Here is a 230,686-nt window from a genome sequence, read left to right as displayed (position 1 = left end):
CGGCAAAGACTGCGCCTTCGCCGGCCTGAACGAAGAAAGAACAGGCCATTGCCGCAGCAACAGCAACAACAATAGGCCAGCTGCTATCGATCATCGACATCACGGCATAACCTACCGACAGTCCAGCAGTCAGTATGAGCAAGGTCTTCTTGCGCCCGAAACGGTCGCTGATCCAGCCGCCGCCAGGACGTGACATCAGGTTCATAAACGCATAGGCCGAGGCTAGCAGGCCAGCAACCACCATATCCAGTTCAAACACATCGGCGAAGAACAATGGCAGCATGGAAACCACCGCCAGTTCAGAGCCGAAGGTGGCAAAGTAGAGGATATTCAGCACAGCTACCTGCTTAAATTTATACTGCTCAATTTCAGGTACCGGGGTAATGAATATTTCACGGTTAACGTTATAGGCGCTGTAACAGTCATAAACAAAAATCACTGCCAGTGCGACATAGATAGCCAACGCAGCGACATCGCTGAGAATGTTGACTCCGGCTGGAGATAGCTTCCAGGTCAGCAGGGCGAGGGCGGCATACATCGGAATCTTCATTATAAGAAGGAAGTAGAAGTCGCCTTTGCTGGTCACTTCAAGGCCGCCAATCTTTTTCGGCTTAAAGTAAGTTGAGCCTTTTGGCGTATCGGTTACATTTTTGTACCAGATAAAGCTGAATACCAGGCTGATCAGGCCGGTCAGGCCGACAGCATAACGCCAGCCGTCTTCACCGCCGAACAGTAGGGCTAGCGTAGGCAGGCTCATCGCCGCCGCCGCAGAGCCAAAGTTGCCCCAGCCACCGTAGATACCTTCAGCGGTACCCAGCTCATTGGCGGGAAACCATTCACTTACCATGCGGATGCCGACCACAAAACCGGCACCGACAAAACCCAGTAGGAAGCGTGAAATTGCCGCTTCGGCAAAGTTATCGGCCAGAGCAAACATAAAGCAGGGGATGCTGGCCAGAAAAAGCAGGGTGGCATAAGTAATACGCGGACCATACTTGTCGGTCAGCATACCGACTATTATCCGCGCTGGAATAGTCAGCGCGACGTTAAGAATAAGCAGGGTTTTGATCTCTGACGTGGTTAGCCCCAGCGATTCAGCAATAGCGCCCAGTAGCGGGGCATGGTTGAACCAGACGAAGAAAGTGATGAAGAAAGCGATCCAGCTGAAATGCAGGATCTTCATCTTTCCGGTAAAGGAAAAGATATTAAGTTTGGAGGTATCACTCATATTGGTTGCCTCTTAGTAAAAGTGAAAATTTTTAAAGCAAAAAAAAAGCGCCCGGAGCTGTCGCTTTAATCGGAAGCTTCGGACGCTGTTGTCCTGTTTCGGGCAGTTTACAGAGCGGGTAGTGGAGCTGTTCTGAAATAGGGCCCGTTAAATTGTGTGTCTTTGATATAGGTAGAGCACAGCTTGTGCCATGTTTTATAACTTGTTGATATTTAATAATAAAATTATTTGTTAAGATGGTTGGTTGATGTTTTTGTGCACGGGGGTAACGCAGGATTCAGGGGCATTGCACCAAATTACAACCAAAACTCATGGGCTGTTTTTTTGTTGATACGAGGTTGATGGGCTATTTAAAAGAAGTAAAAAAGACCGCCATGAAGGCGGTCAAGGATCTTACTGATGGAAAATTGTCTGTTTTTGTAATGTTCTGTTGGTTGGGTTGGCTGACAAGTATTTGATACAAGCGTTAATCCAGCATCTTTAGTACGGAGATAATATTTTTAGCCACAGATGTCATCGCTTGGCCATTATCCATCGCCATTTTGCGCATCGCGCTGTAAGCCTGTTCTTCGTTGCAGTTCTGATGCTTCATTATCAGCCGTTTGGCCTGATCAAGCTGCTTGCGATCCTGCAGTTCGCCCTTCACATCGTCTAGTTCAATTCGTAACGCCTGTAGCTCATGGAAACGGGCTGCTGCAGCGCTCATGATGGGTTGAATGCGGTCAGCGCTCATGCCATCTACCACGTAAGCGCTAACGCCTGCTTTAATCGCCTGCCCGATGGTTTCGCTATCGCCTTCTTCAGCAAACATAACCACTGGCCGTGGGATATGGCTGTGCAGGGATGCCATATGCTCAAGTACAAACTGATCGGGGGAGTTTAGTTCAATAATGATAATGTCGGGTGCCAACTGCTCAACCCGATTGATCAGACCTTCAGTACTCTGCAGGCGGCAGACAACCTCGTAACCCTGGCTACTCAGAGTCTGCTCCAGAATGCTGGAGCGGTCAGAATTCTGATCAATGATTAAAACCCGTTCGGTATTTCTCTCAGCGGTAGTCATATAACACTTCTACTTTACTCAATGATGCGGATCCGTTGTTTGTTCTGACCCGTTATATCTACTTTATAGGCAGGTTCTTGTTCTTGCTTTTATTCCTGCGCTTATTCTTATGAGTGCAGTAATTGTGCCAGTCAAAATAGCCATGTTTTGGGCTATATTGCGCTCTAATGGTGCGTTTATGGGGGAATAGGAGATGTTTGCCTTGAGCTGGTGCTCGACAAAGCTGATTCAAATATAGGCGGCCGGGAGTCAAGCAGGTATAATGCGCAGCAATTTCTTTTAATCATTCTGGATGCATATTTTCTGATGACTGTACGTACTCGTATCGCACCGTCTCCAACCGGTGATCCGCATGTAGGCACCGCCTATATTGCACTGTTCAATATGGCTTTTGCGCGTCAACATGGCGGTGAATTCATTCTGCGTATTGAAGATACCGATCAGACTCGTAGCACCGCGGAATCAGAACAGATGATTCTGGATTCTTTACGTTGGCTGGGACTGGAGTGGGCGGAAGGACCGGATAAGCCGGGGCCGCATGGCCCATATCGTCAGAGTGAACGGGGTGACATTTACCAGAAGTACACTCAGCAACTGCTGGACGAAGGTAAAGCGTTCAAGTGTTACCGTACAGCTGAAGAGTTAGATCAGTTGCGAAATCAGCGTCGTGAAGCAGGTCTTCAGGGGGCTATGAAAGAGAGCGATCTAGCTCTCTCGACAGAAGAAGTAGCTAAGCGTGAAGCGGCTAACGAGCCTTACGTTGTGCGGATGAAGGTGCCTGAAGAGGGTGTCTGCGTATTTGATGATATGTTGCGCGGTGCTATTGAAGTTGAATGGTCTCAGGTAGATTGTCAGATTCTGATGAAATCAGACGGCATGCCAACTTACCACCTGGCTAACGTAGTGGATGATCACCTGATGGAGATCACCCATGTATTACGAGGTGAAGAGTGGATCAGCTCCGCACCTAAGCATCAGTTGCTGTACAAATACTTTAATTGGGAAATGCCCCAGTTGTGCCATATGCCATTGCTGCGTAACCCTGATAAGTCGAAGCTGTCTAAGCGTAAAAACCCGACCAGTATCATCTATTACAAGCGTATGGGCTACATGGCTGAAGCGCTACTGAACTATCTGGCACGTATGGGCTGGTCTATGCCGGATGAGCGTGAAAAGTTCAGCCTGGATGAGATGATTGAAAACTTCGACGTAAACCGTGTGTCTCTGGGTGGTCCGATCTTTGATCAGGAGAAACTGAGCTGGTTAAACGGTATGTGGATTCGCGAAGAGCTGAGCGATGAGCAGTTTGCCGTTGAGTTCCAGAAGTGGGCGCTGAACCCGGAATACCTGATGCAGATTATCCCACTGATCAAACAGCGGGTTGAAAAGTTTACCGATGTTGCACCGGTTTCCTCCTTCCTGTTGTCGGGCATGCTGCCAATTACTGCAGAGAGTTTTGAGCATAAGAAACTACTACTGGAAGATACTCGTCGTATTCTGCAGTTCGCTTCCTGGATGTTGGATGCTGAGCAGAACTGGAATAAAGATCATCTGTTTAGCCAGTTTAAAGCATTAGGCGAAGCAATGGACTTTAAGATCCGTGACGTACTGTTCCCTATCTTTGTCGCTATTGCTGGTACCAGCCAGAGCGTTTCTGTGGTGGATTCTATGCAGATTCTCGGCCCGGACATGAGTCGTGCTCGCGTACGTCATGCTCTTAACACAGTGGGTGGACCTTCGAAGAAGGAAGCTAAGCGTTGGGAAAAAGAGTACCGCGAAGTCGCCAAGGTGTTAGCTGAAGCCTGAAGTTAAAACCGCTTAGAACCTCATTTAAAGCCCTGCTTAAAGTTCTTCTTATGGTAGAACCTGGCAGGGCTTTTTTGTGCCTGATATAAACAGTTGAAAAGGCAGAAAGTTTTGGTGCTTATTTAGCGCTAACTTAGCTTGACAGTATTGGGACTGAACATTAATATAGCCTCCGTCTTGTGTTGGGGCCTTAGCTCAGCTGGGAGAGCGGTTCGCTGGCAGCGAACAGGTCAGCGGTTCGATCCCGCTAGGCTCCACCAATTTCAAGTCCAAATTGATACAAGATCGTCTTTGAAGCCCGCTATTAGCGGGCTTTTTCGTTTATACTGTGTCCAACGTAGTCCAATAAGATGCCCCCTCATCCGGGCACATTAGGGGGCATATACGGGGGCATAAATTCAAAAAGCACATCGCCCTCTAATTTATGCCCCCAGTATAAATGATGGAGATCGTATGGCTCTTACCGATACAAAGATTAAGCAGTCTCAGCCTAAAGAAAAGCCCTATCGGATAAGCGATGCTAAGGGGCTGTATATCGAGATACATCCAAACGGTTCGAAGTATTGGCGTCTGAAGTATCGCTTTGCGGGTAAAGAGAAAAGGTTAGCTTTGGGGGTGTACCCTAGGGTAACGCTTAAAGATGCCCGCAAAGCCTGCAATTTGGCAAAGGAGCAGTTAGAACAGGGTATTGATCCGTCACAGGCTAAAAAAGCTAAAAAAGTAGAGCAGGCACAGGCTCAGGAAAATAACCTTGAGGCGATTGCCCGTGAATGGCAGAAGCAGCAGACCGTAAAGTGGAGCGAAAGCTATGCTGCTAAGGTGCTTCGGTCCCTGGAAAGTAACTTATTTCCATATGTGGGTACTCTGCCAATCGATCAGATTACACCACCGCATCTTTTATCAGTGCTAAGGCGAGTTGAGAATCGTGGGGCAGTCGAGAGTGCTCATCGTCTTAAGCAGATTGTTGGGCAGGTATTACGTTACGCAGTTGCAACTGGCAGAGCAGAGCGGGATATTTCTGCTGATTTGAAAGGGGCATTAAGGCCTCATCAGAAAAAGCACTTTCCGGCAATTACAGAACCTACTGAAGTAGGCCGCTTGCTGAATATGATCGATGCATACGAAGGCACTGTAACGGTAAGAGCCGCCTTAAAACTCGCACCGTTAGTATTTGTTCGTCCAAAAGAGCTGCGATATGCTGAATGGTCTGAAATTGATTTTGAGAAAGCAGAGTGGCGTATCCCAGCTGAAAAAATGAAAATGGGGGTTGATCATATCGTGCCTTTAAGCCGCCAGGCGTTGGCAATTCTATCTGAGCAGAAATTGCTAACAGGTAACTGGCAATATGTATTTCCATCAGCCAGAAGTCCCCGTCGTCCGATGAGTGATAATGCTGTTTTATCTGCTTTCCGTAATATGGGGATAAGTAAAGAGCAGATGACGGGCCACGGCTTCAGGGCAATGGCTCGTACTATTTTGGATGAGGTGCTGGGGGAGCGAGTTGAGTTGATAGAACATCAGCTAGCCCATGCTGTAAAAGATACCTTGGGACGAGCGTATAACCGTACTACGCACCTACCTCAACGTCATAAGATGATGCAGCGCTGGGCAGACTATCTGGATCAGCTAAAGCTGGAGGCTTCCAGTAGCAATGTTGTACTGCATCCAACCGCTATGCGGGGCTGAAGCCGGTAGCGCCTAATGGTTAGTTTTTAATCGTTGGGTGCCTTCTAAGCGCAAAATGAGTATTCAACCTACAGTAATGACCCGCCCCTTATAGATCTCCTGTGTTACAGCTGATAGATTGCTCTGATCGACCAACTGCGCAACAAGGAGAGCTGCGTGTCTATCCCCGACTTTCAATCCTGTATGCGACCTCTGCTGGTGGCTGTTCAGGATGGCCAGACCCACCGCTTTAACGATGTTATCGAATCAGTCTGTAACTACTTTCAGTTAACCGAAGAGGAGATGCGTGAGCGTCTGCCATCGGGTAAACAGACCTATATTAAAAACCGCTTGGCCTGGGCTCGCACTTATATGAATAAGGCGGGACTGACTGCTGCTCCAGGTCGAGGGCAGATTCAGATAACCGATCGAGGTTTACAAGCAATACAGGACTGCCCTGATCGGGTTGATGTTCGTTATCTGCGGCAATACCCAGAGTTTGTTGAATTCCATAAGGTGAAGTCGAAACCCAATACAGCAATAGCTGAAGATAGAACATCAGAGGTGGCTGAAACAGCCGATGATACCGATCCGCAAGAGCGTCTTGAACGAGCACATACAGAGATTCAGCAGGCACTTGCCAGTGACATTCTGGAAAGCATCCAGGAACAAACACCACAGTTCTTTGAAAAACTGGTTGTCGATCTGATGCAATCGATGGGGTATGGCGGTTGGAGTGAGCAATCAGGTAGCGCAACACAATACTCAAATGATGGTGGTATTGATGGCGTCATCAACGAAGACCCGTTAGGATTGGACACCATTTATCTGCAGGCTAAACGCTACAGTAATACGAATATTATTCACCGTCCCGAGATTGATACCTTTATCGGTGCGCTTACCCGTCAGGGCGCGCGCAAAGGGGTATTTATTACGACATCCCGTTTTTCCAAAGGCGCAGTAGAGGCGGCAAAAGGACTTAATATGTCGATCGTACTGATCGATGGTGAGCAACTGGCGCAGTTAATGATCAAACATAATCTCGGTGTTTCAGTAAAGCAGACCTACCAACTGCAAACACTAGATACCGATTACTTCAACGAAGGTTAAGCAATACTTCATGGCAAAAGCAGCAAAGAAAGCGACCAACAACAAAACTCAGAAAGGTTTCGAAGAAACCTTATGGGATTCCGCTAATAAGCTTCGTGGCAGCGTTGAGTCCTCAGAATACAAACACATTGTACTGAGCCTGATCTTCCTGAAGTTTATCAGCGATAAGTTTGAAACCCGCCGCAAGGCCATCATTGATGAAGGGCAGGGGGATTACGTGGACATGGTGGAGTTTTACACCATGAAAAACGTCTTCTATCTGCCGGAAACCTCCCGCTGGAGCTATATACTCAAGCACGCCAAACAGGATGATATCGCCGTTAAGATCGATACCGCCCTGCATTCGGTAGAGAAAAGTAACCCAGCTCTGCGGGGTGCATTGCCGGATAACTACTTTTCCCGTCTGGGGCTGGATGGTGCCAAGCTGGCGGCACTGATCGACACCATCAACAATATCCAGACCCTGGCAAACGAATGCCATATGACCGAAGAGGACCTGGTAGGCCGGGTCTACGAATACTTCCTGGGTAAGTTTGCGGCAAGCGAGGGTAAAGGCGGCGGAGAGTTCTATACCCCGAAGTCGGTGGTTACTCTAATTGCTGAGATGATCGAACCCTATAAAGGCAAGATCTACGACCCATGCTGCGGTTCCGGCGGTATGTTTGTACAGTCAATCAAGTTTATCAACAGCCATAACGGCAATCAGAAAGATATCTCTATCTATGGTCAGGAGTACACCAGTACCACCTATAAATTGGCCAAAATGAACCTGGCGGTACGGGGGATTGCCGGGAACTTGGGGGATGTGGCCGGTGATACTTTCTTTAAAGATCAACACCCGGATTTGAAGGCCGATTACATTATGGCCAATCCACCGTTTAACCAGAAACAATGGCGTGCTGATAAGGAGCTGACGGATGATCCCCGCTGGGCTGGGTATCCAGTACCGCCAACCGGCAATGCAAACTACGCCTGGATCATGCATATGATCGCCAAACTGAGCGAGAATGGCACCGCAGGTTTTGTGCTAGCCAATGGCTCGATGTCATCCAATACCAGCGGTGAAGGGGATATCCGCAAACAGATTATCGAAAACGATCTGGTGGATTGCATGATCGCGCTGCCGGGGCAGCTGTTCTACACCACCCAGATCCCGGTCTGCCTCTGGTTCCTAACCAAAAACAAACAGACGGACACTGAACGTGGTTACCGTAGCCGTATCAACCAGACCCTGTTTATCGATGCCCGTAATATGGGCACCATGATCAGCCGTACCCATAAAGAGCTGACCACTGAAGACCTGGCAGAGATCACCCGTACCTATCATGCCTGGCGGGGCGAAGCCGGTAACGGTGAATATGAAGACAGAGCCGGTTTCTGCAGATCAGCCACCTTCGATGAGATTGAAGCCAATGACTTTGTGTTAACACCAGGCCGTTATGTGGGGGCTGCTGCGATTGAAGATGATGGTATTCCGTTTGAAACCAAGATGGCTGAGTTAAGCCAGTCTCTGTATCAGCAGATAGATAAAGCTGAAAAGCTGGATGCTGTGATTCGGAAGAATCTGGAGGTGCTGGGTTATGGAAAGTAGCTGGGAATCCTACAGATTAGGGGATATCACCGAATGGTCGTCAGGAGGAACACCATCAAAGTCAAAGGAACAATTCTGGGGTGGATCAATACCATGGATTAGCGCATCTTCCATGGATGGCAATAGGTATTCAAACTCCAAGCTTAAAATTACAGATGAAGGGTTAGGTGCGGGCTCTAGGCTAGCTAAAGAAAATAGTATCTTGCTATTGGTTAGAGGAAGCATTTTACATCAGAAAATACAGGTTGGAATTGCTGAAAGGGATGTGGCATTCAATCAGGATGTGAAGGCCTTATCAGTTAACGTTGATTATGTAGAGCCTTGGTATCTTCTGTTTTGGTTTATTGCTAATGAGCAGAAGCTGTTAGCAATGGTTGAGAATACTGGTATTGGAGCAGGAAAGCTCGATACAAAACTACTGCAAAATCTAGAAATTAATGTACCTCCATATAATGAGCGTCTACGAATCTTGGAGTTCGCCAAGGCCGTTGATGATAAAATCGAACTCAACCGCCAGATAAACCAAACTCTGGAACAGATGGCGCAATCGCTGTTTAAAAGCTGGTTTGTGGATTTTGATCCGGTCATTGATAACGCATTGGACGCGGGTAATCCGATCCCTGAAACGATGGAAACTAAAGCCGAGCAACGCAGGCAGCTGCGTGATGCAGTAGCTAAGGGTGAAGCAGAAGCACCTGAACTGCCTGATAATATCCGTTCACTCTTTCCAAGCGAGTTTGAGTTTACTGAAGAGATGGGGTGGATTCCGAAGGGCTGGCAGCTTGAGAGACTAGATAATGTATTAGAGCTTCGATACGGTAAGGCACTTAAGAAAAGTGATCGTATCGAAGGAGAGTTTCCTGTGTATGGGTCGGGCGGTCTAAATGGCAGTCATAATGAATCTTTAGTGATGGGGCCCGGGGTGATAGTTGGACGAAAGGGGACGGTAGGTTCCTTGTATTGGGAAGATAAATCCTTTTATCCGATAGACACCGTTTTTTATGTACAACCAAAGTCTGGGTATTCGCTCGAATACTGTTATTACCTGCTACAAACGCTTGGTTTACAGGATATGAATACAGACGCGGCAGTTCCTGGCTTAAATCGAAATAATGCTTACAGGTTGTTAAGTTGCAGTCCATCAAAAGAAGTGATGAATACTTTTACACAACATATTCAGGCGATTTCGCAAAAACGAGACTCCAATGTAAGAAATGTCGATTCCCTGACAACTGTGAGGGGTACCTTACTCCCCAAACTAATCTCCGGCGAACTCCAAATTCCAGAAGCCGAACAGCAGGTTGCAGAAGCACTGAATTAATAAGGATATCAGGATGAAATTCACCGAAGCCAAACTGGAACAGGCGATTATTCAACTGCTGGGGGAGAAGGGCTATCCCCATAATGTTGGTGGTGAGCTGGAACGCACTCTGAATGAGGTGCTATTAAAGGATGATCTGCGCAGCTTTCTTGCTGAACGGTATCAAGGGGACGGGATTACCCCTGGTGAGATTGAATCCGTTATTCGCATGCTTGAGGTGCTGCCCGCCAGTGACCTCTACGAGAGCAATAAGCAGTTTATAAAGTGGTTAGCCGATGGAATGCTACTGAAACGGGAAGACCGTAGCCAGAAAGACCTATATATCCAGCTATTGGATTATCGCAGTGTAGAGCAGGCGACCGCAGTAAATAGCGAAGCAATGCCGCCGTTGCCAATGGCGGCGGAGAGGTCTGCGAACTATAAAATAGATCAGAATATCTACCGCTTGGTTAACCAGCTAGAAATTGAGGGGCCAGCCGGTGAGAAGCGAATTCCTGATGGTATTCTCTATATCAATGGTATGCCGCTGGTGGTCTTTGAGTTTAAGAGTGCGATCCGTGAAGAGGCAACGATTCATGATGCCTATACCCAGTTAGCCACCCGCTACCGTCGGGATATTCCACAGCTGTTTGTCTTTAACGCGCTCTGTGTGATTAGCGATGGTGTGAACAGTAAGATGGGCTCGCTTTTTGCCCCCTATGAGTTCTTCTATGCCTGGCGCAAAGTCACAGGGGATGAATCAGTGGAGCGAGAGGGGATCGATTCACTGCATACCCTGATAGAAGGTCTGTTTGACCGCGATCGACTGCGGGATGTGATACGGCATTTTATCTACTTTCCTGATAGCTCAAAACATGAGATTAAGATCGTCTGCCGTTACCCCCAGTACTACGCGGCAAAAAAGCTCTATCAGAATATTCTGAGCCATAGAAAGCCGGAGGGTGACGGTAAGGGTGGCACTTACTTTGGCGCCACTGGTTGCGGTAAGAGCTTTATTATGCAGTTCTTGACCCGCTTGCTGATGAAAAGCGTGGACTTTGAGAGCCCCACCATTGTGCTGATTACCGACCGAACTGATCTGGATGACCAGCTCTCGGTGCAGTTTACCAATGCCAAAGAGTATATCGGTGATCAGAACGTTATCAGCGTTGAGAGTAGGGAGCATCTTCGTGGGTTGCTAAAAGGGCGTAATAGCGGCGGAGTATTTCTGACCACCATCCATAAATTCACTGAAGATACTGAGCTGTTGACAGAGCGGGATAATGTGATCTGTATCTCCGATGAGGCGCATCGTAGCCAGGTAAACCTGGATCAGAAAATCCGGGTAACTGAGAAAGGGGTACAGCGCAGCTACGGTTTCGCTAAGTACCTACACGACTCCCTGCCTAATGCCACCTTTGTAGGTTTTACCGGTACACCTATCGATGCGACCCTGGATGTGTTCGGGCCGGTGGTAGACGCCTATACCATGACCGAATCGGTACATGATGAGATTACGGTACGTATCGTGTATGAGGGGCGTGCCGCTAAGGTAACCCTGGATAACAGTAAGCTGGCTGAGATAGAGGAATATTACAAACAGTGCGCCGATGATGGCTCCAATGACTATCAAATTGATGAGAGTAAAAAGGCGATGCTGAATATGAACTCGATTCTGGGAGACCATGATCGAATTTGTGCTTTGGCAACTGATTTTGTTGAGCACTATGAACAGCGGGTATCAGAAGGCTCAACGGTTAAGGGTAAGGCTATGTTTGTTAGCAGTGCCCGCCCCATTGCTTATGATTTATACAAAGAGTTAAAACGACTCCGGCCCGAATGGTTTGAGCTGAAAGCCTGCGATGATGGGGCTTCGTTAACTGAAAAAGAGCGGCAAGAGATCAAACCTTCTGAGAAGGTGAAAATGGTGATGAGCCGGGGTAAGGATGATGAAAAACCTCTCTGGGAGCTGCTGGGTAGTAAGGAATATCGTAAAGAGCTGGACCGTCAGTTTAAGAACCCTAAGTCTAACTTTAAGATCGCCATTGTTGTGGATATGTGGTTGACCGGCTTTGATGTGCCGTTCCTGGATACGATGTATATCGATAAACCCATACAGCGCCATAACCTGATTCAAACCATCTCCCGGGTAAATCGTAAGTTTGAGAATAAAGAGAAAGGGCTGGTGGTGGACTATATCGGTATTAAATCCCAGATGAATAAAGCGCTGGCCCAATATTCTAAATCGGAAGAGACCAACTTTGAGGATATTCAGGCCTCAGTCACTGCGGTTAAAGATCATCTTGATCTACTGAACCGTATGTTCCACCGCTTTGATATGCAGCCCTACCTTTCAGGAGAGCCCATAGCCCAGTTGAACTGCCTGAATATGGCGGCTGAGTTTGCCATGTTGACCGATAAGCAAGAGAAGCGCTTTATGGCGCTGGTGAAACGGTTAAAAGCGGCATATGACATCTGTTGTGGTAGCGATCGTCTTAACCAACAAGAACGGGATCGGGTGCATTTCTATATGGCGGTGCGCTCTATTGTATTTAAGCTGACCAAAGGTGATGCCCCGGATACCGCACAGATGAATGCCAAAGTGCGGCAGATGATCGAAGATGCCCTTAAGAGCGATGGGGTGGAGGAGATCTTTAAGATCGGTAGCGACGATGAATCAGAGATTGATCTGTTCGATGATGACTACCTGGCCAAGATCGAGAAGATCAAACTGCCCAATACCAAGATTAAGCTATTGCAGCAGCTACTGGCCAAAGCGATAGGGCAGTTTAAGCAGACCAACCGCGCCCAGGGGATCGAGTTCAGCAAACGCTTTCAGGCGCTGGTGGAAAAGTACAACGAGCGTAAAGAGGACGATGTGCTGGTCAGCGAGGTGCTGGAGGACTTCTCAGAAGAGATTATCAACCTCTATGACGAGCTGAGAAACGAGATCAGCTCCTTTGAAGGGATGGGTATCGATTTCGAAGAGAAAGCGTTCTACGACATCCTGAAATCACTGGCGGCCAAGTACGATTTCACCTACCCGGAAGAGAAACTGATTGAGCTGGCAAAAGATGTAAAAGGGGTAGTGGATGATATCGCCAAGTATACCGATTGGGATAAAAAGGAAGATATCAAAGCTACGTTAAAAGTTGATCTGATAATACTACTGGGTAAGCACGGATACCCACCTGTGGATAAGGATGAAGTATATAAGGAGATATTTGAACAGGCTGAGAGTTTTAAAAAGAATCGTAGATTTTAGTTTTATTTATTTGGTTAGTTTTATCGTTGGTGGATGTTTTGAAGAAATTCTTTAATGTTGAATATAATGGTCGGGTACACTCAGTTTCAGTAGAAGAAAATTTAGAGGAATGTATAAAGGAGCAAAGGGACCAGCTAAAGTCTATTGCAAAGTTCTTTTATGAAAAGCCTGCTTTTCTGATAACTATTCTTGCTGGATATATTTACTATTGTGGTATGGCTAATCTGATAGTGGTCTTTTCTTCGGAAAAAATTAATCTATTTGATTATGTCAATGTATCGGATTTAATGATTGGTGTTTTTGCTGTTGAAGGAATTTCCTTCATAATTTTGTCCGCTATTTTGATATCTGCTTTATTGTTATGGTCATATACAAGAACTAAGTGGACTAGTTTGTATGTTTTATTCGGCCTGATTGGAGCGTATCTTTTAATTGCTCCATGGATATCTTTTATTGTATATAAAGGCGTTGTCTATTCTAAAAGTGTAGGTGCGTACTCGATTACTTATAACGTGCCTGGTTTGGATTTTGAAAATAAATTAACATTAGTTGCAAGCTTGAGTGGGTATAAAGTATTTAAAAAATATGATGAAAGTTGTGATTACTCTAGAGAGGGTGACGAAAATGGAGAAGAAGGAAAAGGGAAAAAAGAGCAAGAGGAGAGGGAGTTTATAGAAGCTAAAGAAGCTAAAGAAGCTAAAGAAGCTAAAGAAGGAAAGACTGTTTTAGAGAAAGATAAAACAGAAGGCTGTGTTTTTGTTGTTCGAGAAGGGGCTATAGCAGATATAAGAATAAATACAGCCTTAAGAGAAAAGTCAGATGATGATTGATTATTAAACTAAGTTATAGCCGTTATAGATTTTAAGAGTTCCTGTTAGCTAGCACTTTCTATAATAAAGTTGGATAACGCAAAAAGATAAGCAGCTTTGTTGTTAGGACTTGGACGAATATATTGGCTATTGCACCATAATGGATTTTATGTCAGATTTGGAATCCTACCGATGAGGGTAAGAACCCGATAAGTGCAGGACCGCCGCTTCGGTAGTTATTTCCATAACTACTAATGGGGGTCCTATGTCCACTGGCACATGCCTGAACACTTGGCAATCTGCACACCGCTTTTATGATTTCAATCTTAAGGCAAATCCAGCTTTAGTTGATGACCTGGAGAAAGCCTGGGTCGCGGCAATGGCTACTAACACTCTTTCAGAGCTCTATGACCTTAGTGCCATCGAACGTGATTTTCTTACCCCCCTTGATGCTTATGACGGACTGCTGGATATTGGCCTGTATCCACCACCAATCGTAACTTTGCTCTATCGTGAAATCCGCAGAACTTATGTCATGGGTGCTGGTCGGTTTGATTACGATATGCTGATTAACGGCGAGCAGGAACCAGGGAGCGGCAATGTCGCTGCCCGGAAAATGCGCGAATTGGCCTATGAACTCTTCGATGATTACAGTTATTTTCATACCAGAGCGCAAGAGATGATGGGGTTAAAGGTCCTACAGAAATCGCTGATTCTTAGCTTTCTTGAGGAGCATCAGCTGCCTATTAGTCCTGATACTTTCCGTAAAGGCTTCAGCAACTGGAAGAAGCAACAGAAACAGGCGGATTTATAACCCGGTTTATTTCCGCAGCCTGTTGTGGAGTGGGATGGATTGATCCGGATAATCAGGTATCAACATTAACTATATGGTGTTGATACTATGCAAGACAGTAATAATTATCCGCAACCTCTGCTAAAAGGAGCGTATCATGCTCCTCCAATTACATTGCCTGAAGTCGGTTTTGTACGTCTGCCACAAATCTTACAGGTATTTCCTGTTTGTAAGAGCACCTGGTGGGATGGTGTAAAGAAGGGGGTCTTTCCTCAACCGGTTAAGCTTAGCGCTGGCGTAACTGCATGGCGAGTGGAGGAAATTCGACAGCTCATTACAGATCTTTCAGAAGGGGCTTAGATATGCCTTGTTCTCTGAAATTATCCCAATTTATAAATATCAATTGTATCCATGCAGCCCTGATGGTGTATGGATCTTTGCCCTATATCTGTCCGATAAATAACTGGGTCCTTAATAATATTACAGAGATCCTGATCACAGGATCTCTGTTTAATATAGCTACCGACAGTTCAGCCTATACATGGAAGTATGCTGAGTTTGTTGGAGGCGAGTGAAGGGAGTCCTTTACGGAGGGGAGTTAATCGTAATGGGTGAAGTTGTTACATTATGCGGTGATAAGGACGGACAGGGACATTATGTCGAAATCTTGGACTGTATTGCGGGGCAACTGAATGCGATGCTTTCTTACCATTCGAAATTGTTGGTTACTCAGACCTGTTTGAGGCTGACAGCTGATGGCTATACGGGAGACAACAAGCCAATCTCACGATTTATGGCTGTGCTGAACAAGAAGCTTAAGTCGAAGAAGCTTGGTTTTAAGCGGGTGGGTTATATCTGGTGTCGTGAGTTAGTCAGTAGTGCCGTTCAACATTATCACCTGACATTGATGTTGGATGGTCATAAGTGTCAGATGCCTCATTATATCAATAAGCTGATTGAGCAGATATGGCTTAAGCAAGGGCACACTAAGCCTTGGGTACCTAAAAATCCATTTGTGCGGGTTTTGCGTGGAGATAAGGTTTCGTTTCTTGAAGCTTATCGCCGTACAACCTATTTGGCGAAGGTGTTTAGCAAAGGGTATCGGGATAAGGCTGCGAATGACTATTCAGCAAGCCGCTATAAACTGAAGTCAGCTTAGGTAGGTTTGCTTAATGATTTCGGAGGAAAAATAGTTATGGGTGGTGTAGGTAGTGGGTATTGGTATCGTGTACCAAGGCGCATTTATATTGAAGATACATTACAGCTTGATATCCGGGACCTGAAACGGCAGGGCGTGTTGAATGGTAATGGTTCAGGGATGTTGAGCTGGCCTGTAAAACAGTTATCTGCAGAGTACAGTATTGGCTCAGCTGAGGTTGTACTGAAAGCTCCTTGGCTGGTCGGTAAGCAAGGGCAGCATATCTTCTTAAGTCCCAGTGATTGTAATTTTGGTGGTCAACGTCAGTGGTTTGAGTGTGGGGCTTGTTTTCGACGTGTAGCGAGCTTGTGTTGTTTGAATGGATTGTTTCGCTGTCGCCACTGTTATTGTCTGCCATATCGTACGCAGGGTATGACTAAAGAGGCACGGCAATTTGTAAAGCTAAATAAGTTAGAACAGTTGATCTTTGATAGATATGACAACGGATTTCGCTGTAAAAAATATGGAATGCATTGGAAGACTTATATGAAATTGATGACACAGTACGTAAATATGGGAGGGGCGCAATGATTGCTCCAGAAAATGATATGTTACAGCTCTCTGGAAATGTACTGGTTCCATTCGACACAATGCCTGTGATTCCGAAAGAGTTGGTTGAAGAGTTTAAGGGTGATTTTGATGTGTATGAGTTTTATATATCGGAAATTGTGGCATCTTCTCGAGGTTATCAGGCAACCTGGGCATTTGTAGGAAATCAGCTTTGGCTGTCTAGCATTGAAGGGGTTAAACAGTTGTCAGAGGATGTGTGTCTATTCGCTAACTGGTTTACTGGTACCTTAGCTGTACACATGCCGTATAGTCCTGGTGAGCTGATGGTGATTCAGTTTGAGGAGGGGGTAGCAATCAATTCTCAGTATGAATTTAGTACAAAGGCCGCAGAGTTTTGTTTTGCGGCCTATAAGGAGAAATGCCTCCGGGCAGCGCAGTAAAGCTGAGATTGCTCGATTCGTCATATTCACAGAGTATTATCGAGTTGGCGAATCATGTCCTCTATTACACCGTAGCGTATTTTGCGTAGTAGCTGGATCTCGCCCTGTCGGCCAGGGCCACTATTATTCTGCTGTGACAGTTCTTCAATAAGCGAATCGGCATGCTTTGTAATGTTATCTGTCATAGCTTTGATAGTACGTTCTACGTAGCGCTGCGAGAGTTTAAGTGATGCTCCAACTGCTTGAATATCTGCCAGACTGATTTGATTGAGCTGTCGGGCTTCACCTATTGGCCAGACCAGGTTTTCTTCACCCCACTTATTGTTATTGGCATAGACCGCAGTGCTAATAAGATCGTAATGGGGTGTCATATTAAAGTCTTGATTTGCGGCATAGAACGATAGGTTCTTGAGATGGTCATCTGTATTGCCTACGAGCAGATTAAAGAGTAACCATTGGAGTAACCGCTGACGTGTAACCGCTTTTGAACGACTAAATTCAATTAGTCGATCAAGGGAGGCTGAGTTGCACTGGCTGTATTTATAAGTGTTGGCCAGTGTTAATAGTTGGCAGCCATCTAGGATGTGTTGCCGCAGCAGTTGGTTCTCAATCTTTTCCCGGTCAAAGCGTGCGACTAAGTAGACAGGTTCAGGTACATAAATTAGGAAGGTGTCAGGTACTGTTAGACCAATTCGCTCGGCTAGCTGCATGATAAACCATTCATTCACGGCACTATGTGGGTATTGCTCAGGATCACTATGGTCTGGTTTTAGAATATGAGTTGATGGTGTTGCACCAATTGGTTCAAACAGTTTTCCGTCACGGTAAATAATTGGGAGCTTGTGTTGTGCTCCAGCCAGGGACATTCGTTTACTTGAGCCTGTTGATAACGGAATATGAGGCAGTTGTTTTATTCGCTCAGAAAGGGTTTGCTGAGGTAGAGGTTGTTCTTCAGCAGGAATAGATATTTCATCTTCTTGTAAGAGTGTTAGTGCACCAGCGGATTCTGCACCGAAATGAGCAAGTAAGCTAAAAGCGTCGGCCTGGTTTATGTTTGCATCATCAGCCATCAGGCTTCGTGCACCTTCCTCTGGAAGTAGATTGTCAAAAAACCACTGCACGGGACGAATTGTTCCGCCATCAGCAATAGTTCCTGCTTCTATTGTTAGATCGGGGGAAAGATTAAAGTCATGCCAGTTAGCTGAATATTCAAATTGCCAGAGATTGTTAGCTTCTGTGAGCTTGCCAACAAGTTCCTGATTACACCATACATTTAATGTGCGGGGATCTGGCATTTTGGAGTCCTGTTTGTAATGTGTTTTTAAAGTGAAAGCTCATCGGCAATATCATCAGGGAGATCAAGGTGAACTTTTATACCTAGTTCATTCAATAGCCGGAGAACCCTGCCGCATTCAACGCTAGCTTTACCTTTTTCAACATCACCGATGAACTTATGACTGCAATCGATCATACTGCCGAGATCATCTTGCCGGATATGTTGGTTCTTTCTGGCTGCTTTGGCTATACGCCCAATAGTTGCTACGTCATCTACTTGTATTTTCATACCAAATCCAAAATATAACCGTTCGGTTAAATAATAGGCGTTTGATTAGTAAATGCAATAAAATATAACCGAACGTTTATATTATTAGTTTATTGAGGTGTTTTGGAGTATGTTATAACCGAACGGTTATATTTTTCATGCTTGGCCAAGCGCTGTTAATAATTTGTGGCCTGCCAATGTAAGTGATTAGTTCTGAAATTGTTGAGTTAAGACTGTGGGGACATAATAATATTTGGGGGCATAAATGGGGGCATCTTCGTTGTTTTCTGGGTATAGGTTTGTTTACTATCAAGTAGTTAGGGCTTGTAGTTGATAGAGCTAGGCCCGCCAATTTCAAGTCCAAATTGATACAAGATCGTCTTTGAAGCCCGCTATTAGCGGGCTTTTTCGTTTATGTAATATTCCATGCTGTTCTATAAAAGCTTCATCATCCTGATAGGATGAAGTCATAGATGGGGCGTGATTTTGAAAATCTAATAGCCCTGTTGTGGATACCCTTATCTGAGACGGTTGCTTAGGAGTCTGCGAACAAGTTCCGTGAATTCAACGCCTGAATTCTACAGACTTCAGGCGTAGTCTGCTATTAGCATGGCCCTCAATAAAAGCCTCAATGATGTAGGTATGGCCTTCAGGGCTTGTGTGAAAGCCTATACTGTCGGTGACAGAACTAATTATGAGTTCCAGACTTATTGTAAAGCTCTTCATTGATTGTGAGCTTTCCCGAAAGTCAGCCCCCAAAGGGGATGATAAGCATAGTCAGGACTTATTAGTATGTTACTTAGGTCTTTGATTCATATTTGGATTAGGTGAGTTTCGCCAGCTAGATAAGCCTAAGGAACCTGTGAATAAGTCCCAAGCATTCTCAGTGGATAATAAATCGAATTAGTACGTGAAAGGCTGCGCAGCGGAATGGCTAGCCCTTTCCTAGCTAACTGACAAAGCAGGAAGTCTAATCAATAAGTATTCAGGTCTTTTGTAATATACAATCTGAAGGGGATCTCTGGTCTAATAGCTTGCCTGTAGGCTAACAGTTGAAGTAAATATATGGAAAAGAAAGAGATTATGGCGATTCGGGATGCTGCGGTTTCCATCATGGAGCAATACCCGGAACATAGTTATCTTCTATTGAAGATTGCACTAAAGTACAAGCCGGACGGGCAGCGTATTCAAAGAAAATTAATAGCTTCAGAACGAAGGCTAATAGAGAGAATGCCTTATAAAGGTCAGGTTATTTCGGCAAGAACGGATGGCTTGCTTGCACGAATTAATAGTATTTTTAATGGCGTTATACTGGCGAAATATTACAAAGTTCCTTTTTCATTTACCTGGGTTAATGATGCCAGAGTAACCAGGATTGCTCATGGCAGTGTAGATGGTGAAATTCCAAGCTTTATTTCCAGGGCTTTTATGTCTGGATATTATGCTGATGAGTCAGATATGAAGCGTTGCTCGTTGCCATTTGTGTCTAATGAAAATACAAATGGTGTTGCTGGTAAAACAATAAAGTCTATCGTATCAAGAGATCTTTTTAGTCATTATTTGAATGAATACATGAATGTCGTTCCTACTGAACGGCTTGATTTATCAGATAATTCTGAGGCGCTTGTATCTTATTCAGGTGTGTTTAATCAATTCTTCAGTCGGAGTATTAAGAAACGGTTCAAAAAGATAAAAAAGAGTTGTAGCTGGAGTGAGTCTATTGCTATCCACTATCGGGGGGGGGATGTAATATATGGGCTTAACAGGTTCGGACGTTTTATTCGTAAACGAACGCTTTCTCTTCCTGTTGTAGAAAATATTATCAATGATAATAAAGAAAAGTCTATCATTGTATTTGGTACTCCTGTAGGTGAGACGCTAAAGGAGCTTTATTATCTAAAGAATAAATACTCAAATGTTAAGTTATCAGTCGATATAATAGGTAATGAATCTACACATAGTCCAGAGGCAACGTTGTATGATGCTTACATGATGTCCATCTGTAAAAGAGTTTACTGTGCGGGTGATTCTAACATGACAATCTTTGCTGAAAATGTCGGTGATGTTGAGATAATTATACCTTCTAAAGATTATGAGATTTCTGTTTTTAAAGCAGTATTGAGTACTGATGAATTTGCTTCCTATTCAGCTTTACAAAAGTCTTTTATTTATTCAAACATGTTAGTGCTGCTTATTGAAACGGGTGAAGCGTTGTTTGAAGAAATCGATCCCTTTCTAGTCAGGATTTATGATTTGGATCCTATTCATAAACATGTATTACAGTTTCGTTATCTCTATGCAATAAAGCATAGTAAAGCTGAACTGGCTAAAGAGATGAAGGAGGCTTTGGGTAGGGCAGATGAAGATTTTAATTCATTGAAAGAGCGTCTTCCTCCGCAGCTTGTTTCGCTGCTGAGTTTCTAGTGTTTTTTTTTCTATATAAGAGAAAGGCGTTTAAAATATTATTAACGTCACCGTTCTTTTATTGAGATAGCGATGTGGGCAAAGGCTGTGTTTATATTTATTGTTTTTGCAATCGAAATGTTTTGATTTTCTTTTCTTATATGGTGTTTTGTGCATGTCGTTATTGAAGCGGAAATGGCTGGGTGGATGGGTGAATTGATCTTGGTTTCAATGATTAATATCAAGGTCTGGGGGGGGGCTGTTATTAATTAAGTACGTTTTTTAGAAATAGCAGGAAGTTCGGTAGGAAGAGACCCTGTTTTAGATACATAGAACATACCGGGAAAATAGGCGGGGATACTGAAGCCACACAATCTGCTGTGATTGTGTGAAAAATGTTCAGTTCTCAACTGTAATGGTGTATTAAGCTTGCATGTTTGCTGATTTAAAGTGTGCTTTTTAAGCCTTATGATATATCCTTGGGTCTTCTTTCGAATAGCAAATAGTGTCTTTTGGTTGAAATGAAAATCAGTAAATATCTAATTATATTTCCCCTGACCATTGTCGCTCTGATGAGTGGTTGTTCTTCAGCGTCTAAAGCGGTTATGGCTCCAGTAAACGTGAATTCATTAGTTGGCCTTACCTATCTGATTGAGGGAGAAGAGGGGAGTATGTTGAGTCAGGTGGCCGGTGATTTGTCCTTGTCGTTAAAATCAAATGGGATGAATAGTATGACGCTGGTAGCTGCTCCTGAGTATTATGCTGCAAGTGGGCGTACGTGCAGAAAAGTGGTTGTAGAAGGTGGGAATGCCAATCAGTCATATATTGCATGTCAGCTAGTGCCTGGTAAATGGCAACTTTTCGCTCCGGTTCATTGATTTCGAATATGCTTTAAATCCTGTGTCATAGTCAGATTCAAAATGGATTTTTTAATGAAAATGTTACCCAGACAGTTCTCTTTTTTATATGCGCTTTGTTTTGTTTATGTTGGCTTTGCCGCTCATATTTCAGCGGCAGTTGAGACCGCAGGGGATATCAGCTCTGTAGCTTCGCTCGACAGTAATTCTGTTAATGAGTCGATTGATACCCAGACAAATTGGCGTACAGGTACTTATGCAACCCTCCCTGCATCTGATCAGCTGATAAGTGGAGACATTAAGCCTTTTGGTAGCCAGCTATTCGATGGTGGTTTTCGTGGGTTACGTGCAGATGGTCTGAACGCTGAATATCTGATAACACCAGGGGACCTGGTAGTACTGCGAATATGGGGTGCCGTTGAGCTGGAACAGGTTATTCCTGTTGATGCCCGTGGAAATGTTTTTATCCCTTCTATCGGTCCTGTTAAGGTTCAGGGGCTGAGTCATAAAGCTTTTGATTCCAGTATCAGAGCTGCAGTTAGATCAGTGTATCCCGAGAATGTCCATGTATACACTCAAGTGCAGGGAGTGCAGCCTGTAGCTGTTTTTGTCACAGGGTATGTAGCCAAACCTGGTCAGTATGCAGGAACGCCAAATGATTCATTAGTCTACTTCCTTGATCAGGCTGGTGGCGTTGACGATAGCTTGGGTTCTTATCGCAGTATCGATGTGATGCGTGGGGGTGACGTTATCTATAGTATTGATCTGTATGATTTTTTATTGAAAGGTATTTTGCCACGACCTCAGTTCAGGGATGGCGATACGCTGGTTGTAAAAGAACGGAAAGCTACTGTTTTGGTGTCGGGAGATGTTGAACGTTCTTATCGCTACGAATTGAAAAAGAATGAGATGTCAGGGCGGGCTTTACTAGAGTTAGCGCGTATTAAACCGAGAGTCTCGCATGTACTTATTCAGTCTGAAAAAGACAGTCAACCCTATTCAGATTATCTGACTTTATCAGAGTTTCAGACACAGTTGTTGTCAGATGGTGATGAGGTGCAGTTAAGTATTGATAAGCGTTCTGAAATAATCGTGGTTGAAATAGAGGGGAGTTACTATGGACCTTCCCGTCACTCAATGCCACGGGATGTAATGCTGCATGATTTTCTGAATACTATCGCCGTTCCGGAGGGTATCACCGATGTTTCAAGTATTTCTATAAAGAGAAAGAGTGTAGCGCTACGTCAGAAGGCGTCTTTAGAGGAGAGTCTGAAAAGACTAGAAACTACTTATCTTGGGGCTTCTTCATCAACACCGCAAGAAGCTGCTATCAGAGTTCAGGAAGCAGAGCTGATTAGTCGTTTTATCACCAGGGCTTCCAAAGCAGAGCCTAATGGACGACTGGTTGTCGCTAGTAATGATCATATCGCGAATATCAGATTGCAAGACGGTGATGTAATCAGTATTCCAGAGATAGAAGATTCTTTACTGATCAGTGGTGAAGTGTTGGTTCCACAATCGGTAGTATTTGTCGCTGGCCGAGACGTTAATGAATACATCGAGGGTGCGGGTGGCTTTAGTCAGCATGCTGATGATGATCATATCTTAATTATTCGTCAAAATGGCGAAGTACGCGCGGCTATGGATGTTGACTTGAAGGCTGGTGATGAAATTCTGGTTTTGCCTAAGGCGCCCACAAAAAACCTTCAACTGGCAACCAGTATTACTCAAATCCTTTATCAGTTAGCCGTGTCGGCTAAAGTTATTAATGATATCTAGTTCAAAATGATTTATCTCATTAGGATAAAAAAATTGGTGGGATTTTGATTCGAACTCCCTGGCAAGTCACACGTAGTGCATGGTATGCCATGTTTATGCGAGAGGCGGTTGCCAGAACCATGGCCGATCGAATGGCATGGTTCTGGATGCTGGCTGAGCCAATTGCTATGGTTTTAATTATGATCGCGGTGAGAACAATTGCGATGGGAAAGGGAAAGATTGTCCCTGGTGCTGAATTTGTTCCATGGTTGGTTGTGGGTTTATTTGGTTTTACGTTATTTCGTGAAAATATGATGCGGGCCCTGGGGGCGGTGTCAGCAAATAACAGTCTGTTTGCCTATCGTCAGATTAAACCTGTTGATACCGTTCTTGTTCGCTGCTATCTGGAAGGCATGTTAAAGAGCTTCATCTTTTTAGTCTTTATATTTGGTGGAATTTTATTAGAAATTGATATGCTTCCGGCTGATCCCTTGATGGCTCTTTTTGCCTGGTTTTCGCTCTGGATGTTAGGAGCGGGGCTAGGACTGACTTTTTCAGTGCTTAGTAGTTTGATAGCTGAAGTTGAAAGGGTTGTGAAAATAACTACCACACCTTTGTTGCTGATTTCCGGTGTGATATTTCCACTAAATTTCATCCCGCAAAATCTACTGCCTTACGTATTAGTAAATCCGATAGTACATGGAATTGAAGTACTACGGTCTGCTTTTTTTCCTGCTTATCGATTGTTGCCCGGTGTAGATTTGTTATATCTCTGGTTCTGGGCGCTGGCGTTTATCACAACCGGATTACTGCTGCATATTCGCTTTGAAGCTCGGGTGAAAGTGAAATGATCAGTATTCAAAATTTGTATAAACGTTACCATAATCATCATGGTAGTGACTGGGTGTTGAAAGATATCAATATTGATATTCCTTCAAATGTAAGTGTGGGACTGGTCGGCCCGAATGGTGCGGGTAAATCAACACTTCTGAAACTGATTGCGGGTATGGATGAGCCTGACAAGGGCAAAATTATCAGAGATTGCCGGGTTTCCTGGCCAATTGGTCTGAGAGGAGGCCTCAAAGGCTCAATGACTGGCCGTCAGAATGTTAAGTTTGTTGCTCGTCTGCATTTTGGTCAGGCTGATGAAACGATGGATGAAATTATCAGGAGCGTTGAAGAGTTTGCTGAGATCGGCTCTGCTTTTGATGAACCAGTAAGAACTTATTCATCGGGTATGCGTTCAAGGTTGGGATTCGGCCTGTCACTGGCATTTAACTTCGATGTGTACCTTTCTGATGAGGCAACATCTGTGGGTGATCGTAGGTTCAAACGTAAAGCTCAGCAAGTTTTCAAGGAACGGGTCGGTCAGTCCAGTTTGATTATTGTGTCCCACTCTGAGGGTATACTAAAGGACCTTTGTCAAGCGGGTATCTGGCTTGATAATGGCAAGGCACATTGGTTTGATGATATCGAAGACGCAATTAGTGCATACCATGCAAGTAGTAACTTTGCTCCTAAGTAAAAGGAAAGAGAATGGCTCAGTTTAAGATCAGTTGTTTATCAAGTGCGGGGCTCGTATAAGCAAATGAAAGCATTGTTTAATAAGCATCCAGGTTGGTTTATATGTGTTATTAGTATAGCGCTCGTGAGTTTTTACTGGACAGTAATAGCCAGTGACCGGTATGTATCTCAGAGTAATGTGGTACTCGAAAGCCCTCAGTTGGCAGCCCCAACACTAAATTTTCAGTCCTTTCTCTCTGGAGGAGGAGCTGGAAGCAGTGATATGTTGTTACTACGTGACTACCTGTTATCCGTTGACATGATGAATAAACTCGAAGAAGAGTTGGATTTCAGAGCTCACTACTCTAAAGATTCGATTGATCTGGTCAGTCGATTAAGTTCAGCGGACGTTAGTCTTGAAGAATTACATGAGTATTATCTTAAGCGTATTCAGGTTGAGCTGGATGAGTATGCCCAGGTACTTCGTATAAAGGTTGAGGCATTTTCACCTGAAATGGCTTATTCCATATCCAATTTTTTGTTAAGCCAGGGGGAGGCGCATATGAACAGTATGGGGCAGCGTCTGGCTCAAGAGCAGGTTAGTTTTTTACAACTGCAGGTTTCAGAGTTGAGTTCAGAGTTTGATATAGCACAGCAAGCCCTGATCAACTACCAGAATGAACAGGGCCTGGTTTCTCCAACGGGAACTGTCGAAAGTCTGAGTGGGGTTGTAGCAAATCTCGAAGGAGAGCTGTCTGGCCTTAAAATTAAAAAAGCGTCATTGTTAAGTTTTCAGAGTAAGACATCCCCTGAAATGGTTAGGGTGCAGAGTCAGATAGATGCTCTTAGTGATCAGATAGCTGCTGAACAGCAACGAATGGCAAAACAATCAGGCAATGCTTTAAACGTTTTATCGATTCAGTATCAGGTATTAGAGCTCAAAGCACGTTTTGCACAAGAAAGTTATTCGGCAGCTTTAGTTGCTCTTGAAGGAACCCGTATTGAGGCGGCCAGAAAACTGAAGCAGGTATCAGTTTTACAGCAACCGACCTATCCAGAGTACGCTATAGAGCCTCGAAGACTCTATAACACAACGGTTTTCGCAATTATTATGATTTTTCTCAGTTTGATAATGCAAATGCTGATACTGATAATTAAAGATCATCGGGATTGATCGATCTTATAAGGTGGTGAAGTGGAAGTTCTATATAGTGTTCCAGTGAATGTGGATGGTGACTTTGAAACACTGTCCTATTCCTTTAACAAAAAAAAATTTGGACCCTCTCCCTATTACAATGGCTCAAAACTAATCGTTTCAAAAGGAACGTTAGTTAAATTTGATAGCCTCTTTGCTTCATTTTTTGAATCTGTATGGTTGAAGCATACAAGCGTTAAAAATATATCCATTAGGGTAAAAGTAAAGGGTGAATGTGAAGTATCTATCTTTAGAAAGAGAGCCTCTTCAGCAAGGGAGCTAATTAATAAGTGTTCCTCTGATGATAATGAACTTATTGATTTTAAATATTGCTTAGATCAATGTGAATCGACGTTTGATTCCCGCCTATGGGTTGAAATTAAGGCTATTGATGATATTGAAATAGAGTCGTTAGAATGGTGTTGTCTTGATGGGGTTGAAAATAAAAACGTTTCAATTGGGGTATGCTTTGCTACGTACAACAGAGTTGAGTATTTAGATAAAGTAGTTCGTTCTATTATTGAAAATGATATTTCAAAATCTGCTGTAGAAAAAATAATAATTGTTAATCAGGGGGACGACTTTAAGGGCGAAGAGTCTTTTTATTCTTTTCTTGATAATAATAATGGATTAATAAATGTCGTTAATCAGGAAAACTTAGGCGGCTGTGGTGGTTTTACAAGAGGTATTCATGAACTTTTAAGTATTAAGAAAATATCTCATGTTCTCTTATGTGATGACGATATAATGTTTGAGCCCTATAGCCTTGAGCGTCTGTTTGGTTTTTTGAAATATTCAACTGAAGATATTGCCGTTGGCGGGCAGATGCTTGATATTTTAAAGCCTTCAGTTTTATATGAAAATGGGGCTGTATTAAAGGAAAAGACATTAACCCCGAAACCGATTGATCATAATATTAGTATGTCAGAGGTTGATTCCTTGGACATACTGAATGTGCAGAAAAAGCTTGATTATAATGGGTGGTGGTATTTTTGTGTTTCAAGAAAATCGGTAGAAAAAGTAAAATACCCTATGCCATGTTTTATTCGTGGTGATGATATTGAGTACGGGGTTAGATTAAATAGAGCGGGGATTGAAACGGTTGTTATACCGGGGCTAGTTGTCTGGCATGAACCGTTTTATTTAAAGCTTGATGGTTGGCAGTATTATTATGAAGTAAAGAATCGCTTGGTTTTGAGATCAATTCATTATGCTGAAAGAAACATAAAAGATGAACTGTCAAGTTTGACTGCGATCTTCTTAAGGGACTTATTAACTTGTAGATACCATTCAGCTCAGTTATGCATAAAAGCGATAGAAGATTATTTGGCTGGGTCGGAGGAAACGCTGACTTGTGACCCAGGAAAATTGGCTGATATTCGAAATATTGTAAGGGATTTTGGCCCCAAGTCTATTGATAATAATACGTCGCCTTTACAGAAAGAAACACATTTTAATTCTTTGATTGGGAACTGTCCTACTATTCTTGTATGGGTCTTAGCATTTGTTAGGAATATGTTTTCATTTAAAACTAAAAATAGTAAATACGTTGATGCTCGTGATGTAACAATTGGAAAAGTTATGTTTATGGATGAGTTTGTTGTAAAGCAGAGAGACGGTCTTACTTTTGTTAAGTTTTCAAGGTCAAGAAAACAGTTTTTTTCCATGTTGTTCAGATTCATTAAAGCTTATATCTCTTTAAAGAATAATTACCCTTCTCTTAAGAGCAAGTATCAGTCGGACTATAAGGATTTGATTAAGCCCGAATATTGGATAAGTAGGTATTTTTAATGTTTATGATTAAGAGATTTTTTCTTGTTCCTGCGTTGATGAAATTTGGAGTTATATAAAGAAATGAACAAAAATATCGCCATGGCTGGAGCGGGTCTTTCGTGTGCTGTTATCGCAAGAGGGCTGGCCGAAAAAGGACATAAGGTTACTATATATGAGAAACGAGATCATATAGCAGGAAACTGTCATACTGAGCGGGATAAAAATACGGATGTAATGGTTCATGTATATGGGCCCCATATATTTCATACGGATGATTCTGAAGTTTGGGACTATGTTAATCGCTTCATGGATTTCAAGCCTTATGTGAACCGTGTAAAAGCGACGACAGGGGGGAGGGTCTTTTCATTACCAATTAATTTACACACAATTAATCAGTTTTTTAATAAGACGCTCTCACCATCTGAAGCTGAGGAGTTTATTGCACAGCAGGCTGATACTAGTATCGTTGATCCAAAGAGTTTTGAAGAGCAGGGCATGCGTCTGTTAGGTACTGAGTTGTACAAAGCTTTTTTTCATGGATATACACTAAAGCAGTGGGGTGTAAATCCTAAAGAACTTCCGGCAAGTATCCTGAAACGTTTGCCTGTTCGTTTCAATTACAACGATAATTATTTCTTTCATCAATACCAGGGAATGCCTTCAGAGGGTTATACAGAAATGGTGGAGAATATTCTCTCCCATCCTGATATACAGGTTAAACTAAATAGTGAATTTTCATCTTCTATGGTGGAACGCTTTGATCATGTTTTTTATTCAGGGCCTGTTGATGGGTACTATGATTATGATCTTGGTCATTTACCGTATCGGACATTAGATTTTGAAAAGTCTGAAGAGAGTGGTGACTTTCAGGGTTGTGCGGTTATGAATTATTGTGATGAGTCTGTACCTTTTACCAGGATTACAGAACATAAGCATTTCTCTCCTTGGGAAACACACAGTAAGTCAATTTGTTATAAAGAATACAGTAGAAACTGTGAGCCTGGAGATATTCCTTATTACCCGATAACAGTCGTAGGTGGAAATGATCTGCTGGAGCAGTACTTGGCGAGAACCAGAAATGAAAAAAACATTACATTCGTAGGACGCCTGGGGACATATAAATATATGGATATGGATGTAACAATACGATCAGCATTAGATGTGCTTGAAAAATGGAATTAATTATTTAATTTTCTGCATAGATATTAGGTAACAATTTGGAAAAGAAAGGATTAGTGCTAGTTCGTACAGGGTGTGATCATCATATTCAAAATTGGTTGACTCATCCAAGGAATCTTAGGTCTTGGGATTTAGCTATAAGCCGCTATCAGGATATAGCTTTTCCAGATAAACACCATATTGATTATCTTCATTATTTTAAAGGTGGAAAGTGGGATGGTATATTTAATTTCTTTTCAGATAATCCTACTTTAATTGAAAAGTATGAATATTTCTGGCTTGTCGATGATGATATAGAATGTGATGTTTTGCATATTGATAAACTATTTAGCTATGTAGCAAAAAATAAGTTTGAGCTATCTCAGCCGGCTTTAACGCTAGATAGTTACTATTCTCATAAACTAACACTACAATGTCCCGGATTCAGGCACCGTCATGTAAGCATGGTTGAGATCATGGCGCCTATTTTATCTAAGGAGCAGCTGAAAAAATCATTGCCATATTTCGAAAACACTAAAAGTGGTTGTGGTATTGACTGGTTGTGGCATAAGTTTGTTACAGAGAAGTATAAAAAGATATCGATAATCGACGAGTTAGCAGTCTGTCATAGCCGTCCTCTTGGGCAGCATCTTAAGAAGGAAATGAAAAAGGTAGGCAAAAGTTCAGTTCGAGAGCGTGAACAGCTGATGTCTGAATGTTCCTTTGGTAGGCATCATATGATTGTCTATTCGGGCGTACTGTCTTCAGGTAAAAAAATTAGAAATAGGTTTTCTGCTTCATTTTATGTATTGTTTTTTTATTTAAAAAACAGGAAGTTGTTTTTGAATGGTGAGTTCTCTTTTTATGATTATATGAAGATTATATATAATCAGTTCTTTTGTAAGATTTATTGGTAAGAGATGGTTGTTAGGTTGGCGGTTTATTCTTAATTCTATTTTGGTTGAGGTTTGTTTTGAGAAAAGTAAAGGTTTATGTTCACTTAGGTATGCCAAAAACTGGTACTAGTGCTTTGCAAAGTTTACTTTATCATAATAGAAATAAGCTTAAGAAATGTGGGTTTTATTATCCAGATTTTGGACAAAAACAGCATTATCCTTTTGTTAGAGCACTTTCTGAGGAGGCTGGATCTCCGTCTGTTTTTCCAGGTGGTGGGGACCAATTATCTGTATCTGGTTTCGTTAAAAAAATCAAAAGGGATATAAAAAAGTTCAAAATCCATACAGTTATTTTAAGTTCTGAGTTTTTCTTTGATTATGCAGGATTGACACCCGATAGAGATGATCGTGCGATAGGTCAGGCTTTACCTTTTTTTAAGAACGTTGCTCAGATCATTAATAATAATTTTCATGATTTTGATGTTCAAATTGTTACTTGGTTAAGGCGTCAGGATGACTGGTTAATGTCAATGTATAATAATGTAGTTAAAGCGCATAACTTTAGAAATACATTCGATCACTTTGAGCGAAAGCAAGTTGCCCCATTTTATGGTTCAATTCTCTCTCAGTGGGGTGATGTTTTTGGTGATGATAATATAAATGTGTTTGTTTATCAGAAAGGAAAGCCAGAGTTTAATGTTATTTCTACCTTTTTGAATTTTATTGATGGCCCTATTGTCGATGACCTTGAACAACCAGAAAAGAATGTTCGTGAAGGTAATATAGGGTTGCCACGAGACCTAATGATTATAAAGAGAGAGTTTAATCGTGGTTTAAGCTTACCTGCCCCGAAAGTTCGCGCTCAGCTTGAAGATCATTTCTTTACACTAGCAGACCAACCTCGCTTTAAAAATTTTGATCAACCTTTATTATCTCCACAAAAGAGATTGTCTATTATTGAGTTTTTTAATGAAGAAAATCAGATCGTAGTTGATAGGTTTATGAAAGATCGTTCAGGTCGTGATTTGTTTGAGTACTCTTCGGAAGAGTTTAATGACTGGAAAGGACTTAATGGAATAGATCCTGTGGCAATGAACTCTGTCTATGCAGGCATAATTACTATGCTAATGAAGAAAATAAATTATCTTGAAGGTGAGATTTTAGATATTAAGTCTAAAAGATTTTGATTGTTGTTTTATGTTTAACTTAAGTTTCCCTGCATTTTTTATTCTTTGTAATTAGGTTGGTATATATGGGTAAGTTATATTTGCATATAGGTTGTCATAAAACGGGAACCACATCAATTCAACGTGCTTTGTTTACTCACAAGGAGCTGCTATCTTCACATGGCTATAGTTATTTTACTATCAGTCCGGAAGGGACAAGTGTAAGAAACTGCTCTAGCTGGATTAAATTTTCTAAAAAAAACTTTGAGAATTTTGGAACCGGGAAGATAAAGCAGTTATCCCAATTAGTGAATCAGCTCACTAAGCTTTCCGGGGATGTTATCATGTCTGGTGAGGCTTTCTCCTGGCTAATGGATCCACAGGATATTATGGATCTTGCAGAGGCTTGTAAACCTCATTTTTCCCAGGTTGTCATTATTATATATATCAGGCGGCAAGATAAATTAGTAATTTCTCATTATCAACAGGGTTCTAAGAAAAAGAATTACCCAGCCAGTTTTTATTATTCCTCGAGCTATAAGGCTTTACCATCTGATTGGGATCAGTATGACGATTATCTCAATTATAATCAGAAGATTTCTTATTGGGAGAATGCTTTTGGTAAGGATAACATTGCTATCCGTTTGTTTGACAAGGGTGAATTAGTAGGTGGGGACGCGGTTATAGATTTCTTTTCTTTTTTAGGTATAAACGAAGATGTTGATACTTCACAGGTTAATACTTCTCATGGTTTTGAAAAAACTAAAGTTGGTCACCTTATTAATCACAGTTTACCTAAAGGAGATCTTGAAAAGTTACTTAGACGGAATTCTAATAACGACGGAAAATTACTACCTTCTTCTAGCGATGCACAAAACTTTTATTCCCGCTTTAAAGAGTCCAATAAATTATTAAATTTACGTTACAACCTTTCGTCAGACAGTGAGCATATTTTTGGTGATGATTTTTCCTCTTATCCCGATGAACCTGGAGATGTATGGGATGAGGTAAGTGCGAATAGAGCGATTACAAATATATTTAAAGCGATTGAACCACTCTCTAATCTTAAATGTGATGACCTGCTGGATGCTGCAACGTATTTCGAAAAAACTGACCCTGAAAAAGCACATCGATTACAACAAGCAGGTAATGCACTAAAGTCGTCAAATAAGAAGCATAGCCCTCTATATAATAAACTGTTCACAGGGGTTAGAAAGATTAAACGACTCATTTGAGATAAAAATTAAATAAAATTTATATATTCAAGAGATTCTAAAGTTTTTAGGTTTATGATGTGATTTTTGTGTGTGTGAATAAAGATTTAGCTTTTTAGAATCACTCTTTTGTATTGCCTGATCTGACTATTTTACGGCTTAAGAATTTTAAAGCTAAATAAAAGTGTTAGATTGTAAGCAGAGGAGAGCCGAAATGAGATCGTCGGCTAATATGGCTTAATACGTTTTTGTTGAATATAAGTGTTTATAGTGCTTTGGAGTGAAATCAAATGTATAACAGGGCAGGCCTGTGACAAAAATATTGATTACCGGTGCTACTGGGGCAATCGGAAGTGCACTAGCCCTTAGCTATGCCTGTGACGGTGTTGTATTGCATCTACATGGCCGCCGTAAGGAAGCCTTAGATGCTTTGGCGCAAAGGTGCAAGGATCTGGGAGCTTCTGTGTTTTGTCATAGCTGTGATCTACTTGATACTGATGCTATGTCTCTTTGGTTAGCCGAGCTTGATTCGTTATATCCGATAGATCTTTTCTTTGCCAATGCCGGTATCAATATTAATACGGGTGCTAAATCAGAAGGTGAAAACCCCAAAGAGATAGAGCAGTTATTAGGCCTTAATGTCAAAAGCACATTGTTAATGTCAGATCAGTTGGCGAAGGCTATGCGTAAGCGTAAGCGAGGACAGATTGTATTAGTAAGTTCTTTAGCGGCTTATTTCGGTTTGCCTGTTACTCCTAGTTATAGTGCCAGTAAAGCAGCTATTAAGGCTTATGGTGAAGGGTTGAGAGGCTGGTTGGCAGATACTGGTGTGGGGGTTACAGTAGTGATGCCGGGTTATGTGAAATCTGATATGTGTGACGCAATGCCGGGTCCTAAACCTTTTCTTCTGTCTGCGGATAAGGCTGCTACTCTTATCAAACAAGGTGTTAAGAAAAACAGGGCAAAGGTCAGTTTTCCTTTTCCCTTAAATCTGGGGACATGGTTTTTGATGGTTTTACCTTCAACAATTTCGCATAGAATTTTAAAATTACTTAACTACACCGGGAAATGAGAATGAGCCATAGAGAGGATTATTCTGAATGCGGTAATACCCCGGTTAAAGCAATTGAAGTACATGGAAGGGCATATCACTTTTCTCTTTTTAATTCTGATTATAAGCCTGTTCCCGATGAAATTGAGCAAGTTTCTGTTGGCAAAGCAACGTTGCGTTTTTTTATGGGGAGTGATGAGATCCAAAAAAAATTTTTTGCAAAAGTAATCAGGTGGGATCGCTTTGTCGGAGTTCGGTGTGCCGATAAGCTGGTTGGCTATGCAGCAATTTATAGGGATGGCGTTGGCCCCTATGATGCGGGATTAAAAGATTTTATTGCTGAATTTGGTATGCTCTCTGGTAGTTTTAAGTTTGGTTTATATCGTTTGTTTGAGATGCGATACAGTCGTTCTGAGTGTTATCTTTTTAAATTATATGTGTCTGAAGAATATCGAGGAAAAGGGTTAGGTGAAAGCTTGATCGACTTTTTATTTGGTGAGCTAAAACTTCGAGGTCTGGGCAGTTTAGATCTTGAAGTTTATCAAAAAAATGAAAAAGCGATCAGGTTCTATGAGCGGCTGGGTTTTGTCACGTATAAAATATTTAGTATCCCCCTGGTCGGCAGGTTTTTCCCAGACTCTGTGGTCTTTAAAATGCGAAAGGATATTAAGTAAAGATTTTAAATTCTCACTATTCAATTTTTCCAGTCTGCTTTCTTTAATCTGGGTGCATGATCCAGATAGGCTCCGGGTTGACTGACTCTGTTTTCAACAATGCGCAGACAAATATTCCTGCTTCCATGTTCAATCGCGCTATCACCATACAGAGCACCTTTTACCTGGGTCGCATTTAGCAGAAGTTTAATCAGCGCATCTACATAGCGATGCTGAGGCTGTTCTGGGGAGTGCCAGAATGAACTCAGGTCTCCCTGGTGTGTTAGTTTTGGCATGCTGTATAGTGCGGGTGCCAGAGTTTTAACCGGGATATAATGCTGCAGGGCTTCGATTCCGGCGGTGCTATTGACGGTTACCATACCCTGAGAGGCCGCTGTTGCTAGATCCAGACTGCCACCGTCAATGTATATTATCCGGTCATAAATACCCAGCTTGCTGGCCTTTGCCAAGGTATGTTGCTTAAGCTTGTCTAACCCATTATCAGAAGGATGTTGCTTAATTAGTAGCTTCATACCTTCGGGTGCAGACTTGGCAAAGTTGTTCAATACCAGTTCAATTGCTTCCCGCATAGAGGGGAAGGGCGAATGAGCCCTGATTTGAAAGTCACCGCTTAGTTGTAATGGAAAGACAACGAAGCGCTCATTGTTATTGATCAGCTCGTTAATACAGCTAGTTGCATATTTGTTTCGTTTTTTTTCATTAAGCAGTCTGGGTATCCATCGAGGGTACTCAAGTAATGGGAAATGTGGTGTATGGCGGATAAAGTGAGGATAGGTAAACCAAAAAATGCAGTTTATAAGGTTATAGGAGGCATCAAAGAGTGCTTTGATCCAGAATGGATGTCTGAATGGTTCCGGGTTTTCTATTTCAGGTAACTGACTGGCTGTTTTCAAAATTTGTTCGGGGTCATCAGGAAAATGAGAATTCAGTCCTAGTCCATCTTTTTCCAAACTCAGCCAACCCGGCCTGATCAGGCCAAGTTCAGTGACGATTACCTGAATATTAAGTTGCCGGGCTTCAGTAATAGCATGTTTGTGATACCAGCGTGAGTCGCCATGTAACACTAGATCTGTAATGTCGTGTTGTTTCATATAGTCAGCGATAAAGCCCGGCCATTCTTCTCGTGAGCGACGATAGCTGATAGATTCAGGGCCATGCCAATGGAGCCAGTCTCCCAGGGAGAGATTGATCCGATGGACTCTGACACCCTCACTCTTTAGCTGATTTCCAATATGCTTGTAGAGCATTGATAGGGGGCCCTGAAGAAACAGAACTGCACGGTTTTTCGTCTTGCTCATAGACTATTTATGCTCCATGCGCGGGGGCGTTGTGACGAACGCATTTGGTTGATTAACCTGACTGTTAATAAGCTTGTCACAAATCAGTTTAATGGCTAGTGTTCTTCCTCTTTTAGAATAAAAGCTTCCCTGAACTTGTATGCTTACAGCGGCAAGGCGGACAAAGCTATCGATCAGTTCTGGGTCAGGCTTTTCCGGATTAATGAAAAAATCATTAAGGTTTTGTTGACTGGTAAGCCCTGGAATATCATACATGGCATACCCCAGATTAATGACGGGGATCTCTTTTAGTACACCGTGTACACCGACTGTACTGTTTATTGTAATAATTCCGTTACAGCGCTTAATTATCTTATTCAGATTGCCGCCATCAATAAACAGGACTTTGTCCTCAATTCCTGATTGCTGTGCCAGGGTTGATATAATTTTACTCCACTCTTCTATACCGTTGTCGAGAGGGTGGATCTTGAATAATAACTTGTGGCCGGTTGGTGCACTGATACTAAATGCTTTGATCGCCATAGCGATAGCTTCAGACTGATGATCAAAAGGAGAGTTTTCTCTGAGCTGATAATCATTTTGCATCTGCAATGGAAAGATAAAAAAGCCACTATTCTCTTTATATAACTGCTCGGTAATTTGTTCTGCTATAAGGTTGTTCTTGGATTCCCTGAACAAGCGGGGAATGTAATGGAGGTACTCAAATAAAGGGTTGTACACTTTATCGGACTGATATTTACGAAAAAACAGCAGATCAAAAAAGTTTGTCAGATTAAAGAAAACCTCATGAAATGCTTCTTTCCAGAAAGGGTGCCCCAGATTTTTTTCGGCGACAGGCATTGGGTATTTTTTTCCTTCAGAGAGGATATATTCCGGGTCTGATGGAAAATGTGACAGCCTAGACATTCCATTATGTTCAAGAGTGATCCAGTGCGGGCGCAGATAACCATTTTCATAGGTTATCGCATTGATGTTGTTATCACCTGCGACTTTAATAGCTTCCCGGTGGTAGGGAAATCTGTCAGCGTAATACAGAATATCTGTAACCTGATGCTGCTTAATGAATTGATTAAGAAAAGAAGGCCAGTCAGCCAGACTACCCATATAATTGGTAGTGTCTTTGCCATTCCAGTAGAACCAGTCACCCAGGCAGAGATTAATCCTGTAGCACTTTGCGCCACGTTTTTTTAGTTCTTGTCCCAGTAACTTACTGAAGCTTGAAGGTGGACCTTGTAATAATAAAAATACTTTATTAATGCTAGCTGACAATTTAGTCTTCCTGACTGATGCTGTTATATTAACTTACTTAATAGCTCAAGTGTCTGATCGACTTGTTGTTCTGTATGGTCACAACACAGGAAAAATCGAAGTCGGGCGCTCTTTTCTGGCACTGCTGGGTATAGTATTGGCTGTACGTTGATGCCTTGTTTAAATAGTTCTGAAGATATGGATGCGGCTTTTAGTGAGCTACCGAGAATAACTGGAATAATGGCGGTTCCTTGCGATTTTCCGATATCTAATCCCAGTTGTTGTGCGCTGGTGATGAAGTATTCAGATATCTGGTGTAATTTTTGTATACGCTCAGGCTCTGCCTTAATTATCTCTAATGATGCGGTTGCCGCGGCAGCAACCGGTGCAGGGATGCCAACGCTGTAGAGAAAGCCGGGGGCGAGGTGCCTGAGGTTCTCTACCAGTGCAGACTCGCCAGCAATGTATCCGCCACAACCGGAAAGGGTTTTACTCAGGGTACCCATCCAGATATCTACATCGGTACTGGCGACATTAAATTCTTCTCGCAAGCCTTTACCTGTATCACCAAGTACACCAAATGAATGAGCTTCATCGACCATCAGAAAAGTTTTGTAGCGCTTCTTTAATTCAACAAGCTTAATGAGGTCAGGAAAATCCCCGTCCATACTGTAAAGGCCTTCAACAATAATCAGCACCCGTTCGAACTGTTGTCGATTGTCTTTCAGCAGTTGTTCCAGAGAGGCCATATCGTTATGGGAAAAACTCAGCCGCTTTGCCCCCGATAACTGGGAACCTACGATAGAGCTGTTATGGATGAATTCATCATGAATGATCAGGTCTTTAGGGCCAAACAGGTAGCCTATGGTTGATACATTGGTGGCATGACCACTGACAAATACAACGGCATCGTCAACATCGTAAAAATCGGCCAGGGCTTGTTCAAGCTGCTGATGAACCGGGCGTTCACCAGAAACGATTCGACTTGCTGATACTGAAGTACCGTATTGATCAACTGCCTTCTTGGCCGCCTTATTAACTTTCGGATGGCCCGTTAAGCCCAGATAGTTATAACTGGCAAAGTTAATTATTTCGTTACCATCAATAACAGATAGTGCGCCAGCTACCCCTTCATGGACCCGGAAAAAGGGGCTTTCAACACCAAGCTGTTCCGCACCTTTGTTCATTATGTTCATCTGAATGCAGCCAGGGTGCTGGTCGAAACGATAAAACTTTTCAGGTATTTCTGCCTGACCCAGCGAGCGAATTGGTTTCTTGGTGTCAGCATCGACTTTTTTCATCTGCCGCTGCAGAGACTGCTGAATCAGTTTCTTTTTCAGGTCAGAGGTAAGCTTATTTACAGCCATTATGTGTTTTCCTGATTTTTATTATCAGAAGAAACTGACTGTGTAATCAGATCAGTTATTTCTGCGTCGCTTGATTCCCCGTGCTGCGCCGCAAGTCGTTCAACCTCTTTAGATGGGTCAGGCTCTGCAGAGCTGCTCTGATCCCCCTCAGCCAGAGCGATTATTTTACCAGTTAACTGAGATAGTTTAGGCGTTTCTGTAAGCGCCATAACCGGGATTTGTATGCCAATTCTGGCTTCAAGGGCGGCCATTAACTCTACGCCCATTAAAGAGTCCATACCCATGTCATAGATCGACTTGTCCGGATCTATTTTAGTAGCAGAAATCATCAGGATTTCACTCAGTTCATGGGTCAGTATTTCAAGTATTGCATCATGAAATTCAGCTTCGGACATGCTCTGCATCATGGCTGTGAGATCGAGTTTGTCCTCATCGCTCTGTTCAGCATCGTTAGAAAGCAGTGAGATTTCCCGGAACTTGTTCTGTGTTGCGCTGGGCAGGAAGCGGCTGAGAGAACCCCAGTCGAGCTCCATTACACCGAGGTTTTGACTATTATTTATCAGCATTTGCTCAAGTACGGCAAGGCCATCTTCAGACGTAAGGGCATTGCCGCCCAGGCGATTTTGAAGTGCGTCCTTGATCTCTTCGTTACGGGCCAGGAAGCCGACATCATCAATTGCCCCCCAGCGAACGCAAGTTGCAGCCAGACCATTGTTACGACGGGTTGCCGTTAGCGCTTCTAACCAATGGTTTGCCGCGACATAGGCGGCCTGACCCGGATTGCCCAACAGGGTGGTGGCTGAAGAGTAGAGCACAAACATGTCAAGAGACAGGTCACGGGTCAGCTGATTCAGGTTGTCAGCGCCAACCATTTTGGCAGCCAGACTGGTTTCAATCTGCTGTTGATCAAGGTTGCGAATCAGGTTGTCATTAATAACAGTTGCAGCATGCACAATGCCTTTAAGAGGAGGTAGTTCATTGCTGCACAGATTAAGAACTGCTTTTAATGCAGTTTTATCTGTGACATCACAGGCTTCTGCTCTGGCATTAACTCCCTGGGCCTTGCATTGCTGCAGGAATTCGGCAGCTTCATCTGAGGCCTTACCCCTGCGGCTAAGAAGTAGTAAGTGTTTCGCACCTTTATCGACCAGCCATTGGGCTGTACGAAGGCCAAAACCACCCAGTCCGCCAGTAACCATATAGGTTGCGGTCGGGTTTAATTGCAAATGCTCTGCAGGCTTTGACTCTACTTCACTTGTATCCGCTTTCAGGCCCTGTTCGTACGTCACGATGATCTTACCTATCTGTTTCGCCTGTTGCATATAGCGAAAAGCATCGACAATCTGATGAGCGTTAAACTTGGTATAGGGTAGTGGGAACAGTGTGCCTTCATTAAATAGCTGCATCAGTTCGCCAAACAGCTTAGCTGTCAGGTCGGGTAATTCTTGCTGTAACTGGTCAGCATCGATACCGAAGTAACTGATATTGTTGCGGAATGGGCGCAGGCCAATATGAGTATTTTCATAAAAATCCCGTTTACCCAGCTCCAGGAAACGACCGAAAGGCTTAAGTACCCGGAAATTCTGATTGATTGCTTCTCCGGCTAGCGAATTGAGAACAATATCGACACCTTTGCTGGCACCTTGATTGCTATCATTAAAGTCAGTGGTATCGTTAAGAATCTCTTCAGCGTAGGTCAGCTCTCTGGAGTTATAGATTCTATTCGCAGGCACACCCATCAATTCAAGAAATTCGCGCTTTTCCCCGGAGCCGACAGTGGCAAATATTTCAGCGCCCATCCATTGAGCAATCTGAACAGCTGCGATACCTACTCCGCCCGCTGCGCCATGGATCAGAACTTTTTCGCCGGGCTGTAGGCGAGCCAGATGATGCAGGGCGTAGTACACCGTTAAGAATGTGGTCGGGATCGTTGCGGCACCCTCGAAGCTAATGCCCTCAGGCATTGGCGCAATCGAGTATGAAGTAGCAATCAAGCGGTTACTAAAGCAGGCTGATCCAAAACCTACAACTTGGTCGCCGATCTGATAGTTAGTAACCCCTGAGCCGACACTTATGACCCTGCCGGAGAATTCCAGTCCCATTGTTGCTCCGGCAAAGCCGTTTTCAATGGCCTCATCGGAAAGCAGGCCCAGGGCATACATGATATCCCTGAAGTTAAGTCCGGTTGCGGCAACTTCTATTTCAACTTCGTCAGGTCCGGGCTTAGGTGCTGTTCTTGCCTGCCATTGTAAGCTACGTAGCTGGCCCGGCAATTCAAAGCCAAGGGAGATATAAGGTTCAGCCTGATTGACTGTGTTCTTGCCTGCGCCGGGTGATTGTTCCAGACGTAGGCGGGGCGCAAAACGTTGTCCTGCTGCCGAAATTATTAATTCTGCTTCAGCTGAAGGTCGCATGAGCTCAGTAGCCAGAGCGTTTAGCGATGCTTCGGTCAGGTTGTCTGGCAGGTCGACCAGATGAACCTGGTTGTTCAGGCACTCATTCATGAGGGTACGGGTAAAACCCCAGATAGCGGCATCTGAAGGTGTGTTTTCTGTTGTTTCAGCAAATGGCTGATCCGAAGGAATAGTATTGCCTACCCCCTGAGTTAATAGCCAGATGTCAGCGCTCGAGCCTGCTGTTTCTAGTGCTCGGGATGTAATGGTTGCCAGGTACGCGCGATTCGCCTGACTGAGTAACAGGTTATCTTTATTGCCAATATCACTCAGTAACAAAAGCTGAGTGAAAGCGGGTGATTGTTGAGCTGCAATCAGCTTAGTCAGTTCGCTCTCTGTGTTTGTATCTGTGAGAGTAACTGCAATACCTTTCTGATCAAGAGAGCTGATGATCTGCTGCTCGGTTTCTGTTCCTTTACTGATAACCAGCCAGTGGGGCTCTGCAGTTGCAGAATCATTAACCGTAACTGAGCCGGATGTTTTACCTGGCCATTGGCATGTAATAAGGAAGAATCCCTGGTCCGAGTCTTTATCACCGATTTGACGGGGTTCTATAAAACCATGTTCAGCCAGCGTACTGATCCACTGATCAGCGGATACCTGACAGCTTTGTTCCTGATGCCACCAATCAGTTGCTTCACCGAATACCGTATCCAGCCAGCCAATTGGTTTCATACCACTAAGATAGACAGTAGCACCGGGGGTAAGCATAAGCTTTAGTTGCTCAAGCTGAGCCAGGTTGCCCTGAATGTCATAGTTATCCAGCGTTAGTATCGCCATCGGGAACCGCTCGGGGCCCTGATAATCAGCTTCAGGACTGAGGTCAATAACATTTGTCAGCGGATAACGTTCTTGCTGATGAGAAAAATGTTCAAGTGCTTCTGGGCTGTTACTGGCAAAAGTAAAATCTGAAAGATTAAAATCAAGCTCGGCACAAAGACTTTGAGCGTAGTGAGGCTGTATGCTTGCAACTTCAAGAAGCTGCAATCTCTGGCCTGGCTTCAGGTTTTGTTGTTCAGACCGGATACACTGTTGTAGCACCGATGAGAGTATCGGGTACTCGGTTTGTGTCAGCAGATCTCTGAACAGTCGTTGGAAACTTTCTGTTACCTGCAGAGGTTCTGTCTGGCCCATGAAGCGTTGCGCCAGATTAAGTGATGTGCTGCCTGCCAGATGAATTGCGGTAAAGTAATCCGGATAATCCCGAACTAATGTATTCCAGATTAAAGTGCTGGTGATTTCGTTATCCCTGAACTGATCACTGACCTGAAACTGATCTTCATTACCAGTCAATATACCCGCGTCTACTGCGGTGTGGATGATATGCTGGCGCAGAGACTGACGATCCGGATCATTGAGATCAAGCGTGGCAAAGGCATCATTTGATAACTCTGTGTCAGCTTCAACAGCAACGAACATCTCTGCAAGTGCGTGCAATATCAGGTTATCCAGAAGCGGTGCTACTTCATTCTTATAGCGCTCGATCTGGTCAGAGCTATCCTTTTGAACCTGTGCATAGGCCTGATCTATAGGTTTTTGCGTAACGCCATGCTCTGGTGCAGCTGTCAGGTGGTAGTCCAGGTAGGCTATTTCATGAGAACCTGCCTTGTAAAGACGAACAGCTCTGAAACGAACACCTTCCATAACGGCTATGGCATCGCCCTTGCTGTCAAAAAGCTCAAACCGGGTCAGCAGTGAGTGCGGTGCCCTTTTTAGCAACGATAGTTTAATTCGGCTTGGTTGTTCTGATGCGTTACGGTTTATCACCAGTCGCTCTACACGGGTAGGTATAAAAGCGGTGCCGCGGCTGGAATCCAGCTCGTTGATCAGAAAATGTATGACCAACTGAATAGCGCTATCAAGAATACCTGGATGTAACAGGTAATCGGAAACAGAGTCCGTAATAGTGTCTGGTAGATTTAGTTCAGCCAATACTTCATTTTTGTTTATCCAACCATGGGTAACAGCGCTGAATGCCGGTCCATATTGCAGGCCGGCAGCAAGTGTCCGCTGTAGATGGAGTTGGGTGTCGAAATCAGGCTCGCGATCAGGGAGTTCTTTTAACTCAGTCGAGAGAGCTGTGCCAAGTGTTTGATGTGCTGCCCGGGCTTTACAGTTCAGTGTCCATTGGTCTGATATTGAATAAGTGCGACTGACAATTCTGATATCACCCGAATCAGCATCAGAACGGGTTTGAACCACCTTACTACTGCCATCTTCCAGAATCAGAGGTGAGAGAATTTCGAGGCCTTCTATCTCGATCTGCTCGTCATCTCTGAAGTGACCTGCTGCTTTAAGCGCTAGTTCAATAAATCCGGCACCAGGGTATACGACACTTTCACCTACCTGGTGATCTGCCAGCCAGGGCAGTCTTACCGTATCCAGCTGATTTTCCCAATGCAGAGGTTGACGAGGTAGTGGAGCACCCAATAACGGATGCTCAGAATATCGGCGAATCAGATTGTGTGATTCCAATGATACCGGATGCCAGTGTTGTTCTTTTTGCCAAACGTATACAGGTAACTCAAGGCGCTGCGCAGCAACCGGAAAATACTTATCGAGACTTGCAACGCCTGCCAATATGGCTGCCGCAGTACATTGCTCTAATTCGCGAAGCTCGCCTGTTTTCTTGTTCAGAGTTGGAATTATCGCCGCTTCAGCACTGTTTTCCCGTACCTGGTCCTGCACGTAGCTACGTAGAATCGGGTGGGCACCGATCTCGATAAAGCAGTTATTTTGTTGATCTAATAATAGATCCAGTGCCTGTTTGAACAGAACCGGCTGGCGAATATTGTTCCACCAGTAGCTCGCATCTAACTCTTCACCGCTTAGTTCAGTACCTGTTACTGTAGAGATAAATGGGACGTTAGTTGGTTGTGGTGCGAGGCCATCAAGGTGTTTAAGAAGCTCAGTATGAATAGAATCCATCACCGGGCTATGAAATGCATAATCCAACGGCAATCGTATATTGAATGTTTTCTGGCTTTCCAGCAGAGCTTCGAGGTTTGCTAATTGATTCGGGCAGCCTGCCAGAGTAATGCCCCGGTGACTGTTAATTCCTGCAAGATAGACCCGGTTAAATTCAGGTCGTTGCAGTAGCTCTTCTGCTTCTGTTGAGCTGACTCCTGCAGCGCTCATTGCACCCATGCCTTTGGTCTTTCCCTGGCAATAACTGCGTAAATAAATAACTTTAACCGCACTCTCCAAGGACAGGGCTCCACTGGCCCAGGCCGCAGCCACTTCACCAACACTATGGCCAGTTACTGCAGTAGGAGTAACACCCTGTTGTTTCAGGTATTCAGTGATAGCTACTTGCAGGGCAAAGAGTGCTGGTTGAGCTATCTCGGTGTATTCAAAACGGTTGTCGCCATTCAGTCCTTTAATTTCATCAATCAGAGAAAAGTCGGCGTATTGAGAAAACAGTTCGTTAACTTTTACAATCGATTGATAAAAAACGTCTGACGTATCCAGCAGCTTTTTGCCCATGGTTTCCCATTGACAGCCATTGCCGGTGTAAACAAATACAGGTCCTACTGCATTAGTAAGTCCCTGAGCAGTGAAATAATCACCTGAAGGGTTCTCGCTGTTATACTCTGACAAAGAACCTAGCTTCGCAATCAGTTCTTGCTTAGTTTCGGCAAACAGCAATGCAGCATCGGAATGTCGTTCTTTGTTTTTATTATAGTTCCAGGCAATATCGTACAGTGAAGCATCTTCATGCTTGCTCAGGAAATTACTCAGCGCAGCGGCATTTGCCTTTATTGCACTGGTGTTCTTACCACTGATGATGATTGGCAGGGGTTGTGGCTGGTCAGGTTCAGTATAAGGTTCAGGTGAACGCTGTTCATCACTTTGTAAAATTACATGGGCGTTGGCGCCACCAAAGCCGAAAGAGTTAATACCGACGGTTAACCGACCTTCTGCCTTGAGGGGTTCCAACTTGTCGACTACCCGTATATTCCACTCATCAAATTTGATGTCGGGATTTGGGTTTTTCATGCTGATAGTGGCTGGGATTGCCCGGTGTTTTAAAACAAGCAGCGATTTAACCAAGCCGGCAACACCAGAGGCTGGTTCAAGGTGACCTAAATTACTTTTGACCGAGCCAATTGGCAGAGGGGTGGCTCTTTTTTTGCCTAGAGCATTACCGATAGAACGGGTTTCAATCGGATCACCCACCGGAGTACCAGTGCCGTGGGCTTCCATATAATCTAACTGATCAGCACTGATGCCGGCTTTTTGATAGGCTTTTTCCATCAGTTCAGTTTGCGACTGACATGAAGGAATTGTCATGCCTGACTTGTGGCCGTCGGTATTCACTTCTGTTGCGGCCACAATCGCGTGAATGATATCGCCATCGGCAACCGCCTGATCGTAATCTTTTAATAAAAAGATACCGCCGCCTTCTGAGCGTACATAGCCATTAGCCGATTCATCGAACACTTTACAGCGTCCGTCAGGGGACAGCATGGTGGCTTTAGCGAAGATAATAAAACCGAAAGGGTGCATATGCAGGCTGATACCGCCGGTAATTGCCTTACTGACTTCACCATTCAGGATCGACTGGCAGGCCTGATGAAAGGCAACCATTGATGATGAACAGGCAGTATCAATGGACATACTCGGACCACGCAGGTCAAAGTTATAGGATATGCGGTTGGATGCAATGCTGGATGTATTACCGGTTGCCGTATTTGAATTTACAACACCCAAATCGTCCCCTATACGGTTGCCATACTCAACACTTGAGATACCAATATAAACACCGCTGTCACTTTTACGTAGTTCGGAGGGCTTTATGCCAGCGTGTTCGACAGCTTCCCAGGTCAACTCAAGTAAGTAGCGTTGCTGAGGGTCCAGTACGGCAGCCTCGCGGGGGGATATGCCAAAAAACTCTGCATCAAAACCACTGATATCACCCAGAGTTCCGGCCTTAAAGGTGTATGAGGTACCGGGATTTTTTTGGTCAGGGTGAAGATGGTTGTCAAATGACCACCTGGATGGGGCTACTTCTGTAATCAGGTCTTTTTCATTAACCAGATCTTGCCAAAAGATGTTTTGTCCGGTCTGTGGAAGGCGGTATGAGTATCCAATAATAGCAACACGTCTTTCCATAGTGTCTTTTTATATCCGTCGTCAATTGCAGCAGTTGTAAGTGCTTATTCTAAAGGAAATCGATAGAAGGGATAAGAGGCTGAGGAGGCCAAATAGTATTCTAATGTAACCATTTTGGCTAAGAAACCCATTTATTTACCTAATATTATTGCGGTGTCTATTGAGTAGATGCATCAATAAAGTTATTTCGATTATTTCTTAGTGTAGGTACGGGTGGGTTATGGCCTGTCTCTATAGGTCAGTATTGGCTCCAATTAAATTATTGGAGCCCTTCTAAATACGCGAAAGCAGTTAAAAACGCCGCTTCCTGAAATTGTTTCAGACCCGTGTCTTTAAAATTCATCTTAACTTTGCTGTCTTTCAGTGATTCTTTAATGGTGGTTGGTGACAGTAGTGTGACATCCAGGTCAGATAGCTGAATTGCTGCCTCTAGTTTAAAGCCTACTGCGCCGCCGGCGAACTTACCTTTTGTCATACGTTCTCGAATGACAACCTGATCAACCTGATAGTCAGCCATTAGTTTAGAGAAGTCGAACTGAAATTTTTTCAGTTGTTCCCGGTCCATCGCATCACGGATTTCGAGCTTTTTTACACGACATTCATGCAGATTGTACAGGCCATCAGCCAGTGAGATTAAACAGATGACTGCATCATTACCTTTAAGCTCAACACCACATACTTTCATTATACGAATCCAGACCAGTTAAAGACGGCTATAGTACCTGTTTATCGGTCTGAGTTGGAGTCGGTCTGATCAACTTTATCGCTGTTTTAAGGTATAAGCCCGGCTTTGTGCTCTTGGGTTTCAGGTGTTTATCTCAGACTTCAAAGTACTCGCCTTCATGTTTTAGCTGCAGGACTTCGGTATCACAGCGTTTTTCTGTGATCGAAGAATGTGTGCTGGCTTGTTTATGTTTCTGGCCAAAGCTGCGGACGACCAGTTGTCGGGCGGCCATTCTTTCGTAGCAGTCGATTAAGTCCTGCACTGAAATATCTGCAACGGCATTAGCCAGCGCCTGATGGCTATCGAACTCCAGAGCTTCATCATCAATATCTTTCCAAAAGCGGTTCGAACGTGCGCCGAGGTTTTTATCCTGCTTCATGACTTTGGCGATCAGGTTTTTCTTTATCTGTTCCAGTTTGCTTTGGTTGATTGAATCCAGTGTGCCGCCTAGGTTACTGACAAAGGTTTTGATATGGCGTTCAAGTGCCTGAGGTTCGGCTACCGGGCTTTGCACTACAAAGGCCAGTCCCGGCGCATTGCCCAGTGTCAGTGGCGTGCCAAAAACGATATAGCCCAGCTGCTTCTCTGTGCGCAGTTGATGGTAAAAAGAGGAAGAGGCGATCTCATTTAATAGCCGGAATTCAGCATGGGTCTGTACCGAAGTATTCTGGCCTTGAAAATATACACTGATTGCTGAATCACTGTGATCAATTTCCAGTGTTTGTATCAAAGGCTGGTTTTCTTGCAACCTGACGACCTGAGCATGTGCAACCGGCGTTTTCTGTTGGTCGGGTATAAAGTTATCTTCAACTGTTTTTGCCAGTGCCATGGAGTCCTCAATAGTCAGGTTGCCATGGGTCATCATCCGAATGCTATTTTCGGTAAATAGTTTGGCAACAAAGGCTTCCAGATCAAGCAGTTGTATTGTATCCAGTGCTGCTATTTTATCTTCAGTGCTCCATTCGGGTAGCAGGAGCCGGAATATCTCCCGGGTGGTCTGATTGTAGGGTTTATCTTTCGTATTGTTACTCAGGCTATCTTTGAATCGGGCTTTAATAAGATCAAACCTCTGACGATCAAAGTCCGCTGACTTTAGTGCTGAAGTTATTTCTTTAAGCAGCAGTGGCTGTTTATCGCTATAACCTGAAATACGCACACTGAAGCCGCGCATATGGTTGTAGATGCGGGTATTTATACCGGCAAGTTGGGCATCATATAGTCGTTCATTGAGCTGATCTTTGATCAGCTGTGTGTAGAGTGCTGTCATAATGGCACTTTCAGCGCAGTCATTTGCCAGTGGGCTTGAAACAGAGAAAAAGGTATCAGCCTTGGGAGTGCTGAATTCGCTATCCTGAAGATGCCAGAGCCGTAAGCCATCCCGCTGGAATATAAGCTCCGGTGAACTACCGGTTTCAGCTTCGTTATGCGGCTTAATATCAAAGTTTTGCGCGATATAGGCGTTGTTACTACGAACGTTCAAGCCCGCAATTGTTTTTGGGTTCTTCCATGGCTTTAGTTCGGCCCGGGTTAGTTTTTCAATGCGATAGCCGGTTTTATACCAGGGATCGGTCTGATCGGTTTCTACATCCGCAGATTGTTCGGTAACCAGCATATTATCGGGGGATAGCTGGCCCAGGTAGTCAGAAATCTGCTGTGGTTTGAATGAGTCCATCACATAAGGCGCATCGAATACATGATCTGTCGGATAACGTTGCATTAAAGCCGCTAACCGGCTTACCTCTTTCATCGGTGTCAGCTTCTGAGCAAAGCGGAATTCAGCACTCCGTAACTTGCTCTGCTCCTGATACAGGGCTTGTTGAACGCCCTGTTGTTTAATCAGATCGATATAGGTAAAGAAGCTTTCGATAATATGGTTCTGCTGCTCTTTTCCCCTGTCAGTCAGATCTATTTTAACTTTGAAAATCGCCTGTTCTTTCAAATCAAGGGTGGTGGCAGAGTAAAGAGCATCCGCCAGACCTTGCTGTTTAAGGTATGCCAGCAAACTGCCATGGCCCTCGTAGCCAACTAAGTCAGCTATATACTGCAGGGGCTTCTCATGCCAGTGATCGCGAATGCTGGTAACAGGGAAGGTGAGTGTCAGGCTATTATCATCTTTCAGTGTTTTAATGCTGAGGCGGGCAGGCAGGGTCTCTTTATCAAACAATGGAGCCTCTGTAGCAATCGGCTGGGTGTGCCTGTTGGGTACCTGGCTGAACAGCTTTTCGGCCATCGCTTTCAGTTCGGGCAGGGATTCGCGGCCCTCGATCACCAAAGTCATCATATTTGATGAGTAGTACTGGTTATAAAAGTCGAGCAGATCATTTCGCACATTCCCCTTCAGGGTTTGTAGCGAGCCGACGCTAAAGTGACTGTAACTGTGGGAGGGGTTCATGATCTGTTTAACGACCGAAGATGAACGTCGCTGATCGTCACGAATCTTCGCCTGATATTCAGAATGCACCGCATGCCGTTCCCGCTCTACATATTTTTTGTTTAGCAGTGGGGCAATAAAAAGTTGAGCGAACCTGTCCAGGGCAGGTTCCAGGCTGTCTGAGGATACATCGAAGTAATAGTTTGTATTTTCGTAGGCGGTATAGGCATTCATCTGTCCACCGTGGGACTGAATAAATGATTTATAGGCACCGGCTTCGGGGTATTTGTTGGTACCCAGAAATATCATATGTTCGAGAAAGTGGGCTAAGCCCGGCCGGGTCTCAGGGTCTGCATTAGAGCCCACCGCTATATTCATCGCAGCGGCGGCTTTGTCTGTATTCGGATCAGAGATAATCAAAACAGATAGATCATTACTGAGTTTAAATGAGAGCTGTTCGCGGTGATCATTCGGGCTTTTATGGATACCGGCAACTGCGCTTTTGCCCATGATAATAAAAGCCGTCAGGCTCAGGGCCTTGAGCGCGTACTGAGGTAGTTTTTTAAGATGAGGAGGGAGCGTAAATTGAGGTTTCATGATGCTGTCCTCATTGGTTGGGGTCAGGGTTAGCTAACCGGACAGCAAAACGCTACTCCTGAATATTGAGTCTGTCAGGGGAAGGGGGATAGTCCGGTCGAAATTGATACCTCCGTTAAGCTTATGAAAGCTTCAAACAACTGTCTATTTTATGACCTTGTTCAACATGCGGATGCTGCATACTGAATTCGGATAAAAATCCCAGTGTATTGGAGTACCGGTTGAGAGGCGCTGCTTTAGATAGATGACTGATGAATTTATTTAACGATTAAGCTGAGAACACTTCGTTTGTTTGTACGTTTATTGAACACTAAAATGGACGCATAAATAAGGTTCTAGACCCCGTCCACTATTGCTCGGGAATGAATCTGGCAATTTTCGGAGAGTGACAATGATCAGCATGACAAACTATATGAAAACTAATGAGCCTGCCTTCGGTGAAACTGAGATGCAGTATTTTGAACGCATGGGCCAGGAATACTCCAAACTGCATAAAGCAGAACTGCGTAAGCAGCGTTATCAAAATTTTATGAACCGTCTGGAATCTGCAGGAAAAGCGCTGCGTTACAATCCGAATCCTTTCTATAAGTAAGCGCCTTTAAATTTATCCTCATAGCTACATTCTTTCTGAATGTAGCTGATATCTTTTCGTAGCAGTAATTAAAAGGCATCAGGTTTTCTTCGCTATATCTACAGGCTATCAGTGCCTGATGACAGCCTTGATATAGATATTTATTACCCCAGCTTGATATTGATTACACAGCTTTTTTACGTCGTCGTTTCACAATGGTCAGACTCAGAACCATACCTGCCAAAATAAGGGTGACGGTATTGGCCAGAATCATGGGCAGATCATTGAGTATCAAACCGTAGGTGAGCCAGCAGGCAACGCCTAGTGTAAAGACCGCATACATTAGTAGAGAGATACCATCGACATTACCGGTCTTAAGAATATGTATGACCTGTGGAACAAATGCCACTGTGGTGCAGGTTGCAGCCATCAGGCCGATAACAGTGACGGGTTCCATAAATTCTAATCCTTAAAAAACTGAAGAGTGTATTACTCTTTTATGTATGACTTCAATGAAGACCTCATCAACTCCCTATAACTAAACCTCTTAGCTGGTTCAGTGATGAAGCTGCAAGCGCCTTCTAAATCGAATATTTCTACGATTGTCAGTACTTTGTCTGGGCTGTAATTATACGGTGAATGATTCGGGTACTGTTGGATGAAAGGTGTTTCTGTTTAAGCTTTGTTAAAAAGTGCTAAATAATACTTGACTGCTTTTGTCGGATTTATATAATAACCTACTAATTGACTCAAGTATGTTTTTGTTGCTCAGCTCTCCCCTTTGCTGATTATTCACATATAGCAATGATTCATAGTTAATGGCTCTCGTTGTTTTTCAACTGCTGTGGTCAGTCAGATATAAATTGGCTTATATCGAAAGCTCTGACCCTTTCCTGCCGCTGTAATACAGCGGCATTTTTTTGCCTGAAATTTGTCATCTAAGCTGTGGCTTACTTTGGTAGCCATGATGATATTAACGATGGTCGTTGCGATGGTCGTTATTATGAGAGTTACGATTAAGTAGCGCTCATAAATAACGCAAGAAATTAGTACCAACGGTGGTGTAAAAAGTAGTACTAACTAAGGGGGTGGGTCGGTGCCAAAGTATCATACTGGATCGGTCTGTTGCTGCCTAAGCTGAAAAGGCTCCCCAGGGAATGGATAGTTTTTTAATCTTACTCCGCATGACGGCGGAACCGGAGATCGGAGACCAGCCATGTATCAACAGCAGCAGAATAACTTACCCTCCAGCTTAGATCTGGAATCAGAGAACAGGCAGTTTTCCGGTACCGGAGGTATCAGTCAGGAAAACACAGGTCTGAACTTTGTGCCTGCTTTTCTTGATCATGAGAGCGGTGAGGTTGAGATTTCTAAGTTCCGTAACGGTATGCCAGCTCCCTTCCATTCCCTTGAGGGCCTGCCCGAAAGCTGGATAACAGAAAAAGATGCCAGCGGCAGGGTAGTAAAAGTCAGAGACAGTGTTATCTCAGGGTTTGTACGATTAGGCCGTTTCTTCACACGTGAGCAAGCGGTAGATTTTGTCACTGAATGTGCATAAAAAATGGAGGCTTAGCCTCCATTTTTTTAGTTACTCGCAGCGTTAGCTTGCTAGGCAGCATGCCGCGCTGCGACGTCAGACAAGGGTCTGAGCGTAGATAAAAAGCCCCGTTTTAGCTGCTAGTTGTCGCTCCCGCCTGAATCGCTGTCAGGGCGATAGTAAACACGATATCGTCTACTAAAGCCCCGCGGGACAGGTCATTAACCGGTTTACGCATGCCTTGTAACATCGGCCCAATACTGATTACATCGGCGCTTCGCTGTACCGCTTTGTAGGTGGTGTTACCGGTGTTCAGGTCCGGGAAGACAAATACAGTGGCCTGGCCTGCAACCGAGCTGCCCGGTGCTTTAGACAGAGCAACGCTCTCCATTACAGCGGCATCGTATTGCAAAGGTCCGTCAATCAACAGATCAGGACGTTTCTCTTTTGCTATACGGGTGGCTTCTCTTACCTTATCGACATCGGCTCCCTGACCGGAACCACCGGTGGAATAACTGATCATCGCGACCCGTGGCGGGATACCAAAAGCGGAGGCAGAATCAGCCGACTGAATAGCGATATCGGCCAGTTGTTCAGCGTTTGGATCAGGGTTAATAGCACAGTCGCCATACACCAGTACCTGATCAGGCAGACACATAAAGAACACTGAAGAGACAAGATTGCTGCCAGGCGCTGTTTTAATGAGCTGCAGCGGCGGACGAATGGTATTAGCGGTAGTGTGTACAGCGCCACTAACCAGACCATCGACATGATCCATTTCCAGCATCAGAGTCGCCAGTACGACATTATCCTGAAGCTGTTCTTCTGCAATAATGTCGGTCATACCTTTATGTTGACGTAACTCCACCATGCGAGGAATGTAGTCGGCGCGAACCAGTTCTGGGTCCCTGATAATGACATTATCGTTAAGCAATACGCCCTGGTTTTTAGCGATCTGGATAATCTCTTTGGTGTTGCCCAAGAGTACGCAGCGGGCAATCCCCCGTTCGGCACAGATAGCTGCGGCTTTAACGGTACGGGGCTCATTTCCTTCCGGCAGGACGATTAGTTTGTCAGCCTGACGGGCGCGCTTAATTAACTGATAGCGGAACGCTGGCGGTGACAGACGGCGTTGGTAGTTGTTATCCACCAGAGTCGATAGCCAGTCACGGTCGATATGTGCCGCGGTGGCTTCTTTGATATCCCGAATCCGTGGCAGGTCATCGGCACGGGTTTCCTGGCTTAGTTGCGACATGGCGATCGCGGTCTGCCAGCTATCCTGGTGCACACTGAGAATCGGCAGTCCGGCTTTACAGGCGCCGGCACAGAGCTTGAGTACGGCAGCAGAAGGCATAAATCCACCGGTTAGCACCAGTGCGGCCAGTTCAACGCCGTTGACGGCAGCCATGCAAGCGGCAACGATCATGTCGTCCCGGTCACCGGGGGTGAACACCAACGTACCGGGGCGAAACTCATTTACCGCATTGGCAACAGTACGGGCACACATGGTGATACGGGTGACCCGACGATTATCCATATCACCGGTATTAATAACCGATGCGCTCAGGTAATCGGCAATATCCTTAACCCGGGGGATAATCAGATCCCGGTTCCAGGGGATACAACCTAACAGGCGGAAGTTGTTATTAAAAATGGTGGCATGTTCGCGAATAACTTCAGCCGTCAGGCTGTGGGTTACCGCATTGCCGGCGCCCAAAAATGGTTGCATATGACCATCGCGATCCACCGGTGCACCTAGTTTGCTGATGATACAGCCGAGAAGCTTTTTGCTGCGCACGCCACCGTAGGCACGGGCAGTAATATCAATATGATCCTGTAGTGCCTGAATACTGTCATTACCGGGAGAGGCGACCAGTACAACCTGAGCATCCAGCGCTTTGGCGATCTCTTTATTAATACGGGTAGCGTAAGGCTGGCTTTCGGTATGCACCATGCCCTCGATAATAACCACCTCAATATCGTCAGGCAGGCTTTGTTCATAGCGGGCAACGATCTGCTCCAGCAATTCATCACCTTTACCCTGGCTGACCAGGTGTTCGGCATCCCTGATAGGGAGAGGCTCTGCAACGGGCGTGGCGCAGTCATTTTGCAACATGGCGACTGAGCTATCGCTGGATCCATTCTTACCCTGATCGATAGGTTTAAAAAAGTGGACTTTGATCCCTTTGCGGTTCATCGCCTGAAACAGGCCCAGTACGGCAGTGGTAAGGCCGGCGCCAACGCCGGTAGGGGCTAAAAGTAATGCTTGTGACATCTTAGTTCCTGTATCTGTTCATTCCGTTATCGGCCGCGAACAGAAGCTATAGAGAAAAATTACGGAACCAGGGTTTACTGTTTTTATATGACTGGTATATGGCGAAGGATTGTAAGAACTTTAACGTTACATTTATAGCAGTGCTTGGTTGTTTATTGATATCTGACAAGATTATTTTATGCTGGCATCCCCCAAAGGGGGCAGAATTGCCATAACCCACCATATCGGGGCATGGGTTCCCCCTGAACTCTCTTGAATACTGACAGCATTGGTAACTATAACAAGAGAGCAGAGGATGAGCCGAGATCTAATATTCACCGTTAACCCAGGGGCGACCTCAACTAAGTGTGCCCTGTTTCAGATAACCGATAGTGGCGTAAAACCCAGTCAGGATCTGACCATCGAACACCCGGATTCAGAACTGGCTAACTTTACCGGTATTCCTGATCAACTGGAGTATCGCTATCAATTGGTTGAGCGGTTTCTCAGTGATGGCTTGCTGGATGATGACCGTATTGTGGGTTGTGCCGGGCGGGGCGGTATGTTGACGCCAGTGCCCAGTGGCGCTATCAAAGTAAACGCTGAGTTGGTTGAGTTTTCGCTGATGACACCGGTTTACCAGCACGCCAGCAATCTGGGTGCACCTCTGGCTTATAAAGTAGGGCAACAATACGGCGTTGATGCCTACATCGTTGATCCGGTGTGTGTTGATGAGTTTACGGCGGTGGCCCGGATGTCTGGTAGCCCGGACTTTAACCGTTTTAGTTTTGTTCATGCTCTGAATACCCGTGCTACTGCCCGTAAGCTGGCGCAGCAGCAGGGCCGTAAGTTTGAAGATATGAGCTTTGTGGTTGCCCATCTGGGCGGCGGGTTCTCCATCTCCTGTATCAAACAGGGCCGTATTGTCGATAACGATAACCGTATGGAAGGGGGCGCTTTTACCCCTGAACGTGCTGGTGGTGTACCGCCTATCCCTCTGATCGATGCCTGTTTCTCCGGCGAATTTAGTCAGCAGGAACTGAAAAAGAAGCTCTACGGTGAAGGTGGTCTCTACGCCTACCTTGGAACCCGTGATCTGCGAGATGTGGAGCAGATGATTGAAACCGGTGATGCCCGCGCTCAGCTGGTGTATGACGCACTGGTTTATCAGATTCTGAAGTCGATGGCGGCGATGGCATCGGTGGCTCATTTTGATGTTGATGCCTTTATTCTGACCGGTGGGCTGGCTTTCAGTAAGCGGCTTACAAATGACCTGACGGCAGCGCTGGAAAAGATAGGGCCGGTATCGCTGTTCCCGGGAAGTAATGAGAATGAGTCGCTGGCTGAAACAACCGTTGATGTATTGCAAAACCGGATGCAGGCGATGAGCTGGCCGGTTAAAGCGGTAGATAACGGTATGGAGGGCTGGTAATGATTCGCACCTTTCAAGAATTGAAGCAGGCGGCACTGTCTACCGCACCGGCATCAGTGGCGGTGGCCTCTGCGGAAAAGAAAGAGGTCTTGCAAAGTATTGATCTGGCCCGTAAAGAAGGCCTGATCGATCGGGCAATACTGACCGGAGATGCGGATAAAATAGCACAGCTGGCGGACCAGCTGCAGATCGATTGTAGTGGATTCGAGATACAGAACGCTACCGATTACAGTGAGGCAGCAGAGCTGGCGGTCCGGGCCGTGAGTAGCGGTGATGCCGATATTCTTATCAAAGGAGGCCTGGATTCGTCCTTCTATTTTAAGGCGATACTGAATCGAGACTGGGGTTTGCGTCAGTCAAAAGTGCTGTCGAATATTACAGTATTCGAGCAACCTTCCTACCATAAGCTGTTGACGATTACTGATAACGCCATCCTGCTGAATCCTGATCTGGAACAGAAACGCTCAATTATTGAAAACACCCGTCCACTGTTCCGGGCGCTGGGTCTTACGCCGGCGAAGGTTGGTGTGGTCTGTGCTATCGAGAAAGAGAATCCCGCCATGCCGGCTACTGTTGATGCGGCGGCGCTGCAAGCTGAAAATCAAAGCGGAGCATTTCCGGACTTTGTGATTGAGGGGCCCTTTGGCTATGACGCTTGTATCAGTGCCGAGTCAGCTAATAAGAAAGGTATTACTGATTCAGTTGTCAGTGGCGATGCTGATCTGCTGCTGATGCCTAATATGGAGGCTGCCAATATTCTGGGTAAGGCCTATAAATTTCATGGTGGGGCCGATTCCGGCGGTTTAGTGCTGGGTGCTGCTGCGCCGGTGGTGCTGAATTCCCGTTCGGATTCCGCCATTCGGCGATTAAATTCGATGATGCTGGCAAAACTGATAGCGGCAGAAAAATAGGTCGTTACAGAAAGTACTGTATTGAGTGGTGGGTAATGAATGCCGAAAACCCGGTTTTTGGTGGGTTTTTGGCGAATTTTTGAGCGGTTATCAGGGCCAATCCCCTTATCGGGGTATACCTGCAAAGGGGTAGTCCATCAATAATAGCCTGATAACCGAGTAATTAGCTTGGGATCGTTTTGTAACTTGTATAAACGGTTCTGGTAAAGGAGTTGATATGAAAGTACTGGTCGCTGTAAAGCGCGTAATTGACTACAACGTCAAAGTCCGGGTTAAGTCTGATTGCTCTGATGTGGATCTGGCAAACACTAAAATGGCTCTGAACCCATTCTGTGAGATCGCGGTAGAAGAAGCGATCCGCCTTAAAGAGAAAGGCGTGGCCACTGAAGTTGTGGTTGTCTCCATCGGTGATAAAGCCTGTCAGGAACAGATCCGTACTGCGCTGGCGCTGGGTGCTGATCGTGGTATTCAGGTTGAAACTGACCAGGCGGTTGATTCCCTGTCCGTTGCCAAGTTGCTCAAGGCAGTCGTTGCAGAAGAGCAACCTCAGCTGGTTATCCTGGGTAAACAGTCAATCGATTCTGATAACAATCAAACCGGCCAGATGCTGGCAGCACTGACGGCGATGCCACAGGCAACGTTTGCCTCTGAGCTGACCGTTGCAGATGGCAAAGCCACCGTTACCCGTGAAGTGGATGGCGGCTTGCAAACACTTGAGCTGACGCTGCCTGCGGTAGTGACTACCGATCTGCGCCTGAATGAGCCGCGTTACGCTTCGCTGCCAAATATTATGAAAGCCAAGCGCAAACCTCTGGATGTTAAGACGCCGGATGCTCTGGGTGTTGCACTGAAAAACAATGTTAAAACCCTGAAAGTTGAGCCACCTGCTGAACGTCAGGGCGGTATCGTAGTGGCCTCTGTAGACGAGTTGGTCGAGAAACTGAAAAACGAAGCAAAAGTAATTGGGTAAGGGGAATATCGATGACAATTCTGGTTATTGCTGAGCACGATAATGCCGAACTTAAGCCGGTTACTCTGAACGTTATTCAGGCGGCGACAGATATCGTAAAGTCGGCTGGTGGTGAGATTGAAGTATTGGTCGCCGGCGCTGGGTGCCAGGCCGTTGCCGATGCCGCAGCCAAAGCGGCTGGTGTTAGTAAAGTACTGCTGGCCGATAGCGCTATCTACAGCCATCAACTGGCTGAAAACATGAGCCTGCTGGTAACAGAACTGGCAGCAAACTATAGCCATATCCTGGCACCAGCAACCACTACCGGTAAGAACTTTATGCCCCGTGTAGCAGCTGTGCTGGATGTGGCCCAAATTTCCGACATTATCGCGGTAGAGAGTGCAGATACTTTTAAGCGTCCTATCTATGCGGGTAATGCAATCGCAACCGTTCAGAGCAGCGAAGCGAAGCAGGTCATCACCGTGCGTGGTACTGGTTTTGATGCTGTTGCTGCCGAAGGTGGTGCTGCCGCCGTTGAAGCGATCAGTTTTGCAGAAGATGCAGGTATCTCCCGTCACGTAGCTGATGAACTGGCGGTATCTGATCGTCCTGATCTGACCGCTGCCAGCGTTATTATTTCCGGTGGCCGCGGTATGGGTAACGGCGATAACTTCAAATTGCTGGATGGCGTTGCAGATAAGCTGGGTGCGGCGGTAGGTGCTTCCCGTGCAGCGGTTGACGCAGGCTTTGTACCTAACGATATGCAGGTCGGTCAGACCGGTAAGATCGTTGCGCCAGAACTTTATATTGCGGTGGGTATCTCCGGTGCGATTCAGCATCTGGCAGGTATGAAAGACTCTAAGGTGATCGTTGCGATCAACAAAGACGAAGAATCGCCAATCTTCTCCGTTGCTGATTACGGTCTGGTAGCAGATCTGTTTGAGGTTATGCCGGAGTTTGAAAGCAAGATTTAATCATGGCAGCCGTTCAGAGCGCTTCTGGACGGCGTTAAAAGACGCCTCAATATGCTCACTTACAACTGTAAGCTGCGCTATTTCGTTGTCTTTTGCCTTGCCAGAAGCATTCTGCTTCGACTGCAGAATATTAGAAAAGGTGTGAGGGTTGTATGACGATTGAACGTGAGTCTATGGAATTCGATGTTGTTATTGTTGGAGCAGGGCCCGCGGGTCTCTCCACTGCCTGTCGGCTAGCGCAGCTGGCCCAGGAAAATGACACCGAGCTGATGATTTGCGTGGTCGAAAAGGGCTCTGAAGTAGGGGCCCATATCCTCTCTGGCGCGGTGATGGAACCGCGCGCCATGAATGAACTGTTCCCGAACTGGAAAGAGCTGGGTGCACCGCTGAATACTCCGGTCACTGAAGATCAGATCTTCCTGTTGAAGGACGAACACAAAGGCCGACAGATTCCGAACGCCTTAGTGCCGAAAACGATGCACAACGAGGGTAACTATATCGTCAGCCTGGGTAATGTTTGTCGCTGGCTGGCGGAACAGGCTGAGCAGCTGGGGGTTGAGATTTTCCCGGGCTTCGCCGCCTCTGAAGTGCTGTATCACGAAGATGGCAGTGTTAAAGGCATCGCGACCGGTGATATGGGTATCTCTGAAGCCGGTGAGCAGAAAGACAGCTATATGCCGGGCATGGAATTACACGCTAAGTACACTATCTTCTCAGAAGGCTGTCGCGGTCATCTGGGTAAAGAGCTGATGCAGCGTTTCGATCTGCAGTCCGATGCCGATGCACAGCATTACGGTATCGGTATTAAAGAGCTTTGGGATATCCCGGCAGAAAAGTCTGAACCCGGCCTGGTATTACACGGTGCTGGCTGGCCGATGAGCAACGATACCACTGGTGGCTTTTTCCTTTATCACACCGAGAATAACCAGGCGGTAGTGGGTTTGATTATCGACCTGAATTACTCGAACCCGCATCTGAGCCCGTTCGATGAATTCCAGCGCCTGAAGCATCATCCGGTGCTGAAACAGCATCTGGAAGGTGGTAAACGCGTTTCCTACGGTGCACGGGCGATTACCAAAGGTGGTTTCAACGCGCTGCCTAAAATGACCTTCCCAGGCGGACTGGTGCTCGGTTGCAACGCCGGTACCCTGAACTTCGCTAAGATCAAAGGCACTCATACGGCGATGAAGTCCGGTATGGTTGCTGCTGAATCTATTTTCCAGGCGTTAAGCTCGGCTGAACAGCAAAGTGGTAATCAGGAACTGACCACTTTTGCAGATAACTTCAAAAATAGCTGGCTTTACGATGAGCTGTACCGCAGTCGTAATTTTGGTCCGGCGATGCATAAATTTGGCGCCATCATGGGTGGCGCCTTTAACTTTGTCGATCAGAACATCTTTAACGGCAAGCTACCGCTGACCCTTCGGGATAACAGCGAGGACCATGCGCAGCTGAAACTGGCCTCTGAAGCCCCGGTTATTGATTATCCAAAGCCAGATGGAGTTCTCAGCTTCGATAAGTTGTCGTCGGTATTTCTATCTAATACTAACCATGAAGAAGATCAGCTCTGCCACCTGAAGCTAACCGATGCACAGATACCTCTGGGTCAGAATCTGACCCGGTTTGCTGAGCCGGCACAACGCTATTGTCCTGCCGGTGTATATGAAGTGGTAGAAGACGAAGAGGGCGCTCAGCGCTTTCAGATCAACAGTCAGAACTGTTTGCACTGTAAGACCTGCGATATTAAAGATCCTGCTCAGAATATTACCTGGGTAGTGCCGGAAGGTGCCGGTGGTCCGAATTATCCGAACATGTGATTTTTAATACAGTAATTCAGGTCGGGTTGCTTTGTATTAAACCCAGGCATTGAAACTTGATTTAGATTAACGTTCAGAATATTGAACGCTGGTCATCCCCTGAAAGGGGTAGGGCCTCCTAAGGGGGGCAATAAGCTTAGCAGGGTGGAGAACGTCAGGTTTTTCATCTAGAAAAGATTCATCATAAAAAACAATAGCATAGGGTAATATTCAAGGCGTGTGACCGGGTCATTTAGGTTGATTTTGAACGCTGAATAGCTATTGTAATTACAAGGTTGGCTGGTGGTTTTTTGCACAGTGCTTGCTTTCTATTTGTAATAAATGATGTTAAAAATAACGAACATCTACTCCCTGAGGGGTAGAGGCGTTATCAGGATACTGACTGATGTTATTCACGAGTGAATAGCTTGGTGAGATTCCGACAACCCTAGCCATCAGAGCATATAAAAAAAGGAAGAAGATAGTGAAAAGAAGAGATTTGCTGAAAGCAGCTGCAACCGGTATGGCTGCAGCACCACTGGCCCTTTCCTCTACTACTGCAAATGCAGGTGATAAAGTACGTCTGCGTATGCAAACGCTGTACGGTACAGAGACCGATGATCTGTACAAGACCTTTGCTGACGACGTTAAGACTGTTTCTAACAAGACTGTTCGAATCCAGCGCTTCCGTGGTTCTGAACTAGTGCCTAACGACCAGATGCTGGACGCTGTATCTAAGGGTACGCTGGACATGTGTCAGGGTTACGCGGGTTACTGGGCGGGTCAGCTGGACATCGCTAAGATCGAATCTGGTGTTCCAGGTGCGTGGACTAGCTACGATGAGGCTATGTACCTGCACCAGAATAAGGGTCTGACCGCCCTGCTGGAAGAAGCTTATGCTGAGAAAGGCGTAAAGTACCTGGGTGCTATCTTCGGTGGTCCTTACGATCTGCTGACGACTAAGCCGGTTAAGAGCCTGGAAGATCTGAAAAACATGAAGATCCGTGCTACTGCAACTGTAGCTGGTATTCTTGAAAAGTTCGGTATCCCAACGGTATACCTGCCAAGCCAGGAGCTGTATGTAGCTCTGTCTACCGGTGCAATCGACGGTGTTATCTACGGCGGTTCTCTGGAATATAAAGCGCTGAAACTGCACGAATCTGCTAAGTACTACACACACCTGAACATGATTAACCCAGGTTACGCAGATGGCATGCTGATCAACATGAAGAAATGGAATTCCATGTCTGAAGATCAGCAGAAAGCGATCGAGCTGGCGACTGCTAAGCACGCAACTAACATGCACGCCTGGAACGTAAACGGCTGTCTGGATGTGAACGGCGAAGGTATCTTTGAGTTTGCTTCTCTGCCTGCTGCTGATTCCAATGCACTGACTGCAGCTGCAATGGATGTGTGGAAAGAAGAAGGCGCTAAGTCTGCCCGTAACGCTAAAGCTGTTGAAGCAATCGTTGCGACTGCTAAGGCTACCGGGAGAGCTTAATGTCAAAACTTTCTCAATATCTTGCTTTTCAAGACAGGGTATCTGAGTGGGTAGGCCGGACCTTCTCCTGGTTGTGTCTGGCCATGATAGCAGGACTTTGCTACGAGGTAGGGGCGAGATATCTTTTTCTCAGCCCTACTTCGTGGGCACACGAATCAACCACGATGCTGTATGGAACCTTCTGTATCCTAGCCGGTGTTTATACCCATAAACATCACGGTCATGTACGTAGTGAAGTGATCTATAACCTGTTCCCTGAACGGGGTCGTGCTGTACTAGACGTGATCACAGGTGTGATCGGTCTGGTGGTGTTCTCAATATTCTTTTACATCGCTTTTAATTTCGCTGCAGATTCCTGGGCGATTAAAGAAGTGTCGTCTAAGAGTACCTGGGCACCGATAGTGTATCCATTTAAGTCCGTGCTTCCTCTGGCCATCGGCCTGATGATTTTACAGAGTATAGTGAATGTTATTCGTAGCACTATGATCGCTCTGGGTGTGCAGCCGGAACCGCAAGTTTAATCCGGCTGCTACTCAACCTCTCTCTGTAAATCCCCCAAGTCTGTCTCGATAGCAGTTTCTTTCTCGATCAGGCTTCTCAGATTTTAAGCAGGTGTATTTGTGTTAGATCTAGATCCCTTAGTGGTTACTTTAGGCATGTTCTTTTCCATGCTGATCCTGCTGGCAATGGGGGCGCCCCTGACCTGGGCGTTGCTGACTGTCGGTGTGGGCTCAGCATATTTCCTGTGGGGCCCAGCCGGCCTTGAGTTGCTGGCAACCAGTGCTTTCTCGGCAATGGATAACTTCCTGCTGGTAGCCTTGCCAATGTTCATCTTTATGGGCCTGATGCTTCAGCGCTCCGGCATTACCGACGATCTGTTTGAAATGATAAACAAACTGATGGGCGGGATTCCTGGTGGTCTGGGAATGGGTACTGTGATTATCTGTGCCATCATTGCGGCAATGGCCGGTGTATCTGGCGCGGCAACGGTGAGTCTGGGTATTATCGCGCTGCCATCGATGCTCAAACGTGGTTACGATAAAAAGCTGGTGACCGGTACCATTATGGCCGGTGGAGCACTGGGCTTCCTGATACCGCCAAGCGTATTGATGATCGTGTATGCCTTCCTGGCCCGTGAGTCGGTAGGTAAGCTGTTTGCTGCTGGCCTGATGCCAGGCCTGATGCTGGCCGGTATATACATGGTGTATATCTATCTGTTTGCAGTGAAAAACCCCGAAAAAGCGCCACCGCTTTCTATGGCTGAACGCGTAGACGGCATTGGTAAGATCAAAGCGCTAAAAGCATTGATTCTACCGGGTGCGTTAATCGGTACCGTACTGGGCTTTATCATCGGTGGTGTTACTTCTCCTTCCGAAGCTTCGGCTATCGGTGCAGCAGGTTCGCTTATCTGTGCGGCAATCTATCGCACACTTAATGTGAAGATGCTGAAAGAAGTATTGATGAGTACCACGCAGCTGATGGGTATGCTGCTGTGGATTACTATCGCCGCGGTGTTCTTCAGTAAGGTCTATATCGGTTTGGGTGCCGGTATGCTGATTACTGAGCTGGTTGAAGATTCCAATCTTTCGCCATACCTGGTTATTGTAGCGATGCTGGCAACGTACTTTATTCTGGGCATGTTCCTGGATGACTTTGCCATTGTATTCATTACAGTGCCGCTGTTTGTACCTATCGTACAAGAGTTGGGCTTCGATACGGTCTGGTTCGCCGTGCTGTTTATTATCAGCATGCAAACCGCCTATCTCACACCCCCCTTTGGCTATAATCTCTTTTATATGCGATCGGTGGCGCCGCCATCAATTACAATTTATGACCTGTATAAAGCGGTGATCCCGTTTATCATTCTGCAGGTTATTGGACTGGCGCTGGTAGTTATCTACCCTCAAATCGCACTTTGGTTGCCTGGGTTGATATTTGGCTCATAAACCCTGAGTTTCTAAACAGTGTCGATATGACAGAACTTAAAAAGCCGCTCGATGAGCGGCTTTTTTGTTTTTAAACTTTAGCGTTGCTGATAAATAGTTCAGTGCAGCGAAGTCGAGTGCATCGCTTTTAGCCAGCTACTGGCCGATTCTTCACTCAAAAAAGTCCTGAAGTTAATGCCATGTATCATGGCTGACTGTTCGGCCATGGTATTTTCTTCACGGTTTTCCGGATCCATATCGACATAGGCAATCGCCAGTTCTGGCCAGAGCATATCCTGAACGCCTTCGACGATATTGAAGGTATCCATGAGTGATCGCATACCAGACAGATAGAAGACAGCGAGTATCAGATTATGCTGCTGTTTTTGACAAGTGTCCGCGACCTCTTTCCACATAGTCAGCGATTCTCTGGCAACATCAACACCCTTACGAGAGCCGTGTACTTCTAATCGTAAATACTCACCACAATCCGTAATGGTGTATTGGTATGCCATAAATAATTCCCCCAGTCGGACTTATTGAAGCACATAATTGCAGATTTAACAGTAATTGCATGCATCTTAACCCTCAGGTGCCACCGTTACGCCAGTAGTCTGTCTGGTTTGATACTGGTTGGTTGCATGAAATAGTAGCGTAAAATTAAATCAGGTGAGTGGTTTAAAAAGGGAGCGGGTAAAGTTTCATCAAACTGTCATACTTCAGGCTCATAGAAAAAAACCGGCTCAGGGCCGGTTTCTTAACTATTGAATTGTTATTTCCTGATTAATCTTGCTGCGAAGGTGGCTTCAGATAATTAGTCAGCGGGTCAGGTGGTGAGTCAGGTGTGACCATACGCAATGAGTCGATAAACAGATGGAACATCTCTGCCTGGGAGTTGATATCCAGTTTGGAATAGATGTTCTTACGGTGATGCTTAATGGTTTCCGGACTGATCTCAAGCTTCTGGGCGATATACTTAACCGCATAGCCTCGCAACACTAGTTGTAGGATCTGGGTTTCCCGTTGTGTCAGCACTGAGCTGCCGAAATTACTCAACGCGCACTCAAGATGTGAGTCGAGGAAGTTCTCTTTATTATCGGCCTTAGACGAGGTCCACCATTTCAACAAAATGGCGCGTACTGTCGAGTAGATCCGCGCGATCAGTTCTTGCTGAGCAATGGTAAACTTAGGCTTGTCTTTTTGACGGCTCACCGAGATCTGAATACTGGCATTTTCCGCAGGAATAATCAGACAAACTTCATCACCAAAGTTTACCAGGCGATAATAAACCCGGTAGAACTCGCTTTGTTTAAAGGCATCTGGCGCCACATCGGACAGGCAGTAAACCCCTTCAGCCGGGCCGTCGACCGCCAAACGGTAGAACGGGTCCAGCAGATAAGCACGTTCAAGGTACTGATCAATATGGATGCGGGGATCTTCACCTTTACGGCGTTTACGGAATGGGCAGAAAGGCTGAGACCCTTCCGGATAGACAATCAGACTACAGCCATCGGCGTCGACGATACGGCGCAGGGTATCCATCAGATTATCGACTGCGTCGTCATTGACGCCATCGGTAATAATTCCGGCAATAGCATCATGCCATTGCAGCAGGGGTTGTTTAGCAACTCGATGGAATTTGGACACTATAGTCAGAACCTTCTCTTATACCCAACTCAGGAAAGGCTAATTAAAGCCTGCTTTTGTGTTTCAGACAACCGAAAATTTAAATCAGGAAAAACTCTGTGTTTTTAACAGGATATAAATCAAAAGAAGGGTAACAATCTGACTGTTATGAGCGACTTAGCGCAGCTGTTTTACAGAGCGATCAGTGCGGCAATCCGTGGCGGGTTTCATAAGCCGGTCGTTACTGCTCGGATTTGAGTAATAAAACAACCCCGACCAACCCGACAGGCCCCAGCAGAAAGACTGAAAAGTTCGCTTCAGATATACCCTGAGAGTGGTCATCATAAAACTGGTCACCCTGATGATGGTAGTAATCATTAAGCCGTTTTGCAGCGTTGATACCGCAGACAATCCAGGTCGTTATAAAAATCACAAAGAGCGTTACCGGATCCATTGCTACACCTCCGCTGCGCAGAATTCAGAAAGTCTCACTTCAGTATAGTTGGCATTTACTACAACTCAGTATCGGGTTCAGCAAAAAGTCTGCCGCGTTGTTGTAGCTGTCGTTATAACTGTAGTTGTCACTGTTGTTTCTTTGTCCGGATGTGCGCTGTGGTACAAAAACTAAGTCCCGGCCTATCAATAAATTCACTGTCCCGCTTCGTAGACTGTTTGTTAACCCGTTTGACCCTGGCCTGCACAAGGTGCACCGGGCAGGGCGAACCCAATTAAGACAAAAACAATAAGGGGTGCAAATATGTCTACCAGTGTCGATCCAATCACACTTGCGGTTGTCCGCGGTGCGCTTGAAACAGCGCAGCGTGAGATGACGCTGACATTAGAAAAAACCGGTCGTTCCAGTGTCTTTAACCTGGCCCATGATTACAGTAATGCGTTATTTGATCATTTTCCCGAGATGATTTTGCAAGGGCAGGACATCCCGATCCATCTGGGCTCGCTTATTCCTGCGATGAAAGAAATTGCTGATTTTTTTGGCGATGATATTCACGAAGGCGATGTTATCTACCATAACGATCCAGCCTATAAAGGCAGTCATATTCTTGATTGCTGTATGTATAAACCGGTGTTTTATAAAGGCGAACTGGTGTTCTGGGCGGTCTGTAAAGGCCATCTGACCGACATCGGCGGCCCGGTTCCGGCCGGCTACAATCCGGATGCCACCGAGATCTATGCCGAAGGCCTGCGTATTCCACCGGTTAAGCTCTGGGATAAGGGTGAGCGTCGCGAGGATGTTATCAACCTGCTGCTGACCAATATGCGTGCCCGCCGAGATCAGGAAGGTGATCTTAATGCTCAGTTCGGTGCTTGTCGTGTCGGTGAGCGAAACCTGATTGCACTGTTAGATAAATATGGCGTAGCGCAGGTTCAGGCCTGTATCGCCGAGCTGAAAAATATGGCCGATCGTCAGATGCGTTCTCTGATTGATGCGGTACCCGATGGTGAATATTTCGGCTCTGCAGTACTTGAAGATTCAGGTCACGGTTTTGGCGATATGGAGATCACATCTAAAGTCACAATCAAAGGTGACCGGGTACATATTGAAGTCCAGAGCCCTCCGCAGATCCCTTATTTTATTAACTCCTATGAAGGCAACTCGATGTCAGGGGTCTATCTGGGCCTGATGATGTTTGCCCAGTTACCGCCTCCTTACAACGAAGGCTTGTATCGCTGTGTGACGGTCGACCTGGGTCAACCGGGCACCCTCTGTAATGCGCAGGAACCGGCGCCGCATGTGAACTGTACAACGACGCCGATGGAGACCCTTACCGATGCGGTACGTAAAGCGCTGGAAGATGCCGCACCCGAGCGGGTCACCGCATCCTGGGGTCATGCTAGTGGTGTCAATATCGCGGGTATCGATCCCCGTACCGGCGAGCAGTACGTGACGATGGTACTGGCCTCTATTATCTCAGGCGCCGGTGCGACTCAGGTGATGGATGGCTGGCATGCCTGTGGTCCACTGTGCTGTTTCGGTGCTTTGAGTTCCGGTGATACCGAGCTGTTGGAGTATTCCTACCCGATCATCATCCGACGTTATGGCCTGATTCAGGATAGCGGCGGCGCCGGGATGTACCGGGGTGGTTCTGGTACCGAATGGGAAGTAGAGCCGATCGATCATGAGATGACCGTCGTAGCCTTTGGTGAAGGGCGGAAGATACCAACCATGGGCGCTGCCGGCGCAGAAAACAAACTGCTGGAACCGAAGCTGGGCAAGCTGGTAGTGAAAGGCGAACAGGAACAGGTTCATAAGGCCAATACCATTCTCAGTATTAAACCGGGTGAACGGGTCGCGAACTTTAATCCAGGTGGCGGCGGCTATGGTGATCCGATGCAGCGTTCACCGGAAGCGGTGCTTAATGATTACCGCAATGGCCTGGTGTCTCTCGATGCAGCGGCACAGGAATACGGTGTCGTGATCAACTCTCAGTCGATCTCTGTTGATCAGGCTGCCACCTCAGCGCTGCGCCAGCAGTGAGCGAATAACAATAAGAACATGAACAGGAAATATTGAGATGCGTAATAAATATCGTCTGGGTATCGATGCCGGTGGTACTTTCACAGATTTTGTACTGGCAGAAAATAATGGTGAGCTGCGGGTTTTTAAAAGCCCCTCAACACCCCACGATGGCACTATCGCAATTAAAGCCGGACTGGCTCAAATGTCTGAAGCGGTAGGCCGTTCTATTGAGGAGATAGTGCAGGACTGTGATCTCTGTATTAACGGCACCACTGTCGCCCTGAATGCATTGATCGAAAAGAAGGGCGTAAAAGTTGGCCTGCTCTGTACCGCAGGCCACGAGGATAGCCTTGAGATTCGTTTGGGACATAAAGAGGAAGGTTACCGCTATGAAGCTGATTTTCCACCGGCCCATATGATCGTACCGCGCCATCTGCGCCGGGCGATTAACGAAAGGGTGATCGGCACCGGTGAGGTCGATATGCCACTGGATGAGCAGGAGATCCGCGATGCGGTTGCCTACTTTAAAGAGCAGCAAGTCGAAAGTGTAGCGATCTCATTCGTCTGGGCGGTACGTAATTCAGATCATGAAAAACGCGCCAAAGAGATCGTGCAGGAGATGATGCCGGGTGTATTTGTCTGCACCGGCAGCGAAGTCTACCCACAAGTACGTGAGTACACCCGTACTTCAACTACGGTGGTAAACGCGTACCTGAGTCCGGTAATGCGTCGTTATGTACAGAAGATCGATGACTACTTCAAATCACTGGGGGCGAAATACCCGGTACGTTACTTCCAGTCCAACGGTGGTCTGGCGGTCGGTGAAGCGATGCAGGGGCGGGCGGTTAACGCGATCAACTCCGGGCCGGCTTCCGCACCTCAGGCGGGTCTGTTTGTAGGTAAACCATTCGATATCGATAACGTGATCACGGTTGATATGGGTGGTACTTCATTTGATATTACCCTGACCAAAGATGGTCAGACCAACCTCAACAAGAATATCGATTTCCTGCGCTATCGTATCGGCGTACCGATGATTCAGGTAGAAACCCTGGGCGCCGGTGGTGGTTCTCTCTGTCAGGTAGACCAGTACGGCATGCTACAGGTCGGGCCGGAAAGTGCGGGCGCCACGCCGGGACCTGTCTGTTACGGCAAGGGCGGTACTGTGCCGGCGGTAACCGATGCCAATCTGGTACTGGGTTATCTGAATCCCGATGCGGTACTGGGTGGCACAATTAACCTGGACCGCGAAGCGGCGATTAAAGCGGTTAAAGAGCATGTGGCCGATCCTCTGGGTATCAGTGTTGAAAAAGCCGCTTACGGTATCAGTACCATTGTTAACCTGAACATGGTGAATGGTATCCGCCGGGTATCGATCGAACGGGGCTATGATCCACGGGATTTTGCTCTCCTGTGCGCCGGTGGTGCAGCGGGTATGCATATCACCGCACTCGCGGAGGAGATAGGCAGTACCACTGTACTGGTGCCTAAAGTGTCTTCAGTGTTCTGTGCCTTTGGTCAGATCATCTCTGATGTACGTTATAACTATCTGGCATCCGAACCGATGCGGTTGGATGGAGAAGCTAATCTGGATGTACTTAACGCTAAGTTTGAAGGGCTTGAATCCCAGGGGCGTGATCACCTGATCTCTGATGGTTTTAATCGAGATGAGATCAGCTACACCCGCAGTGTAGAGATGCGCTATGTGGGCCAGATCCACGAATGTAATGTGGAGATCCATCCGGGTAAGATCTGTCGGGAGAAGATGGCGACGATTCTGGATGATTTTCATAAGCGTCATGAAGAGCTCTATACCTACTCAGAACCACATAACCCGGTGGAACTGGTCAATATCGAATCGACAATGGTAGGTAACGTCGCTAAGCCAGAATTCCAGACACTAGAGTCAAAAGGAGGGACTGCTGAGGATGCACTGATCGGTTATCGTCCGGCGCTGTTTGATGCCGAAGGTCACTGGACGGATACCGCGGTTTACTCCGGTCCTAAGCTGGATGTCGGTATTCAGATCGAGGGGCCTGCGGTGGTAGAAGAACCGACCACCAACATTGTGGTGCGGCCGGGCTGGCAGTTGGTGTTAGAACCGAACCAGTGCTACAGGTTGACTAGATCTGAATAGCCGTCTGATCGTTCCAGAGCCGCGTTATAAATCAGCTCAAGATGCTCAGCGGCAGTTAGACTGCCACAACGTTCAAAGAACGGCCCGTAAGGGTGAGCAAAGCGAATATTTACAATAGTAAACTCCGCTCTTTTGCTGATTTAGGCCTTGCTCTGAAACGCTAATCCTAGCTATTCAAACCTAGTTATTGTTAGAAAATGGTTTAAATATCCTGATGGCAGGATCTTCAGTCAGGTCTGTGAGGGCCTGGCTGCTTTTTGGTAATAGGATCTAAACTGAATGATATTTGCCCAATAGCCTGATGTCGGTACAATCAGGTAACTGTATGAACTCGATAAAAATAAAGAGAGGCGTTCATATATGCATAACCGATACAGCACCCACCTGTTGCCACAGCGAGAGCGGCAGGATTATTGGAAAGGGGTGATCGATAACGCGTATTTTCCATTGGAACTGGATTTTCATAATCCGGATCAGTTCAATGGTCAGCTTAGCCAGTGGCAGATGGGGCAGTTAGACATTTCCCGGCTGGAAACTTCGGCTACCTGCTATAAGCGGGTTGCCCGTCAAATAGACGAATCAGAACCTTATTTCCTGATCAGCATTCCGGCGCAGGAACAAGTGCGCTTCTCCCAGGCTGATCGAACCGTGGTCTGTAATCCCGGCGCCTTTATTCTTGAACGCAGCGATCTGCCCTACGAATTCAGCTACAACAAAGATAATGCCCTGTGGGTGATCAGAGTACCGGTATCGCAACTGCGCTCACGTATTCGTGAACCCGAGCGATTCCTTTATATGGAGTTCGATAAACGCCGCGGTATGGGGAATGTGTTTTTTAGCTTTATGCGTAACATCGTACAGCAGTCCTCCTATACCGATGATGCTGCGCACGATGTACTTAGTAATCAGCTGATCGACCTGTTAGCCCATAGTATGGAAAACGACGACCGGGTGCTGATGAGCAATGAGGCCAATCTGCGTAGCGTCCACCTGCGTAATATCGAAACCTTTGTGCGTGAGAATATTCAGCGCTCCGAACTGTCACCCGACATGATCGCCTGCGCCTGCCAGATCTCTACCCGCTACCTGCATAAACTGTTCAAAGACTCCGATCAAACCGTCAGCCAGTGGATTAAAGAGCTGCGCCTGCAATCCGCCCTTAATGATATTCGCGCCGATACCGGACACACCACCTTAGCTGAAATAGCCTACCGCTGGGGCTTCAACGATCAGGCTCATTTTTGTCGCCTGTTTAAGGCCCGGTTTGGCTGCACACCAAAAGAGATGCGGGAAGCCTGAGAAGGGCGGGCCGCCCCGGTAGTACCTGTTACTCCGGTCATTACGCGCACAGGGTTCTGCTATCGACGGGAAAGGCCCCCCGATAGCATTAACGTCGCCACATCACGGCACTGAATGACGCTTGTAAAAATCTCCAGTTACGAACGCATATTGAGTTTGTGGACTTTCAGGCGCCAGCCTGCAGGGGTTTTAACTAAGGTTTCATCATAGCGACCAATCACAAAATGTTTGATCTCACCTTCGAAGTCCTGGATGGCCTGGCTGATGCAACTCAATTTCGCCTCGGTCCCATCGCCATCGATAACAAAATTACTTTGGACGTGAGTGAGGTTAGGCGGGAAGCTGTCTGAATTGTCCTTAATCCAGTTGATGATATTGTCCAGGCCTTTCACATCAACCTGAAATGATTCGATAACAAATCGTGCGTCGTCGACAAATAGTTCACGCATTGCGTCCGGCCCTTGAACATCAACAGCAAGGGCGAAACGGCCCATAAGGTCTTGTATTTCCAGTTTATCTTCAGTTGTTAGTGGCATGATTTTATACTCTGTTTAAGTGAGATTATTAAAAGGTGAATAGTTAATTGTGATGGTTAGCGGCCTTTCTCGGTGCTCACATCTATTGCGCATCGCAGTGCAAAGGACATTTCATTATGTGCCGCTTTTTAAGCTGTTTTGCTCGTCTGTAACGCTAGAGTGCTACAGGCAATTCTGGGGTGGTTACATGCGAAATCACTGATGTGATGCTGTCTTCAATCAGTGCTTGGTCGCTTCCCATTGCGCTATGCAGTACAAATGGAGACAGATATGTCATACCGACCATGTTTGCTGTTTGCTGAAAGGGTGCCAGAAATTCGGACATGGAAAAGCTGTTGTAGGAATCGGCAGCATAGCTTTCGGCCGGGCCTCCGGTAGAGATGGCAAGCATAAGCTCCTTTCCTCGCAGCTTATTGCCTCCAGGGCCATAGGCAAACCCTGGCAGTAATACCTGATCGAGCCAGGCCTTGAGAACAGGCGGTGATGAGTACCAGTAGAATGGGAACTGCAGCACCACACGGTCAGCTTTTTGAAGAAGTGCTTGCTCGATTGTCGGGTCAAACTGCATAGCAGGCCCACCAATGGCGGTCAGGTCTCTGGTGGTAATGCCGGTTACATTCGACAATGCCTTAAACCATCTTTGATTGATTGATGAGGAAGAAAGATCAGGATGAGCTGTCAAAACAAGGGTGTTCATTGGTTGCCTCTGTAGCTGTACTCCAGTGGTGCTGATAGCTTCTCTGCCGCGGGCTGGAGTGTTGTGTTTACAAGTTGCCCTAATATAGCTACCCTCCACTTATGCAACAATTCCCTCTTTATCTAACTCAATGGTGCAGGAGATTCACCAATGCGATTGCCTCTTTCGACCCTTGAAGTGTTTGATGCGATTGTTCGGGAGGGGAGTATGCGTGCTGCTGCACAAGCGCTCGGGATCAAACGGTCGACGGTGAGCCATCAACTGAAAAGCCTTGAGGATCAATTGGGAGCAGTATTGTTTGTTCGAACCACCCGCTCGATCAGTCTGACTGAAGCTGGGCGTGTATTAGCGCGCGCTTCAGGACCAGCATTTGAGCAACTGGCTGACGGTTTGGAAAGCACACGTACCGAGGGGCATGCGGCACGGGGTACGCTGAAACTCGCTATTCCTGAGCTTGCATATCACTTGTTGCTCAGCAAGCATCTGGTAGCATTTCAAAAGCTATATCCCGAGATAGAGATTGAGCTTTTTCTCACCGATGCCTTGTCGGATATCCTTAAAGAGGGCTTGCATGCCGGGTTTCGACTTGGCGGGCTGATTGCACAGGACATGGTTGCTATTAATCTGACCGATCCCATGACATCCGCTGTGGTAGCGAGTCCGGACTACCTGGAAAAGCATGGTATCCCAGAGCATCCAATGGAACTGTTGACGCATAATTGTCTGCGTTATCGCTTCCAAAGCTCCGGCCAGTTAGCGCCATGGACATTTTCCAGTGCAGAAGGTGACTATCCGGTTGTAGCGAACGGTAGTCTGATCTCAAACTCCATGCCGGTAACACTTGAAATGGCAACGCAAGGGTTGGGAATTACTTACACTTTCCGTGATTATTGCGCCGATCATTTAGACTCTGGACAGCTCAAAGAGATATTGACTGAGCATCGGGTAACTATGCCCGGCGTTAACATCTATTTCCCCCAGGAATACCGCTCAATGGCACCCCTGCGTCTTTTTATACAACACCTGAAAGGTAGCGTCATTGTCCCGGAAGATGGGCATGACCGGTGAGCACGCTCACCTGGCTAGAACGCTGAGCAAGCTCAGCTGCCAGACACTGCTGCGTCGATTGCTAGAAAAGGCGTATAAGCAAATAGTGCCAATGTAGGCATATTTCTTATTCTTTTTTCCTACTCTGAATGCTCTTCCATCCAGCTTAAGGCTGCCATCACTGCAGGCAGGCCAATGGTGCTGGTCAGCAGAATAATTGCATGCTGCAACTCTTCCATAGATGCCCCGGCTTGTCGGGCACGTCTCATGTGACTATGTACCGCCCCTTCAGAACGGATACCGGCTGCCGCAGCCAGTTGAATCAATTGCGCGGTTTTATCATCTAATGGCCCGGCATCACTGACGGTGATACCTAACTGCTCGACCGCTGCAGCAAAGTCGGGATGACTGGTCATAATGCGGTTAAAGGTTCGGGGTAACTGAGCTTCGGGTGGGACTAACAAGGCTTCTCTGGACATCAGAATGCCCTCCTGAAATGTTAAGGGTTAACTTCAGGTTAGCAGGAATCGGCTTTACGGCCAGATCGGTGAGTCAGCTCACCTGGCTAGAAGAAGCTTTAAAACCGACCGTCGCTTCGCGGCTTGTCCGAACATCACTGCGTGATTTGTCCGTTGCCCGACATGACTTCGTCATTTGTCCGAAACAGCTTTTAGGGCAGACCGCAAAGCTTCGCTTTGCTTGCTAGAACGTCACTACGTGACTCGCTAGTGGTTAGACGCGACTGTGTTGCTTGCTAGAAAAAGAAAAGTGCTTTGACTCGATGGGATTATCTATCATTTCTAATTTTGAAATAAATCGGAGGGTTCAATATATCAATAAGTTAGGGGGTGTGTTTACAAATTTATAAAACCGCTATTTCTAAGTTCTTCGTAAATTGTCATGGATTTCTAAGCTTGACTTAAATTATCTTAAAATCAATGAGTTAAAGGCTGTAATTTAATAGTAAACAATATAATTAAGTTATGTTGAAAACCATAAGCTCTGTCAACAACATGCTTTTCTTTGAATCACTACTTTCACTTTCCACTACACTTCTTCGGTGTTGAGGCAACAAGTAAGGTATAGATCATGGACCTTCGTGAGCAATTGGTTTGCATCGCTCTGGATTGGCAAAAAAAGTTTGGTGTTTCCCCAGCTATAACATCAACAATATCTGAATATGATGCCGCTTTGATAGTAGGAATGTCAGAACAAGAGTATTCCGAATACATGCAAGAGAGGACAGCAGTCTCAAGAGGACATGATTTCGAATTTAACGGTGTTCGTTATCAAATAAAGGCTCACCGACCTAGCGGGAAACCGGGGAGTAAGATTACTAACGCAGGAAAAGCGAATAATTATGATTGGGATATTTTAATTTGGTTTCGTTACGATCAATTTTATGTTCCAGAAGAAGCATGGCTTTGGCAGCGAGAGGAGTACATCGACATGTTTGGTCAAAAGCCTAGGATTTCACCAGCTGATATGCGACTAGGCAAACAGCTTATTTAGCTTACTAGGTGCTGGAAAGACAAGAATAGCTCTACTAGAATTTTCTTATTACTTGGCACAAGGTGGCAGCATGACGGAGGGTGAGGAGTGGGCTTATTTGATCCTTAAGTTAAGCCTTCGCTTAGTAATTATTGTAACTGCCTTTGCATTAACCGTTGGGGCGCTTCCGTACATTATTTTTGCCGTTGTTATGTGGGACCTCGTGAAATCAAATAAGTAAGAGGATTTACTTATGTCTATTGAGAGCTTATTAGCTAATGCTATTCCACCTGATAAAACCCCACCAATGGCTCCATCCTCCACATATTACACATCGCCTAAAACATACGGCGTATATGAAATAAGCTCCAATTCATCAAGCAAACGGTATCGATATGGCAATCATCCCGTCCGACTGAACGAGTTGATTAAAGAATTTGGGAAGGCATCGTGCATCGCATTGTTCTATGAGCGAGAGCAGGCTGAACAATTGGCTCGACACTATAATGCCAAGTAGTTGAGAGAATAACCACCAAAGTCAATCCACCTGAATTAGGAAGATGAGGTTATGGTTAACAATCAATTTTCGACACCATTCATTGTTGATCCTGAGGGTAGAACAAAAGCTCTAAAAAGAGTCTCGTTTGCGAATGAGGAAGGAACCTTTAACTACAATGAGGAATGGTTACAGAATCTTCTATTTAACAATCCTTCTAGCCTGCCAATCCAAGAGATCGATACGGGCTATCAAGATTTAATTCCAATCTGCACAGAGCTTAATACACCTGCTGGACCAATCGACATCCTCTATGTAACGCCCCAAGGAAAGCTAGTGTTGTTAGAAGCAAAATTGTGGCGTAACCCAGAAGCCCGCAGAAAAGTGATTGGTCAAATCTTAGATTACGCCAAGGAACTGAATAGATGGGATTATGAGGAGCTACAAAAGCAGGTCTCAAGGCGTATTTTCAAATCGGGAAATGCTTTATATGAAAGCGTCAAAAATAGATTCCCCGACATTGATGAAGCGGATTTTGTTGATGAAGTCTCTCGTAGCCTAAGAACAGGCAGGTTTATGCTTCTTATCGTAGGCGATGGTATAAGAGAAGGTGCAGGGGCCATCGCTGAGTTTTTAGATAATGTGGGGTACCTTCAATTCAGTTTAGGACTCGTTGAAGTCGGTATATATGAAACTCCTCAGAAAAACATTCTTGTTCAGCCAAGAGTTTTAGCAAAAACCATCATCATCAACCGTACCGTTGTCGAACTTGCTAGCCCCGCTATTAAAATTCAACAGAATAAAAGTTTTGATAATGGTGATGGTGCTACTGATTCCTTCTACAAAGACTTCTGGACTGAATTTGTGAGCAATCTTGAGCTGGATGATACTGCTCAAAGGATCCCCCCTCCACCGAGAGGAAAAGGTCTATGGTTCCAGCTGCCTCCTCGGGGTACTGACAACGCATGGATCAATGTTTACTTCGCAGAAAAAAACAATCGTGTAGGCCTTTATTTCCGACTAGCTAATAACGAGATTGGTGAGCTTGCCTACCAGTACTTAGAGAAGGAAAAAGAGACGATTCTTGATGAACTCCCAAAGGGAGCTGAGTGGGGGGAAGTCCGAGGGTATCATACTGTAGGGGTATTTCTTCACGTAGGAGATGTTCGAAGTGATGAAAACCGAGAAGTGATTAAGGGCTTCTTTAAAATGAATTTAAACGCTTTTGTGAATACCTTTAGAGCACGAATGGAAACCATTGTGAATGAGCTAAGTGAATAAACCTTATTAAAGAATAGAGCTTGTATTAATGGATGATAATCAGCTAATACGTACACTAAATAGCGTAGGAAAAAGCTCCTTTGTGCGTTATTTAAAATTATGTGAAGACGAATCGCTAAGCAATACTGAAATTGCAGATCAAATAGAAGAAGAGAGTGGCTACACTCGTAACTCTTGTCTATCTCGTACATCTCATCTGCGCTCAATTCTAAGGGCTGGTCTTAGAAATAAAGCGCTAGAAATCATCATAGAGTCCAGTGTTCGTGAGCGAATTAAGCGCCTTGCTAAAGCACTGCTGAACGAATCAGAAAATGATGAAGTTTTTTTTCTGCCTCATGAGCAGTTCGAGATGAGCGCCTCTGAAAAGGATAAGTACCTAGCAGCATTTCAAATGCCTACAGTCATAAACATCACTACCCGTACATCGAGTATTACTAACGCCTTTATAAACTCGATAATACCTGTCATCACACCATCTATAAATGATATTCGTGAAGCACTAGCTATATTGGCCCTTGAGCCGGAATCGCTTCTCTGTGCATATTGTGGAGACCCATCAACAGAGTGGGATCACTTGCGCGCCATAGTGAAAGATAAGCGACCTACAGGCTATATTTCTGAGATTCGTAATCTTGTCCCAGCTTGTGGCAAGTGTAATCAATCCAAAGGGAATAAAGAATGGTCAATATGGATTGTGGGTGATGCTCCACAAGCGCCTAAACAACGTGGAATTCAAGACCTTGAAGCGCGGATGCAAAGGTTACATAAATACGAAGAGTGGGGTGATGTAAAGCCACTAAACCTTGAAGAGTTGATAGGAGAGGATCTATGGGAGCAGCATTGGAAACATTGGGATACTATCCTGAGGCACATGAATGAAGCACAGTCTACAGCGGTAGAAGTACGTCAACGTGTATTAGATCGCTTATCTTCCAAAAGCACTGATGATTAGTTTTTTATTTGAACTTAATTTGATGAATATAACGGCCTGTTCTGTGATTATTGGTTGAAAGGCTAATATGTATTTTGTTATAACATAACATTTACAGCCTGATTGGAGTTTAGGGTGACACAGAACGTTATAAGAATCGCAGCCGCAACCGCTATATCGTTGGGAGTGTCTTCATCGGTAATGGCATTTGAACGTCAGCATGACAGCCATGAACATGGTGCTGCGACTTTATTGTTAGCGGTTGAAGGTAATGAACTACAACTGCGTATTGAGAGCCCGGCGGCTAATTTTCTGGGTTTTGAACATGCCCCTGAAACCGCTGAACAGCATCAGCAGCTGGAGCAGACAGTCGCTTTGTTACGCGACAGTAAATCAGTCATCAGTTTGCCTGAAGCTGCAGATTGTCGTACAGAGATGACCGGGGTGCGTCATTCGCTGGAAGATGAAGAGCATGAAGATGATCACTCCCATGATGATGAGCACCAGCATGACGAACACAGCGATCATGATGAGAAAGGCCATGACGATCATGATACAGAGCATGCTGAAAAGGGCGGTCACAGTGATTTTACGATGGAATACCACTTTGAGTGTGCAAGCATTGAATCTTTGAGCAGTATCAGAGTCGAACTGTTCCGCCAGTTTCCACTGTTGAAAGATCTCGATGTGCAGTACATTACGCCAGCGGGGCAGGGAGCGGTGCAACTGACACCTGACAATGCTCAGCTAAGCTTCTAAATACTGGTTTAAGCCATGGTTTAAGCATTGGTTTAACGTAAAGGAAATCAGAGTGCAGAATATGAGAGCAGGTACGCGATGAGTCATCCGGTAATTGAGCTGGAACAGCTGTGTTTTGGCTGGAAGCCAAACCAGAACCTGCTACATATTGAAGCGTTTTCTGTCGCCGCAGGTGAGCGGGTCTTCCTGCGGGGTCCTTCCGGTAGCGGTAAGACCACACTACTGAACCTGATTACCGGTATCCATACCCCTGTTTCCGGTAAAGTGACCCTGACCGGCACCGATATAACCGGACGCAGTGGCGCCTGGCGTGATCGTTTTCGGGCTGACCATATCGGGCTGATCTTTCAGCAGTTCAATCTGCTGCCGTATCTTTCAGTGCTGGATAATGTGTTGTTACCTTGCCGCTTCTCAGGGGTGCGTCGGCAAAAAGCCTGCGAACGCTACGGCTCACCTGAAGCCGCAGCGCTGGCGCTGCTGTCTGAACTGGGAATCGATGGTTTGTTGCAACAACCGGTTACCGACCTGAGTATCGGTCAGCAACAGCGGGTGGCAGCTGCCCGGGCGTTGATCGGCAGTCCCGAAATCCTGATCGCCGATGAACCAACCTCTTCGCTGGACAGCGACACCCGCAGCGCCTTTATCGAATTGCTGATCAGTGAGTGCGATCAGAACAATACCGCGTTGCTGTTTGTCAGCCATGATAATCAGCTGGCATCGCATTTCTGTCGCATCGTTGCCCTGGACGAAATAAACAGTGCAGGGCAGGCAGTTGGGGAGAGCCAAGCATGAAACTTATTTTCTCCCTGGCACTGCACAGCCTGTTTAACCGTCGGGTCACAGCCCTGATGATCGTATTTTCCATTGCGGTCAGTGTGGCGTTATTGGTTGGCGTTGAGAAAGTCCGCACCGGGGCCAAGCACAGTTTCAGCAGTACCATTGCCGGTACTGATCTGATCGTAGGGGCGCGTTCCGGCTCGGTGCAACTACTGCTTTATTCAGTGTTCAGGATAGGTAGCGCCACCAACAATATCAGTTGGCAGAGCTACCAGGAGATTGCGTCACACCCTAAAGTAGCCTGGTCGATACCGATCTCACTGGGAGACTCACATCGGGGTTATCGGGTGCTAGGTACAACCACCGATTACTTCAAACATTACCGCTATGGCCGTAAACGTCCCTTGACCTTTGCACAAGGGCAGCAGTTTAACCGGCTACACGATGTTGTATTAGGTGCCGAAGTGGCCCGCACGCTGGGTTATAAAACCGGTGATAAGATTGTCATCGCCCATGGTATGGGCAGCACCAGCTTTACTAAACATGAGGATCAGCCGTTTACCGTCACCGGTGTTCTGGCCGCAACGGGCACCCCGGTAGATCGTAGCCTGCATGTTAGCCTGCAGGCGATCGAAGCGATCCATATTGACTGGAAGGCCGGTGCCTATATTCCCGGTTCAGGCGGTAAAACGCCATTGGATGAAAGGGAACTGCAGCCGCATCAGATTACCGCGTTTTTGTTAGGCCTGAAGTCTAAACTCTCTACATTCCAGTTACAGCGTTCGATCAGTAACTACCGCGGTGAGCCTTTGCAGGCAGTACTGCCCGGGGTGGCATTGCAGGAACTGTGGGGAATGTTGGGTATCGCAGAAAAGGCGTTGCTGATTATTTCCGGCTTTGTGGTGGTCTCAGGTCTGTTCGGTATGCTCACTGTACTGCTGACAGGCCTTAACGAACGCCGTCGGGAGCTGGCGATCCTGCGGTCGGTGGGCGCACGTCCGGCACAGATTTTATCGCTGCTGGTGTTGGAAACCTCGCTATTGACGTTATGCGGTATCTTGCTGGGTATGCTGCTGTTGTATGCCGGGCTGGGCGCGACTCTGCCGTTGTTAGAAGAGCAATATGGTCTGCAGCTGGCGCTCTCTTTTCCGACTACCGCTGAACTAAAACTGTTGGGTATAGTCTTTATTGCAGGTACCCTTGCCGGATTAATTCCCGGTTACCGGGCGTATCGCTACTCCCTTGCTGATGGTATGACTGTACGGATCTGATGTTATGAAATTTATGCGACAACTTTTTTTAAGCTTAGTTACCCGCTTCGCTGCTCCTGTAATGGCCGGCTTAATTCTGAGTTTTTCTCTGTTGTTACCGGTGCAGGCTGCCACTATTAATGGTCAGACGATTGATGAGAGTATCGACTGGGATAGTCTGATGCCGGCTAACTTCTCACCGGATACGCTGTTCGATAGCAGCCAGTTCGGTGAGCTGGACGACTACGATCCCATGGCAGAGATAAAGCTCAAGGTGATGATGGAAGCCCTGAGTTCAGCACCGGTGGTTGAGGAGATGGATGGCAAGATGGTCCGCATCCCCGGTTTTGTCGTGCCATTGGTAGAAGAGGGGATGAAAGTCACCGAATTCTTCCTGGTGCCGTATTTTGGTGCCTGTATCCATGTACCGCCACCACCGTCCAACCAGATGATCCACGTGACCTACGAACCGGGTACCAACGTGGAAAACCTCTACGACGCGATCTGGATCAGCGGTGAGCTGAAAATAGAAACCGTCGCCCATGAACTGGGCACCTCAGGCTATAAGCTGGAAGCCTATCAGATCGAGCCCTATACGGAAGAGTAGACTGATAAAATCGATCGCTGCTTTGATTGCCGCTTTGCGGCTTGTCCGATCATCACTGCGTGATTTGTCCGTTGTCCGACATAACTGCGTGATTTGTCCGTTGTCCGACATGACTTCGTCATTTGTCCGAAAGAGCTTGTTAAGAGCAAACCGCATCACTTTGCAGCTTGCTAGAAAAAGCGCATTTGAATCAGCCCGATGGGTATACTGTTAGGCATTCCGAATCTAAAAGACGCTACCTATGTTTGAACTTAAAACACTCGGCCTGTTTTTGATCACGGCGGTCGCCGAAATTGTGGGTTGTTACCTGCCTTATCTCTGGCTCAAGCAAGACAAAAGCATCTGGCTGCTTATTCCGGCAGCCATGAGCCTGGCACTGTTCGCATGGCTACTATCCCTGCACCCAACCGCGGCAGGGCGGGTGTATGCCGCCTATGGTGGTGTTTATATCTTTGTCGCAGTGTTGTGGCTCTGGGCGGTCGATGGTATCAGGCCGACTACATGGGATCTTGTCGGATCTTCGGTAGCGCTACTAGGTATGGCAATTATTATGTTTGCGCCGAGAGGTTCTTAGGAGCGAGCAGACCGCATCGCTTTGCGACTTGCTAGAAAAATCGTTCTTATACCGTGCCACAAAATGGGTATTCGGTTGATCTAAGTACTGGATACTAAACGCTTTCTATTGCACTATCGGTAACTTAACTGGGCAGGATGTCTCAGGCCGTGATGGTAAGGAAAGGGAATTTTATCTCTCCTGTTGTAACTTCACACTTTGTTTGTAGATATACGTTAATTTGACGCGTTATAACACGTCAATCTGACATGTATTTAGCTGTAATATGCAGTTCAATCATCAAAAGTTTAATTATATTTTCTATCTTCAAGGATAAAAAAGTATGCAGAGCAAAGGCTCAGAATGGAGACAATGGGATCTACATTTTCATACGCAGTCTTCATATGACTACGGAGATAAATCTGTAACGAATCAAGATATTATCGACGAATTGAAAAAGAATGATATCTCTGCTTTTGCTATTACAGATCATCATGTAATTGATATTGAAAGGTTTCGGGATTTATCAAAGTTAGGTGAAACTGAAGGAATAACAGTTTTACCAGGTATAGAATTTTTGTCAGATGCCAAAGGACAATCGCCGATTCACTTTATAGCAGTATTCTCTGAAAAAGCTGATATAGAATACATTTGGGGACAAATCCAACATAGAACAGCAATAAGTAAAGTTCGCGGTGAAGGCAAGGAACTAAACGAAGTATATTGTGATTTAGAAGATACGATTAAACTTATTAAAGATGATTTAGGCGGAATAGTTACAATACATGCTGGTAAAAAGAGTAACTCTCTTGAAAATATGACAAACTCTCTACCTCATAGTGTTGCTCAGAAAATGGACACTGCAAATCTCATAGATATTTTTGAATTAGGGAAAGAAAGTGACCAAGTAGATTATAGAAAACACGTTTTCCCTGCTTTAAATAAAAAAATACCAATGATTATTTGCTCAGATAATCACAATATCAAAAAATATACAAGAAAACAAAAGTTATGGATTAAAGGGGCTCCAACATTTGAAGGTTTAAAATATGCTCTTAATGAACCTGAAGGTCGTTTTTTTATTGGTGAAGAACCCGAGGTTATGAAGCGGGTAAGTGATAATCGGACCAAGTATATTAAGTCGCTAAATATAAGAAGAACAGGAAAGAAAGACTCTAGTTCAATTTGGTTTGAAAACTTAGAAATACCATTAAACAATGAACTTGTAACGGTAATAGGTCACAAAGGAAGTGGTAAGAGTGCATTGTCGGATATTCTAGCAATGTGTTCAGATGCTGAGCATTCTGATGACAATTTGTTTCTGCATAAACACAAATTTAAAAAGAAAGGACTTGCTGATAGATTTTCGGCATCAATTGAGTTTGAAAGTGGTAGAAAAACGGATGAAAGAGAGTTAATTCATAAAGTTGATGAAAGCCAAGAAAAACTTGTTAGATACTTGCCTCAAAGTTATTTTGAGAAGGTTTGTAATGAGATAGATAAAGTTGATGCATTTCGAACAGAGATTGAGAAGGTTGTATTTCAGTATGTACCTCCAGAAAAAAGAATGGGGAATGCTACATTTGAAGAGCTAATTTCTCTTAAGAAAGCATCTGCTGAAAAAGAGATTCATCACATACATGAGAGCATACTTGAACTTAATGATGAGATTATAGGGCTAGAGAATAAAACTGATCCAAATTATAAGAAAAGCCTTCTTAGTAAAATAAATATAAAAGAAGATGAACTTAGAGCTCACAATGAATCAAAACCTGATGTTATTGATGACCCTTCAAAGAATACTGAATCAGAAGATACTAAAAAGAAGAAGGCTGACCTTCAAGAACTTGAAACTTCTAAAAATAAAATTGAAGAAGAACTTGAAGTAATTCGAAATGAAATATTAGATAGAAATCATTTAATTGTTGAATCTGAAAAGTTAAATCGTGACTTGAAGAATAAATATAATGAATTGAAGTCTACCATTTCAGATGGCAAGCCTTTATCAGATAAATGTGGTTTTGATCTATCTAAAGCTATTCGCGTCGATTTTGATGAAAGTATAATTAACTCTCGTGTCCTTTCATTACAAGAGTCCAATGATAATGACAGTGAACTCCTCCAAGTTGATGATGAATGGTCTGTGAAAGACTATGAAAGCCTTTCATTAGCTTCCAAACTTGAAGCTCTAAAGGAAAAAATCAAGGGAATTCACTCAAAGTTTACTGGAGAGCAAAAAGCCTACCAAGAATCCTTGAAAGAACTATCTGAATGGAATCAAAGAAGGAAAGATATAGAAGGCAATTTAGATACTGTGGATAGCTTAATTTACCTGAAAAGTAAATTGCTCTATTTGAACACCCGGTTAAAAATTGATCTCGATGAAAAAAGAGAATTACGTATTACTAAATCAATTGAAATTTTTTCAAAAAAATCTGAAATTAAATCGTTTTACGATGAGATAAAAGAAGAGATTTCTAGAAAATTACAAGTGTCTGATGTATCTGGCTTAAGCATAGCTAGTTCCTTCTACTGCTCTAATGATTTTAGAACATCTATTTTGAGAAATATAAAACAAAATCGTGTGGGATCATTTTATGGTAGTGAAGATGGATCGGCACTATTACAGGAAGAACTGATTTCACAGACGGACTGGAACAATTCAGATTCCGTGAGTGAATTCTTGCACAAGATCATTGAGTATTTAGAGCTTGATCGGAGGCCCGGAGCTAAAGGTAGCGATATAACCTATATTGGTGATGTTACAAAGGATAGAAGAGAGCTATATAGTAATATTTACGGCCTAAATTTTATTGAACCATATTATGATTTGCAGCAAAAAGGTAAGAGTCTGGAACAGCTGTCTCCAGGGGAAAAAGGTGCTCTTTTGTTGGTGTTTTATTTGGTTCTTGATAAAGAAGATATCCCTTTAGTTATTGACCAGCCTGAAGATAATTTGGACAACAACAGTGTTGCAAAAGTACTCGTCCCTTATATAAAAGAGGCTAAGAAATTTAGGCAAATAATTATGGTTACACACAATCCAAATTTAGCTGTAGTTGCTGATTCAGAGCAGGTGATAAAAGTGAGTATTGATAAAGAGAATGGAAATGTGTTCAGCTTTATTTCTGGTGGTATCGAGAATTCAGTAATAAACGAACAGATAGTAGAGGTTTTAGAAGGTACTATACCGGCATTTACTTTGAGAAAGGATAAGTATCAGATAGTGTAAAGCATGGATAATTAGGAGCAGAGTAAGATTTTTTAAATTACTCACTCCTAAAGGTTTGATGTGGCACGGGCATCATCCCCCTTCTGTGCAGCCGAGCACTGCAGGTTAGCAGTGGATTAGTGCGAGGACTGTTTGAGCGTACGCAGTATGCGAGTCCCGCAGCACCCACTGGTAAGCGAAACGCGCAGGGGAGTTGGCGCAGCCAACCCAACAGCAGGGGCGGCTTTGGATTGTTAAGGCTTTTGGGCGCCCAAAAGCCTTAACTCGCCAAGGGCGAAACCGAATTCCCAATTCCTGTAAGAATAAATGGGTTCAGAGAAAGATTGTTTTGTACTTGAATGTTAAGCACCATAAATAAAGACCTGTAACTATGTTCCGGCCGCAAAACTCCACCGGACGAGCGAAAGCGACAACTGAGCAAAGCGTTAGGTAAAATCCAGAATGCGAAAGACTGATAAGAAAATAGAAAACGCACTTAGAATCGCTTTAACTGAGGCCTGTGATATGGCCCTGGAGAGCTATGAAGGGTTCATGTGGCTGACACACCTTGTAAACTATAAAAACTTTCCGGATTCACTTTCCATCGTCTGTGTTTTTGATACAAATGAACAGCTTTCAAGGGCTAATGTCGAAGCGTTGCGCGCAATAATTCAACAGAAACTGGCGTCTATCGATATAAGCCTTAAAGACATTCGTCAGCATGTCAGCTTTGATACTGAAGAGAACTGCGAAAGAGAAAATAACGGTAAGTGGCATGAGCGCTTAAAATAGTCGAATAAGTGGGGGCAGGTGAAGCATGTATTATGGCCCCTGAGATATTATACCTAAAGGTCGATTTGGCACGGATGAAACTCCCCTTCTGTGCAGCTGAGCATTGCAGGTTATCAATGGACCAGTGCGAGGACTGTTTGAGCGCGAAGCGCTCGGTTATTGTCGTAAACCTCAACCCTTCGGGCCAGCTAAAGCTGTTCAGGCTTCGCCTGTCGCAGCACCCATTGGTAAACGAAACGCGCAGGGGAGTTGGCGCAGCCAACCCAGCAGCAGGGGCGGCTTTGGATTGTTAAGGCTTTTGGGCGCCCAAAAGCCTTAACTCGCCAACGGCGAAACCGGATAACCCGTTCCAGCCAATACCAAGAAAATACGCTGAATTATGCATTGGGTCCCTATTGCTTTTATCTTGCGAGTACTGCGGCACAGCTGAATACAGGCACCACCTATTACCCAATCACCCTCACTGCTATAATACGCCGCCTCCCCATACTATTGACCTACCTGAGCCCTGAGCCACCATGCCATTTTCAAATCTCGGATTATGTGACCCCATTGTAAAAGCCATTGAAGAGCAGGGTTACAAAACCCCGACGCCTATTCAAAAGCAAGCCATCCCTATTATTCTTTCGGGTAAAGATCTGATTGCAACGGCGCAAACCGGCACCGGTAAAACCGCGTCTTTTGTTTTACCAATGCTGGAAAAGTTTAATCAGGACCGTACGTTACGTGGCAAGCGTATACGCGCGCTGATTCTTACACCGACCCGTGAATTGGCGGTGCAGGTTGAGGCGAGTGTTGCGCAATACAGTAAACATCTGAACCTGAGCTCTATGGCCATTTATGGTGGTGTGGATGCAGAGGCACAGAAAGAGCGTTTGATTGAAGGTGTCGATATCTTAGTGGCCACTCCTGGTCGATTGCTGGATCTGGCACATCAGCGGGCATTGCACTTTGATGAACTGGAAGTGTTGGTGCTTGATGAAGCCGATCGCATGGTGGATATGGGCTTTATTGGCGATATCGAAAAGATTATCGATCGCTTACCGGACGCACGGCAGAACTTACTGTTCTCGGCAACGATGAATCCCGGTGTTCAGCATCTGGCGAATAGCTTTGCTGATAGCAAGATGAGTGAAGCGGCGGTTGAGATATCTGTTTCACCTAAGGTGAAATCAGCAGCCTCGATCAAACAGTGGTTAATCGCGGTCGATAAAGATACTAAGTCCGCATTATTGAGTCACCTGATTAACGAACAACAATGGGATCAGGCGCTCATTTTTATAGAGAAGAAACATGCGGCTGCCAAGCTTGTGGTTCAGCTGGCCAAGCGTGGTATTACAGCGGATTGTATCCATGGCGACCGAAGCCAGGTGATGCGCGAAAAAATACTGGCCGACTTCAAGTCCGGCAAGCTGAAATACCTGATAGCCACCGGCGTTGCTGCCCGGGGCCTGGATATAGGTAAACTCAGCCGGGTAGTTAATTACGACCTGCCTTTCAAACCCGAAGACTACATTCATCGAATAGGCCGAACCGGCCGTGCTGGCGAGACCGGCGAAGCGATCTCGTTTGTGGCATGGGGCGACTTTAAAAACCTGTGCGCGATTGAAAGCCGCTTAGACCACCTGATAGATCGCAAAGAGATTGAAGGCTTTCCAGTAAGAAAAGAGGTGCCTATCTCAATCCTGAACTATGTTCGCAAGGAGCAGCCCAAAGCTATCCCTCCGTCCAAGTCTAAGACGAAATCCAGATCCAAGCCTGAATCCAAGTCAGGGCCTAAATCTAAGTCTGAATCAAAGTCTGCATCTAAGCCAGCATCTAAGTCTGCATTTAAGGACAGGCCGGCACCAAAACCTCGCAATAAAGCATCAGGGAAAAGCGGCCGCAGTACCAGTGAGCCAGGTAAGAATAAACATATTTGGGGTTAAGGTCAGACCGCGGCCGTGCCGCTAGCTAGACGTGACTTCTTCACTTGCTAGTGGTTAGACGTCGCTCTGCGACTTGCTAGAAAAAGCAAAGACAAAACCTTCTTTACATGGTTGGTAGTAATGCCTGATTTATAACTCCGTAAGGTTGGCTTGGCACGGGCATCATCCCCCTTCTGTGCAGCCGAGCACATCGTGCCCTTTGGGTATTGGAGGTTACCAATGGATTAGTGCGAGGACTGTCTGAGGGTACGTAGTACCCTCGGTTATTGTCGTAAACGCCAACCCTTCGGGCCAGCTAAAGCTGTTCAGGCTTCGCCTGTCACAGCACCCATTGGTAAGCGAAACGCGCAGGGAAGTTGGCGTAGCCAACCTAGCAGCAGGGGCGGCTTTAGATTGTTAAGACCTTTGGCCGTTTAAAGGTCTTGGCTCGCCTTCAAGGCGAAATCTGACTTCCAGAAATAGCAATACAAGTAAAAAATGCGAACCCATTCTTCGTTATCTAAGCCGCATGACAACGCTCATGAACGAAGAGAATGCCGTTGCTCAACAAGGTGGTGGTCACTCATATACAAATACTAATTCCCTTATTCACAATTCTCTCTGACGACACTCTCGTATTCTGAATGAATCCCCGCAATGGGAACCGTTAAAAACAATAAGAGAGAGACGTTATGGCTGGAAATATAAAAACAAACAGCAGTGGAGCTGCTTCATTATCAGTACCCCAGGACGAACGGATGAATAAAGGCTCACTGAGTATGGCCTGGTGGGCGATCTGTAGTGCGATGTTCTGGCTGGTGGTTGCAGCAACGCTGGCGATGAACTTCGGTACTATTAATGCGCTGATCGGCCTGGGCCTGTCGGTTATTACTTATGGACTGATCAACGCGGTCATTACCCGCTATGCAATTAAAACCGGCTTATCGGTGGCGCTGTTTTCACGGGTACTGTTCGGTAAAGTTGGCGCGACGCTGGCCACCCTGATCTTCTTCGCGACGGCGATCTATTACTCGGTATTTGAAGGTTCTGTTATCGCGGTGGCGATTCAGGCGTATTTCCCTTCCCTGAGTATCGAAATGGCTTATCTGCTGGTGGTTATGTACAGCGTACCGCTGGTGTTCGGTAGCGTGCAGACCTGGTTGGATAAGTTTAACGGGATTCTGTTACCGTTTTATATTCTCGGCCTTATCGCTGCTGTGGCGGTATCTATTAATGAATACGGTTATAGCAATGCCTGGCTGGAGCTGGGGCCTGAAGGTGGTGATCCTGAGAACGGCTGGTGGAACTGCTTTACCTACTTCATGGGTGTCTGGATTCTGATGATGTATACCTGGGATTACGCCCGTTTTGGTAAGGAAGACGATTCCGGTTTCCATGCCAAGATCAATTTTGGTATGCCGTTCTACCTGTTCACTTTTATGGTGAATGGTGTTGTCGGTATCTTTCTGGCAGCGACTATTCCGACTGAAGGTGGTTTGTCTGAAGTATCGGTAGTACTGGCGATTCTGAAGCTGATGGGTATCTGGGGCTTGCTGTTTGTCTGGGTTAGCCAGACCCGGATTAATACCGCCAACTTCTATCTGGCAGCGGAAAACATGCAGGCGTTCTTTGAACGGTTCGGTTTGAGTGCTGTACCGCGCTTTGTCTGGGCGATTGCCGTAGGTGGCGTTGTCTATGCGTTGATGCTGTTGAACGTATTCAACTTTATTTTGCAGGCGCTGGCTTATCAGGGCATCTTCGTGGTGGCCTGGGTTGCGATCGCACTGGCGCATATCTTCTCGCCTAAGTATGACCAGCTGTTTGATGGACATATTGAGTGCTGCCCGCAGCGGGTCACTTCGTTTAACCCTTGTGGTCTGATCGCCTGGTTCTCCGGTGCAGGTTTGGGAATCGTGCTGCTCAATTTTGCCAACCCTTCACTGGCACTGTTCGCAGCGCCGGTCACTTTCCTGGTGTCGTTCTGCGTATACCTGATGCTGCTTAATAGCGCCAAACATCACTGGTTTGTGAAAGAAGAAACAGTAACTAACTGATAGCTATTCTTATAGATCACTTCTTAGCCGGGCAACGCCCGGCTTCTGGCTAGCTGCGCTAAGGGCTACGTCGGGTGTATTGGCAGATTACGCAGTGCTATCTGCCAGCTCACTTTGTGAAGTTCTGAGCAAGGCGAGCCGGGTGAGTAACCAGCGAATAGCCGGATCATTGTCATAGAGTGGGTGGTGCAGTGACACCATCTCTATTTCTGGCATATCTTTGGGCGGCGTTAACAGCCGGACCGGCAGCATTTCAGCAAAGAGTTCAGCCATCTGTCGGGGCAGGGTCATAATGCTGTCTGTCATAGCGACAATTCGGGCACCGGCCATATAGTTGGCGGTACGGGCGATATGCATGCGTTGCAGATGTTGTTGCTCAAGCCAATGGTCTATGCGGTCCGATGTGACGCCGCTCAGGTCGGAGAACAGTACATGGTTCTGCTGACAGTATTGCGTCAAACTGAGCTGTGACTTCAATTGGGTATTGGTGCTGCCGACTAAGCAGGCCAGCGGTTGAATCTGCCATGGCTGACTGATCAGCTGTTTATCGACTGTCTGCTGTTTATCTAACCCGATAATTAGATCAATCTCACGGTTTTCCAGCCGTTCTCTGTTACCGGACTCACTGATCATCTCAATCTCAATGCGTATTCCCGGTGCATCCTGTTGTAGTTGCTGCATCAGAGGGGGCAGGCTGATCGCTTCGAAGTAGTCGGTACAGGCAATCGTAAAGCTGCGTTCACTGGTGGCGGCCTGAAACTCCTGTTGTGGTTCGAGACTGCGTTCGATCAGGCGAATAGCCTGACGCAATTCCGGTAGTATCGCCTGGGCACGGGGGGTCGGTTGCAGGCCATTACCGCTGCGCACTAATAATGGATCATCTAATAACTGTCGTAGTCGGTTGAGCGCGTGGCTCATGGCAGACTGACTCAGAAACATCCGTTCAGCTGCCCGGCTGACATGGCATTCGGTCAACAGTGCTTCTAATAACAGCAACAGGTTCAGGTCAAACTGGCGTAGTGATTTCATAGTGATAATCGCTATCTATATGGTGCATGTCTTTATTATAACTATGCATTTCAATAATGATATGGGTACAAGTATGCTGGTTCTTAAGCGCTCGATATAAGCGCTCGAAACAGCTGTAACTACGAGAATGTAATTGAGGTGAACGATGTCTGATATGCCTAAAACCGTTGCTGATGCGGACCTGCCTATTTATGGCTCTTTGGGAATGACCTTTATGGAGTTTCCGGTGGTGAACGATCTGGCCGGCTCTGATGCGGAAGTGATTGTTGCCGGGGTGCCTTTTGATATGGCAACTTCGGGGCGATCTGGTGCCCGGTTCGGACCGCAGGGTGTGCGACAGGCATCGGCACAGCTTATCTGGGAAGGGGCGCGCTGGCCCTGGTCTTTCGCCCTGGATGATCACCTTAAAGTGGCTGATTCGGGTAACGTGCTGTTTAAGCATGGCGAGCCTCAGACCATGGTGGATAATCTGGAGGCGCATATCGGCAGTATTCTGAATGCCGGTAAGTCATCGCTGACCTTTGGCGGCGATCACTTTATTACGCTGCCGGTATTGCGCGCTTATGCTAAGAAGCACGGTCCACTGGCGCTGATTCACTTTGATGCGCATACCGATACCTATTCCGGTGGTACTAAATATGACCATGGCACATTGTTTCATCATGCCGTAGAAGAGGGCTTGGTGGACACCGAACATTCTATTCAGATAGGCATTCGTACCGCTTATGATATGGACGATCATCCATTTGAAGTACTGGATGCTGCCTGGGTTGGTGATCATGGGCCCCACGGGATACTGGAACGGATTAAAGCGCGTGTAGGCGATAAAAAGGCCTATGTCAGTTTTGACATCGACGGTTTAGATCCTGCCTTTGCGCCGGGTACCGGAACACCGGTATCAGGCGGTATGACAATGGACTGTGCCCTTAAGGTGATTCGTGGTCTGCAGGGCTTGAATCTGGTGGGTATGGACGTGGTAGAAGTAGCGCCGGCCTATGACCATGCAGAGATCACCTCACTGGCAGGTGCCACACTAGCGCTGGAATACCTCTATGTGCTGGCGGCGAATAAAGGCGCGGGGTAAGCGGCGATCGCTACGCTTGTTTAAAGTACTTCGATCGCTACGCTTGTCCGATTGGCGCTACGCGCCGTGTCCGAACACTTCGTTTGTCCGAGGTCCGAAAGGGCGGTTCTGCTGTTTGTCTAACCTCTGTGCCCTTAGCAAATCCCTTGGGTACTGAGGTTTAATTATTTGGTTAATAGCATTTGATTTTCTTTTAGCGGACAAGTTGCTTTGCAACGTTCGGACAAGCGAAGCGATCGGACAAGCGAAGCGATCGGACAAATGAAATGTTCGGACAAGCATCGCGCTCGAGTTAGTAAAGCGCTCGGACAAATGAAATGATCGGGCAAGCGAAGCGTTCGGTAGTTAAAGCGCTCGGCTTATAGCGTCGTTTTAAGCAATTTTAGCCCCTGATCTATCTGCGCTTCGTTATAACCGGCAAAGCCAATAATCAATCCTGAGCGGGGTTGTTGCTGATCGTAATAGTAGGACAATGCCCGTACACCTAACCCTAGTCTTTCTGCTTTAGCGGCTATTGCCTGATCATCATAGCCTTGAGGGAGCAGAAACACGGCATGCATGCCGCCATCACTGGGTTCCCATGTCAGTTGATTACCAAATTCATGCTCAACCCGTTGTAACAGATAGCTACGTCGTGCTTTGTAGAGTTTGCGCATACGCCGCAAATGACTGGCGAACAGGCCACGTGCCATAAAGTCGGCCAGGGCTAATTGGGGCAGGGCTGAAAGGCCGCCATCAAGAAAGCCCCGCATCCGATTAAAGGGTTCGACTAATGCAGGCGGTAACACCAGGTAGGCGAGCCGGATATTGGGGTGCAGGATACGGCTGAAGGTACCGGAATAGATGACTGAGTGTTCTCCATCAAGTCCCTGTAAGGCTGTCAGGGGCGGGCCGTCAAAGCGGAACTCACTGTCATAGTCATCTTCGATAATGCAGCGGCCATGCTGACGGGCCCATTGCAATAGTTGTAACCGCCGTTCCAGGCTAAGGGTATAACCCATCGGATAATTTCTGGACGGGGTAATAAAGGCCAGCTTTGCATCCTGTTTTCTGTTGAGCGCTATGTCGGTTTGAAAGCCCTGTTCATCGATAGGAATAGATACTTTAACGCCGCCGGCGGTACTGATTGCACCATCGATACCGGGGAACCCCGGGTCTTCGACTAATACTTTGTCTCCGGTGTTAAGCAACATTGAGAAGGCCAGCTGCATACCTTGTTGTGATCCGGAGCAGATCATTATCTGATCCATATTGCAGCGGATACCCCGGCTGGCGCTCAGGTACCCTGCGATCTCCCGACGTAGCTCCGGTTCACCCATATAGCTGCGGCCGGAACTGAACTTCATCTGCCGCCCGGCGTGACTGACGGAACGCTGCCATTGTGGCCAGGGAAACTGATCCAGCGCGGGCAGGGCTGGCAGTAGTAATTGTTCGTTAGAGTGGCTATGCAGGGTGCGTAACTTGTGTAACTCATTACTTTTATCGGAGAGCTGGATACCAGATGTCTGGGTGTTGTCTGTCGGGCTTTTTTTGCTGACAGCCTTAAGTTGTAGCTGGGGTGAAATATAGCTGCCATCGCCATGACGGGTTTCTATGTAGCCTTCGGCCTGTAGCATCTCATAGACCTGTTTTACGGTATTACGCGAGAGTTTTAATAACTCGGCCAGTTCACGGGTTGAGGGTAGGCGGGCATCAGCGGGTAATTTACCCGCCATAATCTGCTGCTGCAGATAGTTAAATAGCGCCCGATAGCGTGGCCGTTGGGTCGCCCCTTGATGTAGAAAGGGGGTGAACAGCTCTGAATGCGATCGCTTATGTAAGTTCTTTTGTAAGTTCTTATGTAAGCTCTTAGGTAAGTTCTGATGCTTCAAAATGGGCCTTAAAATGGAAGGTAAAGTGGATCTTATTAAGATCCACTATACGGTCTAATCTAGCGCCATAGCAAATCATAAGTGAGAGTCGTTGTGAGCGAAATTGAAGTGACAGAACGCAGTCGGGTTAAGCGTGGCCGTAAGAAGGCCAGTTATGACAGGACGTTAGTTAACAGTATTATCGATGAAGCCTGGGTGTGTAATATTGGCGTCTCTGTTGATGGTCAGGCACTGGTACAGCCAAGTTCACACTGGCGGGTAGGTGATGAGTTATTTGTTCATGGTTCGGTTAAAAATGGTCTGTTCCAGCAGGTTATAAAGGGTCAGACAGCCTGCATAACCTTGTGCATTCTGGATGGTCTGGTATTCGCCCGCTCCGCATATGAACATTCAGTCAACTTCCGTTCTATCGTTCTGTTTGGTAAAGGCCGTTTAGTAGAAGAGCCGACTGAAAAACGGGCTGTATTGGATGCTTTGTTAGATAAGTATAGTGCTGGTCGGTCACAGGAAGCGCGTCCGCCTACAGAAAAGGAGATGCGGGTGACGGCGGTGTTTGCCTTTCCAATTGAAGAAGTATCAGCCAAAGTCAGCAGCGGAGGGCCTACCGATTTGCCCGAGGACTTAGAGCTGGATATCTGGTCTGGAGTGAAGCCGGTTAGTAATGTAATTGGTGAGTTGATTCCTGATTAACGTCTTTTTGTTTCACCACAGTGAACACAGAGCACACTGAGAAGAGCGATTAAACAGGGTATGAAGTACTGCGAGTGCTGCGTTTGTTCTAGCCCCGAAAAGGCGGTTTTGTTTGGTTATCTTCTATATTCTTGGATTTTTTCCTCCGTGTTCTCTGTGCCCTCTGTGGTTAATAGCTTTTGGTTTTACCACGGAGAACACAGTACCCAAGGGGGCATGCTAAGGACTCAGAGAAAGGCAAATAAAGCCGGGAGCTGAGGTCTTAGAGCGTTTCGCTTGTCGAAGCTCGGGCACTCTGTTCTCTTTCTATGTTCTTTGTTTTTCTAACCTCCGTGTTCTCTGTGTCCTCTGTGGTTAATATCTTTTGGTTTTACCACGGAGAACACAGTACCCAAGGGGGCATGCTAAGGACTCAGAGAAAGGCAAATAAAGACGGGCCTAGGTACGGAGAAAGCTTTGCTTGTCTGAAGCTCGAGCACTCTGTTCTCTTTCTATGTTCTTTGTTTTTCTAACCTCCGTGTGCTCTGTGCCCTCTGTGGTTAATATCTTGCGGTTTTCTGTGGTTAATAGCTTTTGTCTTTTTGTCCTTAGCGGACAAGTTGCTTTGCAACGTTCGGACAAGCGAAGCGTTCGGACAAATGTAATGATCGGACAAGCATCGCGCTCGGCTTTTATTTATTCGCTCTGTAGCCCGTTGTTTGTCCCTAATTTATCCTATACTTCGTGAATGTAAGATGGGGGGGGAACAGGATGATAAGGGATAAATTCAGGGCCGTTAAACTAGCTATTCTGATGTTAACCGTTGTGCTGTCTGGCTGTAGTGGATTTTCCGGATTTGGTTATCAGGAAGGTCCCAGAGTGCATGAAGACCGGCAGCAGGCCAGAATGATTTATCAGCAGGGTATGGATGCTACACAAGGGCGGGGGCAGGCTCAGGATTATCAGCTAGGTGTGCAGCTATTCAAAGAGTCAGCTAAATATGGTTCGGTTGATGGGGCCTATATGGTCGGTATGTCATATGTTACCGGCCGGGGAGTCGCTACGGATTATAACGAAGCGGCTGACTGGCTTGATCTGGCCGCTCGTAAAGACCATCCCGCCGCACTTTATCAGCTTTCAGTGCTATACCTGAATGGCAAAGGGGTACCGAAAAACAGTGTCTGGGCGGCCTTTTTATTAAATCGTGCCGGGGATCTGGGGCACAGGCAATCCAGTTATGATCTCGGAGTGGCATATGCTAAAGGGTTGGGGGTAAAACCTCAGCCGGGTGCTGCCTGGTACTGGTTTTCTGTGGCACGTAAAAAAGGAATATCTGAGGCGATACCGTTACAAACCCGAATGCTACGGCGAAGCAGTGATGAGCAGCGCCGGTTGGCGATGAATCAGATGCGTTATCGGGGAGCCAAAGTCGATCGCCCAACAGCGCAGTTTATCCAACAACGCTTGAATACGATCGGCTATAAGGCCGGTATTGAAGATGGAATTTGGGGAGCAAGAACAGAGCAGGCGTTCCTGCGTTTTACCCGTCAGGAGTTGCTGCTTAATGAACTTGAGCTGGACTGGAGGGCTCTGAAGATGATCCGGGACTATTGAGTCAGGATAATAAATCCCGGATATCGTACTCAGATGCTATGTAGTATTTCACGAAAAACTAACGCCAGTTTAGATTAGCTTTGTTCTTCGCCAGTTTCTTCATCTGTACTGCCATCGTCGGTATCTTCGCTGACTTCTTCAGCAAGATCAAGTAATTCATTAACTGCTTCTATTACTTCGGTATTCAGTTCTTTATTAGCAGCCTGTCCGAGAAATCCCATCGCCTCTAATTCATGTTGAGTACGTTCTTCCTCTGATTCAGCCGCATGGGCTGCAGTGATTGAGGCTTCATATTGAGCGATAAGTCCTACTGCAGAATGGGGGGCTGCGTTGGCACGGGCTGTTGCCGATGCGTGGGCAGCATTCAACCGGCCTAAACTGGATGCAACTGCGCCGTGGTTATTGCCTAAGCCTTTGCTATGTCCCGCACCATGTCCTTTGCTATGGCCTAGTCCGTTGCTTTTACCGTGACTATCCCAAGAAAAGTCAGCTGCGCCATGGCCTTTGCCACCGCCATGACCATTTCCGCCGCCATTGCCTCCTTCGCCACCTTTAGCGATTGCGTAACTGCCTATATCCAGTCCTGTCGCCTGGGGGATCATTACAGGCGTTAGCGTTAAAACAATTGCCAGGCCGATGCTACCGAATACGGCCATATCAGTATGTTGAGATGTCATTGTAAGCTCCTCTTTACACTCATACAGCTTAGAAGGGATGCTGGCGTGCTTCAAATGAATGTTATTGCATACGGAAGGGGCTAACCTGAAAGCTATTGAACTCGAGAGTTGCTGAGTGTGCTATCGGCTACTTAACACAGCCGTTATTTAACGCCAGCTATCTCACATGCTTGCTATCTGACACGAAAGTCACTGCGCTTAATACATTTATGAAAGTGCCGCATTAGATCTGGATCGTGCTTGATGCCGGTTTCAGATTCTAAAATTTCTATAATCTGGCTATGGCTGCGGCCCCGGTGATAGGCTCGGGTATAGGCCATCGCATCATAACTATCGACAATGCTGATAATACGGGCTCCGATAGGGATATTTTCTCCGCTGACACCGTCGGGATAGCCACTGCCGTCTATATGCTCATGGTGATGGCGAATGATATGTGCGGTTTGCGAGGCGCCATCCAGTTCAGTGGAGAGTACGATTTGTTCCCCAATCGCCGGGTGCTTGTGCATTATTTCCCAGTCATCGTCATCCAGTTTGCCCGGTTTCATCAGGATATGGTCAGGGATGCCGATCTTACCAATGTCATGGAATTTCGAACTGATGCGTAACGCGCTGATTTCACCCTCAGACAGTCCTGCTGCGATACCTAGCTCAGTGGCCAGATCCTGGACCCGGTCAGAATGCTCCTGTGTGGATCGATCTCTGAAACCTAAAGCGATGGATAATGCTTTAGTTCTGCTTTCTAATGCCTGATAGGTGAATTTAGCTGGGTGATCCATTACCGCTCCAGATGATCTGAATCTACGTTCCTTTTACTGTAGTACGTGATTAGCGTACGAAACTTCTATTTCAATTAATCGGCGGCTAATCAGGAAACTAGAGTATTTTAGGATCTGATGATGAAACAAGCGAGCAGTTTTTGAGTTTATGATTTTTTAGTCTTAGCTTAAGTTTTCTGTTAGTTGGGTGCGCGCAGCTACAGAATGGATATGCTATTAAAAATTATATTATCGATCTGAATGGGGGCATTACTGTATTGAAGGGCTGTCGCAATGCAGAACCTTGTCATTGATCTCTCCTTCATATCGGGAGAATGAGATCGCAAAAGCCTATGGTATGGCCAGGCAAAACTATAGCTGGAGCCCTAAGGAGCTGGCTAAGATTGTGCTCAACCCACCGGATGATAGTTACCAGGCGGAGCGCCTGAGTAATACAACCTATCGGGTGCCGCCCACCTATGCAAAACATTTGGTGTGGGATGTACTCAGCTGGGAAGACTTTATTCTCTATAACGATGAAGAAAGTCCGGGCAAGTACTTTCCGGTAGGCCCGATCCCTCGTCGCCATTAGGTTCTTGCTGGAATGTTCTTGGCCGCAGCCTGATAGCCCAGTTCAATTAACTCTGCAGCCCGGTGAAACTCCAGTGTGCTGCAAACATTGCGAGGGATGTCGATGCTCAAATCTGGTGGATAGGCTGCCAGTTTTTGGCGTGCAATAGTGGTTTGCATCGCATCAAATGCCTGATGGGCTATGTCATAGGCTTCCCAGTCGAAACTGCTGCGCTTGGATACAGAACCTGTCAGATCACTGATATAGCTACTGATACGCTGATGCAGTGGCATTGATTCGGGACGGTCTTGTGACACGGGTATCGGGCAGCTTCCAACTTTCACCGGTTCACCTGAGAGGTTGACCGCAATGGTCAGGTCATTCTGATCACTAAATGTCGGTGCGATAGGTACAGGGTTGAGTACACCGCCATCGATGAGCCTGTCACCGTTTAACAGTACCGGTGTAAATAACAGGGGCAGGGAGATAGATGCCCGAATCGCATCAAACAGCGAACCTTTGTCCAGCCAGACCTCTTTATTATCATCGATATTGGCGGCTACCGCAGTGAAGCTGATGGGCAGTTGTTCAATATCGGTATCGCCGACCAGTTCAGTCAGAGTGTTAATAATCTTATCACCCTTGATCAGACCGCTGTTGCTCCAGGACAGATCCAGCAGATGGACGATATCCAAACGGCCAATGGCCCTTACCCAGGCTTCATATTCGTCCAGTTTGCCTGCGGCATAGATACCGCCGACCAGTGCGCCTATGGAACAGCCTGATATCGAACGGATCTGGTAGCCCTGTTCTTCTAACCACTGAATAATGCCTATGTGAGCTAAGCCCCGGGCGCCACCGCTACCCAGTACCAGCGATACGGTTGTCTTATGCTGGGGTTCAATTGTCATCCTTACTCCTACGCTACAAAATGAGTTAGCCCAGTGCCAGCCATACACCTACACCTATCATCAGTGAGCCGGCAATACGGTTCATCAGCTTTACATTACCACGATCCATTAACAGATGGCGCAGGGCTTTACCGCCACTGGCATAGATTAACAAACAGCTGAATTCTATGGTCAGGATCATCGCAACTAACAGACTCAGCTGAGGTGCAAGCGGTTGTGACTGATCGAGAAAGGGGGGCAGCAGGGTAACAAAGAATGCCCAGCCTTTAGGGTTGGCAATTGCTGTGATAAAGCCATTTAGTGCTAACTGGCGATTGCCCTGCACCTGAACTTCGGCTCCGGGCTCAGGCATAACCAGCTTACCTTTGGACTGCCACATCTGAATGCCCAGCCAGCCCAGGTAAGCTCCGCCACCTAGCTTGAGGAAGATAAATGCTTCTGGGAATTGCAGCATCAGTGCAGCGACACCCAGAGCGGCTGCAGCGGCAACCAGACCTACACCGATCAGTTCTCCCCACATCATATGCAAGCTGCGTCGAACGCCCACAGACATGCCCAGGCTCAGCGCCAGTGTCATACACATCCCCGGTGTAATCGAGACAAAGAAGAAGGTAGGGATAAAGAGTGAGAGAAGTGCAGCTGACATCCGTGCCTCAGAGAGAAGTATTAACTAAACCGCGAGTTTACTACTGCCTGAACAGATAAAAAAGGAATAAAAAGTACAGATAAAAAAGGTTAAAAAAGGCCAGTGCAGAGACTGCAGCTGGCCTGTTCAGGTAGTAGAAGGGGGACTAGTACATACCTGTTAGTCTTTCAGTAAAGCTTAGAAAGTAGTTGAGATTGAAAGCACGACTGTGTTGTCGTCTAAGTTATCAGTAGTAGGGCCATCGATATCATTGAACAGGTATGCGACTGAAACATCTAACATTTCAAAGCTGGTAGAAAGTCCAACAGAGTAGTCTTCATAACTGTCAGCGGCATCACCAAAAGAGTGGCCAGCATGCAGATCCAGGCTTACTTCTTCGCTCAGACCGTAGCTGTAATCAGCACTGATGTAGCTGTAGTCATCGCCGGAGTTAATGTAGTCATTGGCATAGGCGTAACCCAGGGTAATATCACCGTAATACAGGCTACCCATCAGCTCCAGGTAATCACTGTCATCGGCAGAGCTGTAGCCCTGGTAGGTGTAGTATGCCAGCATGATGTCATAGGCCATGTCATCGTTGATGTCATTGTAATAGCCTGCGTAGTAATCGATCTCAGAATCTGCATCATCATCAAAATCAACATTAGTGGCCCATGCGCCTATGTATGCACCATTTTCAAAAGCTACGTCAATGCTGCCTTGTAGTGCCGGATCGCTCATAGTCTGAGAAATACCACGGAAACGGTAGTCACTGGTTGCGGTGATAGTTGCCGAAAATTCAGCTGCTTGAACAGTCGTTGTCAGAGCCATGGCAGCGACCAGGCCAGTAAGAATTTTTTTCATCGATTTCCCCTGTCATTGTTTTTATTGAGCATCTCATTCTCAGGAAAATAGCCTTTGCCGGGATATACCCACGGGTAGGTATATCCCGGTAGGTAGACAGAATTGATAATGCTGCGAAATTGATTGCCAGGGAGCCTGCGAATAAGTCCTTACCAGCTTCTGGTTTTCAGCTTGGTTCGTAATCAAGGCGGAGCTTTGCCGGAATGTTTATACCTTGCAAGAAGCTACAACGCAGAGTACGGATCAAGCTGAAATCCCCGTTGGGCAAGGCCTGAAGTTCACTACTTCGTTGTTTCAACCTTTGCTATGAATGGCGCCAATACCCGCAGATTACAGCTGAAGTTCAAATACTTCAGGCCCTTGCAGAGGCAGTAAGGACTTGTTTGGAGGTTCCCCAGGCTACCCCTTCAGGTATATAGAGGGGCATCGATGCAGCGGCATACACTGGCACAAATGCTATAAGGCGGTCGCTGTTCATGAAGCGGTTGTCTGATCCAGAATGCGGAGAACAAAACAGATGAAAAGCTATTCTGAATGGAAAGCCCAGAGTGAAACTCTTAACTTAAAGGGGCAGGCCTTTATCAACGGTCAGTTTCAGTCCGCCGTTAGCGGTGAGACCTTCCCGAGTATTAATCCATCGACAGAGAAGTTGCTGACAGATGTTGCCAGTTGCGATGAAGCCGATGTGAATATCGCTGTTGCTAATGCTCGCGAAGTATTTAAGTCCGGCGTCTGGTCAGAAATGCATCCTCGTACCCGTAAACAGATTATGCTGAAGTGGGCTGACCTCATCGAACAACATAAAGATGAGTTCGCCCTGCTGGATACCCTGGATATGGGTAAGTCTATCTCCGAGATGGTGAATATTGATGTCCCGGATGCGATCGATTGCTTCCGCTGGACGGCGGAATCTATCGATAAAGTTTATGGTGAAATTGCACCTACCGGGCACGATACCCTGGCGATGATTCATCATTCGCCGGTGGGTGTCGTCGGTGCCATTACGCCCTGGAACTATCCATTGATGATGGTGAGCTGGAAGATTGCTCCGGCGCTGGCTGCAGGTAACTCTGTGGTGCTTAAACCATCAGAAAAAGCATCGCTGAGTGCACTTCGCCTGGCTGAGTTAGCGGTTGAAGCAGGAATACCGGCGGGTGTGCTTAACGTACTGCCTGGCTTTGGTCATACCGCCGGTAAAGCACTGGCGCTGCATATGGATGTTAATGTGCTGGCGTTCACCGGTTCTACAAAGGTGGCCGGTATGCTGATGGGCTATGCCGGTGAATCCAACATGAAGCGGGTTTGGCTGGAAGCGGGTGGTAAATCGCCGAATCTGGTATTTGCCGATGCCGATATTAAAGCGGCGGCATCAGCGTCTGCTGCGGCGATCTTCTGCAATCAGGGTGAAGTCTGTATCGCTTGTTCCCGTCTCTATGTTGATAAGAGCATTAAAGAGGAATTTGTTGCTGCATTGGTTGAAGCGGCAGCCACTTATCAACCGGGTGATCCGCTGGATCCTGCCACGACAATGGGGCCGATGGTTGATGGTACTCAGTTAGCTACCGTTGATCGTTATATCCGCTCCGCTGAGGAGGAAGGTGGTCAGGTCATCATGGGTGGTGCGCCGGAATATAAAGAAGGTGAAGGTTTTTATGCTAAGCCAACGATTGTTGATGGCGCACACAACGGTATGACCTTTGTGAAAGAGGAGATCTTTGGTCCGGTACTGGCGGTATGCGAGTTCGAAACTGAAGAGGAAGCGATTGCCCTGGCGAATGACTCTCAGTACGGTCTGGGTGCTGCTGTCTGGACTCAGAACCTTTCCCGTGCCCACCGTGTCAGCCGTAAAATAGAAAGCGGTATGGTATGGGTTAATACCTGGGGTGAAGGTGACAGTACAGTGCCTTTCGGCGGTGTTAAAGCGTCAGGTAATGGGCGTGATAAATCGCTACACGCGTTAGAGAAGTACACCGATATTAAGAATGTACTGATTCGGTTGTAACAGATAGCGGATACAAGCTTCAGTTAGAAAACGCGCCTTAGGTTTATAGCTTAAGGCGCGTTTTTTTATGGTTGAGATTATTCGATTGCTGAAGAGATTAAGGTATCTAAAAATTAGATGCTTGCATTAAATATCTGTATTTCACTTATTTTAAAACTGAGCTCATAGTAGGTCTTATAACAACAAGTAATTGATGCGGACTTAAGCTATGAGCAACCCTTCTTACGTTGATTCCTATTACACCAGTACTCTGAACTCTGAGTTCGATTTACCCCAGCTGGTTGGAGAGCAAGAGTGTGATGTCTGCGTGGTTGGCGCAGGCTTTACCGGACTATCTACCGCTATTCATCTGCTAAAGCGGGGCTACAAAGTTATCCTGCTAGAGGGTGACAAGGTTGGCTGGGGTGCATCCGGGCGCAATGGCGGGCAGGCCATCATTGGTTATAACAACGGTATCGGGATGATGGAGCAGCGTTTCGGTCTGGAGGATACCCGGCATTATCTCAACTTTGTGTTGGAGGGTTGTCAGATCATTCGGGATCATATCGCGGAGTTTGATATTCAGTGTGATCTTAAGGAAGGTCATGCGGGACTGGCGACGTCCGAACGACAGCTGAAAGCGATGGAACATGAACAGGAAGTCTGGGCTCGCTGCGGGCATGATGATATTAGCGTAAACCGGGGGCTGGGTGCAGTGCATGAGATGGTTGGCAGTAATAACTACCTGGGCACCTATTATGATCCTAACGGTGCTCACCTGCATCCGCTAAACCTTGCGCGGGGGGAGGCCAGAGGTCTGCTTCAACTGGGTGGAAAGATCTTCGAAAACTCCAGAGTCACCCGGATCGATAAGAGTATGACGCCGAAGGTTCATACTGAAAAAGGTGTTGTGAGCGCTAAATATGTAGTGCTCTCGGGGAATGCGTATATGGGCGGATTAGTACCGGAGATGGAAAGCAAGCTGGTGCCGGTAAGCAGTTTTATAGTCACCACTGAGCAGTTACCTGAAGCCGTTGCTAAGGATATTATTCGTAAAGACTATGGCTATTGCGACTGGAACTATATTCTCGATTACTATCGTCTTACTGCAGATCGCAGGTTGCTGTTCGGCGGTAAGAGTTTTTATGGCGGCAAAGAGCCCGCTAATATTGCCGGACGTTTGCGAGATAATATGGTAAAGGTGTTCCCACAGTTGAAAAATACCCGCATTGAATACAGTTGGGGAGGCAATTTTGCCATTACCTATAGTCGGATGCCGGATGTGGGGCGCTTAAAAAATTCTAATGTTTTTTATGCTCATGGTTATTCGGGTACCGGGGTAACGACTACCCATATTATGGGACGTTTACTATCTGAGGCCGTCGCCGGCAGTGCAGAACGCTTTGATGTGTTCGAAAAAATACCCCAGATTCCGATGCCAGGAGGTAAATTATTAAAAGTGCCAGCGGTGATTATGGGGTCATGGTATTACCAGATGCGTGACAAACTGGGTGCATCACGAAAATAATAGAGGCAGTGACTGTTTTGAATAATATGTTGAATGAGATAAACCGTTTTCGTGAGCAATACCCTGAGGTTCGGGAAGTTGATCTGATCAGTGTCGATCTGCCCGGTAAATTTTTCGGTAAGCGCTATGGGATTAGCGATCTGGAAAAGCTTGCTGCAGGTAAAGGCAAAATGCCCGCCGCAATGCATCTGATGTGCAGCAAGGGCTTTCCGGTACCTGCGCGGGGTTATGGCTTTAATGATGGTGATCCGGATGCGGCGATCAACCTGATTCCGGGAACGTTGAAATATGTTGGTTGGGAGTCACAGCCCCGTGCGCAGGTGATGGTTAGCTTTACCGATGTTGAAGGACAGGACCTGTTCTGGGAGCCTCGTCATGTACTGAAACGGGTAGTGAAGAGTCTGCAAGACGATGGCTATCATCCGGTCGTGGCATTTGAGCTAGAGTTTTACCTGTTTGATCTGCAAGCCAGTAATAACGGTAATCCCAAGCCTCCGTCCGGTACTTTGAGCAGCCGGGAAGATGGAATAGCGGTACTGTCGTTGGAACGGTTGTCAGATTACGGCGATCTGTTATCGGAGATTATTCAGCGTTGTGAGGAGCAGGGTGTGATAACCGGACCGGTTTCTGCTGAACTGGGGCCGGGACAGTATGAGATCAATCTTCACCATAATGCTGATGTATTAGATGCGGCTGATCAGTGTGTGTTGTTTAAACGCATCGTTCGGGGTGTTGCCCTGAAGCAAGGGGTTCGTGCCAGCTTTATGGCTAAACCTTACCTTGATCAGTCCGGTAATGGCTTTCATTTCCATACCAGTATCTATGATCAGCAGGGGAGTAATCTGCTCAGTCAGGAAGATGACCGTAAGTTATTACATATGGTTTCAGGTTTATTGGAGCTGATGCCTGCTTCAATGGCTTTTCTAGCGCCTAACTTCAATTCATATCGCCGCTTAAAACCCGGTAATAATACGCCGCTGACGCCCAACTGGGGGTATGAGAATCGCTCGGTTGCCGTGCGGATACCCCTGTCAGATGCTGACAATCGACGCATTGAACACCGGGTTGCCGGCGCCGATGCAAACCCTTATCTGGCGATGGCCGTGGTGTTGGCCGGTGCTCATTTTGGCCTGGATCAGCAACAGCAGCCACCAGAACCTGTTCAGGAAATCTGCCTTGAGGCTGATGGGGTGCCCACGGATTTGAGAGCGGCCCTCTTATTGACAGAAAACTCTGAACCGCTGATGCACTATCTGGGTGAGGAGTTTGTCAGGGTATTCTGTGCTCAGCGTAAAGGAGAACTAGATGCCTTTGAAAATGCCATTCAGAGTCGGGAATATGACTGGTACCTCTAAGCCCTGATCAGGTTTTATATTGGAAAATTACTGTATTTGGCCTGTTCTTCGGGCCTTTTTATTGCGCTGGATTTAGGAACAAATTTAGGTCGGATTGGGCGATATAGTGATGCAACTGCTGAGAGAAAGCGCTTATTTTTGGGTTACTCCTGTTGCGGGAGGGCCAGGCGAGATAGTAGTTGATTCTCTGTTCGGGTAATTGGGATTCAAGCAGGCTGACAAGCACATTATCATCCAGTTGTTGCGCAACAGTGTAAGAGGCAACATAGGCGATACCGGCATCAGCCACTACAGCCTGATTCAGAGCCTGGATACTATTGATCCGCATGCGTTTGTTGAGCCTGTGCCAGTCCAGATCACTAACCTGATTGGTCAGGGTTAACCAGTCATAGTCATCATCACCTGTACAGAGAATCTGATGTTGATAGAAGTCAGTCAGCTTTTTTATCGGGCTGTGGCTTTTTATATACTGGCGGGAAGCAACCAGTAACATCCGGGTACTGCAGAGAAATTCATACTCTAGCTCAGGATCATCGGTTCGGGATCTGATAGCAAGGTCGATACCACTATCATCAAGATGTATAAACGCCTCAGTCAGATTCAATCGCATATCTAATTTAGGATAGCGTTGTTGAATAAAAGGGAGTGCGGGGGCCACAACATCGGTACCAAAACAGATATCACTGGTAAGGCTGAGCTCGCCGCTAAGCGTACTGCCGCTGATCTCTTCGATGGTGTTATCCAGCCGGGCATAGATCTCTTCACACCTGTGCAGTAGCGTTTCCCCTTTGCTGGTTAGCTGAATAGGTTTGCGGGGTTCTCTGAGTAGCAAGGTATAGCCCAGCTGATCTTCCAATTTCTTAATTTGGTAACTGACAGCGGATTGGGAGATGCTCAATTCTTCTGCAGCCTGAGTAAAACTACGGTGCCGGGCAACAACAGAAAAACAGTAAAGCTGTGGTAACAGATGACGAATCTGGGGCATAGCATATCGCTCAGAATGGGTAACAAGGTCAGTATAAGGTGCGCTAAGTAGAGAGTTAAGCCGAATCTGACCTAATGCTGTAAACCGGTCCTTAGCATCGAATAGGTATAGATGCCTGACCAGATTCAGGGTTTTCTCTGGCTTGGTGATACAGCGGCCTATTCCTTGCGAACTGCTTAAATAGTTGCCGCAGGCTCCAGCTCTTTAAGGTGCGCCAGGAACAGGGTGAAGATCTCTGACTGAGTTGAGGTATTCAGGCGGGTGTGGATATTCTTACGATGAACCTTGACGGTACCCAGGCTGATCTCCAGCATGTTAGCGATCGCTTTTGAGGAATGACCTTGTAAAATCAGACCGGTAATCTGCTGTTCGCGGGGTGTCAGAACACCGCTGCCAAAACTACTGAGGGCTTGTTTCATGGCACCTTCAGATTTCTCGTATTTGACATAGTCCTGTGACTGGGAAAGCCAGAATTGACGGATGATTGACTGAATAACAGGGTATATGTCATTTAGCCGTGTCAGTTCCGCGCGGGTAATAGTACCCCGGCTTATGCGACGGCCCAATGAGATAGCACAACTGACTTTGCTATCTAACTCGATGACCAGATTAATCTCATCAATCAGGTCGAACTCTTTGTAACAGCTCTGGTAGTACTCTGTGGTTTCGAAGCAGTCGGGCGCGATATCTATCAATCGACTAACGCCTTCGCCCAGATTACCTTCCTGAATCGCATTGAATAGCGGGTCGAGGATATAGGCCCGGTTTATGTAATTGTGTAGCGTGAGGCTTTGTTCTGCAGGATTTGTCGGGTGCAGAATGATTGGCCTGAGGGATTTCTTAAAGGTCACCATCAGCATTGTGTCAAAGTGGCACTGGCTGGCGAGAAACTTTTCTAATACACCGCCAAAGCTCGGTAGACGGATATTATCAATCAGTGCTGCAAGGTCCTTTTGCCAGTTTTCTGTTGCAGCTTGCTGTGTGCGGTTGCTTTGCATAGTCTGCCTCCTGGCTGATGCTGTGGTTAATTAAAATACGTTAAATAAGCTAATTAAAGTTAAAAACAGCTTATAAAGTAAAAGAAGCCCGGCTGTCAGTATAAACCGAATCAGCCCGGCTAAGGATTGGCTATCAGAACTGACCTTCTGACAGCCAATCACTGCGTAACGATAGTGAATGATTACGCAGGGTAACGCTTTAAGCTACGTCTTAGCTAACTGATTTAAGTGTCAGATCGAAGCACAAACGGGCCTTCTCGCATAACTCGTCGATCTCTGCACGGCTGATAACCAGTGGCGGAGACATAACCATACGACTACCTACTGCACGCATGATCAGGCCGTTGTCAAAGCAGTGGTCACGGCAGATCATGCCGATATCAATATCATCACCAAACAGCTCTTTGGTGTTTTTATCTTTAACCAGTGCGATACCAGCAACCAGGCCAACACCTTCAATGTGGCCAACTAATGGATGATCGCCGAGAGTTTCACGCAGTTTTTGCTGCAGGTAAGGACCGGTATCAGTGCCTACCTGTTCAATAATATTTTCTTTCTTCATCAGCTGAATGTTGGCGATGGCAACAGCTGCCGCAACTGGATGGCCTGAATAGGTGAAACCGTGGTTAAAGTCATCATCGTGTTCGATAAAGGCATTTGCGATACGGTCACCGATAGCTACAGCAGCGATTGGCAGGTAGCCTGATGACAGGCCTTTAGCCATAGACATAATGTCAGGCTTTATTCCCAGAGTTTCGCTACCAAACCAGCTGCCGGTGCGGCCAAAGCCACAGATGACTTCGTCTGCTGCAAGAAGAATATCGTATTTGTCACAGATCTTTTGAATCTCTGACCAGTAGTTGGCAGGTGGCACAATCACACCGCCGGCACCCTGAATAGGCTCACCGACAAATGCTGCAACATTGTCCGGACCGACTTCCAGAATTTTATCTTCAAGGGCTTTAGCACAAGCCACGCCGAACTCTTCTTCAGTCATATCGCCGGCTTCGCCGTACCAGTATGGCTGACGGATACGCTCAATATTAGGTACTAGAGGCGCACCTTGTTTATGCATACCAGACATGCCGCCCAGGCTGGTGCCACCGACAGTAGAACCGTGATATGAGTTTTCGCGGCTGATCAGAATGCTTTTGTACGGCTTACCCTGAATGCACCAGTACTGACGCACCATACGGATAATTGTATCGATCGCTTCTGAACCTGAGTTGGCAAAGAAGATATGGTTCAGGTCACCAGGGGTAACGCTGGCAATCTCTTTGGCTAGTTGAGCGGCTGGCGCGTGAGTGGTTTGGAAGAACGTGTTGTAGTAAGCCAGCTCTTTCATCTGGGTGTTAGCTGCTTCAATCAGCTCTTCACGGCCGTAGCCCATGTTTACACACCACAGACCTGCCATACCGTCGAGAATCTTATTGCCTTCACTGTCCCACAGATAAACACCTTCACCTTTAGTGATGACCCGTGCGCCTTTTTTATTCAGTGCGCCGGTATTGGTGAATGGGTGCATATGGTGATCAGCATCGATCGCCTGAACATCTGCCGTGATTGAGGAACTATTGTTGTTATCTTCGAGCATTGACTCTCTCCCAACCTGATCCGGAATAAAAGTTTCCCGGAGAGTTTTAAATGTGATCATAAAAAGGACGACGATGAGGTCGTATGTAAGATCCTTGAGGATTATTTTGTGATCACAAAATTATAAAGTCAACAAAAAAAATACTGATTCAGATGAAAATATTTCCATCTGAATCATTTCAAGGGTGCGACGAAAGAGGGATGAAACTCTGTTTAATGATAGTTTGAAGGTAGAGGGGGAAGGGTCTTTACTGTCCCGAATGCTCAATAAATGACTGTAATAATTCAGGTGTGCCGGCAAATGCGATACCTTCCCGGATATCTGCTGTAATGGCTAGTTGCAGGGCAAACGCGTCTTTCTTTTCGATGGCAGCCATCGCTTCATTGTGGCGATCAATCAAATAATGTTCTTCAAGTTTACTGGTTGCCAGGCGCATGAAAGGACCTAGCTGAAGCCACAGGCTTTCTATCAAAGGCAGGGTGACCTGGTGTGGATTAGCGCTATAAAGTGCGCGGTGAAAATTCTGGTTGAGGATGCTGATCTGTTCGTGATCTCCCTGCTCCTGTGCCTGGTCTATCAGGCTGTCCAGCTCGCGTAAGTGATTTAGCTGAACTGTATCTATATAAGGTAGTGCACGGGCAGACGCATGGGATTCAATGGCGATACGGGCTTCACAAAGCTCGTTAAATTTCATCGCAGTCATCTTCGGCACCATGACTCTTCGGTTGCCCTGGATCTCCAGTGCATTTTCGGCAGCAAGCTGGCGTAGTGCCTCACGAACCGGCATCGGGCTGACATCCAGAATACCCGCTAATTCACGAATGGTAAGGGCCCGTCCGGGCAAAATCTGGCCATACATCACGGCATTGCGCAGGGTCTGGTATACCCACTGGGTGATAGTTACAGCGTCATCACGCTCAGTTAGTGTTATCTCAATCGGAGATTTCTTGTCCATAATCGTTTTAGGTTCTGGCCTTGTTTTCTTCTATTGTAATGCGATCACTAAATAGGCTACACGACTTTTTAACAAAAAGTCGATATTGACCAAGATAAAGAAATGTGATCACATTGGGTGGTTGATTGTGATCACAAAAGTAGCAAATTGAGCTTTCCTAAGTGAGCTAACTAACTAAGCTATGCTGATTACAACAGCAAGTTGTATTCCATACCTATAGAGCGTGTGGGAAAGATTTCTAGAGAGAATCTTATGACATCTAATAAAGATAAAGAGTTTGACCTGTTTATTACCGACCTGAACGGAAACCTGCGTGGAAAACGTCTGCCAGCCAGTGCTGCAGGCAAGGTGTTTGAGGAAGGTGTTAAGTTGCCTCGTTCGGTTCTTGGATTCGATTTCTGGGGCGATGACGTGCTGGATAATGGTCTGGTATTTGAAACGGGTGATAGCGATGGCGTTTGTATGCCGGTTACAGAGCAGCCGATTCCTGTACCTTGGGCTGAAGCGCCACGTGATCAGATTCTGGCAATGATGTCGAATCCGGATGGTTCGCCTTTTGGTGCAGATCCACGACAGGTTCTATCGGCTGTAGTTAAGCGCTTTAAAGCGATCGGCCTGACACCTGTTGTGGCAACGGAATTAGAATTTTATCTGATGGATGGTGAGTCCGATGAGACTCAGCGTCCGATCCCACCGGTGCTGGCTGAAGGTCATGGCCGACGTCTGACAGAAACTGACTGCTACTCTATTGATGAGATGGATGGTCTGTCGTCTTTCTTTGCTGAAGTACGTGAAACCTGTGAAATTCAGGGTGTGCCAGCAGATACCATTATTTCTGAATTAGGCCCGGGTCAGTTCGAGATTAACCTGAACCATGTACCTGATCCTATGTTGGCAGGTGATCAGGCAATTCTTTTCAAGCGTCTGATTAAAGGTATCTCCCGTAAGCATGGTTATAGCTCTACCTTCATGGCGAAGCCTTATGCAGATAAGAGTGGTAACGGTTTCCATGTGCACTTCAGCTTGTTGGATGAGGCGGGTGATAACGTCTTTGATAACGGCGGTGAAGAAGGAACCGATATTCTGAAGAATGCGGTTGCCGGACTAATGCATACCATGGCTGACAGCATGCTGACCTTTGCGCCACATATGAACTCTTATCGCCGCTTCATGGCAGGTGCGCATGCGCCGACTTGTGCCAGCTGGGGTTATGAGAACCGTACAGTAGCCATCCGTATTCCTGAAAGTCCTTGTGTGGCTCGCCGTATCGAACACCGGGTTTCGGGTGCCGATGCTAACCCATACCTGGTGTTGGCTGCGATTCTGGCAGGCGCCTTATACGGTATTGAGAACCGTCTGATGCCGCCTGCTGCGATTAAAGGGGATGCATACACAGAGGCCGATCAGGAGCTGGTGCTGCCTAATAAGTGGGATGTTGCCACTGAAATGTTTGCTGAAAGTGATGTGCTGAAACAGTACATGGGCGAGGAGTTTGTCCGGGTATTTGCGGCAGCTAAGCGTCAGGAGCAGCGCAAGATCAGTGAGCGGATCTCTGATATTGAGTACGAGTCCTACTTAGGACTTCTGTAAGTTATTGTTATTTAATAAATATCCCCTAATACCTATTGGGGGGTATATAGCTGACAAGGAGAGTTAACGTACATTTTTTGATAGTCGTTTCATGTAAGCGGCTATCTGAAAGGCCTAAGCGCTGCAATCAACAATAGTGATGCAGCCAGGATAATAACAACAAAAAGATGTAGCTCTGAAGATTGCCGGTTAACGGCAGCAAATGAGTTAAAGCTTAAACCGGATGTGACAGCCAACGCTGGCAGCATTCATAAGCGCCGAAATGGAGTAAAACAATGAATCTGAAGAAACTTGGTCTTGCAACAGCGCTTGCTGTTTCTGTTTCCACTACCGCAATTGCTGAAGAGCAGGTTGTAAACTTCTACAACTGGTCCGACTATATCGCTCCTGAAATTCTGGAAAAATTCACAGCTGAAACCGGTATCAAAGTTAACTACGACGTTTATGATTCCAACGAAGTGCTGGAAGCTAAGCTGATGTCAGGTGGTTCCGGTTACGATGTTGTTGTACCAACCGGCTCATTCCTAGAGCGTCAGGTACAGGCCGGTATCTATGCAGAGATTGATCGTGGTCAGCTAAGCAACTACGGCAACCTTGATACTGTCTTGATGGAGAAGATTGCGCGCCACGATGATGGTAATAAGCATAACGTGCCATACGCCTGGGGTACGATCGGGTTGGGTTATAACGTTGACATGCTGAAAGAACGTCTGGGTGAGATGCCTGTTGATACACTGGATCTGATCTTTAAGCCTGAGATTGCGGCTAAATTGAAAGATTGTGGCATCACCGTGCTGGATTCCCCAGCGGAAGTGGTTTCTATCGCGTTGAACTATCTGGGACTTGATCCTAACTCTGAGAAAAAAGCTGACCTGAAGCAGGCCACTGCATTGCTTAAGTCTGTGCGTGACAGCTACGGTAAGTTTAACTCTTCTACTTATATTTCTGATCTGGCAAATGGTGATACTTGTGTCGCTCTGGGCTACAACGGCGATGTGCTGCAGGCTCAGGGTCGTGCTGAAGAAGCGGGTCAGGGTATCAATGTAGGTTACTCAATCCCTAAAGAGGGAACGCTGGTGTGGTTTGATCTGTTGGCGGTACCTTCCGATGCACCCCATAAAGAAGCAGCGCATAAGCTGATCGATTTCATTCTTAAGGGTGAAAGCGCCGCGTCTATCTCAAACTATGCTTATTATGCAGTAGCGAATAAAGCGGCTGAGCCGATGGTGCTGGAAGAGGTGCTAAACAATCCGGGTATCTATCCATCTGATGCAGTGAAAGAAAACCTGTTCACTCAGAATGCACATACAGCTAAGTTTGATCGTCTGTTGACGCGTGCCTGGACAGGTATCAAAACCGGTCGTTAATCTGACCTGCAGCGAAAGCCGAAAGGCTTTCGCTGGCTGAGTTATTCAGCAAGCCTTTGAGCTCCGGTATAGGACGGAGTCATCTCTCAAAGAGATGGTCAAGGGCTTCTTGAATAATTTAAAAGAGCTTAACTGAAGCTCGTTTTTTAGCTGGCGGCAACACATGGCACAAGCGCTTATCACAAAGCTAGCCTTAAGAGTTCAGCATAGAAAATCATTATAAGAACTCATCATAAAAATAAGTATCGAGGGTTTAGTATGACTTCAACTCCTACCATTGATCAGCAAAGCGGTGCTGCACTTGTTACATCCGCTGACGCTACAAGTCTGCCCCTGTGGAAGCAGGATGGAGCGGAGCCATTTCTGCGGATCGAAAACATCACCAAGAACTTTGGTGAATTTACCGCGGTGGATAATATCTCACTGGATATCTATAAGAATGAACTGTTTTGTCTGTTAGGTGGTTCAGGTTCAGGTAAAAGTACATTGCTGCGTATGCTGGCAGGCTTTGAATCACCAACCAGCGGCCGTATTCTGATTGACGGTGTTGATATGGCAGGTATTCAGCCGTGGAAGCGTCCTGTGAACATGATGTTCCAGTCCTATGCGTTGTTCCCGCATCTGTCAGTTGAAGATAATATTGCCTTTGGTTTAAAGCGCGAAGGGATTGATCGTTCTGAAGTTAAACAGCGTGTCGCTCAGATGCTGGATATGGTGCAGCTGGGGCATCTTGGTAAGCGTAAACCACATCAGCTTTCAGGTGGTCAGCGTCAGCGTGTTGCACTGGCTCGTTCACTGGTTAAGCGTCCGAAATTACTCTTGTTAGATGAGCCCTTGGGTGCCTTGGATAAAAAGTTACGTGAAGAGACGCAATTTGAACTGATTAATATCCAGGAAGAGTTGGGTGTGACATTTGTTGTGGTAACCCATGACCAGGAAGAGGCGATGACGCTGGCGACCCGGATCGGTGTCATGAATCATGGTGTCATAGTACAAACGGCAGAGCCTCATGATGTTTATGAATATCCGAATAGTCGTTTTGTGGCAGAGTTTGTCGGTTCGGTAAACCTGTTTGAAGGTAAGGTAATTGAAGATCAGCCGGACAGTGTTCGTATCAAGTCGAAAGAGGCAGGTTCGGTACTGTATGTAAACCACGGCATCAGCTGTGCACCTAACCAGAAAGTGTCTGTGGCACTGCGTCCTGAGAAGATTAAAATCGGTAAGCGTAAGCCGGATCAGGATGAAAACTGTATTCAGGGTATTATCGAAGAGATCGCCTATATGGGCAGCCTGTCGGTTTACCGGGTACGGTTGGCCAGCGGTAAGGAAGTGCGGGTAACGCAACCTAATATGTCCCGTGATATGGGTGAGCGACTAACCTGGAATGATCCGGTTTATCTTTCATGGACCGTAGACAGCAGCGTGGTACTGACAGCATGAGTATTCAAACAGGTTCTGCCTGGGTGGATGGCTCCGGTTCACGCCTGGCAAAGTATAATTTCCTGAGCAAAGTCAATTGGGGGCGGTTCGGTGTTATTGCTGTTCCCTCGTTATGGCTAGGTATATTTTTCTTTATCCCGTTTCTGGTGGTATTTAAGATCTCCCTGTCGGAGACCGCGATTGCAGTGCCGCCTTATACCTCTCTGTTAGAGTGGGACTTGGAAGAGGCTTACCTTAATCTAAAGCTGAATCTGGGTAACTACCTCTATCTGTTTGAGGATACCTTTTACCTGGATGCTTACCTGAGCTCGATTAAGATAGCCAGCGTATCAACCTTCTTTACTTTGTTGGTTGCTTTTCCTATCGCCTATCTGATCGCCCGTAGTAAGCCGACCACCCGTGCGCTGTTGTTATCACTGGTAATACTGCCGTTCTGGACCTCTTTTCTATTACGGGTATATGCCTGGATGGGCTTCCTGAAGAAAAATGGTCTGGTGAATGAGTTTCTGTTGAGTATCGGGGTGATAGATCAGCCTCTGACAATGCTGCAGACCGACTTCGCGGTTTATATAGGCATAGTCTATACCTATCTGCCATTTATGGTGTTGCCGCTCTACAGTGCGCTGGAAAAGATGGATATGACACTGCTGGAAGCAGCAGAAGATCTGGGTGCTAAGCCCGCAACAAGCTTCTTTCTGATCACTATTCCGATGGCGATTCCGGGTATTATTGCGGGTTGCGTGTTGGTGTTTATCCCTGCCGTGGGTGAGTTTGTCATACCTGCCTTGTTAGGTGGTTCGGATACGCTGATGATAGGTAGGGTGCTCTGGGATGAGTTCTTCCTCAACCGGGATTGGCCGATGGCATCTGCTGTAGCAATAGTGATGTTGGTAGTGCTGGTCTTACCAATCATGTTGATCCGTAATGGTCAGGGTAAAGAGGAGGCGGTCTGATGAAATGTCGTTCATTGATTTCAATTATAAAGAGTAATACGACGGCAGCTTTCGGCTTGTTTTTACTGACTACGATGACTGTTTTAAAAGAGACGGGTGCTACCACTCTTATCACTGGGCTGATCCTTAATGGTCAGGATAAAGGGGAGGCGCTCTTATGAAACGTCGTTCATTATTCTTAAATACAACGGCAATTATGGGTTTTATTTTCCTGTATGCGCCAATGATCGCACTGATCGTTTATAGCTTTAACAAGTCTAAACTGGTGACGGTTTGGGGTGGCTGGTCACTCAAATGGTACGGCGAGCTGTTCCGTAATGAACAGATTATCGATGCTGCATTGCTGAGTCTGAAAATAGCCTTTATCAGTGCCAGTGTGGCGGTAATACTGGGTACGATGGCCGGTTATGTATTAAGTCGTTTTGGCAAGTTTCGTGGCAAGATGATTTTCTCGGGCTGGATTACTGCACCACTGGTGATGCCAGAAGTAATTACCGGTCTGTCGCTGTTGCTGTTGTTTGTTGCGATGGAAGGGTTGATCGGCTGGCCGTCAGGCCGGGGTACCGGCACCATTATTATTGCCCATGTGACATTCTGTATGGCTTATGTGGCGGTAATCGTTCAGTCGCGGCTATCACAGATGGATGAAACCTTAGAAGAAGCGGCAATGGACCTGGGTGCTAAACCCTCATCGCTGTTCTTTCTGGTGACTCTGCCTTTGATCGCGCCGGCTATTATATCCGGTTGGTTACTATCATTTACTCTGTCATTGGATGATCTGGTTATTGCCAGCTTCGTTTCAGGGCCGGGCAACAGTACGTTGCCGATGGTGATCTTCTCCAAGGTTCGTTTGGGTGTATCGCCTGAGGTTAATGCGCTGGCAACCATCATGATAGCTATTGTGGCCATTGGTGTTATTGCTGCAATGTTCCAGATGCGGCGTCAGGCTAAGTTGCTGGGGCGTCAGGATTAAATACCGTTCAGGGTTAAACAACGCCCGCTTTGCGGGCGTTGTGTTTTAAAGAGTATGAGTAGTTTGTACAGCTTAAGGCAGTAGAGCGAAGGTAAGAGTATGAAAATAGGTATTCTGGCAACCGGCATAACACCGGATGAGTTATTAGGTCAGCACGGTTCGTATGCTGATATGTTTGTGCAGCTGTTCAATCAGGCTGACGTTTGTTTTGAGTATGAGGTCTTTGAAGTTCGTGATGACCATTTTCCTGCCAGCGCAGAGCAGTGTGATGGCTGGATCATCACCGGCTCTAAATTTAATGTCGATGAAAATCGTGGCTGGATGCAGCAGTTAAAAGAGTTGATCCTCGAGATAGATGGTACGGGTAAGCCTTTAGTGGGTATCTGCTTTGGCCATCAGATTATCGCAGAAGCTTTTAAAGGCAAGGTTGAAGCTTTTGATGGTGGTTGGGGCGTAGGTTTGCACAGCTATCAATTGAGCGGTGAAAACAGCTTTATTAAAAATGATGTTGGAAGTTTTACCATCAGTGCGATGCATCGCTATCAGGTGACAGAAAAACCCGTTAATGCACGGGTCTTTGCCGAGTCTGACTTCTGTAAATATGCCGGCTTGGTGTATGGCGATAATATTCTTACCTTTCAGGCGCATCCTGAGTTTAATGTCAGTTATGAGACCGAGTTGGTGGCGTTGCGCAAGGGTGAAGTGATTCCAGATGATACGGCTGATATTGGATTGGCGAGCTTAAGGCAGGAAGGTGCTGCAACTGATTCGGTTCAGGTGGCAGGCTGGATGGCTGACTTTATAAGGCAGCAGGCTTGATAGACAAAACCTGATTGTAAGCCGCTCCCAGAGCGGCTTTTTTAATTCAGGAGCATTTAATTTCAGGCCTTTTTGAGGAGCGGCGATGAAAATAGGTATTCTGGCGACCGGTACTAACGAACCCCCTTTGTTGGAAGTGTATGGCTCATTTGCTGATATGACCGAAACGATGTTGCTGCAGCTAAGATCAGATCTGGTGATAACTGTTTATGAGGTCCGGTTGGGAGAGTTTCCAGATGCTGTTGATGAATGTGATGCCTGGGTTATTACGGGCTCGGCGAATAGCACCTATGAACCTTTGCCCTGGATTAAGTCGCTTGAGAGGCTGATCGGTGTTATTGCTGAGCTGCGGATACCATTGCTGGGTATCTGTTTTGGTCATCAGATAATAGCGCAGGCGTTAGGCGGGCAGGTTGCAAAGGTTGAAGCCGGTTGGGGACTGGGTTTGCACCATTATAATGTGACTCCAGCGGGTCAGATGCTGTTAGGAACGGATTCGCTATCACTGAATGTGATTCACCAGGATCAGGTGGTCGACCTGCCTGAGACTGCAGAGGTGCTGGCTGAATCTACTTTCTGCCCTAACGCGGTGTTGCGATATGGTAACCATATTCTGACAGTGCAGGCGCACCCTGAATTCAGAACTGATTATATGTCGGCTCTGTTGCTGGCTATTACTCCTGCTTATATTTCTGAAGCAGAAGCCCGGGAGGGATTAAATAGCCTGGATAGTGAAAAGGTCGCAATTAACGCTGACCGTTTTCTTATAGCGATGGCAGGTATATTGCTTAAGTAAATAGCCCCTTAAGCACCGCTCGGGTCCCTCAAGAAAAAGGTAGTACGCAAACAGGGACCTGCAACTCTCAAGTCGGATGACGCTTCTGTGGATTCTTTGAGGTTTGCACGCTACATGGTCCGGCTTTTGGTCCGGTTGCAGTCAATGGGTTAAGGTTAGCCATTACCGGGGATCCTCAATATCAGATAGCGGAATTTCTTTAGATAGATAGTTCAAGTCGTGGGCCGACGATATTAAAGCCGTAGCGAATATAGAAATCGACTGTCTTTTGCCACTTTGGCAGATCCGGGGCGCCCACCTCGAAGCAGCTCCAGCCCTTGTTGCGGCCAAATTCCACTGCGGTATCGATGAGTAGTGTGCCGATGTTGGCTGACCTGTTCTCCGGCTTGATATATAGCTCAGAGATCTCTCCAAAACTGCCGCCAGCGTATATGGCCGCACATTCGTTAAGTGTGATCAGCCCGATACATTCATTACTCTCACTTAAGGCTATGAAGGCCCAAACCTTTGAACCTTGTTGTAGTAGGCTATGCGCGTCGGCGACTGTTTTTTCTATGCTTATCGATTTTGTAAGTTCGGGAAACAACTCCAGCAATAGCTTAAAAACCATTGCGCCAACTGTCTCAGCGTCTGATCGGTTCGCTATTCTGATCTGTATTTTCTGTGCCATGTTGCCCCCTTGTCGTTATATCAATACTTAAAGGTTTAATTTAAGTTGCCCGGTACATCTAAGGAAATACCTATCAGTCGGTAGTGCGGAAACCTGAGAGGGTGGTGATAGCGTTTGAGTATGTCACCGGGGAATTGCCAGATGGGATTGGTAAAACTGCTCCCAGCTGCGGTCGATAACCTGAATTTCCCGGCGTAGCCAGTTTTCAAACGTACGAACCTTGGGTCGCTGAAAGTGTTGTTCGGGTGCTACCAGGTAAAAATCGAATACAGATCTCAGATAGACCGGCATAGGGCAGATCAGAAGTCCTCGTTCCAGTAGATCGTAAGCCAGGCTGAAGCGCAGCATCGCCAGCCCCTGTCCACTGAGTAGCGCTTCGACCAGCATGGTGGAATCTGAAACGTGCAGGCGGGATGCGCCCTCACGAAACCTGACGCCTAATGCCTGTTCTATATCTGGCCATAGCATCTGCATGTCCGGGGCTTCATCCGATATCAGGGCTAGCTGCTCCAGTTGTGCGGGAATTGGTTGCTCCTGGTTTATAAGCGAAGGATGGCACACCGGAATAAGGTAGTCTTTCAGCAGCAGCCGTGATCTAAGCCCTGGGTAACTACCTCTGCCAAAACGGATTGCCAGGTCAAGTTCATTGCCTTCAAAGGATACCAGCTGCAAACCGGGGGACAGGTGGATATTGATCTGTGGGGCCTGTTCCTGAAACTTGCCCAGCCGCGGCACCAGCCAGCGCGCGGCGAATGAGGGTAGGGTGCTGAGGGTGAGTCGGTCCGGGTATGGGTCTTCAGCCAGTTGCGCAACACCTTGCTCCAGGGTGTCGAAGGCTTTGCTGGCATAGGGTAGTAGCTGTTGCCCTTGTGGGGTCAGTTCTACCGCTCGGGTCAGACGTTTGAACAGTACCTGTCCAAGCTGTTGTTCCAGTGTCTTGATCTGTTGGCTGATGGCGGCCTGGGTAACATTAAGTTGCTCGGCAGCGATCTTAAAGCTTTGTGCTTCAGCGGCGTGACGGAACGCCAGCAATGCTTTCAGTGGGGGCAGTCGCTTCATCGTATCAGAGTATGCTTATAGATTAGAATTTCTTAATTATAGCGGGTGATTTCTCGTTTGTCGGTAACTGAAAAATATCCGAATATTAATGCCTACCAACGGTATTGAGAGGGTGTTTCGATGAGTAATGCAACGATCTGTAACGAAGTAAGCGCAAGAAATATTAATTCAAAAAGTGGTTTTTCTGTTGCCATAGGAAGTTTGATGAATGCGGTGACAGCAGTGAGGAAAGTATTGCACCGCTGGCGCAGAAATAGCACTTCCCGGCGACAGCTGGCAGGGATGAGCAGTCATATGCTAAAGGATATTGGCATCAGCCGGTCTGATGTGGTGAATGAGGTAACCAAACCGTTCTGGAAGGATTGATGGTAGCGCATGTAACTACATCAACTACAGTAACTCAATCAGCAACAGCAGTAGCCGATACCCGGTTACTGCTGTTGTTACTATTCTTACTCAGGCTTTAAGGCGGTATCCGACCGCAGCCGCAGGGCCAACAGGTCAACAAAAGTCCTTATTTTTGCTGAAGCGTAGCGACCTTCCCTGTGCATGATGTGCACTGGCCAGGGGTTAGGTTCGAAAGTTTTCATGATGATCTTAAGCCTGCCTTCAGCAATTTTAGCAGCTGCCTGATACGAAAGCAGACGGGTTATGCCGAACCCCTGCAGCGCAGCTTCCAAGGCTGCATCGTTGGTGGTAACCCGTAGCCGGGGTTGTATACGCAGTAACTGGCTTTTGTTTTTATCTATAAAGCTCCAGTCTGGTGGGCTGTTACCGGCGCTGGAAGCGATAAGTGTATGTTGCGTCAATTGTTCCAGAGTTTCTGGTTCGCCATGTTGTTTCAGGTAATCCGGCGTAGCGCAGAGTATCCGGCGCACAGACCCAACCCGTAACGCACGCATGCTGGAGTCCGGCAGTTCACCAATACGGATACCGACATCGATACCTTCTTCGAGCATGTTAACAATCCGATCCAGAAATACTGCCGAGACCTCGGTGTCCGGATATTGTTGCTGATACTCGACGATGCCTGGGATAACGAACATCCGACCAAACAATGCCGGTGCTGTGACTGTGAGGTGGCCACGGGGTTCGGCGTTAATGCCGGCGGCGGTGTCATCAGCCATATCTACCTCTGCCATTATGCGGCGGGCATCCTCAAGGTAACGCTGTCCGGCATCAGTGGTGCGCACATAACGGGTAGTGCGGTTGAGTAGCTTAACGCCGAGGCGTTGTTCCAGCGCGGCGATCGCCCTGGTTACGGCTGGTGGCGACATCCTTAACCGGCGGGCTGCCGCGGCAAAACCTTGCTCTTCAGCAACCGCAACGAAAACACTCATCAGATGAAAACGGTCCATAGACGCCGCCTGTATTGTTCTTCAGGTTTTAAGCTTGAGTTAATTATTCCACTATATAGAATAGTTAATTGTCTTTTATGGTGATTCTTAAATCAAATGGAATTTTGCATAGTATATCCACCGGCAGCAAAAAGAGGGAAGGTGCAAATAAGTCCAATGTATTCTCTGGGGGCTATAGAACGGTCAGGTGCACGAAAGACAGTGCTGTGAAATGTCTGGACATTTTCAAACTGTCTGACAAAGCAGGTGGCCGTTCTAGAGCCCGCCCTTCGGGGCTTTCAGAGAGAACGAATCTCGGCGTTAACAATTTTCGACGTACAACCAGTATGCCTGTAATTGCTGCGTTGATCTCCGATCTCTCTGAAAGCCAGAGGCGCAAGGGACTTGTTCGCAACTTCCCCTGCCAATAAACAATTTGAAGTAGGAGAAAGACTATGAGCCGCATTAACGTAATCGATCACAACAACGCCAATACTGAACAGAAAGAGTTGCTGGATGCGATTCAGAATCAACTTGGCATGGTGCCTAACTTCCTCAAGGTCTTTGCTAATTCACCGGCAGCGTTGCGTGCGTTTCTGGGATTACATGGCATTGCGGGCGAAGGTAGCCTGGATGAGCAGACCCGGGAGCGGATAGCGCTGGCCCTGGCGCAACAAAATGCCTGTCAGTACTGCGTATCGGCGCACACAGCGATAGGCCGTAAAGCGGGTCTTTCCGGTAGCGAAATTGAAGCGAATCGGGCCGGCAGCAGCGAAGACAGCAAGGCGGCAGCGGCGGTTAAATTTGCCAGGGCTCTGGCAGAGCACAGTGGCGATATTACTACCGCAGAGCTGCTTGAGGTACGCAATGCCGGCTATAGTGAGTCGGATATTGTCGAGATCATCACGCACGTTGGCATGAATACGCTGACTAATATCTTAGGTAAGGCGAGTCGGGTGGATATCGATTTCCCTGAAGTAGAGCTGAGTTTAGCGTCATAAGTAATACTATCTGAGTTGCCGGCAGCCATTGCCGGCAACTAATGTTAAGTAGTGGCTATCAGAAGGGCTTTTGCAGCGGCTATTTTGCAGCATTGCAGGTACACCAGAATAGTCACTGCCAGGTCACAGGTTGGGAGCGTACCATGGGACATAAATTTGCAGAGATCGCGTTTACAGAGTCGGTACGTGAAGTTCAGCAAGAGATGGGTAGCCGTAATAGTTATGCAGGGATGGATGAGGGTGAAGATTACAATTATCTGCTGAGTCAGCATGAAGCAGCTTTCCTGGCTGAGCGTGATAGCTTTTATATGGCCAGCGTCGGTGAAACCGGCTGGCCTTATCTGCAACACCGTGGCGGGCCTGCTGGTTTTCTTAAAGTGATCGATGAGAGCCGTATCGGTTTCGCCGATTTTAGCGGCAATCGGCAATATGTCAGCGTCGGTAATTTCAGGAAAGATGACCGTGTGGCGTTGTTTCTCATGGACTATCCGAATCGTCGCAGGCTGAAAATGCTGGGACGGGTGCAGATCATCGGTGCCGATGAATCTGAGCTATTAGCTGAGCTGGAGGTCGATGATTATCGGGCCAGGGTTGAGCGGGGCTTTATTTTTCATATCGAAGCGTTTGACTGGAACTGTCCGCAGCATATTACGCCGCGCTATACCGAATCTTATGTTGAGCAATTGGTTAGTTCGCTGCAGGCGGAAAACCAATCCCTTAAACAACAACTCAATAATACAGAAGCTGTCAGCGAGAGATCAGCCCTGAACGATGCAGCAGCCCTGAGTGATGCAACAGCCTTGAGCAAAACGACAGCCTTGAGCGGAACAACAGCCCCGAGCGATGCTACAGCCGTGAGCGATGCTACAGCCGTGAGCGAAATTTCAGCCTCGAACGGATTAACGGTTCTGGGCGATGGTCCGCTAGAGCTGGTTGTTACAGCTGTGCATCAGCTTACACCCAGGGTACGTAGCTATGAATTGAGCGCAGCTGATGGCGGTTTGTTGCCAGCTGTTGAGGCCGGCTCCCATCTGCAGGTGCCGGTTCAGCTTGAAAGTGGTGAAGTCGTTATACGGTATTATTCGATCTGTTCCGGTCCGGGACGACGAGATCGCTATCAGATAGCGGTATTGCGTGAGGATGATGGCCGTGGTGGCTCTGTTGCGGTTCATCAGCAGTTTCAACTGGGCCTGCGTTTACGCTGTAGCATGCCCCAAAACCACTTTGCCCTGCAAGAATGTGTTGATAATGGAGATGGCAATAGAGCTGACAGTAGTGTGCTGATTGCTGGTGGTATCGGAATTACACCTATCATGGCGATGGCGCAAACACTTAAGCGGCAGGGGCGGGTGATGCAATTGCATTACGCTGGACGCAGCTTTAATGAGATGGCATTTCAACAGCAGTTAATATCCGAAATGGGTGATGCTCTGACGTTGTACAGTTCGTCTGACCAGCAGCGGTTGGATATAGAGCGAATTCTGTCGAGTGCGGCGGATGATGCAATGTTCTATGTATGCGGGCCGGAACGCCTGATTGACGCGGTAGTGGACAGTGCAAAAGTGTTGCAGATAGACCCTAAGCGTATCCGCTTTGAGCGTTTTACAGCAGAGTCGATAGCGGGGGCCAGGCCGATACAAGTTGAGCTTCGACGTTCCGGTAAAACGCTCAATGTTGCTGCTGATGAAACCGTGCTGGATGCGATGCTTGATGCTGGTGTTGATGCCGCTTTCGGCTGCAAGACTGGTATGTGTAAAAGTTGTGCCGTAAAGGTACTCGAAGGTGAACCTGATCATCGCGACTCTACGCTTTCAGCGGAGGAGCGGGAGCAGGGTCGGTTGATCTGCCCTTGTGTCTCCCGTGCGAGCAGTGAGCGTCTGGTGTTGGATGTTTGAATCTGTGAGCGAGTAGTATCAAAAATAATCAGCCAGGCGAAGTGCTTTCACTCTGGGTAAGGTAGGGTGGTAAATTGTGCTGTTTCTAAGCTTTTATGCTTTAAGCCTCGAAGAGCTATATTGAATCGATATATCAGACCCAGCTTAGCTGGGTCTGCTTATATTGACGGCAGTGATGTTTACTAATCAGCTGAGCTTCTTAAAAGACCTTACTGCCTGTGGCGTATCCGGATAATGTCTGTCCAGCCAGTTTTGCATTTCATCGGCGCTCATCAGGCCGGTTACTCTGCTCCAGGGGCGGCGCTTTTGATGTTGGCTGTTTGCTAGTGGCTCGTAGCAGATCCACTGGGTGTGATTCTGACTTTGATAACGTTGCACGCTCAGGTGCTCGCTTATATTTATTAACATTCTTAATTTCTTTTATATGATTAAGAATAACTCTCTAGTCGGTATATCCGTATTGCTTGTCTGGTAATGGCAGAGTGCTAAGGATGTGTCTTAATCAGAAACTTATGTAGGGCGTTTCTGTTAATCAGTTCTTTGTGTCGTATCTGTAAACTGTGATACGCAAAGGTACGAAATGAGGGTGTTCTTAATTATGCTATGTGTGATGGGCTATTGTACCCGGTTTAAATGTTGCCCGATCAGTTTCAGATCGGGCATTCAAGTGGTGCTGAATTTAATCAGCGAGCCGTTGAATCAGATTACAGAGATGTTCTCTGCTTGTGGTCCACGTTGGCCTTGAGCCACGGTGAACTCAACTTTTTGACCTTCTTCAAGAGTCTTAAAACCAGAGCTCTGGATTGCGCTAAAGTGAGCAAACAGATCAGGTCCTGATTCTTGCTCAATGAAGCCAAAGCCTTTATCTGGGTTGAACCATTTTACGGTACCGGTAGATGTAGTCATGATAATGTCCTGTTTTTTAAAATATTAAGCCATTGAAATAGATGGCCGTATGGCGCGAATTTTTACTATAAATTATGGAAAACAGGACGGAGAACTTAGGTAGGTACTACGAAATGAAAGGCATAAATGTACGGTGAATCTTCAAGCTAAATTCAATATATAAAATTTATCGCTTGCGGTCAATAAATAAATTTTACTAATGGAGTTTGGTGAGTCGTTGGCTGATTGCAGGTCAGGCAGAGTTATTAGTTGTCTGGTTAGGTTATTGCAGGCAAAAAAAAGCCTGATCGTAATCAGGCTTTTTTTAAGAGTGGATCAGAGATCCAATCAGGAAGTCTTAAGCAGCAACGATGTTTTCTGCTTGTGGACCGCGCTGACCTTGAGTTACAGAGAACTCAACTTTCTGACCTTCTTCAAGAGTCTTGAAACCAGAGCTCTGAATTGCAGAAAAGTGTGCGAAAACGTCAGGGCCGTTTTCCTGCTCGATGAAACCGAAGCCTTTATCAGCGTTAAACCATTTAACAGTACCGGAAACAGTAGCCATGTTAGTGTCCTATTTTAAAATAAAATTTTGCCATCTTATGATGACGAGTGATGCAGGAATCAAAACTATAAATTATGAAAACAGGACGAAGTGACTAAATAGGTACTACGAAATGAAAGGCATAAATGTACGGTGAATCTTCAAGCTGGGCGTAATGTATAAAGTTTATCGTCTCAGGTCAACGAATAAATTTAATTTGCGGGCTTTAATTTATTGCTGGATATGGTGTTCAAAGGGCTAGTGAACGTCCAGAGTGGTGATATTGCGGGGGTTACGATAGTGAAGAGATTGGCAAATTTCAGGCAAAAAAAAGCCTGATCGTAACCAGGCTTTTTTTATGAGTGGATCAGAGATCCAATCAGGAGGTCTTAAACAGCAACGATGTTTTCTGCTTGTGGACCGCGCTGACCTTGAGTTACAGAGAACTCAACTTTCTGACCTTCTTCAAGAGTCTTGAAACCAGAGCTCTGAATTGCAGAAAAGTGTGCGAAAACGTCAGGGCCGTTTTCCTGCTCGATGAAACCGAAGCCTTTATCAGCGTTAAACCATTTAACAGTACCGGTAACAGTAGCCATGTTAGTGTCCTATTTTAAAATAAAGTTTAGCCATCTTACGATGACGAATGGTGCAGGAATCTTTACTATAAATTATGGAAACAGGACGATGAATCTGAAACAGGATCATTCGTAATGAGGCATAAATATATGGTTAATCTTCAAGCAGGGACTAATATATACAGCTAACTATCTAATAGCAATGACTAATTTGTATTTTTTCTAAGAAGTTTGCCCTATCAGTCCGACCTTACCTGAGTTGCTGTGATGGGTGATGTTGTGATGGTGTTAAAGTTGGCCTTGAGACCAAGGGGAGGTGTTGAATAATTATTCAGTGGCACTCCGGCTAGACAAGGTCGATATCAGAGCTTATGCTCTTTTAACAACGGGTTAGCTTTTAATTCTGGCCTGCTCAGGATGACTCCAGAGAATGGGATTTCATCGGTTATTTCTACCGCTCCCTTTGAATTCGGAAGTCAGTGATATTAACTGACCAGAATGATGCAATATGAACCTGCTAAGTATTCGTAAGCCCTCTTTTATGCTGATCGCCAGTTTGTTGCTGATACTGGCTTTCTCAACCATCAGTATTGTTAGTTATTATGTGGCTAATTACAGTCTCAATCAGCATATTCGTACCAATACACTGCCGCTTACCAGCGATAATATTTACTCTGAAATTCAGCGCGATCTGCTACAACCGATACTGGTCTCATCGCTTATGGCCAATGACACTTTCGTCCATGACTGGGTGGTCAGGGGGGAGCAGAATCCGGCACCGATGAGCCGTTACCTGACTTCAATACAGGAACGCTACGATACGGTTACGGCATTTTTTGTATCTGATCTATCTAAAAATTACTATCACAGCAGCGGAGTTATCAAGCAGGTATCGGCTGATGACTCCAGGGATGACTGGTATTTTAATGTTCGGGAGATTAGCGGCGAATTTGAAATTAATCTTGATATAGATACTGTTGACGCGACGACTACAACGCTGTTTGTAAATCATAAAGTGTTTGATCAGAACGATAATCTATTGGGCGTTATTGGTGTTGGACTGGCATCTCAGACCATTATGGAGCTGGTTGAAACCTACCAGGCCCGTTATGGACGACATGTATATTTTATTGATCGGTTAGGTAAGGTTGTGCTGCAGGGCAGTCGATTTAACGGCGCTGATGATATTCGTAAAGTGGCAGGCCTGAGTGAGCTTGCTACTCAGGTCCTGACCAGTCCAGGTGGTTCATACCAATACACTAGTGATGGACAGGATTTTCAGATCAAAACCCGCTTTGTGCCGGAGTTAAACTGGTATCTGATCGTTGAGCATACAGAGCAAACTGAGGATGAGGTAGTTACTGCGCTGTGGGTTAGTTTGTCAGTTAGCCTGATTGTTACCGTTATCGTATTACTGTTGGTTCATTATACGCTGGGCGGGTATCAGCGCAGGTTAGAGCTGATGGCAAATACTGATCTGCTTACCGGCACGATGAGTCGACATGCATTAGAAACCTCATTTAGTCAGATTCTGAGTTTTGCCCGGCGTCAGCAACATCCTGTCTCTACTGTTCTGGTGGATGTTGATCATTTCAAGTCAGTTAATGATAAATATGGCCACCTTGCGGGTGATCGGGTGTTAACTCAGATCGCCAATATTCTTAGCGATTCGTTACGCAGTTCTGACAGTATTTGTCGCTGGGGTGGTGATGAATTTCTTATTGTATTGCCGGACTGTGATCTTGCGGCCGCCCATGCGTTGGCGGAAAAGATGCGGCAGCTGATAGAAGAGTCTCTACAGGTGATCGACAGTCAGACGCTTGGTATTACAGCTAGCTTTGGTGTCGCTCAATATAATGGCCAGGAATCAGCCAGTAATCTGTTCAGCCGGACAGATCAGGCGCTGTACCGGGCTAAATCGTTACAACGTAACAAGGTAGTGCTAACAGAAGGGGACAGTGTTTCTGTGGGTGTTACTCAGGAATAACTTGTTACTCCTGTTGATAACAAGCTGTAAACAGACTGAAGTTGTTTGGTTTCTGAAAAAAAACCGCCCGGTTGGGCGGTAAGAGAGTAAGGTCCGCTATGACGCTGGACAATCCAAATTCATTCGATTCTTTAACCTGTAGTCGCTTTACTTACCGGTTTTAATATCTGACCAGGTACGGTTACGCACCCGTGCTATTTTTGGCGGTAACTGATCAGTCAGATACAGCCGTTCACGAGTCTCATCGTCAGGATAGATGGCGGTATCATTGATGATCTCTTCATCGACAAACTCATTAGATGCCGGATTTGGGTTGGCATACCACACGTAGTTGGTTATATCGGCAATAATATCGGGGCGCAGCAGGAAGTTGATTAACTTATGGGCGTTCTCTGCGTTTTTTGCACCGGCCGGAATCAACAGCATATCAAACCAGATTTCGGTGCCTTCTTTCGGGATGGTATAGGCCACTTCTACACCGTTTTCAGCTTCTTCTGCCCGGGCCTGGGCCTGGAAAATATCGCCGGAGTAACCCACTGCAACACAGATATCGCCATTGGCCAGATCGTTAACATATTGTGAAGAGTGAAACTGGCGCAGATAAGGGCGAACTGCGCGCAGAGTCCCTGCGGCAGGGCTGTCATATTTGTGTGCTGCTTTACTTTGGTCGTTAGGGTTCTGGCCGCTATAGATCAGCGACATAGGGTACATCTCATCCGGTGAATCCAGGAAAGTGACGCCACATTCCTTCAGTTTTTTCATATTGTCCGGATTGAACACCAGATCCCAGCTATCAACCGGTGCATCATCACCCAGTGCAGCTTTGACCTGATTAACGTTATAGCCAATACCGGTAGTGCCCCACATATAGGGAACACCGAACTGATTGCCGGGGTCTTTCTGGCTTAACTTAGCCATCAGGGTTGGATCAAGGTGGCTCAGGTTGGCTAACTTTTCTTTCTGTAGTGGTTGAAAAATACCCGCTTTAATTTGCTGGGCCATAAAATGGGAACTGGGGACTACCAGATCATAACCAGAATTGCCTGCCAGTAGCTTGGCTTCCAGAGTTTCATTACTGTCATAAACGTCGTAGACCACTTTGATACCGGTTTCGGCTTCAAACTTTGCCAGCGTATCCTCTGCTATGTAGTCGGACCAGTTATAAAAATTAAGTACTTCCTGGGCTTGAGCCGTATTGATAGCCGCCAGGCTAAATATGGCGGCGCCCAGTGTTGTTTTTAAACGGGATGGTACAGCTGTTTTCATTATTTTTGCCTCTCATCTTGATGCTTAATTCAGTGTTTAAAAGTGTGCTTCAGATTGCTATCAACAATCTGAAGCAGTTGATCGTTATTAATTTGTTGTACGTAAGTAACAGGAACTCACGTTGCCTATACGTTAAGTAACAGGAACTCACGTTGCCTATACATTAAGTAACAGGAACTCACGTTCCCATGAACTGATAACCTCGTTGAAGGTTTCAAACTCGGCGCGCTTTACACCGATATAGGCTTCGACGAACTGCTTGCCCATTATCTCGCTTAGCTCAGGGCAGTCTTCCAGTTGACGTAACCCCTCTTCTAATGAGCGGGGTACTTCTATCGGGTCACCTTCATCGGCGGCCAGTCCCTGATTTGGCTTGCTGGGTTGAAGCTGTTGCTGCATACCCAGATATCCGCAAGCCAGGCTGGCAGCAATGGCCAGATAGGGATTGCAGTCAGAGCCGGGAAAACGGTTTTCTATCCGGCTGGCAACTAATGGTGCTTCAGGCGCCCGCAGACCTGTGGTGCGGTTGTCGATGCCCCATTCAAAGTTGACCGGGGCGGCAATCTCAGGTGCAAAGCGGCGATAAGAGTTAACATTTGGGGCATAAAAAGCGATCGCGTTATTGGTGTATTTCTGCAGGCCTCCTACGTAATGGTAGAACGCTTTTGAGAACTCACCTTCCTGCTTGCCGGCAAATATATTCTCGCCGCTTTCAATATCTATCAGGCTTTGATGTATATGCATTGAGCTACCCGGCTCATGCTGCATTGGCTTAGCCATAAAGGTGGCATACATATCATGCTTAAGGGCCGTTTCGCGCAAGGTGCGTTTAAATACGAACACCTGGTCGGCTAGCTTAAGGGCATCACCATGGAGGAAATTAATCTCCATCTGTGCGGCACCGGACTCATGGATCAGGGTATCGACATCCAGACCCTGAGCTTCGCAGTAGTTATACAAGGTATCAATGACCGGATTGAATTCATTAACCGCATCAATACTGTACGACTGACGTGCGGTTTCCCGGCGGCCAGAGCGGCCGGTAGCCGGTTTAAGTTCATAGTCCGGATCGGTATTTTTTTGCACCAGATAAAATTCGACTTCGGGTGCGATTACCGGGCGTAATCCTTTGTCTTCATAAAGCTTGAGAATTTTGCGTAACACTGAACGACTGGCCAGTGGGTGGTGATCACCCTGGCTGGTGTAGCAATCATTGATAACCTGTGCGGTAGGTTCATCAGCCCAGGGTACCAGTCGCAGGGACTCGGGGTCGGGTACCAGTACCATATCTTTATCGGTAGGGTCGACCAGGTCATAATGGTTTTCTGCCCACTCACCGTTGACTGTTTGCACCAACAGGCTCTCGGGGATTTTGCCACCTTTTTCCGACAGGAACTTATTGGTCGGATAAAATTTACCCCGCGCATTACCAGTCATATCCGGTAGTGTCGACTCAACTTCGGTAATATTGTTCTCTTTGAGAAACCTTGCCACGGCTTCCATAAATCACCTTCTTATTTTATGTGTTGCACTCATCGCCTTAACTCTGACTAAGGAAGGGGCTTGTTCGCACCTTCTTAAACTTCACCTATTTATAATAGGTGCCTCAGAGCTGGTCGGGCTATTGAACTGCCATTAACCCGAGTGTTAGTTCGGTTAATAGCTGAATTTATTTTCTTTCTAAAACCGGTGTAGTGCTGTGTTGTGTTTTTGTAACTCGAATCATTGTTCGGGTTTTAGGTTATGTGATCACAAAAGTTAAAGCAACAGTAAAAATAAAATATTTGCCATTACATGGCCGTTGTAAGCGGTATAAATTAGAAGTATTATTCGGTTTAGTGTGGTGTGTTAGTGTGTCTGTAGTTCTTAAAGAGTTCGGTATATCTTTATAAACCACTACTTTAACGTTTGAAAAACGTTGATCTGGTGCTGGGAGACCTGGCTATGGGCGTAATAGAAAATAAAATAAAAACTGGAAACAGGGTTGGTTCTCAACAGATGGCATTAACAGGATACGAAACCTCCTACTACACAGAGAGCGCTAATGCTAAGGCAGACTATGCGTCCCTGCAGGGGGAGGAAACGGCCGATGTTTGTATTATTGGGGCTGGGTTTACCGGACTGTCTGCTGCGCTGCATCTGGCCGAAAAGGGTTATTCAGTCGTACTGTTGGAATCGGAAAAAATAGGCTGGGGTGCATCCGGGCGTAACGGTGGCCAGGTGGCGCCGGGACATAATATGTCGCACCAGGATCTGATCGGTAAAGTAGGCCAGCAGTCGGCTGATCTGCTTTGGGATATGTCCCTTGAATCCGTTGATCTGGTTAAGCAGCTGATTGTAAAACATCAGATTCAGTGTGATTTGAAACAGGGCATACTGCATGTTGCGGCAAAAACTTCCCATGTGGAGGATATGCAGGAGACAGTCGCCTATAAGCAGGAAGTACTGGGCTACGACAAGATCGAATTTTTACCCGATGACGAAGTTCAGGCAATGCTGGGTACTGAACGATATTTTGGCGGTGAGTACTGGAAAGAGGGGGCCCATTTACATCCGTTGAATTATGCCCTGGGTCTGGCTGATGCTGCTGTAAAAGCGGGGGTACGTATTTTTGAAAATAGCCGGGTGACTGAATACAGTACCGGCGCAGGCTCAATCGTTCGAACGTCTGATGGTGCGGTTAAGACTAAGTATATTCTGTTGGCATGTAATGGCTATCTGGGCAAGTTAGAGCCCAGAGTAGCGGGTAAAATTATGCCGATTAACAACTTTATACTGGCAACGGAACCGCTGAGTGAAGCGCTCTGTCGCAAGATTAACCGGGACGATGTTGCGGTGGCCGATTCTAAATTTGTCATCAACTACTTCAAACTGTCAGGCGATAACCGGCTGCTCTGGGGCGGCGGTGAAAACTATAGTAGTCAATTCCCTGCGGATATTCCGAATTTCGTGCGTAAGTATATGTTGGAATTTTATCCGGAACTGAAAGATGTAAATATCGATTATGGCTGGGGCGGTACGCTGGCAATTACACTGAACCGTATGCCTCATTTTGATCGGGTGCAGGATAATCTGTTTGTGGCGCATGGCTATTCCGGCCACGGTGTCGCACTGGCAACATTAGGTGGAAAACTGATGGCAGAAGCGATCAGTGGTACGGCTGAAAGGTTTGATACTTTTGCCAAAGTACCGACACCGACATTTCCTGGGGGAACGTTGCTAAGATATCCGGGACTGGTGGCAGGGATGCTTTACTATTCCCTTCGTGACCGCTTCTTCTAGTTAAAGCTATTGCGCTTGGCCATAGTGCGTTATAAATCCGCTTAGAATGCTCACCTACAGACGTAGGCTCCGCTTCTGCACGAATTTATGCCTGCTCTGGCCTGCGCTCATAACGCTTTAACCGTCAAATGAGGTTCATAGAACGGTCCTTCTGAATGAAAAAAGCTGTTATTAATAATTTTTAACTGCGCGTTTTTGTCTGTTTTTGCCTTGCAGTGTTTGCCTCGATAACGTTTTCTAATAACCTTTTCCTAAAGCTATTGCGCTTGGTCATAGTGCGTTATAAATCCGCTTAGAATGCTCACCTACAAAAGTAGGCTCCGCTTCTGCGCGAATTTATGCTTGCTCTGGTCTGCGTTCATAATGCTTTAGTTTTAAAGCTATTGCGCTTGGCCATAGTGCGTTATAAATCCGCTTAGAATGCTCACCTACAAAAGTAGGCTCCGCTTCTGCGCGAATTTATGCCTGCTCTGGCCTGCGCTCATAACGCTTTAACGAAAATTTGCACAATGTGACCTGTTCTTTGTTTACTGAGGTGAGCTGAATCAGTCTATAATGGCCGGCCATAGCAAACCGTATGACTGCAAATTTCCAGGATAGAGCTTTGACCGAAAAGACCCGCAAAAAATCACAGGATCTGGCACCCCGCAATGCACCGGTGCAGGGGCGTTCTAAAAAGCGTTCTAAAGAGATTATCGATGTGACCGGTGAGTTGCTGGAGCGGGTCGGGCTGGATGATCTGAATACTATTCTGATCGCCAAAGAGGTTGGTATTTCTGTAGGCTCTCTCTACCACTACTTTCCAAATAAACATGCGATTCTCTATGCCATGGGTTCCCGCTGGCTGGAAACCGTTGAAGCGGCGTTGGATCAGATCGCCAGCTGGCCGGTTGAAGCGATGCCGATGGATGAGCTGGTGGAGCAGATGCTTAGCCTGAAACTGAATACCTATAAGCGGCAGAAAGCGATTCTGACTCTGGTGCAGGCGATGTTTTCTGTACCGGAGTTGCGTGAACTGGATGACCAGCACGACGAGTTGGAAATCTCCCGTATGGCTGAAGTGTTCAAGCGCATGGGGATTCAGCGTCACCTGAAAGAGCGTGAACGTTTGGGGCGTCTCTATCTTGAAGTGACTCACAGTGTCATGCTGGTGGTGGTGAATCAGAAAGGCGAGCGCGCGAAGCGAACAATGGCGGATCTGCAGATGATTATTTGTAACTTACTTAATCAGCATCTTTCGGACGCTGAATAGCGAGCCGGATCGAATTATTCTAACTAGCCTGAGCTACCAGCATTGATTGTTAATTGCTGGTTTTTGTACCGCGCTCCGTTTTAGATATTCCCTAATTATCATGTGCCGCTTAAGTGGGGCGATAACTTTCTGTAATATGGTTTTTTGTAATATAACCGTCTGTCCCAGGTAGAGAAACAGTAGCGTGAAAGAGTGTAATCAATGCGGAAAATGTTGTACGAAGTATAGCAATGGCGGATTATCAGCGACGGCTAATGAAGTGGAGTACTGGGCTGTTTTCAGACCGGATATTGCTGACTATGTCAGCAAAGGCAATATCTGGATGGACCCTGAAACGGGTAGGCAATTAACGCTTTGCCCATGGCTGCGTAAAGTACCGGGCCATGAAAAATATAGCTGCGATATATATCACGATCGTCCTGACGATTGTAAATACTACCCGGTGACTATCGAACAGATGGTCAACGACGAATGCGAAATGATCGAAGTACAAGACCTGGCCAAACCCAGGCAAGCGCAGAAAGTACTGGATAAACTTATGGCTGATAGCAGGCCTCCTGCTGGTAAATAGGAATAGGCCCGGTTGTAGCTTTTCACTGCTTGCAAATCGATAGAAAGCGTAAAGCCTTTTTTTAATGACAGCAGAACTATTTAAGAGGCAGTAATGTCAATTTCAGGTGAGTGTTTTTGCGGTGACGTAAAGTATCAGGTTGAAGGGAATCTTCGGGATGCAAGGTCTTGCCACTGTTCCCGTTGTCGAAAAGCCTTTAGTGCACAGGCATCGGCATACGCTGTAGTGGAACCAAAGGAATTCAAGTGGGTATCTGGAAAGGAGCTTCTAACCTCCTATGTTGGCGAGCATGGCTTCGGTCTTCAGTTCTGTAAAATCTGTGGCTCGACTATTTGCGGCATACTCAACGGAGAGGTTCATGGTGTTACCTTAGGTTGTGTTAATGGCGACCCTGAAATCGAGCTTGGCAGGCATATCTATGTAGGATCTAAAGCATCATGGGAGCAGATCCCTGATGGTGTTCCCCAATATTTGGAAGGCGAACCAGAGGGATGGAGTAATGCGTAATCAGCTAGGCTTAGATGTGGCAAAGCCGCATCTGGCAAGTTGCACCGACACGTCTAGCTCCCTCTCTAACTACTGCCTTTAAAGAAGCAGACCTTCCTCTATCGGGAAATACTCAGTTGCAGAAGTAATCAGTGAGTTGGCTGTCAAAGGTGGCACTTCATATAGCTTAACAACCACCCCATACTTCAGTTTCACCTTTTCTAACAGCAGATCACCCCCCCATCGCCGGATAGCGTGCCTAGCCTAGCTAAATCCATTGCTACCACTTCTGATCCTGAAACTCGGCACGAACAAATTCTTTAAAAACCTCTGCTTTAGGGGAAAGTGGCCTGGCGGGATACACCAGATAAAGGTTCCCTTGCTGGGCTGATTCCCAGTCCCCCAGTACCCGTACCAGATTACCTGCTTTGATATGAGGCTCCTGCACTTTAGGTGGCATCAGGGTAATGCCTGCACCTGAGAGCGCAGCCTCTGCCAGAAAGCGGGTGTCCTGGCACAGCATGTGGCCCGTTAGTTCAAAACTTTGTGCTTGCTGCGGTTTACTGCAGGGTTGCATATTCACGGTCAGCCCATCGCCAAATACTCTGGGGAGCAGCAATCTGTGTTGTGCCAGTTCGTCGGGGTGTTGGGGGATACCCTGTTCTTTAAGGTATTCCGGGCTGGCGGCAAAGCCCAGGCTGACTGACGTTAGCAGGATCGCTTTATGCCCTGAATCCGGCAGCTGTCCGGCGGCCAGGCGAAAGGCAAAGTCGATCTGCTCTTCCCGGAACGACAGCTGGTCCCCGGTCATGATCACTTCCAGTGATACTTTCGGGTAAGCATGCATAAAGCGGCCCAGGCAGGCGCCCAGATGGAGGTTATTGGCCAGCCCCTGTGCGGCGGTAATGCGTAGGTGACCCTGGGGAATTACGTCTTTATCGCTCAGCTCTGCCTGAGCAGTATCCAGAATCTCAAGCGCTTCGGTCGCCCGTTTCCGATAGCTGAGTCCTTCCTGAGTTGCCTGTGCGCGGCCGCCGACACGCTGTATCAGGGCAATGCCCAGCTGGCTTTCCAGGCGAGCGATACGGCGGCTCACTGAACCTTTGGTTTCGCCTAAGGCTTTGGATGCAGCTGTGATCGAACCCTGGTCGATAACGGCACAGAAAGCACGAACATCACGCAGATTTATGTGGGTTTCCAAAATGACAACCTTGGTTTGCAGATTTGCTGTCTAGTATCCAATAAGTGTAACTCTTAAGCTAGACGTACTTAGCAAGTTAACCGCACTTAGACAGGAGAGCGAACATGACAGCGATATCTCAAGCAGCTTCTATGCCAGGGGTTTTTAGCAACCGCTATGGCAAGGTTTTGCGAACCCCGGATACGGCGTTTAACAATCTGCCTGACTACCCATTTGATGCGCATTACGTCGAAATCGATGGTATGCGCATGCACTATGTTGACGAGGGGCAGGGTAATCATAAAATAGTGTTTCTTCTGCATGGCCAGCCCTCCTGGAGCTACCTGTACAGGCACATGATTCCGGTACTGGTTGATGCAGGGTACCGGGTGATATCACCAGACCTGATCGGTTTTGGTAAATCGGATAAACCGGTGAGTTCAGAGGCCCATACCTATGCCAATCATGTGGACTGGATGCAGCAGTTTGTACAACAGCTTGATATCAGGCAGGCAGCGGCTTTTATGCAGGATTGGGGGGGCATGATTGGCCTGCGGGTTTTAGCCAGGGAGCCGCAATGGCTGCAGCGTCTGGCTGTTGCTAATACTGCGTTAGCCGAAATGAAAGGGCTGGAAAAATTCATGGTGCCCAAAGTGCTGAAGCTGATGGCCGCCAGTGCGGGCAAACCGGGTATAGATAAACTCACCAGCAAATTGAATTATGGTAACTGGGCTGGGTATTTCCGCCACGCAGCTGAGCTGGAAACCGGCAAGGTACTGCAGGCACTGACCACCCGGCAACTCAGTCCGGCAGAAATGAAGGCTTACGATGCTCCATTTCCAACACCGGAGTTTTACGCCGGGCCACGCAAAATGCCGGAAATTGTTGCCACAGAGCTGGATGCAGTAAATGCAGACTGGGTGAAACTTAAGCAATGGCGGCTGCCGGTATTAGCACTGTTCAGCGATCAGGATCCGTTTCTGGCCGGGCGCGGCTATGACAAAAAGTTTCAGCAGAATTTCCCGGGTGCTGAAGGTCAGCCGCACAAAGTCATTAGCAATGCTTCGCATTTTTTGCAGGAAGATCAATCACCACAGTTGTTGGACCAAACCATCAACTGGTTAAGACAAACCGGTTTTTAATTGAGGAACAGTTATGAAGATTTTAGCAGTCGGTGCTAATGGCATTATTGGTAAAGCCGTGGTCAGCCTTTTAAGTCAGGATAGTGAGTTGATTGCAGTGGGGCACAGTCAGGGGAGTCTGACTGTAGATATTGAAGATAAGCATTCGATTCAGTCACTGTTTGAGAAAATCGGTAACGTAGACGCGATTGTCAGCATGGCTGGCAACGGTGAAATAGGTAGCCTCGAAGATACACCGGATTCTGGTTATCGCATGGTGCTGGATAATAAGTTAATGGGGCAGGTGAACCTGGTTCGCGTTGGCATGAATTACCTGAATGAAGGTGGCTCAATTACGCTGACATCTGGTGCGGCGGCAACTAATCCGATGCCGGGGACTGCAGCGATCGCTATGGGGGCTGCTGCTATCAATGCCTTTGTCGCAACTGCTGCTCTGGAACTTAACGATGGTAAAAGAATTAACGCCATCAGCCCCAGCATGGTGAAAGAAACCATGGAGTCGTGGGGGATCGATAGCAGTAGCGGAATTCCTGCTGCTGATGTGGCGACCTATTATCAGGCCAGCATTCATCAGAATCTGAATGGCGAAGTTCTGCATGCAAGCGGAGGCCGTTATGAATAACAGCAAGCCGGCCTATCTTATTGCATCGTCTATTCTGCCTGAGGGCCATGCTTCATTGCAGGCTTATGCTCAGGCGGCACAGCCTGTTTTTCAGGCGCATGGTGCTGAAGTGCTGATGGTAGGCACTTCAGCCCAGGAGATCGAGAAACTGGAAGGTAGTTGGCCTGACACTGATGCCCGATTATCGCTTATAAGATTTCCTTCCATGCAGCATTTGAAAGACTGTTTCAGTAGTGAGGCATATAAGGCGATAAAGCATCTGCGTACAGATATCATAGAAACCAACTTTACTGTTGCAGTGGACTGATCCTATAGATCTTTAAAGCTCAAAACTTCTAAGCCACAAAATCTTCAAACCTCCAGTTCAATAATCAGGCTGATCTGTTGCTCCTCAGACCTGTTGTTTCTATAGCAACAGGTCTGCTTCAATCGGGAAATACTCAGTTGCAGAAGTAATCAGTGAGTTGGCTGTCAAAGATGGCACTCCATAAACAACAGCCTCCACTCCATATTTCCGTTTCACCTTTTCTAACAGCAGATCAAAGTCCCCGTCACCGGATAGCAGTACAACCTTATCGACCTGCTCAGAGATCTCCATCACATCGATAGCAATACCGACATCCCAGTCACCTTTAGCGGAACCATCACTGCGCTGAATATAAGGCTTCAGTTTCACCGTGAAACCGATATGCTTCAGGGCGTTTTGGAATTTCAGCTGGCTGTCGTCACCACGATGGATGGCGTAGGCATTGGCGCTAACAATCTCGCCCTCCTGACTGATCTTCTGCCACAGTTTGCGGTAGTTAAATTGCCGCCCGTATGCCTGTCGGGTGGTGTAGTAGATGTTCTGTACGTCTGCAAAAATGGCGATTCTTGTCATGGTTTGGCCTTAGATTGGGATGTCTGCAGGATACAGAAAAATGGCTAGACAGTGTTATAGGGCTTGCTATAAAACCTGTTGGATTTTTACCACAGAGTTCACAGAGCAAAGCGGATCTATCTTTTGTGCTCTTGGTGTTTTTAGCATGTCCTCTGGGTACTGTGGTGAATCCGTTTATTCCGCTGTCTTTTCCAGCTCTTCCATATAAGCTTCCCGGATTAGGTTAGTCCGGGCACCCTTGCGGGTGATAGCCGTGAAGTGGGTGGTAAAGCTGCGTTGTTCCGGTTGTATCGCTTTAAGCCGGCCCTCTTTAACCCATTGTTCTGCGTAGTGAGTAGGCAGAAAACCGATGTAGCTGCCACTGTGTATCAGAAAGGCGATGCCTTCCCGGTCAGTGGAGCTGGCACTGGCTTTCAACAGGGCTTGTTGCTGCTTGATATCCGCTGATTGAGGGTAAGCTGGTAGAACCGCATCGTATGATGCCAGTTCGTCATCGGTTAGTTTGCTCTGATTACTGTTAAACAGCGGATGCTCACTGCTGCAGTAGAGCAGGGATTGTTCTTCATACAGGGGTAGATAGTTTAGGCCGGGTAGGGTGCGCTGTTCGGCGACGACACCGACTAGTAACTGGCCATCCAGCACACTGGATTCAATATCTTTGGGTGGGATCATACGGATATTGATTCTTACTTCCGGACCTCGTTCTTTTAGTGCTGCAAGCGCCCGGGTAATTCGCATATGAGGAACGGTAACCATATTGTCGGTAATACCGATATTTAACTCGCCTTTGAGCTCCGTATTAATAGCGTTGATACGAGCACGAAAGTTTTCCAGTCCGCCGAGTAACTGTAATGTAGCATCATACACTTCTTCGCCCTGTTCGGTCAGGGCAAAGCCAGCCCTACCCCGATTACAGAGGCGCATATTCAGCAGGCTTTCCAGCTCAGATATGGCTAGACTGATAGCGGGCCGACTGATATTTAGCTCGACCTCGGCGGCCGAAAAACCACCACTTTCTACCACCGCTTTATAGATGCGAAGAAGTCGGATATGGGCATCACCCAATTGCCGTGGCAGGAGATTTTCTCGACGGGACATAAGCGTCTCTTTTTAAGTAAGCTAATAGGTTAGCTAATGATTAACTTTGAGTAAATAAGTGTGGATTTAATAAACTTAATTGTTAGCGATAATAGAGTCAACTGAAAATAACAACACAAACACTGAGACTGATTAAACCAGCGCCCGCGCAACTCCTATAGCGTAGTTGATTTTAATCCGCTCTGAATTGAGGTGACATTCTATGACTGATAGCACCAATCGTTGTGGCCTGAGCCAGGCACAGCTTGATGCACACTGGATGCCGTTTACTGCAAACCGCAGTTTTAAGCAGGATCCACGTCTGATCGTAGCAGCAGAAGGCAATTACTATACCGATGCTGACGGCCGTAAGATTTTCGATGGCCTGTCTGGTCTGTGGACCTGCGGAGCAGGCCATAGCCGTCCGGAAATTACCGAGGCGGTAAGTAAGCAACTGCAGCAGCTGGATTATTCCCCGGCGTTCCAGTTTGGTCACCCTAAATCATTTGAACTGGCGCACCGTATTACTGAGCTGATGCCCGAGGGTATGAATCGTGTGTTCTTCACCGGTTCCGGTTCTGAGTCAGTTGAGACAGCATTAAAGGTCGCCCGAGCTTACTGGCGTAAGAAAGGTCTGGCCAGCAAGACTCGCTTTATCGGTCGTGCTAAGGGCTATCACGGTGTTAACTGGGGCGGTATCAGTGTTGGTGGTATTGGTGCAAACCGGGCGACTTACGGTCAGGGTATTGATGCGGTTCATCTGCCTCACACTATGCTGCCGGAGAATCTGTTTACCCAGGGCATGCCTGAAACCGGCGCCCACCTGGCCGATGAGCTGGAAGCCCAGATTGCTGTGCATGATGCGTCAAATATCGCCGCTGTGATAGTTGAGCCGCTGGCAGGCTCTGCTGGTGTGATTCCTCCACCGGTAGGCTACCTCAAGCGTCTTCGTGAGATCTGCGATAAGCATAATATCCTGCTGATTTTTGATGAAGTCATTACTGGTTTTGGCCGAATGGGTGCAAATACCGGTTCAGAAGCATTTGGTGTTGTTCCTGACATGATGACGGTTGCGAAGCAGCTGACTAACGGCGTAGTACCTATGGGTGCACTGATCGCTAAACAGGAAATATACGATACCTTTATGGAAGACGCTGGCCCTGACTATATGTTGGAGCTGCCGCATGGTTATACCTATTCTGCACATCCGGTAGCTTGTGCTGCTGGACTGGCATCGCTGGACATTCTGGCTCAGGACAAACTGATCGAACGGGTTAATAGTATCTCTCCTCAGTTTCAGGAGATGGTGCACAGCCTGAAGGGTACTCAGTATGTTGCTGATATTCGTAACTATGGTTTAGCCGCGGGTATCACTATTGAATCGGCACCGGGTGAACCGGCGCTGCGACCTTATCAGATAGCAATGAAGTGCTGGGAGAAAGGTTTCTATGTTCGTTATGGCGGTGACACCATTCAACTGGGTCTGCCATTCACCACTGAACTGCATGAGATTGATAGCCTGATTAACGCTTTAGGCGAATCAATCTCTGAATTGGATTAAAAACTAAAGAGCTACTGCGCTTGGTCATAGGGCGTTATAAACCTGCTTAGAATGCTCAGCGGCAGCTTGCTGCCACAACGTCTAAAGGACGGCCCGAAGGGTGAGCAATGCGAATACTTACAATTGTAAGCTCCGCTTCTGCGCAAATTTATGCCTTCTCTGACCTGCGCTCGTGACGCTCTTGAAAGTCACGATTTGAACAGGTTAAAGCTGCATTGCAGCCACAATAAAAATCATACCTGCATCGGCATGGTATGGCTCAAGAAAGGTATTAAGTTATGACCACTACTGTAGGCCATCTGATTAACGGCGAAATGCGCGATGACGCAGCCCGCACCCAGGACGTATTTAACCCCTCTACCGGTGAAGTAACCAAGCAGGTTGCCCTGGCAAGTGTTGAGACCGTTGAAGAAGCGATTGCTGCTGCACAGGCCGCTTTCCCAGCATGGCGTAATACGCCACCGGCTAAGCGTGCTCAGGTGATGTTTCGCTTCAAGCAGTTGCTGGAAGACAATGCTGATAAGATCTGCGCGATGATCGGTGAAGAGCACGGCAAGATCGCCCACGATGCGATGGGTGAACTGCAACGCGGTATCGAGAATGTTGAGTATGCTTGTGGTGCACCTGAACTACTTAAAGGCGAGCACAGCCGTAATGTGGGTCCGGGTATCGATTCCTGGAGTGAGTTCCAGCCTTTGGGTGTGGTTACGGGTATTACGCCGTTTAACTTCCCTGCGATGGTACCACTGTGGATGTACCCTATGGCGATCGCTTGCGGTAACACCTTCGTACTGAAACCGTCTGAGCGTGATCCAACTTCAACGACTTTCATCGCACAGCTGTTGCAGGAAGCGGGTCTGCCAAACGGCGTAATGAACGTGGTAAACGGTGATAAGGAAGCGGTTGATGTACTGCTGACTGATGAGCGGGTTAAAGCGGTTAGCTTTGTCGGTTCAACACCTATAGCTGAATACATTTACAGCACTGCTAATGCCCACGGTAAGCGTTGTCAGGCATTAGGCGGAGCTAAGAACCACGCCATCGTTATGCCTGATGCCGATATGGATAACGCGGTAAACCAGCTGTTAGGTGCTGCTTTCGGTTCATCTGGCGAGCGTTGCATGGCGCTGTCTGTTGCCGTTGCCGTGGGTGACAAAGCGGCTGACACTTTAGTAGCTAAAATGCGTGCGGGTATGGAGCCTCTGAAAGTAGGTGCTTACAGCAACAGTGATAACGATTTCGGTCCGGTCATCACTCAGGCACACCAACAGAAAGTAAATGGTTATATCGACAGCGCAGAAGCGGATGGCGCTAACATCGTTGTTGACGGTCGTAACCCACAAATTGCTGGTTTTGAAAATGGCTTCTTCGTTGGCGCAACCCTGATCGACGGTGTTACCGCTGAGATGCAGAGCTACCAGGAAGAGATCTTCGGCCCGGTTCTGCAGATCGTTCGTGTAGATACCATGGAAGAGGCGATGCAGCTGATCAATGATCACGAATATGGTAATGGTACTTGTATCTTTACCCGTGATGGTGAAGCGGCGCGCTACTTCTCTGACAACATTCAGGTAGGTATGGTAGGGATCAACGTACCGCTGCCGGTTCCTGTTTCTTATCACAGTTTCGGTGGTTGGAAGCGTTCACTGTTTGGTGACCTGCACGCCTATGGTCCTGACTCAGTTCGTTTTTATACTAAGCGTAAGACCATCACCCAGCGCTGGCCTTCCAGCAGCATGCGTGAGGGTGTTTCATTCGCTTTTCCTAGCTAATCAGCCAGGCTGATTAACTTGATGAGCTAACGAAAGACCAGCGGGCAATGCCCGCCTAGCTAGATGTCACTTCGTGACTTGCCAGTGGCTAGGAGATGCACTTCTTAATCGCTGTATTTTTCTTTTTGCACTAGGTGAAATAAAGAAACAAGTTTTACTCCTGAGTTTCTTTTATTCGCGCTCTTTTGCCGGTACCTGCTTATGCAGGTGCCGGTTTTTTTTATATTTTACTGTTAACTAGCTTCAGTTTAGACGTATCAGTTTGTAGCGATAAATTCATAGATCTTATCCACGACTTTATCTTCGATACCCAGGAAACCGTGATAAGAAAGCCCTTTACAAGGATCGCCTGTTTCCTTACCGCCTTTAAAGAAAATAACATCAGCGCTACTGGCGTTGACTAATTTCTCTTTGATTATCTCTGCACCTTTTGGTGGTGTATTCGCACAGCCGTCATTCTCATGGGAAGCAATAAGCGTTGGTTGAGTGATCTTTGTCAGATCCATCATTGTTACAGCTTTGCCGCTCTTATTACGTTTACTCATACTAGCTGTCAGCACCAGACCTGCAATCTGCTGTGAGCTATTGATCGTGACATGGGCAGCTGATTCTGTACCGCGGCTGGTGCCTACCAGCCAGACCGGAATATCGGCCTGCTTCTTCAGATAAGTGATAACTGCGTCAATATCGGTGACATGCTCACCACTGCTGCGGAAGCCTTTAAACATACCTTTATTTTTTTGCTTATCAGAGGGCGCATCAACCACAGCAACCATAAGGCCTTTATCAGCGAACAGTTTCCTTGAACGGACCAGGAAGTTAGTTTGTCCGGCGCCCAAAGAGGGCGAGCCAAATAGTGATGAAAGTTTAAGAATACCTTTACCGCCGCTAAATAGAATAACGGTAGCAGTAGGGTTGACTGGTTTTATCAGGATGAATTTTTGGGTCACGTCGCCTCGGGTTTTCAGGCTGACAAGTTCTGCAGCAGACAAATTGTAGGCAGTTAAAGAGATGAACAGGATTAAGAGTTTACTTAATAGTCTCATAGTAATTCCGTGTATTAGAGAGCCTGCAAACAAGCCTGCAGGCTACTTAGTATGTTGTTTTCAATGAGGTTCAGATAAATACAACAGACCTGAAACAGTATTATCATCGGTCAGGACTGTATGATAATCAATCAGGCTAAGGCATTTATATACCCTGACTAGAAGGTGCTTTAACTGTTCATTTACTATGATAATCAGGTTTATAGGAATTCAGGGGTGGTGTTACAACTAATCGCCAGGGAAGGTTCAAATGGTAATTCGTAATTGGTTGATTTTGTTATTCAGTTATCTAATCGCTTCATTTAGTTATGCCGATAAACCAAAACTGCAGTTGGCAACGGTCTATCAGTCGGGCCCTGATATTTCAGGTTACTGGGTGAGCGAAAAGCTGGATGGGGTAAGGGGCTATTGGGATGGTAAGCAGTTATTAACCCGCCAGGGCAATCCTATTAATGCGCCGCAGTGGTTTGTGGCTAATTTGCCTGAGCAACCGCTGGATGGTGAGTTATGGATGGGGCGTGGTCAGTTCAATACAGTCTCTGCACTGATCAGAAGCGGTACAGTTAAAGAGACAGCTGATCGGAATAAAGGCTGGCGTCAGGTTAAATTTATGCTGTTTGATCTGCCGGGTTCACCTGATCGTTTTGGTCAGCGTTTGGAGTACCTGAAAGCCCTGGTGAATAAGATAGACCGGGACTGGATTCTGTTAGTAGATCAGCGACGGCTAGCCAGTGAGGCAGAATTAATGGCCTGGTTGGAGCAGGTTGTTGCGGGTGGCGGCGAAGGACTGATGTTGCATCATGATAATGCGACTTATACGCAAGGGCGAAGCTCTGATCTGCTTAAACTGAAGTTGTGGCAAGATGCCGAAGCGCGGGTGATTGGCTACCAAGAAGGGAAGGGAAAGTATGCAGGTATGCTGGGGGCATTGCTGGTTGAAACACCTGAGGGTGTACGCTTTAAATTAGGTAGCGGGTTCACCGATAAACAACGACAAACACCGCCCGTGATCGGTAGCATAGTGACTTATAAGTACACAGGGGTAAGCGCTAAAGGCGTCCCCCGCTTTGCCAGTTTCTTGCGGATACGGCGCCCTTAGATCTGCGTTTAGGTGACTGTCGAGTCTATCTCGACTACCTGTCGAGATTATCTATCGTGCTAATTTATTAAGTCCTGGCTATCGAGCCGATCTATTTAGCTCACAGGGTCTATCAAATTTACGGCCAAAGGTGGGCGCTTGTAGTCAGTCTCGAATCAACGCTGTAATGAGGCGTCTTGGCCCGTGAGGTGTTGCTTCAGCTCTGCCTAAGCGAAATAACATCTGCACTGTATCACTGCTATTAATCGAGAACTGTTTTTTGAATTGAGCTTGCAGTGGCAACATCTCTTCAAACTCCTGAAGAACCTGACTCATGGGGTGTTGCACCAGCCCCATCGCAGTGGTTTTGAGGTTGATGCGGCAGTAGTCGCGACCCGCTTTGACCTGATCCAGGCGGCTGTTACCCGGACTGGAAATCCAGGCGAAGGTTGCAGTTGATTCCGCTGTTTTCCGGGTTAAGTCTACCGCCTGTTCGCCAAATGCGGTTGGATCTTTTTCGGTGCTTTCCCGTGACAAGAGAAAGTTTTCTACGATCATTTTTTTGATCCCGCTTAAGCCTGCCTGAGTGACGCCGAATCCATCGCGGTACTGTTTTACTTCAGCGTCGTTGAATCGAAACATACCGATCGTTTCAAGATCGCGTTTTTTGTCGCCCACTTCGATCTGCATTCCTTTGGTCAGGATTTTTTCTAACTGCTGTTTTGCTTTGGTACTCTGGACGATGCTCAGTGGATAGATGCTAGCTGCCCCGTGAAAGGTTTGCAGGGCATCAATTTCAGTCTGTTTCAGACGGCGATTATCGTATTCCTGTTTATTTGAGTGCCGGGTCAAAAGATGAGCGAATAGGGGATCTGGGTTTATATCTGCCCGGGGAATTAACCGGATGGAGGCGACCGGCTTATTGAGTAGTTCATGGTTACCGTATACGCCCTCTGGGAAGTAATCGATTCTGGCTTCATGTCCCAGGCCGGTTGCAGCGATGGACAGCGTTTCAAGAAATGTTCCCTGACTGATATGTATCTGTCGGTAATACGGATCAGTGGCTGGCAGTAGTCGTTCCGGATCAACATACAGGTCGAAACTCAAAGGGCCGGTAATACGAATAATCCAGGGTTGTATGTTGTGTGAGTTAGGGCTGAGGATCGCGTATGCCAACACCTGCATGCGGATGTCTTTTTCCATAGGGTCGGGGCCGTTCCAACCGAACGCTTCTGTGGGTTCAGTTGGCCCGCAGCCTACAATAGCACTGCTAATACCGATTCCTGCTCCTAGTCCTGCCCCAAGCCCTAGTATCTGAATAAAGTTACGGCGATTCATAGTGTTCTCCCGAATATGATAAAAATGCAATATACATTCTTTGGAATGTATATTATATTCTAAGGAATGTATTTGCAAACTGTCGCTATCAGTTATGGCAGTACGATTTTTTTCTAAGGAGAAACCCAGGTGAAAGGCAGAAAAGAAACTGAAGTAGAGTTGATGGTCTCTCTGGGCATTGTTCGGCAATTGGTTGCGACCCGAGAGGCTAAGCTTTTTGATGGCCTGTCATTGAATCCATCGCAGTTTGGGGTGCTGAATCATTTTACCCATAATCCGAAAAGGAGCTGGACTGTAACTGAGCTGGCTGGGGTGATGGAGATGAATCAGCCAGGTATTACCAAAATTGTGACGGTACTTATCGAGCGTGGCTTGCTACGGTCAGAATTTGATAAAGATGATAAGCGTCGAAGGTATCTAAAAATTTCGGCACAGGGTATGAACTTGTGTAACGACATAATCAGTTCGCTTGGTCCTGATATATCCTATCTTTTCAGTAGTTGGAAGGATGATGAATTAGCGCAGATGCAACAGCACATGATGAAGCTACAACAGTGGCTTGATGAACATCGTGATGATATTCGGCGTAAGTGAGAAAGTCTTGGCGTTGATGATAAGTTCCTCAGCACTAATCCTAACGGGAAAATGGAAGTCGGCTCTTTTAATACAAGAGCTTTAATACAAGAGCTTTAATACAAGTGCTTCTTAAATAAATAATGCTGGATTGATATGGACAGAGCAGAATCACTTAGGCAAATCATTAGCTTCGGTCAGTACCGGGAAGAGGCGTTTGATAGCTTGTTTAATAATCCGACAGATCCGGAATCCGAATCTGTAATTGCTTCTGTAGAGATGCTGCATGCTGTCTTACAAAAGTTTATCCAGGGAACTATTTCAACGGATGATCTTGAAGAGTGGGCGATGTTTGTTGAGTTTCGTGATGATATTGATCATTCGTCGATAGAAGATTACATCTATGCGTTGTCTAACCCGGACCTGATGGGTGGGGTCGACAAAGATAAGATTATTCAGATGGCTAAATTGCTGGAACATATGTAGTAATGTTTGAGTTTATAGCGATAACAGACAACAGGTAGAACGATGGCAGAGATAGAATTTACCCGCGATGAAAAGGCTATTCTGGTTAGCAAAATACAGCGCTACTTTGATCGGGAGCTGGATCAGGAGCTAGGTCAGTTTGATACTGAGTTTCTACTGGATTTCTTTGCCGAACAGATAGGCCCGTATTTTTATAATCAGGGGCTTTACGATGCCAGGGCGTTACTGGAATCAAAGTTAGAGACTATTACCGAAGGTTTTTATGAAATTGAAAAGCCAACCGAATTTATCAAATAGCGCTATAAGAAAACCGGGCATTAAGCCCGGTTTTTTAGTTTTATGGTTAATCAATAACCTGCTATTTAATAGCCCTATTACCTAATAACCGCATTAATTAGTAACCCAGGAGTAGCTTAGGCAAGAACAGTGACAGTTCAGGTACAAAAGTCACCAGAAAAACCATTGGCAGGTGGCCCAGGCAAAGGAACTTCAGTGTCGGCTTTATGTATTTATCCAATGAAAGCTTTCCGACCCCGCCGGCCATATAGAGCATCGGCGCACAGGGCGGTGATACATTACCCAAGCCAAGATTTACACCCACCACTGCGGCGAAATGGATCGGATCAATACCCAGCTGATTGATAATGGGTAGGAAGATAATCGCCGCCAGTACACTACCGGAGATATCGTCTACTATCATGCCGATTAGCAGAAGCAGGATATTGATCAGGAATAACAATACATACTTGTTATCAGAAATCTGTAGTAATGCTTCAGCCAGATCACGGGGTACCTGCTCCAGAATCATCGCCCTGCTCATAATGAACAGGAAGAACAGCACTGCCATAATCGAACCGGTCATAGTTACCGCACGTATGGTCACTGCCCCCAGGCTACTCAGTGTCATGCCTTTATAGATAAACAAACCCACCGGTATTGCGTAGATAACGGCAATAGCCGCTGCTTCGGTTGGTGTTGCAATACCACTATAAATAGCGCCGAGAATGATCAGCGGCATCAGTAATGCAAAGCCAGCGCTGTAGCCGGTTTTTACCACGCCCTTGGCTGCTTGTTTAAAGGGTAGTGGTGGATCAACTTGAATGTTGGGGTTATCACGCAGGAACCAGATATTCAAACAACAGTACAGTATTGTCAGCAGGATGCCTGGCACAATCGTCGACAGGAAAGCGGCGCCCACTGATAAACCACCGGTAATCGAAAAGACGATCATCGGAATACTTGGGGGAATCAACAGTGCCAGTACTGAAGAGCAGGCAACCAAAGCCGTTGCGTGGCCTTCAGGATAACCTTCACGAATCATCCTTGGGATCATGATCTGACCGACCGCCGCTATGGCTGCCGAAGAGCTACCGGATATGGCACCGAACAGTGCGCAGGTCAGTACGGTGACAGCGCCTAAACCTCCTTTGATGCGGCCTACCAGTGAGTTAACAAAGTTAAGCAGTCGCTCTGATATGCCGCCTTCTGCCATTAACAAACCGGCAAAAATAAATAGCGGCAAGGCTAGCAGGGCAAAGCCACTGGCCGTTTTAAAACCGTGCGGAATCAGGAACGAGATATTGTTACCGGTGGTAAAGGCAAATAGTACCGCTCCGATGCCGAAGGCAAAAGCGACCGGAATTTCTATAAGAATCAGGATAACGACAATAAGCATCGAAACTAAAAACAGAGTCATCGTTTATTCCTCCTGAGCTTCACGTGCGTGGGGCATTTTGCGAAGGCTTCTGAATTCGTTAATGGTTTCGAGCAGGAAGTAACCTACCATCATGGCAAATCCTATAATCATGCTGCCGCTCCAGAGTCCGCGGGGCCAACGCAGATTGACACTGACACGACCACGATCGATCTCTTTAAGCGCGTATTTACAGGCGAAATAGCCAAAGATGCAGGCGGCAATCATGCAGGTAATGGAGCCTATAAAACGGATAATGTTGACCTTATAGGGATCTTTTACCACCAGGCTGACGATGCCTCCGTGAATATGTTCCCGCTCCCGGGTGGCATATCCCATACCAAGGAAATAGATCCATACGGCTAATAGAATTGAGACCTCTTCAATTCCGGTAAAGGGCGATTCAAGCACATAGCGCATGATCACTTGCGAGAACATCAGCACCGCAAGGCTAAGGCCTGCCACCATCATCATGCCGCGGAAAATCCAGTTCAGCAGGCGCTCAAAGCGCATCAAATAGCTATCGACTCTACTGTCAGGTTGATCTGGAATCGCGTGCAGGTGAGGTGGGATTGGGTGAGTGCTGAGGTCAGGATCGTAATCATAGATCTTGGCTTCAGCCACGGGTTTCACTGGGGTAGTGAGCTTTTCTTGTTGCATAGTACTGATCCTGAATTAGTATCCGGACAATATCGTTTAATAAGCCCTCCGGCTCTGTCAGTTCATTCAGAACGTTCAGCGCCGGAGGGGACGATACCGAGACAGTTAAAATCGGGATGGATCAGTTGATGCCAGCAATCTCGCGCATCATGGTCATGATTTCTGGACCAACGATTTTTTCCATGAATGGCCATTCATTCTTGTAAAGAATCGCCTTGGCCTTATCCATCTGTTCAGGGCTCAGTTCAACAACGTTGATACCTTCATCACGAACCTGTTTCAGGAAGCCTTCATCAATTGACTGAGCTTCATCCCAGACTTTGTTCAGAGTGACATCAGCTGCAGCCAGTAGCTTTTCACGCTCATCCGCTGGCAGATCTTCCAGCCATGATTTGTTAACTACCCAGAAGGCATGCTCAAAGTAGTCCTGGGTCAGGATGTAAGCTGACAGTACGTCGCGCATCTGCCAGATCTCTACCGACGGGCCAAACGCACGGCCATCAACGGTACCTAGTTGCAGGCCGGTATATAGCTCAGAGAATGGCATAGGTACGGCGGTGAAACCCCAGTTGTTGAAGCGCTCAATGCCGATTGGCACTGGCGGTACGCGCATCTGAATACCTTTGGTATCTTCTGGGAAATTCGTTGGTACACGATCAACACCTTTACGGATCGCAACAGAACCGAAGCCGGTAGGGATAGTTCCCAGTACGACCAGATCCAGGTCCGCCATGATTTCGTTGTAGACGGTTGTCATTTTACCGTTCGGACCATACACCTTACGGGCATCATCCCAGTTATCAACTACATAGCCCAACCAGGACAGGTCCAGGCGCGGATCGAATTCGGATGCGCCGAAGGTCATGCTCATCGGTACTACACCGTCCATGCTCTGCTCGAAGATCGAAGCCCAGTCGCCCAGGTCGCCACCCGGGTGGTAATCGATCTGCATGTCAGAACCCTGCTTCGCCAACTGATCGGTGAAGGTAGTAGATGCCAGATGGAAGATGTGATCAGTAGGGTAGGCATGGGCCAGCATAAATTCATCGCCGGCTTGCGCTGACTGAATTGTCGGCGCTGCCAGTGCTGCGGTAACAGCACAGGTTGAGATAATAGTTTTCAGGGATTTTTGAATTGTCATAGCGACCTCTAATTTTTTTTATGGTCATTCTTGAGCACTGCCATCGATCATTTCTACTTTGAGAAGACCTTGTTTAGATGGAGTGTTAATGATTTTGCGCTAAGCTCTTTGTTAGTTAAATTTCGAATTAATGTATTTAACTTAAGCAAAAGGTTAACTTTGATGTTTATCAATCCCCTTAACTGGGGACTAGGATTAAATTGAGAACTCAGAAGGAAAGTGAGTGGTGGGGAATCTCTTCAGGCAGTATGCAGCTATAGTTAATTGTAAATAACCGGAGAAAAATTGTGCACCATATTATGTTCGATATTGATGGAACCCTGGTGCAGTCTTACCAATTTGATGAGCAATGCTACCTTGATGCGGTATTGGAGGTGGTTGAAAAGCCTTTAAGTAAAAACTGGCATTTGTACCCCAATATTACGGCTAGTGGAATTCTGGCCAGTCACCTTGAATTACATGGGTTGCAGGATAGGTTTGATGGTATGCACTGTCGGGTGAAAGAACTGTTTAACGAACGGGTTAAGCACTACCTGACAGACAATCCATTACATGAAATTTATGGGGCTGGTAAATTGATCCGTACCCTCCAGGCGATGGACAATGTTAATGTTTCTTTTGCTACCGGAGGCTGGCGTGATTCAGCCTTATTAAAACTCAACGCTGCTGGAATACCCACGCAAGGTATCCCTATTGCCAGCGCTTGTGACAGCCATATACGCACTGAAATAATGTGTATTGCGTTAGACCGTGCTCAGGTTTCCTCTGATCATAAAGTTACCTATATCGGTGATGGCGACTGGGATCGACGTGCTTGCGCTGAGCTGGGTTGGAACTTTGTGTTAATCGGCGATAAAACAGAACACCCTCAACAATTGGATCATTTCAAAGACCTGACTCGATTATTTAATTATCTAGGATAATTTAGGATAGTAAAAGGCAGGTTCCCTGTTCCTGATCTATTATCAAACTATTGTTTGAAATTTCTGATGTCATTCCAGGTTATGTCGTTCCCGGAGTATGGCGTTTAGCAAAGGTTTCATGGAGGAAACCATGTCTGATACCACGATTATCGCTGCGATTATTCTGGGCGGCGTATTTCTTATTATGTTAGTGACGATTATAAAGTCTGGTGTAGAGGGCGCTATCAAGATGTGGAATCTGATGGGGGCTCTGACCGGTGTCGCCTTCGGTGCAATTACCAGTTTTTACTTTACCAATCAGGTTAATCAGCAAGAGATTGCAGGGCTTCAGGCTGCCTATATTGAGGCCTCTGATACAGCGCTGAAAGCCCAGCAATCCATTGCCTCTATTGAAGCGTTGCTTAAAAAGCCTGCGTCAGCTCGTCCGGCCTTTACTGATAAGCATCGTACTCAGCTGATTCATCAGTTAGACACAACCAACAAAGAGCTACAGCAGATTCAACTTTATCGAAAGAGCTTACCTAAGGTACCGGCGAACAAGCCCTAAACGCCTTTGCATGCCTACTGAGAAAGCCTGGTACTTATTCGTAGCTGCCTAATATTCAAACACTCAAATCGACTCAATAAACGGGGGCTTTATGGAACAACAGCAGTTTTTGTTAGATGAGTTGGATCGAAAGATTGAAATGTTTCAGGACGCCTCACAAAAACATAAAGCTATGCACCGAAGGCTGCGTTATGGCGGTTTTTCTCTTACGGCACTGCTATCGGTTTTATCAGGTCTGGCACTTTACTATCCGGTATATTCGGCCAATTTAAATATTATGATTCTGGTTGTATCAGCCGTTGCAGGCGTACTTGCTTCTTTGGAAGGACTACGTAAAGCCGATGAGTTATGGATACATGAACGTACTATTTTCTATACCTTGTCTGATCTTAAGCGTGAAATGGAATTTGAACTTAAAGCGGGTGATATGGCGCCTGCAACACTGGAGAATTTCTTTGTTCGCTTGCAGACGATTCTTGTCAACTCAGGTGATAAGTGGAGTTCTGGTATTGTCAGTAATACCAGTGCTGGTAATGACTAATTTTTGTATACAGGTTGCCTGTCTGTTGGAAAGCTTAGCGATGATTTCGCGTCTAACAATGATCTGTCCAGCAGCCACTTACTCAAGATAATCTAACTGGTATCCTCTGCTTAAAGCCACCTACCCAGAAATAGGTATCTGGTTTTCTTATGGCGCTAGCTATACTAGCGGTTATTAGTTATTAACCGACCGAACTTAACATGCACAAGATAGCTTTAACCGATCTTCAGCAACAATTTCCTGCTGACTTTTATCAGGGTTTGTCTATGTTTGGCGCGCTGTCAGCTGACTGTCTTAAATTTCTCTTAGAACAGGGTACTGCCTGGTACGCCGATTCAGACGATTCTCTGTTTATCGAAGGTGATAACTCAGATAAGTTTTATGTAGTGTTAAGTGGTTCGATCAGCTTCTTCCAGGCGAAAGAGTCTGGCTCAGATAAGGTCTTTATACGGCGCTATCAGGCTGGTGAGCAAGTAGGATTTGTGGGCATGATTGGCTTACATCAGCGCAGAGGAGATGCGGTGATGGCTGACAGCGGTTATCTGCTGGAAGTTAGTTCAGATCTGTTCCACCAACTGTGTGATAAGTTTCCTCAGATGTTCCAGATCTTCCTGATCAATATTGCGCGTGAAATGAGCCGTGAAATTAGTCATCTGGATCAGATGCATGCTGAAAAATCTTAGCTTTTCATCATCACTTTGAGATAACGGCGGTCTGATCAAGAGGTTGTACTGTCACTTTCTGTTTTCTGTCCCCCAGCTCTGATATCAGCATCGCAGCGATAATCATGGCTGCTCCAATGAGCCCCTGATTTCCCAGATGTTCATTGAGCACCAGCCAGGCGGCTAAGTGAGCAAAGACAGGCTCAGCAGCGAAAATCAACGCGACTTTGTGCGACTCAAGAATTTGTTGGCTGGCTGATTGCGCCCAGAAGGCGTATGCAGTGCCCAGAATACCGGCAACCAGAATTGAGCTGATTATGATCGGGTCCTGCAGATGGTCCTGCCAGGTCAGAGGTGTTGAGTCAGCATAGTAGAGTGCCGGTTCGGGACTTAGGGCTGCAGCAATGGTGCTATAAATTGCTACGGCGATGAGTTGCAGGATGCTCAGTGGCACGACCGGCATTGAATCCACAAATCGACCGGTCAGTAGTATATGGCTGGCAAAACCAAATGCGCAGATCAATACCAGCATATCCCCCCGGTTAATCTCCAGAGCTTCGCCCATGGTCAGCAAATAGAGGCCTGCGGTCGCAACAATAACCCCCACCCATACCGAACGGGCAACCTGGGTGCGAAACAGAAGAAAGCCCAGTAAGGGTACCAAAGGAACATTCAGGCCAGTAATAAATCCGGCATTGGAAACAGAGGTAAAGCGAAGGCCTTCGGTTTGGGTATAGAAACCGATAAACAACATAAAGCCCAGCAGAGCACTGGCACTGAGTAGGGGAAGCCAGCGAACGCCTTGCAATTGATGTCTGCTGAACCAAAGCAGAGGCAATAGTGAAACGGCTGCTACGCAAAAGCGAATAGCATTGAAGGCATGGGTTGGCATCTTTGCTACGGCCAGATCGATCAGAACAAACTCAGCACCCCAAACGAAGCTTACTAACAGCAGTAAGCAAACGGCGACTTTAGGCGATCTGATCGGCATAGTAAAAACCTGAGAAGTGGCTATATACGGCGTTGCCGCATGCTAGAAAGGAGCCATTGGCGCCTGCGAGTGGATATTAAAAATGGAGGCAAGGCCTCCATTTTAGTTTTCAACATAGCGGTTTCACCGCTGTCTTGTTCTGTCTTTAGGCAAAAACAAAGCCTAGTACGATCAGTGATGCGAATGCCAGTACCGCACCGATCAGTGCGTATGGAATCTGCGTCATAGCGTGTTGCATTGGGGTACAGCCTGAACCTTGCGATGACAATACGGTAGAGTCACTGAAGAAACAGGCATGGCTACCGAATGCAGAGGCAGACAACAGGGCGCCTACTGTCAGTGGCATAGACATATCCAGACTGATTGCCATAGGGATTACGATCGGCAGGGATACCACGAATACACCCCAGCTAGAACCTGTAGCGAAGACTACTGCAGCCATAGAGGCAAATACCAACGCAGGTAGCAGCTCTTTAGACAGGTAAGGTGCCAGAGAATCGATGATGTATGGCGTCATACCCAGTTGATCGTTAACCTCTTTAACCATGAAACCGGCACATACCACGGCGATCGGATGGAGCATGACTTTAAAGCCATCCAGCATCGAATCAACCAGCTGACCGAAACTTAGCAGGCGTTGCCAGAAGTACAGAACCATGGTGAACATGGACGCAACCAATGCACCCAATAACAGATCGATCTCGTAGTACACACTGGCTGCAACCAGTACGGCCATAGGCATCAGGAAGTTCAGCAGACCGACAATAGGCGCCGTTTTCTTCATACCTGAAGTATCGAAACCATCCTGTTGGATGCCAGGAGGAATTGGCTGACCTGCCTGAGCACGCTTTTCGGCGGTTTTCATTGCACCAAAGTCACCCAGAATGCCTGCGGCAACCAGGAATACGACCAGCAGAGCAACCCAGCCATATACCATGTAAGGAATTGACTCGATATACAGCGACATGCCGTTGCCTTCAGCGACTGCGCCGTTTTCTTCAAGCAGGGCTGCAAAGTAAACCGCCCAGGTAGAGACCGGCACCAGAATACAGACAGGTGCTGCAGTAGAGTCGACCAGAAACGCCAGTTTCTCACGGGAGATTTTGTAGCGATCGGTCAGGTTTTTCATTGAGGCGGATACTGCCAGAGAGTTCAGGTAGTCATCGATGAATACCATGATACCCAGAGTACAAGTGGTTAGCATGGTGCCGCGCTTGGTTTTAATCCGCTTGGCCAGCATCTCGCCAAAGCTGAGTACGCTACCGCCGCGTTCCAGCATGTTGATCAGGCCGCCCATCATGCCGCATACAAGAACGATCCAGGCGATAGTTTCATCCATTACTACGTTAAGGGAAAGATCGCCCAGGCCGGTAATAACATTGGTTGGATCCAGTAGCAGAAGGCCGGCAATAATACCGGCAAAGATTGATTCAAGAGGCTTCTTGGTAATCACTGCGACAAACAGAATCAACAGTGCTGGAAGCAGACTGTAAAAACCATAAGGTTCGCCTTCGACGTGCTGAGTCGACAGGTAGGCGAAAAAGGCCATGATTGAACCAAAGAATATCATCCACTTTTGCGGACTGTTTGTGGTCTTATCTTCTGCTCGGAGAAGATTGCTGTCTGCTCCTGGTTGAGCGATATCAGAACTCATAAAAACACCTTATTTGTATTTCTTATATCAGTAATTTGTTCATTCGGTTTTACTGCATGCCCTGCAATTACAGAGAAGCGTTATGAGCGAAGCAGAGACAAGGCGTAAGCCTGTGAAGAGGCGCAGTGTACGAGTTGTACATGAGCATTCTGAACAGGCTTGCAACACAGTATCTGCAAGCGTAATAGCTTATATGCCTAACTTATCCCGCAGGGTGTAATACCAGGCCCCCATCGCAGTGTATGGAATACGGAATGTACGACCGCCAGGGAACGGATACTGAGGCAGACTGGCGAATACATCATAACGCTCTGCCTGACCCTTAATTGCGTCGGACAGAACCTTGCCTGCCAGGTGAGAACTGGTGACACCGTGGCCACTATAGCCCTGGGCATAGTAAATGTTACTGCCAATCCGGCCGAACTGCGGTAAGCGCATCAGAGTCAAAAGGAAGTTGCCGGTCCAGGCATAATCAACTTTAACCCCTTTCAACTGAGGGAAGGTTTTCAGCATATTAGGCACGATCAGTGATTCGATTTTATCAGGTTCACGGGCGCCATAGGTTACGCCACCACCGTAGATCAGACGACCATCGCCGGACAGGCGGAAGTAGTCCAGCAGGTAGTTGCAGTCTTCAACGCAGTTATCCTGTGGCAGAAGTTCTTTTTGTTGAGCGGCTGTCAGTGGCGCGGTGGTAATAACCTGAGTACCACATGGCATCGCTTTCTGCTCCAGCTTAGGGATAAGTCCACCCAGATAAGCATTACCGGCAACAATAACAAAGTCTGCCGTCACTGATCCGTTGCGAGTATGAATTTTTGCTTTTGTGCCTTCTTCAACATTGGTGACTTCTGAGTTTTCATAAATTACACCACCCAGTGATTCAACCGCCGCAGCTTCACCCAGTACCAGATTCAGAGGGTGGAAATGACCGCCACTCTTATCCAGCAGACCGCCTTCATAGCGACCGCTACCGATATACTGTTGTATGCTGTCAGCAGAAAGCATTTCAAGCTGTGTGTGACCATGGGCTTCCCACAGGGCTTTCTTATCTTGCATGTCCTGTAGCTGTTTTGTATTACAGGCGGCAAAGATGCCACCATTTTTCAGGTCACAGTTAATATTGTACTGCTCGACAAAGCGACGGATGATCTTGCCGCCTTCAAAGGCCATTTTACCCATCTCGCGGCCGGTATCTTTGCCGTAATGCTTTTCAATAAAATCGATATCCCGGCTATAGCTGTGCACTATCTGGCCGCCATTACGACCGGATGCCCCAAAACCGATACGGCTGCCTTCCAGAACAACAACTTTAAAACCCTGCTCGGCCAGATGTAGGGCTGAAGACATACCCGTATAACCTGCACCGATAATGCAGACATCGGCATTAATATGCTCATTCAGAGCCGGACGTAATGCTTTGTCATTGGCTGATGCAGCGTAGTATGAAGTGGTGTGGGATGGTGCTGACATAAATAAAACCTCTAAAACGGCCCACCTAGGGTATTACTGATACAAACTGCAGCAGTGAAACAGCGACTACAGTTTTTGACTATGTGCTTACGATAACCATTCATTCATGTGGGCCGCTATACCTATCAGGGTATAGAGGAGGGTATGGCTGTTATTTCTGATCAGCAGAAGCTGATCAAATTAGTAGGGTGCCGCCGTCTCTGCAACGTTGTGAATCTGTCGAATGGTTTCAAGAAACAGATCCCGTGCTCGGTTTGGCTGGGCAGATTTTTTACTGATGACAGCAACGCCTAATCTGAAATTTTTCATTTCTTTACCTATCGCTTTCAACTGCCCCTGCTTTACATATGGACTTGCTACCTGTTCTGGCAGGAAGCTGATAAAGAACCCGGACATTACCATCGCAATACGGGATTCGTAGTGGTATGAAGTTCCCGCAAGGTTCATCTGAGCCAGTTGATGATAGACCTCTTCATGGGGTTTTAAACCGGCATGGATCAGCTTGCTGCTATTGATTACCGCCTCAGTAATTTCCGCTTCGGGCAGATTAAAAAGCGGGTGCTGATGTCCGCAGTATATGTAGTTTACGTCGGTAAACAGGTGGATATAATTGAGGCCTTCAAACTGGCGGTGGTAGGGAATCATGGCGATATCGACTTCATTATTCAGAACCAGTTTTTCCATCACTGTCATATGTTCGACTTCGACCTGTAGCTCGACATCGGGTGCCTGCTGATAAAAGTGTCGGAATATCTCGGTTACTTTACAGCGGGGATCGGTACTGAAGGTATCACTTAACGCAATTTTCAGCAGTCCGGCCGGGCTTGACCCCAGATTGTTGATGGTATTGCGGAATTGATTCAACTGTTCGAGGAGCTGTTTAGTTTGCTGGTATACAACCGCACCTTCCTCGGTTAATGAAAATCCCGCCCGCCCCCGTTTACACAACGTCATATCCAGCCGTGATTCGAGTGCCGCAATATGATTGCTGATAGTCGGACGGCTGATATTCAGTTCAGTTTCAGCGGCTGAAAAACCACCGCAATCGACCACGGCTTTGAATATTTTGAGCTGTTTAATCTCAAAATCTCCCAGCTGTCCTAATGCCACTTTGCTCATAATTTTATCCGGCTGATTACTCTTTATTAGGTTTGATTATATATAGGTAAGCGTTTTTTTACGTAAAAAAACTCAAACCTTTGAGTGGAGATCTGTGGATTTAATCCTGTCGCGGCTTTTGTGACGATGTGCACAACCCAACCAATAACTATTACAAATCCAGGATGAATTATGTTTAAGACAATAAAAAAGACACTTTCTTCCTCAGCGCTCGCAGTAACGCTGGGTCTTACGACACTGGCAGCAGATCTGTCTGCTGCAGAACACAATTGGCGTTTCAGTAACCTATACGGTCGTGGTACCGCATTTGGTGAGGTGTATGAGAGCCTGGCGAAAAACATCGAAACTAAGTCAGAAGGTCGGATCAAGGTTCAGGTCCTGTACTCTGGTGAAGGGGTGGGGACCAGCGGGCTGTTGGGGGCTGTAAAGTCAGGTCTGGTGACGATGGGCGCGCCTTTCCAGTCAATGCATGCGGGTGAGTTGCCCGCCGGTGTTGTAGAGATTGGTCTGCCGGGTGGTACTGATGATCCTGCTGAGCTACAGGCTCTGTTTCATGATAAAGGCTGGGATAAAGTCCTGACTAAAGCATACGGTTCACAAGGTCTGGTTTGGCTTGAGCCCTACATCCAGCCACCGGTTTATATTCTGACCAAGCAAGAGATTAAGTCGGCTGAAGACTTTAAGGGCTTGAAAATCCGTGCACCGGGAGCATACGGAAAGTTCCTGCGTAATCTGGGAGCATCACCTGTTTCTCTGTCCTGGAGCGAAATCTATACCTCGCTGGCGACTGGCGTCATCGATGGCTCAATCGGCAGTAACATGATCGATCACCGCGATGGCAACCATGTTGAAGTGGCTAAGTATATGTACAAACTGCCGTTGGCGGGGGCTCAGGTACTGCCGGTTATCGTTAATCGAAGTGCCTGGAAGAAACTGCCTGAAGAGCTTCAGGCTGTCGTACAGGAAGCAACAGAGCAGCATGCGGCTGACCAGCTGCGTTTGTCGAAAAAGTGGGAATCTGAAGCGGTGGCTGAGATGGAAGCTAAAGGCTTGTTATGGAGTCCAGAGCCATCTGATGTAGACCGCAAAGCCTGGGCTGCTGCCGGTGCAGGTCTGTGGGATGAATATGCTGCCCAGGATAAGTACAGCAAAGAGCTGATCGATATCCTTCGCAATAGTAAGTAAGCATTTTCAGTAAGCAAAAAAGGGGTGCCTTGGTGCCCCTTTTTCTATTGTCGGTGTTGTTATGTTTGAAAAAATACTAAAAACGATTTGTTGCACTATTGATTGGGTGGTGCGTCAGGCGGGCTTGTTAGCATCTTTTATAATGCCGTTGCTGGCCTTTGTTGTCGCATTCGAAGTGTTCTCTCGATATGTACTGAGTAGCCCTACGATCTGGGCATTCGATCTTTCCCTGTTTATGTTTGGTTATCTGGCGGCTCTCGGTGGCGCCTATGCGCAGCAGAAACGGGCCCACATCAATGTCGATATTCTGTACCTGAAGGTCTCCCACAAAACCCGCTGTGTTTTTAATCTGGTGTCTTTTTCGTTAGCGATTTTCTTTCTGGTGATCATCGTCATGATGAGTTACGGAAAGTACGAAGAAGCGATTGAGTTTGATTACCGCCGTCAGAGTGAGTGGGCGCCGCCAATGTTTCATTTCTGGATCATGATGATGATTGCCGGAGGCTTGTTTATCGCCCAGCTGGCGAGAGACATGATGGCAGAGCTGTTTTTTATTCTGACCAGTAAAGTGCTTATTGAGGAGACTCAGTGATGGGTATTGAAATTTTAACGGTGGTGCTGCTGCTATGCATTCTGGTGTTCTTTGCGTTAGGTGCTCAGGTGGGGCTGGCATTAGGCGGCATCGCTATGGCCGTGGGCTATATGACCTGGGGTGATGGCATTTTTAATGTTATTCCCACTACGCTGGAAGCGACCTATTTCAGCTTTATTCTGCTGGCTATTCCGCTCTATATCTATATGGGACAACTGCTGACCAAGTCCGGTATTGGCGATGCCATGTTTAACTTCAGTCAGATGATTATTGGCAGAGTTCGGGGATCACTGGCGATCAGTGTGATCGGTGTCTGTTCAATGATTGGCGCTATGGTGGGTATTATCGGTGCCGGTATTATGACCTCCGGCAGTATCGCTTTGCGGCCGATGCTGGAACGAGGCTATAACAAACGCCTGGCCCTGGGCGTTATTATGGCCGGTGGTGGTCTGGGGATTCTTATTCCCCCCAGTATCCCGATGATTATGTTCGCAGCGTCCACTCAGAATTCGGTAGGCCGCATGTTCCTGGGAGCGATGGTGCCCGCGTTACTGACTGTCGTGCTGATGATTCTGTATGTGGTGATTAGCTGCAAACTTAATCCAGACCGAGCACCACGGGATATCGATAATAAAGATATTGTTAAACTGGAAGGGCGTGCAAAATTCAAGATTGCCCGGGATGGTCTGTTCTCAATTCTGCTGATTGTAGCGGTACTGGGCAGTATTATCAGCGGTATAGCAACACCGACAGAATCCGGGGCTATCGGTGTTGTCGGGGCGCTTATTCTGGCGATTATGTTTAAACGTTTTAAGCTGGATATGTTCCTGCATTCCGGCTTTCAAACTGCGACGCTGGTCAGCGTTGCTATGTGGATTATCTTCGGTGCTTCAGTATTCAGTAACTTCCATCTGCTAATGGGGGTACAGAGCATGGTGGCAGGTTTTACCGCTAGCCTGGATCTGCCGCCAATAATGATCATCATTATGTTCCAGCTGATAATGTTACTGCTGGGCTTCATTATTGATGAGTTTATTATCGTACTGATGTGCGCACCTCTGTTTACACCTATAGCAGTATCATTGGGCTACGACCCGATCTGGTTTGGTGTGCTGATGATTATCAATATCCTGATCGCTGTTCAGACACCGCCTTATGGTTTCGCACTGTTCTACCTTAAGGGAATCGCGCCGGCAGGTATCGGCATGTCAGAAATCTACAGATCTGTGACACCTTTTATTTTGCTTAATCTCACCGTTCTGATTCTCTGTATGCTGTTTCCCGATATTGTGCTTTGGCTTCCGAATCTGGTGATGAATTAAGGAATAACGTTATGTATAGCGACATTTTAATTCCTCTGGATCTGTCCCATAAGGAACAGGCAGAGGAGCTGGCCGCAGTGGCTGGCAAACTTGCTGCTGGTGAGCAGGCCAGGCTGCACTTATTGTATGTGGATCAGAGTTTCATACATCGCGCCAGTTATCCGCAGCTGGATGAGTCGGAGTTGACTGGTCATAAGTCGGATGCTCAGCAACAGATGAAGTATTTACTGACAGATCTGGCTAAGAACCTTGAACTGGTGATTCACTGCCGTAATGGCACTGCCCATGACCAGATACTAGAGTCCGCAGCTGAACTGGATGTCGACGCCATAGTAATGATGGCTCGAAAACCGGGCATTAGCAGCTATTTTATCGGCTCTAATGCCGAACGGGTTGTACGTCATGCACCCTGTTCAGTGTTTGTTATCCGGAGTGAGAATTCAAACAGCTGAATCGGATAAGCACTGACTAAACAGGTTGATAATCAGTTGGTTGCGTTGAGTTTTACGCCAGAATGCAGTGAAAGTGTTGGTGTAACCGTATTCGTTTGTAAGTAGTGGCTGAAGCGCCTGCTCTAGTCCCCAGCTATTAACCAGGTGGCGGGGCAGGAAACCGAGATAGTGACCACTGAGTATCAGTGTTGCCCGGGCTTCCTGATGATGTGCTTTTGCCTGTTTATTCCATTGACGCATGTCCGGGTGGATCTCCCGGCCGGGCATCAGTCGGGGGGATTCAACAAAGCGGTGCAGGCCCAGCTCCTGAGTGCTTATCGGTGTTTGCTTATTAAACAGAGGGTGGCCTTTAGCGCAGTAAAGTAGCATCTCTTCATCAAACAGTTTCAGGCTGGCCAGTTCCGGATACTGCTGGCTGATAACGGTGATTCCGATATCGACCTGTTGATTAAGCAGTGCGGTGATTACTTCATCGGAACTCAGGGTACTGATACGGATGTTTACATCCGGCGCCAGTTCAGAGAACCGGTCCAGTGCCTGCACAATACAGGAGTTATGGGCGCCAAGCATATGTTCAGCAAAGCCCAGATGGAGGTCACCCAGAATGCGATTATGAGAGCGGTTTATGGTATTGCGAAACTGATCCATCGCTGACAGCAGTTCCAGCGTGGCGTTGTAGACAACCTGACCCTGGTCGGTGACTGAGAAGCCTGCCCGGCCTCGTTCGCACAGTCGCATATCCAAGCGCTTTTCCAAATCAGAGATGTAGTTGGAAATTGTAGAGTTAGCCAGATTGAGCTGAATTTCAGCGGCAGTGAAACCACCTGCCTCAACCACGGTTTTGAATACCCGTAGCAGGCGGAGATCCATATCTGCCAGTTGACCGCTGAGCGCTGCTTTCTTACGACCCATAATAACTACCGTATTACTTTTGTATATTTAAATGTGAAGGTTTGAATTCAATTATATAAACAAAAGCGTTAACGATCTATAAATAGCTTAATTGGTAGCGCAGCCAATGGGTATTTGAGACATATTAAATATTAATTTTAATCCCAGGCACGCAGGAGAACATAGAATGACAATCAAGCTGAAAGATTCATCACTGTTAAAAACCCAGGCCTTTGTTGATGGTCAGTGGGTTGATGCTGATAGTGGTGAGACCTTTGCCGTGACTAATCCGGCAACCGGTGAGCATCTGGCCAATGTGGCCAGTGTCGGTGCAGCGGAAACCCGTCGTGCGATTGCCGCCGGTGAACGAGCGATGACCGCTTGGAAAGCACTGCCACCAAAGACCCGGTGTGACCTGTTAGAAAACTGGTATCAGTTGATCATTGAAAACACCGAAGACCTGGCGCTGATTATGACCACTGAGCAGGGTAAGACTCTGGCAGAGTCCCGCGGTGAGGTTGGCTACGGTGCATCCTTCATTAAGTGGTTCGCAGAAGAAGGGAAGCGGATTTACGGTGACATCATTCCGGGAGCAAGTGATCGCCGGGGCGTAGTTGTTAAGCAGCCTATCGGTGTAGTCGCAGCAATAACACCCTGGAATTTCCCCAATGCGATGATTACCCGTAAAGCGGGGCCGGCACTGGCAGTCGGCTGTGCGGTTGTGCTTAAGCCTGCCGCAGAGACTCCACTGTCTGCGCTGGCGCTGGTGGAGCTGGCTAACCGTGCCGGTCTGCCTGCGGGTCTGTTCAGTGTGCTGCCGGGTATGGACGCACCTGCTATCGGTGGTGAGATGACTTCCAATCCAACCGTTAAGAAGGTGACCTTCACCGGTTCCACACCGGTAGGCAAGCTGCTGATGAAGCAGTGTGCGGATACGGTTAAACGAACCTCAATGGAATTAGGTGGGAATGCACCGGTCATTATTTTTGATGATGCAGATCTGGATCTGGCAGTAACGGGGGCTGTAGCAGCTAAATACCGTAACTCAGGTCAGACCTGTATCTGTGCCAACCGATTGTTAGTGCAGGAAGGAATTTACGATTCATTTGTTGAGAAGTTTGCCGCTGCTGTAAACGAGTTCCGTATTGGTAATGGCTTAGAAGGGACGACCACTCACGGCCCGGTAATCACTGAAAAAGCCGCAGCTGAGATTCACGCGAAAGTTCAGAGTGCCGTTGCTGAAGGTGCCACGGTAGTGACGGGTGGTCAGCCGGGCGAGCAGGGTGGTTGCTTCTATCAGCCGACTATTCTGACCGATGTGAATGACTCTATGCGGGTGTTCCGCGAAGAGATCTTTGGTCCGGTTGCTCCGGTATTTAAGTTCTCCACGGAAGCCGAAGCGATCGCCATGGCCAATGACACTGAGTTTGGTCTGGCAGCCTATTTTTATACCGAAAGCATGGGCCGTAGCTGGCGGGTAGCCGAAGCAATTGATTATGGCATGGTCGGGGTCAATGAGACTGCGATCAGTTCTGAAGTGATCCCTTTTGGCGGTGTTAAAGAGTCAGGCCAGGGCCGTGAAGGGTCTAAGTATGGCTTGGATGATTATCTGGAAACTAAGTATATATGCATCGGCGGATTAAACCGCTGATTAAAGCTACTTTCAAAGCTGCCTGAATAGGAGATAGCGGCGTTAAATTGATTCTCAAAATGCTCACTTACAACAGTAAGCTGCGCTTTTTCGAATAAATTTGCCTTGCTCTATCCTATTCATTTCAGCTCTGAGCCGCAGTTTATAGAAGCAACGAATAAGCACCGTGAAGCTTATTTTGCCGGAGAATATTATGAGTGAAATTATCTACCCAACCACGAACCTGAAAGTAACCGAGACCCTGACTATTGAACGGGGAGACGGAGCTTATGTTTATGACACTGAAGGTAAGCAGTATTTAGAAGCACTTGCAGGGCTGTGGTGTACTTCGTTGGGTTATAACAACCGTGAGCTGATCGATACCACCACTGAGCAGATGGGTAAGCTGGCTTACTCGCATATGTTTGGCGGCAAGACCCATCAGGTGGGTATTGATCTGTCAGACAAGCTGGCGGCGATGGTGCCGGTAGAGAATGCCAAAGTATTTTTTGGTAATTCTGGTAGTGATGCTAATGATACCCACATTAAGATGTTGCGGTATTACTTTAATGCGATCGGTAAGCCTGAGAAGTTTAAGATTATTTCCCGTGAGCGCTCTTATCACGGAGTTACAGTAGCAGCGGCATCCCTGACCGGCTTGCCACCAAACCACACCAACTTTGATCTGCCGTTTGATGCGTTAGGAGTGTTGCGTACCGATGCACCGCATTACTATCGTAATGCCCTACCGGGTGAAAGCGAAGATCAGTTTGTTGACCGTATTGTTAACAACCTTGAAGCACTGATTCTGGCTGAAGGCGCTGACACTATTGCTGCGTTCATTGCCGAGCCGATCACCGGAGCCAGTGGCGTGATCGTACCGCCAAAGGGTTATTATCAGAAAATTCAGGCCGTACTGAATAAACACGGTATTCTGTTCTGGGCTGATGAGGTTATCACCGGCTTTGGCCGTACCGGCAATGACTTTGGTTGCACGACGATGGGCATCGAGAAGCCGGCAATGATGACGCTGGCCAAGCAGCTCTCTTCCGCTTATATGCCGATCAGTGCTTCTGTTATCCGTGGTGATATGTACGAAGCGATGATCGAACCAAGCGCTAAAGTGGGTGTGTTTGGCCATGGGTATACTTACTCTGGTCATCCGGTGGCTGCAGCTGTTGCACTTAAAACCCTGGAAATTTATGAGCGTGACAATATCTTTGGTCGTGCGGCAGAGTTGGGTGAGTATATGCAAACCCGTCTGCGTGAATTCCTGGATCACCCGCTGGTCGGAGAAGTCCGTGGTGAGGGAATGATTGCCGCTGTTGAGATGGTTGCAGACAAACAGACCGGCCAGCCGTTTGAGGGTGGTGCTGTAGGTACGTTTGCCATGCAGGCCTGTCAGGACCACGGCATGATTACCCGGGCAGTGGCCGCTAACTCACTGGCGTTCTGTCCACCGTTGATTGTTACGGTTGCCCAGATCGATGAAATGATCGAAAAACTGGGGCTGGCACTGAATGACACGCTGGATTTTGTGACTAAGCAAGGGTTGCTAGCTGCTTAATGGTTCAGATATTGATTGTTTAACTTCAAGCACGGCCTGATTGTTGTGAGGGACATGTAATCAGGTCGCCCCTGCTGTTATTTCCGCAATAACAGCCTATGTCCCTTAGATTCAGCTGGCTCCGTCGCAATGGCTGAATCACGCACTTGCTTTCTTGAGCACTGGTCCTGTACGGATCATCCTTCGGGGGGATTTATATCCCCCCATTTTTATTTATGATGGTCGGCAATAAAAATAAGAGGAAGCTTTGATGGCTTTTAATACTATTGAACAAGTGCCGCTGGTAAGTAACGGTCACTATAGCCAGCTGCGAAAGCATGAGCGCTTTAGTGAGAGTTATGCCGATCTGCATACCCGGCCATTCCCCATCGGTGATACGCCCCTGCGTGTATCCCATATCGCATTTTTTCATAGTAACGAGGCGGTGACTGACAGTGATGTTTCCGGCTCTGATGCTGAACTGATTCATCTGCAGGCGCTTTGTAAGCGTTACAGTGTTAATCCGCCGAAATTAGGTGAGTCCTGCTTTTATCAGAACTTTGGTGAGTTTGAGGTTCGTTGGGAGCGTCATACTGAATTCAGTAGCTATAGCTTTATGGTTTACGGTGTAGATTCATCACCTTTTGCACACCCCCCCATATCCCTGATTCCATCAGACTGGTTACAACAAGTGCCGGGAGAGGTGATCTCTGCGGTGCATATCGATGCGATGGAGAGTGGTACGCTGCCGGATCGGGAAACTCTCCGACAATATTTTGAAGGGCAGCGACTGTTGGCGTCGGAGCTACGTGATGGTGCCGCGACGATTTGGAGTGCTTTGCGCCTGCATACGGATGGCTTTAATCGTATTTTATTGCTTAATAACAGCATGAATGAATGCCAGAGTGGTCGGGTAGTACGGGCGCTGCTGGAGCTGGAAGCTTATCGTAATATGATGCTATTGGCATTTCCCGAAGCACAGCGGGTTAGTGCTCAGGTGAGTGATATGGAGGCGCAGCTAGCACGGCTGGTGCGTCAGATCAGCGGACGAAGAGATTCAGCAGAAGAGCAGCAACAGCTAGCTGAGTTATCGGACATGGCCGCAGCCATTGCAGAGCTTATCGCAGCTTCCCGCTACCGGTTTGATGCCGGACGGGCTTATTACCAGATGGTTCAGAGCCGATTGGATGAGTTGGAAGAACGAGAGATTAATGAGCTTCAAACCCTGTCGGCCTTTATTGACCGGCGCTTATCGCCAGCATTGCGAACGGTAGATGCCGCTAAGCGTCGGCTGGATGATCTGGCCGGCCGGGTCGACCGGGCGACTGACTTTTTACGCACCCGGATCGATATGGCGATTGAAGCTCAGAATCAGGCGCTGTTGCAATCGATGGACCGTCGGGCGCAAATGCAGTTCAGCTTACAGCAAACAGTCGAGGGACTGTCGGTGGTGGTGATCACGTATTATGTGCTGGCTCTCTGTGGCTATCTGCTGGATGCGGCCGATACATTTAACCTGGGATTCAGTAGTGCGCGGACTATAGCGATCATGTTACCTGTAGTGCTGTTGTCGGTATGGATACTCAGTCGCAGGCTAAGAAAGCGCATCAAAGGTATCGAATAAACGTCGTCATATCAGTAAATTCTGGACCGGCCGAGACTGAAGCAGGCTATCGCCGGTATAATCGGTGGTCCCGAATCTTCTGTTCAGATCGGGCCTCAGTCTTTAAGGATTAATTATGACCGTCGACCTGCATACTCCATTAACGCAATACTTTGGCTTCGATCAGTTTCGTCCCGGACAGGAGCAAACTATTGATCAGTTATTGCAGGGTGTGTCTTCGCTGGCAATTTTTCCGACGGGCTCCGGTAAATCGCTCTGCTATCAGTTAACCGCAACTCAGTTACCCCATCTGACTTTGGTGATATCCCCTTTGCTGGCCCTGATGAAAGACCAGCTCGAGTTTCTGGCAGCAAAAGGTATTGCCGCTGCCAGTATTGATTCTACGCTTACACCTGATCAGAACAGGCAGGTAATGGCGGATGTTCGTAGCGGCAAGACAAAAATCCTGATGGTGTCGGTAGAGCGTTTTAAGAATGAACGCTTCCGGCAGTTTATTCAGTCGGTACCGGTATCAATGCTGGTGGTGGATGAGGCGCACTGTATCTCTGAGTGGGGTCATAATTTCCGCCCGGATTACCTCAAATTACCCGCCTATCGAAAAGAGTTGAATATTCCTCTGGTGTTGCTGCTGACAGCGACGGCTACGCGAAAAGTAAAGCTCGATATGGCGCAGAAGTTTGCTATCGGTGAGCAGCATATAGTGCAAACCGGCTTTTATCGGGCTAACTTAGATCTGCAGGTGTTACCTGTGTCTGCTCAGGATAAAGAGCAGTGCTTGCAACAGTTGATACAGCAACAGAGTGGCGCGGGTATTGTCTACGTCACTCTGCAACATACCGCAGAGCAGGTTGCTGGGTTTCTGAGGCAGCAGGGTATTAATGCGGCGGCCTATCATGCCGGATTTGAAGATGAGAAGCGGCAGAAGATTCAGTCTGACTTTATGGCGGGCAGGCTGGATGTGGTTGTTGCGACTATCGCCTTTGGGATGGGTATCGATAAGTCGGATATCCGCTTTGTCATTCATTATGATCTGCCTAAGTCGATTGAAAACTATAGCCAGGAGATAGGCCGGGCAGGGCGGGATGGGCAACCTTCGAACTGTATCACCCTGGCTAATCTGGATGGTTTGAATACGGTTGAGAACTTTGTCTATGGCGATACACCTGAACTCAGGGGTATTGAATATGTGCTGAACACTATCCGTCAGGAATGTCAGAACCAGCAGTGGGAGCTACAGCTGTATGGTCTGTCTAATGCTAGTAACATCCGTCAGCTGCCGATGAAAACGCTGTTGGTTCAGTTAGAGCTACTAGGTGTGATTCGGCCTTTATACTCATACTTTGCCGATTTTAAATACAAACTGTTGCAACCAGAAAGCCAGATTCTTGCACGCTTCAACGGTGAGCGACAGGACTTTGTTCAATCAATCTTCGCTAACACAAGCTTTAAGCGGGTGTGGGGCAGTTTATCGTTTGACGCCCTGCAAAAGGCTTATAACTGTGACCGTAAGCGAATAGTGGCGGCGCTGGATTACCTGCAGGAACAGCAGTTAATCGAACTGGAAACTAAAAAGATTACTGAAGTATTTCAGGTTGATCAGGCTTTGTTGGCTGACGAAGGATTGGGGCAGAAGCTGTATGACTATTTTGCTGAGAAAGAGCAAAAAGAGGTCCGTCGTATCGCTTCGCTGGTTAATTTCTTTGAACTGGACAGCTGTCTGAGTCGAAACCTGTCACTCTATTTTGATGATAGTCAAACAGCACAAGACTGTGGTCATTGTTCAGTGTGTCGGGGGCAGCCAGCCAAACTAGCGTATTCTACAACCCCACAATGGCCTGATAACGAACAGATAAAATCGGATCTGAATGTATTGCAGCAACATCTGGCTGCTAAAACTCAACAGCAGTTATCCCTCGATACCTGCTGTCGCTTCCTGGCAGGTATCAGTGTGCCCTTGTTTGCCAGGAATAAAGTGCGGCAACTGAGTGGTTTTGGTTGTTGCGAAAGTCTGCGGTATCAGGAAATTCGCGAAAAAGTGAGCGCGCTTGGATTAGGTTGAGCGGGTATCAGGTTATCGTTTTTAAGGGCACAAGGTTCAGATTTTAGTTTTTAGCGGTAGTTAATGCGTTGTCAGTTTCAGTTTATTATGCCGCTCTTGTTATATCCCACCTGTTTTAATTACTTGTTGTTCTTCGATTTAGGTTTTATTCGGTCATTCTCTGTCAGTGTTGCTAAGCTTTAACGTTCTACCTTATTTGAATATTAATAGGTTTTTCTTAGGAGATATGAAGATGACAGTTTATGTAATAGCTGACGTGGAAGTAACCGACGATGCCTGGATTCCTGAATATGCACAAAAGGTTCATGATATTGTTCATAAGCACGGCGGTAAGTATCTGGCTCGCAGTGCTGATGTTGAAGTTCTTGAAGGAGAGCCTCTTCCTACCACGTTAATTGCGTTGCTGACTTTTCCTGATGCTGAATCGGCCAGGGCATTTGCCGCTGATCCACAATATGCTCCTTATGGCAGTAGCAGGCAGGCGGGATCTAATAGCAGGTTTCAGATGATAGATGACACAGATGTAGCGGGTACGATTCCGTATCTTGAAAAAGGCTAGATAGCTAAGGTTTTGCTCAGGTTTCGAATTAAAAAAAACGCGCCATAAGGCGCGTTTTTATTTACTGCAGCGTTTGCTCAGAAATCAAACTTAGATGCAGTGTAAACCTTGAATGCCTGTTCCCAGATCTCGCCAACTTCGCCGTTACCTACAGGCTGACCATCCAGCTTAGTGACCGGTGCGATCTCTTTAGAGGAAGAGGTGATCCACAATTCATCAGCGTTACGTACCTCATCCATAGTGATGATACGCTCTTCAACGTCCAGGTTGCCGTCAGACTTCAGGCTGTCCAGGATGATACGACGAGTGATACCTGGCAGGATCTGATTGTCCTGAATCGGGGTGCTGATCTTGCCGTCTTTAACAACGAAAACGTTACAAGAAGACCCTTCGGTCAGTTCGTTGTTAGCGTTGTACAGCAGCGCTTCGTCGGCACCGGTAGAGTAGCCTTCCTGGAAGTGCATTACGTTGCCCAGCAGTGCAGTGGACTTGATGTGGCAACGCTGCCAGCGCAGGTCTTCGGTAGATACCAGGCTGTACTGTGTTACTGCAGAGCGATCCAGTGGTTCAGGATCTTTGATGCCGAAGCAGAAGCAGAAGATGGTCGGCTCAACATTTTCCGGGTAAGGGTGGTAACGCTTCACGTCAGTACCACGGGAAATGTGAACATAAACACCCAGGTTTTCGCCCATGTCAGCATTGCGCTCTACCAGATCATCCAGCAGTGTTTTCCACTCTTCAGCAGTGTGGCTGTTTTTGATCTCGATAGCCGCCAGGCCATTGATCATACGGTTGATATGGGGCATCAGACCAACGGACTTACCGCCGTAGTATGGGATAACTTCGTAGATACCGTCGCCAAACAGGAAGCCGCGATCCAGTGGAGAGATGCGGGCTTCAGCCAGCGGCTGGTATTCGCCATTCAGATAAGAAATGCTCATATTAACCATCCTTTCAAACTTGTTAGGGGGCATTGCCTGTGACAAAACCGCAGCGGCAGTTGTGCCTCCGGCAACGATCCGGAATTCTTTGACACTCAGTTGTTAGTATAATTCGGCCGGGCTTCGGCCTGAGGACAACTTCTTGGTCGCTTACTTCTTTGTTGCTTAAACGTGCAGATTGCCCGGCTGTGCTTGTGGCTGATGCCGGCAGAAATCTACAGTCTGACTTTTTGAGTTACCTGCAGTTTCTTAAAAAAGTGTATTAGTTGCAAGAGCCAGAAAAAGATAAGCAGATATTTCCGCTTTTCAGAACCAAAGAGTAAAATTTCCTGCTTATTTTAAGAAAATAGTAAAAATAACTTCAATCTTTATGCTTATCGAATTGCTTTAAGATTGATCAGACATTATTTCACGACCGCTTTTAGCCAGTAGCTGAGGTAGTATGCGGTCGTCATCCAATCGCCATGAAGCACAAAATGCCAGTTCTGGAGGTTGGGGCCCCGGTGAAAACTCAACCAGCTCTCCCTGCTCCAGATGCGGGCGAACTATAGGCTCAGGTAGCAGTGCCATACCCACTCCTTGCAGAGTCAGTGTCAGTAAGTTGGCAACAGAACTGCAGGTATGGAATATCGGCATCTCTTCAAGGGGACGAAATAGTTGTTGCAGATAATCCCAGGGGCGGGTGTCCCGGGGAAAACTGAGAATAGGGCAGAGGCTTAATGCTTCAATACTGCTAACCGGATTTTGATTCAGTAGCTGCGGTGTTGCTACCCAATGTTGCGGATAACTGCACAGAGGCTCGGTCACCAGTTCCGGCATATGGGTTTGATCAGCCACCATCAGGGCCAGGTCCATTTGATATTCTTTTAGTTGCCGGATCAGGGTCGGTGTAACATCACTGATTAACTCGAAGGACATCAATGGATGTTGCTCTTGCCAGTGTTTTAACAGGGGAGAGAGCCACAAATGAGCCAGTGTATCGGCGATACCAATACGCAGAGTGCCTTTTTGTGGGTTCTCTTCAGCGACCTGCTGTTTCATCTCCTGACTGATGGCCAGTAGCTTTTCAGCATAGGGCAATAATTGTATACCCCGGGGGGAGAGCCGGGTGCCGCTTTTATCGCGGATAAAAAGTTGCGTGCCCAGCTCTGTTTCTAATGCATTAATACGGGCTGAGATAGCAGGCTGAGTTGCATGCAGCTGCTGTGCTGCGGCGTGAAAGCTTCCCAGTCGGGCAACTTTTACAAATGTATTGAGGTTTCTCAGACGCATATGACTCAGCTCGCAGATCGATATTGTTGCTATGTCGGAGTTAGTTACTATATCGGAGCTTTTCAACAGTGCAATGCTTATTCGTCACAATCGCCCATCAGCATAATATCAGTGTCGGAAAACGTTATGGGCAGGTTATGGCTTTGTAGATAAGCGTTCTGTAATCGCATCGCTTGTTTTTCTAATGTGCCTGTACATGCGATCCTATCCGCTTTACCACTTATCACCTGATGGTGGTGAACCAGTTCATGAATGAGTTCTGCCTGGCCTGTTACGCTGTTGTATTGCCAGTCAGTCGGCATTAAAACAACTTTGTTTTTACCATCATAAAGCGCTCTGAGGGGAACGTTCTCGTAACTTCGGTAAGACGCTAGAATGCTAATTTCATCTGCAATGCCGCCTTTTTGAGATTCAATTTGCAACGCCGCTCTGACCAGTTCATTTTTCTGTAATAATTTGATCTCTGGCAGCTTATCCTGCTGTAAATTAATGTTCTGGCTGTAGAGCCAGTTTGTCGTCAGCACAAGGGCGTTGCTGATTTCGATATCCCGTGCACCGAAGTAATCAGTTTGGCTTGGCTGGGCCTCATAGATTGTCTGATAGATCTCATCTGTGGCGCGTTGAGCCAGGTTTATTTCAGAGTGATCCAGTTGATTACGCGTGCTTTCAAGAGCAGAAAGTGCTTCCCGGTTGCCTCGCTCAGATGCGAGGGATAGCCAGATATAGGATTTCAGAAGATTCTGTTGCAGGCCTTTTTTCTGAAGCATTTGACCGAGTTTAAGTTGGGCTCCGTTATGGCCTGCCCGGGCGGCATCCTCAAGGTAGCTTATGGCCAAAGGCAGGTTTGGTTCTGGGTGGTCTGGGTAGCTGTGAATGACTCCCAGACGATAGATCGCATTGGCATCATTCTGATCGGCTGCTCTATGGAACCATTGCATTGCCAGCGGTGGGTTCTGTATTGCTTCAGGGCCAAAATAATACAGGTAGCCCAGTTTATACTGGGCCCGGATATTACCCTGATCTGCGGCTTTACTGTACCAGTTGATAGCCTGAGTCAGGTCTGGGGGGACTCCGTTACCCTCTTCATATATCAGTCCAAGGTTATATTGAGCCGTAGGTTGGTTTTGTTCAGCTAGTTGTATAAATCGCTTTAAAGCGGCGTGCTGGCCAGGGTAAAGTTCAGCCGATGGGGTTGTTGCGGCAAGTAACCGGTCTTGTATGCTAAAACTGCTAAGCACTACTATGAGTGCTGATACGAGTGCAGTAATAAGTGGTGCTTGATGGAGTAACATGCCTGATCCATGGAATGTTAAAGAGTGTCTTTAATATTTGGCCTGAAGCACGCTATAAATGTCAAACCAGACTACTCTTTTTCTGCTTTTTTAACATTTACCTCTTACTTACTTTATTACAGGTGTGCCGGTTAACAGTTCAATGGCAGTTGGGTTGAGAATTTTACCTCTTCCATAGCAAAGCTGGATGTCACCTCAGTTAATCCATCAACCTCAGTAATGAGCTTTTTATAAAACCGGTCAAAAGACTCAATATCCCGGGTTGCCACCCTGACTAAGTAATCCCATTCGCCAGCCATTCGGTAGCATTCCATAATTTCTTCAAAGCGTTCGATGCTTTGAGCAAAGCGGGCCAACCACTGCTCATCATGATGATTAGTTTTCAGGTGCACAAATACTGAGACCCCGGCACCAATTTTTTTACTGTCTAATAAGGCGACACGTGCCCGGATGAAGCCTTCATCTTCTAGTTTTTTTACTCGTTTCCAACAGGGGGTGGTAGACAGATTAACCTGTTCAGCCAGCTCGTTTATCGACAGGGTCGCATCAAGTTGAATTATTGAAAGTATTTTCTTATCTATGTTATCCATAAAAATATATTCTTAATTTATGCCTTAATGAAGAATATTATTCTATAAATATTGAGGTATATCCAATAAAAGAAAAAAACAATCTAGCCTTTTAATCATATACTTTAATCTCACTAAAACAGGCCGGAGAGAGCTATGAGCTGGATTGAAGAGGCGATACGTAAAATTCAGGCAGATACACAGCGCTCTGCTGATACGCATCTTATTAAGGTTGAGCTGCCGAATATGACGGGCATTGATCTTTACTTAAAAGATGAAAGTACCCATCCGACTGGCAGTCTCAAGCATCGGTTAGCAAGATCCCTGTTTCTCTATGCGCTCTGTAACGGTCATATTCTCGAGGGGACACCAGTCATTGAAGCTTCGTCAGGCAGTACCGCGGTATCGGAAGCATATTTTGCCCGAATGATCGGTGTGCCATTTATTGCGGTGATGCCGGCCAGTACTGCCCGTGCCAAGATTGCGCAGGTTGAATCGTACGGCGGGCAATGTCATTTCGTTGATTGTCCTACCCAGATGCATGCTGCTGCGGTTCAGCTGGCTCAGGAGAGTGCGGGCTATTTTATGGATCAGTTTCGCTATGCGGAGCGCGCAACGGACTGGCGTGGTAATAATAATATCGCAGAAAGCATTTACCGCCAGATGTCGCATGAGCCGCACCCTGTACCTGCTGCCATTGTGATGAGTGCGGGAACCGGAGGCACTTCTGCTACGTTAGGGCGGTATATCCGCTATAAGGGGTTTAATACACAGCTGGTGCTGGTGGACCCCGAACATTCGGTTTTTTATGATGCCTGGAGAACCGGTCGCCGGGATCTGACTATAGATCGGGGTAGCAGAATCGAAGGTATAGGCAGGCCCCAGGTTGAGGAATCGTTTCAGCCGCAGATTGTAGATCATATGATTAAAGTACCGGATGCCGCTTCAATAGCGGCGTTACGCTGGTTGGAAAGTTTAACCGGGATCCGGGCCGGGGCTTCGACCGGTACTAATCTTTGGGGAGCGTTACAGCGGGCTGCAGAGATGAAAAGTAAACAGGAGAGGGGATCAATCGTTACCCTTATATGCGATAGCGGTGCGCGTTATCTGGATAGCTATCATAACCCTGAGTGGGTTGAGCAGAATATCGGTGATATCGACGATTATCAGACTCAGCTGATTAGCATGCTGGAGGGTTAATCACTCTATTGCAGGCACAAAAAAACCGCCAAAGGCGGTTTTTTAAAACGGTTTGGCAATTAGTCTTTATAACCGATCAGGGCGCGTAAGCCGGCGATAACGCTCTTGCCTTCTTCGACTGGCAGGCCATCTTCAGTCAGTTCGTTTTCACGGGTTACACCGTCAACACTACCCAGACCAGACAGGTATTCCAGAATCTCCAGAGGCTTAATTTCGCCCAGCAGATCGCGGCCGCTCCATAAGCTGAAGAATGCGATCAGACCGTATGCACCCCAGTTGGATACATCGGCAATCAGCAATTCATCAACCTGAGTGGATGCTGCATGAATATCCAGATCTTTCAGTGCTTCTGTGATGTTACCCATACCGATCTCGTTACCGCCATCGCCAATGCCAATGGTAGGGCACTTCGCATGGTTAACGAAGGTATCAAAGCATGCAGTACGGGCGCTGATGCTTTCGCCACGCATATTATAGTAACCACCATCAGCAGCCTGACCCGGACGTTCGATAGACAGTACGGCATCAGGGTTGTAGTTATACAACGCCTGAAATGCTTCCAGTTCGCGCTCGGTGTGTTCACCAACGCGGATCTCATGGACACGGTATTCAGCCATCAGGGCTTGAGAAACCGGAGGTCCGCATACAATAACCGGTGTTGCTCCTAAAGCTTCCAGTGCTTTATACAGTGCGATAGCGCCGACCGGCCCATCTGTCTCGAAAGTATCAACTACCGGGAAACCAGTACCAATTAATACGTGGCCTTTACACTTATACAAAGTCCGTGCTGCACGCAGGTAATAGCCGCTTGGCAGTGCGGGTTGAACGGTTTTCATACCGCGCAGGTTGCGAGCGACCAACAGGTCTTCAATCTGCTTGCTTAATTCACGCTCGTCGACGTTTGTTACGTTAGTCTGATTCTGTGACATGAACCGGTTCTCTTTAAAAAATTCATCTCAGCCTGTCCTGCGCTCTTTTGTATCTGAACGCGCTGTCTGACAGGCACCTGTTGTGTGTTCTTTTCGTTAGTCGACCTGATCTGGTTCAGTATTGTTAAACCGGACATGGGCCAGACAGTGCAGGTTATGGGCATCATCGATGGTGATCTCTTCAAAGGAGATACGTGACCCCGGCAGGAGCTGAGCCATACGTGCAGTATCCATAGCGATCATTGAGCCAATTTTAGGATAGCCACCGATAGTCTGACGATCGTTCAACAGTACGATTGGCTGGCCATCAGCAGGGATCTGAATCGCGCCATGGCAAATGCCTTCAGAAAGAATGCCATCAAAAGAGGGCTTAACTTCAGGCCCTTCAAGGCGATAACCCATACGGTCAGCACGGTCGGTAACTGTATACTCACTGCTGAAGAACAGCCGTTTCTGATAATCACTGAACGCATGTTGCTGGTATCCGGTGATCACCCGCAGGCTAATGTCGTCGAAATAGTCCGGACGGTGTTCTTCTGGCAGGCGAAAAGCGCGATGCTCACCCGGTGGATGGCAGTGCAGGTAGTCGCTTTGCTGAAGTTTCTCGCCATTGATGCCACCGATGCCTTCACGGGTAACGGTCGCGCTACTGGAGAAACTATGTTCGATCTGGAAACCACCACTGACCGCCAGATATGCGCGCGCGCCCTGGCTAGAGAATCCTACTTCAACCTTATCTCCAGCTTTTACTCGGTGAGCATGCCAGCGTTCCTGTTCAATGCCGTTAATCTTCAAAGGCATTTCAGCGCCGGCCAGAACTATCTGAGCGTCGGTTTCTGCTTCCAGAACCAAACCGCCGATACTGATCTCCAGAGCGGTGCTGTTCATCGGGTTATCAACCAGACGATTAGCCCATTTGAATGCCAGCGCATCTAATGGGCCACCAGTGGTCAGGCCTATTCGATGATGACCGAAGCGTCCGGCATCCTGAATCAGGGTTAGCAGGCCTGGCTGCAGAACTTTAAAGCCGCTCATCGGATCTCTCCCAGCTCGCCACCCAGTGAGATAAACTCAGACTGGCTGATTGGATTGAACTTAATACGATCGCCTACCTGAACCGGCATGGTCGGTTCTGCCAGGGGATCAAACATTCGGGTAGGGCAAAGGCCGATCAGGTTCCAGCCACCCGGAGAGACTGCCGGGTAAACAGCGGTTTGTTGATCGGCGATAGCGATAGCGCCGCGGGGCACTTTCATGCGTGGTGTTGATAAACGTGGTGCTGCGATGCGCTCATCTACTTCGCCAAGATAGGCAAAGCCCGGTGCGAATCCAATGGCATAGACCCGATACTCAGTTTCGCTATGAAGCTGAATAACCTCATCAATACTCATTTGAGCCCGTTCAGCGAGGGCCGCCAGATCGGGGCCGGATTCGGTGCTGTAATAGGCTGGAAGAGTGACTAACTTACCTTCACTGTTACTGGTAGCATCGCTCAGTTGATCCAGTACTTTGCGAATCCGACTGCGTACTTCCAGGTGATCAGTCGCCAATTGATCGTAAATGACCAGCAGGGAGGCGTAAGACGGCACCATATCAATCAGCATACCGCTGAGCTCGGTTTCCAGAATAGTGACCGCCTGCTGTACCTGTGCCGAAACACGGGGATCGGTCTTTTCGCCGAAATAGATAATCAGGGCGTTTTCACCAGCAACTTCAATACGCATAGTATTCTCAACCATCATATTCATTGAGTGATCAGCTCACGGATCTCTTGAATAGCATTCACGCCATCCATATTGTCGCCGTGTACACAGAGGGTGTCAGCGCGTAAATTCAGAGTGTGACCACTAACGGTGGTAACAGTGCCCTGATCTTTAAGCTGTTTGACCTGAGCCAGCATCTTTTCTTTAGTATGGACCGCACCTGGCTTTGTGCGAGCCAGAAGTTTGCCGTCATCGTCATAGCAACGATCTGCGAAAATCTCGAACCATAATTCGATACCCGCGGCTTTTGCCTCTTCAAGCAGTTGCTCTGCCTGAGGTGTGCTTTGTAGCATCAGTACCAGTGGGCGGTGATATTCTGCAATTGCCTGCATAATGGTGGCACGTACCGCAGCATCGGCCATCATATCGTTATACATAGCCCCGTGCGGTTTAACGTAACTAAGTGACAGGCCTTGTGTCGCTGCCATACCATCGATAGCGGCGATCTGATATTGCACCATTGCTTTGAGTTCTGCCGGTGTTGCTTTAATGGTGCGACGACCAAAGCCTACCAGATCCGGATAACCCGGGTGGGCACCGATGGTGACATTATTTTGCTTTGCCAATGTTAGTGTTTTTTGTAATACCAACGGATCGCCGGCATGAAAACCGCAGGCGATATTGGCCTGATCGATATGCGGCATTACCGCTTCATCCAGACCCATTTTCCAGGAACCAAAACTTTCACCGAGATCACAATTAAGACGTAAAGACATGTTGTTATTCCTCTTAATTAGCTTGGTTACAGAACGGCCAGACGGCTGTTAGGCAGGTCGGTAATCAGCATATGACCCGGGCTATGGGTAATGCAGAATTCAGGTTTGGCTTGCTCGATAGCAACCTGAGGGGTCACACCACAAGCCCAGAATACCGGTAGTTCACCTTCTTTAATGGTAACCGCATCGCCAAAGTCAGGTTTGCTGATATCGTTGATACCGATCTGAGACGGATCGCCTAAATGTAACGGCGCGCCGTGAACGGATGGGAAACGGGTACAGATCTGTACTGCACGGATCGCATCAGCGGCTTTCATCGGGCGCATACTAACCACAGTAGTACCGCTGAAACGGCCTGCGCTCTTACATTCAATATTGGTACGGTACATAGGTACGTTAACACCTTCGGTGATGTTGCGTACTTCCAGACCGTCGGCAATCAATGCCTCTTCAAAGGAGAAAGAACAACCGAGAACAAAAGTTACCAGATCATCGCGCCAGTAATCTTTAAGGTCAGCAACTTCCTGTGTCAGGATGCCATTTTCATAGATACGGTATTTAGGCACATCGCTACGTATATCAATGTTTTGCCCCAGATCTGGCAGCATAAATTCACCGGGCTGGCTGGACATACCAACCACAGGGCAGGGCTTAGGATTCATCTGACAGAACTGAAGAAAATCATTGGCCCACGCTTTAGGCATGATAGCCAGGTTGCCCTGTACAAATCCCTGACCAAAGCCGGAGGTGTTGCCAGTAAATTCACCGCTACGGATCTGCTGGCGGATTTCAAAAGGAGTCATCTCTTTGTTCATCAGTTAAACCTTATGCTGGTGGCCAATAAGGCCGGTATTCGTTGCATGGCGCCAGAGTAGGGGCCGGTGATCGTTAGGGTATTGATAATCTATCGTTATCAAATACTGTTTGCTTCTGGTTTTAGTGTAACGCTTTTTAAAGCAATCGCCGTGGATGGACGTTAAGACGAGCAGTTACTAAAAAACGGAGTAACGGCTGGGATTGGGGCGACTGGCCAGGATCGCTGGCCAGTCGGTTAACTGGAAATCTAAAGGTGTATAGAAGTCAGTTAAAACCGGTGTGGCGAATTACTGTGTTGCCATCCACTGTTCAACCTGAGCCTGGCTACGGCCAAAAAATACAACTCGTGCGGTTGAACTCAGAGTTCCGTTGTAACCAATAGTGCGACGGTAAACCCACCAGCTATTGGCAGCTTGCTCAACGACTTCGTCAACGTGACGGATCTGCTGAAACTGGTCTAGCGGCATCATAGTGCTCATGGCTTTATTGGAACTCCTGAAAAATAAGGGTTGCTCTGAGTATGTCTGTATTGTCGGGGGAATAGGGGGAGGCTGTCTAATGAATAATCACTTACATATCTGATAACTTTTATTTATCAGATGCCGCTGAGGCTCTAGTTAAGTCTGTACATAAGGGTACGGCTTAAGGATTTTGTTTGAAGGGAGTTCGCGGCGAAATTGAACCTATAGCTGAGTTTATTCTTTTTCAGCCCATAAACAGGATATTGATTCTTGACATCCTTGTATTGCCGGGTATCATAGCGATCGTCCTGAAGGGCAGTTAACTGATTGAATTTGATTGTTAAATTATTGAGGTTTTCAGCTTTTCAAACTGCAGCGTCCCATTCGTCTAGTGGCCTAGGACACCGCCCTTTCACGGCGGTAACAGGGGTTCGAACCCCCTATGGGACGCCATTTTTCCTCAGATTCAGACCATCTTTTCCATTATCTCAGTGACCCAGTTCAGACTATCCAGATAGGCCTGATGTAGCTCTTGTTCCGGTTGTGTTGTCGGCAGAGTATGCCAGCGTGCCTGTATCAGACTATCGACACAACTCAGCAGTTCTCCGTATTGACCTTCGCCAAAAAGAATTCCCCGCTCTATCTCTTCACTCAGAGAGACCTGATCAAGAATATCTTCCATCTCCATATCAAGCAGAGCATCCAGTCCGGCAACTACGCCCATCATAAAGCCGCTCGAGGACGGAATACCATAGCTGCGTTCAGACAATAGTTCACACATGCGTGCGCGTATTAGTGTGTGGCGAGTCAGTTCATCCGGTTTGCCTGATTGGCCCGAGAATGAGATCAGGGCGCACCAACGCTTAATTTCAGAAACCCCCAGTAATACAATCGCTTCTTCTACACTTTCAATTTTACGAATAAGATTAAACAGTGAAGAGTTTACAATCCGGAGAATCTTAAAGGTTAACTGTGGATCTTTTTTCAGTACTTTCTCTATTTCTGGCGGAGTGACGTCGGGACTGGCCATCACCGCCATCAGTTCAATCATCACAACTTCACTACTATTTAAACGCTTTCCTTTAACTAACTGTGGCCGACAAAGAAAGTAACCCTGGAATAGCTTAAACCCCAGTTCTTTACAGAGTTCGAACTCAGCATGAGTTTCGATTTTTTCTGCCAATAAGGTGACTTTAAAAGGTTTCAGAATTCTGACATGCTCACGAACCTCTTCGTCGGTCATCTCTAACAGATCGAGTTTAACGATATGAGCCAGATGTATGATGGGATCGTATTCAGGGCTATAGATGAAGTCATCCAGTGCGATTCTGTAGCCGGCCTTTATAAAGCGCTTAACACCGGCAATCAGTTCATCGTCTACTTGCATCCCTTCAAGTATCTCAATAACAATATGGCGGCGCGACAGACCTGGAATCTGATCTGATTTTACCAGTTCTTTAGTCAGATTGATGAAGGCCGGTAACTGTTTTAACTCACCTGACTGATAAATGCTGGTGTAATTGTTCAGTAGTACCTGACTGGTTGCCGCATTGCCATCAGTAAACAGGCTATCGGCGGGATTATCTTTATCCCGGTAGAGTAGTTCATAGGCGACAACATTCAGATTGGCATCGTAGATGGGCTGCCGGGCCATCAATATATCCTGTGCCATAGATCGCTCCTGCGAAAATATCTGCCGGGGTTATATGAATTTAAGCCCGGATACACTTAAAAGTTATTTTTAAGTACAGTTAGTATAGAGCGTGTTTTTTTTTCTGTTATACGAAATTTCCCCATAATGAGTAAAGGTTATTGCTATGTCTCTCACTTTACATCACTGTCATGAAGCCCGGTCAATGCGAGTGCTTTGGCTATTGCATGAGCTTGAGATCGATTTTGAGCTAAAGGTCTATCCTTTCACTGAATTACATAGTGATGAATACCTGCGGGTGCATCCACTGGCCAGGGTGCCTGCGTTGGAGCATAACGATCAGGTTCTATATGAAAGTGGGGCGATAATTCAGTACCTGTGTGAACTGTACTCCCCGGATCAGTTAGGCAGATTACCCGGCCACGCTGAACGTCCGGCCTGGCTACAATGGTTACATTTTGCTGAAACCATTGCCGTACATGGAGCCAGTCTGGTACAACAACATCTGGTGATCTATCAGGATGAGATGCGCTCTGCAACGGTTCAAAAGCTGGAGCGACGTCGAATGGAAAAGGGACTTGCGATGCTAAATCAGCATTTAAGTGGTTCAGAATATCTACTTACAAGGTTTAGCGCGGTGGATGTCGCCGTTGGCTATAGTATTTACCTGGCGCGTTTCTTTACCGATATCAAACAGTTCCCAGAGCTGCAACGCTATTATCTGTCACTGGCGTCTCGACCTGCTTTTCTTACATCTTTACCGAAAGAGGGTGATAGCCATATTATTTTTCAACAGGATTTTTATACCGGTCCGGCCTGAGGTAGACGATGTTCAAAAGAATAGTGCTTGCGCTTACCCTTTTATTGATGAGTGCTGTAGTTGCTTTTTTGTTGTTACAGCCTGATCCTGTGCAGATTGAAGTTGAACTAAAGTTAGAAGGCTCAGCTGAATCCAGTGTAGTACTACCTGTCTATGTGTATGCAGCGACACCCGGATCAAAGCTTCCTTTAAGTTATCATCAGACCAGCACTGACAAGCTGCCAATTAAAATAGTGTTGCGAGAGGATATGTATCTTTTACCTTCCCATACCATGAAAGGAGCCGATGAGCTGGTAGTGATCGCAAAGCTATCAGCCAGTGGTGATCCGCATAAAACTGAGCCCGGTGATGTTAGTGTTGTGAGTGAGGTTATTAACCCTCGTCAGAAAGCCGCGCTTAATATTGAGCTTACTCTGCCTAATCCAATCCCCTGATATAGCCTTGAGTTGACTGCAAGATAAGTCAGACCGATGAAGAGTTAAACTTTTCAATGGCTCTGTGGTAAATTCAAACACGTTCCGTATGTGCTACTTTTTCGCGGCAAGCTAGACAGTTGTCTTGATAAGGACTGTTGAGTTGAGCTGTGTAACTGGTTTTAAGGATGATCTGTTTGATGAGCAAAGTATTTAAGTCTGTTCTGGTGTTGATGTTGAGTGTTAGCTCAACCTTTTATTCAACTCTGGTGATGGCGTTTGATTATTATGTGGTTAATAAGAATGCTGCTGTGTTTACTCAACCTTCGGGGCAGGATTCTATAGCTCAGCTTCGTGCCGGTGAAGTATTACTTGAAATTGATCAGCAGGGGGAATGGTCAAAGGTTTTCTTTCTGAGTAAAGACAAACAACCCCTTAAAGGCTGGATGAAAACCCGGGATCTGACCTCCCAGGGCGATAAACGTGAGCCTACCGAAGTGACAGATGATTATTATCTGGCGACGGTAGATAACCTGCGCTTAAGAGGTGGGCCAGGCACTAACCATGAAGTTGTCGGTCGCTTATCCGATCAGCAGATGGTGAAGCAGCTGAACCGGTCTGGCGATTGGGTTCAGGTTAAATATAAGGATACGGCTGGTATTACTTCTCAGGCATGGGTATCGGGCCGTTATCTGAAACCTGCAAAAGCAGTGACTCAAAATAAAGTTGTTGCTCAGAATCAGCATCAGAATAAATCAGCCCCGAATGTTAATTCGGCTGAGCAAAGCTATGTGATTACAGGCAGCGATGTGAATTTTCGTTCAGGACCTGGCGCCAGTTATGCGGTAGTGGGTAAACTGAGTAAACCTCATAAAGTAAAAGTGATCGCATCACAGCAAGGCTGGAAACAGATTCATGTTGATCTGAAAGGAAAACCTTTGACCGGCTGGATCGTTAAGCGATATTTGCGTCAGGACAAGTAGTGAGTCGGATGGTTTTTTGAAGGAAAGCTTTTTAAAAAAAGGTAACAAAAAAGGCTGAACAGTGTTCAGCCTTTTTTCTTGGGAGCGAAGTAATTAGTCTTCCAGCTCTTCGTCCAGCTCTACTTCGGGTTCTTGTGCTACTGGTTTGCCAGAACCTTTTTTATTGGTCTGAATATCACGGATCTTAGCCAGCTGCTTATCCATCTTATGGGCCAGGGAATCCAGTGCTGCAAATAGGTTCTCTGCGCTTGCTTTGGCAAATAGATCTTTACCAGTTGCATGTACAGTGGCTTCGACTATCTCCTCTTTACCATTACTCTTTTCAATAGTTACCTGAGCGCTGGTGATTATGTTATAGCGCTTTTGACTCTCCTCTAACCAACCTTCAATTTTTTCACGTACTGCAGGAGATACTTTGTCATTACGGTTAGTGATATTGATATTCATGATGTTGCCCTTACTGCAAATTGCCTTGATTTAACAACTCTTTACAACTACAGAATGCGCTTCTCAGATTTTTTTGCAATAGCTAAATTCATAAAAAATAACTGTTTTGTGTTTTGGTCTTTTGCTGGTAAATTTACGTAGTTTAAATAACTAAAGCTTGCTTCTACCATCAGGGTTACTTGCCAGCAATCGTTTGACTCGAGTCAGGTTTTGCTGTGCGACGGTATAGTACTGGGGATGCTCTTTTATGGCCTTACGTAAAAACAGGGCCGCCATTTCATAGCGTTGTGTAATCATACAGATATAACCTATGTCGTTATAAGCCTCCGAAATAGGCATAACCTGTTCAAGAGCTCCTATCGCTTCGTTATAACGTTCCTGACGTGCATAGGTCAGGCCCAGGTTTTTCCAGGCGGGTGAATAGCTGTTATCAGATTGTAATGCCTTGTTAAATGCAGATTCTGCATTTACCCACTTTTCCTGCATGTAATATGAATAGCCCAGATTAGTCTGCACCCGCGGACTTTTAGGATCCAGCTTTATTGCTGCTTTGTAATTTTGCTCAGCCTGTATGTGTTGTCCGGTTATATCATTGATAATACCCAGCCCAATATAGCTGTCCAGCAGTGGTTTTTGTTTTTCAGGTTGCTCCTGAAGGTACTCTATCGCCTGGGTGAAGGATGTCGTGGCCATGCTATAGGATTTATTGTGCAGCAGTATCATACCACTGCCCTTATAAGCCTCACCTAGCTTTGGATCTAGCTTCAGCGCCTGCTGATAAGCCTGATAACTGATAGCCAGGTTATTTCGATTGTAATGGATATCACCGATACGAAGCAGGGCGTAGCTATGCTGATCATCTAACTCATACGCCCGGATATAGTTGAACAGGGCGCGATCACTGTCGTTGACGGACATAGCCTGATCGGCATTTTGAATAGCCTCTTCAGGTGATTTAGCCTGCTGTTCAGCCAGAAACGGAAGTATCTCTTTACCTTGATAATATTCCGACTGCTGAGCGGAAACATCGTTGTTAATCTGATTACTGGCACAGCCTCCGAGTATCATAGTAAGGCCGGCAGAAATCAGAATTTTACAAAACGGAAGAGCTGTTTTGATAGTCATATGTAATCCCCCATACATGACTGATTTTATGTTTGGCTCAGCACCTTCAGTACTCCTAAGATTGCAGGTCCTACCATCACTAAAAAGAAAGAGGGCCAGAGACAAAATGTCAGCGGGAATATCATCTTTGTTGAGATCTTCGCTGCCATCTCTTCAGCCTTTTGCAGACGTTTATCTCTGAATTCTTCAGAATAAACCCTCAGGGTGTCCGCGATACTGGTACCAAAACGCATACTTTGATCCAGAGAGGTAACCAGGCCGCGTATGTCTTCCAACCCTGTACGATATGCCATATTACGTAATGCCTGCATTCGCTCTACACCCATTCGTATCTCAGTATTAACCAGACCTAGCTCTTCAGCCAGTTCAGGATGACTAATACTTAATTCTTCAGCGACCCGTTGCAGGGCAGATTGTAATCCAAGTCCAGATTCTACGCAGACTACCAGCATATCCAAAGCATCGGGAAAGCCATGACGGAGTTTTCTCTTCCGGGAAATAATAAGCCTGTCAAGAATAGCGCTGGGCAGGATAATACCGAAAGCCAGTGTCGCCAATAGAAGATATAAAGTGTATTCAGTGGTTAGCTCTGGGAAACTCTGCACTATAAACAATGTGATGACTGGAAACAGAAGGGCGCTGAGAATCCGGATAGCATAGTAATCAGCCTGAGCGCTTTCAGAACGGAATCCTGCGTTGGCCAGCCGCATCAGCGTAGTGGAGTTTTGCCATTGTGACGCTGGAATAAAATGCTGACTCAGGCTCTCCCGTTTATCTCCGGGCATACGGGAGCTTGTATCGGTACTGTGTTTCATCCGGTTAAGCCTGAGTCGCACCGGGTCGATAGCACCTAATAGCAAGAATCCGAGCCCCATAGTCAGGGCCAGTACTGTCAGTGAGGATAGCAGGATTACAGCTATACGTAGTTGCGTAGCATCTGTAGTGAAGTTATTGAGTAAGCCTATTATAAAGTCCATGGCAGCCTCCTACACTTCAATTCGAAGTAAATTACGGATCCAGATAATACCGGTCATCATCATAAAGAAAGCGATGACGATCATTTGTAATCCCAGCGGGTCGTCCAGTAGCATTGGGATGTAGTCTGGAGTGGTGATACCGATAATAATAAACAGTGCAAAAGGTACTAAGGCCAGAATCCAGGCCGAAAGGCGACCTTCGGCGGAGAGTGTTTTGACCCGCCGATTAAAGCGGAATCGACTACGTATAACCCGGGATATCTGTTCCAGGATTTCAGTGAGATTACCGCCGGTCTCTTTTTGAATAAGTATGGAAGATACCAATACCATTACTGTAACGCTGGGGACCCTGTGGAGTAAGCCCAGCAACGCCCGGCGTAGATCGTTACCATAATTCAGATCGGCAAAGGTCAGCTTAAACTCTTGTGCTACCGGGCCTTCCATCTCTTCCCCAACCAGCCGCAGCGCATCTGAAAAAGGGTGACCTGCTTTAACCGCACGCTTCATGACATCTATAGCATCGGGTAGGTTCTCTTCAAAAATTGCGATTCGCTGTCGCCTGGCATGGATGATTTTGATGAAAGGAACTGCGATGGTACAGATGCCGATAACAGCAACCACGAGCCAGATACGAGTGAGTAACCAGGCAAGTATCATGGTTGTCAGTGTTATAAGTAAAATACCAAAAACCAGCTGATAAGCGCGGGATTTATAACCGGCTTTTTCCAGCATATCGGCCAGAGTTTCCATTCCCGGAAGTGATTCAAGCCAGCGTTCTGTGGGTGAAAGTGACTTTAGATATTTTTTCCTCAGCAATACGGTAATAGCTTTAGCATCGGCTTCCGGTAGCATCTCCTTTATACGCTTTCGAATCCGACTGCGGTTTGATGAATTTTCGCCAAATACTGGAACTGTCAGGCCCATCACCAGCATAAATACAGCGATAAACACCATAGCGATAAATATCGTTTGTTCGGACATGACTTTTACCTCCGCGATTAGCGATCAAAAAGGTGAAAATGAAGGTCAATACCACGTTGCTTCAGGTGCTCATAGAAGGCTGGGATAATACCTGTTGCCCGATAATGGCCACGCACGTTGCCCTCATCATCAATACCCTGGCGCTCAAATTTGAACAGTTCAGTCATAGTGACAACATCACCTTCCATACCATTAATTTCCTGCAAACTGGTCATTCGGCGCTTACCATCTTCCATACGTTCAATCTGAATGACGATATTGATGGCTGATGCAATCTGCGCCCGCAGAGCTTTGACCGGAAAGGTTACACCGCTCATAGAAACCATATTTTCAATCCGACCTAACGCATCCCGGGCACTATTGGCGTGAACTGTCGTCAGCGAGCCATCGTGACCGGTATTCATTGCCTGTAGCATATCCAGGGCTTCGCCGCCCCGAACCTCACCAATTACGATCCGGTCAGGACGCATTCGCAAACTGTTGCGAACCAGGTCTCTCTGGCTTACCTGCCCTTTACCTTCAATATTGGGGGGGCGGGTTTCCAGTCTCACCGTATGGGGCTGTTGTAACTGAAGCTCAGCTGAGTCTTCTATTGTGACGATGCGCTCATCTTTAGGAATGTAGCCTGAGAGAATATTCAGCAGGGTAGTTTTACCCGAGCCGGTACCACCTGAGATAAGAATATTAAGCCTGGCTTTTACTATACCTTTGAATACAGATGCCAGTTCTTCTGGTATGGAGCCTAACTCAACAAGATTATCCATGGTCAGACGTTCCACAGAAAAACGTCGAATCGAGATGCTTGGGCCATCGAGTGCTAAAGGTGGAATAATCGCATTGACCCTGGATCCGTCTTTCAGGCGGGCATCCACCATAGGAGATGACTCGTCGATACGTCGCCCGATACTTGAGACGATTCGGTCAATGATATTTAAAAGATGACTGTCATTGTTAAAAGAGACGTCAGTCGGTTGCAGTTTACCGTTACGCTCAACATAAACACTATGCGAACCGTTAACCAGAATATCTGAGATTGACTGATCAGCCAGTAGTGGCTCAAGCGGGCCTAGCCCCATTATTTCATCTTCAATCTGCTTAATCAGTACCTGACGAGCGGCTTGGTTACAAGGTATCTGTTCGTCGACGATCAGTTGCTGACATATCTCCCGGATTTGATGTCGGGCATCGGCAGGGTCAAGATTATCGACCAGTGTCAGGTCCATTACTTTCAGCAGTTTCTTATGAATTCTGTTTTTCCACTCTTTTTCCAGTTTTGAGCTGGTGGAAAAAGTTACATCTTCGACTGCTTGTTCATCCTGTTCGGATGATGTGTTGCGTTCCTGGTATGATTTTAGATCTTCGAAAGGCATAGTCCTAGCCTCCTGTCAGTCGTGAGAACAGATTGTTTAACAGCCCTTTATCCGGATGAAGTTCATCTTGTTTAACAAGGTGGGCTTGTAGCTCATCCAGAGCTTTGTTAATTGCAGAACGTTTTGAAACAGTATTGATTGGTTCGCCCTTATTGAGACTGTCCATTGCGGTACGGTAATCATTAGGAATGGTGACGATCTGTTTAGTATTCAGGCTCTCTTCAATATCTTTAATGCTGATATCTGAATTCTTATCGTAGCGATTGATAGCGACAATGATCTGATCATCAAGTATTGCCAGTTCATTACGTAGAATATTAATCATATGAATAGCGTCTTTGATGTTGATCAGGTCTTGCTGTACTACTAATACAATCCTACCGGCGCTTTGCAGTACAGCTATGGCAGTTCGGTCGATCATTCTTGGTAGATCGACGACCAGCTGATTACAGTTTTTGAGTAACAGGCTCAGTAACTGGTTAATCTGATGCTCAGGTGTCTGGTTAGGTAAGCGTATGCTGTTGGTAGTCGAGCCCAGTATCTGCAGTCCAGACTTATGTTTGAGCATGTAGGCATTGAGTGCGATATGGTCTAGCTCATCGACGACTTTTAGCGCATCCGAAACGCCATTTTCTGGCTTTAAGTTAAGGTATTCAGCCAACGAACCGAATTGCATATCGAAATCCATCAAAATTGTTTCCTGACGACTACTAGCTTGCATCAGGTAAGCGAGGTTACAGGCTATTAAGGACGCCCCTGATCCACCTTTAGCATTGATTACGGCAGTTAGGTTGCCCGTGTCATTCAGACCAATCTGCTTCTTTTCAGCTTCAATCTGCTGCAGTGTTTCTATCAGTTCCTGATTGTTTACTGGCTCACTCAAGAAATCTCTTGCTCCGGCTTTCATTGCCTGGCGCATCATCTCCGGATTTTCCTGATCGCCAATCACTAATACGGGAGGGCGCTCAGTAATGCTGTGTTTCACCAGTTCATTCAGCTCTCCCTGCCAATGCTCGCTGAGATGCAGAATAAGCAGGTCAGGCATTTTCTCCAGATCGTAGAGAGGATCGATATGGCCATTAGTCACGCACCGCTTCAGTATGGCGTACTGATCGGTTGACTCTTTAATTATCTGTTCCAACTGATCTATGAAATTACCACTTCGACTACTGATCAGAATCTGAAAACGGGATAAAGAACTGTTGAGCTTGTTGATATTATCCATGCCGGTTGCTCCATTTCTGATCCATCTGATTCTCTATAAGCAGGTAACTGTCCAGCTACCAGCCGGGCTAGTGCCCAGACTTTCACTGGGTAAGGTGGTGCTAAAATCCGGTGCCGTTAAAATGCTGGTCGGTATAAAAGGTATTAATAGCTGGTGCTGGTAGTTCTGGACACTGGCCCGGACGTAACGTACGTCTTCTAGCACATTTAAAGGATCGCCAAAGCTTTCAGTAAGATACTCAACATTGATATTACTGCTATCAAGATTGCTCAAAACATTACCCTGAAAAATTGACCGATCAATTACTGCTGCGGTTTGATTCATAGGGCAGACCGCCGCCAGGCGTGCGGCACGACGAGTGACTTCATCCAGGGTATTCCAGACAAACAAAACCCGACCAAATTCAATAATTGCAAACAGAACCAAAAAAAAGAATGCGCCAATCAGAGCGAACTCTACAGTAACGAGCCCGGTTTGCTGCTGGCGATGTATATGCATATTCATAAGCCCCCCTAAAGCACCGGCATGCCGACCTGGGCTGTTAATGGGATGGCCAGCACCACATCACTCCAAAAACCAAACCCCGGTATTTTATTTGGCAGTATCATTGGATTGTAGGTATAGGTGGCTGTAACAATAACCGGGTTAGGTGCGGCTGCGTCGGTTTGTGTTGAAACAGAGATAGTGCCGGGAAGAAGTGAAGGCTGCCCATTGACGGTAGTACCTGTCTGAACCAGACTCACGGCATTACTACGTACCGTATTAACCGTATTTGTCGCAACCGCAGAACGGTATTGCCCGGCCAGATAGCGGGCGCCATCTTCTACTGATTTAGTAAGCGTGTTGTATTGATAAAGCATCCGTCCAACTTCAGCCCCGGCAAACATAACAAACAGTAACAATGGCAGGGTGAAAGTAAATTCAATTATCGCCATTCCACGTTGATGCTTTAAGTTTCTGAGATGTTTCATGCGTCATCTCCGTCGGGGTTTTTATACAGAACGATAATATCAGCACCGCTACTAGTGGTAACTCCGCTTCCCGGAGGTGTGCAAAGCTCCTGCTCGGTGAAGGCACCACGTAATGCTCCACCTTCACTGCTTTCATCCTCAGGTGTATTGGGATCATCCTTAATACTTCGGTGTGTTCCTGGTTGGGTAAGTAGGAAACAGGCAAAATTCTGTACTGTCATTGTGGTGTTATTACCGGTTGTTGTACCGTCACAGTTGCCAATGGGGACTGTCACTATTCGGCGATGATGTTGGCCATCCATTGGGGGCGTTTCCGCGGTATAAAAGTTTGTGTAGTCGGTGTAACTCAAGCAACCTTCTGCAGGGCAGGGGCTGTTATTAATATATGGATCATCATTAGCCCAGTCTGCTGGATAATCGATTTTGTTTTGTAGGCTGTTCAACGGTCCGCTATAAATACCGAAACGGGTATTGATTCCTTGAACGGTAGGACCTACTTTATTACCAGGTGCTACATCTATTGGTTGCCCTTGTCCCAGGCCTGCACAAGCTGGATTACCAGCAAAAGCGTAGCGGATATCATTTGCGCCTTGTAATCCGGGAAGGTCTAACAGGTGGAAATTACCAGTACCTATAGCATCGTCAGGACCGCTTTGTGATCCGAATTTTAAGTCGTATTCGTCACCAGTAATGTAGCCATTAACATTTCCAGACTGATCCGAATCAGGTCCCTGGCATACCATAACCGGAATCAGGCTACAGAAATTAGCACCGTTGGCAAAGCCCGCAACGGCTGTTGCTGCCACCCCTTTACTATTAAAGCCAACCACCCGAATAAGAAAGCTCTGCAAGGGAACCAGCGTAGAAGCCACTTTGACATAACGAGGTGTTGTTACAGTATTGGCAAATGAGCCTGGATTGAGATTTTCTGAAAAAGTGACAGTGAGAGAGGGGCTTTGATCTGACAGCTCTCCACTCAGGTTATTGTTGAATACAGTATTTGCTACCGAACGAGCCAGAGTCATATCACCGGTGTTGGTCTGAAGTGTACGTGCGGCAGCTAGTGCAGCGGCATCTGCAGCATTTTGTATACGGGTTTTATTCATCAGCATATGGCCACTGTCCAGAGCCAGTCCCGTGACTGCCAGCAGTGCCACCATACCGATGGTTACGATGACAGCAACAATACCTCGTTGTTTTTTTACTGGGCTTACGCGCGTAGTCCAGAAGGCGCTTCCGCGGTTCATCATAGCCTCCTGGTAACTAAGGAGAAGCTCCTCCTTAGTTACCTATACTAATTTTAATTTCGTTTTGGACCTTTTCAGGTTCGCCGGTTGATGTCCGATAGGTGTGAAGAATATTTTCACCGATCTGGCCATCAAGATCGCTTTTCAATTCAGTTCCATTTTCTAATGGAGCGTCTGGGTTAAGTGTTTGCATAGAGATCATCTGGTTGACGGATCCTCCCATTTCCATTGAATGTTGAGGAGTACTACTGCAGCCGCTCAGCCATATCGCTAATAGTGTTGTAATGGCAATTGTAATTTTGTTCATGGCTGTTCTCCTTATTCCACCGAGTGACCATAGCTGTTTTCCAGGCCGCCCTGTATGCCACTGACAGGCTGGTCCTGTGGTGCCGGATAACTTGTTGCAGGATCTTGATGAGTGTCGTCAGTAATATCCTCTGCGGAAACCGCAGCCTCATCGGATGCTTCCTCTGTGGAGGCTTGATCCTCTGGTGACCCCAGAGTCCTGCCTAACAGATAAAACTCAGCATCGGAGGGTTCAATAAAGTTATCAGTCGGCAAGCTCATCTGACCCGGATCGATAGGCTGGGCTAATACCGGTGTCACCATAATTACTAGTTCAGTTTCACCTTTTTCAAATTCCTGACTGCGGAAAAGATGACCCAGTATCGGAATATCTCCCAGTCCGGGGAACTTATTGACGACTTCCCGCATGTTTTCATTGATTAGTCCTGCAATAGCGATAGTTTGTCCATCGGCAAGCTCTACCGTTGAAGTAGCAGAACGTTTAGTTAGAGCCGGAACAAAGAAACCACCATTACCTGTTGTCACACTGGCAACATCAGTAAGTTCGCTAACACTGATGTTTAACTTTAGATTGATCTGATCATCATCCAATACGACTGGAATAAAATTTAATCCAATACCGAAGTCTTTAAACTCGATAGTTAAACCGTCATCATCAGGTACCGGAATAGGAAACTCACCGCCTGAAAGAAATGTTGCTTCCTGGCCGCTGAGGGTGGTCAGTGTGGGTTCTGCGAGTACTTTGGCAGAGCCATTTTCTTTCGCAGCTTCTATCGCAAGATTAAAGATGAAATCACCACTTTCGTAGCTGCCGAAAATGGCGCGATCATTAATCAGTAAAGGGCCAATAGCCGATGGAGCGTTAGCTGTTGCATCTCCACTTGTCAGGCCGTAAAACCAATTTCCATCAGTATTAGCCGCATTGAATTTAAAACCTAACTTACGCATCACTCTACGGGATATCTCAGCCACGGTTACTTTAAGCATAACCTGTTGTGCACCTCCGATTGACATCAGATTGACGATGCTGGAGATCGCTTCGTCTGAGCCTTCACCCTTAGTGGGACGAGCAAAACTGTTGGCTAATTGTACTGCGGTATTCATCCGGGTCAGGCTGGAAACCTGACCGCTGAGAACAATGGCGCCCTGGGAAGAGTGAACATTAATATCCTCATCCGGTAATAGCTGATACAACTTAGCTTTAAGAGTGTCCAGGTCATGGGTCACTTCGATATCAAATGCACTGATGAGCTGATTTTTTTTATCCCACAGCAACACATTGGTTGTGCCCAAACCGCGTCCCAGAATATAGAGTTGTCCTGACTGCATAACCAGAATATCGGCAATATCAGGATTACCGATGGAAACTTTTCTGACCGGGGTGTTGATTTCAAGAATATGTGATTTATAGAGGGGCACCCAGATCGTTTTCAGCTGCTGCTGGTGATCTGTTAGTTCACTGAAAGCATCGAGCTTTGTTGCTCTTGCAGATGTTTCCTGGGCAAATGCCTGGACACCTGATAGCTGGAACATCATTACAATCAGGAACCCCATAAGTGCCTTTGTTAGTGCTCTTGGGTATGTTAGATATTGCATGATAACTCCCTATCTTTTTTAGCTAATACCGGAGAAGCAGAGGGTGGCTGCTAACCGGGAATATACTAGACAGAGACAAGTCTCTGTCTGTCCTTTAGTTCCTGAGCTACAGACTGACTTTACTGTCATGTACTGAGGTGCCCCGGATAATAGTTACACTGGCTGTTTTTGAGGTACGGGTTCTGGGTTTACGCGGAGCTTCCTTCCTGGCAATCACATCGTCCTGTGGGTTTCGAAGCGTAAGCTGAATCGGACCTTCACCCCGTGCTTTAACAATAATCTCTGCTTGTTCCGGGGTCACTTCGAGCGTAACCGCCCGCACGATAACCGGATCTTTCTCATTGGTTGCTGCAGTCTGGTCTACGGCCAGTACTTTCAGGTCTTCTATCAGAGTCTTAGTGTAAGATCGTTTGTTCTGTACTCTGCTGGCTAACATATCAACCCGATTACCCGGTAGTAGAAAACCTGCTACACCTACCACATCATTTACTCTGACAGTGATGGCTCGCATGCTTGGCTCAATCAGAGCGGCCAGGGTGCTGCCTTCAGCGCTTTCAGCAAAACGGGCTTGCATCAGAATCTCGCCTTCAAACACATCGCTTTGAGCAATTTTGCCTAGCACTTCATCAGGATTCTGCGCCGTGCCTTTGGGTACCAGATCAGCCGGCATCTGTATCTCCTTCAGATGCTGTGCCTGAACCTTTTGGCCGTAGGGTATTCTGAGGCCTGCAGTCAGAACCGTTTCGATATCGGTTACTTCAACTTGCTGAGGTTCAGTAGTGATTTGATTTTCCAGCCAGTTATCTGCCATCATGGCTGCTGCAACAGCCAGAACACCGGCTAACAAAATAAGGATGAAAGTTCTGCCTTTAAACATAATGTCCTCCCGGAAAAGCTAGCCGTTGAGTATTGGCTGTCCTTCCTGTTGTTCCAGCTTGACGAAGTAACTGTCCCATGCCCAGTCAAGCAGTTCGCGGGTCAGGGTTGTAGGGGTGCCCAGATACATCGCTTTATCCTGGGCTATACCGAGCAGATCCCTGGGGTGGCAGGGAAGCATTGAGCGATGCTCTCGTTGGTAGTGGTTTTCAAACAGATAAGAAAGCAGTTCCGGCGAGCAGGTGATCTGTTTCTCCTCGCATACCTGATTCCAGATAGCGGTAAAGTCAGCCTGATCCAGAGTATCGAAATATATTTTATGGCCTATTCTTCGAAGAAAAGCCATGTCGCCCAGCTCGAGTGGATTGATATTAGTAGAAAAAACCAGGATGACGTTGAACGGTATTTCAAAGTTGTGGCCGTTGCCAAGGCTTAGATGATCAATCTTCTCTTCCATCGGCACGATCCAGCGATTAAAAAGATCGGCAGGGGATACCCGCTGGCGACCCATATCATCGATTATAAACATACCGTTGTTTGCTTTAACTTGTAGTGGCGCACGATAGAGATGGGTTGAGTTATCGTATTGTACTTCCAGCATGTCGAGCGTTAGCTCACCACCACTTATAACAATTGGGCGCTGGCAGAGCTGGAAACGTGTATCGTAACCTGATTTAAATAGCAGGCTCGGGGCTTTGCTATCAGCGTTGGCTGGCAGTACTTTGTGGACTAGCGGATCAAATAGCTGGATTACGGTCTCATTAACCGATATCGCATGGGGTATAAGACACTGGTCGGTTAATAGCCCGGTTAGTCGCTGTGATATGTATGTTTTTCCTGTACCAGAGGGGCCGTAAATGACTATTGATCGTCCGGAATTAAGTGCAGGCCCAAGTTGATCCAGTAGTGAGTCTTTAATGACAACATCTTTAAATGCAGAGTGCGTCAGTTCATGTGTAATTTGAGTGTCATGCACGGATTGTGCAAGAACTATCTGTTCATAAAATGCCAGAGGAACAGGCGCAGGGCCGATATAGCCACTTTTATTCAGTGCATCAAACGCTGCGACCCGCCCGAGGTCGGTCAGACTGTAATGCAGTTCCTGGCCTCTGCCTAGTTTGGGTAGAACTTCTAATCGCGCTTCCTGGCGTAGATAGCTAAGTAGTTCCTCTATCACTGATCCGGGTATGGTCAGCCGCTTTACCAGCTCTGATATGGTCAGCGCACCTGAATCATAGAGGTGCTTGCTAAGTAGTTCACTCAGAAAAAGTTTTGATAAGCCGGTGTCTTCTATTGTCTTGGGTTTGGGTGCCAGATCTGCCAGTGAGGTCATGGTATCCAGAGACAGAGCGGTAGTGTTAGATGAATCGCTCATAACAAACCTCCGGTGAGGGCCAGCTGGCTAGCCAGCAGGGCTTTAATATGGATAAAACTAAAGATTGAGTGTTGAGAAAGTGCGGTAAAGCTGCCAGCAGAAATTGCCAGCGCGTAGGGGAACCGGGTATTGGTTAATTCTTGCGCTTGATGGTTCGGTCTGACGATGGTTTTAGTCGCGATGAAAATCTGAATACTGTCTAAATAGCTATGTAGAATATCAAGGGTTTTCCTGAACCCAACATGGAATAATGCTTTGTATAGAAGAATAACCAGAGCCAGTATTCCGCCAATAATCAGAGTGAACATGGCAGCAAAAAAAGTTTCCTGGGGGCCCAGAATAGCCCCCAGTGAGGCAAGCATTTTGACATCACCGGCGGCCATCCCTTTAAGAATGTAGAAAGGTAAAAACAGCAGGAAACCGCAAGCTACACCTGCGGTGCCATAAATCAGGCCAATCAAACCGTCATTAATAAGCTGAACTGCGAGGCCTATAGAAAGAAATGAGAGACAAATAAAATTTGGTATCTTATGCCATTTCATGTCGATTAAAATTACCACCGCCATCAGGAGAAGCGTTAGTGTTAGAAGTAGTTCAGTAATTAATGTATGTACCATAACAACTTCTCCTGTAACGGTTGATGTCAGACTAATGAATCAAGATTGTTTTTTGCTACCACTAAGTTGCATTGATTGCGTTAGTGATGCCGGTTATTTCACCATTCACTGCGGTACCAAGATTTCGGAATGCCAGAATAACCGCTGCACCGACTAAGCCGCCGGCAATAGCATATTCCACGGTTGTCAGACCATCTTCGTCCTGGATGAAAAGCTTGATTTGTTGCTTGAGTGTTTGAATAGTCATTTGTCTATCCCCGTTAATTTGAGTCGTTGTTCCTGACGCCTATATCGACACGTCGCTTTCTGGCTACAGGAGGTAACAGGAAATTTAGATATTCATACCAATAACCGATAGGATTTTTTTGAAATATATTAGGATTATTTTGTTTGAATCTGGCTTTGAGTTTCTATATGAATTTTGTTCAAGATCTATAATGTCGCTTTTCCCTGTAATGAATCTAAGCTTATATATCACTAAAGATGTTTAAATGAGCTCTGATATAGAGCGATATAGAACGCTGTATTTAATAAGATTTTGCTAGGGAGGGTTGAATCGAAGGATAATATGTATGTCTATGAAGATGACAATGAGCTGGCTTGATCTAAGGAGTTCTGATGATATTTCACCACTGCTTCAGCAGTTTGATAATAGATATCAGATAACCAGGTTCATACGACAGCAGTTAACAATAGAGACATTGCTACAATGTAAAGCAGATATAATTTGCTTTGAATACGATTATCCTGATATTCCCAGTCTAAATTTATTACAGGAGATGCATAACCTGTATCCAGACTCACCTATTCTGATGTTTACTGAACAGCATTCGGAAGCTTTAGCTGTATGGGCATTTAGGACAGGTGTCTGGGATTACTTTGTTTTGCCATTATCTGAATCTGTTATAGCTGAAGTTATCAACTCTTTAAGTAATGCTAATGAATTTTGTTTTTCATTACGCCAACAGTTCGAACAATCGGGTCATGTGCGTTTACCTGATGAGGTAAGGTTTCGGGCACCGCCTGTCAGCCAGCAACAGCTACAGCCTGCGCTAAACTATCTTGAGATTCACTATAGTCAGAAAATGACGGAAGAAGATCTGGCTAAATTATGTAGTCTGACTGTTAGTCAGTTCAGTCGACAGTTTAAGCAGGCTTTTGATATTACATTTCAGGAGTATCTTGTTAACTATCGATTAACTGAATCGGCCAGATTGCTTCAAAATCCGGCAGCTTCTATTTCAGACATAGCTTATTCGGTTGGTTTTAATGATCCATCCTATTATGCAAGAGCGTTCAAAAAGTACCTCGGAGTGACTCCTTCCCGGTTCAGGCAGTTGTTGAAAGAAAACAATCAACCCGATGCGGTTGCTTGTGAGTTGCTTAAGACAGCCTGACTTTTCATTTTATCTGAGAGCTTAAAGGCCCGGAACCCGATCTTTTGGCGTTACACTCATGCCTTTTATCTGGGCAAAAATGGTTTGCCCTTTAGCTAAACCCAGTTCATCAGCAGCCCAACGTGTGATGCTGGATTTTATCTGTATTCTCCCTGCCTGCAGATTAACAAGGCATGTATCCCCACTATCGGAATACTCTATTGAGTCAACAGTCATTGATAATATATTCCTGATTGAACTCTGTTCAGATGGTTGCTTTACCAGCGATACATCTTTGGCATAAATACGTAAGCGGACCGGTGTTTTCTCAGTAGCATCTATGCGGGTTGTCCAGAGTGAAAGATTGTTATCCAGCGCCAGAGCGGTCATCGCATAGTCGGGATGCTGATGGCTTAGCTTAGCCTCTAGCACTACGCTGGCATCCTGCTCTGCTTGCCAGGGGGTCATTTGAGGAGAGCTCCAGACCTCTGCCAAAGGGCCATTGGCAATGATTTTGCCCTGATCAATTAGAATAAGCTGGTCTGCTAAGCGTAAAATCTCATCCAGGCTATGGCTGACATAAAGAATAGGGATGTTAACTTCTGTTGTTAACTGTTCCAGATAGGGCATCAGCTCAGCTTTTCTGGGGGTATCCAGAGAAGCCAGGGGTTCATCCATCAGTAACATTGAAGGGTTGCTTAACAGGGCTCTGCCAATCGCGACACGTTGTTTCTCTCCGCCGGATAGCGATGCCGGATAGCGTTGTAGTAGTGGTTCAATTCCAAGCAGACGGGTAATAATTTTAAATTGGTCCGGATCCTTTTCTTTATTGCCGTAGTTCAGGTTCGTTATCACTTTCAGGTGAGGAAATAGCCGGGCATCCTGAAATACATAGCCGATATGACGTTGTTCAGGAGGTCGGTTGATTTTTTGTTTGCTATCAAACACCCGGTTGTTGCCGATGGTTATACTACCGCCGTCAGGTGTTAACAAACCGGCAATCAGATTGATAAGTGAGGTTTTACCTGAACCTGAGCGGCCAAAGAGGGCTGTTATCCCCTGCTCAGGGAGATGAATATCTGTCTCTATTGCTAAAGTTCCCAGCTGTTTTTTTATCTGGATGGTCAGCATCAGTGTGAGAACCTCTGTTGTACCCGTTTACTGAGCCAGTCAGCAAGCAGTAATGATGTCAGTGCCAGAATAATTGCGATAATACATAATCGAGCGGCTTCTGCTTCGGCGCCGGGTGTTTCTATAAAACTGAACATCGCTAGTGGCAATGTACGGGTCTCTCCGGGTATGTTGGATACAAAGGTGATGGTGGCACCGAATTCGCCAATACATCTGGCAAATGCCAACACTGTGCCGGCCAGAATGCCTGGTGTTGTTAAAGGTAGGCTGATGGTAAAAAACACTTTCAAAGGGTTGGCCCCTAGTGTTCTGGCAGCTTGTTCATATTTAATGTCTATGTTTTCCAATGACAGGCGAATTGCTTTTACTAAGAGTGGAAAAGCGACAATCGCCGCGGCCAGTGCTGCCCCACGCCAACTGAAACTGAATGACCAGCCAAACCACTGATTTAGCGCACTACCAATAATACCTTGCTTTCCCATGCTAACGAGCAACAGATAGCCGATGACGACAGGTGGCAGAACCAGCGGCAGATGAATCAAACTATCTAGCAGGCTTTTTCCAGGAAACTGATAACGCGCCAATACCCAGGCAAGTAATATCCCGGGGGGCAGGCTGAAAAGTACTGCTATGCCAGATACTTTCAGACTAAGCAGTAGTGCACTTATTTCATATTCACTGAGCATCAGCTTTGATCTCTTCGGACATTATGAATCCATAGCGAGTAAAGATTGCCCGGGCCTGGGGGGAAAATAGAAAGTTGTATAGTTGTAGAGCTTCTGGCTGATGATTGGCTACCAGTGCAATGGGATAACTAATGGGCTGATGCAGGCTTTCGGGTATAAGGCTGATAATACGGCTGTGCTGACTTTGTATCGCGTCAGTGCGATATACAATTCCGTAAGGGGTTTCTCCACGCTCGACTAAAAGCAGAGTGCTACGTACATTCTGTCCCCGGGCCAGCTTTAATTTAAGGGACTCCCATAACTGCAGGCTCTGTAACGCTTGTTTGGTGTAAATACCCGCTGGTACATGATCCGGATCGGCGATGGCCAGATAGTCATTATTGAGCTTGCTAGGTAGACTCTTCAGAGTAACCGGTTGTGTTCCTGTAAAGTTGCTGGCAATCAGTGCAAGGCTGTTTTGTAAGAGAGGTTTGATGCTAGCGTTATTCACTGATCGCTGTTCGGATAGATAATCCATCCAGCGGTGATTGGCTGCTATATAGATATCAGCAGGTGCGCCCGAGGCTATCTGACGTGCCAAAGCGGAAGATGCTGCGTAGGAGCTTATCACTTTTGTGTTGGACTCTTTCTGATAAGCTGCGGCGACTTCATTCATCGCATTTGTCAGCGAAGAGGCTGCAAATACAGTAAGTGGGCGGGCATAAAGTGCGGGTGACGCCCAGCTTAGCCAGAAACACAGCGAGGTTATAAATAGTTTCATATGAAGAAAAGGTACCAGTGCCAGTTTTAACGAACTATAGCGGTATGTAGTTAACTTTATAGCGTATCGCTGTATACTAGCCTTTATAGCGAGTCTGTACCAGTCCCCCAAAAGAGATATCTACTTATGAAGCTTGATGCTCAACTGATTTTGAACTCAGAACAACGGATGTTCGCTAATCCACGTCGAATGAAGCTGTTAGCGGCTATCGCTGAGGTTGGATCGGTAAGCCAGGGGGCTAAATTGTCCGGAATGAGCTATAAGGCTGCCTGGGATGCGGTCAGGGATATGAATGATCGTGCTGAGCAACCATTGATTGAGCTTGCCGTTGGAGGGAAAGGTGGTGGCGGTGCGAGTCTCACACCGATAGGGGAGCGACTGATTAAGCTTTATAGTCTGTTAACTGAAATACAAAGTCGCGCCCTCAAGTCACTTATGGATGAATCAGTTCCCCTGGATAGTCTGCTGGCTGCGGTCACACGTTTTTCAGCACAAAATAGTGCCCGTAACCAATTTATAGGTCGGGTAACAGCAATAAAGCGATCGGGCATAAATGATTACATTAATATTGAGCTTAATTCTGGGTTAACTTTGGCTAGTGAGGTGACTCAGAGAAGTAGTGAAAAGTTAAAGCTTTACCCCGGACGTGAGGTGCTCGCGATGATAAAAGCGCCCTCGGTCAGGTTACTATCAGAAACTGATGTGCTAGACGCTGGCAATCAAAATATATTTTCCGGCACGTTAATTAGTCACTCAGTTCTGAGCCAACAGCATGAATTAATAGTTCAAATTGCTACAGACCAGACCATTTGCTTGATGCTAGAGCTTGATGAGTGTAAAGCTGAATTTGAATTGGGCCAGGTGCTAAACGTGGCAATTGATTCTACTCAGATTCTGCTGGCGACTATGGATGAATAAGAAAATTGTTTTGACCAAAATCGTTAGATATCACAGTATCTAATACCAATAACGATGTTAGCAATATAACGCTACGGAATTCACGTGTGGAACAGAGGCAATGACAAAGAGTCCGAAGCAACTATCGACCTCTTCGCTGGCTAAAAAACTAGCTAAAACAACCCGGCAGATGTTTGCTGAGTTGGAAGCGCTTGGCTGGATAAAGCGTGATAATGAAAAATGGACATTGACCGCTAAAGGCGAGTTTGAGCAGGGCAGCTATAGAGAAAGTGACAAGTTTGGTCGTTATATTGTCTGGCCTGAGTCGGTATTGAGCCATCGTGCACTGATCAATCCGGAAGACAGCTATACCAGTGCTAAAGGGTTGGGACTTAAAACCGGACGCTCTGTTGCCACTATAAACCGGTTACTGGCAGAGCTGGGTTGGATTAGACCCTGGCTACGAGGCTGGCAAGTGACTGATAGTGGTGTGGCTGTTGGAGGTGTTCAGAAAGAAGACTCTCGTACCGCAATCCCCTATGTTTCATGGCCGAAGCGGTTGACTGAAGATGCTGTTTTTAAACGTAACTTGAAACAGTTTGATAGCTACATTACCGCCGTAACGAGTATCAGTGGTTGCAGTGCTTTAGATGGGCACCTGTTACGTTCAGAAGCGGAAGTGAAAATAGATAACTGGCTGTACCTGTCAGGAATCATTCATGCGTGTAAAAGGTATCTACCGATAGTAGAGCAAGCCCAGGCAGATTTTTACTTACCCGATGGTCAACTTTATATTGAGTTCTGGGGCAGTGAAAATGATCCTGCGTATCTGGCTGAAAAAATGCGCAAGAAGAGCCTGTATCAGGCAAATAACCTAAATCTGTTAGAGCTTCAGGAAAGCGATTTAGATGATCTGGATGAGCGCTTGCCCAGAGCTCTGCGAAAATTTGGTATTGAGTGCTAGCTATGGTCATTAATAACCTGTGTCAGGGGATCTGCATTCCCCTTTGAACAAATTCAATATTGGCCATGCGTTCCATCCACTGCTGAACATGTGGGTAGTCACGGGGTTGAATCCCCTGCCAGTCACAGCGGCAAGCCCATGGATAGACTGCAAAGTCGGCGATGCTGAGTTCCTGATCAATAATAAACTGGTTACCGGACAACTGCTGGTCCAGTACGCTCCATAGACGCCGGCTTTCATCACTGTAGCGTTTAATTGCGTAGGGAATAGTCTCTTTGGCAAAACGATTGAAGTGGTGTGCCTGTCCTAACATGGGACCGAATCCACCCATCTGCCACATTAGCCACTGTAGACACTGTAGTCGTTTGGTTGGATCCGTCGGTATGAAATCGCCGGTTTTTTCTGCCAGATAAAGCAAAATAGCGCCACTTTCAAAGAGCTTGATGGTTGTATCATCAGGTCCTTCATCATCGATAATGGCCGGAATGCGGTTGTTAGGGCTGATAGCCAGAAAGTCCGGCTCGAACTGATCCCTAGCGGTAATATCGACAGGGTGTACCATATAGGGCAATCCGGTCGCTTCCAGCATAATGGATACTTTTCGGCCATTGGGGGTACCCCAGGTATACAGATCTATCATGTGGATCTCCCGACGTTATTGATTGGCAAAATGATTGTAGATACTGATGAGCTCTGCATTGGTAAAAGTTACGATGATGAGCTCCTGGCCTGGATTGATCAGATCTGGATTTCGCCCAAGAATACCTTTTTCAAAATTATAGACATAGGTATCTTTTACTTTCCTGTCTAATATTGCGCCGAGAAAAGAACTGGTGCTGTTAGTGAGTCGTTCATCTGCTGATTTTGGAATAGTCGCGCTTATCAGGCTGCTATCTAACTGAATGCCTTGTGCAAACGTATGGATCAGTCCGCTCTGAATGATGCCCCACAAGCCTTGTCGGTCGCTATTAGTGACGCCATGGATATAGAATAGTTTACCGGAAGTGTCATCCGGATCATTCAATAATTCCTGCAGCTTTATCTGATCAGCCAGAGCTAACTGTATACCATTGTTTATTACTTCTTGGGTATTCATTTGAGTACTGGACTGTGAAGTGCTCTGTTGGCCAATTTTTTCGAGTTGAACGCCAAAACTACTGGCGTTGCCATCAGAGATGACTTCAGTCGTGGCCTGAGTTATGGCTTTGGCTGCGGGAATTTTTAACAGTTGGTCTTTACTAACGAAATGGTTGGCCTGTTCTATCGGGATAACGTTTTCAGGAGCGGGAGTCAGATTATCAATATGGCGTTGAGCGGCAATTTTAGACAGCTCGTCGGGTTGAATTCTGGGCTGATTCAGGGGTTGATTCAGCGCTTGCTCCGATTGTTTCTGGTTCTCCTGATAGAGATATCCAGCGATGCCCGCTACAACCAGTAACACCAGAACGATAAAGGTACGCATCTGTGACTCCTTTTTAAGATCATTGCTGCTTAACAGAGTTTAATTAGATCTGAAGGTTCAGACTAAAACAGATTTAAGTAAGAAAAAAGAGGTAAAGGGGATTGGGCTGGGCTACACCAGAGTGGGAGATTACTCTGGTGCATGGTATATCGCTGTTACTGCAGTTGTTGCCAACTAACGGCGCCGACAAAAATCGAACTGGCGTCAGGGATCAGATCCACAAAAGACCAGGCGTCTTTCATTTCAATATCCAGTTGTTTTACTTTTTTCTCTTCCGCAACTTCCAAACGCAGTTCCGTTCCATCATCAGTGGTACCGGTAAATACCAGTACGCCGTTGCGTACGCGACTCAGGTTCATTTGCGTGTCGTTGTATGTGTACAGGTCACTCATGGACATCTGTAGTTCCTCCGGATTGTTTTTATTTTTAGAATGGTAAAACCATTCCCTTAATCGAGCTTATTGAGATAAGCCCTGATGGGAGAGAAGCTAAAATTATCCATAAGAAAATTGAGGTTAAAAGCGATACTTAAATATTTCATATATTAATTGATTTGTATCATTATTTAAGAGTGGCTGTGTACTTAATCCCGACTTGATAGTTCTTCTATACTACGAGCAACGAAAGTTTAAGTGGGTTGGGGTTATGACGGAGCAGATCGAGGAAGTACTGCAGTTTTGGTTTGGTGAGTTAGACCGGGGTTTTCCTGTGACCGATCGTAAAAAACTGTGGTGGTTTGGCGATGACAGCATGGATAAATTAATTTCTGAGTTGTTTGGCCATCAGGTACGACAGGCTCTATGGGGGCAGTTGGATGACTGGGCGGGACAGCCTCGTGGACGGTTGGCACTGATTATCCTGTTGGATCAGTTTACGCGGAGTATCTATCGGGGCGCTGCCGATGCTTTTTCTGGTGATGTCAGAGCTGAGCAGTTATGCCGCCAGGGTATAAAGCTAGGGCATGATACGGTACTAGAAGAAAGTGAAAAGCTTTTTTTCTACATGCCATTAGAGCATTCGGAAGACCTGACAGCACAAGATTTGTGCATTAGTCAGATGGAAGGAATGTTATGTTCAACCCCGAGAGAGCTGCGACATCATATTGATAATGCCCTGGATTTTGCAAATGAACATCGGGATATGATTGTAAGGTTTGGCCGTTTTCCCCATCGTAATAAGATTCTTAACAGGGCTTCATCACCTGAAGAGCTGTCTTATCTGAATCAGCCACATAAACGCTATGGGCAGTAGGGGTTTGCATCGTTTTTGAAAAAGGTATTTACTGGCATATAAGGGTGCCATTACAAGGAAAGCGGATCGTGATTAATACAAAAGAGTCTGATAATAAAAGTCGGATACAGACGATTGTTATTTTGATGATTTCTCTCTTAGTGTTTGCTGCAATATTTGTAGGAATACGCTCTTATGAAGAGAGGGTTGCTGTACAGGCTGTGCGTCTGGCGGTAGAGCACCGGGTTGATGAAGTGGATTATGAACTTGCCGGTCAGGCTAAAAATATCAATGCGTTATGGGCGGTCTACGGCCCACAGAGCGAGCTAACCCAGGATGAATTCTTTAGCCTCGCTGATCCTATAGTGGAAAGCCACCATACATTTTTGCCGCTGTTTATTTCTTTAATGGGGGGAGGACTTACTTTTGTGTTGTTAGGTATGGCGATGAATATGTCGGGTCGTACCCGGGAGTTTCATAAGACGATTGAATACAAAGATATGGAGTTGCAGCTGAGCCAGCAGAAACTGGCCTCGGTTGCCATTTTGGACGAGTTGACCGGACTGACAAACCAGCGTCACTTTCAGCAATTACTGGATACTGAGTGCCGGCGTGCGGTGCGTGAGTTCAGCCCTTTGACGTTATTGCTGATTGAAGTCGACCCTAAAGAGCTGGACCAACAGCCTGAAGGTTTTGCAGAACAGCAGGTTTGTCAGATTGCTGAATTATTAAAAAAAGCAATTTCACGTCCAGGTGATCTGGTTGCGCGGATAGGCGAGCAGCGCTTTGCATTGCTGTTACCTGCAACGAATGAGCAATCTCCGGTACTGGCTGAACGGTTATGCCAGCAGGCGCGGGAAATTGAGATCAGTGGTAAGCAACTCAGCATCAGCATTGGTATCTGCACTATGCAGCCATCAGCGTTGTTAACGGCTGAGTATATTTCTGAACAAACTCTTGGTGCGTTGAATCAGGCGATCGCCAGTGGTCGGGACCAGGTATGTGCTCAGGCAGAAGGACCGCTTGAAATCCCGGTTACTTATTCAGGTTAAAATAACGGTTTAAGCCATATTTTGTAGATTACTTTTGCTTACTGATTCTGGTCATGGAGGATGTTTTGAATAAGTTGCCCGGCTCTGGTAATTACATTGATTCACTCCTGTCAGATCGTTTGATTGCACATCGAGGCTATGCCGCCCGCTATCCGGAAAACTCACTGCTGGCTGTAGAAAGGTCGATCGCTAAAGGGGCAAAATTTGTTGAAGTTGACCTTCAGTTAACGGCAGATCTGCAGCCAGTTCTGTACCATGACCGGGATATGCAACGATTGTCAGGAGCGGAAAACAAAATACAACTGCTAACTTATGATGAGTTGGAGCGTTATAGCCTGCATAACCCGGTGGCCTTTGGTGATAAATTTGAAGATGAGCCCATTGCGCACCTGCAACACCTGGTAAATCTGATTCTGTATCATCCTGAGGTAACTTTTTTTCTTGAATATAAACGCATCTCTTTGGAAACCTTTGGTACAGAGGCCTTTTTAAACTCAACTTTACCGCTATTAGAACTGGTGAAAAAACAGGTTGTATTAATCAGCTTTTCATCATCTTTAGTCGGCCGGGCGATGGACAGTGGTTGGCGTACAGGGTGGGTGTCTTGTCAGTTTCCGGCTTCAGATTGGTATAAACAGTTTTCGTCAAAACCGGAATATCTTTTTCTTAATTACCTTTGTCTTGGTGATGCTGATTTATTGCATGAAAAAGAACAATGGCCCGAGGTACTTGTTGCTTTCTATGAGATTAATGATGTGCAACTGGCCCGACAGCTATTTCAGCGCGGGGCTGATCTGATCGAAACCTTTTCGATTTCCTCCATGCGTAAAGTTCTGATGAATCAGAAAGGTTAGTTATAGTTCGTCTCTTACCTCATCAAGATGCTTATTAAATGCCTTGCTCCAGTTGCGGTAGCGCTGCTTCAGGGCAGTATTAGTATTAGGAGTGAAACGCTGCTCCGGTTCCATTTGCCGTATGCTGTTATTCAGGGTTAACCAGGCGGCTCCCATTGCGGTTATTTCCTGCTGTTTATATCTGAGGACAGGTAACCCACTCAGATCAGCTAACCCCTGGCAAAGGCTATTTAGCTGGCTGATACCACCGCCAATAATTATCTTCTCAGGCGGGGGAAGTGCTGACATTGCTTCAATATTGCGCAGAATAAGAAAAATGATACTTTCCATTACGCCCACAAGTCTGGCTTTAGGTTCCTCTTCCTCACCGATCCAGCAAGAACGTTCAATCGGACACCAGTCCGGGGATCCTACCCCACCAACCATATTCATAAACAGAGGAGGATCCGGATATTCTGTTTGCCACTTGTCAAGCTGTCGACTGTGAGGGCGGCAGATATTAAATGCCCACTCCAGTGCATTTGCGGCACCGTTTATAGTTGCTTCCGCGCTAAAAAGGGGTTGTCTTGCTGCCAGAATCGTGTGGTGAAGAAGTCGCTCTTGTGGCTGCAATCCAGGCGTATCCAATATTCGATTAAGAAAACCACCACTGCCCAGGTTGATATATAAGTTCTCAGGGGAAGGGGTACCAAAAGCAAATAAAGCGGCCGCCTGATCGCCACTGACAAAGGTAAGCGGGAGTTCGCAGCCCGGCAGCTTAAGGTTGCCATAGTTATGCTGACAGGGTTTTATATCGGGGAGCAGCGACTCGGGAATCTGAAATAGCTCTAATAACTCAGGATGCCAGCTTTTATCATTAATCGAATAAAGCATGGTTCGGGCAGCGGTAACACCATCAATCTGATCCGTTTGTTCGTGTAGGAGATTTTTTATTAGCCAGGCAGCGATAGGGCCGCCTTTGATACGGTGTAACGCTTTACTGAAGTTATTATGCTCAAGACACCAGCGTAATTTTGATGCGGGCAAATGCGCATTAGGGTAGAGGCCGGTCAGTTGTCTTAGTAGTGGGGCCAGAGGCGCTAGCTCTTCAAGATAATGCACACCACGTCTGTCCTGCCAACTGATTACAGGCGTCAAAGGTTCACCTGTATCGGCATCCCAGCAGAGTGTACTGGATCGTTGAGTGATTAAAGATGCACTTTTCAGGCGGCGGCGGTCTGCAGAGTTTAACTTACTGATCGATTCCAAAGCTGCGCGTTTTAACGATATTAATATCTGCTCCGGCGACTGTTCAGCCCGGTTGGGTGGTGTTAGTTGAATCTTTATCCGCACTTGTGCCTGACTTAAACAGTTACCAAAACGATCAAATATCATCGCTCTGCTGCTTTGGCTTCCTTGGTCCATCACCAGACAGAGATCAGAATGCATACCAGTTTTCCATCGCAGATGTCATAAAGATTGCCCCTTTAAATTCGCTATTTTTTCTTATGCTCGGCGAAACAGAGAGTGTAAAATCTGCTCTGAATGATCTTAAGGATAGAACAGTGAGCGAGATTGAACCGCTTCAGCAGTATATAACAGGACTATATAATGCCCAACGCGGCAGTATATATCGACAGTTACTGGTCTTAAGTGGCAGTCGTGGCTGGTGTCAGCAATTAACAGAACTAGCAGATCTGGATCTGGATAACTGGTTGTGGGTGGGGGAACCGGCTGTTGGACTGTTGCCAGCCTCACCTTTAGTTGTTGTTAGTGGCAAGCAGGCTCATCAGGTACTCGGGCAGGAGCGTCAGGGAGTCGTATTCGATAGTTGGAGCGGCTTTAATCCAAATGCCTTTGGGCAGGTTGCGGGTCTGCTCAGTGCGGGAGGTTTGTTTATTCTTGTTACCCCTCCGCTGGCGGACTGGTCCGCATTTGACGATCCTGAGTATAGTAGTATCGCTGTCGAGCCATATCAGTCAAAGGATGTTGGGCGGCGTTTTATCCAACACCTTTGTCGAATCATCCGGAATGATCCTGATCTTGTCTTACTGCAGGAGGGAATAAAACCAGAGCCGCTGGATAGCCCAGGGTATGAGCGTTCACCTCAACCCGTGATAGAGGTGCCTTACAGAAGCAGGGATCAGCATCGGTTTGTTGCTGCTTGTGAGACGTTATTGTCCAGGGCACCTGCGGTAGCTGTAGTTACCGCTGATCGGGGCCGTGGGAAAAGTGCCGCCCTGGGTATTCTGGCTGCCAGATTAATGAGTCGAAAACCCACGGATATCATAATAACGGCGCCTAGCCGCAGTGCGGTGCAATCTGCTATTCAGATACTAATTGAACTGCTGTCTGATCAGTTAGTCACTGAAGCTAAAGATTGCTGGAGTTATGGTCAGAGTAAAGTCAGATTCCTGTTACCGGATCAGCTCATTCAGAAGCATTTAACTGCCGACCTGTTGTTAGTTGATGAAGCTGCGGCGATACCTGCTCCGGTGTTACGGCAGTTTTTAATCAATAAATCGGTGATTTTTGCATCGACTATTCATGGCTATGAAGGAACCGGGCAGGGATTTGCTGTTCGTTTCTTACCCTTTTTAAAGCGTACTCTGCCAGATACCGTTTTCTTCAGAATGAAACAGCCTATCCGTTGGGCAGAGGGGGATCCTTTCGAGTCATTTACTTATACTGCTTTATTGTTGGATGCAGAACCTGAAAGCGATACAGCGATAGGGACGAGTTCGGTAAGTTTTCAATATCGTCAACTTGACCGGGATTTGTTGGCACAACAGCCAGAGCTGTTAAGACAGCTGTTTGGTTTACTGGTTTTAGCACATTATAAAACGACTCCCGGCGATCTTCGTATTTTGCTCGATAGTCCCAACCTGGAAGTCTGGGGTGGTTTCGAGATTGCAAACAATAATGAACAGCTGGTAGCGACTGCGTTACTGGCTCGAGAAGGACCGATAGAAGCATCATTAGCGCAGGCTATTCAGGCAGGTACACGTCGACCTACAGGCCATCTTATTCCTCAAACTTTATTAGCCCACGCTCAAATACCAGAAGCAGCTTGTTGCGCAGGCATAAGAGTAATGAGAATTGCTGTTATGCCAAACTTCCAGCGCCGGGGGATTGGTACCCAGATGATAGCAGCGATAGGCCGGGCAAATAGTAAACTTGACTGGATAGGCACAAGTTTTGGTGCAACAACAGCACTGTGTCAGTTCTGGGAAGGGCAAGGTATGCAAATACAACGGCTGGGGTATCGGCGGGACAAAGTCAGTGGCACCCATGCTGCGGTAATGCTTAAAGGTATCTCAGAGCAGGGGTTCAGTTTGCAACAGCAAGCGAATAGCCGCTGCAGGAAAGAGCTTCTTCAGGCGGATGAGTACCGGGATCTGGAACCGGAACTACGAGAACTGTTAACCCGATAAATTGGGAAAGCTGGTTAGAAGCTCTTATAGTCTTCAGGTTCCTGAGTGTCTAAAACTTCTACTTTATCATTCAGCCCGATGATACCCGTGTTAATAGCTATCAGGTTCTGGCCAAAGTGTGCTTCGCCATCGCTGCCTTTTCGATATTGTTTTAAGACACTTAAGGGTTGCCGATCAGGATCCCGCTGTAGCGTTTCTGTATTGACTGTTGTCAGAATACAGCGCCCGCAGGGCTTAGTTATTTCAAACTCTACTTCACCTATTTTGATCCTTTTCCAACTATCTTCAGCGTAGGCCTGTGTATCAGATACAACCAGGTTAGGACGTAATTGCGTCATATCGACAGGCTTTTTACAGCGCTGGTTAAGGTCATCTAATGAGGCTTGGGATATCAACAACAGCGGATAGCCGTCGGCAAAGGCGGTTTGTTGAGAAGGATAATGTTTGAGTGGCCGTGCGGATTCGTTGCCAAAGAAGAATAGCTGGCAGGGTCGTCCCAGGTAGTTACTGAACCACTGGTCTGCTTCAGCACTGCAGTGCTGACTATTGATGGTATCCCCCCAGACGACAACGGGACGGTACGTGGCGCTAAAGTTTTTATATTTTATCTGTAGGTTCGTTTGTCCCGGCGCACTTACGCACAGTCCTTCTGCGCTCAGTACAGTTGAAATGTTTAACAGCTCAGGTTTGATTCGGGCTGTTATAAATCTACCTTTCTTATCACAGAGTACAAATTTACGATCGAAGTCTAGCCCTATTGGGGTGACAAGACTGCTCTTAACCGAGAGTCCGTTTGTAGACTTAATCGGATAAATCATAATTTCTGAAATCAGAGGGATCATTTCGAAGTATGCACTATTGTTTCGGGGGTTTTACTTTCTATGACAATTGCAAGAAATGCAATTGCAGAGAAGAAAATGAAGAGAGGTTGAGCAAAATACAGTGAGCCTGATGTAAGGCTTAACAAGCTTAGGGACAGAACGATCATTAAAGCACTTAAGTTAAGTTGAAACTGTTCTAGTGTGCTGTGTTTGTGGAGGAGTCGGCTCTTAAAATTGAGTATCACTTTTGCCCAGAGTGCTACACAGGTAATTAAACCGAATATGCCAACTTCAGCAAAGATATGAATGAGACTGTTGTGAGGGTGGAAAAATTCACTTTGTTCTTCTTTGTTTGAAAAATGGTAACTTTCAGGTCCAGCCCCCACCCAAGGATTAGATAAGCCGAGATCTATTGCATCCCCCCAGATTTGAAAGCGGCCAGAAGAAAAGTCAGACTGTTTAACCGTTATAGGAGTTTTACTATTATCAGGCTTGTATGATGTGATTGCATTATATGTTCTTAATGGGCCATTCCAGGGATAAACTGAAGTTAGAGTTGCCAGAACTAATGAAATGCAAATACTCAAGCAGTAGGTGATGATTATTTTCCGGTTGAGTAGCTTTTTAAAAGAAGACGCAAAACCGACAAGTATGAGAGCAATGATAGATAGCAGAATTGCAGTTCTACTTCCTAACCATATAACAAAACTTAAATTTATAATTAGCAAACATATATATAGCTTAAACAAGATTTTTACGTTGTTAAAGCGGACTATTTGAATTGCTGCCAAAATTGCTGCAACTACTGAAACAAAACCTACATGCCTGTAGTGAGCTGCAAATAATGGATTGTTAATGAGAAACTGCGGATCTACCTGAAGAATAAGAGCGTAAAATAGATATACAATTCCCATGCTGGTAGCTGAGAATATAATACTGTAACAGAACCACCATCCTCCGATATTTGATTTTCTGAGGTAACGTGCCAGAACAAAACAATAGATTAGGTGAATGAATAGTGTTGTTACTCTAAGAACTGTTATTCCCGTATGGTTACTTGCTTGCGAAAAACTGAAATAAGCGCTCAAAAGTAATATAACGCATATAGTGCTTATGAAGAATGTGCTGGCCTTGTCGATAGATACCGAGCCGTCAAAAGGCTGCCTGATATACAAGAAGATACAGGTGGAGATGAAAATTATTTCGTAAACTGCGATCTGAAGTGCACTAATATAAGCTTGCGGACTTCCTGTCAGACAAGTGGCAGCCGTTACAAAAAATAATATAATGGCAAGAAACTGATCTTGCTTAGAGTTCATTTAGCTAATGCTCTTTTTAATGTTTGATTTATGTAATCGATCATATAAATATTCATTGTAGTAGAGATGATTTGTTTAATAATCATAATTCTGGAGAAGTATGGAAATCACACCCCAGCGTTTGCAAAAGTTAGCCAATATGAAAATGCCGTTTGGTAAGTATTCGGGTAGGGTATTGATGGATCTGCCGGAGCCCTATCTGGTCTGGTTTGCGGGTAAAGGCTTTCCTGAGGGGGAGATAGGTATTCTGTTGCAGATCTTATATGAGGTGAAATTAAACGGCCTGGAGGATGTTCTCAGGCCGCTACGTAGCTAGTTTTTCAGCTCAACTTGCCTGCTTAACTAGATAAGTGCTTTGCTATTATCGGCAGGGCCCGCTTTCCTGTTTCCAGTAACTCATGGTTAGTCTGGTTTGAGAAGTCTGCAGAGACTGCTTTCTGATAAGACTCTCTTGAGCTGATTCTATCAAACCATAGTGAGACTGCTGGCGCTTGTTCACAGAACATTTCCCAACCAAACTGTTTAATTGTTTGAAAATAGGGGGCCATTGCGCAATCAGCAAGTGATATCTGTTCGCCGGCAAGCCATCTGTGCTGTTGTAAGGCAGTTTCCATTTTTTTTATTGTATCAGCGTAGGTCTTTACTGCGCCAATTACATCAGGGGCTTCAAGCCCCATTTCCAGCAGACGACGCTGTCGCTCACGGCGGGGCTGTTCAACAACTGCATTGATTAGTGCGGCTTGTTCTTCCTGGCTCTTTTCAAGCAAAGCCGGGCGCATTATCAGAGGCCATTGTAATGCACCGCAGGCAGGATGGAGCTTAATGTCTATATGTTTTAACCAGAGTCGCATGCTGGCGATCTCATGGGGGTCATTGCTGCGAAGAGATGTTTGCGGGTAGCGATCTTCAAGGTACTCACAAATCAGTGAAGACTCGATAACCGGTTTCTCATCTTCAACTAATGTAGGCACTACACCCAGCGGGTTAAGTTCTAAATACCAGGTTTGTAGATTTTCTTTCTGTTGTAAATTGACATGGATGGGCTGCCAGTTTAATGCTTTTTCAGCCAGTACAATTCTGACTTTTTGTGCACAGGGGGACATGGGGTGGGTGTATAAAGTTATCATGAGTTTCACCATTTATTGCTCAGTTATATGAGTATATGGCTGCAAAAAAAGATCATAAATATAGAAAATTGCAGATAAATACTGCAAAGTTGCAGTATGAACTGGAATGATCTTACTTATTTTCTTGCCCTTTATCGTGCCGGTACGCTAAGTGGTGCCGCTCAACAGTTGGGCGTTAACAATACAACGGTTGCACGGCGTATTCAGCGTCTTGAAACCGATCTGAAGACTAAGCTGTTTATACGCCATAATAATCGCTATCTGGTGACAGATGATGCTGAAGATATTGTTGCAATGGCTGAACAGGCCGAACAACAGGTAATGCAGATAGAGCAGCGATTGAGTAGTCAGGATCAGGCTCTGACAGGTTCTATACGTATTACGTCTGTTGCTACTTTTATCAATGGCTATCTATTAGCTCGATTACCCGATTTTCAGCAGAAATATCCAGGCATCCAGATCGAACTGATTGCCGATGCTCAGCAGTTGAGCCTGACACGTAGAGAAGCTGATCTTGCTATTCGTATGGGGCGGCCGGAAACAGGCAATATGGTGATCAGCAAGCTGACTGATCTGCACTACGCCATTTATACAGGATCTGCCAAAGACGTTACCTCGGATATAAGCGCTTTACCCTGGATTTGTTTAGATGAACGCTATATCAACTTGCCGGAATCGCGCTGGCAGCAAACCCATTATTCGGATGCAAAAGTTGCGCTTAGAGTTAATGTTGGCCTGGCTTCAGTGGAAGCGGTAAAGCAGCGGCTGGGTATCGCTTATCTGCCTTGTTTTTTGGCAAAGTCTTTTGCGCTGACGCCCCTTAGTGAGAGTGCCCCTGTCCGGGAATTGTGGCTGCTTCAACACCCTGAACTGATAAAAACACAGCGACTCAGAGTATTCGTAGACTGGCTAAAGAATCAGGTTGCAGATGAGCATTTAATTTTTAGTACAACATAACGTTATAGTTTTAATTTGCTCGATTTGAATTGCTGAACCATAATTGAAATACCTTTAATCTCAGAGAGTTATGCTATGAGACTGTTGCGAAAATTGTGTTTGATGCTGGTCGTATTTTCACTAAGTTCATCGCTACTGGCTGCTTCGGCTCAGGAAATAAACGCCAAAGTTAATCAAGCGTTGAAAGAATTCTATCAACACAGTCCGGCAGGTAAAGAGTTAACCCGTAAGGCGGCTGGGGTGTTGGTATTTCCTGAAGTGATTAAGGCAGGAATCGGTATTGGCGGAGAGTATGGAGAGGGAGCCTTGAGGCTCAATGGCAAGACTGTGTCCTATTATAATGTTGCATCTGCATCGATTGGCTTTCAGCTAGGCGCGCAGTTAAAGTCCGAAATTATTCTGTTTATGAGCGCTGATGCACTACGTAAATTCCGCAATAGTGATGGCTGGGAGGCTGGCGTTGATGGCAGTGTGGCTCTGGCTACTTTGGGGGCTGGCGGAGAGATCGATTCGAATACTATTCAGCAGCCAATCATTGGCTTTATATTTTCTAATAAAGGGCTGATGTACAATCTGAGCATTGAAGGCTCCAAAATTTCCAGAATTCAACGATAAGATAACTATTTATTATGAATAAACTGATTGTATCTTTCTGGTGCTGCGTGATGGTCTGCTCACCTGCGCTGGCAAAAAAGCCCGATTGGGCCGGAAATGAAAACACCGAAAAGGTAACAGGCGTTGTAAAGTCTGAACAGCGAACGGAGCCTGATAAGGGCAGATCAGAAAGTCGTTATAGCAGCGAAGAGAGGCGGGTGATCCGTAATTACTTCCTGGGTGCTGATACACAGGCGTCTGGTGCGGATAAACAGAAAGGGAAAAATAAACATAAGTCATTACCGCCGGGTTTACAGAAAAAAATATCACGCGGGGGGGAGCTTCCTCCGGGTTGGCAGAAAAAAGTTGCTGCAGGGGAGGTTCTGGATGCTGAGCTTTACTCCCAAACTGAAGCCTTGCCTGATGATCTGAATAGAGTTTTGGATCAGGTTGCAGGAGAGCAGCACCGACGTATTGGTAATAAAGTCATCAAAGTTCTTGAAGGTGATGCAACCGTCATCGATGTGATCGATATTATGGATGGTTTGTAATATGACAATAAGTAAAATTCAGAAATGACTCCGGCTATTAATCTGGCAAGAAAATCTAAAGTCGAATTCAGTCTCCACCAGTATAAACACGATCCTAAGAGTGAATCTTATGGCGAAGAGGCTGCAATCGCTTTAAATATTGAACCTGAGCGTGTTTTTAAAACATTGCTGGTTGCCATTAATGGTGATCAGAAAGAGTTGGCAGTCGCTGTTGTGCCTGTATCAGGAAAGCTTAATCTGAAAGGCGTTGCCAATGCTCTGAAAGCCAAAAAGATTATGATGGCTGATCCGCTGCAAGCACAGCGAATGACCGGATATCTGGTGGGAGGGATCAGCCCATTGGGTCAGAAAAAGTGCTTGCCCACCCTGTTAGATGCCAGTGCTTCAAGTCAGGAAACCATCTATGTAAGTGCCGGTAAAAGGGGGCTTGAAATTGAACTTAGCCCAAACGATCTGCTGCAGCTGACCGGAGGTCAGCTGGCCGAGATCGGACTTTAGCCGGCTTTTTTATGGTTTTGCGCCGTATTTTTGGGTGATATTTTAAACTGTGCAGATTCAAGGTCATGTTTATTCAGCAGTTTATAAAAATCAGTACGGTTGCGTTGCGCTATTTTAGCCGCCTGAGTCACATTCCCTGCGGTGATATGCATTACCTTAGTCAGATAGCTTTTCTCAAAGCTGGCGCGGGCATCATTAAATGATGGGATGACCCGGTCCTGATTGGCAATAGCCTGATTAACCAACCCTTCACTGATGATAGGTGAGCCCGAAAGAGCAACGGTCTGTTCAACAACATTCTCCAGCTGACGAACATTGCCGGGCCATGCTGCCTGCGCCAGTATATGAAGTGCTCCAGGTGAAATTCCTTTTACCTTTGGATTGTGGCGTCTGGCAGACTGCTCAACAAAGTAACGAGCTAGCAGTGGAATATCTTCTGGGCGATCACGTAGCGGAGGTAGATCCAGGTTAACGACGTTTAGTCGGTAGTACAGGTCTTCCCGGAATTCACCATCTTCCATCGCTGTTTCCAGATTCCGATGGGTGGCTGAGATCACTCTGACATCAACTTCGATGGAGCGAGTTGAGCCGACCGGGCGAACAATACGTTCCTGAATGGCTCTGAGTAGCTTAACCTGCAGGGTAGTAGGCATATCACCAATTTCATCGAGGAACAGCGTTCCCCCCTGTGCTGCCTGAAACAGACCTTCGTGCTGATTGACGGCGCCGGTGAATGCACCTTTGGCATGGCCAAAGAGTTCTGATTCGAGTAACTGTTCAGGTAGAGCGCCACAGTTTATCGCGATAAAAGGGCCTTCATTTCGATTACTGGCCTTATGTATGGCATTAGCCATGAGCTCTTTACCGGTACCGCTCGGGCCGGTAATCAGTACGCTGACATTGGATTTTGCTACTCGTTCAGCCTGATTCAACCGTTCGTTCATCAGCGGACTTTGGGTAACTATCGCGCTCCGCCAGCTGTCGTCCTGTTGATGGGCAGACTCCAGTGCGGAGTTAATGGTGCGAAGTAACTGATCTTTATCGATCGGCTTGGTCAAAAAACCAAATACGCCTTTTTGGGTCGCGGAAACCGCATCCGGAATAGACCCATGTGCAGTAATGATAACCATAGGCAGGGCAGGATGGTCTTCCTGAATCGCTTCGAACAGCGCCATTCCATCCATACCATCCATTCTAAGGTCGCTAAGTACCAAGTCCGGGGTTTCAGATTTAACCCGTTGTAGCGCTTCAGGAGCGGAGCTGGCGGTATCAATACGAAAGCCGGAGGCGCTTAGTCTCAAGCTTAGTACTTTAAGAATGCCCGCATCGTCATCAACGATCAGAATAAGTGGTTGAGCAGACTTCATACTTAGTTCTCCTCTCCGTCATTATGTGTGGAAAGATCTTTTTCTATTCGGGTTAAAGCTTCTATCTGTTGTGACATCTTATCACGCACTTTTCTTAACCTTTTTCGCTCTGCATCGGCATTATTTAATGCCCTCTGCAAAATCATAACTGACTGAGTATATTGGTAGCGAACCGCAAGATATTGTTCTGCATCACAACTTGGTTCATCTGTAAGTTTCAGGTCTTCAAACAGCGCGATAGATGTTTTTAGCTGGGCGGTGTTGCTATCAGGCTGACTCAACAGAAGAGCGAGTGTTGCTGTATCTTTTATTTCAGTGAATTGTTTTAACATTAAGCTCTTTTTTTCCGGTTCCGCTTGTTGATACTGACTTTCCAGTGTTAGCCAGTGGTCAATTTTATTAGCAAGAGGTGAGCATGCGGGTGCAGGACCTGGCTGTATAAGTGCCTGATCAAACTGGCAGCCAGTAATACTCAGGGTTAAACATGTCGCTAGCAGGGTTTTATACATTTTAAACTGAAACCTGTTTTGGCAGGGTAATCATAAAGCTGACATACCCGTTATTATTTTTGTGCAGCACAAGACTTCCGCCCATTGCTTTGATCGCTTCACGGGCAATGCTTAAGCCGATTCCCGATCCTTTAACTGAGCCCTGGCGTTTATTAACGCCCTGGTAGAAGGGATCGAATAGCTGTTCAAGGTCCGTTTCTGGAATTTCGGGGCCGGTATTTCCTACTTCTAATGTCAGATCAGAGTCTTGTGCCAGTAAAGAAATATTTAGCTCCCCTCGTTGGAATCCATATACAGCAGCATTTGAAATAAGGTTACTTAAGGCTCTGAGTAATAATCCGATATCAACCGACCATTCACATTCCTCTTGTGGCAGGGTAACCGCAATACCTTTCTGCTTTAACAGTAGCTGATGTGATGCTAATGATTCGTTTATTATAGGGATTATTGGCTGAGATTGAAGCTCATGTTCACTGCTATGCTGTAATCGGTTGTAATCAAGTAATTGTTCGATAAGTGATTGAAGAGAAATGCTATTTTGTTGCATCAGAGAAATGATTTCTCGCTGACTTTCGGTCAGAGGACCGGCTAACTCTTCTGCAAGCAGGTCTGTGCCTTCTCTCAGGGTTGTCAGAGGCGTTTTCAACTCATGAGACATATGTCGTAAAAAAGCCTGTTTCTCCTGCTCCAGCATTTGCAGGTGAGTTTCTAGCCATTCCAGCTGCTGATTCAATTCCAAAAACTCTTTAGGGCCCTGAAAGAATTCAGTGGTATCTAACTGTCCATGGCCAAGTGCCTGGATGCGCTGCATTAATTTTTTTACTGGCTGGGTAATGCGAATACTGAAAAACAGAATAAGGATGGTCGAGAGCGTTATGAGTAATCCTGCTTGTAGCCAGAGCAGATTCTGTTGTTGTTCTGCTTTTGCGTTGAGTGATTCAAGTCGCTGAACCAGTTTTATCCGCGTTTCTTCATACAGATTCTGGCTCAGGGGAATAAGTCTGGTGAGTTGCTCACTGGAGGTTGAATCTACCGGCTGTAGCTCAAGATCATTGATTAAGCTGTAGATCTCACTGATGTTATCCGATTCGATCAGAAAGGTATGAAGCTGTACTAGTTCTTTGTATTCGTTCAGCTGGTTGCGATAACGTTGTTCTATTTCAGGTTCTTTCACAACGACAAATTGTTTTGATGAACGAACAAGATCCTGAGACAGGCTTCTCAGCTTCTGACTACGGTTTAAGAAATCAAGCGCCTCTCTGGCATACTCTCGGCCTTGCTGTGACAGCGTAACCATAGAGTCAGTTGCCTGATAAATTAGTATCCCTAAAGGTGCAACAACTAAAATAAATGCCAGTACAACCAGTTGCATCAGGGATCGGGTTCTTAAGGAAGAAACACCGGATGTATTCATTGTATTGATAGCAAATAAGTCCCTGGGAGTATCGTGTTAGATGATACGTAACGCAGACAGAGTCAGAATTGTCCTCAGGCCTTTTACTTCATCCTGAAGAGGCTGAATCTCCCTGCGGTTCAGTACGCCATCATTATTAAGGTCAAGTTGATGAAATGTGTTCGCCAGTGTTGGATGGCGGCGCATCTCCGTCAAAGTAACCTCTTCATCGCGGTTAGCATCAAGTGAATCAAACATAGAAAGTGCATGCGTTCGCTCCATTATGTTTGCATCTTTAGGAAGCTCTGACCTGATATGTTCAATAATTTCAATATTTGTCAGCGGTTCTATAGAAACAGACTGCTCAGCCTGAGCCGATGTTGCTGTGAAGGTCATTGCTAATAACACAGTTGCAAAACGCATATTATTTCCCCGATATATGAATGTTTGCACGGTTATGCAGATATCGGTCCAATATATATATAATCCATATATATCAATTGGTTATGTCTATTACGTTTTTTCTCTAACCTGTTATATTATGATCTAATTAGCAATATATGTCTCCTAAATGCGACTATAAAATAGTTGATCAGAAAAAGAGTATATAAAACAGATGGTTAGATGGTTATGGAATGACGACATAAGGCTAACGGATAAAGCTGTTTGAACAAGGTTCTTGCTCTACCGGGTTGGATAAACTGCCGATTCCACTAATCTCTATTGTGACTCTGTCTCCGGGTTTCATATAGCCCCGGGGTTTCATTTTTACCCCGACACCGCTACAGGTGCCTGTGGCTATCACATCGCCGGGCTTTAATGTGCAGACTGATGAAAGTGTTTCTATCAGTTGATAGCAGTTAAAGATCAGGTGGCGGGTGTTAGACTGCTGTCGAAGTTCTTCGTTGAGCCATGTTTTGAGTTCAAGATTATGTGGGTCAATGTTATCTGCTGTCACTATCCAGGGGCCCATCGGACCATGGCTGTCGAATGATTTGCCTAGTGTCCAAGTAGGAGACTTAATTTGCCAGTCTCGCACTGATACATCATTAACGATGGTGTAGCCGGCAATAACATCTTTAGCCTGATCTGCTGATATATTTCGACAGTATTTGCCGATAACTAGTGCCAACTCGCCCTCATAGTCCAGTTTTTCTGAGATGTTTGGCCTGAAAATAGGGGCTTCAGGATCAGTTACACAGCTGGATTGTTTATTGAACAGGGTTGGGAAGTCAGGGGTATCAAGCCCTGTCTCGGCGATATGGTCAGCATAGTTTAAGCCAACACCGATAAATTTTTCTGGAGCAGCAATAGGAGCTAACAAGCGTACCTGATTTAAAGCCAGGCTACCTTCAGTTGATTTCAACTGTTGTTCAAGCGCTTGTTTCAGGTCGGAGAATTGATAAAGAAGGTCCGGCATTGTTGAAGGAAATTGATCTGCGGGCAGTGGGTACACCCTGTCTTCATGTACGATGCCCAGGTGTTCTTGTCCAGAATATACGAATCTTGCAAGTTTCATTTTTAACGTCTTCAGTTAGTCTGATCGAAGATAACTGTACCAGAATTCTATAGGGCAGATCACTTTATGGGATGTAGCTACCAAGGTATGCTATTGATCTTTAAAGGGTCCAAATGATATCTACAAGGAAACAGACTGATCTATGAGATTGTGCCCCCGCTATTTCGTTAAAGTAGCTACATCTGTGATGTTGGTACTGATGTCTGTTCTTATTGGTGCCTGTACCCCGGCTCATAAGAAACAGTTTCCTCAATCTCAACCTCTCATTGAGCTTGCGGGCGTCCTGCTATTTCAGGGTCAGCAACTCTGGTATCAGCCTTGTAACGAACGATATTGGTGGCCTGTTGCTGATTACAGCTCAGGTAATGAAATTATGTCTGTTTATCAACGGCTGACCTCTGGAGAGTCGGTTGAACTGTATGCTGAATTAACCGGTAGCATCGATCCGGCTCAGAATAATGTTTTAGCTGTCAAAGCGCTAAAGGTGGTAGGTGGAACCAAAGATACCTGTAATTTCAGATTAGAAGGCCTTGAGTTTCGGGCTGCCAGCAGTTCTCCGTATTGGGTGGCAGATGTAGCGTCTGAAATGACCATTGTCAAAAGTATTAATCCACTTGGAAAATATACATTTTTTACAGAACAACTTAGTGTTGATCTACGGAATGAGCCGCAACTAGAAATAGAAATGAGTGATGAAAAGAGCAGTGAAAACTCTTTTGAACAAGATTCTTTCCAGCAAAACCCAGTCCAGAAAAAAACTGTCTACCGTGAGCGGACGCCGGTTAAGCAACCATTGGAGATAAGTATTACACCTGGGCGCTGTATCGATGATGTTAACGGGTCGATACTGGCATACAGTGTTGAAATGCTGTTCTTTGGTCAGACATATCGTGGTTGTGCCCGCAAAGGACACTCTTCTTCTGAATTGATAAGTGGTCTCTACTGGCTACAGGACAACCCTGAATCACAGCAGTTGCTCAAGTTGAAATCAGATAAGAAAGTGCAGTTAGTCCGGCGGGCTCATACCGGGAAAACGCTGATTGAACGGGGGACCTGGCAGTACTTAGAGTCAGGAAAGTTAATTCTGAGTATGCGGAATCAACAACAAAAAGAGTTTGTTATGTTATTTCGGCGTGAGCTGGATAATTCACTGACACTGTTAACCTCATCGGTCGATCATCTGGTTAAGGGGCGGCAGTTCAGGCGCTGGCATAATGCTGGATTGGTTGGTGGGAGACAGTTGGGCGTGTCTACAGATAGAAAGGGGACTCTGCTTACGGGTACAGACTCGATAAAAGCGGCGGTTTCAATAAACTCAGGCGCATCTCAAAAAACAGGTGCTTCAGAGGGGACTGAATCTTCAGTAAATCAGCAGCCTTCGGTTAGCCAGGGCGCAGCTTTAGTTATCAATAGTTCATTAATAGAGTCGGTTAGTCATATTAAAGTCCCTGTCGTTCTCGACTTTCAGGCGAAGCCTGCCAATATTGATGAACAACTATTGAATGAAATAATGGTTTCAGAGTAATTTCAGTAACAGGTCTTTCGCCCGGTTGATTTCAGCGGCAAGGTAATCGCTGCCGCCCCGGTCGGGGTGCAGTTTCTGCATCAAACGACGATGGGCTTCGATAATCTCTTCCCGATTAGCACCAGGCTCTAGCCCAAGTATCTGATAAGCCTTATCCGTTTCTGAAACGCTGGTTTGGGTCTGATCGGTATCGTCTGATCGCCAACTATCACCAAAGCGTTTATCAAGATAGGTTTCTAATAATCTGGCTGATTGAGGATCCTGTTGGCGACAATAGTTTAGCAGCTGGATAAACTCTTGTTCGCTAAGGCTATTTAGCTGTCGATCCTTGAGTGGGCCTTCAATCACTGTTCCCTCGAGATTTCCAGAATCATGATCAAGTGTCATAGTCAGTATACGGCTGCTTACCTCAGAGCTGTTGCCCTTCGTTTGTTTGTTACTTTGATAATGCTGAAATAGCCTTCCCAGAATAGGTATCAGAGGAAACATTCTTCTGGCAAAAGGAATTAGCATCGCCAACAGCACGCCGAGCCAATGTAGCTTTCCGGTGACTGCCAGATAAAACAGTGCGGCCCCCAGTACTGCAACTAACAGCATCAGGTTGGCTTTTTTCTGCTGGGCTGCAGGCTTGCTTCGAAGCCAGAGAAACCAGCAAATTATGATTGAACTCAGAAGAATCAGAACAATGGGGTTCACTATGGAAAGCCTTACCTTTTGCTAAGTTGGTCGGTCAGTTGTCTGACTTCAGGGCTACTGTTTTTTGAATAGTCTAATAATGCCTGATGTCCACCACTGGCGTAAACGGCAACCGCACCTAATAAGGTTTTCAGATGAGCTGCGCTATGGTTATCGAAGCGACAATATGCACCTCCAGAGAGTGTTGCCATCTGTTTAAAGCCACGGGCTGCGGTAATATCGCTGCCTTCATGAAATATAAATAGTGGGGTTGAGTGTATCCCTAGCTGGCCTGCCAGCTGGCAAAGAAAATCGACAGGTTCTTCAATACAATCACCAATAAAAATGACCGCCTGAACCGATTGTTGCCGTGTTTGAGTAAGGCTATGTTGAAGCAAGCGTGCTATCTGAGTATGGCCGCCTAAACAGCGGACCTGGTTCATCTGATTGAGTAAGCTGTTAGTGTCCTGTAGCCATGGCGTGGTACTGAAGTTGTTGATACCGCCGTAATGACATAACTGAACAGCCAGGCCTCCCAACTCTTTAGTTTCCAGAAACATCTGACTTTGAAGGTGACAGGCATGATCCCAGGTTCTTTCCCTGCTGGCTGTCGCATCCAGTGCAAAAATTAGTCTGCCAGCACTTCCACTACTTGCAGTACTTAATTGACGGGTCTGTTTCAGGAACGCCTCTATCTCACTGTCACTTGAAGGAACAGGGCGTAGTTGGTGTTTGTTTTCACTCATTAACCGGGTCCCTCTGATCTTTTTGTATAAGGTCGATACGATCAGTCCGCTATATTCTCTGTAGACTTATTCGTACCCTCCTTAAAGTCTGGCAGAAAAAAGGAGGCCATGCAGCCCCCTTGTTGATTATTCGGACGTTTTTAGACTGAGTTAATAATTTAGCAATTTCATTTTTTTCTTTCAGGTTTTTCAAATTAACCAACGCTGCTTTTACCCTGGTATTTATGTTGCACAAAGATTAGACCCGGCTCGACTGACATGGGCAGAATAGTATTGTGCTTTTGAGGGGCAGGTAGAATGGGTCCGGAAGTGGGTTTTTGGCTGATGTTTTGTTCTACTTGATCACTTGTCTGGCCTGGATACCTGGAGTTAGGTGAGGAATCTAATTGATTTCGGGGCAACAATTTTTCAATCAGTTGCCCGTCTTGTTACAGCATATGAACAAGCCGATTCAGAACGCTGGCATAAATGACCGTAGGCCCAGGTTTAATCGAACTCCAGAGATTCCTTCCAGGGATCTTTGTCCTCTTTACGTCGTCCGTGATTGCTACGCCTCTCTTTTTCAAAGCGGATATCGTCTCGACGATCATGCCCCTGTCGCCGATCCTGTGTGATGCGTCGTTCGTGAAAGTTTTCAGGGCTTTGCTTTTGAGTATCGCTGTTGTTCGTTTCCACTTAATTGTTCCCCCTGGTTAATCTGTTCAGAATAGTTTAAAAACCGGAGATGCGAGAAAGTTGATGTGTAGATTAGGGAAGGTGCGAACAAGTCCCTTATGCCTCTGGCATTCAGAGAGATTGAAGATCAAGGCAACAATTACAGACATACTGGTTGTACGTCGAAAATTGTTAACAGCGAGATTCAGTCTCTCTGAAAGCCCCCTTCTTTTAAAAAGAAGGGGCGGGCACTATAACGGCCTCCTGCTTTGTCAGGCAGTTTGAAAAGGTCCAGACATTTCACTGCACTGTCTTTCGCGCATTAGCATGCCCTTTGGGTATAGGCCGTTCTAGAGCCCGCAGAGAAAACAATGGACTTATTCGCACCTTCCTTAGATGCAGCACATTTAAATGAATGAAATTCATCGTTCAAACTTGACGCTGTGGCCCGGATTCTTCAAACTAATTAAAAAGGATTTTTAAGCTTCCAGTTCATCTAAGGGAATAGAGTGTATTATGGATAAGCTAAACACTACGTTTGCACGCCGTTTATTAATTTCTCATCTGGTTACCACTATCGATCGTCCCAGTGTGCCTGCGCTAATGGCAGAAACGGGTTGGCCCCGACGCACAATTCAGGATGTCATTAAAGCTATACCTGGTATCGGGATTCAGATACATTTTAAGCAGGACGGCCGCCGTAATAATGATGGTTATTATGTGATTGATGGTTGGGGTGCTATAGACCCATCCTGGCTGTCACAAAATGTTGTAAAGATTAAGCGCTCGATAAACTGAACAATGTAACTGTTTTTTTATACAGTGTTTCGTAGTAGGCTAAGGTAATAATTCTTACCTGAGCCTACGCGTGAAAACTTCTATCCAGAGAAAAATCATTCATTGCGACTGTGACTGTTTCTTTGCAGCAGTCGAAATGCGTGATGATCCATCTCTAATGAACATTCCATTGGCTATCGGTGGTGCCTCTGATCGCCGCGGTGTTATATCTACCTGTAATTATCCCGCCCGAACTTATGGTATTCATTCTGCGATGGCTACAGCGCAGGCACTAAAACTTTGCCCTGATTTGAAAGTCATTCCCGGAAATATGGCAAAGTACCGCGAAGCGTCTGAAAAAATTATGGCGATCTATCGGGACTATAGTGATTGCATAGAGCCTCTCTCTTTAGATGAAGCTTATTTAGATGTAACTGGTGTGACCCATAAAGGCGGTAGTGCAACTCTGATTGCTGAAGAGATACGTGAGCGGGTTCGGACGACAGTCGGCATTACTATTTCCGCAGGCATTGCGCCCAATAAATTTCTTGCCAAGATTGCCAGTGACTGGAATAAGCCCGATGGTATATGGGTAATTACGCCTAACCAGATTGATAGTTTTGTATTGCAATTGCCGGTTAAGAAGATTTTTGGCGTCGGTAAAGTAACGGCGGCAAAATTACAGCAGATGGATATTGAGACCTGCGGTGATTTGCGTCAACTGAGTCTTGCTCAGCTTATTAATCGATTTGGTCGTTTTGGTAAACGCTTATACGAGCTAAGCCGAGGACAGGATGACCGTCCGGTCAGACAAAATCGCGAGCGCAAGTCGATCAGCGTAGAGCACACTTTTTCTATTGATCTGCCTGATCTGAATAGCTGCCTGGATAAATTGCCGGGGATGTTGGCTGAGCTGGAGCAGCGATATGCCAAGCACCGGGAAAAGAGAGACGTTGCTGGCGCGGTTATAAAACTAAAATTCTTTGATTTCACCCAGACGACAATGGAACAGTCAACATCGGAGTGCCCGCTTGCACTTTATGAGCACCTTTGTCAGCAAGCCTGGGAGCGTGGCGAAAAGCCGGTAAGGCTTATCGGTGTTGGGTACCGGTTGCAGCCAAGAAACCCGCAACAGGCAGAGCAGCTTAAACTAATAGAGTGAAAGGCTGGAGGTTGTGATGAGCGATAAATCGATTGAGGGATTGATAAAACGGTTAGCGTCGACAAATCCGAACCCTGATTATTTAGATGATGAGAATGCGCTGAAATGCTGTCGATTAGCTTTAGATGCCTATGAACAAGGTAACTATGGAGTTGCCGCTTTGCTGCTTAATGAACGGAGAGAGGTTGTTGCTCAGGCAGAGAATCGGGTGTTTAGTCAGGGCTATAACAGTAGCGCTCATGCTGAGATGATTCTGATCGATCAATTGGAGCAGGGGAGTTTAGGTCATAGTCCGGCTCAGCTGACAATGCTGGTTAGCCTTGAACCATGCCCTATGTGTCTTTCCCGCTTGTTGCTCTCAGGTATTGGTTCGGTCAGATTTATCGCTAATGATTCAGACGGCGGAATGATCAGCCGTTTGAACAGCTACCCTCCAGCATGGCGAAATTTGGTGCAACTGCAAAACCATTATCGAGCCCATGTTTCTGAACCGGTACTAAAAATTGCTGAGGATCTGGCTGCCATGAATCTGGCTAATCTACGCCATAAACTATTCATGCATATAGGTTCCTGACCCCTGTTGTGTGCAGCTGCACAATGATATAATCGCGCACTTTTTACGCCAGCCTCAATTCTTAGACACTCAGGAAAAACAGTCCTATGCTGCAGCTGATTTATAAACGTTCTCAAAGCATGAAGGCCGATCTGCTTTCAGGTCTCACTGTGGCTTTGGCGCTGGTGCCGGAAGCTGTAGCCTTTGCTTTTGTCGCAGGAGTTGACCCTCTGGTAGGCCTGTATGCGGCTTTTTTGGTTGGCTTAATTACGGCTTCAATAGGTGGACGCCCTGGGATGATTTCCGGTGCGACCGGTGCGCTAGCTGTAGTGATGGTTAGCCTGGTAGCCTTACATGGCGTCGAATACCTGTTTGCTACTGTGGTGCTAATGGGTATATTCCAGATACTGGCAGGTACCTTCCGGCTTGGTAAGTTCATCCGAATGGTCCCTCACCCGGTGATGCTGGGCTTTGTAAATGGTCTGGCGATAGTTATTTTCCTGGCGCAGATGAAACAGTTCCAGATCGCCGATGAAGACGGTGTACTTGGCTGGATGCAGGGTGAACAGATGATGACCATGTTGGGGCTGGTTGCTCTGACAATGGCAATCATTCATTTTTTACCAAAGCTGACAAAAGCTGTACCTTCCACGCTGGTGGCTATTCTGACCGTTACCGCCATAGTTATCGGGATGGATATAGAATCTGCCCGTAGTGTGCAGGATGTACTGATTGATATGACCGGTGATCCGCTGGCTACTATGGCTGGCGGCCTGCCTCAGTTCCACATTCCTATGGTTGAAATTAACCTTGAAACCCTGCGTATTATCTTACCTTACGCCCTGATCCTGGCGGCTATCGGTCTGATTGAATCGTTGTTGACGCTGTCGCTTATTGATGAAATTACTGAGACCCGGGGTCGCGGTAATAAAGAGTGTGTTGGTCAGGGTGTTGCCAATGTCGTTACTGGCTTTTTTGGTGGTATGGGCGGTTGTGCCATGATTGGTCAGAGTATGATTAACATCAGCTCTGGCGGTACCGGAAGGGCGTCGGGTATCTCTGCAGCGCTGTTCCTGCTGCTCTTTATTCTGGTTGGTTCGAGCTGGATTGAGATGATTCCCGTTGCTGCACTTGTTGGCGTGATGTTTATTGTTGTAATTGGTACCTTTGAGTGGGCCAGCCTGAACATGATGCGTAAGATTCCACCTTCTGATGCAATTGTGGTTGTAACTGTAACTGTTGTAACGGTGCTGACTGATCTGGCGATTGCCGTTATTGTAGGTGTTATTGTTTCTGCGTTGGTATTCGCCTGGAAGCATGCTAAGCATATGCTCATTGAAACCAGCCTTGAGAATAACGGTTTCCTGAAAGTGTATAAACCACACGGACCATTGTTCTTCGGTTCTGTGCAGGCTTTTCGTGATAACTTCACACCTAAGTTTGATCCACAGGAAGTCATTATCGACTTTGCTAACTGTAGGGTGATGGATCACTCAGGTATTGAAGTGATAGATTCGTTGGTTGAGCGGTATCAGAAAGCGGATATTGATATTCATATCCGTCATCTGAGCCCCGAGTGTATCAGGCTATTAGAGAAAGCCGGATCAGTAGTCGAGATGAACCGTGCTGAAGATCCTGACTATAAAGTTGCTGATGATAAGTTGGCTTAAGGGCCAAAACTGACTGGTACTTGTGTTAAATTTTAAAACCGCGACAATGATCGCGGTTTTTTATATCTGACGGATTAAAATGATGGAAGCAGAACTGATTGTCTCTTTTATTGTGTTAGGCACAATAGTTGGGTTCCTGGCTGGATTGCTAGGTATTGGTGGTGGGTTGGTTATGGTACCAGTACTGACCTCACTGTTTGTCTGGCAGGGCTTACCGTCTGAGAGTGTCGTTCACCTGGCGCTGGGTACCTCTATGGCGTCGATTGTTGTTACTTCTATATCCAGTATGCGGGCCCATCATAAAAAGGCTGGTGTGCTCTGGGATGTGGTTAAGCTGATTTCACCAGGAATTCTGGTCGGGGCATTTCTCGCAACATTTCTGGCCTCGGTTCTCAGCTCTGTTTTCTTGGCTATCTTTTTTGCCTGCTTTCTGGTTTTCGCCTCAACTCAGATGTTCTTAAATAAAAAGCCAAAGCCATCGCGCATGTTGCCTGGGGCGGGAGGCTTGTTTGCCGCTGGGGGTATTATTGGCAGTATTTCAGCTTTAGTTTCAATTGGTGGTGGAACCATTACAGTTCCTTATCTGAGCTGGCATAACGTTGATGTTAAGAAAGCGATAGGTACGTCGGCCGCTATCGGGCTGCCGATTTCTGTAGCAGGCACTATTGGTTATATGGTAAATGGTCTGAGTGCAGGGCTGGATATACCTTATGTGTTTGGCTTTGTGTATCTGCCTGGAGTAGTACTAATCTCGGTTATGAGCTTTATGATGGCCCCTGTCGGCGCACATGCTGCGCATAAGCTGCCTGTACCTATTCTGAAAAAGGTATTTGCTGTTCTGCTATTGGGCTTGGCTCTGAAGATGATCAGTTCGGTAATCTAAGGTTTTGAGCGCAAAAAAAAGAGCTTCAGTTCCCTGAGCTCTTTTTCTAACCGGCTAATGTCATTCCGTAATGTTACCTCTTCGCAATCCCGAAAGAGGCTTTCCGTCCTTAGAAATTTTTCGCGAAATATCAGTTAGCGTCCTGCCAATAGATAATATCCGTATCGCGTTCTTACTTCCTTGTCAGCCAGTTGTACTTCAATTCCCTGAAGAGATGTCGGTCCAACGATTAGAATTATCGGATCTCTGTCGGTAATTGGATATAGGAAAAATTCCTAATTTGTCACTTATTTGAAACAGTTGCCACGGTGAAAATAAAAAATGTTAAAAAAAAAGAGCTTCAGTTCCCTGAGCTCTTTTTCTAACCAGCTAGTGTCATTCCGTAATGTTACCTCTTCGCAATCCCGGAAGAGGCTTTCCGTCCTTAGAAATTTTTCGCGAAATATCAGTTAGCGTCCTGCCAATAGATAATATCCGTATCGCGTTCTTACTTCCTTGTCAGCCAGTTGTACTTCAATTCCCTGAAGAGATGTCGGTCCAACGATTAGAATTATCGGCTCTCTGTCGGCAATTGGATATAGGAAAAATTCCTAATTTGTCACATATTTGGAACAGTTACCGGGTTTGAAAAAGCAAAAAAAAAGAGCTTCAGTTCCCTGAGCTCTTTTCTAACTAACTAAGTATCGATCCGTAATGTTACCTCTTCGCAATCCCGAAAGAGGCTTTCTATCCTTAGAAATTTTGTCGCGAAATATCAGTTAGCGTCCTGCCAATAGATAATATCCGTATCGCGTTCTTACTTCCGTGTCAGTTAGTTGTTCTTCAATTCCCTGAAGAGATGTCGGTCCAACGAAAGTAATTATG

The 230,686-nt window shown here is 46.5% G+C and carries 213 protein-coding genes and 2 tRNA genes (1 of these 215 running past the window's edge); 120 read left to right on the top strand and 95 right to left on the bottom strand.

Going from position 1 to position 230,686, the window contains the following annotated elements:
* Together EHS89_RS01905 and EHS89_RS01900 are read right to left on the bottom strand one after the other, a co-directional pair.
* Positions 1-1,228: the 5' portion of a NarK family nitrate/nitrite MFS transporter gene (locus EHS89_RS01905; protein WP_124924410.1), read on the bottom strand. The gene continues 242 nt to the left of window position 1, outside the view; the window shows 1,228 of its 1,470 coding nt (coding positions 1-1,228); it begins with the start codon at positions 1,226-1,228; its stop codon lies beyond the left edge, outside the window.
* A 466-nt stretch (positions 1,229-1,694) separates the two neighbouring features.
* Complete coding sequence (locus EHS89_RS01900) at positions 1,695-2,291, bottom strand: ANTAR domain-containing response regulator (protein WP_124924409.1); 597 nt, start codon at positions 2,289-2,291, stop codon at positions 1,695-1,697.
* 306 nt (positions 2,292-2,597) lie between these two features.
* Between EHS89_RS01900 and gltX the strand changes: the two genes are divergently transcribed.
* From gltX to EHS89_RS01835, 13 genes are all read left to right on the top strand, one after another.
* Positions 2,598-4,097, top strand: coding sequence for a glutamate--tRNA ligase (gltX, locus tag EHS89_RS01895; RefSeq protein ID WP_124924408.1), 1,500 nt, complete (start codon positions 2,598-2,600; stop codon positions 4,095-4,097).
* Positions 4,098-4,281: 184 nt separating this feature from the next.
* Positions 4,282-4,357, top strand: a tRNA-Ala gene (locus EHS89_RS01890).
* Between the two features lie 193 nt (positions 4,358-4,550).
* Entirely contained in the window at positions 4,551-5,783 is a 1,233-nt protein-coding gene (locus EHS89_RS01885; RefSeq protein ID WP_124924407.1) for a tyrosine-type recombinase/integrase, read from the top strand.
* Positions 5,784-5,939: 156 nt separating this feature from the next.
* Positions 5,940-6,872, top strand: coding sequence for a restriction endonuclease (locus EHS89_RS01880; RefSeq protein WP_211340271.1), 933 nt, complete (start codon positions 5,940-5,942; stop codon positions 6,870-6,872).
* 10 nt (positions 6,873-6,882) lie between these two features.
* Complete coding sequence (locus EHS89_RS01875; protein ID WP_124924406.1) at positions 6,883-8,463, top strand: class I SAM-dependent DNA methyltransferase; 1,581 nt, start codon at positions 6,883-6,885, stop codon at positions 8,461-8,463.
* A complete protein-coding gene (locus EHS89_RS01870) occupies positions 8,453-9,784 on the top strand; it encodes a restriction endonuclease subunit S (RefSeq protein ID WP_124924405.1) in 1,332 nt (443 codons plus the stop codon). Before EHS89_RS01875 ends, EHS89_RS01870 begins: the two co-directional genes overlap by 11 nt.
* Before the next feature lie 13 nt (positions 9,785-9,797).
* A complete protein-coding gene (locus tag EHS89_RS01865; protein WP_124924404.1) occupies positions 9,798-13,028 on the top strand; it encodes a type I restriction endonuclease subunit R in 3,231 nt (1,076 codons plus the stop codon).
* A 38-nt stretch (positions 13,029-13,066) separates the two neighbouring features.
* Positions 13,067-13,858, top strand: coding sequence for a hypothetical protein (locus EHS89_RS01860; protein ID WP_124924403.1), 792 nt, complete (start codon positions 13,067-13,069; stop codon positions 13,856-13,858).
* 244 nt (positions 13,859-14,102) lie between these two features.
* Positions 14,103-14,651: a hypothetical protein gene (locus EHS89_RS01855; protein WP_124924402.1), complete on the top strand. Its 549-nt coding sequence runs from the start codon at positions 14,103-14,105 to the stop codon at positions 14,649-14,651.
* An 87-nt stretch (positions 14,652-14,738) separates the two neighbouring features.
* Positions 14,739-14,990: a helix-turn-helix transcriptional regulator gene (locus EHS89_RS01850; RefSeq protein WP_124924401.1), complete on the top strand. Its 252-nt coding sequence runs from the start codon at positions 14,739-14,741 to the stop codon at positions 14,988-14,990.
* Positions 14,991-15,237: 247 nt separating this feature from the next.
* Positions 15,238-15,789, top strand: coding sequence for a YagK/YfjJ domain-containing protein (locus tag EHS89_RS01845; protein WP_124924400.1), 552 nt, complete (start codon positions 15,238-15,240; stop codon positions 15,787-15,789).
* A 36-nt stretch (positions 15,790-15,825) separates the two neighbouring features.
* Entirely contained in the window at positions 15,826-16,359 is a 534-nt protein-coding gene (locus EHS89_RS01840; protein WP_124924399.1) for a hypothetical protein, read from the top strand.
* A complete protein-coding gene (locus EHS89_RS01835; RefSeq protein ID WP_124924398.1) occupies positions 16,356-16,778 on the top strand; it encodes a hypothetical protein in 423 nt (140 codons plus the stop codon). Before EHS89_RS01840 ends, EHS89_RS01835 begins: the two co-directional genes overlap by 4 nt.
* A gap of 26 nt (positions 16,779-16,804) precedes the next feature.
* Here the strand turns inward: EHS89_RS01835 and EHS89_RS01830 are convergent, their stop codons facing one another.
* Both EHS89_RS01830 and EHS89_RS01825 read right to left on the bottom strand, forming a co-directional pair.
* Entirely contained in the window at positions 16,805-18,073 is a 1,269-nt protein-coding gene (locus EHS89_RS01830) for a HipA domain-containing protein (RefSeq protein WP_124924397.1), read from the bottom strand.
* 26 nt (positions 18,074-18,099) lie between these two features.
* The gene (locus EHS89_RS01825; RefSeq protein ID WP_124924396.1) at positions 18,100-18,342 is read right to left on the bottom strand and encodes a helix-turn-helix domain-containing protein; all 243 of its coding nucleotides are present in this window, start codon (positions 18,340-18,342) and stop codon (positions 18,100-18,102) included.
* 1,044 nt (positions 18,343-19,386) lie between these two features.
* Here EHS89_RS01825 and EHS89_RS01820 point away from each other — a divergent pair.
* The 13 genes from EHS89_RS01820 (at position 19,387) to EHS89_RS01760 (ending at position 33,969) form a co-directional block, all read left to right on the top strand.
* Positions 19,387-20,745, top strand: coding sequence for a hypothetical protein (locus tag EHS89_RS01820; RefSeq protein WP_124924395.1), 1,359 nt, complete (start codon positions 19,387-19,389; stop codon positions 20,743-20,745).
* A gap of 500 nt (positions 20,746-21,245) precedes the next feature.
* Positions 21,246-21,602 (top strand): DVU3141 family protein, encoded by a 357-nt coding sequence (locus tag EHS89_RS01815; RefSeq protein WP_124924394.1) that lies wholly within the window; start codon positions 21,246-21,248, stop codon positions 21,600-21,602.
* A 54-nt stretch (positions 21,603-21,656) separates the two neighbouring features.
* Entirely contained in the window at positions 21,657-23,360 is a 1,704-nt protein-coding gene (locus EHS89_RS01810; RefSeq protein WP_229753502.1) for a polysaccharide biosynthesis/export family protein, read from the top strand.
* Positions 23,361-23,449: 89 nt separating this feature from the next.
* A complete protein-coding gene (locus EHS89_RS01805) occupies positions 23,450-24,190 on the top strand; it encodes an ABC transporter permease (RefSeq protein WP_188885234.1) in 741 nt (246 codons plus the stop codon).
* Complete coding sequence (locus EHS89_RS01800) at positions 24,187-24,864, top strand: ABC transporter ATP-binding protein (protein ID WP_124924393.1); 678 nt, start codon at positions 24,187-24,189, stop codon at positions 24,862-24,864. Before EHS89_RS01805 ends, EHS89_RS01800 begins: the two co-directional genes overlap by 4 nt.
* Before the next feature lie 261 nt (positions 24,865-25,125).
* Positions 25,126-26,016: a KpsE/RkpR family capsule polysaccharide export protein gene (locus tag EHS89_RS01795; protein WP_308430927.1), complete on the top strand. Its 891-nt coding sequence runs from the start codon at positions 25,126-25,128 to the stop codon at positions 26,014-26,016.
* A 21-nt stretch (positions 26,017-26,037) separates the two neighbouring features.
* Positions 26,038-27,828 (top strand): glycosyltransferase, encoded by a 1,791-nt coding sequence (locus EHS89_RS01790; RefSeq protein ID WP_124924391.1) that lies wholly within the window; start codon positions 26,038-26,040, stop codon positions 27,826-27,828.
* Between the two features lie 63 nt (positions 27,829-27,891).
* Entirely contained in the window at positions 27,892-28,992 is a 1,101-nt protein-coding gene (gene glf / locus EHS89_RS01785; RefSeq protein ID WP_124924390.1) for a UDP-galactopyranose mutase, read from the top strand.
* Positions 28,993-29,027: 35 nt separating this feature from the next.
* The gene (locus EHS89_RS01780) at positions 29,028-29,885 is read left to right on the top strand and encodes a DUF707 domain-containing protein (protein WP_170167384.1); all 858 of its coding nucleotides are present in this window, start codon (positions 29,028-29,030) and stop codon (positions 29,883-29,885) included.
* A 56-nt stretch (positions 29,886-29,941) separates the two neighbouring features.
* A complete protein-coding gene (locus EHS89_RS01775; protein WP_124924388.1) occupies positions 29,942-31,051 on the top strand; it encodes a hypothetical protein in 1,110 nt (369 codons plus the stop codon).
* Positions 31,052-31,116: 65 nt separating this feature from the next.
* The gene (locus EHS89_RS01770; protein ID WP_124924387.1) at positions 31,117-32,265 is read left to right on the top strand and encodes a hypothetical protein; all 1,149 of its coding nucleotides are present in this window, start codon (positions 31,117-31,119) and stop codon (positions 32,263-32,265) included.
* Positions 32,266-32,554: 289 nt separating this feature from the next.
* A complete protein-coding gene (locus EHS89_RS01765) occupies positions 32,555-33,316 on the top strand; it encodes an SDR family NAD(P)-dependent oxidoreductase (RefSeq protein ID WP_124924386.1) in 762 nt (253 codons plus the stop codon).
* Between the two features lie 2 nt (positions 33,317-33,318).
* On the top strand, positions 33,319-33,969 hold the full coding sequence (locus EHS89_RS01760) for a GNAT family N-acetyltransferase (RefSeq protein ID WP_170167383.1): 651 nt from the start codon (positions 33,319-33,321) through the stop codon (positions 33,967-33,969).
* A 20-nt stretch (positions 33,970-33,989) separates the two neighbouring features.
* On the opposite strand, the gene EHS89_RS01755 is transcribed toward EHS89_RS01760, so the two are convergent.
* From EHS89_RS01755 to EHS89_RS01730, 6 genes are all read right to left on the bottom strand, one after another.
* Positions 33,990-35,267 (bottom strand): capsule biosynthesis protein, encoded by a 1,278-nt coding sequence (locus EHS89_RS01755; RefSeq protein WP_124924384.1) that lies wholly within the window; start codon positions 35,265-35,267, stop codon positions 33,990-33,992.
* Between the two features lie 3 nt (positions 35,268-35,270).
* The gene (locus EHS89_RS01750; protein WP_124924383.1) at positions 35,271-36,536 is read right to left on the bottom strand and encodes a capsule biosynthesis protein; all 1,266 of its coding nucleotides are present in this window, start codon (positions 36,534-36,536) and stop codon (positions 35,271-35,273) included.
* A 23-nt stretch (positions 36,537-36,559) separates the two neighbouring features.
* Positions 36,560-37,882, bottom strand: coding sequence for an aminotransferase class I/II-fold pyridoxal phosphate-dependent enzyme (locus EHS89_RS01745; RefSeq protein WP_124924382.1), 1,323 nt, complete (start codon positions 37,880-37,882; stop codon positions 36,560-36,562).
* Positions 37,882-45,450, bottom strand: coding sequence for a type I polyketide synthase (locus EHS89_RS01740; protein ID WP_124924381.1), 7,569 nt, complete (start codon positions 45,448-45,450; stop codon positions 37,882-37,884). The genes EHS89_RS01745 and EHS89_RS01740 overlap by 1 nt, the downstream gene beginning before the upstream one ends.
* 259 nt (positions 45,451-45,709) lie before the next feature.
* Positions 45,710-46,135, bottom strand: coding sequence for a DUF3010 family protein (locus EHS89_RS01735; RefSeq protein WP_124924380.1), 426 nt, complete (start codon positions 46,133-46,135; stop codon positions 45,710-45,712).
* A gap of 133 nt (positions 46,136-46,268) precedes the next feature.
* The gene (locus tag EHS89_RS01730) at positions 46,269-49,142 is read right to left on the bottom strand and encodes an insulinase family protein (protein WP_124924379.1); all 2,874 of its coding nucleotides are present in this window, start codon (positions 49,140-49,142) and stop codon (positions 46,269-46,271) included.
* A gap of 391 nt (positions 49,143-49,533) precedes the next feature.
* Between EHS89_RS01730 and EHS89_RS01725 the strand changes: the two genes are divergently transcribed.
* Positions 49,534-49,734: a hypothetical protein gene (locus EHS89_RS01725; protein ID WP_124924378.1), complete on the top strand. Its 201-nt coding sequence runs from the start codon at positions 49,534-49,536 to the stop codon at positions 49,732-49,734.
* A 163-nt stretch (positions 49,735-49,897) separates the two neighbouring features.
* On the opposite strand, the gene EHS89_RS01720 is transcribed toward EHS89_RS01725, so the two are convergent.
* Positions 49,898-50,170 carry a SemiSWEET transporter gene (locus EHS89_RS01720; RefSeq protein WP_124924377.1) on the bottom strand — a complete coding sequence of 91 codons (273 nt, stop codon included), beginning with the start codon at positions 50,168-50,170 and terminating at the stop codon, positions 49,898-49,900.
* A gap of 759 nt (positions 50,171-50,929) precedes the next feature.
* Between EHS89_RS01720 and EHS89_RS01715 the strand changes: the two genes are divergently transcribed.
* Positions 50,930-51,271 (top strand): hypothetical protein, encoded by a 342-nt coding sequence (locus EHS89_RS01715; RefSeq protein ID WP_124924376.1) that lies wholly within the window; start codon positions 50,930-50,932, stop codon positions 51,269-51,271.
* A gap of 112 nt (positions 51,272-51,383) precedes the next feature.
* Here the strand turns inward: EHS89_RS01715 and pta are convergent, their stop codons facing one another.
* Entirely contained in the window at positions 51,384-53,525 is a 2,142-nt protein-coding gene (gene pta / locus EHS89_RS01710) for a phosphate acetyltransferase (RefSeq protein ID WP_124924375.1), read from the bottom strand.
* A 295-nt stretch (positions 53,526-53,820) separates the two neighbouring features.
* Here pta and buk point away from each other — a divergent pair, with 295 nt between their 5' ends.
* From buk to EHS89_RS01670, 8 genes are all read left to right on the top strand, one after another.
* A complete protein-coding gene (gene buk / locus EHS89_RS01705) occupies positions 53,821-54,936 on the top strand; it encodes a butyrate kinase (protein WP_124924374.1) in 1,116 nt (371 codons plus the stop codon).
* Complete coding sequence (locus tag EHS89_RS01700) at positions 54,936-55,847, top strand: phosphate acyltransferase (protein WP_124924373.1); 912 nt, start codon at positions 54,936-54,938, stop codon at positions 55,845-55,847. The genes buk and EHS89_RS01700 overlap by 1 nt, the downstream gene beginning before the upstream one ends.
* A gap of 217 nt (positions 55,848-56,064) precedes the next feature.
* On the top strand, positions 56,065-56,817 hold the full coding sequence (locus EHS89_RS01695) for an electron transfer flavoprotein subunit beta/FixA family protein (protein ID WP_124924372.1): 753 nt from the start codon (positions 56,065-56,067) through the stop codon (positions 56,815-56,817).
* An 11-nt stretch (positions 56,818-56,828) separates the two neighbouring features.
* Positions 56,829-57,770, top strand: a complete 942-nt coding sequence (locus EHS89_RS01690; RefSeq protein ID WP_124924371.1) for an electron transfer flavoprotein subunit alpha/FixB family protein — start codon at positions 56,829-56,831, stop codon at positions 57,768-57,770.
* A 152-nt stretch (positions 57,771-57,922) separates the two neighbouring features.
* Positions 57,923-59,587, top strand: coding sequence for an electron transfer flavoprotein-ubiquinone oxidoreductase (locus EHS89_RS01685; RefSeq protein ID WP_211340270.1), 1,665 nt, complete (start codon positions 57,923-57,925; stop codon positions 59,585-59,587).
* Positions 59,588-60,050: 463 nt separating this feature from the next.
* Positions 60,051-61,067, top strand: a complete 1,017-nt coding sequence (gene dctP / locus EHS89_RS01680; protein ID WP_124924370.1) for a TRAP transporter substrate-binding protein DctP — start codon at positions 60,051-60,053, stop codon at positions 61,065-61,067.
* Complete coding sequence (locus EHS89_RS01675) at positions 61,067-61,588, top strand: TRAP transporter small permease subunit (protein WP_124924369.1); 522 nt, start codon at positions 61,067-61,069, stop codon at positions 61,586-61,588. The genes dctP (EHS89_RS01680) and EHS89_RS01675 overlap by 1 nt, the downstream gene beginning before the upstream one ends.
* 99 nt (positions 61,589-61,687) lie before the next feature.
* Positions 61,688-63,013, top strand: coding sequence for a TRAP transporter large permease (locus EHS89_RS01670; protein WP_124924368.1), 1,326 nt, complete (start codon positions 61,688-61,690; stop codon positions 63,011-63,013).
* Positions 63,014-63,111: 98 nt separating this feature from the next.
* Here the strand turns inward: EHS89_RS01670 and EHS89_RS01665 are convergent, their stop codons facing one another.
* The 3 genes from EHS89_RS01665 to EHS89_RS01655 all read right to left on the bottom strand — a co-directional run bounded on the left by EHS89_RS01665 (position 63,112) and on the right by EHS89_RS01655 (position 65,072).
* Positions 63,112-63,507: a hypothetical protein gene (locus EHS89_RS01665; RefSeq protein ID WP_124924367.1), complete on the bottom strand. Its 396-nt coding sequence runs from the start codon at positions 63,505-63,507 to the stop codon at positions 63,112-63,114.
* Between the two features lie 268 nt (positions 63,508-63,775).
* Complete coding sequence (locus EHS89_RS01660) at positions 63,776-64,639, bottom strand: response regulator transcription factor (protein WP_124924366.1); 864 nt, start codon at positions 64,637-64,639, stop codon at positions 63,776-63,778.
* A gap of 220 nt (positions 64,640-64,859) precedes the next feature.
* Positions 64,860-65,072 carry a hypothetical protein gene (locus EHS89_RS01655; protein ID WP_124924365.1) on the bottom strand — a complete coding sequence of 71 codons (213 nt, stop codon included), beginning with the start codon at positions 65,070-65,072 and terminating at the stop codon, positions 64,860-64,862.
* Positions 65,073-65,375: 303 nt separating this feature from the next.
* Here EHS89_RS01655 and capB point away from each other — a divergent pair, with 303 nt between their 5' ends.
* From capB to EHS89_RS01640, 3 genes are all read left to right on the top strand, one after another.
* Complete coding sequence (capB, locus tag EHS89_RS01650; protein WP_124924364.1) at positions 65,376-67,115, top strand: caprolactamase subunit beta; 1,740 nt, start codon at positions 65,376-65,378, stop codon at positions 67,113-67,115.
* Between the two features lie 37 nt (positions 67,116-67,152).
* Positions 67,153-69,234, top strand: coding sequence for a caprolactamase subunit alpha (capA, locus tag EHS89_RS01645; RefSeq protein WP_124924363.1), 2,082 nt, complete (start codon positions 67,153-67,155; stop codon positions 69,232-69,234).
* A 360-nt stretch (positions 69,235-69,594) separates the two neighbouring features.
* Positions 69,595-70,533 carry an AraC-like ligand-binding domain-containing protein gene (locus tag EHS89_RS01640; RefSeq protein ID WP_124924362.1) on the top strand — a complete coding sequence of 313 codons (939 nt, stop codon included), beginning with the start codon at positions 69,595-69,597 and terminating at the stop codon, positions 70,531-70,533.
* Positions 70,534-70,670: 137 nt separating this feature from the next.
* Here the strand turns inward: EHS89_RS01640 and EHS89_RS01635 are convergent, their stop codons facing one another.
* Both EHS89_RS01635 and EHS89_RS01630 read right to left on the bottom strand, forming a co-directional pair.
* Positions 70,671-71,069 (bottom strand): nuclear transport factor 2 family protein, encoded by a 399-nt coding sequence (locus tag EHS89_RS01635; protein ID WP_124924361.1) that lies wholly within the window; start codon positions 71,067-71,069, stop codon positions 70,671-70,673.
* Between the two features lie 154 nt (positions 71,070-71,223).
* Positions 71,224-71,766: an NAD(P)H-dependent oxidoreductase gene (locus EHS89_RS01630; RefSeq protein WP_124924360.1), complete on the bottom strand. Its 543-nt coding sequence runs from the start codon at positions 71,764-71,766 to the stop codon at positions 71,224-71,226.
* Positions 71,767-71,916: 150 nt separating this feature from the next.
* Here EHS89_RS01630 and EHS89_RS01625 point away from each other — a divergent pair, with 150 nt between their 5' ends.
* Positions 71,917-72,834, top strand: coding sequence for a LysR family transcriptional regulator (locus EHS89_RS01625; protein ID WP_124924359.1), 918 nt, complete (start codon positions 71,917-71,919; stop codon positions 72,832-72,834).
* 119 nt (positions 72,835-72,953) lie between these two features.
* On the opposite strand, the gene EHS89_RS01620 is transcribed toward EHS89_RS01625, so the two are convergent.
* Positions 72,954-73,292, bottom strand: coding sequence for a carboxymuconolactone decarboxylase family protein (locus tag EHS89_RS01620; RefSeq protein ID WP_124924358.1), 339 nt, complete (start codon positions 73,290-73,292; stop codon positions 72,954-72,956).
* Between the two features lie 610 nt (positions 73,293-73,902).
* Here EHS89_RS01620 and EHS89_RS01615 point away from each other — a divergent pair.
* The 13 genes from EHS89_RS01615 to EHS89_RS01555 all read left to right on the top strand — a co-directional run bounded on the left by EHS89_RS01615 (position 73,903) and on the right by EHS89_RS01555 (position 88,922).
* On the top strand, positions 73,903-74,325 hold the full coding sequence (locus EHS89_RS01615) for a hypothetical protein (protein WP_124924357.1): 423 nt from the start codon (positions 73,903-73,905) through the stop codon (positions 74,323-74,325).
* A 232-nt stretch (positions 74,326-74,557) separates the two neighbouring features.
* Complete coding sequence (locus EHS89_RS21190; protein ID WP_124924356.1) at positions 74,558-74,821, top strand: thioredoxin domain-containing protein; 264 nt, start codon at positions 74,558-74,560, stop codon at positions 74,819-74,821.
* Positions 74,822-74,872: 51 nt separating this feature from the next.
* Entirely contained in the window at positions 74,873-76,081 is a 1,209-nt protein-coding gene (locus tag EHS89_RS01605; RefSeq protein WP_124924355.1) for a DUF4268 domain-containing protein, read from the top strand.
* Positions 76,082-76,109: 28 nt separating this feature from the next.
* A complete protein-coding gene (locus tag EHS89_RS21185) occupies positions 76,110-77,033 on the top strand; it encodes an HNH endonuclease (protein WP_211340269.1) in 924 nt (307 codons plus the stop codon).
* 114 nt (positions 77,034-77,147) lie between these two features.
* Complete coding sequence (locus EHS89_RS01595; protein ID WP_124924354.1) at positions 77,148-77,771, top strand: DUF2796 domain-containing protein; 624 nt, start codon at positions 77,148-77,150, stop codon at positions 77,769-77,771.
* Between the two features lie 78 nt (positions 77,772-77,849).
* Positions 77,850-78,563: an ABC transporter ATP-binding protein gene (locus EHS89_RS01590; protein ID WP_124924353.1), complete on the top strand. Its 714-nt coding sequence runs from the start codon at positions 77,850-77,852 to the stop codon at positions 78,561-78,563.
* A complete protein-coding gene (locus tag EHS89_RS01585) occupies positions 78,560-79,819 on the top strand; it encodes an ABC transporter permease (protein WP_124924352.1) in 1,260 nt (419 codons plus the stop codon). The genes EHS89_RS01590 and EHS89_RS01585 overlap by 4 nt, the downstream gene beginning before the upstream one ends.
* A 4-nt stretch (positions 79,820-79,823) precedes the next feature.
* Complete coding sequence (locus EHS89_RS01580) at positions 79,824-80,405, top strand: DUF3299 domain-containing protein (protein ID WP_229753506.1); 582 nt, start codon at positions 79,824-79,826, stop codon at positions 80,403-80,405.
* Between the two features lie 241 nt (positions 80,406-80,646).
* Entirely contained in the window at positions 80,647-80,979 is a 333-nt protein-coding gene (locus EHS89_RS01575) for a YnfA family protein (RefSeq protein WP_124924351.1), read from the top strand.
* 322 nt (positions 80,980-81,301) lie between these two features.
* Positions 81,302-84,190 carry a TrlF family AAA-like ATPase gene (locus tag EHS89_RS01570; RefSeq protein WP_124924350.1) on the top strand — a complete coding sequence of 963 codons (2,889 nt, stop codon included), beginning with the start codon at positions 81,302-81,304 and terminating at the stop codon, positions 84,188-84,190.
* A 441-nt stretch (positions 84,191-84,631) separates the two neighbouring features.
* Positions 84,632-84,961, top strand: coding sequence for a hypothetical protein (locus tag EHS89_RS01565; RefSeq protein ID WP_124924349.1), 330 nt, complete (start codon positions 84,632-84,634; stop codon positions 84,959-84,961).
* 518 nt (positions 84,962-85,479) lie between these two features.
* On the top strand, positions 85,480-86,889 hold the full coding sequence (locus tag EHS89_RS01560; RefSeq protein ID WP_124924348.1) for a DEAD/DEAH box helicase: 1,410 nt from the start codon (positions 85,480-85,482) through the stop codon (positions 86,887-86,889).
* A gap of 737 nt (positions 86,890-87,626) precedes the next feature.
* Positions 87,627-88,922: a purine-cytosine permease family protein gene (locus EHS89_RS01555; RefSeq protein WP_229753507.1), complete on the top strand. Its 1,296-nt coding sequence runs from the start codon at positions 87,627-87,629 to the stop codon at positions 88,920-88,922.
* Between the two features lie 87 nt (positions 88,923-89,009).
* On the opposite strand, the gene EHS89_RS01550 is transcribed toward EHS89_RS01555, so the two are convergent.
* Entirely contained in the window at positions 89,010-89,951 is a 942-nt protein-coding gene (locus tag EHS89_RS01550) for a LysR family transcriptional regulator (protein WP_124924346.1), read from the bottom strand.
* 145 nt (positions 89,952-90,096) lie between these two features.
* Here EHS89_RS01550 and speB point away from each other — a divergent pair, with 145 nt between their 5' ends.
* A complete protein-coding gene (gene speB / locus EHS89_RS01545) occupies positions 90,097-91,035 on the top strand; it encodes an agmatinase (RefSeq protein ID WP_124924345.1) in 939 nt (312 codons plus the stop codon).
* 359 nt (positions 91,036-91,394) lie between these two features.
* On the opposite strand, the gene pdxR is transcribed toward speB, so the two are convergent.
* Complete coding sequence (gene pdxR, locus EHS89_RS01540; protein WP_124924344.1) at positions 91,395-92,906, bottom strand: MocR-like pyridoxine biosynthesis transcription factor PdxR; 1,512 nt, start codon at positions 92,904-92,906, stop codon at positions 91,395-91,397.
* 93 nt (positions 92,907-92,999) lie between these two features.
* Here pdxR and EHS89_RS01535 point away from each other — a divergent pair, with 93 nt between their 5' ends.
* Both EHS89_RS01535 and EHS89_RS01530 read left to right on the top strand, forming a co-directional pair.
* Complete coding sequence (locus EHS89_RS01535; RefSeq protein ID WP_229753509.1) at positions 93,000-93,596, top strand: pyridoxamine 5'-phosphate oxidase family protein; 597 nt, start codon at positions 93,000-93,002, stop codon at positions 93,594-93,596.
* Between the two features lie 750 nt (positions 93,597-94,346).
* Positions 94,347-95,189 (top strand): tetratricopeptide repeat protein, encoded by an 843-nt coding sequence (locus tag EHS89_RS01530; RefSeq protein ID WP_124924343.1) that lies wholly within the window; start codon positions 94,347-94,349, stop codon positions 95,187-95,189.
* A gap of 74 nt (positions 95,190-95,263) precedes the next feature.
* Here EHS89_RS01530 and EHS89_RS01525 read toward each other — a convergent pair whose 3' ends face one another.
* Both EHS89_RS01525 and EHS89_RS01520 read right to left on the bottom strand, forming a co-directional pair.
* Entirely contained in the window at positions 95,264-95,866 is a 603-nt protein-coding gene (locus EHS89_RS01525; RefSeq protein WP_124924342.1) for a hypothetical protein, read from the bottom strand.
* Between the two features lie 173 nt (positions 95,867-96,039).
* Positions 96,040-96,645, bottom strand: a complete 606-nt coding sequence (locus EHS89_RS01520; protein ID WP_124924341.1) for an HD-GYP domain-containing protein — start codon at positions 96,643-96,645, stop codon at positions 96,040-96,042.
* Positions 96,646-96,934: 289 nt separating this feature from the next.
* Between EHS89_RS01520 and EHS89_RS01515 the strand changes: the two genes are divergently transcribed.
* The gene (locus EHS89_RS01515; protein WP_124924340.1) at positions 96,935-97,216 is read left to right on the top strand and encodes a hypothetical protein; all 282 of its coding nucleotides are present in this window, start codon (positions 96,935-96,937) and stop codon (positions 97,214-97,216) included.
* Here EHS89_RS01515 and EHS89_RS01510 read toward each other — a convergent pair.
* The 3 genes from EHS89_RS01510 to EHS89_RS01500 form a co-directional block, all read right to left on the bottom strand.
* On the bottom strand, positions 97,213-98,106 hold the full coding sequence (locus tag EHS89_RS01510) for a patatin-like phospholipase family protein (RefSeq protein ID WP_124924339.1): 894 nt from the start codon (positions 98,104-98,106) through the stop codon (positions 97,213-97,215). The two genes, EHS89_RS01515 and EHS89_RS01510, sit on opposite strands and share 4 nt — an antisense overlap.
* Before the next feature lie 25 nt (positions 98,107-98,131).
* Positions 98,132-98,752, bottom strand: coding sequence for a LysE family translocator (locus tag EHS89_RS01505; protein ID WP_124924338.1), 621 nt, complete (start codon positions 98,750-98,752; stop codon positions 98,132-98,134).
* 177 nt (positions 98,753-98,929) lie between these two features.
* Positions 98,930-99,595, bottom strand: coding sequence for a TorF family putative porin (locus EHS89_RS01500; protein WP_124924337.1), 666 nt, complete (start codon positions 99,593-99,595; stop codon positions 98,930-98,932).
* A 517-nt stretch (positions 99,596-100,112) separates the two neighbouring features.
* Here EHS89_RS01500 and EHS89_RS01495 point away from each other — a divergent pair.
* From EHS89_RS01495 to EHS89_RS01485, 3 genes are all read left to right on the top strand, one after another.
* Positions 100,113-101,597, top strand: a complete 1,485-nt coding sequence (locus tag EHS89_RS01495; RefSeq protein WP_124924336.1) for an aldehyde dehydrogenase — start codon at positions 100,113-100,115, stop codon at positions 101,595-101,597.
* 208 nt (positions 101,598-101,805) lie between these two features.
* On the top strand, positions 101,806-103,104 hold the full coding sequence (locus tag EHS89_RS01490; protein WP_124924335.1) for an NAD(P)/FAD-dependent oxidoreductase: 1,299 nt from the start codon (positions 101,806-101,808) through the stop codon (positions 103,102-103,104).
* A gap of 26 nt (positions 103,105-103,130) precedes the next feature.
* Positions 103,131-104,459: a glutamine synthetase family protein gene (locus EHS89_RS01485; RefSeq protein WP_229753553.1), complete on the top strand. Its 1,329-nt coding sequence runs from the start codon at positions 103,131-103,133 to the stop codon at positions 104,457-104,459.
* A 58-nt stretch (positions 104,460-104,517) separates the two neighbouring features.
* Here the strand turns inward: EHS89_RS01485 and EHS89_RS01480 are convergent, their stop codons facing one another.
* The 4 genes from EHS89_RS01480 to EHS89_RS01465 form a co-directional block, all read right to left on the bottom strand.
* Positions 104,518-105,444, bottom strand: coding sequence for a LysR family transcriptional regulator (locus tag EHS89_RS01480; protein WP_124924333.1), 927 nt, complete (start codon positions 105,442-105,444; stop codon positions 104,518-104,520).
* A 176-nt stretch (positions 105,445-105,620) separates the two neighbouring features.
* Positions 105,621-106,442: a LuxR C-terminal-related transcriptional regulator gene (locus tag EHS89_RS01475; protein WP_124924332.1), complete on the bottom strand. Its 822-nt coding sequence runs from the start codon at positions 106,440-106,442 to the stop codon at positions 105,621-105,623.
* 211 nt (positions 106,443-106,653) lie between these two features.
* Positions 106,654-108,036, bottom strand: a complete 1,383-nt coding sequence (locus EHS89_RS01470; RefSeq protein WP_124924331.1) for an aspartate aminotransferase family protein — start codon at positions 108,034-108,036, stop codon at positions 106,654-106,656.
* Between the two features lie 247 nt (positions 108,037-108,283).
* A complete protein-coding gene (locus tag EHS89_RS01465) occupies positions 108,284-108,991 on the bottom strand; it encodes a GntR family transcriptional regulator (RefSeq protein WP_124924330.1) in 708 nt (235 codons plus the stop codon).
* 252 nt (positions 108,992-109,243) lie between these two features.
* On the opposite strand from EHS89_RS01465, the gene EHS89_RS01460 reads away from it, so the two are divergent.
* From EHS89_RS01460 to EHS89_RS01430, 7 genes are all read left to right on the top strand, one after another.
* Positions 109,244-110,581: a glutamine synthetase family protein gene (locus EHS89_RS01460; RefSeq protein ID WP_124924329.1), complete on the top strand. Its 1,338-nt coding sequence runs from the start codon at positions 109,244-109,246 to the stop codon at positions 110,579-110,581.
* A gap of 275 nt (positions 110,582-110,856) precedes the next feature.
* Positions 110,857-111,948, top strand: a complete 1,092-nt coding sequence (locus EHS89_RS01455) for a polyamine ABC transporter substrate-binding protein (RefSeq protein ID WP_124924328.1) — start codon at positions 110,857-110,859, stop codon at positions 111,946-111,948.
* A 258-nt stretch (positions 111,949-112,206) separates the two neighbouring features.
* Positions 112,207-113,388, top strand: a complete 1,182-nt coding sequence (locus EHS89_RS01450; protein ID WP_124924327.1) for an ABC transporter ATP-binding protein — start codon at positions 112,207-112,209, stop codon at positions 113,386-113,388.
* Complete coding sequence (locus EHS89_RS01445) at positions 113,385-114,341, top strand: ABC transporter permease subunit (RefSeq protein WP_124924890.1); 957 nt, start codon at positions 113,385-113,387, stop codon at positions 114,339-114,341. Before EHS89_RS01450 ends, EHS89_RS01445 begins: the two co-directional genes overlap by 4 nt.
* A gap of 157 nt (positions 114,342-114,498) precedes the next feature.
* Entirely contained in the window at positions 114,499-115,314 is an 816-nt protein-coding gene (locus EHS89_RS01440) for an ABC transporter permease subunit (RefSeq protein WP_124924326.1), read from the top strand.
* Between the two features lie 99 nt (positions 115,315-115,413).
* Positions 115,414-116,133 (top strand): glutamine amidotransferase-related protein, encoded by a 720-nt coding sequence (locus tag EHS89_RS01435; protein WP_124924325.1) that lies wholly within the window; start codon positions 115,414-115,416, stop codon positions 116,131-116,133.
* An 85-nt stretch (positions 116,134-116,218) separates the two neighbouring features.
* On the top strand, positions 116,219-116,929 hold the full coding sequence (locus EHS89_RS01430; protein WP_124924324.1) for a type 1 glutamine amidotransferase: 711 nt from the start codon (positions 116,219-116,221) through the stop codon (positions 116,927-116,929).
* Between the two features lie 199 nt (positions 116,930-117,128).
* Here EHS89_RS01430 and EHS89_RS01425 read toward each other — a convergent pair whose 3' ends face one another.
* Complete coding sequence (locus EHS89_RS01425) at positions 117,129-117,599, bottom strand: GNAT family N-acetyltransferase (RefSeq protein WP_124924323.1); 471 nt, start codon at positions 117,597-117,599, stop codon at positions 117,129-117,131.
* Between the two features lie 123 nt (positions 117,600-117,722).
* Positions 117,723-118,658, bottom strand: a complete 936-nt coding sequence (locus tag EHS89_RS01420) for a LysR substrate-binding domain-containing protein (protein WP_124924322.1) — start codon at positions 118,656-118,658, stop codon at positions 117,723-117,725.
* 120 nt (positions 118,659-118,778) lie between these two features.
* On the opposite strand from EHS89_RS01420, the gene EHS89_RS01415 reads away from it, so the two are divergent.
* A complete protein-coding gene (locus EHS89_RS01415; protein WP_229753510.1) occupies positions 118,779-119,024 on the top strand; it encodes a DUF1127 domain-containing protein in 246 nt (81 codons plus the stop codon).
* Between the two features lie 86 nt (positions 119,025-119,110).
* Here the strand turns inward: EHS89_RS01415 and EHS89_RS01410 are convergent, their stop codons facing one another.
* Entirely contained in the window at positions 119,111-120,016 is a 906-nt protein-coding gene (locus tag EHS89_RS01410) for a LysR family transcriptional regulator (RefSeq protein ID WP_124924321.1), read from the bottom strand.
* 434 nt (positions 120,017-120,450) lie between these two features.
* On the opposite strand from EHS89_RS01410, the gene EHS89_RS01405 reads away from it, so the two are divergent.
* Both EHS89_RS01405 and EHS89_RS01400 read left to right on the top strand, forming a co-directional pair.
* Complete coding sequence (locus tag EHS89_RS01405; protein ID WP_124924320.1) at positions 120,451-120,996, top strand: carboxymuconolactone decarboxylase family protein; 546 nt, start codon at positions 120,451-120,453, stop codon at positions 120,994-120,996.
* A gap of 143 nt (positions 120,997-121,139) precedes the next feature.
* A complete protein-coding gene (locus EHS89_RS01400) occupies positions 121,140-122,891 on the top strand; it encodes a 2Fe-2S iron-sulfur cluster-binding protein (RefSeq protein WP_124924319.1) in 1,752 nt (583 codons plus the stop codon).
* A 186-nt stretch (positions 122,892-123,077) separates the two neighbouring features.
* Here the strand turns inward: EHS89_RS01400 and EHS89_RS01395 are convergent, their stop codons facing one another.
* From EHS89_RS01395 to cspE, 4 genes are all read right to left on the bottom strand, one after another.
* Entirely contained in the window at positions 123,078-123,299 is a 222-nt protein-coding gene (locus EHS89_RS01395) for a hypothetical protein (RefSeq protein WP_124924318.1), read from the bottom strand.
* Positions 123,300-123,590: 291 nt separating this feature from the next.
* The gene (locus tag EHS89_RS01390; RefSeq protein ID WP_124924317.1) at positions 123,591-123,797 is read right to left on the bottom strand and encodes a cold-shock protein; all 207 of its coding nucleotides are present in this window, start codon (positions 123,795-123,797) and stop codon (positions 123,591-123,593) included.
* Between the two features lie 337 nt (positions 123,798-124,134).
* The gene (locus EHS89_RS01385; protein WP_124924316.1) at positions 124,135-124,341 is read right to left on the bottom strand and encodes a cold-shock protein; all 207 of its coding nucleotides are present in this window, start codon (positions 124,339-124,341) and stop codon (positions 124,135-124,137) included.
* 368 nt (positions 124,342-124,709) lie between these two features.
* Positions 124,710-124,916 carry a transcription antiterminator/RNA stability regulator CspE gene (cspE, locus tag EHS89_RS01380; protein WP_124924315.1) on the bottom strand — a complete coding sequence of 69 codons (207 nt, stop codon included), beginning with the start codon at positions 124,914-124,916 and terminating at the stop codon, positions 124,710-124,712.
* 487 nt (positions 124,917-125,403) lie between these two features.
* On the opposite strand from cspE, the gene EHS89_RS01375 reads away from it, so the two are divergent.
* Positions 125,404-126,882, top strand: coding sequence for a sensor domain-containing diguanylate cyclase (locus tag EHS89_RS01375; protein ID WP_124924314.1), 1,479 nt, complete (start codon positions 125,404-125,406; stop codon positions 126,880-126,882).
* Positions 126,883-127,029: 147 nt separating this feature from the next.
* On the opposite strand, the gene EHS89_RS01370 is transcribed toward EHS89_RS01375, so the two are convergent.
* The gene (locus tag EHS89_RS01370) at positions 127,030-128,148 is read right to left on the bottom strand and encodes a polyamine ABC transporter substrate-binding protein (protein ID WP_124924313.1); all 1,119 of its coding nucleotides are present in this window, start codon (positions 128,146-128,148) and stop codon (positions 127,030-127,032) included.
* A gap of 156 nt (positions 128,149-128,304) precedes the next feature.
* Positions 128,305-129,651 (bottom strand): glutamine synthetase family protein, encoded by a 1,347-nt coding sequence (locus EHS89_RS01365; RefSeq protein WP_124924312.1) that lies wholly within the window; start codon positions 129,649-129,651, stop codon positions 128,305-128,307.
* A 495-nt stretch (positions 129,652-130,146) separates the two neighbouring features.
* Here EHS89_RS01365 and EHS89_RS01360 point away from each other — a divergent pair, with 495 nt between their 5' ends.
* From EHS89_RS01360 to EHS89_RS01345, 4 genes are all read left to right on the top strand, one after another.
* Entirely contained in the window at positions 130,147-131,430 is a 1,284-nt protein-coding gene (locus tag EHS89_RS01360; protein ID WP_124924311.1) for an NAD(P)/FAD-dependent oxidoreductase, read from the top strand.
* Positions 131,431-132,034: 604 nt separating this feature from the next.
* A complete protein-coding gene (locus EHS89_RS01355) occupies positions 132,035-132,682 on the top strand; it encodes a TetR/AcrR family transcriptional regulator (RefSeq protein ID WP_229753511.1) in 648 nt (215 codons plus the stop codon).
* Between the two features lie 184 nt (positions 132,683-132,866).
* Positions 132,867-133,253 (top strand): YkgJ family cysteine cluster protein, encoded by a 387-nt coding sequence (locus tag EHS89_RS01350; RefSeq protein ID WP_124924309.1) that lies wholly within the window; start codon positions 132,867-132,869, stop codon positions 133,251-133,253.
* A gap of 93 nt (positions 133,254-133,346) precedes the next feature.
* Positions 133,347-133,760 (top strand): GFA family protein, encoded by a 414-nt coding sequence (locus EHS89_RS01345; RefSeq protein WP_124924308.1) that lies wholly within the window; start codon positions 133,347-133,349, stop codon positions 133,758-133,760.
* A gap of 259 nt (positions 133,761-134,019) precedes the next feature.
* Here the strand turns inward: EHS89_RS01345 and EHS89_RS01340 are convergent, their stop codons facing one another.
* A complete protein-coding gene (locus EHS89_RS01340) occupies positions 134,020-134,940 on the bottom strand; it encodes a LysR family transcriptional regulator (RefSeq protein WP_124924307.1) in 921 nt (306 codons plus the stop codon).
* Positions 134,941-135,044: 104 nt separating this feature from the next.
* On the opposite strand from EHS89_RS01340, the gene EHS89_RS01335 reads away from it, so the two are divergent.
* Genes EHS89_RS01335 through EHS89_RS01325 form a run of 3 tightly spaced genes read left to right on the top strand, consistent with a single transcriptional unit; the run spans position 135,045 to position 136,990 of the window.
* Positions 135,045-136,061, top strand: a complete 1,017-nt coding sequence (locus tag EHS89_RS01335) for a haloalkane dehalogenase (protein WP_124924306.1) — start codon at positions 135,045-135,047, stop codon at positions 136,059-136,061.
* 13 nt (positions 136,062-136,074) lie between these two features.
* The gene (locus EHS89_RS01330) at positions 136,075-136,683 is read left to right on the top strand and encodes a short chain dehydrogenase (RefSeq protein ID WP_124924305.1); all 609 of its coding nucleotides are present in this window, start codon (positions 136,075-136,077) and stop codon (positions 136,681-136,683) included.
* Positions 136,676-136,990 (top strand): DUF1330 domain-containing protein, encoded by a 315-nt coding sequence (locus EHS89_RS01325; protein WP_170167382.1) that lies wholly within the window; start codon positions 136,676-136,678, stop codon positions 136,988-136,990. Before EHS89_RS01330 ends, EHS89_RS01325 begins: the two co-directional genes overlap by 8 nt.
* Positions 136,991-137,089: 99 nt before the next feature.
* Here EHS89_RS01325 and EHS89_RS01320 read toward each other — a convergent pair whose 3' ends face one another.
* Together EHS89_RS01320 and EHS89_RS01315 are read right to left on the bottom strand one after the other, a co-directional pair.
* Entirely contained in the window at positions 137,090-137,563 is a 474-nt protein-coding gene (locus tag EHS89_RS01320; RefSeq protein WP_124924303.1) for a LabA-like NYN domain-containing protein, read from the bottom strand.
* A gap of 174 nt (positions 137,564-137,737) precedes the next feature.
* A complete protein-coding gene (locus EHS89_RS01315; RefSeq protein WP_124924302.1) occupies positions 137,738-138,661 on the bottom strand; it encodes a LysR family transcriptional regulator in 924 nt (307 codons plus the stop codon).
* Positions 138,662-138,863: 202 nt separating this feature from the next.
* On the opposite strand from EHS89_RS01315, the gene aptA reads away from it, so the two are divergent.
* On the top strand, positions 138,864-140,201 hold the full coding sequence (gene aptA, locus EHS89_RS01310; RefSeq protein ID WP_124924301.1) for an omega-aminotransferase AptA: 1,338 nt from the start codon (positions 138,864-138,866) through the stop codon (positions 140,199-140,201).
* Between the two features lie 278 nt (positions 140,202-140,479).
* Positions 140,480-141,973 carry a CoA-acylating methylmalonate-semialdehyde dehydrogenase gene (locus EHS89_RS01305; RefSeq protein WP_124924300.1) on the top strand — a complete coding sequence of 498 codons (1,494 nt, stop codon included), beginning with the start codon at positions 140,480-140,482 and terminating at the stop codon, positions 141,971-141,973.
* A gap of 257 nt (positions 141,974-142,230) precedes the next feature.
* On the opposite strand, the gene EHS89_RS01300 is transcribed toward EHS89_RS01305, so the two are convergent.
* The gene (locus EHS89_RS01300) at positions 142,231-143,019 is read right to left on the bottom strand and encodes an alpha/beta hydrolase (protein WP_124924299.1); all 789 of its coding nucleotides are present in this window, start codon (positions 143,017-143,019) and stop codon (positions 142,231-142,233) included.
* A 250-nt stretch (positions 143,020-143,269) separates the two neighbouring features.
* Between EHS89_RS01300 and EHS89_RS01295 the strand changes: the two genes are divergently transcribed.
* Entirely contained in the window at positions 143,270-144,118 is an 849-nt protein-coding gene (locus EHS89_RS01295) for a DNA ligase (protein ID WP_124924298.1), read from the top strand.
* 144 nt (positions 144,119-144,262) lie between these two features.
* On the opposite strand, the gene EHS89_RS01290 is transcribed toward EHS89_RS01295, so the two are convergent.
* A complete protein-coding gene (locus EHS89_RS01290) occupies positions 144,263-145,435 on the bottom strand; it encodes an Acg family FMN-binding oxidoreductase (protein ID WP_124924297.1) in 1,173 nt (390 codons plus the stop codon).
* A 129-nt stretch (positions 145,436-145,564) separates the two neighbouring features.
* Between EHS89_RS01290 and EHS89_RS01285 the strand changes: the two genes are divergently transcribed.
* The 3 genes from EHS89_RS01285 to EHS89_RS01275 all read left to right on the top strand — a co-directional run bounded on the left by EHS89_RS01285 (position 145,565) and on the right by EHS89_RS01275 (position 146,791).
* Positions 145,565-146,029 carry a MarR family winged helix-turn-helix transcriptional regulator gene (locus EHS89_RS01285; RefSeq protein ID WP_229753512.1) on the top strand — a complete coding sequence of 155 codons (465 nt, stop codon included), beginning with the start codon at positions 145,565-145,567 and terminating at the stop codon, positions 146,027-146,029.
* A gap of 135 nt (positions 146,030-146,164) precedes the next feature.
* Positions 146,165-146,494 (top strand): hypothetical protein, encoded by a 330-nt coding sequence (locus tag EHS89_RS01280; RefSeq protein ID WP_124924296.1) that lies wholly within the window; start codon positions 146,165-146,167, stop codon positions 146,492-146,494.
* Positions 146,495-146,536: 42 nt separating this feature from the next.
* Positions 146,537-146,791: a DUF2164 domain-containing protein gene (locus EHS89_RS01275; RefSeq protein ID WP_124924295.1), complete on the top strand. Its 255-nt coding sequence runs from the start codon at positions 146,537-146,539 to the stop codon at positions 146,789-146,791.
* Between the two features lie 97 nt (positions 146,792-146,888).
* On the opposite strand, the gene EHS89_RS01270 is transcribed toward EHS89_RS01275, so the two are convergent.
* From EHS89_RS01270 to dctP (EHS89_RS01260), 3 genes are all read right to left on the bottom strand, one after another.
* On the bottom strand, positions 146,889-148,190 hold the full coding sequence (locus EHS89_RS01270) for a TRAP transporter large permease (RefSeq protein ID WP_124924294.1): 1,302 nt from the start codon (positions 148,188-148,190) through the stop codon (positions 146,889-146,891).
* Positions 148,191-148,193: 3 nt separating this feature from the next.
* Complete coding sequence (locus EHS89_RS01265) at positions 148,194-148,811, bottom strand: TRAP transporter small permease (protein WP_229753514.1); 618 nt, start codon at positions 148,809-148,811, stop codon at positions 148,194-148,196.
* A 157-nt stretch (positions 148,812-148,968) separates the two neighbouring features.
* Entirely contained in the window at positions 148,969-149,988 is a 1,020-nt protein-coding gene (gene dctP / locus EHS89_RS01260; RefSeq protein ID WP_124924292.1) for a TRAP transporter substrate-binding protein DctP, read from the bottom strand.
* Positions 149,989-150,275: 287 nt separating this feature from the next.
* On the opposite strand from dctP (EHS89_RS01260), the gene EHS89_RS01255 reads away from it, so the two are divergent.
* The 4 genes from EHS89_RS01255 to EHS89_RS01240 all read left to right on the top strand — a co-directional run bounded on the left by EHS89_RS01255 (position 150,276) and on the right by EHS89_RS01240 (position 152,682).
* Positions 150,276-150,911 carry an HAD family hydrolase gene (locus tag EHS89_RS01255; protein ID WP_124924291.1) on the top strand — a complete coding sequence of 212 codons (636 nt, stop codon included), beginning with the start codon at positions 150,276-150,278 and terminating at the stop codon, positions 150,909-150,911.
* 130 nt (positions 150,912-151,041) lie between these two features.
* Positions 151,042-151,458, top strand: a complete 417-nt coding sequence (locus EHS89_RS01250; protein ID WP_124924290.1) for a hypothetical protein — start codon at positions 151,042-151,044, stop codon at positions 151,456-151,458.
* Between the two features lie 91 nt (positions 151,459-151,549).
* On the top strand, positions 151,550-151,999 hold the full coding sequence (locus tag EHS89_RS01245) for a DUF4231 domain-containing protein (protein WP_124924289.1): 450 nt from the start codon (positions 151,550-151,552) through the stop codon (positions 151,997-151,999).
* Positions 152,000-152,199: 200 nt separating this feature from the next.
* Entirely contained in the window at positions 152,200-152,682 is a 483-nt protein-coding gene (locus tag EHS89_RS01240) for a cyclic nucleotide-binding domain-containing protein (protein WP_124924288.1), read from the top strand.
* A gap of 10 nt (positions 152,683-152,692) precedes the next feature.
* On the opposite strand, the gene EHS89_RS01235 is transcribed toward EHS89_RS01240, so the two are convergent.
* The 4 genes from EHS89_RS01235 to EHS89_RS01220 form a co-directional block, all read right to left on the bottom strand.
* On the bottom strand, positions 152,693-153,652 hold the full coding sequence (locus tag EHS89_RS01235; protein WP_124924287.1) for a DMT family transporter: 960 nt from the start codon (positions 153,650-153,652) through the stop codon (positions 152,693-152,695).
* 145 nt (positions 153,653-153,797) lie between these two features.
* Entirely contained in the window at positions 153,798-155,306 is a 1,509-nt protein-coding gene (locus EHS89_RS01230; protein WP_124924286.1) for a Na+/H+ antiporter NhaC family protein, read from the bottom strand.
* A gap of 189 nt (positions 155,307-155,495) precedes the next feature.
* On the bottom strand, positions 155,496-156,779 hold the full coding sequence (locus EHS89_RS01225) for an NAD(P)/FAD-dependent oxidoreductase (protein ID WP_124924285.1): 1,284 nt from the start codon (positions 156,777-156,779) through the stop codon (positions 155,496-155,498).
* Between the two features lie 180 nt (positions 156,780-156,959).
* A complete protein-coding gene (locus tag EHS89_RS01220; protein ID WP_124924284.1) occupies positions 156,960-157,898 on the bottom strand; it encodes a LysR family transcriptional regulator in 939 nt (312 codons plus the stop codon).
* A gap of 171 nt (positions 157,899-158,069) precedes the next feature.
* On the opposite strand from EHS89_RS01220, the gene EHS89_RS01215 reads away from it, so the two are divergent.
* From EHS89_RS01215 to EHS89_RS01200, 4 genes are all read left to right on the top strand, one after another.
* Positions 158,070-159,083 carry a TRAP transporter substrate-binding protein gene (locus EHS89_RS01215; RefSeq protein ID WP_124924283.1) on the top strand — a complete coding sequence of 338 codons (1,014 nt, stop codon included), beginning with the start codon at positions 158,070-158,072 and terminating at the stop codon, positions 159,081-159,083.
* A 61-nt stretch (positions 159,084-159,144) separates the two neighbouring features.
* The gene (locus EHS89_RS01210) at positions 159,145-159,675 is read left to right on the top strand and encodes a TRAP transporter small permease subunit (protein WP_124924282.1); all 531 of its coding nucleotides are present in this window, start codon (positions 159,145-159,147) and stop codon (positions 159,673-159,675) included.
* Positions 159,675-160,997: a TRAP transporter large permease gene (locus EHS89_RS01205; RefSeq protein WP_124924281.1), complete on the top strand. Its 1,323-nt coding sequence runs from the start codon at positions 159,675-159,677 to the stop codon at positions 160,995-160,997. Before EHS89_RS01210 ends, EHS89_RS01205 begins: the two co-directional genes overlap by 1 nt.
* An 11-nt stretch (positions 160,998-161,008) precedes the next feature.
* The gene (locus tag EHS89_RS01200) at positions 161,009-161,449 is read left to right on the top strand and encodes a universal stress protein (protein WP_124924280.1); all 441 of its coding nucleotides are present in this window, start codon (positions 161,009-161,011) and stop codon (positions 161,447-161,449) included.
* On the opposite strand, the gene EHS89_RS01195 is transcribed toward EHS89_RS01200, so the two are convergent.
* A complete protein-coding gene (locus EHS89_RS01195; protein WP_124924279.1) occupies positions 161,438-162,361 on the bottom strand; it encodes a LysR family transcriptional regulator in 924 nt (307 codons plus the stop codon). The two genes, EHS89_RS01200 and EHS89_RS01195, sit on opposite strands and share 12 nt — an antisense overlap.
* Before the next feature lie 166 nt (positions 162,362-162,527).
* Here EHS89_RS01195 and EHS89_RS01190 point away from each other — a divergent pair, with 166 nt between their 5' ends.
* The 5 genes from EHS89_RS01190 to EHS89_RS01170 all read left to right on the top strand — a co-directional run bounded on the left by EHS89_RS01190 (position 162,528) and on the right by EHS89_RS01170 (position 169,758).
* On the top strand, positions 162,528-163,991 hold the full coding sequence (locus tag EHS89_RS01190) for an NAD-dependent succinate-semialdehyde dehydrogenase (RefSeq protein ID WP_124924278.1): 1,464 nt from the start codon (positions 162,528-162,530) through the stop codon (positions 163,989-163,991).
* Between the two features lie 193 nt (positions 163,992-164,184).
* A complete protein-coding gene (locus EHS89_RS01185; protein ID WP_124924277.1) occupies positions 164,185-165,537 on the top strand; it encodes an aminotransferase in 1,353 nt (450 codons plus the stop codon).
* 250 nt (positions 165,538-165,787) lie between these two features.
* Complete coding sequence (locus EHS89_RS01180) at positions 165,788-167,140, top strand: DUF3422 family protein (RefSeq protein ID WP_124924276.1); 1,353 nt, start codon at positions 165,788-165,790, stop codon at positions 167,138-167,140.
* A gap of 115 nt (positions 167,141-167,255) precedes the next feature.
* Entirely contained in the window at positions 167,256-169,199 is a 1,944-nt protein-coding gene (locus EHS89_RS01175; protein WP_124924275.1) for a RecQ family ATP-dependent DNA helicase, read from the top strand.
* A 232-nt stretch (positions 169,200-169,431) separates the two neighbouring features.
* Positions 169,432-169,758, top strand: coding sequence for a DUF1330 domain-containing protein (locus EHS89_RS01170; RefSeq protein ID WP_124924274.1), 327 nt, complete (start codon positions 169,432-169,434; stop codon positions 169,756-169,758).
* 77 nt (positions 169,759-169,835) lie between these two features.
* Here the strand turns inward: EHS89_RS01170 and EHS89_RS01165 are convergent, their stop codons facing one another.
* The 4 genes from EHS89_RS01165 to EHS89_RS01150 form a co-directional block, all read right to left on the bottom strand.
* Positions 169,836-170,699 (bottom strand): aminotransferase class IV, encoded by an 864-nt coding sequence (locus EHS89_RS01165; RefSeq protein WP_124924273.1) that lies wholly within the window; start codon positions 170,697-170,699, stop codon positions 169,836-169,838.
* Between the two features lie 387 nt (positions 170,700-171,086).
* Positions 171,087-171,971 carry a LysR family transcriptional regulator gene (locus EHS89_RS01160; RefSeq protein WP_124924272.1) on the bottom strand — a complete coding sequence of 295 codons (885 nt, stop codon included), beginning with the start codon at positions 171,969-171,971 and terminating at the stop codon, positions 171,087-171,089.
* 77 nt (positions 171,972-172,048) lie between these two features.
* A complete protein-coding gene (locus tag EHS89_RS01155; protein WP_124924271.1) occupies positions 172,049-173,263 on the bottom strand; it encodes a tetratricopeptide repeat protein in 1,215 nt (404 codons plus the stop codon).
* Positions 173,264-173,394: 131 nt separating this feature from the next.
* Positions 173,395-173,853, bottom strand: a complete 459-nt coding sequence (locus EHS89_RS01150) for an Lrp/AsnC family transcriptional regulator (protein WP_124924270.1) — start codon at positions 173,851-173,853, stop codon at positions 173,395-173,397.
* Between the two features lie 135 nt (positions 173,854-173,988).
* Between EHS89_RS01150 and EHS89_RS01145 the strand changes: the two genes are divergently transcribed.
* The gene (locus EHS89_RS01145) at positions 173,989-175,032 is read left to right on the top strand and encodes a PLP-dependent cysteine synthase family protein (RefSeq protein ID WP_124924269.1); all 1,044 of its coding nucleotides are present in this window, start codon (positions 173,989-173,991) and stop codon (positions 175,030-175,032) included.
* A gap of 59 nt (positions 175,033-175,091) precedes the next feature.
* Here the strand turns inward: EHS89_RS01145 and EHS89_RS01140 are convergent, their stop codons facing one another.
* The 6 genes from EHS89_RS01140 to EHS89_RS01115 form a co-directional block, all read right to left on the bottom strand.
* The gene (locus EHS89_RS01140) at positions 175,092-175,961 is read right to left on the bottom strand and encodes a DUF4392 domain-containing protein (RefSeq protein WP_124924268.1); all 870 of its coding nucleotides are present in this window, start codon (positions 175,959-175,961) and stop codon (positions 175,092-175,094) included.
* 96 nt (positions 175,962-176,057) lie between these two features.
* Positions 176,058-176,996, bottom strand: coding sequence for a 5-oxoprolinase subunit C family protein (locus tag EHS89_RS01135; protein ID WP_124924267.1), 939 nt, complete (start codon positions 176,994-176,996; stop codon positions 176,058-176,060).
* Positions 176,993-177,685 carry a 5-oxoprolinase subunit PxpB gene (gene pxpB, locus EHS89_RS01130; RefSeq protein ID WP_124924887.1) on the bottom strand — a complete coding sequence of 231 codons (693 nt, stop codon included), beginning with the start codon at positions 177,683-177,685 and terminating at the stop codon, positions 176,993-176,995. Before pxpB ends, EHS89_RS01135 begins: the two co-directional genes overlap by 4 nt.
* A gap of 20 nt (positions 177,686-177,705) precedes the next feature.
* Positions 177,706-178,440: a 5-oxoprolinase subunit PxpA gene (locus EHS89_RS01125; protein ID WP_124924266.1), complete on the bottom strand. Its 735-nt coding sequence runs from the start codon at positions 178,438-178,440 to the stop codon at positions 177,706-177,708.
* 26 nt (positions 178,441-178,466) lie between these two features.
* On the bottom strand, positions 178,467-179,255 hold the full coding sequence (locus EHS89_RS01120; protein ID WP_124924265.1) for a putative hydro-lyase: 789 nt from the start codon (positions 179,253-179,255) through the stop codon (positions 178,467-178,469).
* Positions 179,256-179,543: 288 nt separating this feature from the next.
* Positions 179,544-179,735, bottom strand: a complete 192-nt coding sequence (locus EHS89_RS01115) for a hypothetical protein (protein WP_124924264.1) — start codon at positions 179,733-179,735, stop codon at positions 179,544-179,546.
* A gap of 359 nt (positions 179,736-180,094) precedes the next feature.
* Between EHS89_RS01115 and EHS89_RS01110 the strand changes: the two genes are divergently transcribed.
* Positions 180,095-180,170, top strand: a tRNA-Glu gene (locus EHS89_RS01110).
* Between the two features lie 13 nt (positions 180,171-180,183).
* Here EHS89_RS01110 and EHS89_RS01105 read toward each other — a convergent pair.
* Complete coding sequence (locus EHS89_RS01105; RefSeq protein ID WP_124924263.1) at positions 180,184-181,389, bottom strand: EAL and HDOD domain-containing protein; 1,206 nt, start codon at positions 181,387-181,389, stop codon at positions 180,184-180,186.
* A 145-nt stretch (positions 181,390-181,534) separates the two neighbouring features.
* On the opposite strand from EHS89_RS01105, the gene EHS89_RS01100 reads away from it, so the two are divergent.
* The 3 genes from EHS89_RS01100 to EHS89_RS01090 all read left to right on the top strand — a co-directional run bounded on the left by EHS89_RS01100 (position 181,535) and on the right by EHS89_RS01090 (position 183,584).
* A complete protein-coding gene (locus EHS89_RS01100; protein WP_124924262.1) occupies positions 181,535-182,188 on the top strand; it encodes a glutathione S-transferase family protein in 654 nt (217 codons plus the stop codon).
* An 8-nt stretch (positions 182,189-182,196) separates the two neighbouring features.
* The gene (locus EHS89_RS01095; protein WP_124924261.1) at positions 182,197-182,622 is read left to right on the top strand and encodes a c-type cytochrome biogenesis protein CcmI/CycH; all 426 of its coding nucleotides are present in this window, start codon (positions 182,197-182,199) and stop codon (positions 182,620-182,622) included.
* A gap of 179 nt (positions 182,623-182,801) precedes the next feature.
* A complete protein-coding gene (locus EHS89_RS01090; RefSeq protein WP_170167381.1) occupies positions 182,802-183,584 on the top strand; it encodes an SH3 domain-containing protein in 783 nt (260 codons plus the stop codon).
* Between the two features lie 93 nt (positions 183,585-183,677).
* On the opposite strand, the gene hpf is transcribed toward EHS89_RS01090, so the two are convergent.
* From hpf to EHS89_RS01015, 15 genes are all read right to left on the bottom strand, one after another.
* The gene (hpf, locus tag EHS89_RS01085) at positions 183,678-184,031 is read right to left on the bottom strand and encodes a ribosome hibernation-promoting factor, HPF/YfiA family (protein ID WP_124924259.1); all 354 of its coding nucleotides are present in this window, start codon (positions 184,029-184,031) and stop codon (positions 183,678-183,680) included.
* A gap of 150 nt (positions 184,032-184,181) precedes the next feature.
* A complete protein-coding gene (locus tag EHS89_RS01080; RefSeq protein ID WP_170167380.1) occupies positions 184,182-185,156 on the bottom strand; it encodes a tetratricopeptide repeat protein in 975 nt (324 codons plus the stop codon).
* A 26-nt stretch (positions 185,157-185,182) separates the two neighbouring features.
* Positions 185,183-186,133, bottom strand: coding sequence for a type II secretion system F family protein (locus tag EHS89_RS01075; RefSeq protein ID WP_124924257.1), 951 nt, complete (start codon positions 186,131-186,133; stop codon positions 185,183-185,185).
* A gap of 9 nt (positions 186,134-186,142) precedes the next feature.
* On the bottom strand, positions 186,143-187,114 hold the full coding sequence (locus tag EHS89_RS01070; protein WP_124924256.1) for a type II secretion system F family protein: 972 nt from the start codon (positions 187,112-187,114) through the stop codon (positions 186,143-186,145).
* A 17-nt stretch (positions 187,115-187,131) separates the two neighbouring features.
* Positions 187,132-188,484 (bottom strand): TadA family conjugal transfer-associated ATPase, encoded by a 1,353-nt coding sequence (locus EHS89_RS01065; RefSeq protein WP_124924255.1) that lies wholly within the window; start codon positions 188,482-188,484, stop codon positions 187,132-187,134.
* 4 nt (positions 188,485-188,488) lie between these two features.
* Positions 188,489-189,709, bottom strand: coding sequence for a CpaE/TadZ family protein (locus EHS89_RS01060; protein WP_124924254.1), 1,221 nt, complete (start codon positions 189,707-189,709; stop codon positions 188,489-188,491).
* 33 nt (positions 189,710-189,742) lie between these two features.
* The gene (locus EHS89_RS01055; RefSeq protein WP_124924253.1) at positions 189,743-190,213 is read right to left on the bottom strand and encodes a TadE/TadG family type IV pilus assembly protein; all 471 of its coding nucleotides are present in this window, start codon (positions 190,211-190,213) and stop codon (positions 189,743-189,745) included.
* Positions 190,214-190,221: 8 nt separating this feature from the next.
* On the bottom strand, positions 190,222-190,680 hold the full coding sequence (locus EHS89_RS01050) for a TadE/TadG family type IV pilus assembly protein (protein ID WP_124924252.1): 459 nt from the start codon (positions 190,678-190,680) through the stop codon (positions 190,222-190,224).
* The gene (locus tag EHS89_RS01045; RefSeq protein ID WP_170167379.1) at positions 190,677-191,927 is read right to left on the bottom strand and encodes a TadE/TadG family type IV pilus assembly protein; all 1,251 of its coding nucleotides are present in this window, start codon (positions 191,925-191,927) and stop codon (positions 190,677-190,679) included. Before EHS89_RS01045 ends, EHS89_RS01050 begins: the two co-directional genes overlap by 4 nt.
* A 34-nt stretch (positions 191,928-191,961) precedes the next feature.
* Positions 191,962-192,234 (bottom strand): hypothetical protein, encoded by a 273-nt coding sequence (locus EHS89_RS01040; RefSeq protein WP_124924250.1) that lies wholly within the window; start codon positions 192,232-192,234, stop codon positions 191,962-191,964.
* Positions 192,235-192,245: 11 nt separating this feature from the next.
* A complete protein-coding gene (locus tag EHS89_RS01035; RefSeq protein WP_211340268.1) occupies positions 192,246-193,829 on the bottom strand; it encodes a type II and III secretion system protein family protein in 1,584 nt (527 codons plus the stop codon).
* Between the two features lie 106 nt (positions 193,830-193,935).
* Complete coding sequence (gene cpaB, locus EHS89_RS01030) at positions 193,936-194,706, bottom strand: Flp pilus assembly protein CpaB (protein ID WP_124924249.1); 771 nt, start codon at positions 194,704-194,706, stop codon at positions 193,936-193,938.
* A gap of 18 nt (positions 194,707-194,724) precedes the next feature.
* Positions 194,725-196,080 carry an ATP-binding protein gene (locus tag EHS89_RS01025; protein ID WP_211340267.1) on the bottom strand — a complete coding sequence of 452 codons (1,356 nt, stop codon included), beginning with the start codon at positions 196,078-196,080 and terminating at the stop codon, positions 194,725-194,727.
* Positions 196,077-196,697, bottom strand: a complete 621-nt coding sequence (locus EHS89_RS01020; RefSeq protein ID WP_124924248.1) for an A24 family peptidase — start codon at positions 196,695-196,697, stop codon at positions 196,077-196,079. The genes EHS89_RS01025 and EHS89_RS01020 overlap by 4 nt, the downstream gene beginning before the upstream one ends.
* A gap of 61 nt (positions 196,698-196,758) precedes the next feature.
* Positions 196,759-196,944: a Flp family type IVb pilin gene (locus tag EHS89_RS01015; protein ID WP_124924247.1), complete on the bottom strand. Its 186-nt coding sequence runs from the start codon at positions 196,942-196,944 to the stop codon at positions 196,759-196,761.
* Between the two features lie 532 nt (positions 196,945-197,476).
* Between EHS89_RS01015 and EHS89_RS01010 the strand changes: the two genes are divergently transcribed.
* Positions 197,477-198,094: a helix-turn-helix transcriptional regulator gene (locus EHS89_RS01010; RefSeq protein WP_170167378.1), complete on the top strand. Its 618-nt coding sequence runs from the start codon at positions 197,477-197,479 to the stop codon at positions 198,092-198,094.
* Between the two features lie 21 nt (positions 198,095-198,115).
* Here EHS89_RS01010 and modC read toward each other — a convergent pair whose 3' ends face one another.
* Genes modC through modA form a run of 3 tightly spaced genes read right to left on the bottom strand, consistent with a single transcriptional unit; the run spans position 198,116 to position 200,650 of the window.
* Positions 198,116-199,204: a molybdenum ABC transporter ATP-binding protein ModC gene (gene modC / locus EHS89_RS01005; protein ID WP_124924245.1), complete on the bottom strand. Its 1,089-nt coding sequence runs from the start codon at positions 199,202-199,204 to the stop codon at positions 198,116-198,118.
* Complete coding sequence (gene modB / locus EHS89_RS01000; protein WP_124924244.1) at positions 199,204-199,890, bottom strand: molybdate ABC transporter permease subunit; 687 nt, start codon at positions 199,888-199,890, stop codon at positions 199,204-199,206. Before modB ends, modC begins: the two co-directional genes overlap by 1 nt.
* Positions 199,880-200,650, bottom strand: coding sequence for a molybdate ABC transporter substrate-binding protein (gene modA / locus EHS89_RS00995; protein ID WP_124924243.1), 771 nt, complete (start codon positions 200,648-200,650; stop codon positions 199,880-199,882). The genes modB and modA overlap by 11 nt, the downstream gene beginning before the upstream one ends.
* A 126-nt stretch (positions 200,651-200,776) precedes the next feature.
* Between modA and EHS89_RS00990 the strand changes: the two genes are divergently transcribed.
* Both EHS89_RS00990 and EHS89_RS00985 read left to right on the top strand, forming a co-directional pair.
* Positions 200,777-201,568 (top strand): TOBE domain-containing protein, encoded by a 792-nt coding sequence (locus tag EHS89_RS00990; RefSeq protein WP_124924242.1) that lies wholly within the window; start codon positions 200,777-200,779, stop codon positions 201,566-201,568.
* 100 nt (positions 201,569-201,668) lie between these two features.
* Entirely contained in the window at positions 201,669-202,511 is an 843-nt protein-coding gene (locus EHS89_RS00985) for a glycerol kinase (RefSeq protein WP_124924241.1), read from the top strand.
* Positions 202,512-202,533: 22 nt separating this feature from the next.
* On the opposite strand, the gene EHS89_RS00980 is transcribed toward EHS89_RS00985, so the two are convergent.
* The 3 genes from EHS89_RS00980 to EHS89_RS00970 all read right to left on the bottom strand — a co-directional run bounded on the left by EHS89_RS00980 (position 202,534) and on the right by EHS89_RS00970 (position 204,371).
* Entirely contained in the window at positions 202,534-203,151 is a 618-nt protein-coding gene (locus EHS89_RS00980) for a glutathione S-transferase family protein (protein WP_124924240.1), read from the bottom strand.
* A gap of 15 nt (positions 203,152-203,166) precedes the next feature.
* Positions 203,167-203,973, bottom strand: a complete 807-nt coding sequence (locus tag EHS89_RS00975) for a hypothetical protein (protein WP_124924239.1) — start codon at positions 203,971-203,973, stop codon at positions 203,167-203,169.
* Positions 203,974-204,128: 155 nt separating this feature from the next.
* A complete protein-coding gene (locus EHS89_RS00970; protein WP_124924238.1) occupies positions 204,129-204,371 on the bottom strand; it encodes a hypothetical protein in 243 nt (80 codons plus the stop codon).
* Between the two features lie 247 nt (positions 204,372-204,618).
* Between EHS89_RS00970 and EHS89_RS00965 the strand changes: the two genes are divergently transcribed.
* From EHS89_RS00965 to EHS89_RS00955, 3 genes are all read left to right on the top strand, one after another.
* On the top strand, positions 204,619-205,224 hold the full coding sequence (locus tag EHS89_RS00965; protein WP_124924237.1) for a DUF924 family protein: 606 nt from the start codon (positions 204,619-204,621) through the stop codon (positions 205,222-205,224).
* Between the two features lie 68 nt (positions 205,225-205,292).
* Positions 205,293-206,255, top strand: a complete 963-nt coding sequence (locus tag EHS89_RS00960) for a GGDEF domain-containing protein (protein WP_124924236.1) — start codon at positions 205,293-205,295, stop codon at positions 206,253-206,255.
* 65 nt (positions 206,256-206,320) lie between these two features.
* Positions 206,321-207,109, top strand: coding sequence for a glycerophosphodiester phosphodiesterase family protein (locus EHS89_RS00955; RefSeq protein WP_170167377.1), 789 nt, complete (start codon positions 206,321-206,323; stop codon positions 207,107-207,109).
* Here EHS89_RS00955 and EHS89_RS00950 read toward each other — a convergent pair whose 3' ends face one another.
* Complete coding sequence (locus tag EHS89_RS00950) at positions 207,110-208,537, bottom strand: FGGY family carbohydrate kinase (RefSeq protein WP_124924234.1); 1,428 nt, start codon at positions 208,535-208,537, stop codon at positions 207,110-207,112.
* Positions 208,538-208,653: 116 nt separating this feature from the next.
* Here EHS89_RS00950 and EHS89_RS00945 point away from each other — a divergent pair, with 116 nt between their 5' ends.
* Positions 208,654-210,522 (top strand): tRNA(Met) cytidine acetyltransferase TmcA, encoded by a 1,869-nt coding sequence (locus EHS89_RS00945; RefSeq protein ID WP_170167376.1) that lies wholly within the window; start codon positions 208,654-208,656, stop codon positions 210,520-210,522.
* A 14-nt stretch (positions 210,523-210,536) separates the two neighbouring features.
* Here the strand turns inward: EHS89_RS00945 and EHS89_RS00940 are convergent, their stop codons facing one another.
* On the bottom strand, positions 210,537-211,364 hold the full coding sequence (locus tag EHS89_RS00940; RefSeq protein WP_124924232.1) for an MOSC domain-containing protein: 828 nt from the start codon (positions 211,362-211,364) through the stop codon (positions 210,537-210,539).
* A complete protein-coding gene (locus EHS89_RS00935) occupies positions 211,361-212,662 on the bottom strand; it encodes an O-antigen ligase family protein (RefSeq protein ID WP_124924231.1) in 1,302 nt (433 codons plus the stop codon). Before EHS89_RS00935 ends, EHS89_RS00940 begins: the two co-directional genes overlap by 4 nt.
* A 100-nt stretch (positions 212,663-212,762) precedes the next feature.
* Between EHS89_RS00935 and EHS89_RS00930 the strand changes: the two genes are divergently transcribed.
* The gene (locus EHS89_RS00930; RefSeq protein ID WP_124924230.1) at positions 212,763-212,978 is read left to right on the top strand and encodes a DUF3820 family protein; all 216 of its coding nucleotides are present in this window, start codon (positions 212,763-212,765) and stop codon (positions 212,976-212,978) included.
* Positions 212,979-213,000: 22 nt separating this feature from the next.
* Here the strand turns inward: EHS89_RS00930 and EHS89_RS00925 are convergent, their stop codons facing one another.
* On the bottom strand, positions 213,001-213,789 hold the full coding sequence (locus tag EHS89_RS00925) for a glutathione S-transferase family protein (protein WP_124924229.1): 789 nt from the start codon (positions 213,787-213,789) through the stop codon (positions 213,001-213,003).
* Between the two features lie 96 nt (positions 213,790-213,885).
* Between EHS89_RS00925 and EHS89_RS00920 the strand changes: the two genes are divergently transcribed.
* From EHS89_RS00920 to ybaK, 4 genes are all read left to right on the top strand, one after another.
* On the top strand, positions 213,886-214,746 hold the full coding sequence (locus EHS89_RS00920) for a LysR family transcriptional regulator (protein ID WP_124924228.1): 861 nt from the start codon (positions 213,886-213,888) through the stop codon (positions 214,744-214,746).
* 75 nt (positions 214,747-214,821) lie between these two features.
* Positions 214,822-215,361: a BPSL1445 family SYLF domain-containing lipoprotein gene (locus tag EHS89_RS00915; RefSeq protein WP_124924227.1), complete on the top strand. Its 540-nt coding sequence runs from the start codon at positions 214,822-214,824 to the stop codon at positions 215,359-215,361.
* 14 nt (positions 215,362-215,375) lie between these two features.
* Positions 215,376-215,891 carry a hypothetical protein gene (locus tag EHS89_RS00910; RefSeq protein WP_124924226.1) on the top strand — a complete coding sequence of 172 codons (516 nt, stop codon included), beginning with the start codon at positions 215,376-215,378 and terminating at the stop codon, positions 215,889-215,891.
* A 24-nt stretch (positions 215,892-215,915) separates the two neighbouring features.
* Entirely contained in the window at positions 215,916-216,389 is a 474-nt protein-coding gene (gene ybaK, locus EHS89_RS00905) for a Cys-tRNA(Pro) deacylase (protein WP_124924225.1), read from the top strand.
* Here the strand turns inward: ybaK and EHS89_RS00900 are convergent.
* The 5 genes from EHS89_RS00900 to EHS89_RS00880 form a co-directional block, all read right to left on the bottom strand.
* Positions 216,386-217,756, bottom strand: coding sequence for a sigma 54-interacting transcriptional regulator (locus tag EHS89_RS00900; protein ID WP_124924224.1), 1,371 nt, complete (start codon positions 217,754-217,756; stop codon positions 216,386-216,388). The genes ybaK and EHS89_RS00900 overlap by 4 nt on opposite strands.
* A 2-nt stretch (positions 217,757-217,758) precedes the next feature.
* A complete protein-coding gene (locus EHS89_RS00895) occupies positions 217,759-218,265 on the bottom strand; it encodes a hypothetical protein (RefSeq protein WP_124924223.1) in 507 nt (168 codons plus the stop codon).
* A 1-nt stretch (position 218,266) separates the two neighbouring features.
* Positions 218,267-219,637 (bottom strand): sensor histidine kinase, encoded by a 1,371-nt coding sequence (locus tag EHS89_RS00890; protein ID WP_170167374.1) that lies wholly within the window; start codon positions 219,635-219,637, stop codon positions 218,267-218,269.
* 78 nt (positions 219,638-219,715) lie between these two features.
* A complete protein-coding gene (locus EHS89_RS00885) occupies positions 219,716-220,081 on the bottom strand; it encodes a hypothetical protein (RefSeq protein ID WP_124924221.1) in 366 nt (121 codons plus the stop codon).
* Between the two features lie 226 nt (positions 220,082-220,307).
* The gene (locus EHS89_RS00880) at positions 220,308-221,177 is read right to left on the bottom strand and encodes a fumarylacetoacetate hydrolase family protein (protein ID WP_124924220.1); all 870 of its coding nucleotides are present in this window, start codon (positions 221,175-221,177) and stop codon (positions 220,308-220,310) included.
* Positions 221,178-221,319: 142 nt separating this feature from the next.
* Here EHS89_RS00880 and EHS89_RS00875 point away from each other — a divergent pair, with 142 nt between their 5' ends.
* Complete coding sequence (locus tag EHS89_RS00875) at positions 221,320-222,702, top strand: hypothetical protein (RefSeq protein WP_124924219.1); 1,383 nt, start codon at positions 221,320-221,322, stop codon at positions 222,700-222,702.
* On the opposite strand, the gene EHS89_RS00870 is transcribed toward EHS89_RS00875, so the two are convergent.
* The 3 genes from EHS89_RS00870 to EHS89_RS00860 all read right to left on the bottom strand — a co-directional run bounded on the left by EHS89_RS00870 (position 222,694) and on the right by EHS89_RS00860 (position 224,798).
* Positions 222,694-223,398, bottom strand: coding sequence for a DnaJ domain-containing protein (locus EHS89_RS00870; RefSeq protein ID WP_124924218.1), 705 nt, complete (start codon positions 223,396-223,398; stop codon positions 222,694-222,696). The two genes, EHS89_RS00875 and EHS89_RS00870, sit on opposite strands and share 9 nt — an antisense overlap.
* An 11-nt stretch (positions 223,399-223,409) precedes the next feature.
* Complete coding sequence (locus EHS89_RS00865; RefSeq protein ID WP_124924217.1) at positions 223,410-224,123, bottom strand: VWA domain-containing protein; 714 nt, start codon at positions 224,121-224,123, stop codon at positions 223,410-223,412.
* Between the two features lie 486 nt (positions 224,124-224,609).
* Entirely contained in the window at positions 224,610-224,798 is a 189-nt protein-coding gene (locus EHS89_RS00860) for a hypothetical protein (RefSeq protein WP_124924216.1), read from the bottom strand.
* Positions 224,799-225,293: 495 nt separating this feature from the next.
* Between EHS89_RS00860 and EHS89_RS00855 the strand changes: the two genes are divergently transcribed.
* From EHS89_RS00855 to EHS89_RS00835, 5 genes are all read left to right on the top strand, one after another.
* Positions 225,294-225,575, top strand: coding sequence for a helix-turn-helix domain-containing protein (locus EHS89_RS00855; RefSeq protein WP_124924215.1), 282 nt, complete (start codon positions 225,294-225,296; stop codon positions 225,573-225,575).
* Positions 225,576-225,657: 82 nt separating this feature from the next.
* The gene (dinB, locus tag EHS89_RS00850) at positions 225,658-226,716 is read left to right on the top strand and encodes a DNA polymerase IV (RefSeq protein WP_124924884.1); all 1,059 of its coding nucleotides are present in this window, start codon (positions 225,658-225,660) and stop codon (positions 226,714-226,716) included.
* Between the two features lie 16 nt (positions 226,717-226,732).
* On the top strand, positions 226,733-227,290 hold the full coding sequence (locus EHS89_RS00845; protein ID WP_124924214.1) for a nucleoside deaminase: 558 nt from the start codon (positions 226,733-226,735) through the stop codon (positions 227,288-227,290).
* An 86-nt stretch (positions 227,291-227,376) separates the two neighbouring features.
* Positions 227,377-228,939, top strand: a complete 1,563-nt coding sequence (locus tag EHS89_RS00840) for a SulP family inorganic anion transporter (protein ID WP_124924213.1) — start codon at positions 227,377-227,379, stop codon at positions 228,937-228,939.
* A 79-nt stretch (positions 228,940-229,018) separates the two neighbouring features.
* A complete protein-coding gene (locus tag EHS89_RS00835) occupies positions 229,019-229,822 on the top strand; it encodes a sulfite exporter TauE/SafE family protein (RefSeq protein ID WP_229753521.1) in 804 nt (267 codons plus the stop codon).
* The last annotated feature ends 864 nt before the right edge of the window (positions 229,823-230,686 follow it).

This window comes from Amphritea balenae (assembly GCF_003858655.1).
In the GTDB taxonomy this organism is placed as follows: Bacteria; Pseudomonadota; Gammaproteobacteria; order Pseudomonadales; family Balneatricaceae; genus Amphritea; species Amphritea balenae.
This window is presented reverse-complemented; position numbering and strand designations above follow the sequence as displayed.

Coding starts and splice junctions, on each gene's coding strand:
- EHS89_RS01740 (WP_124924381.1), bottom strand. CDS start 45,450: ATGGAAAGACGTGTTGCTATTATTGGATACTCATACCGCCTTCCACAG.
- pxpB (WP_124924887.1), bottom strand. CDS start 177,685: ATGCGTATTGAAGTTGCTGGTGAAAACGCCCTGATTATCTATTTCGGC.
- EHS89_RS01390 (WP_124924317.1), bottom strand. CDS start 123,797: ATGACTACATCTACCGGTACCGTAAAATGGTTCAACCCAGATAAAGGC.
- EHS89_RS01585 (WP_124924352.1), top strand. CDS start 78,560: ATGAAACTTATTTTCTCCCTGGCACTGCACAGCCTGTTTAACCGTCGG.
- EHS89_RS01230 (WP_124924286.1), bottom strand. CDS start 155,306: ATGAGTTCTGATATCGCTCAACCAGGAGCAGACAGCAATCTTCTCCGA.
- ybaK (WP_124924225.1), top strand. CDS start 215,916: ATGACTCCGGCTATTAATCTGGCAAGAAAATCTAAAGTCGAATTCAGT.
- EHS89_RS01820 (WP_124924395.1), top strand. CDS start 19,387: ATGGAAAAGAAAGAGATTATGGCGATTCGGGATGCTGCGGTTTCCATC.
- EHS89_RS01200 (WP_124924280.1), top strand. CDS start 161,009: ATGTATAGCGACATTTTAATTCCTCTGGATCTGTCCCATAAGGAACAG.
- EHS89_RS01665 (WP_124924367.1), bottom strand. CDS start 63,507: ATGGCATACCAATACACCATTACGGATTGTGGTGAGTATTTACGATTA.
- EHS89_RS01175 (WP_124924275.1), top strand. CDS start 167,256: ATGACCGTCGACCTGCATACTCCATTAACGCAATACTTTGGCTTCGAT.
- EHS89_RS00930 (WP_124924230.1), top strand. CDS start 212,763: ATGGAAATCACACCCCAGCGTTTGCAAAAGTTAGCCAATATGAAAATG.
- EHS89_RS01550 (WP_124924346.1), bottom strand. CDS start 89,951: ATGAAATCACTACGCCAGTTTGACCTGAACCTGTTGCTGTTATTAGAA.
- EHS89_RS01850 (WP_124924401.1), top strand. CDS start 14,739: ATGCAAGACAGTAATAATTATCCGCAACCTCTGCTAAAAGGAGCGTAT.
- EHS89_RS01300 (WP_124924299.1), bottom strand. CDS start 143,019: ATGAGACTATTAAGTAAACTCTTAATCCTGTTCATCTCTTTAACTGCC.
- EHS89_RS01245 (WP_124924289.1), top strand. CDS start 151,550: ATGGAACAACAGCAGTTTTTGTTAGATGAGTTGGATCGAAAGATTGAA.
- EHS89_RS01565 (WP_124924349.1), top strand. CDS start 84,632: ATGCGAAAGACTGATAAGAAAATAGAAAACGCACTTAGAATCGCTTTA.
- EHS89_RS01190 (WP_124924278.1), top strand. CDS start 162,528: ATGACAATCAAGCTGAAAGATTCATCACTGTTAAAAACCCAGGCCTTT.
- EHS89_RS00840 (WP_124924213.1), top strand. CDS start 227,377: ATGCTGCAGCTGATTTATAAACGTTCTCAAAGCATGAAGGCCGATCTG.
- EHS89_RS01345 (WP_124924308.1), top strand. CDS start 133,347: ATGTCAATTTCAGGTGAGTGTTTTTGCGGTGACGTAAAGTATCAGGTT.
- EHS89_RS01225 (WP_124924285.1), bottom strand. CDS start 156,779: ATGTCAGCACCATCCCACACCACTTCATACTACGCTGCATCAGCCAAT.
- EHS89_RS01295 (WP_124924298.1), top strand. CDS start 143,270: ATGGTAATTCGTAATTGGTTGATTTTGTTATTCAGTTATCTAATCGCT.
- EHS89_RS01305 (WP_124924300.1), top strand. CDS start 140,480: ATGACCACTACTGTAGGCCATCTGATTAACGGCGAAATGCGCGATGAC.
- EHS89_RS01500 (WP_124924337.1), bottom strand. CDS start 99,595: ATGAAAAAAATTCTTACTGGCCTGGTCGCTGCCATGGCTCTGACAACG.
- EHS89_RS01360 (WP_124924311.1), top strand. CDS start 130,147: ATGGCATTAACAGGATACGAAACCTCCTACTACACAGAGAGCGCTAAT.
- pta (WP_124924375.1), bottom strand. CDS start 53,525: ATGTCACAAGCATTACTTTTAGCCCCTACCGGCGTTGGCGCCGGCCTT.
- EHS89_RS01045 (WP_170167379.1), bottom strand. CDS start 191,927: ATGAACCGCGGAAGCGCCTTCTGGACTACGCGCGTAAGCCCAGTAAAA.
- EHS89_RS00940 (WP_124924232.1), bottom strand. CDS start 211,364: ATGATCCCTCTGATTTCAGAAATTATGATTTATCCGATTAAGTCTACA.
- modB (WP_124924244.1), bottom strand. CDS start 199,890: ATGCTCAGTGAATATGAAATAAGTGCACTACTGCTTAGTCTGAAAGTA.
- EHS89_RS01195 (WP_124924279.1), bottom strand. CDS start 162,361: ATGGGTCGTAAGAAAGCAGCGCTCAGCGGTCAACTGGCAGATATGGAT.
- EHS89_RS01570 (WP_124924350.1), top strand. CDS start 81,302: ATGCAGAGCAAAGGCTCAGAATGGAGACAATGGGATCTACATTTTCAT.
- capB (WP_124924364.1), top strand. CDS start 65,376: ATGTCTACCAGTGTCGATCCAATCACACTTGCGGTTGTCCGCGGTGCG.
- EHS89_RS01685 (WP_211340270.1), top strand. CDS start 57,923: ATGACGATTGAACGTGAGTCTATGGAATTCGATGTTGTTATTGTTGGA.
- EHS89_RS01315 (WP_124924302.1), bottom strand. CDS start 138,661: ATGTCCCGTCGAGAAAATCTCCTGCCACGGCAATTGGGTGATGCCCAT.
- modA (WP_124924243.1), bottom strand. CDS start 200,650: ATGAAACTATTTATAACCTCGCTGTGTTTCTGGCTAAGCTGGGCGTCA.
- EHS89_RS01015 (WP_124924247.1), bottom strand. CDS start 196,944: ATGACTATTCAAACACTCAAGCAACAAATCAAGCTTTTCATCCAGGAC.
- EHS89_RS00970 (WP_124924238.1), bottom strand. CDS start 204,371: ATGTCCATGAGTGACCTGTACACATACAACGACACGCAAATGAACCTG.
- EHS89_RS00920 (WP_124924228.1), top strand. CDS start 213,886: ATGAACTGGAATGATCTTACTTATTTTCTTGCCCTTTATCGTGCCGGT.
- EHS89_RS01095 (WP_124924261.1), top strand. CDS start 182,197: ATGTTCAAAAGAATAGTGCTTGCGCTTACCCTTTTATTGATGAGTGCT.
- EHS89_RS01365 (WP_124924312.1), bottom strand. CDS start 129,651: ATGGAAGCCGTGGCAAGGTTTCTCAAAGAGAACAATATTACCGAAGTT.
- EHS89_RS21190 (WP_124924356.1), top strand. CDS start 74,558: ATGTCTATTGAGAGCTTATTAGCTAATGCTATTCCACCTGATAAAACC.
- EHS89_RS01435 (WP_124924325.1), top strand. CDS start 115,414: ATGAAAATAGGTATTCTGGCAACCGGCATAACACCGGATGAGTTATTA.
- EHS89_RS01065 (WP_124924255.1), bottom strand. CDS start 188,484: ATGCCTTTCGAAGATCTAAAATCATACCAGGAACGCAACACATCATCC.
- EHS89_RS00990 (WP_124924242.1), top strand. CDS start 200,777: ATGAAGCTTGATGCTCAACTGATTTTGAACTCAGAACAACGGATGTTC.
- EHS89_RS00845 (WP_124924214.1), top strand. CDS start 226,733: ATGAGCGATAAATCGATTGAGGGATTGATAAAACGGTTAGCGTCGACA.
- EHS89_RS01700 (WP_124924373.1), top strand. CDS start 54,936: ATGATTCGCACCTTTCAAGAATTGAAGCAGGCGGCACTGTCTACCGCA.
- EHS89_RS01655 (WP_124924365.1), bottom strand. CDS start 65,072: ATGGATCCGGTAACGCTCTTTGTGATTTTTATAACGACCTGGATTGTC.
- EHS89_RS01215 (WP_124924283.1), top strand. CDS start 158,070: ATGTTTAAGACAATAAAAAAGACACTTTCTTCCTCAGCGCTCGCAGTA.
- EHS89_RS01475 (WP_124924332.1), bottom strand. CDS start 106,442: ATGCAAAGCAACCGCACACAGCAAGCTGCAACAGAAAACTGGCAAAAG.
- EHS89_RS01770 (WP_124924387.1), top strand. CDS start 31,117: ATGGGTAAGTTATATTTGCATATAGGTTGTCATAAAACGGGAACCACA.
- EHS89_RS01840 (WP_124924399.1), top strand. CDS start 15,826: ATGGGTGGTGTAGGTAGTGGGTATTGGTATCGTGTACCAAGGCGCATT.
- EHS89_RS01025 (WP_211340267.1), bottom strand. CDS start 196,080: ATGAGCGATTCATCTAACACTACCGCTCTGTCTCTGGATACCATGACC.
- EHS89_RS01035 (WP_211340268.1), bottom strand. CDS start 193,829: ATGCAATATCTAACATACCCAAGAGCACTAACAAAGGCACTTATGGGG.
- EHS89_RS01900 (WP_124924409.1), bottom strand. CDS start 2,291: ATGACTACCGCTGAGAGAAATACCGAACGGGTTTTAATCATTGATCAG.
- EHS89_RS01815 (WP_124924394.1), top strand. CDS start 21,246: ATGAAAATCAGTAAATATCTAATTATATTTCCCCTGACCATTGTCGCT.
- EHS89_RS01290 (WP_124924297.1), bottom strand. CDS start 145,435: ATGAATCGCCGTAACTTTATTCAGATACTAGGGCTTGGGGCAGGACTA.
- EHS89_RS01115 (WP_124924264.1), bottom strand. CDS start 179,735: ATGAGCACTATGATGCCGCTAGACCAGTTTCAGCAGATCCGTCACGTT.
- EHS89_RS01100 (WP_124924262.1), top strand. CDS start 181,535: ATGTCTCTCACTTTACATCACTGTCATGAAGCCCGGTCAATGCGAGTG.
- EHS89_RS01580 (WP_229753506.1), top strand. CDS start 79,824: ATGAAATTTATGCGACAACTTTTTTTAAGCTTAGTTACCCGCTTCGCT.
- EHS89_RS01205 (WP_124924281.1), top strand. CDS start 159,675: ATGGGTATTGAAATTTTAACGGTGGTGCTGCTGCTATGCATTCTGGTG.
- EHS89_RS01855 (WP_124924402.1), top strand. CDS start 14,103: ATGTCCACTGGCACATGCCTGAACACTTGGCAATCTGCACACCGCTTT.
- EHS89_RS01070 (WP_124924256.1), bottom strand. CDS start 187,114: ATGTCCGAACAAACGATATTTATCGCTATGGTGTTTATCGCTGTATTT.
- EHS89_RS01730 (WP_124924379.1), bottom strand. CDS start 49,142: ATGAAACCTCAATTTACGCTCCCTCCTCATCTTAAAAAACTACCTCAG.
- EHS89_RS01060 (WP_124924254.1), bottom strand. CDS start 189,709: ATGGATAATATCAACAAGCTCAACAGTTCTTTATCCCGTTTTCAGATT.
- EHS89_RS00965 (WP_124924237.1), top strand. CDS start 204,619: ATGACGGAGCAGATCGAGGAAGTACTGCAGTTTTGGTTTGGTGAGTTA.
- EHS89_RS01420 (WP_124924322.1), bottom strand. CDS start 118,658: ATGAAGCGACTGCCCCCACTGAAAGCATTGCTGGCGTTCCGTCACGCC.
- EHS89_RS01450 (WP_124924327.1), top strand. CDS start 112,207: ATGACTTCAACTCCTACCATTGATCAGCAAAGCGGTGCTGCACTTGTT.
- EHS89_RS01280 (WP_124924296.1), top strand. CDS start 146,165: ATGGACAGAGCAGAATCACTTAGGCAAATCATTAGCTTCGGTCAGTAC.
- EHS89_RS01745 (WP_124924382.1), bottom strand. CDS start 37,882: ATGGCTGTAAATAAGCTTACCTCTGACCTGAAAAAGAAACTGATTCAG.
- EHS89_RS01325 (WP_170167382.1), top strand. CDS start 136,676: ATGAATAACAGCAAGCCGGCCTATCTTATTGCATCGTCTATTCTGCCT.
- EHS89_RS00985 (WP_124924241.1), top strand. CDS start 201,669: ATGACAAAGAGTCCGAAGCAACTATCGACCTCTTCGCTGGCTAAAAAA.
- EHS89_RS01725 (WP_124924378.1), top strand. CDS start 49,534: ATGATCAGCATGACAAACTATATGAAAACTAATGAGCCTGCCTTCGGT.
- EHS89_RS01490 (WP_124924335.1), top strand. CDS start 101,806: ATGAGCAACCCTTCTTACGTTGATTCCTATTACACCAGTACTCTGAAC.
- EHS89_RS01075 (WP_124924257.1), bottom strand. CDS start 186,133: ATGGACTTTATAATAGGCTTACTCAATAACTTCACTACAGATGCTACG.
- EHS89_RS01675 (WP_124924369.1), top strand. CDS start 61,067: ATGTCAAAACTTTCTCAATATCTTGCTTTTCAAGACAGGGTATCTGAG.
- EHS89_RS01875 (WP_124924406.1), top strand. CDS start 6,883: ATGGCAAAAGCAGCAAAGAAAGCGACCAACAACAAAACTCAGAAAGGT.
- EHS89_RS01460 (WP_124924329.1), top strand. CDS start 109,244: ATGACATCTAATAAAGATAAAGAGTTTGACCTGTTTATTACCGACCTG.
- EHS89_RS01870 (WP_124924405.1), top strand. CDS start 8,453: ATGGAAAGTAGCTGGGAATCCTACAGATTAGGGGATATCACCGAATGG.
- EHS89_RS00900 (WP_124924224.1), bottom strand. CDS start 217,756: ATGAAGTCTGCTCAACCACTTATTCTGATCGTTGATGACGATGCGGGC.
- speB (WP_124924345.1), top strand. CDS start 90,097: ATGTCTGATATGCCTAAAACCGTTGCTGATGCGGACCTGCCTATTTAT.
- EHS89_RS01090 (WP_170167381.1), top strand. CDS start 182,802: ATGAGCAAAGTATTTAAGTCTGTTCTGGTGTTGATGTTGAGTGTTAGC.
- EHS89_RS01140 (WP_124924268.1), bottom strand. CDS start 175,961: ATGTCACAGAATCAGACTAACGTAACAAACGTCGACGAGCGTGAATTA.
- EHS89_RS01165 (WP_124924273.1), bottom strand. CDS start 170,699: ATGAGCATTTCTTATCTGAATGGCGAATACCAGCCGCTGGCTGAAGCC.
- EHS89_RS01010 (WP_170167378.1), top strand. CDS start 197,477: ATGCATAACCTGTATCCAGACTCACCTATTCTGATGTTTACTGAACAG.
- EHS89_RS01690 (WP_124924371.1), top strand. CDS start 56,829: ATGACAATTCTGGTTATTGCTGAGCACGATAATGCCGAACTTAAGCCG.
- EHS89_RS01455 (WP_124924328.1), top strand. CDS start 110,857: ATGAATCTGAAGAAACTTGGTCTTGCAACAGCGCTTGCTGTTTCTGTT.
- EHS89_RS01430 (WP_124924324.1), top strand. CDS start 116,219: ATGAAAATAGGTATTCTGGCGACCGGTACTAACGAACCCCCTTTGTTG.
- EHS89_RS00885 (WP_124924221.1), bottom strand. CDS start 220,081: ATGCGTTTTGCAACTGTGTTATTAGCAATGACCTTCACAGCAACATCG.
- EHS89_RS00910 (WP_124924226.1), top strand. CDS start 215,376: ATGAATAAACTGATTGTATCTTTCTGGTGCTGCGTGATGGTCTGCTCA.
- EHS89_RS01220 (WP_124924284.1), bottom strand. CDS start 157,898: ATGAGCAAAGTGGCATTAGGACAGCTGGGAGATTTTGAGATTAAACAG.
- EHS89_RS01055 (WP_124924253.1), bottom strand. CDS start 190,213: ATGAATATGCATATACATCGCCAGCAGCAAACCGGGCTCGTTACTGTA.
- EHS89_RS01795 (WP_308430927.1), top strand. CDS start 25,126: ATGTTGTTACTACGTGACTACCTGTTATCCGTTGACATGATGAATAAA.
- EHS89_RS01385 (WP_124924316.1), bottom strand. CDS start 124,341: ATGGCTACTGTTTCCGGTACTGTTAAATGGTTTAACGCTGATAAAGGC.
- modC (WP_124924245.1), bottom strand. CDS start 199,204: ATGCTGACCATCCAGATAAAAAAACAGCTGGGAACTTTAGCAATAGAG.
- EHS89_RS01620 (WP_124924358.1), bottom strand. CDS start 73,292: ATGTCCAGAGAAGCCTTGTTAGTCCCACCCGAAGCTCAGTTACCCCGA.
- EHS89_RS00895 (WP_124924223.1), bottom strand. CDS start 218,265: ATGTATAAAACCCTGCTAGCGACATGTTTAACCCTGAGTATTACTGGC.
- EHS89_RS01415 (WP_229753510.1), top strand. CDS start 118,779: ATGAGTAATGCAACGATCTGTAACGAAGTAAGCGCAAGAAATATTAAT.
- EHS89_RS01250 (WP_124924290.1), top strand. CDS start 151,042: ATGTCTGATACCACGATTATCGCTGCGATTATTCTGGGCGGCGTATTT.
- EHS89_RS01135 (WP_124924267.1), bottom strand. CDS start 176,996: ATGAGCGGCTTTAAAGTTCTGCAGCCAGGCCTGCTAACCCTGATTCAG.
- EHS89_RS01575 (WP_124924351.1), top strand. CDS start 80,647: ATGTTTGAACTTAAAACACTCGGCCTGTTTTTGATCACGGCGGTCGCC.
- EHS89_RS01810 (WP_229753502.1), top strand. CDS start 21,657: ATGAAAATGTTACCCAGACAGTTCTCTTTTTTATATGCGCTTTGTTTT.
- glf (WP_124924390.1), top strand. CDS start 27,892: ATGAACAAAAATATCGCCATGGCTGGAGCGGGTCTTTCGTGTGCTGTT.
- EHS89_RS01445 (WP_124924890.1), top strand. CDS start 113,385: ATGAGTATTCAAACAGGTTCTGCCTGGGTGGATGGCTCCGGTTCACGC.
- EHS89_RS00925 (WP_124924229.1), bottom strand. CDS start 213,789: ATGATAACTTTATACACCCACCCCATGTCCCCCTGTGCACAAAAAGTC.
- EHS89_RS01240 (WP_124924288.1), top strand. CDS start 152,200: ATGCACAAGATAGCTTTAACCGATCTTCAGCAACAATTTCCTGCTGAC.
- EHS89_RS01440 (WP_124924326.1), top strand. CDS start 114,499: ATGAAACGTCGTTCATTATTCTTAAATACAACGGCAATTATGGGTTTT.
- EHS89_RS01180 (WP_124924276.1), top strand. CDS start 165,788: ATGGCTTTTAATACTATTGAACAAGTGCCGCTGGTAAGTAACGGTCAC.
- EHS89_RS01530 (WP_124924343.1), top strand. CDS start 94,347: ATGATAAGGGATAAATTCAGGGCCGTTAAACTAGCTATTCTGATGTTA.
- buk (WP_124924374.1), top strand. CDS start 53,821: ATGAGCCGAGATCTAATATTCACCGTTAACCCAGGGGCGACCTCAACT.
- EHS89_RS01630 (WP_124924360.1), bottom strand. CDS start 71,766: ATGAACACCCTTGTTTTGACAGCTCATCCTGATCTTTCTTCCTCATCA.
- capA (WP_124924363.1), top strand. CDS start 67,153: ATGCGTAATAAATATCGTCTGGGTATCGATGCCGGTGGTACTTTCACA.
- EHS89_RS01505 (WP_124924338.1), bottom strand. CDS start 98,752: ATGTCAGCTGCACTTCTCTCACTCTTTATCCCTACCTTCTTCTTTGTC.
- EHS89_RS01370 (WP_124924313.1), bottom strand. CDS start 128,148: ATGAAAACAGCTGTACCATCCCGTTTAAAAACAACACTGGGCGCCGCC.
- EHS89_RS01560 (WP_124924348.1), top strand. CDS start 85,480: ATGCCATTTTCAAATCTCGGATTATGTGACCCCATTGTAAAAGCCATT.
- EHS89_RS21185 (WP_211340269.1), top strand. CDS start 76,110: ATGGATGATAATCAGCTAATACGTACACTAAATAGCGTAGGAAAAAGC.
- EHS89_RS01465 (WP_124924330.1), bottom strand. CDS start 108,991: ATGGACAAGAAATCTCCGATTGAGATAACACTAACTGAGCGTGATGAC.
- EHS89_RS01235 (WP_124924287.1), bottom strand. CDS start 153,652: ATGCCGATCAGATCGCCTAAAGTCGCCGTTTGCTTACTGCTGTTAGTA.
- EHS89_RS01805 (WP_188885234.1), top strand. CDS start 23,450: ATGTTTATGCGAGAGGCGGTTGCCAGAACCATGGCCGATCGAATGGCA.
- EHS89_RS01480 (WP_124924333.1), bottom strand. CDS start 105,444: ATGCCCCAGATTCGTCATCTGTTACCACAGCTTTACTGTTTTTCTGTT.
- EHS89_RS01830 (WP_124924397.1), bottom strand. CDS start 18,073: ATGCCAGATCCCCGCACATTAAATGTATGGTGTAATCAGGAACTTGTT.
- dctP (WP_124924292.1), bottom strand. CDS start 149,988: ATGACAATTCAAAAATCCCTGAAAACTATTATCTCAACCTGTGCTGTT.
- EHS89_RS01835 (WP_124924398.1), top strand. CDS start 16,356: ATGATTGCTCCAGAAAATGATATGTTACAGCTCTCTGGAAATGTACTG.
- EHS89_RS01715 (WP_124924376.1), top strand. CDS start 50,930: ATGTATCAACAGCAGCAGAATAACTTACCCTCCAGCTTAGATCTGGAA.
- EHS89_RS01050 (WP_124924252.1), bottom strand. CDS start 190,680: ATGAAACATCTCAGAAACTTAAAGCATCAACGTGGAATGGCGATAATT.
- EHS89_RS01640 (WP_124924362.1), top strand. CDS start 69,595: ATGCATAACCGATACAGCACCCACCTGTTGCCACAGCGAGAGCGGCAG.
- EHS89_RS01760 (WP_170167383.1), top strand. CDS start 33,319: ATGAGCCATAGAGAGGATTATTCTGAATGCGGTAATACCCCGGTTAAA.
- EHS89_RS00835 (WP_229753521.1), top strand. CDS start 229,019: ATGATGGAAGCAGAACTGATTGTCTCTTTTATTGTGTTAGGCACAATA.
- EHS89_RS01865 (WP_124924404.1), top strand. CDS start 9,798: ATGAAATTCACCGAAGCCAAACTGGAACAGGCGATTATTCAACTGCTG.
- EHS89_RS01695 (WP_124924372.1), top strand. CDS start 56,065: ATGAAAGTACTGGTCGCTGTAAAGCGCGTAATTGACTACAACGTCAAA.
- EHS89_RS01275 (WP_124924295.1), top strand. CDS start 146,537: ATGGCAGAGATAGAATTTACCCGCGATGAAAAGGCTATTCTGGTTAGC.
- EHS89_RS01485 (WP_229753553.1), top strand. CDS start 103,131: ATGTTGAATGAGATAAACCGTTTTCGTGAGCAATACCCTGAGGTTCGG.
- EHS89_RS00855 (WP_124924215.1), top strand. CDS start 225,294: ATGGATAAGCTAAACACTACGTTTGCACGCCGTTTATTAATTTCTCAT.
- EHS89_RS01270 (WP_124924294.1), bottom strand. CDS start 148,190: ATGACTCTGTTTTTAGTTTCGATGCTTATTGTCGTTATCCTGATTCTT.
- EHS89_RS01470 (WP_124924331.1), bottom strand. CDS start 108,036: ATGCTCGAAGATAACAACAATAGTTCCTCAATCACGGCAGATGTTCAG.
- EHS89_RS00890 (WP_170167374.1), bottom strand. CDS start 219,637: ATGCAACTGGTTGTACTGGCATTTATTTTAGTTGTTGCACCTTTAGGG.
- EHS89_RS01605 (WP_124924355.1), top strand. CDS start 74,873: ATGGTTAACAATCAATTTTCGACACCATTCATTGTTGATCCTGAGGGT.
- cspE (WP_124924315.1), bottom strand. CDS start 124,916: ATGGCTACTGTTACCGGTACTGTTAAATGGTTTAACGCTGATAAAGGC.
- EHS89_RS01520 (WP_124924341.1), bottom strand. CDS start 96,645: ATGGATCACCCAGCTAAATTCACCTATCAGGCATTAGAAAGCAGAACT.
- EHS89_RS01395 (WP_124924318.1), bottom strand. CDS start 123,299: ATGTTAATAAATATAAGCGAGCACCTGAGCGTGCAACGTTATCAAAGT.
- EHS89_RS01615 (WP_124924357.1), top strand. CDS start 73,903: ATGGACCTTCGTGAGCAATTGGTTTGCATCGCTCTGGATTGGCAAAAA.
- EHS89_RS01125 (WP_124924266.1), bottom strand. CDS start 178,440: ATGTCTTTACGTCTTAATTGTGATCTCGGTGAAAGTTTTGGTTCCTGG.
- EHS89_RS01885 (WP_124924407.1), top strand. CDS start 4,551: ATGGCTCTTACCGATACAAAGATTAAGCAGTCTCAGCCTAAAGAAAAG.
- gltX (WP_124924408.1), top strand. CDS start 2,598: ATGACTGTACGTACTCGTATCGCACCGTCTCCAACCGGTGATCCGCAT.
- EHS89_RS01755 (WP_124924384.1), bottom strand. CDS start 35,267: ATGAGCAAGACGAAAAACCGTGCAGTTCTGTTTCTTCAGGGCCCCCTA.
- EHS89_RS00865 (WP_124924217.1), bottom strand. CDS start 224,123: ATGAGTGAAAACAAACACCAACTACGCCCTGTTCCTTCAAGTGACAGT.
- EHS89_RS01800 (WP_124924393.1), top strand. CDS start 24,187: ATGATCAGTATTCAAAATTTGTATAAACGTTACCATAATCATCATGGT.
- EHS89_RS01120 (WP_124924265.1), bottom strand. CDS start 179,255: ATGAACAAAGAGATGACTCCTTTTGAAATCCGCCAGCAGATCCGTAGC.
- EHS89_RS01105 (WP_124924263.1), bottom strand. CDS start 181,389: ATGGCACAGGATATATTGATGGCCCGGCAGCCCATCTACGATGCCAAT.
- EHS89_RS01320 (WP_124924303.1), bottom strand. CDS start 137,563: ATGACAAGAATCGCCATTTTTGCAGACGTACAGAACATCTACTACACC.
- EHS89_RS01210 (WP_124924282.1), top strand. CDS start 159,145: ATGTTTGAAAAAATACTAAAAACGATTTGTTGCACTATTGATTGGGTG.
- EHS89_RS01590 (WP_124924353.1), top strand. CDS start 77,850: ATGAGTCATCCGGTAATTGAGCTGGAACAGCTGTGTTTTGGCTGGAAG.
- EHS89_RS01720 (WP_124924377.1), bottom strand. CDS start 50,170: ATGGAACCCGTCACTGTTATCGGCCTGATGGCTGCAACCTGCACCACA.
- EHS89_RS01425 (WP_124924323.1), bottom strand. CDS start 117,599: ATGGCACAGAAAATACAGATCAGAATAGCGAACCGATCAGACGCTGAG.
- EHS89_RS00880 (WP_124924220.1), bottom strand. CDS start 221,177: ATGAAACTTGCAAGATTCGTATATTCTGGACAAGAACACCTGGGCATC.
- EHS89_RS01040 (WP_124924250.1), bottom strand. CDS start 192,234: ATGAACAAAATTACAATTGCCATTACAACACTATTAGCGATATGGCTG.
- EHS89_RS01170 (WP_124924274.1), top strand. CDS start 169,432: ATGACAGTTTATGTAATAGCTGACGTGGAAGTAACCGACGATGCCTGG.
- EHS89_RS01845 (WP_124924400.1), top strand. CDS start 15,238: ATGGGTGAAGTTGTTACATTATGCGGTGATAAGGACGGACAGGGACAT.
- EHS89_RS01020 (WP_124924248.1), bottom strand. CDS start 196,697: ATGGTACATACATTAATTACTGAACTACTTCTAACACTAACGCTTCTC.
- EHS89_RS00980 (WP_124924240.1), bottom strand. CDS start 203,151: ATGATAGATCTGTATACCTGGGGTACCCCCAATGGCCGAAAAGTATCC.
- EHS89_RS01735 (WP_124924380.1), bottom strand. CDS start 46,135: ATGAAAGTATGTGGTGTTGAGCTTAAAGGTAATGATGCAGTCATCTGT.
- EHS89_RS01555 (WP_229753507.1), top strand. CDS start 87,627: ATGAATAAAGGCTCACTGAGTATGGCCTGGTGGGCGATCTGTAGTGCG.
- EHS89_RS01525 (WP_124924342.1), bottom strand. CDS start 95,866: ATGACATCTCAACATACTGATATGGCCGTATTCGGTAGCATCGGCCTG.
- EHS89_RS01150 (WP_124924270.1), bottom strand. CDS start 173,853: ATGGATAACATAGATAAGAAAATACTTTCAATAATTCAACTTGATGCG.
- EHS89_RS00915 (WP_124924227.1), top strand. CDS start 214,822: ATGAGACTGTTGCGAAAATTGTGTTTGATGCTGGTCGTATTTTCACTA.
- EHS89_RS01335 (WP_124924306.1), top strand. CDS start 135,045: ATGACAGCGATATCTCAAGCAGCTTCTATGCCAGGGGTTTTTAGCAAC.
- EHS89_RS01185 (WP_124924277.1), top strand. CDS start 164,185: ATGAGTGAAATTATCTACCCAACCACGAACCTGAAAGTAACCGAGACC.
- hpf (WP_124924259.1), bottom strand. CDS start 184,031: ATGAATATCAATATCACTAACCGTAATGACAAAGTATCTCCTGCAGTA.
- cpaB (WP_124924249.1), bottom strand. CDS start 194,706: ATGTTTAAAGGCAGAACTTTCATCCTTATTTTGTTAGCCGGTGTTCTG.
- EHS89_RS01145 (WP_124924269.1), top strand. CDS start 173,989: ATGAGCTGGATTGAAGAGGCGATACGTAAAATTCAGGCAGATACACAG.
- EHS89_RS01405 (WP_124924320.1), top strand. CDS start 120,451: ATGAGCCGCATTAACGTAATCGATCACAACAACGCCAATACTGAACAG.
- EHS89_RS01410 (WP_124924321.1), bottom strand. CDS start 120,016: ATGGACCGTTTTCATCTGATGAGTGTTTTCGTTGCGGTTGCTGAAGAG.
- EHS89_RS01510 (WP_124924339.1), bottom strand. CDS start 98,106: ATGACAATTGAACCCCAGCATAAGACAACCGTATCGCTGGTACTGGGT.
- EHS89_RS01330 (WP_124924305.1), top strand. CDS start 136,075: ATGAAGATTTTAGCAGTCGGTGCTAATGGCATTATTGGTAAAGCCGTG.
- EHS89_RS00935 (WP_124924231.1), bottom strand. CDS start 212,662: ATGAACTCTAAGCAAGATCAGTTTCTTGCCATTATATTATTTTTTGTA.
- EHS89_RS00950 (WP_124924234.1), bottom strand. CDS start 208,537: ATGCATTCTGATCTCTGTCTGGTGATGGACCAAGGAAGCCAAAGCAGC.
- EHS89_RS00975 (WP_124924239.1), bottom strand. CDS start 203,973: ATGCGTACCTTTATCGTTCTGGTGTTACTGGTTGTAGCGGGCATCGCT.
- EHS89_RS00875 (WP_124924219.1), top strand. CDS start 221,320: ATGAGATTGTGCCCCCGCTATTTCGTTAAAGTAGCTACATCTGTGATG.
- aptA (WP_124924301.1), top strand. CDS start 138,864: ATGACTGATAGCACCAATCGTTGTGGCCTGAGCCAGGCACAGCTTGAT.
- EHS89_RS01400 (WP_124924319.1), top strand. CDS start 121,140: ATGGGACATAAATTTGCAGAGATCGCGTTTACAGAGTCGGTACGTGAA.
- EHS89_RS01375 (WP_124924314.1), top strand. CDS start 125,404: ATGAACCTGCTAAGTATTCGTAAGCCCTCTTTTATGCTGATCGCCAGT.
- EHS89_RS01635 (WP_124924361.1), bottom strand. CDS start 71,069: ATGCCACTAACAACTGAAGATAAACTGGAAATACAAGACCTTATGGGC.
- EHS89_RS01080 (WP_170167380.1), bottom strand. CDS start 185,156: ATGACTATCAAAACAGCTCTTCCGTTTTGTAAAATTCTGATTTCTGCC.
- EHS89_RS01160 (WP_124924272.1), bottom strand. CDS start 171,971: ATGCGTCTGAGAAACCTCAATACATTTGTAAAAGTTGCCCGACTGGGA.
- EHS89_RS01155 (WP_124924271.1), bottom strand. CDS start 173,263: ATGTTACTCCATCAAGCACCACTTATTACTGCACTCGTATCAGCACTC.
- EHS89_RS01495 (WP_124924336.1), top strand. CDS start 100,113: ATGAAAAGCTATTCTGAATGGAAAGCCCAGAGTGAAACTCTTAACTTA.
- EHS89_RS01625 (WP_124924359.1), top strand. CDS start 71,917: ATGCGATTGCCTCTTTCGACCCTTGAAGTGTTTGATGCGATTGTTCGG.
- EHS89_RS01825 (WP_124924396.1), bottom strand. CDS start 18,342: ATGAAAATACAAGTAGATGACGTAGCAACTATTGGGCGTATAGCCAAA.